This is a genomic window from Variovorax sp. J2P1-31 (genome assembly GCF_030317215.1).
Taxonomy (GTDB): domain Bacteria; phylum Pseudomonadota; class Gammaproteobacteria; order Burkholderiales; family Burkholderiaceae_C; genus Variovorax.
Genome location: NZ_JASZYA010000001.1, coordinates 2,072,135 through 2,296,479 on the forward strand (window position 1 = coordinate 2,072,135; position 224,345 = coordinate 2,296,479).

The following is a 224,345-nucleotide window of genomic DNA, read 5'->3' on the forward strand; positions in this document are numbered from 1 at the left end:
CGCGGTGATCTACGGCGTGATCGGACGCCAGATTCCGGCCGAGCGCCGCTCCTGGGCCATGGGCGTGGCCGCCGCGGCGGGCTCCTTCGGCCAGTTCCTGATGGTGCCGATCGAAGGCCAGCTGATCGCGCGCCTCGGCTGGCACACGGCGCTGATGGCGCTGGCCGCGGTGGTGCTGCTGATCGTGCCGCTGGCGATCGGCCTGCGCGAACCGCGCCGCGCGGCGGTGGCGACCGGCGGCGCCCACCGCGACCAGACCATCGTCCAGGCCGTGATCGAAGCCTTCAAGTACCCCAGCTTCGGCCTGCTGATGGCCGGCTATTTCGTCTGCGGCTTCCAGGTGGTGTTCATCGGCGTCCACATGCCCAGCTACCTCAAGGACAAGGGCCTGTCGCCCGAGGTCGCGAGCTATGCGCTGGCGCTGATCGGGCTGTTCAACGTGGTCGGCACCTATGCCGCCGGCACGCTGGGCCAGCGCCTGGCCAAGCGCAAGATCCTGGCCTTCATCTACCTCGCGCGCGCCGTCGCGATCACGCTGTTCCTGGTCGTGCCGCTGTCGCCGGTGTCGGTCTACGTGTTCGCGGGCGTGATGGGCATGCTGTGGCTGTCGACCATCCCGCCGACCAACGCGCTGGTGGCGCAGATCTTCGGCGTGGCCCATCTCTCGATGCTCAGCGGCTTCGTGTTCCTGGGCCACCAGGTCGGCTCCTTCCTGGGCGTCTGGCTGGGCGGCTTCCTCTACGACCGCACCGGCAGCTACGACGTGGTCTGGTACATCGCGATCGCGCTCGGCGTGTTCGCGGCCCTGATCAACCTGCCGGTCAAGGAAAGCGCCATCGCGCGGCCGGTGCCGCAACCGGCCTGAGCATGACGAGCGCACGACGCCACCGCCTGCTGCAGATTGCCGGCTTCGCCGCGGCCACGGCGGCGCTGGGCGGCGTGTTCCTCATGTACACGCAGCCGGCCTTCATGGTCACGATGATCGACCAGCTCTGGGCCTGTTTCTGAACACCCCCACGCCCCCCGCCGCGCCCTCCGCCTGGGTCGCCCGCTGGTCGCACCTGGTCCCGGCCGGCGCCGCCGTGCTCGACGTGGCCTGCGGCAGCGGACGGCACATGCGCTGGTTCGCCGGGCGCGGCCACCCGGTCACCGGCGTCGACCGCGCCGACGAGGCGGCGCGCGCCGCGGCCGCGTATGGCGAAGTGCTGCAGGCCGACATCGAGGGCGGGCCCTGGCCCTATGCCGGCCGGCATTTCGGCGGCGTGGTGGTGACGAACTACCTCTGGCGTCCCCGCCTCGCCGACATCGTGGCCGCGGTCGCGCCGGGCGGCGTGCTGCTCTACGAAACCTTCGCGGCCGGCAACGAGACGGTGGGCAAGCCCTCGCGGCCCGACTTCCTGCTCCAGCCCGGCGAACTGATCGCCGCCTGCGCCGGCCTGCGCATCGTGGCCTACGAGGACGGCTTCCTCGACGCACCGGCGCGTTTCGTGCAGCGGATCGCGGCCGTCCGCGCGGGCGAAACGCCCTGGCGGGCCCCGCTCGAGGGGCCGGCGGCCAGTCGGTAGAATCTCCGGTTTCGTCCAACCGACAAAAGAGAATCCCTTGGAGCAACTCACAGGCAGCATCGTCGCTCTCGCCACGCCGATGCATGAAGACGGTAGCGTCGACTATCCCGCCCTGCGCCGGCTGATCGACTGGCACATCGACGAAGGCACCGACTGCCTCGGCGTGGTCGGGACCACCGGCGAATCGCCGACGGTCGACGTCGAAGAGCATTGCGAGATCATCCGCGTCTCGGTCGAACAGGCCCGTGGCCGCGTGCCCGTGATGGCCGGCTGCGGCGCCAACTCCACCAAGGAAGCGATCGAGCTCGCCAAGTTCGCCAAGGGCGTAGGCGCCGACTCGCAGCTGCAGGTGGTGCCCTACTACAACAAGCCGACGCAAGAAGGCCAGTACCAGCACTTCAAGGCCATCGCCGAGGCCGTGGGCGACCTGCCCGTGGTGCTCTACAACGTGCCGGGCCGCACCGTGGCCGATATGGCGCACGACACCGTGCTGCGGCTGGCCCAGGTGCCGGGCATCATCGGCATCAAGGAAGCCACCGGCAACATCGAACGCGCGCAATGGCTGATCCGCGACCTGCCCGCGCGCTTCGGCGTGTACTCCGGCGACGACCCGACCGCGGTCGCGCTCATGCTGTGCGGCGGCAAGGGCAACATCAGCGTCACCGCCAACATCGCGCCGCGCAAGATGCACGAGCTGTGCATGGCGGCCATCGCCGGCGACGTCGCCACCGCGATGCGCATCCAGTTCGAGCTGATGCCCGTGCATCGCAACCTCTTCATCGAGCCCAACCCGATCCCGCTCAAGTGGGCCATGGCCCGCATGGGCCTGTGCGGCGGCACGATGCGGCTGCCGCTGACCCCCTTGAGCGACAGCTGCCGCCCCGCGGTCGAAGCCGCGCTGCGCACCACCGGCCTGCTCCGGGACTGACCTTTTCACCGCGGGCGCAACCTTTTGTGCGAGCTCGACTCTCACAGGGCGGCCACCGCGGCCCATCGATTTGATCGAACCATTCCACCAAGGAAGACGACGTTGAAGAATTTATCGCGATTCGCACTGCTGGCCCTCGTTGCCAGCCTGGCCGCCTGCTCGGTCTTCGAGAGCGACAAGATCGACTACAAGAGCGCCGGCAAGGCGCCGTCGCTCGAGGTGCCACCCGATCTGACCCAACTCTCGCGCGACAACCGCTACGCCGTGCCCGGCGGCACGGTGTCGGCCAACAGCCTGCAGGCCGGCAAGATCGACGCCCCGGGCGTGCCGACCGCGGTCGCCACGCTGGGCGACGTGCGCATGGAGCGCTCGGGCAACCAGCGCTGGATCGTCGTCAACCGTCCGGCCGACCAGCTCTGGGAACCGGTGCGCGACTTCTGGCAGGAAAGCGGCTTCCTGCTGACCACCGACCAGCGCAACCTGGGCATCATGGAAACCGACTGGGCCGAGAACCGCGCCAAGCTGCCGCAGGACATCATCCGCGGCACCCTCGGCAAGCTGCTCGACTCGGTCTACTCGACCGGCGAACTCGACCGCTTCCGCACCCGCCTGGAGCGCACGCCCACCGGCACCGAGATCTACGTCAGCCACCGCGGCATGGCCGAGGTCTACAGCGACGCCCGCAAGGAGCAGACCGTCTGGCAGCCGCGCCCCAGCGACCCCGAACTCGAGACCGAATTCCTGCGCCGCCTGATGGTCAAGCTGGGCGTCTCGCAAGAGCAGTCCAAGGCGCTGACCGCCAGCGCCGCCGTGGCGCCCTCCGCCGCGCGCGTGGCCACCATCGACGGCCGTCCGGGCGTGCAGATCAACGAAGGCTTCGACCGCGCCTGGCGCCGTGTCGGCCTGGCGCTCGACCGCACCGGCTTCACCGTGGAAGACCGCGACCGCAGCGCTGGCACCTACTTCGTGCGCTACGTGACGCCCAACCCGGACAAGAAGGAACCGAACCTGTTCAGCAAGCTGCTGAGCCTGGGCAGCGCGAGCAAGGACGAGTCGCCGCTCAAGTTCCGCATCCTGGTCAAGAGCCAGGGCGAGACCAGCACGGTGTCGGTGCTCAACGAAGCCGGCGTGCCCGACACGACGGCCAACGCGCAGCGCATCGTCCAGGTCATCGCCGACGACTTGAAGTGACCACCCCCAGGCTTCGCGCACTGCGTGTCGCTTCTCCCTCCCCCTTCGAGGGGGCAACACCTGCGGCCCGGCAAAGCCGGTTCCGCGGTGTTCCTCGAAAAGACATTCACTAGATGCTGCGCTTCCGAAGCCTGGGCAGCGGCAGCACGGGCAATGCCACGCTGGTCGAAGCGACCAGCGGCGGCCGCACCTCCCGCCTGCTGATCGACTGCGGCTTCACGCTGCGCCACCTCGACGCGCGGCTGGCCCGCGCCGGCCTCGCGGCCAGCGACATCGACGCGGTCTTCATCACCCACGAACACGGCGACCACATCGGCTGCGCGCATGCGCTGTCGCGCCGTGAGCGCCTGCCCGTCTGGATGAGCGAAGGCACCTGGCTCGCGACGGGGGGACGTGATTTCGAAGGGCAACTGAAGCTGGCGCGCGACGGCCTCGACATCGAGGTCGGCGAGCTGGGCGTGCAGCCCTTCACCGTGCCGCACGACGCGCGCGAGCCGCTGCAGCTGCGCTGCACCGACGGCGCCCGCAGCCTGGGCGTGCTGACCGACCTGGGCCATGCCACGCCGCACGTGATGGCGCGCCTGGCCGGCCTCGACGCCCTGCTGCTGGAATGCAACCACGACAGCCGCATGCTCGCGGCCTCGGCCTATCCGGGCTTCCTCAAACAGCGCGTGGGCGGCAACTACGGCCACCTGTCGAACGCGGCCGCGGCGGACATCGCGCGCGCGGTGCACCACGCGGGCCTGCGGCATGTGGTGGCGGCCCACCTGAGCGAGCAGAACAACACGCCCGAACTCGTGCGCCAGGCGCTGGCCGAGGCGCTGGGCGCCAGCGAGCACGAGATGCTCACGGCCACCGCGGCCGAAGGCTCGCCCTGGCTGGACGTCTGAAACCTTGGGTCTTCAGCCCAGGCTGATCCGCTGGCGCATCGCCTCGTAGAGGCACACGCCGCTGGCCACCGACACGTTGAGGCTCTCGACCGCGCCCAGCATCGGGATGCTGATGAGTTCGTCGCAGTTCTTGCGCGTGAGCTGGCGCATGCCCGCGCCTTCGGCGCCGAGCACCAGCGCGAGCGGGCGCTTGAGGTCGCTCTGGTAGAGCGTGCCGGGCGCGTCGTCGCTGGTGCCCACGCACCAGATGTCGCGCTCCTTGAGTTCGCCCAAGGTGCGCGACAGGTTGGTCACCATGAAATAGGGCACGGTCTCGGCCGCGCCGCTGGCCACCTTGGCGACGGTGGCGTTGATGCCGGCCGCGTGGTCGCGCGGGGCGATCACCGCATGGGCGCCGGCACCGTCGGCCACGCGCAGGCAGGCGCCGAGGTTGTGCGGGTCGGTCACGCCGTCGAGCACCAGCAGCAGCGGCATGGTGCCCGCGGCCTCGAGGCCTTCCAGCAGTTCGTCCAGCGAATGGGTCTGCGGGATCGGCTCGACGCGCGCGGCCACGCCCTGGTGGCCGTGGCTGCCGCTGAGCTTGGCCAGGCGCAGGCCGTCGGCCTCGACCAGCCGCACACCGGCATCCTGCGCGCGGGCCTTGAACTGCTGCATGCGCGCATCGCGGCGGCTGGCGTCGAAGAAGACTTCGATCACCGATTTCGGCGCGGTCTTGAGACGCACGCCCACGGCGTGGAAGCCGAAGATCACTTTGGGGGAAGACATGCGGGGATTATCCCTGCCCGCCTCGCCCCTCCGCGGGCTCAGGCCGCCGGCAGGCCGCTTTGCGCGCCGCTGAGCGCGTCGTGCAGGCGCTGCACCGCCTCGGCCGAGGGATGGACCGCGGCCGAGGCGCCCACGGCCTCGATGAAGGTGCAGGCCGCGTAGCCGGCGGCCGCCCGCTCGTAGCGCGCGACCCAGGCTTCGCGTTCGTCCATGCGCTCCAGCGCCACCGGCCAGACACCAGGGCGCGGCCGCAGGTGTTCGTCGATGCCGATGCGCCAGGGCTTGGGGCTCACGCGCGCGCGAAAGCAGTTCTGGTTGCGGCACATGCGCGCATAAACCGTGTCGGCGCCCAGTTCATGGAAGCAGTCGGCCACCGCCGGCTCGTTGGCGGAGAAGGTCCGGTGCATGGCCAATGCACGCAGGCCGGCAGGCGTGCGGTAGAGGCGCAGATGCCAGTCGGGATGCTGGAAGACGAAGCGCTCGATGCGCTGGCGCGCGCGCTGCTCAGGCGTGGCCGGCGCCTGCGGCGGTGGCTCGTTCTCCGCCTTGTCCTGGCGCCGCCCCGGCACCCACCACAGCAGGCTCAGGACCACCGCGCCCACACCCGCCGCCGAGAGGGCCGAGCCGGTGACGACCGCCGCCGCGGCCGCGGCCAGCACCGCCATCACCACCGCCAGCGGCCGGGGCAGGCCCTGGCCCTTGCGACGCGGCGCGGCTTCCGCGTCCTCGAAGTCGATGTCCACGAACAGCACGTCGGGCGTGTTGAGGCACAGCGCGCCGTAGCCGTTGCGGGTGATCAGGGTCTCGCCCTCGCGGCGCACGATCTGCTCGCGGATGGGCATGCCATCGGCGCCGTTGTAGGCCGTCTTGGCTTCGCGCCGCGGGAGCGTTTCACCGGCCTGGATGCGCGCCAGTGCCGCGCGCGTGCGCTCGTCGGCATGGGCCTGGGCCGCCAGCGGGCTCTCGTCGGACCAGCCGAAGCGGCGCACGGTGAGCTGCCGGCCGTCGACGACGGTCTGGATGCGGCCTTCGGCCCAGTGCGCGGGAACGATCATCGGATGGAGGTCCTCTCGTCGGCGCCGATGCGGCCGGCCTCGATGGTGATGCGGCGCTCGCACTGCGCCGCGATGCCCCGATCATGCGTCACCAGCACCAGCGTGGTCCCGAGTTCGCGGTTGAGGTCGAACATCAGCTTCATGACCTGCTCGCCGGTCGCGAAGTCCAGGCTGCCCGTGGGCTCGTCGGCCAGCAGCAGCTGCGGCTGCACGACGAAGGCCCGGGCCAGCGCCACGCGCTGCTGCTCGCCGCCCGACAGCACCTTGGGATAGTGGCCCAGGCGCTGGCCCAGGCCGACCCGGCCGAGCATCTCGGTGGCGGCCTTGCGCGCGTCCCTGCGGTCGGCCAGTTCCAGCGGCAGCATCACGTTCTCCAGCGCGCTGAGGTTGGCCAGCAGCTGGAAGCTCTGGAACACGAAGCCCACCTTCTGCGCGCGCAGCGCGGCGCGGTCGTCCTCGTCGACCGCGAAGATGTCCTGCCCGGCCAGCTTCACCGTGCCGCGCGTGGGCGTGTCCAGCCCCGCGACGATCGACAGCAGCGTGCTCTTGCCCGAACCCGAAGCCCCGACGATGGCTGCGGTCTCCCTGGCCCCCAGGGTGAAATGGATGTCCTGCAGAATGTCCAGCGTGCCGGCCGAATCGGTGACGGACTTGAAAACATGGTCGACGGCAACAATTGCTTCGGAGGGGGCTTGGGACATTGAAAGGCTTTGCGTGGTGAATCGACGTGACTTTATCGTGGCGGGCATGCTCGTCGGCAATTCAGGGGCTTGGAGCGCGGCCTTCGCGCAGGCGCCCAGGGCCGGCAAGCCGGTGATCCTGGTGGTGGGCGACTCGCTGTCGGCCGAGTACGGCCTCAAGCGCGGCGAGGGCTGGGTGCCCCTGATGGAAAAGCGCCTGGCCGAGCAGAAGATCGCCGCCACCGTGGTCAACGCCAGCATCAGCGGCGACACCACCTCGGGCGGCCGGGCGCGGCTGGCGGCGCTGCTGGCGCAGCACAAGCCGACCCACGTCGTGCTCGAGCTCGGCGGCAACGACGCGCTGCGCGGCCTGCCGATCCAGAACACCGAGGACAACCTGCTGCAGATGACCAAGGCCGCGCAGGCCGCCGGCGCCAAGGTGCTGATCGTCGGCATCCAGGTGCCGCCCAACTACGGCGGCGACTACCTGCGCCGCTTCGAGGCCATCTTCGAGAAGGTGGCCAAGGCCACGCAGGCGGCGGTCGTGCCCTTCCTGCTGCGCGGCGTGGCCGACGGGCCCGATGCCGCGTCGCTGTTCCAGCCCGACCGCATCCACCCGGTGGCGAGCGCCCAGCCCCGCATGCTCGACAACGTCTGGCCCGAGCTGCGCAAGCTGCTGCCCAAGTAGGCCCCCCACGCGACAAAAAGAAAAAGCCGCCCTGCCCTCGAGCAGTGCGGCTTTTTTCAGACCGGTGGGCCTCAACCGTTCTTGGTCGGAAGGTCCGGCGGCGTGGGCGGATCGCGTTCCAGCGACGCCACGTCGGTTTCCGGATCGCCGGGGGCCAGCCCCTCGCTGCTCGGATTGAGCTTGCGCTGGCTCTTCTCCCTCAGCTTCTCTTCCTTCTTTTTCTTCTTGGCCAGCTCTTTCTGGCGCTTCTCGTAGCCGTAGTTGGGTGTTGCCACTGCTTCTCCTTGGGGCGGGCAGTCCGGGTGACTGCGTGTGCTCTGACTGTACGCGATATCGGCGCGCGTTCAGAGCGCGGCGAGCGCCTGCGCCAGATCGGCCTGCAGGTCTTCCACCGCCTCGAGGCCGATCGAGAAGCGCACCAGCGTGCCGCGATGGGGCCAGCGGGCCACGCTGGCGTCGCGCATCAGGCCGATGTCGTAGGGCACCACCAGGCTGACCGGCCCGCCCCACGAATAGCCCAGCTTGAAGAGTTCGAGGCTGTCGCAGAAGCGGTCGATCTGCTCGGCGCCGTAGCGCTCGTCGAACACCACCGAGAACAGGCCGGCCGCGCGGTCGGTCTCGCCGCACAGGCGCTGCCAGTGCGCATGGCCGGGCGAGCCCGGCAGCGCCGGATGCAGCACCTGGGCGATCTCCTCGCGGTCCTGCATCCAGCGCGCCAGCACGCGCGCATTGCGGTCGTGCGCGTCGTAGCGCAGCGCGATGCTGGGCAGCGAGCGCAGCAGCGTCTCGACGTCGCCCACGCCCACGCCCCAGCCCATGCGCATGTGGGTGAGCTTGAGCGCCTGGTGCAGGCGTGGCTCGTTGGTGATCACGCTGCCCATCAGCACGTCGCCGCCGCCGCTCGGGTACTTGGTGAGCGCATGGACCGAGATGTCGACGCCCTGCCCCGTGCCGTCGAGATCGAAGGGCGCGAAGGCCAGGCCCGCGCCCCAGGTGTTGTCGAGCGCGGTCATCACGCCGCGCGCGCGGCAGAGGTCGACCAGCGCGGGCAGGTCCGGGAACTCCATCGTGACCGAGCCCGCGGCTTCGACCCAGACCAGCCGCGTGCGCTCCGACAGCTTGGCCGCGAGGTCGGCCGGGTTCATCGCGTCGTAGAGCCGGTGCGTGATGCCGAAATTCGCCAGCTCGCCGGTGGCCAGCGCCTTGTTGGGGCCGTAGGCGTTGTCGGGAATCAGCACCTCGTCGCCGGCCTTGAGGAAGGCGAAGGAGACCAGCGCGATGGCCGCCAGCCCGCTCGACACCAGCAGGCAGTCGCTGCCGCCCTCCAGCGTGGCCAGGCGGGCCTCGAGGGTGAAGGTGGTGGGCGTGCCGTGCAGGCCGTAGGTGTAGCCGGCCTTGGTCTTCCAGTCGCGCGCGCGCATCGCGGCCACGTCGGCGAAGAACACGGTCGAGGCCTTGTAGATGCCGGGCTGCGGCGCGGCGAAGTTGCGCGGCGGGCTGTAGGGGTGGTGGATCAGGGTCGTGGAAGGCTTGCTCATGGCCTCGATGCTAGCGTGCCCGTCGCACGATGCGCCGGCGCGCTTCCCGCCCCTCCCAGGGGCCTTCGCGCCCGGGGATGACGCGGACGGTCCGGCGCCGCAGAATCGGCGCTTCGCCCCCCTCTTCATCGGGAAGGAAAGCACCATGGCCATCCACGAACTGTTTCCGTACCTGTGCGTGCACGACGCCGGCGCGGCCATCGACTTCTATTGCGAGGTGTTCGAGGTGAAGGAGATCTTCCGCCTGACCGAACCCAGCGGCCGCATCGGCCATGCGGAGCTGGACTTCCACCACGGCGCGGTGCTGATGCTCTCGGACGAGTTCGCCGAATTCAACATCCTCAGCGCGAAGACGCTGGGCGGCACGGCGGTCTCGCTGCACCTGCACGTCGACGATGCCGACGCGGTGGTGGCGCGCGCGGTCGCGGCCGGCGCCACGCTGGACATGGCGCCGCAGGACCAGTTCTACGGGGAACGTTCCGGCGTGTTTCGAGACCCGTTCGGGCATCGCTGGAACGTGGGGCACAGCATCGAGAAGCTGACGCCGGAAGAAATGCAGCGGCGCTACACCGCGATGCTGCTCAACCCCGCCGGCTGAAGCGACGGGGCGGCGGCCGCATCAGACCGACCACTTCTCCAGCAGCTTCTCGGCGCCCAGCGAGTCATAGCCTTCGAAGGGCTGGTGGATCCAGGGGTTGGTCGCCAGGAACTCGACCTGGTAGTCGGGCGTGAAGGTCGACAGCGCCTTGGTCCAGATCACGGCGCTGCGCAGCTCGGTGATCGGCGGGTAGTTGTTGCGCAGCATGTCCATCACGGCATGCAGCGTATGGCCCGAGTCGGCCAGGTCGTCGACCAGCAGCACCTTGCCGGCGATCTCGCCCTTGGGCGTGGTGATGAAGCGCGCGATGTCGAGGTGGCCCTGCACCGTGCCGGCGTCGGCGCGGTAGGAACTGGTCGACATGATCGCCAGCGGCTTGTCGAAGATGCGCGAGAGCACGTCGCCCGGGCGCATGCCGCCGCGCGCGAGGCACAGGATGGTGTCGAACTGCCAGCCCGACTGGTGCACCTTGATCGCGAGCTTCTCGATCAGGTTGTGGTACTCGTCGTAGCTGACGTAGAGATGCTTGCCGTCTTCGGTCAACATGTTCGTTATTCCTTTCAGTGTTCGGGGGTCCATGAAGGACTCGTCGCTTCAAACCGGCGCCCTCGATGCCAGGGCTGCCGCGGAACCGGCTTCGCCGGGCCGCTGGCATCGCCCCTCGAGGGGGAGGCGGCGACACGCAGTGCGCCGCTTCGGGGGGTGGGCTCAGTCCGCGAGGTAGGGGTGGCGCATCATGATCGTGTGATCGCGATCGGGGCTGGTCGACACCATGTGGATCGGCACGCCGGTCACCTGTTCGATGCGCTGCAGGTAGAGCCGCGCGTTGATCGGCAGCTTGTCGTACTGCGTGACGCCCACCGTGCTCTCGGTCCAGCCTTCGAGCGTCTCGTAGACGGGCGTGCAGCGCTCGATCTCGTCGGCGCCCATCGGCAGGATGTCGGTGTGCTCGCCGTCGAGGATGTAGCCGGTGCACAGCTCGAGCTTCTCCAGGCCGTCCAGCACGTCGAGCTTGGTGATGCACAGGCCCGACAGGCCGTTGACCTGCGCCGAGCGCTTGAGCAGCGCGGCGTCGAACCAGCCGCAACGGCGGCTGCGGCCGGTGGTCACGCCCTTCTCGGCGCCGATGGTGCTCATGTGGTAGCCCGGGGTGCCGGGCTGTTCCCAGTCGAGCTCGGTCGGGAACGGACCGCCGCCCACGCGGGTGCAGTAGGCCTTGGTGATGCCCAGGATGTAGTGCAGCATGCCCGGGCCCACGCCCGAACCGGCGGCGGCGTTGCCGGCCACGCAGTTGCTGGAGGTGACGTAGGGGTAGGTGCCGTGGTCGACGTCGAGCAGCGTGCCCTGCGCGCCTTCGAACAGCAGGTTGGCGCCGGCCTTGTGTGCGTCGTTGAGTTCGCGCGAAACGTCGGCCATCATGGGCTTGAGCAGCTCGGCGTGGCGCATGGCCTCGTCGAACACGGTGTCGAAGTCGATCGCCGGCGCGCTCAGCACCTGCGTCAGCACGTGGTTGTGCAGGTCGAGCAGCACGCGCAGCTTGGTCGCGAAACGCTCGGGGTGCTTGAGGTCCTGCACGCGCAGCGCACGGCGCGCGATCTTGTCCTCGTAGGCCGGGCCGATGCCGCGGCCGGTGGTGCCGATCTTCTCGATGCCGCCCTTTTCGCGGTAGGCCTCGCGCGCGATGTCCAGCGCGGCGTGGAAGGGCAGGATCAGCGGGCAGGCCTCGCTGATGCGCAGGCGCGAACGCACCTCGACGCCGGCCTTCTCCAGGCCTTCGATCTCCTCGAACAGCTTGGCCGCCGACAGCACCACGCCGTTGCCGATGTAGCACTTGACGCCGGGGCGCATGATGCCGCTCGGGATCAGGTGCAGCGCGGTCTTCACGCCGTTGATGACCAGCGTGTGGCCCGCGTTGTGGCCGCCCTGGAAACGGACCACGCCCTGGGCGCTCTCCGTCAGCCAGTCGACCAGCTTGCCCTTGCCTTCGTCGCCCCACTGGGTGCCGACGACGACCACGTTTCTTCCGGTGGTAACGCTCATGATGTTCCGCTTTTCAAGATTCAGATGGCTTGGACATTCCATTGGCCGGCGTGCTCGACGAGCTCGCGGTCGCATTGGAATTCGTCGATTTCGCTGTCATGGCCCGGCAGCACGCAGACCACGGTCTCGCCCTGCGCGCGCAGCGCCGCGATGGCCGCGCGCAGCCCGGCCGCGTCGCTCCATGGTGCCCGGATGGCCGCGCGCAGGGGCCGCGTCGGCAGCACGCCGACCAGCTCGCGCAGGTCGAGGCTGAAGCCGACCGCCGGCCGGTTGCGCCCGAAGACCGCCCCGACCTCGTCGTAGCGGCCGCCGCGCACCAGCGCATCGGCCGCGCCGTCGACATAGATGCCGAAGCGCATGCCGCTGTAGTAGGCGTAGCCGCGCAGGTCGGACAGGTCGAAGCTGATCTGCGCGCCCTCGATCCGGCCACCCAGCTGCTTCAGGTCGGCCAGCGCGGCACGCACTTCCGGGCTCGGGGGCAGCACGCGGGCCGCCTCGTCGAGCACGGCGGCGTCGCCGTAGAGCTGGACCAGGGCCAGCAGGCCTTCGCGGGCCGCCAGCGGGAAGTCGCGCGTGAGCGCGCGCAGTTCGCTCGCGTCCTTGGCGACCAGCGCCGCGTGCACGCGGCCCAGCAACGCCGCGTCGGCCGGCACGCCGGCGAACAGGGAGCGCACGATGCGCGCATCGGCCAGGTCGACGATCGCGCCCTGCGCCAGGCCCGAGGCCCGCAGGCAGTCGAGCGCGAGCAGCAGCACCTCGGTGTCGGCCTCGAGCCCGGCATGGCCGTAGATCTCGGCGCCGAACTGCAGCGGCTCACGCGTGGCGTGGGGCCGGTCGGGGCGCGTATGCACCACCGGGCCGCAGTAGCACAGTCGCGTCACGCTCTGCCGGTTCAGCAGATGGGCGTCGATGCGTGCGACCTGCGGCGTGGTGTCCGCGCGCAGGCCCATGGTGCGGCCCGAGAGCTGGTCGACCAGCTTGAAGGTTTGGAGGTCGAGCGCCTCTCCCGTGCCGGACAGCAGGGATTCGAGGTGCTCGAGCAACGGCGGCATCACCAGCTCGTAGCCGTAGCCACGGGCGGTGTCGAGCAGTTCGCGTCGAAGTTCTTCGATGTGGCGCGCCTCGGAGGGCAGCACATCGGCAATGTGATCCGGGAGGACCCAAGCGGACATGGGGGATCGGGCTCGTGGTTAAACAGGGATTCTACCGGCCCGCGCGAGCACCTCGGCCGCGGGTCATGCCGCGGCGGTCGGCGCGATGCGCAAATTCAGGCCAGGAGCCAGAGAAGAAGCAGGCCGAGCAGGATGCTGCAGAGGCCGAAGAAGCGCAGCTGGCCGTCGCGCAGCTGCATCAGCTGGCCGAAGCCGCGCCGCCATCCGCCGGGCGAAACGAAGGGCAGCAGCCCTTCGATCACCAGCACGAGCGCGAGCGCGCTCCAGAAGACGTCGGCGCTCACGGGCGGAGGCCTCAGCGCGAGTTGGCGGAACCCGGGCTGCGCAGCGCCTTGAAGAAGTCGGACGACGCCGGATCGACCACCAGCACGTCGCTCTTCTTGTTGAAGCTCTGCTTGTAGGCGTCGAGGCTGCGGTAGAACTGGGCGAACTGCGGATCGCGGCCGAAGGCCTCGCTGTACGAGGAAGCGGCCTGGGCATCGCCCTCGCCCTTGATCTTCTGCGCATCACGGTAGGCGTTGGCCACGGTCACTTCACGCTGGCGGTCGGCGTCGGCGCGGATCTTCTCGCCTTCGGCGAAGCCGGTCGAACGCAGCTCGTTGGCCACGCGCTTGCGCTCGGCTTCCATGCGGCGGTAGACCGATTCGGTGATCGCTTCCACATAGTCCACGCGGGTGATGCGCACGTCGATGATGTCCACGCCCCAGGGCTTCTCGCCCTTGACCACGGCCAGCACCTCGCGCTGCACGTCGGCCATCAGCTGCTCGCGGCGCACCGAGATCAGGTCGCGCACGGTGCGCTTGTTGACGTTTTCCTGGAAGGCGTTGCGCACCACGCGGTTGAGCTGCACCGCGCCGGCGTTCTCGTCGAGGCCCACGTTGCGGATGTAGTCCGAGGGGTTGCTCACGCGCCAGCGCACGTACCAGTCGATCACCACGCGCTGCTTCTCGGCCGTCAGCATGGGCTCGGCCTCGAGGCTGGACAGGGTCAGCAGGCGCTTGTCGATGTACGACACGTTCTGGAACGGCGGCGGCATCTTGAAGTTGAGGCCGGGTTCGGTGATCACGTTCTTGATCTGGCCGAGCTGGTAGACCACGCCGAACTGGCGCTGGTCGACCACGAAGAGCGTCGAGCTCAGCAGCGCGAGCGCCACCAGGATCGTCGATGCGATGAATCCGATTCTGTTCATGTTCTTGTTCTCCCGCTCAGCGTCCGTCGCGATCGCGCGTGCGGCCGTCGCGCACCCGCGCATCGTTGTTGATCGGTGCGACCGGAATCACCGAGGACTGGGTCGGCGCCGTGCCGGCCACGTTCGGGCTGGCACCGTCGGCCGGCGCACCGGCCACGTTGGCGCCGGTCATCTGCATCAGCTTGTCCAGCGGCAGGTACAGCAGGTTCGAGCCCGACTTGGAATCGACCAGCACCTTGGTGGTGTTGGTGTAGATCTGCTGCATGGCGTCGGTGTACATGCGGTCGCGCGTGACCTGCGGCGCCTTCTGGTACTCGGCCAGCACCGCGCTGAAGCGGCCGGCATCACCCTGGGCCTGGGCCACGATGCGCGCCTTGTAGGCTTCGGACTCTTCCTTCAGGCGCGACGCCGTACCGGTAGCGCGCGGCACCACGTCGTTGGCATAGGCCTGGGCCTCGTTCTTGGCGCGCTCGCGCTCCTGGCCGGCCTTGAGCACGTCGTCGAAGGCCGCCTGCACCTGCTCGGGCGGACGCACGCCGCCCTGCTGCAGGTTGATGTTGACGACTTCCACGCCGACCTTGTAGCGGTCGAGGATGGTCTGCATCAGCGTGCGCACGCGGGGCGCGATCTGGTCGCGTTCCTCGGCCAGCGCGGCATCCATCTTCATCTTGCCGACGACTTCGCGCACCGCGGTCTCGGCGACCTGCACCACCGTGTCGGCCGGTGCCTTGCTCTCGTAGAGGTAGGCGCGGGCGTCGCTCAGGCGGTACTGCACGGCGAACTTGATCTCGACGATGTTCTCGTCCTCGGTCAGCATGGCCGACTCGCGCAGGCCGGTGGAGCGCACGATGCTGTCGCGGCCCACGTCGGTCGAGCGGATCTGCGTGACCACCACCAGCTCGTGGCGCTGGATCGGGTACGGCAGGCGCCAGTTGAAGCCCGCGTTCACGGTCTCCTTGTAGCGGCCGAACTGCGTGATCACGGCCTGCTGGCCTTCGTTCACGATGAAGAAGCCGGTGCCCAGCCAGATCAGCACGGCCACGCCGGCGATCAGGCCGATGCCGTAGCCGGCGTTCTTCATGTCGGGCTTGAAGCCGTTGCCCCCGCCATTGCCACCGGGTGGCCGGTTGCCGCCGCCGTTGCCGCCGAACAGGCCGCCGAGCTTGCGGTTGAAGTCACGCCAGAGCTCGTCGAGGTCCGGCGGTCCCTGGTTGGGGCCCTGGCCTCGCGGGCGGTTGTTGTTGTTCCCCGGAGGCGGGTCGGCATCGGGGCGTTGGCCGCTCGGGCGCTCGCCGTTCGACGACGGTTCGTCACCTCGACCCCATCGACCGTCGTTCAGGTTGAACATGCCCTGAAAACGGCTCCACACTGGCTTTGCATTCATTCGATTCGTTCTCTCGTCAGTGGGGGGATTGTGCCCAATCGCCCGGGTGCATCGTGCAATTCAGCCCCGGCATCCAAGGGCATGCCGTCGACCACCGATCCCGAGCGGCGCGCCAGTTCGCTGCGCAGCGCCGGCAGGCCGGCACCGGTGTGCGCGCTGACGAAGACGCGTGCGACCTGCAGGCCGTCGACCTCGATCTCGTCCTGCAGATGGAGCGGCTGCTGCGCGCTTTCAAGGGCATCGAGCTTGTTGAAGACCAGCAGCTGCGGCACCTCGCCGGCGCCGATCTCGCGCAGCACGCGCTGGACCTCGGCCATCTGCTCGGGATGGTGCGGGTTGGAGGCATCGACCACGTGCAGCAGCAGGTCGGCGTCGACGGCCTCCTGCAGCGTCGCCTTGAAGGCGTCGACCAGCCCGTGCGGCAGGTCGCGGATGAAGCCCACGGTGTCGGAGATCGACACCTGCCGCCGCGCATCGCCCAGGTAGAGGTGGCGCGTGGTGGTGTCGAGCGTGGCGAACAGCTGGTCGGCCGCATAGGCGCGCGCCTTGACCATCGCATTGAAGATCGAGGACTTGCCGGCGTTGGTGTAGCCGACCAGCGAGATGTTGAAGGTGTCGCGCCGCTCGCGCTGGCGCCGCTGCGTGTTGCGCTGCTTCTGCACCTTGGCCAGGCGCTCGCGCGTGCGCTTGATCGACTCGTCGATCATCCGGCGGTCGAGCTCGATCTGCTTCTCGCCCGGGCCGCCGCGCACGCCGGCACCGCCGGTCTGGCGCTCCAGGTGGGACCAGCGCCGCACGAGGCGGGTGCTCAGGTATTGCAGCCGGGCCAGTTCGACCTGAAGCTTGCCTTCATGGGAGCGCGCGCGCTGCGCGAAGATCTCCAGGATCAGGAAGGTGCGGTCGTACACCGCGATCCCGAGCGCGCGCTCGAGGTTGCGTTGCTGGGCGGGGCTGAGGGATTGGTCGAAGATGACTTCGCTTGCGCGATGCATTTCGGCCAGCTCGCGGATTTCGTCTGCCTTGCCGCTGCCCACGAAAAGGGCAGCATCGGGCGCCTTGCGCTTGCACACGAGGCGTTCGACCGGCGTGAGGCCCGCGGTCTGCGCGAGCAGGCCGAGTTCCTCGAGTTCTTGGTCGAAATGGGGCAGTCCGAAGTCGACGCCGACGAGAACGACGGCGCCATCCTGGCGGGGTATGTCTTCAGACAAGCGGAATGGGGCGTTGCGGAAAAAAGCGCAGCGGACGGAGCCCGCCGCGCGAGTGCCGGTCAGGCAGCGGCGTCGTCGTTCTCGGCAGCCGAGAAATTGACCGCGCGGCCAGGCACGATGGTGGAAATGGCGTGCTTGTAGACCATTTGCGTCACAGTGTTACGCAGCAGCACGACATATTGATCGAAAGACTCGATCTGACCCTGAAGCTTGATGCCGTTGACCAAATAGATGGAAACCGGCACGTGCTCCCGACGCAAAGTGTTCAGGAACGGGTCTTGCAAAAGTTGCCCTTTGTTGCTCACGATATTCTCCGTGTTCAAGGAAGAGTTATAGGAAAGAGAACCTTAACACAGGGTTTCTGCGCTGCAGCAACAAAGCCCAAAGCCATCCCAAAAATAACGGCTCTCCCAGAGGGGAACTTTGCGCCGGGCAGCGGCTCGGCGAAAGGGTTGGGCCTGCCAACGCCCCGCCCTGCCCCGTGCTATTTATCCTTGTCGGCGTAAGGATTGGCGGAGGTCTTGAACTCGATGCGCATCGGCGTCCCCACGAGGTCGAATTCCTTGCGGAAACGGCCCTCCAGAAAGCGCTTGTAGGAATCGGTCACGTGTTCGAGCGAATTGCCGTGGATCACGATCACCGGCGGATTCATGCCGCCCTGGTGCGCATAGCGCAGCTTGGGGCGGAACATGCCGGCGCGCTGCGGCGACTGGAATTGCACCGATTCGAGCAGCAGGCGCGTGAGCACCGGCGTCGACATCTTGCGGGTCGCCGATTTGTGCGCCTGCGCAATGGCCTGCCAGACCGGGCCCAGCCCCTGCCGCTTGATCGCCGAGATGAAATGCAGCGAGGCGAACTTGAGGAAGGGCAGCCGGGTTTCGATCTGGCGCTGGATCTGTTCGCGCTGGTAGCTGTCGACCGCGTCCCACTTGTTGATGGCGATCACCACCGCGCGTCCGCTTTCGAGGATGTAGCCGGCGATGTGCGCGTCCTGGTCGGTCACGCCCTGCGTCGCGTCGAGCAGCAGCAGCACGACGTTGGCCGATTCGATGGCCTGCAGCGTCTTGACCACCGAGAACTTCTCGATCGCCTCGAAGACCTTGCCCTTGCGGCGCAGGCCGGCCGTGTCGATCAGCTCGAAGTGCTGGCCGTTGCGCTCGAAAGGCACCGAGATGGCGTCGCGCGTGGTGCCCGGCATGTCGAAGGCGACCAGCCGCTCCTCGCCCAGCCAGGTGTTGATCAGCGTCGATTTGCCGACGTTGGGGCGTCCCGCCACGGCCAGCTTGATGGGCTTGGCCTCGCCGTCGTCCACCTCGTCTTCGGGTTCGGGCAGGTTCAGCGGCTCGAGCGCCAGCTCGACCAGGTCGCGGATGCCCTGGCCGTGCGCGGCCGACACGCCGTGCACGTCGCCCAGGCCCAGTTCGTAGAACTCGACCAGCTTGGTGCCGTCGTGCATGCCTTCGGCCTTGTTGGCCACCAGCACGGTCGGCTTGCCGATGCGCCGCAGTTCGTTGGCGATGTCGTGGTCCTGGGCCGAGAGGCCTTCGCGGGCGTCCACGACGAAGACCACCACATCGGCCTCGGCCACGGCCTGGCGCGTCTGCTTGGCCATCTCCTTGAAGATGCCGCTGCCCGCGTCGGGCTCGAAGCCGCCGGTATCGATCACGATGAACTCGTGCCGGCCCTGGCGGCCGTTGCCGTAATGGCGGTCGCGCGTCAGGCCGGCGAAGTCCGCCACGATCGCGTCACGCGTCTGCGTGAGGCGGTTGAAAAGGGTGGACTTGCCGACGTTGGGACGCCCGACCAGAGCGATGACCGGTTTCATGGTCGAGCTTTCAATGGGTTTATTCCGGGCGATAGCCGAACACACCGCCATTGCGGGTGACGACCACGACCGTGTTGCCGGCGAGAACCGGGGTGGCCACGATGGGCGAGCCATCGGGAGTGAGGCGGGTGAGCAGCGAGCCGTCTTCGCGCGACACCAGCAGCAGCAGGCCGCTGTCGTCGCCGATGACCAGCGAACGGCCGACCGCGAGCGGTGCCGTCAGCGTGCGGTACTTGAGCAGGTCGCTCGACCAGGCGCGTTCGCCGTCGGTGCGGCGCCAGGCCACCACGCTGCCGTTGGTTTCGGTGCCGTAGACGAAGCGGTCGTCGCCGCTCACGCCTTCGGCGCCCGATGCAGGCTTGGTCCAGAGCAGCGTGCCGCGCGTGGCGTCGACGCAGCCGACGTTGGCGTAGTAGGCCCGCGCGCAGACGGTGTCGCCCACGCGGCTCACGCTGCCGGTCAGGTCGACCAGGCGCTCGACGTCGTTGGTGCCGCGCGGCGCCGCGATCGGCGATTCCCAGCGCGACGAGCCGTTGGCGGGGTTCAGGCCCGCCAGCCGTCCGCCCACGCCGGTGACCAGCGTGTCGCCCACGGCGACCAGCACGCCCGGCTTGCGCAGCACGAGGTTCTCGGCGGTGCGCGACTGCGACCAGAGGCGGCGGCCGCTCTCCCCGTCCCAGGCGCTCACGGTGCGGTCGGCGGTCTGCACGAAGACCCGGCGTCCGGCCACCAGGGGCGCGGTGTAGGCCTGCGCGGTCAGGCGCTGCTTCCACAGCACCTTGCCGGCCTGCAGCGCGACGAGTTCGTTGTCGCGGGTGATCACGGCGGCGATGGCGCCATCGCTGCCCACGCCGGCGTTCAGGGCCTTGCCGACGCTGGCGCGCCAGGCTTCCTGGCCCGAGCGCGCGTCGATGGCGACCACCGTGCCGTCGGCACCGGCGAGCGTCACCGTGTCGCCGCTGACGTCGACCTGGAGCGCGAAGTCGGTCTTCGGAACCTTGACGGTCCAGGCCTGCCGAACGCCGAACAGCCCGGGGTCGGTGGCCAGGGCGGCAGGCTTGGGCCGGCCGGTACCCGAGCAGGCCGCCAGCGCGGCGAACAGCACGGTGGCGCCCACGATGCGCAGGACGGGGGTGGCGGACACAAGGCGATGGAAGGTCATGATGCGATGGGTCACTGAGCGGTTTTGCCGGACGCGGCGGGAGCGGTCGTCAGGGTCTTCGGATCCACGCCCACGGCGTTGAGCTTGATCTCGACCAGACGGCGGTAGTCGTTGCGCGCATCGAATGCGGCCCAGGCCTTCTGGTACTCGGCCTTGGCTTCGTCGCGCTTGCCTTGCGCCAGGTAGACGTCGCCCTTGCGGTCGGCCACCAGCGCTTCGAATTCCTTGGGCACGGGCGCGGCCAGCTGCTTGAGCGCGTCGTCGTAGCCCTTGCTCTCGAGCAGCTCGGCGGCCAGCCGCAGCCGCGCGATGGCCTTGTAGCCCGGATCGACGGCATTCTCCGCCACCCATTCCAGCGCGGCGCGCGACGCGTCGGGCTTGGCCTTCTCGTTGAGCGTCTTGGCGGCCAGCAGGCCGGCCTGCTGCGCGTAGACGGTACCGGCGAAGCGGCTCTTCATTTCACCCAGGGCGCGCTCGATGCGGTCGGCATCGCCCGCCTGCGCGCTGCGCTCGACCTCGTCGTAGAGCGCCGAGGCCTGCGCCGCCTTGTTGCGCTGGAAATAGTTCCAGCCGTTCCAGGCCACGAACGCACCGGCGACGAGCAGCACGATCCAGGTGATCAGAGTGCCGTAGGTGTTCCAGAAATGCTTGAGCTGGTCGAGCTGTTCCTGTTCTTCGAGATCGAGATGGGTTGCCATGCGCTGTCAGTGAGTTGAAGGACCCGGGACCCGGCGGGCCGGATCGCGCCCCACGAGGGGGCCGGGAAACTTGGGGAACGGCCCTGGAGTTTCCTAGGGAGCCGGGGATTGTAGGGTGGAGGCCCAGACGGTCACGTCGGCCAGCGGCCGCGTGCTTTGCGCGACGCTGGCGTCGCGCAAGGCCTTGAGAGTCACTTCCTCGCGTGCAAGTTCATCGGCGCCGAAGATCAGTGCGTAGGTGGCGCCGCTGGCGTCGGCCTTCTTCATCTGCGACTTGAAGCTGGCCAGCCCTTCGGCGGTCGCGCCGTGCATCTGCACCCGCACGCCCGCTTCGCGCAATTGCTGCAGGGTGCGCAGCACCACCGGCATCGAGGCCGCGTCGGGCACGATGGCATAGGCATCGGGCACCACGGCCGGGACCTCGGCGCCCTGCTCCTTGAGCAGGTCCAGCACGCGCTCGACGCCCATGGCCCAGCCCACGGCCGGCGCGGGCTTGCCGCCGATCTGCGCGATCAGGTCGTCATAGCGGCCGCCGGCGCACACCGTGCCCTGCGCGCCCAGGCGGTCGGTCACGAACTCGAACACCGTGAGGTTGTAGTAATCGAGGCCGCGCACCAGGCGCGGGTTGATCGTGAAGGCGATGCCGTTGGCCTTGAGGATGGCCTGCAGCCCCTCGAAGTGCGCCAGCGACTCGGCGCCCAGGAAGTCGATCAGCTTGGGCGCCGCCTCGACCACGTCCTTCATCGCCGGATTCTTGGTGTCGAGGATGCGCAGCGGGTTGCTGTGCAGGCGGCGCTTGCCGTCCTCGTCGAGCTTGTCGGCGTGCCGCTCGAAGTGCGCGATCAGCTGCGCGCGGTGCAGCGCGCGCTCGGCCGGCTGGCCCAGGCTGTTGAGCTCGAGGCGCACGTCGGTCAGGCCGATGGCCTTCCAGAGCGCGTTGGCCAGCAGGATCAGCTCGGCGTCGACGTCCGGGCCGGCGAAGCCCAGGGCCTCGGCGCCGATCTGGTGGAACTGCCGGTAGCGCCCGCGCTGCGGCTTCTCGCGCCGGAACATCGGCCCGGTGTACCAGAGGCGCTTGGGGCCGTCGTAGAGCATGTTGTGCTCGATCACGGCGCGCACCAGGCCGGCGGTGTTCTCGGGCCGCATCGCCAGGTGCTCGGCCTGGCCGTGCTTGTCGGAGCGGTCCTCGAAGGCGTACATCTCCTTCTCCACGATGTCGGTGACCTCGCCGATGCCGCGCACGAACAGCGCCGTGTGCTCCAGGATCGGGGTGCGCACGTTGCGGTACGCGAAGCGGCCCATCAGCTCGCGCACCGTGGCTTCGAGCCACTCCCAGCGCGCCGACTCGGGCGGCAATATGTCGTTCATGCCTTTGACGGCATTCAATTTTTCGGCCATGGATCAGGAAAGGAGATTCAGACGGTTTCGGCGGCGCGCTCGCTGCTGCTGCCGAAGCGCTTGTCGATGTAGGTTTCGACGAGCTGGTGGAATTCGTTGGCGATATTGTCGCCGCGCAGCGTGAGCGCCTTTTCGCCGTCGATGAAGACCGGCGCGGCCGGTGCTTCGCCGGTGCCCGGCAGGCTGATGCCGATGTCGGCATGCTTGCTCTCGCCCGGACCGTTGACGATGCAGCCCATCACGGCCACCTTGAGCGTCTCGACGCCCGGGTACTTCTTGCGCCAGACCGGCATCTGAAGCCGCAGGTAGTCGTCGATCTGCTTGGCCAGCTCCTGGAAGGTGGTGCTGGTGGTACGGCCACAGCCCGGGCAGGCCGTGACGCTGGGCACGAAGATGCGCAGGCCCAGCGCCTGCAGGATCTCGTTGGCGATCACCACCTCCTGCGTGCGCGCCTCGCCCGGCTGCGGCGTGAGCGACACGCGGATGGTGTCGCCGATGCCCTCCTGTAGCAGCACCGACAGCGCCGTGGCCGAGGCCACCGTGCCCTTGGTGCCCATGCCGGCCTCGGTCAGGCCCAGGTGCAGCGGGTAGCTGCAGCGCTTCGCCAGCTCGCGGTAGACCGAGATCAGGTCCTGCACGCCGCTCACCTTGCAGCTCAGGATGATCTGGTCGCCGTTCATGCCCATCGACTCGGCGAGCCGAGCCGAATCGATGGCCGAGGTGATCAGCGCCTCGTACATCACCGACTTGGCTTCCCAGGGGGTGGCGCGCTGGCTGTTGACGTCCATCAGGTGGGCCAGCAGTTCCTGGTCGAGGCTGCCCCAGTTCACGCCGATGCGCACCGGCTTGTTCCAGCGCATCGCGGCCTCGATCATCTGGCCGAACTGCTTGTCCTTCTTGTCGCCCTTGCCCACGTTGCCAGGGTTGATGCGGTACTTGGACAGCGCCTCGGCGCAGGCCGGATAGTCGGTCAGCAGCCGGTGGCCGTTGTAGTGGAAGTCGCCGATCAGCGGCACGTCGATGCCCATGCGGTCGAGCTGCTCGCGGATGTAGGGCACCTGCGCCGCGGCCTCGGGCGTGTTGACCGTGATGCGGACCATCTCGGAACCGGCGATCGCCAACTCCTTGACCTGGATCGCGGTGCCGATCGCGTCGACGGTGTCGGTGTTGGTCATCGACTGCACGCGCACCGGGGCGTCACCCCCCACGGTGACGGTGCGCGCACCCCAGACCACGCTGGCCTGGCGCGAGCGCCGCGCCGCGGGCGCGGCCGGTGCGACGGGCTGGCTGCCGAAGGCAGCCGGGTCGAAAGTCGACGACGTATCGTTCATGGTTTGACCTCGAATCGTGCGACGCCGCCCGAGCGCGCCAGGGGTGTCAGATCGAAAGGCTTGCCGCGCACCTGGACTTCGACGCCGGCGGCGCGGCCCACCACCACCGACAGGGGCAGCGTGCCGCTGGCACCGACGGTTTCGCCCGCGCGCACGGTACGGCGCAGCAGCTGCTTGCCGGCGGCGTCGTTCACGGTGATCCACGATTCTTCGCGGACCACGAAAACCAGTGTGTCGCTGCCGGCCGCCGCGGGCTGCGCTGCCGCGGGCGCCACGGGCTCGGCCACGGGCGCCACGACCGGCGCGGTCGGCTCGACCGCCGCCACGGGCGCCGCGGCCGGCGGCTCGAGCACGGTGCCGCCCGGCGCGGCCTCGACCGAGGCGGTGCGCTGTCCGGCAGTGAAGCCCGAGACCCATTGGCCCAGCCGCTCGAAAGCGCCCGAGGGCAGCCAGAACAGCGCCGCGGCGCCGGCCAGCAACAGCCCGACGACCACCAGCACCGCGCGCGAGGGCAGGCCGCCGACCGCGCGCGAGCGGCTGCGCGGCGCGCTCGAGCGGAAGCTGGTGCTGATGCTGCGATCGGCTTCGGCCAGGCCCGGGCGCACCGCGCCCGGCAGCTTGGCGAGCACCGGCGCCGGGTCGATGTGCAAGGCACGGCAGACGCTGGCGGCCAGCGCGCGCGCGAACACCGGATCGGGCAGCGCGGCGATGTCGTCGTTCTCCAGCGCCTGCAGCTTCTGCGACGACACCTTGAGCGCCGCCGCCACCACGTCGAGGTGCAGGTTGTGCGCCTCGCGCGCCTCGCGCAGCAGGTCGCCGGCGGTCTTGTTGGCGCTGTCGCCGGGGATCAGCGGCGGGGTCTGGGTGGTACCGAATTCGCTCGCCCGTTCAATCATCGAAATTCCCACGTTCGTACGCAACCGCCTCCCGCGACTGGGGGAAGCGCCGTTGCAGCTGTCCGCCGAGCTGCGCCATGGCCTCGCGGTTCCCGAGCCTGCGCTCGATCTTCACGCCGAGCCACAAGGTCTCCGCATTGGCCGACGGCCCGTTGTTGACACGGCGCACGTAGAACTGCGCGCGCGTCCAGTCCTGGCGCTGGGCCAGCAAGGACGCGAGGTTGAAGCCGATCATGGGGTTGCCGGCGTCGATTTCGTAGGCCTGCGAGAGCGAACGCTCGGCCTCGGCCGACTGGCCCGCGCGCATCTGGCACAGGCCCAGCGTCATCAGCGTCTTGGCACGCTCGGTGTAGGCGGGCACGGCCAGGGCCGCATTGAACTGCTGGGCGGCATCGCCGAAGCGGCTCTGCTGGCACAGCAGCCAGCCATAGTTGTGCAGGGTGTTGGGCTCGCGCGGATTGAGCGCGATGGCGCGCCTGAAGCTGTCCTCGGCCAGTCCGGCATCGTCGAGCCGCATGTAGACCAGGCCGCGCAGGTTGTAGGCGTCGGCGAAGTTCGGGTCGGCCGACAGCGACTGCTTGATCTCGTCGAGCGCGACCGTGGTCTGGCCGGCCTCGAAATAGCCGATGGCCAGTTCGAGCCGCAGGCGCGCGCGCCGGCGCGCCTGCGGCTCGTCCGAGGCGGTCACGATGTCGGTGCCGTTGCCCGCGGTGCTCGCGGTGTTCGCGACCGAAGTCGCCCCTCCCTTGCCGGTGCCGGCGCAGCCGGCGAGCAGCACGGCCAGCAAGGCGCCGAAGGCCCCCTGCATGACGTGCCATGGCGAAATCGGGAAGGCCATGCGCATGGGTTCAGTGCCCTTGTGTAACCGGCGGCGCCGGTGAAACCTTGGAAGCGGCCGCGCGAACCGGGTGCAGCACGACCGTGCGCCGCTGCGCCATGCGTTCGGCCGCATGGGTGCGGTCCTTGACGTCGCCGGCCAGCTGGCCGCACGCCGCGTCGATGTCGTCGCCGCGCGTCTTGCGCACGGTGGTCACGATGCCCGCGTCGCTCAGCGCCTTGGCAAACGCCAGCACGCGCGGCTGCGGCGAACGCAGCAGTCCCGACGCGGGGAAGGGGTTGAAGGGGATCAGATTGAACTTGCAGGAGATGCCGGTGCTGCGCACCAGTTCCACCAGCTGCTGCGCGTGCTCGGGCTGGTCGTTCACGCCGTCGAGCATGCAGTACTCGAAGGTGATGAAGTCGCGCGGCGCATGCGCCAGGTAGCGCTGGCAGGCCTCGAGCAGTTCGGCGATCGGGTACTTGCGGTTGAGCGGCACCAGGTCGTCGCGCAGCGGATCGTTCGGGGCGTGCAGCGACACCGCCAGCGCCACCGGGCAATCGGCACCCAGCCGGTCGATCATCGGGACCACGCCCGAGGTCGAGACCGTGACACGCCGGCGCGACAGGCCGTAGGCGTTGTCGTCGAGCATGGTGCGCAGCGAGGGCACCAGCGCCGAATAGTTCTGCAGCGGCTCGCCCATGCCCATCATCACGACGTTCGAGATCACCCGGTCGTCGCGCTTGAGGTGCTGGCGCAGGAAATGTTCGGCAAACCACAGCTGCGCCGTGATCTCGCCGGTGCGCAGGTTGCGGCTGAAGCCCTGGTGGCCGGTCGAGCAGAAACGGCAGCCGACGGCGCACCCGGCCTGGGACGACACGCACAAGGTGCCGCGGTCGCCCTCGGGAATGAAGACAGCTTCGACGGCATTGCCGTCACCCACGTCGAACAGCCACTTGATCGTGCCGTCGGTGGATTCATGCTGCGTGATGACCGGCAGCGCCTCGACGCGGGCCGTCGTCGCGAGCTTCTCGCGCAGCGACTTGGCCAGGTCGGTCATCTGCGCGAAATCGCTCGCGCCCCGCTGGTGGATCCAGCGGAACAGCTGCGTCGCGCGAAAACGTTTTTCGCCCAGTTTTTCGCAGAACGCGGCCAAGCCCTCCAGATCGAACTCGAGCAGATTGACCGTGGTCATGCGAACACCCCCGTGCCGAAGCCAGGCGAGGCGCATGCGCGGGCACCCGCGGAACCGGCTTGGCCGGGCCGCAGGGTGCGCCCCCTCGAGAGGGAGGCGCCGCAGGCGCATCGGGGGTGGGTCATATCAGCGTGCGTAGACGTTGAGGCCGGCGAAGAAGAAGGCGATTTCGGCGGCAGCGGTTTCCGGTGCGTCCGAGCCGTGCACGGCGTTGGCATCGATGCTGTCGGCGAAGTCGGCGCGGATGGTGCCGGCGTCGGCCTTCTTCGGGTCCGTCGCGCCCATCAGGTCGCGGTTCTTGGCGATGGCGTTCTCGCCTTCGAGCACTTGCACGAACACCGGGCCGGAGATCATGAACTCGACCAGGTCCTTGAAGAAGGGACGTGCGCTGTGCACGGCGTAGAACTGCTCGGCTTCGGCGCGCGACAGATGCACCAGCTTGCCGGCGGCGATCTTGAGGCCGGCGGCTTCAAAGCGGGAGACGATCTTGCCGATGACGTTCTTGGCGACAGCGTCGGGCTTGATGATGGAGAGGGTGCGTTCGATGGCCATGGAGAAGTTGCTTCCTGAGCAGTTGATGTCGAAAAAGAACGGTCCGCGGCGCCGATTGCACGGCCCGCGGACTTGAAAAAGCCTCTGATTTTAACCGGCCGGCCACCCCGGGCCGGCCTCGGCGCGCTGAAAAACCGCAGCCCGGGCCTGTGATCAGCGCCCGCTGCGCCGGCGCGAGCCGGCCGGACCGCCGAAGCCGCCACCGCCGCCGCGCCGCGGTGCGTTCTGGCGCTGCTCCTTGCGCTGGCGCGAGAAACTGTCGGCGCCGATGTAGCCCACCGAGGTCTTCATCGGGTCGGGCTGCGCGCCGCCGGGGGCGCGGTCCTCGCCGGGCGCACGGCCGTTGCCGCCGCCACCGCCGGGCGCGTTGCCGCGCCGCTTCTGCTGCGGGCCGCCCGGGTTGCCGCCCCGCCCGCGATCGCCGCCGCGCGCGCCCTGCGGGCCGTTGCCGTTGGGCATCGGGGGCCCGCCGGCATTGCGGCCGCCGCGGCGCTTCTTGTTGTCGCCGCGTCCGTTGTTGTTGTTGCGTCCGCCGCCCTCGGCGCCCTGCTCGCGCGGACCCGCCGGTGCGCGTGCCGCCCCGCCGCCGGCGGCCTGGAACAGCGAGCGGATGTCGCGCTCGTCGAGCTCCATCCAGGCGCCGCGCTTGAGCCCGCGCGGCAGCAGCATCGCGCCGTAGCGGATGCGGATCAGCCGGCTGACCGCATGGCCCACCGACTCGAACAGCCGGCGCACCTCGCGGTTGCGGCCCTCGGAGATGGTCACGCGGTACCAGTGGTTGGCACCTTCGCCGCCGCCCTCCTCGATGCTGCCGAACTGGGCCACGCCATCGTCCAGGCGCACGCCTTCGAGCAGCTTCTTCTTCTCTTCGGCATTGACGGCGCCCAGCACGCGCACCGCGTACTCGCGCTCCAGGCCGAAGCGCGGATGCATCAGCTGGTTGGCCAGCTCGCCCGAGCTGGTGAACAGCAGCAGGCCTTCGGTGTTCAGGTCGAGCCGCCCCACCGACTGCCACTTGCCCTGCTGCAGGCGGGGCAGCTTGCGGAACACGGTCGGGCGGTTCTGCGGATCGTCGTGCGTGACGACCTCGCCCACGGGCTTGTGGTAGGCGATGACGCGCGCCGGCGGGGGGTCGATGCGGAAGCGGATCGGCTTGCCGTTGATCTTGACCTGGTCGCCGTACTGGATGCGCTGGCCGATGTGGGCCGGCTCGCTGTTGACCGAGATCCGGCCCTGCAGGATCAGCGCCTCCATCTCCAGGCGCGAGCCCAGGCCGGCCTGCGCCAGCACCTTGTGCAGCTTGGGCGAATCGGCCTCGGGCAGCAGCACGCGCTTGAGCGGCGGCACCTCGGCGCTCTCTTCGTCGGCGTCGAACTGACCGGAGATCACGTCGGCGAAGCGGATCGGCTCGGTGGGCGGCGCGTTGCGGCGCTCGCGGTCGGCGATGCGGCGGGCGCGGTCGAGTTCGTCTTCTTCCTCGTCCGGCTCGTCTTCCTCGTCCTGCTCGTCCTGCTCGTCCTGCGCATCGTCGGCCGGGGCCGGCTCGGCGCGCACGGGCTGCGGGGCGGCGACGGGCGCCGGTGCGGCCGGCTCGACGCTCGCGGGCGGCTCGACGGCCTCCTCTTCAGGCGCCGCCACGGCTTCCGCCACCGGCTTGCGCGCACGCGGCTTGCGGGGCTTGCGCACGGGCGCGGCCTCCGGCGCCGAGGCGTCCGCGCCCTCGCCCGCCGGCGCGCTCAGCGCGGCGGGTGCGGCCTTTTCTTCGGCGGAGGGGTGGGCCGGCGGCAGCACCGCGTCATCGGATTCGGAGGAGCTCATGGATTTTTTCCGGAAGGCACCGGGGGTGCATCGGGGCCGTCTGTGGCGGCAACGTCAGGGTCGGGAACGACCGGGGATTCGGCGAGGGTCTCGCCTTCGGCGAACAGGTCGCCAGCGGGTACTGCGGGGGATGCGGGGCCGGGTGGCGCGCCGATCGCGTCGGCCGGCGGCACGACGGCATCGTCTTCTTCGTCCAGCGCGTCGATCGGCAGCGCGGCCTGCTCGGGGTCCGAGGCATCGGTCAGCGCGTCGATCAGCGCATTGTGCTGGGCCGGGCTGTCGATCACCGGCAGCTGGTCGAGCGAGGCCAGGCCCAGGTCGTCGAGGAACTGGCGGGTGGTGGCGAACAGCGCCGGTCGGCCGACCGTCTCGCGGTGGCCGATGACCTCGACCCAGTTGCGGTCTTCGAGCTGCTTGAGGATCAGCGAATTGATCGTGACGCCGCGGATGTCTTCCATGTCGCCGCGCGTGACCGGCTGCCGGTAGGCAATGATCGCCAGCGTCTCGAGCGCGGCGCGGGTGTAGCGCGGCGGCTTCTCGGGGTGCAGGCGGTCGAGGTGGTCGCGCATCTCCGGCCGGCTCTGGAAGCGCCAGCCGCTGCCGACGCTCACGAGCTCGAGGCCGCGCTGAGCCCAGTCTTCCTGCAGCTCGATCAGCAACGCCTTGATGGTGTCCGCGCCCAGTTCGTCTTCGAACAGCACACGCAGCTCGCGCACTGGCAGGGGCTGCGTCGAACAGATCAAGGCGGTTTCAAGAATGCGCTTGGCATCCGCCGTATTCATGGTTCGCGTTATCCGGGAAAAGGCGCCAGCGGCGCACGTTCAGGTGGATGGAAATCTCGGAATGGAGAAGCGGCGTTGCCGCCGGCACGCGGCGGGCAGAACGCAAGGCCGGCACGGAAGGCCGGCGCGGCACTCGGGCCGTCAGGCGCGATTGTAATCCAGCCCCCAGTTCTGGAAGGCTTCGTGCAGATCGGCGGGCGGCGGCGCGAGAAAGGTCATGGGTTCTTTGGTCTGCGGATGCACGAAGGCCAGCCGGAACGCATGCAGCCCCTGGCGGCTCAGGCCGGCCGCCGGCGCGCCGCCGTAGAGCGCATCGCCGACCAGCGGATGGCCGATCGACGCCATGTGCACGCGGATCTGGTGCGTGCGTCCGGTCTCCAGGGTGCAGCGTACCGCGCAGCCGTCGTTCGTGCCGTCGAGCCGCTCGATCAGCGTGCGGGCGGTCTTGCCCGGATGGCGTTCGAGGTCGACCACCGCCATGCGCAGCCGGTTGCGCGGATCGCGCCCGATCGGCGCATCGACCTGGCGCGCCGCGGCGCCCTGCCAGGGCTTGTGCGCCAGCGCGAGGTACTGGCGCGAGACCTCGCGCGCGGCGATCAGCTGCACCAGCGCGTCCATCGTGGCGCGCGTGCGTGCCACCACCATCAGCCCGCTGGTGTCGCGGTCGAGCCGGTGCACGATGCCCGCGCGCGGCAGCAGCGCGGCCTGCGGGTCGAGCGCCAGCAGGCCGTTGAGCAGCGTGCCGCTCCAGTGGCCCGGCGCCGGATGCACCACCAGGCCGGCCGGCTTGTCGATCACCCGCAGGTGGGCATCCTCATGCACCACGCGGATCTCCATCGGCTCGGCCTTGAAGGCCTGGCTCTGCGGCGTGGGCCGCAGTTCGATCTGCCCGGCCTCGCCCACGTGCACCGTGGCCGAGGGCTTGGTGACCACGCGGCCCTTGAGCTGCACGGCACCGGCATCGATCAGCTGCTGCAGGTAGTTGCGGGAAAACTCGGGAACCAGCGCGGCCAGCGCGCGGTCCAAGCGCTGGCCGTGCTGCGCCACGCCGATGGCGAAGGCGCGCAGCTCGCTGGCCTCGCCGGGGTCGGCCCCCTCTTCGACTTCGGTCGCATCGGCCGGGGGGAAAGTGCCGCCCGAAGGGGCGGTCGATATAATCGAGGGCAGTTGTTTCAAGAAAGCTTCATGTGATGTTTCGCGTCAAATTATCGGTTGTCCCGAGCTGGATGGTGCTTTGCGCCACGGCATGGCTGGTGGCCGGCTGCTCGACCACCAAGGTCGACCAGACCGCGAACTGGAGCCCCAACAAGATCTACGCCGAGGCCAAGGACGAAGCCGGCTCCGGCGCCTTCGACAAGGCGATCCCGCTGTACGAGAAGCTCGAAGGCCGGGCCGCCGGCACGCCGCTCGCCCAGCAGGCCCAGCTCGAGAAAGCCTATTCGCAGTACAAGTCGGGCGAGAAGCCGGCCGCCATTGCGACCCTGGATCGCTTCATGAAGCTGCACCCGGCCAGCCCGGCGCTCGACTACGCGCTCTACCTCAAGGGCGTGATCAACTTCAACGACGACCTGGGCATGTTCGCGTTCATGACGCGCCAGGACCTGTCGGAACGCGACCAGAAGGCGGCCAAGGAATCGTTCCAGGCCTTCAAGGAACTGGTCACGCGCTTCCCCGAATCGCGCTACACGCCCGACGCCCGCCAGCGCATGAACTACGTGGTCAACTCGCTGGCCCAGTACGAAGTGCACGTGGCGCGCTACTACTACCAGCGCGGCGCCTACCTGGCGGCCATCAACCGCTCGCAGCTGGCGCTGGCCGACTACCGCGAGGTGCCGGCCCTCGAGGAAGCGCTCTACATCATGGTGCAGTCGTACGCGGCCCTGGGCCTGGACGACCTGCGCGACGATGCCAAGCGCGTGCTGACCACCAACTACCCCCAGAGCGAGTACCTGTCGCGCGGCTTCCGCACCAAGGACGATCCGTGGTGGAAGCTCTGGTGATCGCCACCCGGGCCTGAGACCCGTTCAGGCCCCGTCGCCGGCCCGGAGCTCGGCCACGGCGGCATCGAAATCCGCCTCCCCCTCGAGCCGGCGCATGGGCGGCAGCGCCGCCACCAGCCGGCGGCCATAGCCCATCACGGCCAGGCGGGTGTCGCAGATGGCCAGCACCCCCCGGTCGGACTCGCGCCGGATCAGTCGTCCGGCCCCCTGCTTGAGCGCCACCGCCGCCTCGGGCAGCGAATAGTCGCCGAAGGCATTGCGCCCCTGCGCTTCCAGACGCTGCGAGCGCGCCTCCACCAGCGGATCGTTGGGCGGCGGAAACGGCAGCTTGTCGATCACCACCAGCTGCAGCGCATCGCCGGGCGCATCGAAACCTTCCCAGAACGAGGCCGAGGCCACCAGCACGCAGCCCGGGCGGCCAGCGCCCGCGCCTTCGCGGAAACGGTCCATCAGCACGCGCTTGGGCAGCTCGCCCTGCACCAGCACCTCGGGCCGCCGCTCGGGCGGCTCGCCCTCGAGCCGGCGGCGCATCTCGTCGCCCACGGTGCGCAGCGCGCGCAAGGTGGTCGTGAGGACCAGCGTGCGCCCGCCCAGCACGGCGGCGCCGCGCGCGGCCAGCGCCGCCACGCGCGCGCCGTGCGCCGGATCGTTGGGCTTGGGAAAGTCGCGCGGCACGTAGAGCGCGGCCTGGCGTGCGTAATCGAAGGGGCTCTGGACCCGCAGCACCTCGGCATCGGTCAGGCCGCAGGGTTCGGTGAACCAGCGCAGCTGCGGGTCGTCGCCCAACGTGGCCGAGGTGAAGACCCAGGCGCGCCCGCGGTCCTCGGCATCCTCCGAGTCCTTCTTCAGCACGCGCTTGCGCACCGCCTCCGCGATGTCCAGCGGCGACTCGACCAGCCGCAGCTGCGAACCCACGTCGACCCATCGCACCGAGCCCAGCGCGCAGGGCTGCGCGAAGCGGTCGACACGGGCGGCCAGCTGCTGGGCGCGCTCGTGCAGGCGCACGAAGTCGGGCGAGATCTCGCTCACGGTCGCCAGCCCTTCGGCGGCGTCCTCGAAGGCCTGCTGCAGTTCGTCGAGCGCCTCCTGCCACGGCGCCTGGGCCACGCCCTCGGGGGCCGGGCCGGCCCAGCGCAGCTTGGCGCCCGGCCATCGCTGGCCGACCGACATCCGCAGCTCGCGCGCGCCGCGCTCGACCGCCGCCACCAGCGAGGTCCAGTCGACCAGGCCCCGGGCATGCTGCAGGCCGGCCGCGAGCACGTCGCGCGCGAAGTCGAGCGCCTGGCCGCTGCCCATCTGCACGCCGAGGAACTGCACGCCCGTCTCGTTGAGCTGGTGGGCCTCGTCGAAGACCACCACGCGCACCGAGGGCAGCAGCTCGGCCATGCCCGACTCGCGCACCGCGAGGTCGGCGAAGAACAGGTGATGGTTGATGACCACCACGTCGGCCGCCAGCGCCTCGCGCCGCGCGGCGTTGACGTGGCAGGGCTTGAACTGCGGGCACTGGGCGCCCAGGCAGTTCTCGCGCGTGGAGGTGATCAGGGGCAGCAGCGGCGAGCGCTCGTCCAGGCCCGGCAGCTCGGCCAGGTCGCCGGTGCGAGTGGCGGTGGCCCACTGCTCGATCTTGGCCAGCGTGCGCAGGCTGCCGCGCTCGGGCAGCGAGGCATCGTGGCGCGCCTGCCCCAGGCGGTGCTGGCACAGGTAGCTGCCGCGCCCCTTGAGCAGGGCCATGCGCACCGGCAGTTTCAGCGCATCGACCAGGCGCGGCAGATCGCGGCCGAAAAGCTGGTCCTGCAAGGTCTTGGTGGCGGTCGAGAGCAGCACGCGTTCGCCGCTCAGCAGCGCGGGCACCAGGTAGGAGAAGGTCTTGCCGACGCCGGTGCCGGCCTCGACCACCAGCACGCCGCCCTCGTCGATGGTGCGCGCGACAGCCAACGCCATCTGGGTCTGGCCGTGGCGTTCGCGGAACTCGTCGGCCGCATGCGAGAGCGCCCCGCCTTCGGCGAACACCTCGGCCACCATCTCGGACAGGCCACCCGCGGCGGCCCGCGGCCGGTCGCGCGTGGGCGCGCCGCCCATCAGCGCGGCATCGTCCTCGTCGTCGTCCCACGCCGAGTTGGCATCGGTGTCGGCCACCATCAGGCGGGTTCTTTCGGATCCATCGTCCGCTCGAGGCGCGCGATCTGGTCGCGCAGCGCCAGGCGGCGTTTCTTGAGCCGGCGCAGCAGCAGTTCGTCCTGCGGCATCAGGCCGTCCAGCCGATCGACCGTGGCGTCGAGATCGGCATGCTCCATGCGCAATGCGATCAGTTGGCGGGAAGGGGAATGAAGATTGGAGTCCAAGGAACGCAATAAGTCGGGCATCGGCGTCGGCCGACGCCTTGGCGCGGTCGGCGACGGCGCAGCTTCACTCGATAATACGTCCTCGCATCGCCCCCCGCGATGCCCGCCCCTACCAGCGCGCCATCGGCGCATCAGCGTCATGACACGAGGTTTCAGACTTTCCGCCGCGACCGCCCTGCACCAGGGCGACCGCCCCTATCAGCAGGACCAGGTCGCCGTGCTCAGCCACCCCCGCGCCGTCGGCTGCGTGCTGGGCGTGATCGCCGACGGCATGGGCGGGCGCAGCGGCGGCCGCAAGGCCTCCGACCAGGTGCTCATGACCGCGCAGCAGCTGTTCGCGCGCTACCGGCCGGTGCACGACGACCCCTCGGCGCTGCTGCGCCAGTTGCTGGACGAGGCGCACACCGTCATCAAGCTCACGGCCCTGTCGAGCGAGCAGGAACCGCACAGCACGCTGGCCGCCTTCCTGGTGAACCCCAAGGGCGACTGCACCTGGATCCACGCCGGCGATTCACGCATCTACCATTTCCGCCACGGCCGGCTGGTGCAGCGCACGCGCGACCATTCCTATGTCCAGACGCTGATCGACCGCGGCGAGATCACCGAGGCGCAGGCCAACGCACATCCGCAGGCCAACATCCTGCTCGGCTGCCTCGGCATGACCAGCACCCCGCCGCCGGTGGAGCTTCACTTCATCCACCAGCTGGTGCCGGGCGACCTGCTGCTGGCCTGCAGCGACGGCCTCTGGCACTACTTCGACAACGAGGAAATGGGCGCGGTGCTGGCCGAGCAGGCGCCGCGCGCGGCGGCCGAACTGCTGGTGGCCGAGGTACGGCGCCGCGCACGCGGAGGCGGCGACAACATCTCGCTGGCCGTGCTCAAGGTCGAAGCGCTGCCTGAAGAGCCGGCGCACTAGGGTCCGTTCAACGCCGCGTGCGCTGGCCGTCGCGGTTCGGCAAGCCCATGTTGGCGCGCTGGCGGTCGATGCGCACCTGCTTGCGCCGCGCCTCGCGCTCCATCACCTTGCGCTTGGTGTAGCCCGACGAATCGGCCCAGGCCCACCACGCCAGCGCCAGCGCGAAGGGCGACAGCACGAGCCACCAGCTCCAGCCGGCCACCGCACCCACTTCGAAGTACTTGAGGCCGACGCCCAGCAGGCCCAACAACAGAAACCACATCGCGAATCCCTTCGGGGTTTGCAGGCAACGCGGACCGGGGCCTCGGCATGGCTACCTACAATCGCGTTGCATCGAATGTAACCCAGCCCTCGAGAAGAACACCCCATGAAAAAAGTCCTGTCGGCCGCCCTCCTGAGCCTCAGCCTGGCGGCGCCGGCCTTCGCCGACCTGGCCCTGGCCACTTCGAAGAACTGCATGAGCTGCCATGCGGTCGAACGCAAGGTGCTCGGCCCCTCGTTCAAGGACGTGGCCGCGAAGTACAAGGACGACAAGGGCGCGGTCGACACCCTGGCCAACAAGATCCGCAAGGGCGGTTCGGGCGTCTGGGGCCCGGTGCCGATGCCGGCCAACAACCAGGTCAGCGAAGCCGACGCCAAGAAGCTGGCGGGCTGGATCCTCTCGACCAAATAGGCGTCATCAGAAGCGTGGCTCGGTCCCGCCCGCGCGACGTTCCAGCCGGTCTTCCAGCTGGCCCATGTGGGCCGCCATCGTGTTGTCGGTCTGGTCGACCCGCAGGCGCAGCGAGGCTTCCAGCTGTTCGACCCGCGCCAGCAGCGCGGCGTGGCGTTCGGCGTTGCGGCTCATGTGGGTGTTCTCCTGCGCCTCGAGGAAGTTGCGCAGCTCGGTGAAGCGCGAGGCCTCGGCCTTGTCGGCGAGGTCGCGCTGCGTCTGCATCTCGCGCGTGTGGCGGCGCGTCTCGAGCAGCACCGAACTCTGCAGGTAGACCACGTAGGCCACGAAGAGGATGCCCAGCAGCACCGTCAGGCCCAGCATGATCAGCCCCAGCGGCGCCGTGACCTGCATGAAGCCCAGCGACATCAGCACGGGGCTCGCGATCCAGCCCCAGTTGAGCGCGGCCAGCGCCGCGATCACCAGCACCACCAACAACAAGATGCCTGTTCTCAGACCCATGCGGTCCTCCCTTTCGCCAAAGCCAATGAAGACCGCGTTTTAACGCATGGGCCGCAAGGCCCGTGTGGGACAGCGGCGCGAGGGCCGCCGCCGCGGGCTCAGTAGGCCTTGCCCAGCTGCTCGAGGATGGCCGGGTTCTCCAGCGTCGAGGTGTCCTGCGTGATCGCCTCGCCCTTGGCCAGCGAGCGCAGCAGGCGCCGCATGATCTTGCCGCTGCGCGTCTTGGGCAGGTTCTCGCCGAAGCGGATGTCCTTGGGCTTGGCGATCGGGCCGATCTCCTTGGCCACCCAGTTGCGCAGCTCGGTCGCCAGCTTCTTGGCCTCTTCGTCGCTGGTCGGGCGGCCGCGCTTGAGCACCACGAAGGCGCAGACCGCCTCGCCCGTCACGTCGTCGGGCCGGCCCACCACCGCGGCTTCGGCCACCAGGTCGGTCTTGGCCACCAGCGCCGATTCGATCTCCATCGTGCCCAGGCGGTGGCCCGAGACGTTGAGCACGTCGTCGATGCGGCCCGTGATGCGGAAGTAGCCGCGGTCGGCGCTGCGCACCGCGCCGTCGCCGGCCAGGTAGATCGTGCCGCCCATCTCCTCGGGGAAGTAGCTCTTCTTGAAGCGCTCGGGGTCGTTCCAGATGGTGCGGATCATCGAGGGCCAGGGCCGCTTGATCACCAGCATGCCGCCCGCGCCGTTGGGCAGGTCCTTGCCGGTCTCGTCGACGATGGCCGCCGCGATGCCCGGCAGCGCCAGCGTGCACGAGCCCGGCACCAAGGGCGTCGCGCCCGGCAGCGGCGTGATCACGTGGCCGCCGGTTTCGGTCTGCCAGAAGGTGTCGACGATCGGACATTTCTCGTGGCCGATGTTCCGGTGGTACCACATCCAGGCTTCCGGATTGATCGGCTCGCCCACCGAGCCCAGGATGCGCAGGCTGGCCAGGTCCCAGTTCTTCGGATGCACCTTCTCGTCGGAATCGGCGGCCTTGATCAGCGAGCGGATCGCCGTGGGCGCGGTGTAGAAGATCGACACCTTGTGCTTCTCGATCATCTGCCAGAAGCGTCCCGCATGCGGGAAGGTCGGGATGCCCTCGAACACCACCTGCGTGGCGCCGGCGGCCAGCGGGCCGTAGGCGACGTAGGTGTGGCCGGTGATCCAGCCGATGTCGGCGGTGCACCAGAACACGTCGTCGGGGCGCAGGTCGAAGGTCCAGTCCATCGTGAGCTTGGCCCACAGCAGGTAGCCGCCGGTGGCGTGCTGCACGCCCTTGGGCTTGCCGGTGGAGCCCGAGGTGTAGAGGATGAACAGCGGATGCTCGGCGCCCACCGGTTCGGGCGGGCACTCGTGGCTCTGGCCTTCGAGCGCGGAGATGGCCTCGGTGAAGGTCTTGTCGCGGCCTTCGACGCGCTTCCAGTCGCTCAACGTGCGCTCGTAGACCAGCACGCTCTTGATCGATTCGCAGCCGCCCAGCGCGATGCCGTCGTCGACGATGGCCTTGAGCGGCAGCTCCTTGCCGCCGCGCAGCTGGTAGTTGGCGGTGATGACCGCGACCGCGCCGGCGTCGATGATGCGCTCCTGCAGCGCCTTGGCCGAGAAGCCGCCGAACACCACGCTGTGGGTGGCGCCGATGCGCGCGCAGGCCTGCATCGCGATCACGCCCTCGACCGTCATCGGCATGTAGATGATGACGCGGTCGCCCTTCTGGATGCCTTCGGCCTTGAGCGCGTTGGCGAACTGGCACACGCGGGTCAGCAGGTCGCGGTAGCTGATCTTCGTGACGCTGCCGTCGTCGGCCTCGAACACGATCGCGGTCTTGTGCTCGACCGGCGTGCCCATGTGGCGGTCCAGGCAGTTGGCCGAGGCGTTGAGCTCGCCGTCGCCGAACCATTGGTAGAAGGGCGCGTTCGATTCGTCGAGCGTGCGGGTGAAGGGCTTCGTCCAGTCGAGGTTCTCGCGCGCCAGGCGAGACCAGAAGGCGTCGGGGTCCTGCGCGGCCTCGGCGCACAGCGCGTCGTAGGCGGCCATGCCGCTGATGCGGGCGCCCTGCTGGGCGCGGGCGTCGGGCGGGAACACGCGGTTCTCCACCAACACGGATTCGATGTTCGATGCTTGGCTCATTGTTGTCTCCTGCCGGGGAATGGAATGCGGCCGTAATGTCGGCGTTGCCACTTACGGACGACTGACGGGACATGGTAGCGCCGGTAAGGGCTTCTCCGCGACGTCACGAAGCCGCCCCTAGAATCGCGCGTCCTCCGCTCCCCCCTTTTGCGATGTCCGCTCCCGACCGTATCGACCCCCTGAACCCACCCGTCGCGCGCCGCTCCCCGCTGCGCCCGCTGCCCAAGCTGATCTTCGCCAGCCGCTGGCTGCAGCTGCCGCTGTACCTGGGCCTGATCATCGCGCAGGCGGTGTACGTGGTGCACTTCCTGGTCGAGCTGCTGCATCTGGTGGAAGCCGCCTTCGGCAGCCAGACCGCGCTGCAGGCGCTGATCAACAGCATCGGCTACAAGACCAGCGCGCCGGTCACCTCGCTCAACGAGACGGTGATCATGCTGGTGGTGCTGGCGCTGATCGACGTGGTGATGATCTCCAACCTGCTGATCATGGTGATCGTGGGCGGCTACGAGACCTTCGTGAGCCGCATGGAACTCGAAGGCCACCGCGACCAGCCCGAATGGCTGAGCCATGTGAACGCCTCGGTGCTCAAGGTCAAGCTGGCCACGGCCATCATCGGCATCAGCTCGATCCACCTGCTCAAGACCTTCATCAACGCCGACAACTACACCGATCGCGTGCTGATCGCCCAGACCGTGATCCACATCACTTTCCTGCTGTCGGCCATCGCCATCGCCTACACCGACAAGCTGATGACGGGCAACGCGGCGCACGAAGACCTGTCGCACTGAGCGCGACGCGCGCGCCCTACCCGGCCGGTGGCCGGTCCCAGGCCGGCGGCTCGGTGAAGCGCTCGGCCAGGAAGTCCAGCATGCTGCGCAGCGTGGCCGGCATGTGCTTGCGGGAGGCATACACCGCATGCATGCCGATCGCCTGCGGCTCGTGCGCGGGGAACAGCGGCACCAGCGCGCCCGACTGCAGCTGCGCCGGCGTGAGGTAGGTCGGCAGCATCGCGATGCCCGCGCCGGCCCGCGCCAGCTGCATCAGACTCACCGCGTCGTTGGCCGACACGTTGCCGCCCACGGCCACCGAGACGGGCGTGCCGTCGTCCTTGCGCGTGAAGTTCCAGAGGCTGCGGCTGAAGTAGGAATGCGTGAGGCAGTTGCGTTCGGCCAGTTCCTCCACCTGCTGCGGCCGGCCGTGCGCCGCCAGGTAGGCCGGCGAGGCGCAGACCACCGAGCGGCACACCGTGAGCCGGCGCGCGATCAGGCTGGGATCGATCTCGGCCGCGGTGCGGATCGCGAGGTCGATGCGTTCGTCGACCAGGTCGACGGTGCGGTCCAGCAGCACCAGGTCGACCGTCACCGCGGGATAGCGCCGCACATAGTCCGCGATCGCGTCGGCCAGCTGCGCCTGCGCGAAGGAGGTGCCGGCGGTGATGCGCAACTGGCCGCGCGGCGCCTCGGCCGGGTTGCGCACCGCGGCCTGCATGTCGCCCGCGAGCTCCAGCACCTGGCGGCAGCGCGGCAACAGTTCCTCGCCCGCGGCCGTGAGGCTCAGGCGGCGCGTCGTGCGGTGCAGCAGCCGCGCGCCGGTCCACTGCTCGAGCTCGGCCACGTAGCGCGTGACCACCGGGCGCGACATGTCGAGCTTGTCGGCCGCGGCCGAAAGGCTGCCGGCGTCCACCACGTTCACGAACACCCGCATCGCATTCAATCGGTCCATTCGAACGATTTTAGGAATAAACAAGCGCGAATTTCGAGGTATTTCTTTCGAAAGCAGAAACCTAAGATGCGGTGCATCCCATCCACTTTTGCTCTTCTGGAGATCCCATGAGCCACATCGCCATCATCGGCGCCACCGGACGCGCCGGCGGCCGCCTGCTCGAAGAAGCGCTGCGCCGCGGCCACACCGTGACGGCCATCGCACGCCAGGCCAGCGCCAAGCTGGCCGGCCGCGCCAACGTGAAGGCCGTCGACCTCGACGTGCTCGACGGCGCCGCGCTCGAGAAAGCCCTGGCCGGCCACGACGCCGTGTTCAGCGCCGCGCATTTCGCCACCGTGCCGCCGGCCGCCATCATCGAGCCCGCGAAGCGCGCGGGCGTGAAGCGCCTGCTGGTGGTCGGCGGCGCCGGCAGCCTGTTCGCCGCGCCCGGCCTCAAGGTCATCGAGACGCCCGGCTTCCCCGAGGCCTACAAGGCCGAGGCCTCGGCCGGCGGCGCGTTCCTCGAGGCGCTGCGCAACGAGAAGACGCTGGACTGGACCTTCCTCTCGCCCTCGGCCGAGTTCGTCGAAGGCGAGCGCACCGGCAAGTTCCGCCTGGGCCAGGACGACCTGCTGGTGAGCGCCGAAGGCCGCAGCTGGATCACGTTCGAGGACTACGCGATCGCGTTCATCGACGAGCTGGAGAAGCCGGCGCATTCGCGCCAGCGCTACACCATCGGGTACTGAGCGGGATCGGACAGCCGGACGCAGAAGGAAGACAAAGGATACGCAGAAGTCGCAGAAGAAACCCAAGACAATTTTTGGTTTTCCTTCTGCGACCTCTGCGAAACCTTCGCGACCTCTGCGTCCGGATGTCCGGTTTTCCTCAGCGGCCGGTCATGTTCTCCGGCACCACCCACTGGTCGAACTGCTCGGCCGTCAGGTGCCCCGAAGCGATGGCCGCTTCGCGCAGGCTCGAGCCTTCCTTGTGCGCCTTCTTGGCGATATAGGCCGACTTGTCGTAGCCGATGTGCGTGTTCAGCGCGGTCACCAGCATCAGCGAGCGCTGCACCAGCTCCGTGATGCGCTCGCGGTTGGGCTCGATGCCCACCGCGCAATGGTCGTTGAAGCTCACCATGCCGTCGGCCAAGAGGCGCACGCTCTGCAGGAAGTTGTGGGCCACCATCGGGCGGAACACGTTGAGCTCGAAGTTGCCGGATGCGCCGCCGATGTTGATGGCCACGTCGTTGCCGAACACCTGCGCGGCCAGCATCGTGACGGCTTCGCTCTGGGTCGGGTTGACCTTGCCCGGCATGATCGACGAGCCGGGTTCGTTCTCGGGAATGCTCAGTTCACCGATGCCGCTGCGCGGGCCGCTGGCGAGCCAGCGCACGTCGTTGGCGATCTTGTTCATGCTGGCGGCCAGCGTCTTGAGCGCGCCGTGCGCATGCACCAGCGCGTCGACGCTGGCCATGGCTTCGAACTTGTTCGGCGCGGTGATGAACGGCAGGCCGGTGAGCTTCGCCAGTTCGGCCGCCACCTGTTCGGCATAGCCCTTGGGCGCGTTGAGGCCGGTGCCGACGGCCGTGCCGCCCAGCGCCAGTTCGCTCAGGTGCGGCAGCGCGGCGCGCACATGCGCTTCGCCATGTGCCAGCTGCGCCACATAGCCCGAGAACTCCTGGCCCAAGGTGAGGGGCGTCGCGTCCTGCAGGTGGGTGCGACCGATCTTCACGATGTCGGCGAAGTCTTCCGCCTTCTTCGCGAGCGTGCCGCGCAGCTTGGCGATCGCAGGCAGCAGCTTGTGGGTGATGGCCTCGACGGCGGCCACGTGCATGGCGGTGGGGAACACGTCGTTGCTCGACTGGCTGCGGTTGACGTCGTCGTTGGGATGCACCAGGCGCCCTTCGCCGCGCTCGCCGCCGAGGATCTCGCTGGCGCGGTTGGCCAGCACCTCGTTTACGTTCATGTTGGTCTGCGTGCCCGAGCCGGTCTGCCACACCACCAGCGGGAACTCGCCCGGGTGCTGGCCGGCGATCACCTCGTCGGCGGCCGCCACGATGGCCTGGGTCTTCTTCTCGTCCTGCAGGCCCAGCGCGTGGTTGACCACGGCCGACGCGCGCTTGACCTGGGCCAGCGCCTTGATGATCTCGCGCGGCTGCTGCTCGCCGGAGATGTCGAAGTTCTGCAGCGAGCGCTGCGTTTGCGCGCCCCACAGCTTGTCGGCCGGCACGTCGATCGGACCGAAGGTATCGCGCTCGGCACGGGTCTTGGGGGAAGTCGTCATGGTGAGAAAAGCTCCGCAATCTTGGAAAAAATGCGCCCGCTCGCCGGGTGCGGCCTGCAGTATCGCCCCGATAAGAATGGCTCTCATCTGACACGGCCATTGCGCGGGCGACTACAGCACCGTACACCCCGCGGCTTGACATCCATCATGTCGAAAAGTTATGATCGAAGGCTTTCGCGGACTTGGAAGTCATGTTGACGCTCCAGGTCCCGCCTGCACTACTCGCGGATCTCGAATCCCGTCGCGGTGCCAGGTTGTCCTCGCCGGGCCCAGCCCGGCAAACCGGCCGGATGTTTCCGGCCCCATTGCCACGTCACGCTCTTCCAGGCGGCGCCCCTCGACCAGGCCCGCCGCTCTGCGAATGAAGCATCCGGCGGGCACTGGTTTCGTCGCCATGTCGTCTTCAGTGCCTGTCGGCAGCCCTTGAGGGCTCGCCGGGCCATCGCACGCGCTTTGTTCGGCAGCTCCATGGGCTGATGGCGTGGCCGTTGCCGCCTCCAGGGGCGGCGCCGTGTCCAACCCTCACAAAGGAGCCCCGCGTTATGGCCAAAGGCATTCTCATCGACCACGTCTTCAAGGTCTTCGGCGACCAGCCGGAGCAAGCCCTGGAACTGGTCCGCCAAGGTTTGTCGAAGCAGGACATCCTGGCGCGCACCGGCCAGTCGATCGGCGTGTTCGACGCCACCTTCGAGATCCAGGCCGGCGAGATCTTCGTCATCATGGGACTCTCGGGCTCGGGCAAGTCGACGCTGGTGCGGCTGCTCAACCGGCTGATCGAGCCGACCGCGGGCCGCATCGTGATCGACGGCGCCGACATCAACGAACACTCCGACGCCAAGCTGCGCGCACTGCGCCGCAAGGACATCAGCATGGTGTTCCAGTCCTTCGCGCTGATGCCGCACATGACGGTGCGCGAGAACACCGCCTTCGGCCTCGAACTCTCGGGCACGGGCAAGAAGGAGCGCCTGGCGCAGGCCGAGCTCGCGCTCGCGCAGGTGGGCCTCGCGGGCTGGGGCGACAGCTACCCCGACGAACTTTCGGGCGGCATGCAGCAGCGCGTGGGCCTGGCGCGCGCGCTGGCCTCCGACCCCTCGATCCTGCTGATGGACGAGGCCTTCTCCGCGCTCGACCCGATCATCCGCACCGAGATGCAGTCGGAGCTGCTGCGGCTGCAGCAGGAACAGCGCCGCACCATCGTCTTCATCTCGCACGACCTCGACGAAGCCATGCGCATCGGCGACCGGATCGCGATCATGAAGGACGGCCATGTGATCCAGGTCGGCACGCCCGACGAGATCCTGCGCAGCCCGGCCGACGACTATGTGCGCAGCTTCGTGCGCGGCGTCGACGCGGCGGCCGTGTTCAAGGCCGCGGACATCGCGCGCAAGTCGCTCACCGTGGTGAGCGAGCATCCGGAGCGCGGCGCGCGCGCGGCGCTGAAGCTGCTCGAGGACCAGGACCGCGACTTCGCCTACGTGACCAGCCCGACCAAGCGCTTCCTGGGCGTGGTCTCGGCCGACACCCTGCGCGCCGCGCTCGACGGCCACTCGGGCCCGCTGGGCCTGCAGCGCGCCTTCATCGCCGACCTGCCGCAGATCGATGCCGACGCGCCCGTGGCTGGCCTGATCGGCCCGCTCGCACAGGCGCCCTGCGCGCTGCCCGTGGTGGCCGGCGACGGCCGCTTCTGCGGCGCGATCAGCAAGACCACGCTGCTCAAGTTCCTCGACCGCGACACGCCGCCGATCGAGGTCGTCGCCCCCCACGCCGCCCCCGCCCTGGCCGCCGAGCCGCACTGAATTCCCGCCGAAGGACCCTGAACGATGAACGACAGCACACTGCCTTCCGAACTGAACGCGCCGGACCTGATGGCGCCCGCGTTGAACCCGCCCGCCGCCCCCGCCTACGTCGACCCGTGGGAAGCGATCTCGGCCGCGCCCGACACCTCGGCCACCAGCGCCTGGCTCGATGCGCCGGCGAATGCCGCCCACGCGCTCGCGGGCTCGGCCGACGCCGCCGCGGGCAACGGCTTCGCGCTGCACCGCCTCTGGGACGGCTCGCTGCCGGTCGAGGCCTGGATCAACAGCGGCCTGGGTTGGGTGGTCGAGCATTTCCGCCCCTTCTTCCAGACCGTGCGCCTGCCCATCGACGGCACGCTGAACTGGGTGCAGGGCCTGCTCACCGGCCTGCCCACGCTGGCCATGATCGCGCTGATCGGCCTGCTGGCCTGGCAGTTCGCGGGCCGCGCACTGGCCATCGGCACCACCGTGGCACTGCTGCTCGTGGCCATGCTGGGCATCTGGCCCGAAGCGATGGTGACGCTGTCGCTGGTGCTGACCTCGCTGGTGTTCTGCATGGTCATCGGCCTGCCGCTGGGCGTGCTGCTGGCCAGCAGCGACCGTGCGCAACGCATCATGCGGCCGGTGCTCGACGCGATGCAGACCACCCCCGCCTTCGTCTACCTGGTGCCGGTGGTGATGCTGTTCGGCATCGGCAACGTGCCGGGCGTGATCGTGACCATCATCTTCGCGCTGGCCCCGCTGGTGCGGCTGACCAACCTCGGGTTGCGCCAGGTGCGCCCCGACCTGATCGAGGCCGCGCGCGCCTACGGTGCCTCGCCCTGGCAGATGCTGGTCAAGGTGCAGCTGCCGCTGGCCATGCCCTCGATCATGGCGGGCATCAACCAGGCGCTGATGCTGTCGCTGTCGATGGTGGTGATCGCCTCGATGATCGCGGTGGGTGGCCTGGGCCAGATGGTGCTGCGCGGCATCGGCCGGCTCGACATGGGCCTGGCCACCGTGGGCGGCCTGGGCATCGTGCTGCTCGCCATCACGCTGGACCGCCTGACGCAGGCCATGGGCCGGTCGCGCCGCAGCGCCGGCCACCGCTGGTGGCACACCGGGCCGGCCGGCCTCGCGCTGCGCCTGCTGCAACGGCTGCTGAGCCCCTCGTCGCGCGACGCCGGCACGCCCGCGCCCGCGCTGTCCACGCAAGCGCAATGAAGCGTCCAGGAGACACACTGACCATGAAGAAAATCCATGTCATCGCACGCGGCCTCGTGGCCCTGGGCTGCATCGCCTTCGCGCTGGCCGCCCAGGTGGCCCACGCCGCCGGCGATCTGCCCGGCAAGGGCGTGACCGTGCTGCCGCTCAAGAGCTCCCTGGCCGAGGAGGCCTTCCAGACGCTGCTGGTGATGCGCGGCCTCGAGCGGCTCGGCTACACCGTCGAGCCCATGAAGGACCTCGAACCCGCCACCCAGCACCTGGCGATCGCCAACGGCGACGCCACCTTCATGACCAACCACTGGAGCCTGCTGCACGCCGACTTCTACAAAAACAGCGGCGGCGACGCCAAGCTGTGGCGCAAGGGCGTGTATTCCGACGGCGCGGTGCAGGGCTACCTGATCGACCGCAAGACCGCCGAGCAGTACCACATCACCCACATCGAGCAGCTGCGCGACCCGGCGATCGCCAAGCTGTTCGATGCCGACGGCGACGGCAAGGCCGACCTCACGGGCTGCAACCCCGGCTGGGGCTGCGAGCTGTCCATCGAGAGCCACCTGACGGCCTACGGCCTGCGCGACACCGTGACGCACAAGCAGGGCAGCTATGCCGCGCTGATGGCCGACACCATCGCGCGTTTCAAGCAGGACAAGCCGATCCTCTACTACACCTGGACGCCCTACTGGGTCAGCGCCGTGCTGCGCCCGGGCACCGACGTGGTGTGGCTGCAGGTGCCCTCGGCGCCGGTGCAGGACGGCGTCGCCGACACGCGGCTGCCCAACGGCAGGAACTACGGCTTCCTGGCCAACCAGGAACGGATCGTCGCCAACAAGGCCTTCGCCGAGCAGAACCCGGCGGCCGCGAAGCTGTTCGAGCTCATGAAGCTGCCGATCGGCGACATCAACGCGCAGAACCTGCGCATGAGCCAGGGCGCCAACACGCAGCAGGACGTGGAGCGCCATGCCGACGGCTGGATCCAGGCCCACCAGGCGCTGTTCGACGGCTGGATCGCCGAGGCCCGCGCCGCCGCGCCTTAGGCCTCAACGCCGGTCGGCGCCCAGGGCGGCCGCGCGCTGGCGCCAGGCCAGGCCGCCCGCCAGCAGCAGCACGAGGCCCAGGCCCAGCAAGAACATGCCCAGGGCGTTGCCGCCCACTTCGCTGTTGTTGCTGGCGCTGATGGCGCGCGCGGCGGCGTTGGCATCGGTGGCCGTCATGGCGGTGGCGAAGGCCGATTCCTTGCATCGGCCCAGCATCTCCGCGCCCTGGTCCTTCATGCGCTCCTGGCATTTCGCCACCGTGGCGGCATCGGCGCTCGGCGCGCTCGCGCCGAAGCTCAGGAAGGCGCCCGCGATCATCAGGACCAGGCCGATACCGAGCAGGACCAGGGGATTCTTCTTCATCGTTCTTGTCTCCGGAGGGTTGGGTGCGCGCCCTGCCAGCCAGTGCGCGGGCCAGCATAGCAGCGGGTCGCGGCCCGGCCGGGCCTGGGCGCCGCGGCGCCGCCCCGCAGCGCCAAGTCGCGCAGACGTCCTACACTCGCCCCCGGACACCCTGGAGGATCGCTTGGATGGCCAGTTCGGACATGGGCTTGATGAATGCGGTGATCGCGGCCTCGCGCGCGGCTTCGGACGCCGCGCGCTGGACCGACATGCTCACGGCGCTGTGCCGGCGCTTCGACGCGACGGCCGCCTGCCTCCACACGCCCCGCAGCACCACGCCGGACCGCGCGTTGTTCGTCGACCACGGCCTCCCGACCCACACCGTGCCCGACTATGTCGAATACTGGTCGCCGCGCGATCCCTGGATGGCCGGCGCCCTGCAGAAGGACATCTGCGTGCGCACCGGCGAATGCGGCATCGGCCGCGAGCTGTGCGACTGGGACACGCTGGACACCCTCGACTACTTCCATGAATTCGCGGCGCCCACGGGCGTCAAGGGCCTGCTCGCGATGATCGTCGACGACGGCTCGCGCCCCGCGGCCGCGCCGTTCACCGTGATCGGCCTGTACCGCCGGCCCGGGCTCGAGGAATTCAGCCGCCAGGACCAGCGCGTCTTCGCGTCGGTGCACGCGCCGCTCCAGCTCGCGCTGCACGCCCATTGGGCGCTCGGCCGCGGTCAGGAGGCCGGCCGCGCCTCGCAGGCCCTGCTCGAGCGGATTCCCAAGCCGATGATGGTCCTGTCGGGCAGCGCCGAAGTGCTGCATGCCAACGCCGAAGACACGGCCTTGCTGTCGCGCGAGGTCTGGGCCGGAACGCGGCACGGCAGGCTGGTGCGGCTGGGACAGCTGGACGCCCAGGCCGTGGCGGGCTCGCTGCGGCAGGTCGGCCAGGGTGTGCTGCAGACCCACGTGCTCTGGGAGCATGGCGCCGACGCGCTGAATGCCTCGGCCACGGCCCGGCTGGTCCCGCTGGAGGAAAGCCACGCCTGCCGCACCGCCTGGCCGCAGGCCGTCGCGCTGCTGCTGATCGACGAACCGCAGCAGGACCACCAGGCCCGCCGCCTGGACCGGATCGCGGCCCAGTACCGGCTGACGGAGGCGGAGCTGCGGCTGACCGGCGCGCTGGTCGACGGCATGACGCTCGGCGCGTTCGCCGAACGCCATGGCGTCTCGGTCCACACCGTGCGCACCCACCTGCGCAACATCTTCGACAAGACCGGCCTGCACCGGCAGGTCGACCTGATCCGGCTGGCCGCGGTGCCCGGCGGATAGGGTCCGGGCCGCCGTACTTCGTTTGGGCGATGCCAAGACGCGGCGCGGCGCCGACACTCGCGGGCGCCGCGCGGCGCCCCAGCGCCTGTGCGCACGGCGCCGCGCGCGCCTCCCCATCCCTGGAGCCTTCGCCACATGACACCCTCACGCCCCCGCGCCGGCCTGCGCCCGGCCCGCCCGATCGCGGCACTGCTGTCGTTCCTCGCCCTGCACGGCCTCGCCGCAGCCCAGTCGGCGTCGGAGTGCGTGCACGACGCAGCCGTCACCGAGCGCTTCATCCCGGTCGAGATGCTGACCGGCCTGCCGCTGCCGAGCACGCGCGAACTCCGCCTCGCCGAGGTCGACCGCAGCTACCCCTTCATCGACGTGCTGCCCGACGGCAGGATCGGCCGGGGCGAGGTGCTGCTCAAGGGGCCGGCGAAGTATTCGGGCTATGGCGGCAAGGAATTCGAGGTCTACGAACGCTCGGTGCCGCGCGCGGCCGAGCGCGTGGCCCTCACCCCCGACGGCACCGCCATCGGCCGGGTCTGGGACCAGCGCTTCGGCAATGCCTACAACGAGGGCAAGTTCCCGGTCGGCCTGTGGCAGCAGGGCCAGAAGCGCAGCTACGACACGCTCTACGGCCAGCGCAGCGCCGTGTCCTCGATCGAGATCGAGAAGCTCTCGTGCACCTACGACGGTGTCGCCGAATCGCTGCAATACCGCTGGCGCACCAACAACGGCGTCGACTACGGCTACATCTACGCGCCGGGCCGGGGCGTGGTGCAGGTGTTCACGTACAAGGGTGGGCGCTGAGCGCTGCGCCCGGAACGAAGGGGATGCATCCCCGGCGGGGGTGCAGGGGATAATGCGAGACCCCCGATTACAACGATTTCCCACATGACGACCACGATCCAGCAGGCCGACCTGATCGAATCGATCAGCGCCGCGCTGCAGTACATCAGCTACTACCACCCCGCCGACTACATCGCCCACCTGGCCCGCGCCTACGAGCGCGAGCAGAGCCCGGCGGCCAAGGACGCCATCGCGCAGATCCTGACCAACAGCAAGATGAGCGCCACGGGCCAGCGCCCGATCTGCCAGGACACCGGCATCGTCAACGTGTTCCTCAAGGTGGGCATGGACGTGCGCTGGGGCGGCTTCACCGGCAGCCTGGACGACGCCATCAACGAAGGCGTGCGCCGCGGCTACAACCACCCCGACAACACGCTGCGCGCCTCGGTCGTGGCCGACCCGCAGTTCGACCGCAAGAACACCAAGGACAACACGCCCGCGGTGATCTTCACCGAGATCGTGCCGGGCGACACGCTCGAAGTCACGGTCGCGGCCAAGGGTGGCGGCAGCGAGAACAAGAGCAAGCTGGCCATGCTCAACCCCGGCGACAACATCGTCGACTGGGTGCTCAAGACCGTGCCCACCATGGGCGCGGGCTGGTGCCCGCCGGGCATGCTGGGCATCGGCATCGGCGGTACGGCCGAGAAGGCCGCGCTGATGGCCAAGGAAAGCCTGATGGACGACCTCGACATGCACGAACTCCAGGCCAAGAAGGCCTCGGGCGCCGAGCTGAGCAAGGTCGAGGCGCTGCGCATCGAGCTCTACGAGAAGGTCAACGCGCTGGGCATCGGCGCGCAGGGCCTGGGCGGCCTGGCCACCGTGCTCGACATCAAGATCAAGATGTACCCGACGCACGCGGCCAGCAAGCCGGTGGCGATGATCCCCAACTGCGCGGCCACCCGCCATGCGCATTTCGTGATGGACGGCAGCGGCGCGGTCTACCTCGACCCGCCCTCGCTCGACCTCTGGCCCGACGTCGACTGGACGCCCGACTACAACAAGAGCAAGAAGGTCGACCTCGACACGCTCACGCCCGCCGAAGTGGCGAGCTGGAAGCCGGGCGACACGCTGCTGCTCAACGGCAAGATGCTGACCGGCCGCGACGCCGCCCACAAGCGCATCGCCGACATGCTGGCCAAGGGCGAGAAGCTGCCGGTGGACTTCACCAACCGCGTCATCTACTACGTCGGCCCGGTCGACCCGGTCGAGGGCGAAGCGGTGGGCCCGGCCGGCCCGACCACCGCCACCCGCATGGACGGCTTCACCGAGATGATGCTGGCGCAGACCGGCCTGATCGCGATGATCGGCAAGGCCGAGCGCGGCCCGACCGCCATCGAGGCGATCAAGAAGCACCAGAGCGCCTACCTGATGGCGGTGGGCGGCGCGGCCTACCTGGTGAGCAAGGCCATCAAGACCGCCAAGGTCGTCGGCTTCGCGGACCTGGGCATGGAAGCCATCTACGAGTTCGACGTGGTCGACATGCCCGTGACCGTGGCCGTCGACGCCGGCGGCACCAGCGTGCACATCACCGGCCCGGCCGAGTGGCAGAAGCGCATCGCCTCGGGCCAGCTCAAGACCATCACGCTGGAAGCGGCTTGACCCTGGCGGCGATCGGCGTCTTCGACAGCGGGGTCGGCGGCCTCAGCGTGCTGGCCGCGCTGCGGGCGGCGCTGCCGCACGAGCGCTTCGTCTATTTCGCCGACACGCCCTATGCGCCCTACGGCGAGCGCGGCGACGCCTATGTGATCGAGCGCACGCGCGCCGTGACCGGCGAGCTGATCGCGCGGCACGGCATCAAGGCGCTGGTGGTGGCCTGCAATACCGCGACCGCCGCGGCCATCCACCTGCTGCGCGCCGAGCATCCGGCGCTGCCGCTGGTCGGGCTGGAGCCCGCGCTCAAGCCCGCCGTGGCCGCCAGCCGCACGCGCCGCATCGCGGTGCTGGCCACGCGCGGCACGCTGGCCAGCGCCAAGTTCGCGGCGCTGCATGCGGCGCTGGCCGACCAGGCCCATTTCACGCTCGTGCCCTGCGACGGGCTCGCGCGCGCGATCGAGGTCGACGACCGGGCCCAGGTCGCGGCCCTGTGCGAGCGCTACGTGCACCAGGCGGGCCGCTTCGGCAGCGCCGACGGGCAGCTCGACACCCTGGTGCTCGGCTGCACCCACTACCCCTTCGCCGCCGAGGAACTGCGCCGGCACACCGGCGCCGCCGTGCGCTTCATCGACACCGGCGCGCCCGTCGCGCAGCAGACCCATCGGCTGCTGCAGGCCGCGGGTCGGCTCGCGGGCCCGCAGGCCATCGGGGGCGTGACGCTCGCTTCGAGCGGCCCGCTCGCGCCCCTGCAGGCCGCGGCGCTGCGCTGGCTCGGCCCGGCAGGGCTTCATCAGGGCTGAGGCGGCCATGCGACGCGTGCTGCGCCCCACCCTGCTCTCGCTCGGGCTGCTGGCTTTCGTGCCGCTCGGGCACGCCGCCTGCGAAAGCGGCCTGGCCGAGCGCATCCATGCGCGACTGCATCCCGACCGCGCGCTCGACGAACGGCTGGCCGCCTGCAAGCCCTGGCCGGCCTTCCCGGGCCGCATCGTGATCGTGCTGCCCATGCCGCGGCCCGTGAGCGATCCGTCGGCCACCAAGGTCTACGACCTCGAGGTGCTGCTGGTGCAGCGGCCCGACAACGGCAACACCGAGCGCGACACGCTGGTCAGCCGGCTGTTCCAGGCCGAGGCCATGGACGAGGACGGTGTGGCCATCCAGGAGATCAAGGTTGACACCGCGCGCTATGTGCTGGCCTCGGATGCGCGCGCCTTCGGCCTGCGCGTGCGCTACCGCGGCACCACCCATGCCGATGCCTTCGCCAGCGAGACGCTGCGCCTCTATGTGGCGCAGGGCGGCAAGCTGCGCGAAGTGCTGCAGGAGATCGAGCTCGACAGCGACAGCGGCGAATGGAATGCCGACTGCACGGGCCGCTTCCGCCAGCTGCGCACCATGCTGTCGACCCGGCCCGGCCGCAACGGCGCCTTCGCCGACCTGGTCCTCTCGCGCACGCGCACGCAAAGCCGTGCCCAGGTGCAGGACGACGGCAGCTGCGCGGAAAAAGCACAGCCGCCGCAGTACAGCACCGTGGTGCTGCGCTACGACGGCGAGCGCTTCAAGGTGCCCAAGAGCGTGCTGGCACCCTAGGCCGCACCGCGCGGGCGGTGCGCCTCAGTGCAGATGGCGCGGGCGGCGGCCGCCGCCATGGCCGCCGGCACCGGGGCCGCCCGGGCCGCCGCTGCCACGCGGGCGCTTGCCCAGTTCGAGCGAATTGACCAGCGCATCGAAGCGGTCGCCGAAGAGCTTGTCGATCTCGGCCACCACCCCGCCCAGTTCGGCGCCGTCGAAATGGCGCTCCATCAGGTGCACCACGTCCTCGACCAGCAGGTCGCGCTGGACCTGCATGATCGCGGCCGGGTTCGGGCCCACGAAGAGCATCAGGAAGTCGTCGCGCGACTCTTCCTCCGGATCGCCCTCTTCCTCGTCGAAGTCGGTGTCGTAGAAGGTGATCTCGATGGCCGCACCCTGCTCCGCGAGCTCGTTGAGCGCCATGCACATCTCGTCGAGTTCCTGGCGGAAATCCTCGTCGCCGGGCACGGTCCAGCACATCTGGAGCATGTGGTCCTTCTGCTCGAAGCGGATGCCGAGTTCTTCCTCGTAGGCACTGGTGGCGCCGTCGGCCAGCGAGCGGGCGCCGGCGTACTTCCACAGGGGCTTGAGCGCCTCCTGGATCTGCGCGAAGGTCACGTCGGCGCGCAGCGGCACATCGCCATGCACGTGGATCTCGAACGGAGCGTTGTAGCGAGGCATGTCTAGCTCCCTTGTAGTTGATGGTGCCCGGAACGGGAATCGAACCCGTATGCCCGTCTAAAGGCGGCGGATTTTAAGTCCGATGTGTCTACCAATTTCACCATCCGGGCCGGGATCTGAGAACGAAGATAACCCAAAACAAAAGAGCCCCGACAACGAATGTTGGCGGGGCTTGCTTTTCAGTGGAGGCGCGACCCGGAGTCGAACCGGGCTAGACGGATTTGCAATCCGTTGCATAACCGCTTTGCTATCGCGCCACGCTTGTTTGAAACGACTCGGCCTGTGACTTCGTCGCTGCTTTCTCCTGCGTAAAAAAGGGAAGCCTGGGCTTCCCTTTTTCAAAACTGGAGCGGGATAAGAGACTCGAACTCTCGACCTCAACCTTGGCAAGGTTGCGCTCTACCAACTGAGCTAATCCCGCGTTTCGAGCCTCGAATTATATGCCACTTTTTCGAGGTTTCGAGGCAGCGCGCAAATTTTCAGTGCTTGATCGAACCTTCGGAAGGCTGCGCGGCGCGCTGCTTCGACAGCTCGGCCAGCGCCGCGGCCGAGGCCGCCACTTCTTCGTCGGACAGCGGCGTGGGCAGCTTCTCCAGCGCGATCTCCAGCACCTTGTCGATCCACTTGACCGGCACGATCTCGAGGCCGTTCTTCACGTTCTCGGGGATGTCCTGCAGGTCCTTGGCGTTCTCTTCCGGAATGATCACGGTCTTGATGCCGCCGCGCAGCGCGGCCAGCAGCTTTTCCTTCAGGCCGCCGATGGCCGTGACCTCGCCGCGCAAGGTGATCTCGCCGGTCATCGCGACGTCGCCGCGCACCGGGATGCCGGTCAGCGCCGACACGAAGGCCGTCGTCATCGCGGCGCCCGCGCTCGGGCCGTCCTTGGGCGTGGCGCCGTCGGGCACGTGGATGTGGATGTCGCGCTTCTCGAACATCTCGTCCTTGATGCCCAGGCGGCGCGAGCGGCTGCGCACCACGGTGCGCGCGGCCTCGACCGATTCCTTCATCACGTCGCCCAGCGAACCGGTGCGGCTGATGATGCCCTTGCCGGGCATGGTCACGGCTTCGATGGTCAGCAGGTCGCCACCGACCTCGGTCCAGGCCAGGCCCACGACCTGGCCGACCTGGTTCTGCTTCTCGGCCAGGCCGAAGGTGTACTTGCGCACGCCCAGGAAGTCGTTGAGGTTGGAACCGTCGACAGTGACCTTGGGCGTCATCTTCTTGAGCAGCAGGCCCTTGACCACCTTGCGGCAGATCTTGGACAGCTCGCGCTCGAGCGAACGCACGCCGGCTTCACGCGTGTAGTAGCGCACCACGTCGCGCACCGCCTCCTCGGTGATCAGCAGTTCCTCGTCCTTCACGCCGTTGTTCTTCATCTGCTTAGGCAGCAGGTACTTCAGCGCGATGTGGGTCTTCTCGTCCTCGGTGTAGCCCGACAGGCGGATGACTTCCATCCGGTCCAGCAGCGCCGGCGGGATGTTCATCGAGTTCGAGGTGGCGACGAACATCACGTCGCTCAGGTCGAAGTCGACCTCGACATAGTGGTCGCCGAAGGTGTGGTTCTGCTCGGGGTCGAGCACCTCGAGCAGCGCGCTCGACGGGTCGCCGCGGAAGTCGGTGCCCAGCTTGTCGATCTCGTCGAGCAGGAACAGCGGATTGCGCGTGCCGATCTTGTTCAGGCTCTGCAGCACCTTGCCCGGCAGCGCGCCGATGTAGGTGCGGCGGTGGCCGCGGATCTCGGCCTCGTCGCGCATGCCGCCCAGCGCCATGCGGGTGTACTTGCGGCCGGTCGCCTTGGCGATCGACTGCCCGAGCGAGGTCTTGCCCACGCCCGGCGGGCCGACCAGGCACAGGATCGGCGCCTTGACCTTGTCCACGCGCTGCTGGACCGCGAGGTATTCCAGGATGCGGTCCTTGACCTTGTCCAGGCCGTAGTGGTCCTCGTTGAGCACCGCCTCGGCATTGGCCAGGTCGTGCTTGATCTTGGTCTTCTTGCTCCAGGGCAGGCCGATCAGCACGTCGATGTAGTTGCGCACCACCGTGGCCTCGGCCGACATGGGCGACATCAGCTTGAGCTTCTTGAGCTCGCCCTCGGCCTTCTTGAGCGCTTCCTTGGGCATCTTGGCGAGCTTGATCTTCTTCTCGATCTCCTCGATGTCCGCGCCGTCCTCGCCCTCGCCCAGTTCCTTCTGGATCGCCTTGACCTGTTCGTTGAGGTAGAAGTCGCGCTGGTTCTTCTCCATCTGGCGCTTCACGCGGCCGCGGATCTTCTTGTCGACGTTGAGGATGTCGACCTCGCGCTCGAGCTGGCCGTAGAGGTTCTCCAGCCGGGCCTTGATGTCGTCGAGGTCAAGCACCGCCTGCTTGTTGTCGAGCTTGAGCGGCAGGTGCGCGGCGATGGTGTCGGCCAGGCGGCCCGGATCGTCGATGCTCGAGATCGAGGTCAGGATCTCGGGCGGGATCTTCTTGTTCAGCTTGACGTACTGGTCGAATTGCTGCATCACCGCACGGCGCAGGGCCTCGATCTCGGTGCCCTTCTGGGCCGCGGCGTCGGCCACTTCGACCGGCGTCACGTTGGCGGTGAAGTGCGTCTCGCCGTCGTGGATGCTGTTGACGCGGGCGCGCTGCTGGCCCTCGACCAGCACCTTGACGGTGCCGTCGGGCAGCTTGAGCATCTGCAGGATGGTCGAGACGCAGCCGACCTCGAACATGTCCTCGACCGAGGGCTCGTCCTTGGCGGCCGCCTTCTGTGCGACCAGCATGATGCGGCGTTCGGCTTCCATCGCCAGTTCGAGCGCCTTGATGCTCTTGGGGCGTCCCACGAACAGCGGGATCACCATGTGGGGGAACACCACGACGTCACGCAGCGGCAGCAGCGGCAGGTCGATGGCGTCGGGAGGCAGGGGGGTGTGACCAGACATGCGAGTCCTCGAAGTGATCAGGCGAAGATGGAACGCGCCGCGCGGATTTCAAGCCCGCGGGGCGCGTTCATCGTAGGGGCCACGCGCAAAGCGCGTGAAAAACAGAATGGGATGACCCCAGGCACTCAGGCCTTCTTGGCTGCCTCGCGGTACACGAGCAGCGGTGGCTTGTTCTCGTCGATGGTCGATTCCTCGACCACCACCTTGTCGACATTGGTCGCGTTGGGCAGCTCGAACATCGTGTCGATCAGCGACTGCTCGAGGATCGAGCGCAGGCCGCGGGCGCCGGTCTTGCGCGCCAGCGCCTTGCGGGCGATGGCCTTGAGCGCGGCCGGGCGGATCTCCAGGTCCACGCCCTCCATCTGCAGCAGCTTGGTGAACTGCTTGACCACCGCGTTCTTGGGCTCGGTCAGGATCTGCACCAGCGCGTCCTCGCTGAGCTCGGCCAGCGAGGCGACCACCGGCATCCGGCCCACCAGTTCGGGGATCAGGCCGAACTTGATCAGGTCCTCGGGCTCGACCTCGCGGAACACCTCGGTGATGCTGCGCTGGGCCTTGCTCTTGACCGAGGCGCCGAAGCCGATGCCCGAGGCCTCGGTGCGGTTCTCGATGACCTTCTCCAGGCCGGCGAAGGCGCCGCCGCAGATGAACAGGATGTTGGTCGTGTCGATCTGCAGGAAGTCCTGGTTCGGATGCTTGCGCCCGCCCTGCGGCGGCACGCTGGCCATGGTGCCTTCGATGAGCTTGAGCAGCGCCTGCTGCACGCCCTCGCCCGACACGTCGCGGGTGATCGAGGGGTTGTCGGACTTGCGCGAGATCTTGTCGATCTCGTCGATGTAGACAATGCCACGCTGGGCCTTCTCGACCTCGTAGTTGCAGCTCTGCAGCAGCTTCTGGATGATGTTCTCGACGTCCTCGCCGACATAGCCGGCTTCGGTCAGCGTGGTGGCGTCGGCCATCACGAAGGGCACGTCGAGCATGCGCGCGAGCGTCTGGGCCAGCAGCGTCTTGCCCGAACCCGTGGGGCCGATCAGCAGGATGTTGCTCTTGCTGAGCTCGACCTCGTCGCCCTTGCTGTTCTTTTCCTTGTGGCGCAGCCGCTTGTAGTGGTTGTAGACCGCCACCGACAGCATGCGCTTGGCCGGCTCCTGGCCGATCACGTAGTTGTCGAGGTTGGTCTTGATTTCCAGCGGCGTCGGCAGGTCGCTGCGCGCGTCGCGCACCTCTTCGCCCGCGGGCAGTTCGTCGCGGATGATCTCGTTGCAGAGGTCGATGCACTCGTCGCAGATGAAGACCGAAGGGCCCGCGATCAGCTTCTTGACCTCGTGCTGGCTCTTGCCGCAGAACGAGCAATAAAGCGTTTTTTCGCTGGAAGAGCCTTTTTTATCGGCCATGGACAGGTGCCTCGTTACGCAGTAGGTTCAATGATAACTAAAACAAAAACGGCGTTTCCCGCATGGAAAACGCCGTTTTTTGCCATTTGGCACCGTCGGCGCCAAGCGGCTTCCAGCGCGTCAGCCGCGTTTGGTGACGACCTGGTCGACCAGGCCGTAGTCCTTGGCTTCGTCGGCCGTCAGGAAGTAGTCGCGCTCGGTGTCGCGCTGGACCTTTTCCAGCGGCTGGCCGGTGCGCTCGGCCAGGATGCGGTTCATCTGGTCCTTGGTGCGCAGGATGTCGCGCGCGTGGATCTCGATGTCGGTGGCCTGGCCGCGGGCGCCGCCCAGCACCTGGTGGATCATGACCTTGGAGTTGGGCAGCGAGAAGCGCTTGCCCTTCTCGCCGGCCGCCAGCAGGAAGGCGCCCATGCTGGCCGCGAAGCCCAGGCACATGGTCGACACGGCCGGCTTGATGAACTGCATGGTGTCGTAGATCGCCATGCCGGCGCTCACGCTGCCGCCGGGCGAGTTGATGTAGAAGGAGATGTCCTTGTCCGGGTTCTCGCTCTCCAGGAACAGCAGCTGCGCGACCACCAGGTTCGCGGTCTGGTCGTTGACTTCGCCCACCAGGAAGATGATGCGTTCCTTGAGGAGCCGCGAATAGATGTCATAGGACCGCTCGCCGCGGCCCGATTGCTCGATGACCATCGGAACCATGCCGAGGCCTTGAATTTCGTTTGCGATCATGTATTTGCTCTCCGGGAAGATGAAGTCGTTCGCTGTGACTGAACTGTACGCCTGAGTGAAATGGGGCTCGTGCCGCAAAGCACAAGCCCCATCGGTGTCACTGGGACGGCGGCGATCAGCCTTGTTGCTGCTGCGCCATCAGTTCGTCGAAGGACACGGCCTTTTCGTTGACCTTGGCCTTGGCCAGCACGAAATCGGTCACGTTGTTCTCGATCACCACGGCTTCGACTTCGGCCAGGCGGCGGTTGTCGCTGAAATACCAGCGCACCACGTCGGCCGGCTTCTCGTAGCTGGCGGCCAGTTCGTCGATGTGGGCCTTGATCTGCTCGGGCTTGGCCTGCAGTTCGTTGGCGCGCACCAGTTCGGCCACCACCAGGCCCAGGCGCACGCGGCGCTCGGCCTGGGGCAGGAACACTTCCTGGGGGATCGGCGCCTTGTCGGCGTCCTTGATGCCGCGCTGCTTGAGCTCGGCGCGGGCGCCTTCGATCATGCGCTCGACTTCCGACTGCACGCTGGCGTTCGGCAGGTCGAGTTCGGCGTTGGCGATCAGCGCGTCCATCACCGCGTTCTTGTTGCGCGCCAGCAGGCGGAACTTGACTTCGCGCTCGAGGTTGCGCTTGATGTCCGCGCGCAGGCCTTCGACCGTGCCTTCTTCGATGCCCAGCGACTTGGCCAGCTGTTCGTTGACTTCGGGCAGGTGGGTGGCTTCGATCTTCTTGACCGTGACCAGGAAGTCGGCTTGCTTGCCGGCCACGTCCTTGCCGTGGTAATCGGCCGGGAACGACAGCGGGAAGGTGCGGCTGTCGCCGGACTTCAGGCCGCGCACCGCGTCTTCGAATTCCTTGAGCATCTGGCCTTCGCCGATGACGAACTGGAAGTCTTCGGCCTTGCCGCCCTGGAAGGTCTCGCCATCGATCTTGCCTTCGAAGTCGACCGTCACGCGGTCGTCGTCGCCGGCAGCGGCGTCCTGCGCGCGCTGGGCGAAGGTGCGGCGCTGCTTGCGCAGGATGTCCAGCGTCTTGTCGATGGCTTCGTCGCTGACCTCGGCGGTCACGCGGTCGATCTCGGCGGCGCCCAGGTCGTTGATCTTGACTTCGGGGAACACTTCGAACACCGCGTCGAAGGCCAGCTCGCCCTCGGGCGACTCTTCCTTCTCGGTGATGCGGGGCTGGCCGGCCACGCGCAGCTTGGCTTCGTTGGCGGCCTGCGAGAAGGCTTCACCGACCTTGTCGTTCATGACTTCGTAGTGCACCGAGTAGCCGTAGCGCTGGGCCACGACGTTCATCGGCACCTTGCCCGGACGGAAACCGTCCATCTTCACGGTGCGGGCCAGCTTCTTGAGGCGCGAATCCACCTCGGACTGGATGGTGCCGACCGGCAAGGTCAGCGTGATCTTGCGCTCGAGCTTTTCGAGGGTTTCAACGTTCACGGTCATTCTTTGTTCCTCAAGAGAGATGGGGCTGGTGCGCGGGGCCGGACTCGAACCGGCACGTTCTTGCGAACGTCAGGACCTAAACCTGGTGCGTCTACCAATTTCGCCACCCGCGCGGTCAGGTGAATCAAGCAAAAACGGGCGGCCTCCTATCGCAGACCACCCGTTTCGAAATCGGTCAACCGCGCATTTTAGACGCTAATGGGACCCGCTTTTGGTTCGCGCTTCACACGGAATGCTGCGGCGTACATCGCGGGCAGTGCCAACAGGGTCAGAACGGTGGCCACGATGAGCCCGCCCATGATGGCCACGGCCATCGGTCCCCAGAAGACGCTGCGCGACAGCGGGATCATCGCCAGCACCGCCGCGGCGGCCGTCAGCACGATCGGCCGCAGGCGGCGCACGGCCGATTCGACGATCGCGTCCCAGGCCGGCACGCCGGCCGCGCGGTCGCTCTCGATCTGGTCGATCAGGATCACCGAGTTGCGCTGGATCATGCCCATCAGCGCGATCACGCCCAGCAGCGCGACGAAGCCGAAGGGCCGGTTCAGCAGCAGCAGCGCCGCCGCCACGCCCGCGATGCCCAGCGGGCCGGTGACGAACACCAGCAGCGAGCGGCTGAAGCTGTGCAGCTGCAGCATCAGGAGCGTGAACACCAGGAACAGCATGATCGGCACGCCGGCCACGATCGAATCGGAGCCCTTGCTGCTCTCCTCGACCGCGCCCGCGGTCTCGATGCGGTAGGCGCCCTGCCCGGCGGCGCGCCACTTGGCCTCGAGCGCGCGCAGTTGCGGCAGCAGCTGCGCCGTGACCGTCGCACCCTGCAGGCCCTCGACGATGTCGGCGTTGACCGTGATCGCGTAGTCGCGGTTCTCGCGCCACATCACGCCCGGCTCCCAGCTGAACACCGGCTTGGCGATCTGCGAGAGCGGGATCGAGCGGCCCGAGGCGGTCGGCAGGTAGGCGTTGCCGATGTCGGAGATCGCTTCGCGCTCGTCGGCCGACTGGCGCAGCACGATGTCGATCAGCCGGTCGTTCTCGCGGTACTGGCCGACCGTGGTGCCGCTGAACATGGTGCGCGAGGCCTGGGCGATGGCCTGGCTGGTCACGCCCAGCGTGCGCGCCTTGGCCTGGTCGACTTCCAGCCGGATCACCTTGACCGACTCGTTCCAGTTGTCGTTGACGCCGCGCGTGCTGGCGTTCTCGCGCATCACGGCCTTGACCTCGTCGGCATGCCGGCGCAGTTCCAGCGGCTCGGTGCCGATCACGCGGAACTGCACCGGGTAGGCCACGGGCGGGCCGTTGGGCAGCAGCTTGGCCCGGCCGCGCACTTCCGGGAACTCCTGCGCAAGCAGGCCCGGCAGCCGGCGGCGCAGGGTCTCGCGCTGCGCCAGGTCCTTGGCCAGCACGATCATCTGCGAGACGTTGCTCTGCGGGAAGATCTGGTCGAGCGGCAGGTAGAAGCGCGGCACGCCGTTGCCGATCCAGGTGGTGACCGTGGCCACCTCGGGCTCCTGCATCAGGCGCTGCTCGACCCGCTTGGCGATGTCCTCGCTGGCGGCGAAGGAGGTGCCTTCGGGCGACCACAGGTCGACCAGGATTTCCGGCCGGCTCGAATCGGGGAAGAACTGCTGCTGCACCCGGCCCATGCCCACGATGCCCAGCCCGAAGATCAGCACCGTCGCGCCGATGGTCAACCAGCGGTACTCGACGCACCAGTTCACCGTGCGGCGGAAGGTGTTGTAGAAGCGCGAGTCGAACAGCTCGTGCGGCGGCGCGTCCGGGTCGTGCGGCTTGACCTTGAGCAGCAGCGTGCCCAGGTAGGGCACGAAGTAGACCGAGACGATCCACGACAGCACCAGCGCGATCACCGTCACCGCGAAGATCGCGAAGGTGTATTCGCCGGTGACCGACTTCGCGATGCCGATCGGCAGGAAGCCGGCGGCCGTGATCAGGGTGCCGGTGAGCATCGGCTTGGCCGTGACGTCGTAGGCGAAGGTGGCGGCGCGCGCCTTGTCGTAGCCCTCCTCCATCTTGCGCACCATCATCTCGACCGCGATGATCGCGTCGTCCACCAGCAGGCCCAGCGCGATGATCAGCGAGCCCAGCGACACCTTGTGCAGCCCGATGTTGAAGTAGTTCATGGCCAGGAAGGTCACGGCCAGCACCAGCGGGATGGTGATCGCCACCACCAGGCCGGGCCGCACGTCGATGTGCCAGCCGAAGCGCCCGCCCTTGTGCAGGCCCAGCGCCACGAAACTCACCGCCAGCACGATCGCCACGGCCTCGATCAGCACGTGGATGAACTCGTTGACCGAGGTCGCGACCGACACCGGCTGGTCCTGCACCTGCGTGAGCGAGGCGCCGGCCGGCAGCCGCTGGCCGATGTCGGCCACGGCCACGCGCAGCGCCTTGCCCAGCGCGATGATGTCGCCGCCCTTGGCCATCGACACGCCCAGCGCCACCACTTCCTTGCCCTGGTGGTGCACCTTGGTGGCCGGCGGGTCGATGGTGCCGCGCCGGATCTCGGCGATGTCGCCCAGGCGCAGCTGGTTGCCCGAGCTGCCGCGGATCGGCATCTCGCGCAGCTGGTCCACGCTGGTGAACTGGCCGGCCACGCGCACCTGCACCACGTCGAGCGGCGACTGGATGGTGCCCGCGCTCTCGATCGCGTTCTGCGCGCCGATCTGCTGCAGCACCGCGTTGAAGTCCAGCCCCAGCTGCGCAATGCGCTTCTGCGAGACCTCGATGTAGACCTTCTCGTCCTGCAGGCCGAACTGCTCGACCTTGGCCACGTCCTTGACGCGCAGCAGGCCCTGGCGTACGTCGTCGGCGAAGGTCTTGATCTCGGCCGGCGTGTAGCCGTCGGTCTCGAGCGCGTAGATCACGCCGTAGACGTCGCCGAAGTCGTCGTTGAAGAAGGGCCCCTGCACGCCGCTGGGCAGCGTGCCGCGCATGTCGCCGATCTTCTTGCGCACCACGTACCAGACGTTGGCCACCTCGCTGGACTTCGAGGAGTCCTTGATCTCGAAGATGATCTGCGACTCGCCCGGCTTGGAGTAGCTGCGGATCTTGCTGGCGTAGGGCGCCTCCTGCAGCGTGCGCTCGAGCTTGTCGGTCACCTGCTCGGCCACCTGCTGCGCGGTCGCGCCGGGCCAGTAGGTGCGCACCACCATCACGCGGAAGGTGAAGGGCGGGTCCTCGTCCTGGCCGAGCTGGAAGTAGGCGGCGAAGCCCAGCACCATCAGCGCCACCATCAGGTAGCGGGTGAGCGCCGCATGCTCGAGCGCCCACTTGGAAAGGTTGAAGCCGGCCTTGCCGGTCGTCTCGTTGGGGGTCGTCATCGGGGCGACCTCAGCGCGAGGCCGCCGAAGCGGGGGCCGCCGGGGCCTGGGCCGCCGCGGGCGCCGCCGGCGCGGGCGTCTTGCCCTGGTAGATCGTGACCTTCTGGCCCGGCGACAGCACGTGCACGCCCGCCACCACCACCTGCATGCCGGGCGTGATGCCCGCGGCGATCACGGCCTCGTTGCCGTCGGCCGTCGCCACCTGCACCGGCTGCGAACGCACGGTCATGGTGGCGGTGTCGAGCACCCAGACCGCGCTGCCGCTGCCTTCCTGGCGCAGCGCGCTGGTCGGCAGCTTCAACACCGCCGCACCGGCGTTCGACAGGGCCTTGGGCCGCGCGTACACGGTGGCGCCCAGGGCCGGCGAGGTGGCGGCGTCGATCGCCACCTTGACCGAATAGGTGCGGGTCACCGCGTCGGCGCTGGCCGCGACTTCGCGCACCTTGCCCTCGAGCTCGGCGCCGCCGGCCCAGCCGCGCACGGTCACGGCCGAGCCCGGCCGGATCAGCGCCGCACGGTCTTCCGGCACCGCGAACACCACGTCGCGCGCGCCGTCCTGCGCGATGCGCACCACCGGCGTGCCGGCCGAGACCACCTGCCCCGGCTGCGCATCGATGGCCGTGACCACGCCCGCGACGTCGGCCACCAGCGTGGTGTAGCTGGCCTGGTTGCCCTGGGAGGCCAGCTGCGCCTGCGCCTGGTCGAGTTGGGCCTGCGAGGACTTGAAGGTGGCCTCGCGGCGCTCCAGCTCGGCGCCGCTGATGAAGTTCTGCGCCCGCAGCTCGCGGTAGCGCTTGAGGTCGGCCGAGGCCAGGTCACGGTTGGTCACGGCCGCGGCCTGCTGCGCGCGGGCTGCGTCGGCGGCCAGGCGGTAGTCCTGCGGATCGAGCTGCGCCAGCACCTGGCCGGCCTGCACATGCTGGCCCAGCTCGGCCTGGCGCTTGAGGATCTTGCCGGCCACGCGGAAGCCCAGCTGCGACTCGATGCGCGCGCGCACCTCGGCCGAGAACTCGGGCACGGTGTCGAAGGCGCTGGTGCCCACGGTCTGCACCTTGACGGAGCGCAGCGGCTCCTCGACCGGCGGCGGCTTGGAGCAGCCCGCCACGGCCACCGCCAGCAGCACGGCCGCCGACGGAAAGGAGAGCGCGGGACGAAGAAACGATACGGTCATGAACCACCTTGATTGCCACGGAGAGGGTCATTAATGACCGAAGGGTTAGTAATTTTGTGGGATGCGTCCGACGCTGTCAACGAATCGTGTGGGCTGCGGACCGACTGGCGCCGTGCCCGACAATCCAGCCCGTGTCATCCCCCGCCCCCACCGACGTCGCGCCGCCGCCGACGCACTACGAGAACTTCCCGGTCGCGTCCTGGCTCTGCCCGCCGCGCCTGCGTCCGCCCATCGCCGCGATCTACGGTTTCGCGCGCACCGCCGACGACATCGCCGACGAGGGCGACGACGGCCCCGAGCAGCGGCTGGCCGACCTGCGGGCCTTCGGCGCCGACCTGGCGGCCACCGCCCGGGGCGGGCCGATCTCGGGCCGCTGGCCCGAAGTGTTCGGCCCGCTGGCCCGGGCGATGCGCGACTTCGCGCTGCCCGAAGCGCTGCTGGCCGACCTGCTCTCGGCCTTCGTGCAGGACATCGAGAAGACCCGCGACGGCGCTCGTTACGCCGACCGCGCCGAGCTGCTGGCCTACTGCAGCCGCTCGGCCAACCCGGTCGGCCGGCTGCTGCTGCATCTCTACGGCGTCGACGACGCACAGGCGCTCGCGCAGAGCGACGCCATCTGCAGCGCGCTGCAGCTCGCCAACTTCTGGCAGGACCTGAGCGTCGACCTGCGGCGCGGGCGCTTCTACCTGCCGCTGGCGGACTGCGCGGCGCACCGTCTCGCGCCCGGGGATGTGCGCCGCCAACCGCCGGCGCCCGAAGCCATCGCGCTGGTCGCGGCCGAGGTGGCCTGGACCCGCGCCCTGATGGCGCAGGGCGCGCCGCTGGTGCACCGCCTGCCCGGGCGCATTGGCTGGGAATTGCGCCTCGTGGTCCAGGGCGGCTTGCGCATCCTCGACAAGATCGAAGCCCAGGGTTTCGACAGCTTCTCGCACCGCCCGACCATCGGCGCGGCCGATGCCCCCCTTCTGGCCTGGCGGGCCTTGCGGATGCGGAGACAATCGACGCCATGAGCCACGAGAACAGAAGCACCCCCAGAGATGAATCCTGAGCAGTACGTCCAGGAAAAAGCCGCGGCCTCGGGCAGCAGCTTCTATTACGCCTTCCTGTTTCTTCCCAAGCCGCGGCGCGCGGCGATCACCGCCTTCTACGCCTTCTGCCGCGAGATCGACGACGTGGTCGACGAGGTGCGCGACCCCGGCGTGGCCGCGACCAAGCTGGCCTGGTGGCGCACCGAGGTGGCCCAGTCCTTCGCCGGCCAGCCCAGCCATCCGGTGATGCAGGCGCTGATGCCGCTCGCCGCCGAGTACGGCATCGAGGCGCGCCAGCTGCAGCAGATCATCGACGGCTGCCAGATGGACCTGGACCAGACCCGCTACCTCGACTTCCCCGGCCTGCAGCGCTACTGCCACCTGGTGGCCGGCGTGGTGGGCGAAGTCGCGGCGCGCATCTTCGGCCAGGAAGACCCGCAGACCACCGCCTACGCCCACAAGCTGGGCCAGGCGCTGCAACTCACCAACATCATCCGCGACGTGGGCGAGGACGCCTTGCGCAGCCGCATCTACCTGCCGGTCAACGAGCTGCAGCAGTTCGACGTCAAGGCGCACGAGCTGCTCAACCGCGTGTATTCGGAGCGCTTCGTGGCGCTGATGAAGTTCCAGGCCGAGCGCGCGCACCGCATCTACGACGAGGCCCTGGCGCTGCTGCCCGCGGCCGACCGCCGCAGCCAGAAGCCGGGCCTGATGATGGGCAGCATCTACCGCGCGCTGCTGCGCGAGATCGAACGCGACGACTTCCAGGTGCTGCAGCAGCGCGTGAGCCTCACGCCGCTGCGCAAGTTCTGGCTGGCCTGGCGCGTGCAGGCGCTGGGCCGGGTCTGACGCCGAAGCGCCCCGCATGAAGATTGCCGTCATCGGCGCCGGCTGGGCCGGCCTGGCCTGTGCCGTCGAGACCGCGCGCGCCGCCCATCGCGTGACCCTGTTCGAGGCCGCCCGCCAGCCCGGTGGCCGTGCACGCCGCATCGACGCCAGCCACGGCGGCGCCGCGCTCGACAACGGCCAGCACATCCTGATCGGCGCCTACCGCGACACGCTGGCGCTGATGCGCGCGGTCGGCGTCGAGCCCGACACCGCGCTGCTGCGCCAGCCGCTGTCGCTGCGCTTCGCCGATGGCGGCGGGCTGGCGCTGCCGAAGCTGCAGCCGCCGCTCGACCTGCTGGCCGGCATCGCCCTGGCCCGCGGCTGGACCTGGGCCGACAAGGGCAGCCTGCTGCGCACCGCGCTGCACTGGCGGCGCGCCGGCTTCCGCTGCGCGCCCGAGGCGAGCGTCGCCACGCTGTGCGCCGGGCTCACGCCGCGCGTGATGCAGGAGCTGATCGAGCCGCTGTGCGTCTCGGCCCTCAACACCGCGGTCGCGCAATCCAGCGGCACGGTCTTCCTGCGCGTGCTGCACGACGCGCTGTTCGGCGCGCGCGGCGGCGCCGACCTGCTGCTGCCGCGCTGCGACCTGGGCGCGCTGCTCCCCGATGCCGCCCTGCGCTGGCTCACGGTGCGCGGCGCCACGCTGCGGCTGGGCCGGCGCGTGGCCTCGCTCGCCCGCGTCGACGGCGGCTGGTGGGTCGAGGACGAGCTGTTCGACCGCGTCGTGATCGCCGGCGCGCCCTGGGACGCGGCGCGCCTGGTGCGCGCGGCCGCCGTGGACGCCCCGGCCTGGCTCGCCGCCACCGAGGCGCTGCGCTTCGAGGCCATCGCCACGCTCTATGCCGATGGCGCCTCGGCGCTGGCCGCGCCCATGGTGGCGCTGCGCAGCGGCCCGGAGGCGCCCGCGCAGTTCGCCTTCGACCGCGGCCAGCTGGGCGGGCCGCACGGCCTGCTGGCGCTGGTGGTGAGCGCCAGCGACCAGCCGCGCGAGCTGCTGGCCCGCCAGGTGCTCGCACAGGCCGCCGCGCAGCTCGGCCAGACCCGGCTGCGCATCGTGCAGACCGTGGTCGAGAAACGCGCCACCTTCGCCTGCACGCCCGGCCTCGCGCGCCCGGCGATGCAGATCGCGCCCGGCCTCGCGGCCTGCGGCGACTATCTCGACGGCCCCTACCCCGCCACGCTCGAAGGCGCGGTGCGCAGCGGGCTGGACGCGGCCCAATGGATCGGACCCTGCGGATGAGCCTCGACTACCTCGATTTCGACTACAGCGAAGATGCCGACGGCAACGGCAGCTTCGACGCGCTGGCCTCGGTGAACGCGGCGCAGCTGCCACGGGTGCATGCGGAGATCGCCGCCGTGCTGCGCTGGGCCCATGCGGCCTTCGCCGAGCGGCGCGGCGCGCCCGAGGACGGCGGCGAGTGGGACTACGACCTGCAGTCGCGGCGCGAATTCAGCGTCGGCGAGACGCTGTCCTTCGACGCGCGCAGCGGCAGCCTGTCGGTCGAGGCCGGCACGCAGACGCCACCGCGCCACACGCTGAGCCTGTCGATCGGCGGCAGCGCGGACTTCTGCGAGGCCTTCCGCGCCGAATTCGGCGTCGACTGAGGCCTACCAGCCCCAGACCAGGCTCTGCGCCACCCAGCCGGTGGTGCCGCTGCTGTGGCGCACCTTGACCCAGCTGCCCTTGCGCTCGAGCGTGCGCAGCACCTCGCCATGGCTGGCCTTGCCCACGACGCGGCCGTTCGTGCCGGGCAGGCTGCGCAGGTTGGCGACACGCGAGCGGACCACGTGGTGCGGCGTGCGATCGGTCAGCGAGCGCAGCACCCAGCCGCGGTCGTTCTCGAAGTCGCGCACCTGCAGCCAGTTGCCGCTGCGCTTGATCACCTGCAGCGGATAGCCGCGGCTCAGCGCCCACTGCACCTCGCTGCGCGTGTTCGGGCCCGAGCGCATGTTCACCTCGCCGCGCGCCACACTCACCATCTCTCGCGCGTGGGCCATGGACACCATGGACAGCCACAGCAGGACGAAAGCCAGAAGAAATGCGGGCAGGCGGCGGGAATGCGTCATTCGGAAAGAACCTTTCGGGAACGGAAGAGAAATGGAGAAGCGGCCACGCGAACCGTGGCCAGCCTCTCCGGGTCACTCACCGCCAAATAGTTCCGCAGCGAAAAAACGCGGGTGCTCAGCCGGCGCCGAGCGCGCGGCACAGCGCCTGCAGGTCGGGCACCACGAGCTGCGGCCGCGCGCCGTGCGTCCAGGGCTTGTGCTCTTCCTCGGGATGGCGCACCACCCAGGCCGCCTGCATGCCGACCGCGAGCGCGCCCACCACGTCGAGCGCGGCATCGTCGCCCACGTGCAGCACCTGGTGCGGCTGCACGCCGACCGAGGCCGCGGCCGCCTGGAAGATCGGCGCGTGCGGCTTGCCGCTGCCGAAGACATGGGCGCTGAAGGCCGTGCGAAACCAGGCGTCGACGCCGGTGCGCTTCAGGTCCGCATTGCCGTTGGAGATCGCCACCAGCGGGTAGCGCTCGCTGAGCCACTGCAAGGCCGGCGGCGCGTCGTCGTAAAGCACCACGCGCTGGCGCTCGTCGAAGAACACATCGAAGGCCGCATCGGCCAGCGCCGGGTCCTCGCCCACGCGCGACAGCGCCGCGCGGATCGATTCACGGCGCAGCGCGCTCAGGTCGTGCGCCAGGTCGGAGCGCTCGCGCTCGGTGGCCTCGCGCAGTTCGCGCAGCACGCCGGGCGTGAGCAGCAGCTCGGCGGTCTTGGGCGCCTCGCGCAGCAGCCATGCGTGCAGCACCTCTTCGGCGCGCGCGATGGTGGGCCAGATCGGCCAGAGGGTGTCGTCGAGGTCCAGCGAGATCGCGGCGATGCGCGTCAAATCCAGGCCGTTGTGTGCCGCAAGGGCCGGTGTCTCGAAAGTCATGGCCGAGAATATCGCATGCCTTCGATCGCCCCGCCTGTCACGCCCCTCCCCTCAACGCCCGCCACGCCACGCACCGCCGTGCTCTGGTGCAACCTGGGTTCGCCCGATGCCCCCACCGCCAAGGCAGTGCGGCCCTACCTCTCGGAATTCCTGGGCGACCCGCGGGTGGTCGAGATCCCGCGCGCGATCTGGTGGCTGATCCTCCACGGCATCATCCTGCGCACGCGGCCGGCCAAGTCGGCCGCCAAGTACGCGAGCATCTGGCTGGCCGAAGGCTCGCCGCTCAAGGTCTGGACCGAGAAGCAGGCCAAGCTGCTGGCCGGCTGGCTGGGCGAGCGCGGCCACCGGCCGCTGAGCGTGCGCCATGCGATGCGCTACGCCAGCCCCTCGATCGCCTCGCAGCTCGACGCGCTGATGGCCGAGGGCGCCACGCGGGTGCTGGTGCTGCAGGCCTACCCGCAGTACTCGGCCACCACCACCGCCAGCGTGATCGACGCGGTCAATGCCTGGACCCTGAAGCAGCGCCGGCTGCCCGAGCTGCGCTTCGTCAACGACTACCACGACGACCCGGCCTACATCGAGGCGCTGGCCCGCAGCGTCGAGGCCTACTGGAAGCAGAACGGCCGGCCCGACCAGCTGGTGATGAGCTTCCACGGCATTCCCGAGCGCAACATCCGGCTGGGCGACCCCTACCAGTCGCAGTGCCTGGCCACCGCGCGCCTGCTGGCCGAACGGCTGGGGCTCTCGGAGGCCCAGCACCGCGTGACCTTCCAGTCGCGCTTCGGCCGCGCCAAGTGGCTCGAGCCCTACACCGAGCCGACGCTGCGCGAACTGGGCGCCGCCGGCACGCAGCGGGTCGACGTGATGTGCCCCGGCTTCCCGGCCGACTGCCTCGAGACGCTGGAAGAGATCGCGATGGAAGGCCGCGAGGCCTTCCTGCACACCGGCGGCAAGGAGTTCCACTACATCCCCTGCCTCAACGACAGCCCGCTGTGGATCGATGCGCTCACCGGCATCGCCGAGCGGCATCTCGCGGGCTGGCCGACGAAGCCCGCGGGCTGAAGCTCAGAACTTGCCGAGGTAGTCCATCTTGCCGATGGGCACGCCGCTGTGACGCAGCACGTCGTAGGCGGTGGTCACATGGAAGAAGAAGTTGGGCAGCGCGAACTGCAGCAGGTAGCGCTGCGCGGTGAACTGCAGCTCGTTGCCGCGGCTCTTCATCACCACCGCGCGGTCCTCGAAGCCGTCGACCTGGGCCCGCTCGATCGTGTTCAGGTAGTCGATGGTCTTCGCGACCCGGGCCTGCAGCTCGGCGTAGGTGGTCTCGGTGTCGGGGAAGCTCGGCGCCGTGACGCCGGCGAGGCGCGCGCTGCCCAGCTTCGAGGCATCGCTCGCGCCCTGCACCTGGCCGGCCAGGGTGTACATGTCGGGTGCGAGCCGGGCGTTGACCAGCGCGGCGGTGTCGATGCCGGTGGCCGTGGCATGCGCCAGGCCCTTGTCGAGCAGGTGGCTCAGCTGGTGCAGGCCGCGGAGGAACACGGGGATGGAAAGGTCGTACAGCGAAAGCGCCATGGGGGTCTCCTGGGGTTCAGCGCGCGATTGTCGTGCGCCTGCCCGATCTCTGCTGGCGGCGCCTCACCAGCGCAGCAGGCGCGGGCCCAGCACCGCGCCGATCAGGGCCGTCGCCGCGATGCCGCTCACGTACCAGACCGCCAGGAAAGGGGCCGCCAGCTCCATGCAGTGCATCGCATAGACCGCGGCGCCCACGCCGCCCGCCAGCGCGCCGGCCGCGGCGCCCGCGAGCGCGGGCCGGGTCGGCGCCAGGCTGCGCAGCGCCACCATGGCCGCGACGAACACCGGCGCCGCCATCAGCAGGATGCTGGCCGCGCAGATCCGCCACGAGATGCCCCAGAGCATGGTCGCGCGCTCGGGCGCGGCGGCGGGCATCCACACGGCCGCCGCCAGCGCCCAGATCAGGGCCACGGGCAGGCACAGCAGCAGCGGCCACGCGCGCCCGATGCGCACGCCCGGCCGCGCCAGGCGCTGCAGGATCACGCCCGCGGCCAGCGCGATGCACAGCGGGAACAGCAGCTTGAGCCAGAACATCGGCAGCTGCACCGCATCGGCCCAGTCGCGGCGCACGCCGTAGCCCACCAGCAGCAGGGCCAGCGACAGCGGCACCGCCAGGCCCAGCGCCAGCGCGAGCCGGCGCGCCGCGGCCTGGCGGGGCACGGGCGCGGCCTCGGCCGCGAGCATGGCAATCAGCGCATCGGTCTTCATCGGGCGTCCTTGATCTTCTGCATCAGCGCCTTGAGCCCGCGGTGGATGCCGACCTTGACCGCCGACTCCGACATGCCCGTCTTCTCGGCCGCCTCGGCGATCGACAGGCCTTCGAGCTTGACGTGGACGATCGGCAGCCGGTGCCGGTCGGGCAAGGTGTCGAGCAGGCCCGAGAGGTCGCGCCGCGCGTCGCTGGCCTCGGTGGCGGAATCGGCGAACACCTCGAGCTCGTCGTCCAGCGGGATATGCAGCGCCTCGCGGCTGCCCTTGGCGCGCAGCAGGTCGATCATCTTGTAGCGCGCGATCGCGTGCACCCAGGCCGTCAGCGGCTGGTCGCTCTGGTAGGTGTGGCGCTGGTTGTGCATGGCGATCAGGCATTCCTGGACGAGGTCTTCCACTTCATCGGGCCAGCCGAACAGCCGCCGGCCCAGGAAGCCGCGCAGGTGCGCGCCCAGCTGGACCAGGAAGGCGCGGTAGGCCACGGCGTCGCCCGCCTGGCCGCGCACGAACAGGTCGTGCAGCGCCGCTTCGGCGTCGTGCAGATGCTGCGGGCTCCCGGATGTTGTTCGTTTCATTCGCTCTGCGGGTTACAGCGGGAGGCGGGGCCGGTGAAAAAAGACGGGTCGATTGTGCCGTGGACCGGTCGCGGCGCCCGCCTACGGCCGATGGCCTCCCTGCGCTTGCCAGCCACGGGGTCCCTCGGTACATTGCATTTTTTGAGGGCCTGCAATGTCTGTCGACACCGTTCCGAGTTCTCCCCTTCCCACCTCCGGCACGCCTGCCGCGTCCTTCCTCTCCCCGCCGTCCGCCACGCCGCCGATCAACGAGGTGCCGCCCGGCGAGCCCGACGCGCTGGCCTCGGTCTCGCTGTCGCCGATCTACGCCGCCGCGGCCACGGCCGTGAACGCGGCCGGCCCGCGCCACATCCGGCTGACCTCGCATGCCAGCGGTTTCGGCGCCCTGCCGATCCACTGGGGCGCGGCCACCGCGGCCGAGCGCGGCCCGATCGTGGGCACCACCACCTCGCGCGCGCACCGCAACGTGATCGGCACCCACAGCGGCTCCTACAGCGTGTACCGCGCGCTGGCCGTGGCAGCGGGCGCGCTCAAGCGCGAGCACAAGGCCGACCTGACCAACACCTCGCCCACCGACGTGATCGGCCCCTACCCGCAATGGAGCGAGCCTGGGCGCATCGTCTCGCTCGACCCCTGGGGCGCGATCGTGGCCGACGTGTTCGCGGCCGAGCTCGCGGCCGGCTACGACATCCGCCCGACGCTGGCCGTGACCAAGGCCCACGTGATCCTGCCAGAGGTGATCGAGGCGCTGCAGACCGGCCGGCTCCAGGCCGACGGCAAGTTCCTCACCGCGGGCGGCGCGGCCATGGTGACCAAGGTGGCGGTCGAGCCGGCCTGGTACCTGCCCGAGGTGGCCAAGCGTTTCGGCTGCTCCGAGACCGACCTGCGCCGCACGCTGTTCGAGGAGACCGGCGGCATGTACCCCGAGCTGGTCACGCGCTCCGACCTCGAGGTCTTCCTGCCGCCCATCGGCGGCCAGACGCTCTACATCTTCGGCAACCCGCGCGACCTGGCCAACCCCGAGGTCGAGCTCACCGCCCGCATCCACGACGAATGCAACGGCTCCGACGTGTTCGGCTCCGACATCTGCACCTGCCGGCCCTACCTCACGCATGCGATCGAGGAATGCATCCGCGGCGCGCAGCGCGGCGGCGTCGGGCTGATCGCCTATTCGCGCAAGGAAGGCCGGGCGCTGGGCGAGGTCACCAAGTTCCTGGTCTACAACGCGCGCAAGCGCCAGGTCGGCGGGGACACGGCCGACCAGTACTTCGCCCGCACCGAATGCGTGGCCGGCGTGCAGGACATGCGCTTCCAGGAGCTCATGCCCGACGTCTTCCACTGGCTGGGCATCACCAAGATCCACCGACTGGTCTCGATGAGCAACATGAAGTTCGACGCCATCACCGGCTCGGGCATCGAGATCGGCGAGCGGGTCAACATCCCCGACGAACTGATCCCGGCCGACGCGCAGGTCGAGATGGACGCCAAGAAGGCGGCCGGCTATTTCACGCCGGGCCACGTGCCCGACGCCGACGAACTCAAGCAGGCCAAGGGCCGAGGACTGACCGAATGAGCAAGGACAACTACGGGCTGGACCCTGAACACGCGACCGCCAACCACGCGGTGCGCCACGCCGACGCGCAAGGCCGCGTCGATCCGGTGCAGGAGCTGACGCCCGATTTCAACCAGCCCGCCGCGGCCGCCACCTGGCTGCGCACCACGACGGCCGTGCGCGAACGCGCGGCGCAGCTGCTGGCACGCGCGCGCAGCGGCGAGTCGACCTGGTTCACGATCGGCGACGCGGCCGCGCTCGACGGCGCCGCGCAGACCGTGGCCGACGTGACGCGCGAGCGCTACCCTTCGGGCCGCATCCCCTTCCACAGCCGCTGGCGCCATTTCGAGGCCGGCGGCGTCGACCGGCTGGCCGAACTCGACCGGCTGCTGGGCGACAAGGTCACGCCGCGCGAACGCGCCCGCGTGCAGATCGACCTGGTGCTGGTGAGCGTGCTGCTCGATGCCGGCGCCGGCGCCGACTGGCACTATGTCGAATCGGCCAGCGGCCAGCGCTTCACGCGCTCCGAAGGCCTGGGCGTGGCCAGCTTCCATGCCTTCACCAGCGGCCTGTTCTCCTCCGACCCCGCGCGCCCGCTGCAGGCCGATGCCGCGGGCCTGCGGGCGCTGGTGACCGACCGGCTGGCCCAGGCTTTTCAGATCAGCGACGTCAACCCGCTGGTGGGCATCGCCGGCCGCGCGATGCTGCTGCGGCGCCTGGGCGAGGCGCTGGCCGAGCAGCCCGAGGTCTTCGGCCAGGAAGGCCGGCCGGGCCGGCTGTTCGACGCGCTGGTCGGCCCCTACGGCCCGGCCATTCCCCCGACCGCCGAGGTCCAGGCGCACGAGCTGCTGTCGCTGTTGCTGAGTTCGCTGTCGCGCATCTGGCCCGCGGCCAACGCGGTCGACAGCCTGGCGATCGACGGCAGCGACGCGCCCGGCGGCATCCCCATGGGCTCGGGCGACCCGGCCTTCGCGCTGGGCGACTGCTGGCGCCACGGCGCGGTGCACGGCCCGGGCCTGACCAATGGCTGGATGCCCTTCCACAAGCTGTCGCAATGGCTCACCTACTCGCTGCTGGAACCCATCGAGGGCGCCGGCGTGAAGGTGCGCGGGCTCGACGCGCTCACCGGCCTGCCCGAGTACCGCAACGGCGGCCTGCTGATCGACAGCGGCGTGATCGTGCCGCGCGACGCCGGCTCGCTCACGCGCAGCTGGAAGGTGAGCGACGAATTCATCGTCGAATGGCGCGCGCTCACGGTCGCGCTGCTGGACGAACTGGCGCCGCGCGTGCGCACCCTGCTGGGCCGCAGCGCCGAGGAACTGCCGCTGGCCTGCGTGCTCGAGGGCGGGACCTGGGCCGCGGGGCGCGTGCTGGCACAGCGCTTGCGTGACGGTGCACCACCCCTGCGGATCGAAAGCGACGGCACCGTCTTTTAAACTCTCCCCCCTCCGTTTAGAAAAAAACACGGCCACGCCGCCACGCCTTTCCTCAGAATCTCCGCCCTATGAGCAACGTCCACGTCCTCGACCACCCCCTCGTCCAGCACAAGCTCACGCTGATGCGCCGCAAGGATGCGTCCACCAACAGCTTCCGCCGCCTCCTCAACGAACTCAGCATGCTCATGGCCTACGAGGTCACGCGCGACATGCCGATGCAGGACATCGAGGTCGAGACCCCGCTCGAGACCATGACGTCCAAGGTGATCGACGGCAAGAAGCTGGTGCTGGTCTCGATCCTGCGCGCCGGCAACGGCATCCTCGAAGGCATGCTGAGCGTGGTGCCGGGCGCGCGCGTAGGCCACATCGGCCTGTACCGCGATCCCAAGACGCTGACCGCGGTCGAGTACTACTTCAAGATGCCCAGCGAGATGGAGAACCGCGACATCATCGTGGTCGACCCGATGCTGGCCACTGGCAACTCGGCCATCGCCGCGGTCGAGCGGCTCAAGGAGATGAACCCCAAGTCCATCAAGTTCGTCTGCCTGCTGACCTGCCCCGAGGGCGTGAAGAACATGCAGGCCGCCCACCCCGACGTGCCGATCTACACCGCCGCCATCGACCGCGAGCTGGACAGCCATGGCTACATCCTGCCGGGGCTGGGCGATGCGGGCGACCGGATCTTTGGCACCAAGTAAGGACGCCCCCCGAAGGGCTTGCGCACTGCGTGTCGCGGCGCCCCTCCCCCCACTGGGGGGCGATACCGGCGGCCCGGCGAAGCCGGTTCCGCGGTATCCCGCGTGAAGAGTGCGCCGCCCACCGACGTTTGCTTTCTGCAGATCAAAGAACCAACAACCCAAGGAAAAACCGTGACAGCTCGTCGTCAATTGATCATTCGTTCGGTGGCGCTGGCCGCCGCCATGGCGGCGGGTGCGCCGGGGCTGGCCTTGGCGCAGACCAAGCTCAAGGTGGCGGGGGTCTACACCTCGCCCTTCGAGCAGCAGTGGGTCAGCCGGCTGCACAAGGCGCTGAAGGCGGCCGAGGCGCGCGGCGAGATCGAGTACAAGGCGACCGAGAACGTCACCAACGCCGACTTCGAGCGCGTGATGCGCGAGTACGCGACCGGCGGCAACCAGCTGATCATCGGCGACGTGTTCGGCGTGGAAGCGGCGGCGCGCAAGGTGGCCAAGGACTTCCCCAAGACCTCCTTCCTGCTCGGCTCCTCGGGCAAGCCGCAGGCGCCCAACCTCAGCGTGTTCGACAACTACATCCAGGAACCGGCCTACCTCAGCGGCATGGTCGCGGGCAGCATGAGCAAGTCGAACAAGATCGGCATGGTCGGTGGCTTCCCGATCCCCGAGGTCAACCGGCTGATGAACGCCTTCATGGCCGGCGCCAAGGAGACCAACCCCAAGGTCGAGTTCACCGTGAGCTTCATCAACAGCTGGTTCGACCCGCCGAAGGCCAAGGAAGCCGCCTTCGCGATGATCGACAAGGGCGCCGACGTGCTCTACGCCGAGCGCTTCGGCGTCAGCGATGCGGCGCGCGAGAAGGGCAAGCTCGCGATCGGCAACGTGATCAACACCCAGGCCCAGTACCCCGACACCGTGGTCTCGTCGGCGCTGTGGAACTTCGAGCCCTCGGCCGACCGCGCGATCAAGCTGGTGAAGGAAGGCAAGTTCACGGCCGAGGACTACGGCCAGTATTCGATGATGAAGCACAAGGGCTCCGAGCTCGCGCCGCTGGGCACCTTCGAGAAGAAGGTGCCGGCCGACACGGTCGCCAAGGTCAAGGCCAAGGAAGCCGACATCGTGGCGGGCAAGTTCACCGTCAAGGTCGACGACGCGCAGCCCAAATCGACGGCGAAGTGAAGACGGCCGCGATCACGCGCTGGCGCTCGGCGCTGTCGGCCGTCGTGCTGGCGGCCGGCGTGGCCACGCTCACGGGCTGCATCGGCATCTACAAGAGCGTGGGCGCGGTCGAGGACACCCGCCTCGACGACACGCCGCGCATCGCGGTGATCTCGGCCTTTCAGCCCGAACTCACGCTGCTGCTGTCGCGGCTGCAGAAGCCGGTCACGCACAGCGTGCACGGCGTCGACTTCACCACCGGCACGCTCGAAGGCAAGCCGGTGGTGCTGTTCCTGTCGGGCATCAGCATGACCAACGCCACCATGAACACGCAGCGCGTGCTCGACCGCTTTCGTGTCACCCACATCGTCTTCAGCGGCATCGCGGGCGGTGTGAACCCCGCGCTGCACGTGGGCGACGTGACCGTGCCGGCGCAATGGGGCCAGTACCTCGAGGTGCTGATGGCGCGCGAGACCGCACCGGGCCGGTTCAGCGCGCCGCCCTTCATCACCGACGCGACGATGTTCCCGAACTTCGGCATGGTGCATCCGCGCTCCGTCGAGGTGCGCACCGAAGCGAAGCCGCAGATCGAGCGCAAGTTCTGGTTCGAGGCCGACCCGAAGATGCTCGCGGTCGCGCGCAGCATCCGCAATGTCGATCTCGCGAACTGCAGCGCGGGCAAGTGCCTGCCGCGCAAGCCGCAGCTCGTGGTGGGCGGCAACGGCGTCTCGGGCCAGGCCTTCATGGACAACAAGGCCTACCGCGAATACACCTTCAGGACCTTCCAGGCCAACGTGATCGACATGGAGACCGCGGCCGTGGGCATGGTCGCCTACAGCAACGGCGTGCCTTACATCGCCTTCCGCTCGCTCAGCGACCTCGCGGGCGGCGGCGACGGCGAGAACGAGATGGGGACCTTCATGGGCATCGCGGCCGACAATTCGGCCAAGGTGATGCTGGCCTTCCTCGCGGCCTGGAGGTGATCCCGCCTTCACTCCTTCCCCCGCCGGGGGAGGGCCGGGGTGGGGGCAGGCGCCACCGCAGGACGATGACATGGGCCGCGAGCCCCCATCCCCACCTTCCCCCAAAGGGGGAAGGAGCAAGACATTCATGACTCAACCTGTTCTACGCCTTCAAGGCATCACCAAGCGCTTCGGTGCGCTGGTGGCCAACGACGCGATCTCCCTCGAGCTGCAGGCCGGCGAAGTGCTGGCGCTGCTGGGGGAGAACGGCGCCGGCAAGTCGACGCTGATGTCGATCCTGTTCGGCCACTACACCGCCGACGAGGGCCGCATCGAAGCCTTCGGCCAGGCGCTGCCGCCCGGCAATCCCAAGGCCGCGCTGGCCGCGGGCATCGGCATGGTGCACCAGCACTTCACGCTGGCCGACAACCTCAGCGTGCTCGACAACGTGATGATGGGCACCGAGCCGCTGTGGCAACCCTTCTCGCGGCGCAGCGCGGCGCGCGCGCGCTTGCTTGAGGTCTCGCAGCGCTTCGGCCTGCCGGTCCAGCCCGAGGCGAAGATCGGCGAGCTGTCGGTCGGCGAGCGCCAGCGCGTGGAGATCCTCAAGGCGCTGTACCGCGGCGCGCGCATCCTCATCCTCGACGAGCCGACCGCCGTGCTCACGCCGCAGGAGAGCGAGGCGCTGTTCGACACGCTGGCCCAGATGGTGGGCCAGGGCCTGTCGATCATCTTCATCAGCCACAAGCTGGGCGAGGTGCTGCGCGTGTCGCAGCGCGTGGCGGTGCTGCGCGGCGGCAAGCTGGTGGCGCAGGCGCGCGCAGCCGACACCACGCAGGCGGAGCTCGCGCTCTGGATGGTCGGCCATGCGGTCGAGAAGACCGCGCGCCGGCCGGCCCGCAGCGTGGGCGACGCGGTCTGCGTGCTCGACCATGTGCGCACCACCGGCAGCGGCCATGACCGGCTCGACGGCGTGACGCTCACGCTCCGGGCCGGCGAGATCGTCGCCATCGCGGGCGTGTCGGGCAACGGCCAGGTGGCCCTGGCCGAACTGCTGAGCGGCACCCGCCGCGCGGTGGCCGGCTCGGTGCAATTGATGGGCCGCGCGCTGCCGCCCTCGCCCGCCCGGCTGGTGCCGCGCGGCGTCGCGCGCATCCCCGAAGACCGACATGCCGTGGGCGTGATCGGCGACCTGCCGGTGTGGGAGAACGCGGTGTCCGAACGGCTGCGCAGCCCGGCCTTCTCGCGCTGGACGCCGCTGGGCCTGCGCTGGGTCAAACGCGCCGCGGCACGCGCCTATGCGGCACGGGTCGAGAAGGCCTACGACGTGCGCGGCGCGGGGCTGTCCTCGCCCGCGCGCTCGCTCTCGGGCGGCAACATGCAGAAGCTGATCCTGGGCCGCGCGCTGATGGCGCCCGAATCCGCCAACGGCCAGCGCAAGCCGCCGCGGCTGATCGTCGCGCACCAGCCGACCTGGGGCCTGGACATCGGTGCGGTCGCGTACGTGCAGCAGCAGCTGATCGCCGCTCGCGATGCCGGCGCCGCGGTGCTGGTGATCTCCGACGACCTCGACGAGGTGCTGGCATTGGGCGACCGCGTGGCCGTGATGCACGGCGGCCACCTGGGCGAACCGCGGCCCGCCACCGCCTGGACACGCGAAGCCATCGGCCTGGCCATGGCCGGCACGGAACCCTCATGAGACTCGAACGCCGTCACCGGACTTCCCCCCTGGCCCTCGTGCTCGCGCCCGTCGGCGCGGTCGCCTTCACCCTCGTCGTCAGCGCCCTGCTGGTGCTCTGGGCCGGCGCCCCCGTGGGCCGCACCTACGCGCTGCTGCTGCAGGGCGGCTTCGGCTCGGTCTTCGCCTGGAGCGAGACCCTGACCCGCGCCATCCCGCTGATCCTCACCGGCCTCGCGGCCACCGTGGCCTTCAAGGCGCGGCTGTTCAACATCGGCGCCGAAGGCCAGCTCTACGCGGGCGCGCTGGCCGCGATCGCGGTCGGCGGCATGCATGGCGGCACCGGCTTCGCGCTCTCGCCCTGGCTGCTGTTCCCGCTGATGATGCTGGCCGCGGCCGTGGCCGGCGCGCTGCTGCTGCTGGGCCCGGCGCTGATGAAGAACCGGCTGGGCGTCGACGAGGTCGTGACCACGCTGCTGATCAACTTCATCGTGCTGCTCGCGGTCTCGGCCATGCTCGACGGCCCGATGAAGGACCCGACCGCCATGGGCTGGCCGCAGAGCGTGGCACTGCAGGGCGACCTGGAACTCGGCAAGCTGATCCCGCAGACCCGCGTGCACACCGGGCTGGTCTGGGCCGTGTCGCTGGCGGTGATGGTCTGGGCGATCTTCAAGTACACGGTGCTGGGCTTCGACATCCGCGCGGTCGGCGCCAACGCGCGCGGCGCGGCCTTCGCGGGCGTGCCGGTGACGCGCACCGTGGTCATGGTCGCGCTGCTGTCGGGCGCGCTGGCCGGGCTGGCGGGCGCGATCGAGGTCGCGGGCCGCACCAGCTACGTGACGCTCGACATGTCGCCGGGCTACGGCTACACCGGCATCGTGATCGCGATGCTCGCCGGCCTGCATCCGCTGGGCGTGATTGCCGCGGGCGTGTTCGTGGCCGGCGTGCTGGTCGGCGCCGACAGCATGAGCCGCGCGGTCGGTGTGCCGACCTACATCGCCGACGTGATCGTCGCGGCCTCGCTGATCGCGGTGCTGGTGGCCACGCTGCTGACGCAGTACCGGGTGCGGCGGGCATGACGCACGGCGCTTCAAAAGACGGATTTTTGGACGCAGAGGACGCCAAGGTCTCGCAGAAGACGCAAGAAAGTTTCAATGTCTTCTTTCGCGTCTTCTGCGAAATCTCTGCGCCTTCTGCGTCCGGATGTCCGCATCCACCCACTTCGACATGACCGACCTCTTCGACATCCTCTCCAACGCCTCCTTCTGGGTGGCCACGCTGCGCATCGCCACGCCGCTGATCCTCGGCACGCTGGGCGTGCTGCTGTGCGAGCGCGCGGGCGTGCTCAACCTCGGCATCGAAGGGATCATGGTCGCGGGCGCCTTCACCGGCTGGCTCGCGGTGTACCTCGGCGCACCGCTGTGGGTCGGCGTCGGCGTGGCCGCGCTCACCGGCGCGGTGTTCGGGTTGCTGCATGCTTTTCTCACGGTCGGGCTCGCGCTGTCGCAGCACGTGTCGGGCCTGGGCATCACGCTGCTGGCCACGGCGCTGAGCTACTTCGGCTACCGCGTGAGCTTTCCCAAGGTGAGCACGCCGCCGACCGTCACGCCCTTCGCGCCCATGGACTGGCTGCCGATCCCGATCCTCAACGCCCAGACCGCGCTGACGCTGTTCGCGCTGCTGGCGGTGCCGGTGGTCGCCTGGGTGCTGCTGCGCACGCCGGTCGGCCTGGCGGTGCGCATGGTGGGCGAGAACCCGCAGGCGGCCGAGGGCCAGGGCGTGTCGGTCGCGGCCACGCGCACCGGCGCCATCGTGGCGGGCTCGGCGCTGATGGGCGTGGCCGGCGCCTTCCTCACGCTGTCGGCCTTCAACGCCTTCTTCTTCAACATGGTCAACGGCCGCGGCTGGATCTGCGTGGCGCTGGTGGTGTTCGCCTCCTGGCGGCCCGGCAAGGCGCTGCTGGGCGCGCTGCTGTTCGCCTTCTTCGACGCGCTGCAGCTGCGGCTGCAGCAGTCGGGCGATGCCGCGCTGCCCTACCAGCTGTACCTGATGCTGCCCTACCTGCTGTCGATCCTGGCGCTGGTACTGGTGGCACGCAAGGCCAGCTATCCGCAGGCGCTGATGAAGCCTTATCGCAAGGGTGAGCGCTAGGGTTTTGACAACTCGGAATACAATGCGAACAATTCTCATTTGAGTTGTTGCATCCGGCACGTTCCGACAGTGAAGCAGCTCGCCCGAACGGAGCTTCTTCCCTGTGTCCGCCCTGCCGCCGCCTGCCTTTGCCCCCGCCGTCGAATCGCTCTACCTCGCGCATCACGGCTGGCTGCAGATGTGGCTGCGCAAGAAGCTGGCGAACGCGGCCGACGCGGCGGACATCGCGCACGACACCTTCGTTCGGGTGCTGGCCTCGCGCCATCGCACGCGCATCGCCGAACCGCGGGCCTTCCTCACGACCATCGCCAAGGGGCTGGTGATCGACAGCTGGCGCCGCCAGGAGATCGAGCGCGCCTACCAGGAAGCGCTGGCGCTGCAGCCCGAGCAGCTCGCGCCCTCGCCCGAGGCGCAGTTGCTGATCGTCGAGGCGCTGGCGCGCATCGACCGCCTGCTCGACGGGCTCAAGCCCAAGGTGCGCACCGCCTTCCTGCTGGCGCAGATCGAGGAACTGCCCTATGCCGAGATCGCGCAGCGCATGGGCGTGACGGTGCGTTCGATCGAGCGCTATGTGGCCGAGGCGCTCTACCACTGCCACCTCGTGCTGGCCGACTGACATGCCGCAGCCTGCCACTCCGGCGCCCTCCGCGGTGCGCCAGGCCTTCGGCTGGATGGTCCGGTTGCAATCGGGCGCTGCCGATGCGCGCACGCAGCGCGCGTTCGCGCAATGGCGCAACGCCGACCCCGAGCACGAACGCGCCTGGCAGCGCGCGCAGGAGGTCGGCCAGGCCCTGCGCGCAGACTTCGGCGCCCTGCCCCAGGGCGCGGGCGGTGCATCCTTCGAAGCGCTGCAGGCCGGCGCCCAGCGCCTGAGCCGGCGGCGCCTGCTGGCCAATCTGTCGGTCGGCGCGGCCATCGTGGGCCCGGTCGCCTGGCTCAGCGCCGAGCTCGCGCCCTGGCAACGCCTCACGGCCGACTACAGCACGGCCAAGGGCGAGCGGCGCAGCTTCACGCTCGCCGACGGCAGCACGCTCGCGCTCAACACCGACACTGCGGTGCAGCTGCGTTTCGACGGCACGCAGCGCCTGCTGGTGCTCACGCGCGGCGAGATCGCGCTGCTTTCGGGCGTGGACACCGCCTCGGCCATCAAGCGTCCGCTGCGCGTGCAGACGCGCGACGGCCTGCTCGAGGCGCTGGGCACGCAGTTCGTGGTGCGGCTCGATGCCGACGACAGCCTGCTGTCGGTCGAGGAAGGCGCGGTGGCGATGCAGCCGGCGCTGGCCGCCGCGGGCGCCGAGCGCGGGGTCGCGCGCGCCGGCACGGTCTACCGACTGAGCCGCAGCGAGGCCGTGCCCGCCGACACCGGTGGCCTCGACCTCACGGGCTGGACCGACGGCGCACTGGTCATCCGTGACATGCGGCTGGGCGACTTCCTGGCCGAGCTCGGCCGCTACCGCAGCGGCCACATCGGTTGCGACCCGCGCGCGGCCGAGCTGCGGCTGTCGGGCGTCTACCGCCTCGACGACACCGAGCGGCTGCTGGCGGTCCTGCCCAGCGTGCTGCCGGTGCGCATCGACTACCGCACCCGCTTCTGGGTGCAGGTCTCGATGCGCTGAGAGAAAGAATCTTTTTCGCTTTTTCTGTCGGGTTTCGCCGTCCCGTCCGGCATGGACAGGACACATCGCTTTTCTTTGCCCCTCATGCCACTTCCACATCTGCCCGCCCGCTTCCGGCCTTCCACGCTGGCGGTCTGCCTGCACGGCGCGCTGTGTCTGGCGCTGCTGCCTTCTTCCGCCTTCGCGCAGGCGCCCGCGGCCGCCGATGCCGGGGCACGCGCCTACCGCATCGTCGCGGGCCCGCTCGACGACGCGCTCAACCGCTTCGCGCGCCAGGCCGGCATCACGCTGTCCTTCACGCCGCAGCAGGTCGACGGCCTGCGCAGCCGCGGGCTGGAGGGCAGCTTCTCGGTGGAGAGCGGGCTCACGCGCCTGCTCGACGGCAGCGGCTATGTGGCGCGGCTGCAGGCCCCGGGCCACTACGTGCTGCAGACCCGCGAGCCGCTGGTGGGCTCGGCCGCGCCACATGCCGCCAACGCCGCGCCACCGCCGGCCGCCGAGGTCACGCTGCCGACCACCACCGTGACCGCCGCGCGCGACCGGCGCCAGGAGGTCTACGACACGCCCGGTTCGGTGGCGGTGATCACGCGCGAGGAGATCGACCGGCTGCCACCGCGCAACACCGCCGACCTGCTGACCGACGTGCCGGGCGTCTACACCTCGCAGTCGCGCATGGACCCGGGCATCAGCGTGAACATCCGCGGGCTGCAGGACTTCGGCCGCGTCAACGTGATGATCGACGGCACGCGCCAGAACTACCAGCAGAGCGGCCACGGCTCCAACGGCTCGGTCTACCTCGACCCGGAACTGCTGGGCGGCGCCGACATCGCCAAGGGCCCGACCTCGACTGTGGGCGGCGCCGGCATGATCGCGGGCCTGGTCAACTTCCGCACGCTGGAGGTGGCCGACCTGCTGCAGGACGGCCAGACGCTGGGCGGCCGCGTGAACACCACCACCGGCAGCAACGCCTACGACTTCGCGGGCAGCGCCGCGCTGGGCCTCAAGGCCGGCGAGGATTTCGACGGCGTGATGGTGCTGAGCCGCAAGAAGGTCGGCGCGTTCGAGAAGGGCCGACGCGGCTCGGTGCGCGAAGGTCTCGACGCGGTGGTGCACGGCATCAGCCAGCTCACCGACCAGGACCAGACCTCGGCGCTGCTCAAGGGCACCTGGCGCTTCGCGCCGGGCCACCAGGTCAAGCTGAGCTACATCGGGCTCGACGCGAAGTTCGGCGAGAAGGCGCAGTCGGCCTCGGCCGGCGGCCTCACGAACCATGTGCGCACCGACACGCTGCTGGCCAACTACAGCTGGAACCCGGCCGATTCCAAACTGATCGACCTCAGGACCAGCCTCTACTACACCCGCACGCGCAACGAAGCCTTCCGCCATGCCGGCGGCCAGCTCGACGACAACGCCTACCAGCTGCGCTACCAGACCAGCACCGTCGGCGGCACGCTCGAGAACACGGCCCGCCTGGCGCTCGCGAAGACCACCGACGCGGTGCTCAAGACCGGCGGCGAGTTCTTCCACGACTGGACCAGCCCGCAGGCACAGGCGCTGTCGATCGGCGCCGATGCGGGCACCACCGCGCTCTACACCGGCTCCACGCCCGAGGGCAAACGCACCGTCGCCAGCCTGTTCGGCGAGGCCACGCTGCTGCACGGCGGCTGGCTCGAGGTGACCGGCGGCCTGCGCTACGACTGGTACGGCCTGCAGGGCGACGGGCGCATGCGCATCGGCTCGATCAGCAACCCCGCGGGCGTGCGGCCCTCGACCACCGCGCTCTACACCCGCTTCCAGACCGACCGCCACGGCGGCGCGTGGGCGCCGCGGCTGTCGGTGGCGCTCAAGCCGATCGAGGAACTGCAGTTCTTCGCCAACATCGGGCGCGGCATGCGGCCGCCGGCGATCACCGAATCGCTGCAGTGGGGCCAGCACGTGGGCAGCCTGTTCCCCTACTACCCCAACCCCGACCTGCGCGCCGAGTACTCGCGCAACCAGGAGCTGGGCGTGAACGCGGTCTTCAAGGGCTTGCTGACCGGCCGCGATGCGCTGCGCGTCAAGGCCGCCTGGTTCGACAGCAAGGTCAAGAACTACGTCACGCTGGGCCGCATCATGGCGCCCAACGATACCGCGGGCGGCGGCCTGCTCGGTCCCTATGCCTACGTCAACCTCGACGATCCCTTCCGCAGCAAGGGCCTCGAGCTGCAGGCCGACTACGACACCGGCCGCGTGTTCGGTTCGCTGAGCTACACCCACATGATGGTGAAGACCGGCAAGGGCGGCTACGACCCCTTCCCGCTCGGCAGCATGATGGGTTTCCCGTCGAACACGCTGGGCACGCCGGGCGACGCCAACATCTGGTACACGCTGCCGCCACGCAAGAACCTCAGCGTCTCGGCCGGCGTGCGGCTTCTCGACGACAAGCTCACGCTGGGCGGCCGCATGCGCTTCCAGTCGCCCACCGCCACCACCAGCGTCTGGACCGTGCAGGGCGATGCCTACAACCAGAAGGCCTGGCACCTCTACGACCTCTGGGCCAGCTACGAGCTCAACCGCCACACCACGCTGCGCCTGGCCATCAACAACCTGATGGACAAGAACTACGCCGAGATGCAGGGCGGCGGCTACTTCGTCGGCCCGGGCCGCACCGCGATGGTCACGCTGTCGCTCAAGTTCTAAGCGGGTGCCGCGCGCACCGATCCCTCCTCCTTCTCCCAAGCTCCGCATGCACCCTCTCCACACTCTCACCGCCGCGCCGCGCCGCGCGGGCCTCGGTCTCTCGGCCCTGCTGCTGGCCGTGCTCGCTGCGACGGCCGGGCCCGCAGCCCATACCCAGACGCATGTCTCCGGGGTGCGCGTCACCTCGCTGGCCTCGCTGCGCCCTTCGGGCGAGGACGTGACCTCGTCCGACGGCACCGTGGGCTGGCCCGGCGCGCGCCACCCCACCTCGCCGCCGCTGTTCGCGGTCAAGCCCGGGACCACCACGGGCTACCTCTACGGCGGTTTCCTGGGCGCCGGCTGGACCGGCAACCGGCCGACGCTCTACACCGCGGTCGGGCTCTACAGCATGCGCGCGGGCGTCTCGGTCTACGAGCGGCTGGCCTTCGACGTCGACACCGACCTGCAGGGCCGCATCAACAGCACGCCGGTGCGCTCGAGCAGCGGCGCGCTCTACGCCGTCATGACCAGCCTCTACGGCGAGCAGTACGCTGGTACCGACGAGAAGAGCAACTACACCTACTCGGCCACGGTCGGCCAGGGCCTGATCGTGCGCACCGATTTCGACGGTGCCTACCCCTCGGTGGTGGAGTCGTCGCGCGGCAAGCTCTACTCGCCCAACGGCGCATTGGTGATCGACGCCAAGGACAACCTCTACGGCGTCGACAAGGGCCCGCAGGGCCAGGGCCGGATCTTCCGGATCAACCTGGGCACGGGCGTGCTGAGCACCGTGCATGAATTCACCGTGGGCCCCCACGGCATGAAGCAGGTGGCCAACGACATCGTGCTCGGCGGCGACGGCTTCCTCTACGGCGTGACCGCCTACCGCCGCGGCCTGCCGCTGGCCCCCGGCACACCGAATGCGCCCGACACGCCCACCGGCACGCTCTACCGCATCGATCCCAACGCCGCCGGCGCGGGCCCGACGGTGCTGCACACCTTCACGCTGGCCGAGGGCGAGATCAACGTGGGCGACAACGTGACGCACGAAGGCTACCGCCTCTACCCCAGCGAGCAGCGGGTGACCATCGGCATGACGGGACCGGCCACGCTGCGCAGCCTGAGCTCGGGCGAGCAGAACGGACTGTCGTCGCTGGTCGACGGGGGCGACGGCTATCTGTACGGCACCACCTCGGTGGCCGACTGCTACACCTACGTCCACAACCTCAACACGCTCACGGCGCTGCCATCGGTGACGCGCAACAGCCCGCTGTGCGGCTTCCGCTCGTGGGTGCCGGGGCCGAACGCCTTCTCGTACCCCGGCGCCTATCCGCACCACGACGGCCCCCGCCCCTACGGCGCGGTCTGGCGCATCGCGCGCAACGGCAGCGGCAGCCTGCAGGTCCTGCACACCTTCAACGAGAACGACGGCGCCACCCCGCGCGGCCCGCTGGCGCTCGCCGCCGACGGTGCGATCTACGGCACCACGCTGGCGGGTGGTCCCCACACCTGCAGCAACCGCAACACGGTGAACGCCGAGGTGCGCTGCGGCACGCTCTACCGCATCAAGCCCTCGGCCATCACGGTCGAAGGTGGCGGCCATGTGGCCAACGGCGGCTTCGAGACGGTGCACAGCTTCTCGGGCAACGATGGGCGCATCCCGCTGGGCGTGCGCGCCGGTGCCGACGGCCGGCTCTACGGCGTCACCTCGATGGGCGGCAGCTATGCCGACAGCCAGGGCAAGGCGGTGCCCACCGACTTCGGCACCGTGTTCCAGGTGGCGGTCAATTCGGACGGCGCCCCCGATGCCAGCGTGAGCCTGGTGGCGAGCCCGACCCAGCTCAAGGCCGGCGAGACCAGCACGCTGACCTGGATCAGCAGCAACGCCACGCAGTGCACCGCGGCCTCCTCGGCCAACGACTGGCGCGGCGCGGTGGCGGACTTCGGTGCCGTCTCGGTCACGCCCAAGCCCGGCACCTACCGCTACACGTTGACCTGCAACGTCGCGGGCAGCGCCTTCGGCGCGCAGGTCTCGGCCAGCACCACGGTCTACGTGGGCACCGACGCCACGGCCGTCGACGGCAACACCGTGAGCTTCGGCAACGGCGGCGGCGGTGCGGCCTCGCCGGTCTGGCTGCTGGCACTCGCGGCGCTGGGCCGTGCCGCATCGCTGCGCCGCAAGCGCAGGACCCCGCACACCTCCCCATCGACTTCCACCGCACAGAAGAACTGACATGAAGATTTCGTCCACCCTCTCCTTCGGATCGCCGCCCCTGCTGCGCGCCGCGCTGGTCTTCGCCAGCCTGGCCGCGTCGTCCGCCATCGCGCAGACGACGGCCTTCAAGCCCACCGTGCTGCACCGCTTCACCGGCACCGCCGACGCGGCCCAGCTGGGCGGCATGCCCATGGTGCCGCCGGTGCTGGCCAAGGACGGCAGCGGCCAGTTGCAGGGCCACACCTTCAATGGCGGCACGCCGCTGACCTTCGTGCTCGGCCAGGGCGTGAGCTACCGGCTCGACGCCCTCAAGGGCACGGGCTACCAGGCCCGCCTGCTGGGCGACATCTCCAAGTCGACAACCACGCTGGTGCAGGACGCACAGGGCAAGATCTACGGCGGCGCGGGCTCGTCCAACGTCAACAACGACACCAGCGCCAACCCCTTCGGCTCGACCGCCGCGATGTTCAGCCTGCAGGCCAACGTGGCGAGCACGCTGCCGACGCCCCCGGTGCGCCCGCGCGGCCAGCTGGCGATCGACGACGACCAGCGCGTCTACTTCGGCGGCGGCGACGCACCGGGCACCTGCAACGCCAGCGGCGTTCTCGCGGCCGGCCTGTGGCGCCTGAACCCCGACGGCAGCTATGCCAAGGCCTTCGACTTCTGCCAGTTCTTCACCGTCGTGGGCCGCCTGCAGCTCCACGAGAAGGGCGGCGCCCCCGTGGCCAGCGTCTGGAGCAAGACCGACCAGGCGCTCTATGTGCTGACCAGCGTCGGCGCCACGGGCGTGTTCGACAGCACCCAGGCCAGCGACAACGCCGGCCGCGCCTTCGGCACGCTGGTGAAGATCGACAAGGCCGCGCTCGACGAAGGCGCGGCCAACAACGGCCAGCTCGCCTCGGCCGACCAAGTGAAGGTGCTGCACACCTTCCTGCGCCACCGCGACGGCGCCCCGACCTCGGTGGGCGACCGCTACAGCACGCTGGTCGAGGCCGGCGAATGGCTCTACGGCACCAGCTACGCCAACGCCCCGACCACCGGCGGCGTCAACGACCTGCGCTACGGCGGCACGCTGTGGCGCGTGAAGAAGGACGACCCGGCCAGCTTCACCGTGCTGCACCGCTTCCGCGACGCCGACATGCTCGCGAAGGACGGCACCGCCCAGGCCGACGGTTCCACGCCCAACGGCCCGCTGGTGCTCGCCGCCGACGGCAACATCTACGGCACCACCGCGCGCGACGGCTCCAGCCTGTACCGGCCCGCGACCGGCCTGCCCACGCCCTCGGGCGCGGGCACGCTGTTCCGCATCGTCATCGGCAGCAAGGCCGACCGCTCGGACGACGCCTACGAGGTGCTGCACCGCTTCGACATCGCCACCGAAGGCGCACGTCCCGTGGGCCTGAGCCTGGGCGCGACGGTCGACGGCGTGCAGAAGCTCTACGGCGCCACCGCCAGCGGCGGCCCGGGCGAAGCCATCGACCCCGCCTCGCCCGACACCAGCGGCAATGGCACCGTGTTCTCCATCGACGTGCCGCTGCCCAGCGTGAGCTTCACCACGCCGCTGACCGCCTCGGCCTCGAGCGCGCTGGTCGGCGACCGCCCGACCCTCAGCTGGGCCACGCAGAACGCCGCCAGCTGCACCGCCAGCGGCAGCAACGGCAATACCTGGAGCGGCGCGCAGCAGACCCAGGGCAGCCAGATCCCGCTGTCGGGCGCGCTGAGCAAGACCGGCGTCAACACCTTCACGCTGCGCTGCGAAAGCGCTTCGGGCGGGCCGGCCGTGGTGCAGACGGTGTCGATCACGGTCAGGGCCGTGACCGTGGCGCCGCCCGCGACCTCCGACGGCTCGGGCACCGGCACCTGGGAGCGCAACAACAACCGCAGCGACGGCGGCGGCCCGCTGAGCCCCTGGCTGCTGCTGCCGCTGGCCGCCCTCGGCCTGGCCCGCCGCTGTGCGCGGCGCGGCTGATCCTTTCCTTCCCCACGACCACGACCTCCCCGACATGACCACCACTTCCTCTTCCGCCCTGTCGCAGCGCCTCAAGCACGAGACCGCCCCCCAGCACGAACGCATGCATGCGCTCATGGCCACGGCCGACCCCTTCGCGAGCCGCGCGCAGTACGCGCGCTTCGTGGCCGCGCAGTACGTGTTCCAGCGCGACGTCGAGCACCTGTTCGCCGACGCGCAGGTGCAGGCCGCCGTGCCCGACCTGGCCGAGCGCGGCCGTGCCGAGGCCTCGCTGGCCGACCTGCACGACCTCGAGGCGCCGGTGCCCACCGCCGCCCTGGCCACCGAAGGCGTGACCATGCCCGAAGCCCTGGGCTGGCTCTACGTGTCGGAAGGCTCGACGCTGGGCGCGGCCTTCCTGTTCAAGGAAGTGGGCGACAAGCTCGGGCTCACGGCCGAATTCGGCGCGCGCAACCTCGCGGCCTACCCCGAGGGCCGGGCGCGCGTGTGGAAGCGCTTCGTCGAAGCGCTGGATGCGCCCGCGCTGGCGGCGATGCACGAGCAGGTGATCGCCGGCGCGCTGGCCGCCTACGACCGCTTCGGCGACCTGCTCGAGGCGCAGTTCACGCTGGACACCGCGGCTTGACCTTGCCGGCCGCATCGCATGCCGCGCGCCGCCTGTGGCCCTGGGCCAGGGCCGGCGCGCTGTGCGGCGCGCTCGCGATGCTGGGGTGGCAGCTGCCCGCGCACTGGCTCACGCCCGCCGTGGAACGCGCCACGGGCGAACGCATCCGCATCGCCGACGTGCGCGGCACGCTCTGGAACGGCTCGGCCGTGCTGAGCCTCGCGGCCGGCCCCGGGAGCCACGACCTGCGCGCCCTGCCCGGCCGCACGCACTGGCGGCTGCGGCCGTCGCTGTCGACAGTACCGGCCTTGCGGCTGTCGATCGACCAGGCCTGCTGCCTCGACCGGCCCGTGCAGGCCCGCATCGCCATCGGCGCGGACGGCCTCGACCTGCGGCTCGGTGCGCTCGACTGGCACGGCCCGGTCGAGGTGGTGCAAGGGCTGGGCACGCCCTGGAACACGCTGGGCTTCGATGGCCGGCTGCGGGTGTCGACGCGGGCGCTGCAGCTGCGCGGGCAGCACGGCCAGATGCGACTGGAAGGCCGGCTCTCGCTCACCGCGGAATCGGTCTCGTCGCGCATCTCGGCGCTGCGCCCGCTGGGCAGCTACCGCTTCGACATCGACGGCGATGCGACGCGCGGCGAAGCCAAGGCCCCGTTGCGCCTCACGCTCGCCACGCTGCAGGGCCCGCTGCAACTCCGCGGCCAGGGCGCATGGACCGCCGGCCAGCTGCGCTTCCGCGGCGAGGCGCAGGCCGAGTCCGGCCGCGAGGAGGCATTGGCCCACGTGCTCCACCTGATCGGCAACCGCAACGGGCCCATCGCCTTGCGTGTGCTGCGCTGAGCCGATGCGCGCCCACTGGGAACACAATCGACCGTGATGTCCGTCGAACAGAACCACACCCCCGAAACCCCGCTGCCGCCACCGCAGCGCCCTCCGCTGCCGCTCGTCGCGCGCTGGCTGCTGCTGGCCTTTGCCGCCCTGTGCCTGGTGCTGGCCGTGATCGGCGTGATCGTGCCGGGCATGCCCACCACCGTCTTCGTGCTGATGGCCGCCTGGGCCGCCGCGCGCAGCTCGCCGCGGCTGCACCGCTGGCTGCTCGACCACCGGCTCTTCGGTCCGATCCTGCGCAACTGGGAAAACGGCCGCACCGTGAGCCGCCGCGCCAAGTGGAGCGCCACCGCAGCGATGGCCTTCTGCGCGGTCGTGATCCTGCTGACCGCGCACAAGCCCTGGCTCGCGGCCCTGGGCATCGGCTCGATGGCCTGCGTGCTGGCCTGGCTCTGGCGGCGTCCCGAGCCGCATGCCTGAGCTCACGGCGCGCCGCGCCATCGCACACGCGGCCTGCATCGGGCTGCTGCTGCTGGCGCTGCAGGCCGCCGGCGATGCGCCGAAGCTGCTGCTGCGCTACGAGCGCGACGCGCTGCTGCACGGCGAGCTCTGGCGCCTGTTCAGCGCGCACCTCGTGCACCTGGGCTGGGCCCACGCGCTGCTCAACGCCTGCGGCCTGCTGCTGTGCGCCTGGATCGCGCCCGCGCGCTTCGGGGCCAGGCGGCTGATGTGCGACGGGCTGTGGCTGGGCGGCTGCGTGTCGCTGCTGCTGCTCGCCTTCTCGCCCCAGGTGGCGCACTACGTCGGCCTGTCCGGCGTGCTTTACGGCCTGTTCGTGCTGGGCCTGGCGCCGTTGGCTTTCAGGGGCGACCGCATCGCGCTGCTGGGCTTGGCCACGGTGCTGGGCTGGATGGCCTGGCAGTTGGTCGCCGGCCCCGCGCCCGCCGAGGAACGCCAGATCGGCGGTCGGATCATCGCCGTGGCGCACCTCTACGGGGTGGTCGGCGCCTTCGTCCTGCTGGCGGTGCAAAGGCTGCGCCTCGCACCGCGCTGACCCCGCTACTGCATGCGCGGCAGGTTGCCGATGCGCACCAGCATCTCGGTGAACATCTGCATGTCGGCGTCGAGGTCGACCACTTCCTTGAACTCCTTGGCGTTGTGCGCCGTGTACTTCTTGCCGGGCATGGCCGGACCGAAGTTGATCGCGTTGGGCATGAGCTTGGCCGTGGTGCTGCCGGCCGTGGGCACGGGCTTGGCTTCGAGCCCGGTGGTGTCGCCGAAGATGTTGAGCAGGGTCGAGAGCCAGGCGCCGCTCGGGTCGCGCGCCATCCAGTTGCCCTGGTCGTAGGCCACCTCGGCCGGGATCGACGCGCTGGCGGACCAGGCGCCGATCTTCCCGGTGATCTGTTGCTTCAGTTCATCGGGCGTGCGGCCGCGCGGCATGCGCACGTTGACCGTGACGTCGACCTTGCCATCGGCACCGCCGCGGATCAGCGTCGGCGACAGCGTGAGCGGGCCCATGAAGTCGTCCTGGTAGCCCACGCCCATCTGCTCGCCCAGGTAGCCGGTGCCGTAGAGCGCGGCGATGTACTTCGCGGCGCGTGCGTAGCCGTTGTCGGCCAGCGGCACGCCCGCCTCCTGCAGGAACAGCGCGAGCCGCGGCACCGGGTTCACGCCCTCTTCCGGGCGCGAGCCGTGGGCCGAGACGCCCGTGACCTTGATCGTCAGGCCGTCGGCCGCGTGGCTCAGGTCGATGGCGAACTTGCCCCCCTGCCCCTCGTACTTCTGCACGAAGGCCGCCTTGGCCGTCTCGAGCTTCGCCGCCACGGCCGCGAGGTCGCCTCCCTGCAGCTTCGCGGTGGCGGTCTGCGGAATCGCATTGGCCGACGGCGCGCCGGTCATCGCGGTGATGGCGGTGGCCGACGCATCGGCCGGCCCGCCCGCGAACGAGACCTTGAGCGCGCCCGAGCCCTTCTCGGCCACCACCGCCGGGTACTTGCTGTCGAGCACGATGTTGTAGGCCGGCAGCTCGGTCTTCTCGCGGTAGTACTTCATCGCGTCGCCGCCGGTTTCCTCGGTGGTCTCGACCATCAGACGGATGGTGCGCGCCAGCGGCAGGCCGCTGTCCTTGACCGCCTTCATCGCATAGAGCACGGCGGCGATGGAGCCCTTGTCGTCGATGGTGCCGCGGCCGTAGAGATAGTCGCCCACGCGCGTCAGCTTGAAGGGGTCGAGCTGGGTGCCGTCGTCGAGCACCCATTCGGCCGCGTTGGCCGGCACCACGTCGGCATGCGTGAGGATGCCGAATTCCTCGCTGCCGCTGCCGGGCAGCTTGACCTCGAAGATGCGGTTGTCGACGTTGCGGTACTGCAGGCCGAAGTCGCGCGCCATCGCCTCGATCTTGCGGCCGATGGCCTGGATGGCCGGGCTCTCGTGCGGCGGCACGTCGGCCGCGCGCACCGTGGGCATCGCGACCATCTCGCCGATGGTGGCGATCACCGCGTCGTGGTGGTGCAGCCGGTTGTAGAGGCCCAGCACGCGGCCCACGTTGGCCAGGTCGTCGCCGGCGAGCGGGCGCCTGGCCGCATAGGCCGCGGCGGCGCGCTTGAGCCTGGGGTCGGCCTTGGCGGCCTGCGCGAGGAAGCGCGGGAAGTCCGGCGCCTTGCGCAGCGCGGGCGTGGCCACCAGGGCATCGAGCTGCGGCTTCTTGAGCAGGGTGTCGGCCGACGCGCCGGAGGAGAAGCTCAGCGCGATGGCGAGGGGAAGGATGGCGAGGGAGAGGCGGTTCATGGCCGTGATTCTCGCGCCGCCGCGGGGGCGCGGCGCAACCGGATGTCGCGGCCGTCCTGCGCTTATGCTCGAAGGCTTCCGGCGGCCCCGCGCCGCATCACTGTCCGCCATGCCCTCTTCCGATCCCACCGCGTCCGCCGACCCCACGCGCGGCCTGCGCGCCCTGACCTTCGCCTTCGCGCTCAGCCAGTTCTTCCGCACCTGCCTGGCCGTGATCGCGCCCGAACTGCAGCACGACCTGGGCCTCTCGCCCGCGGGTTTCGGTGCGCTGTCCTCCTGCTTCTTCCTGGCCTTCGCGGTGGCGCAGATCCCGATCGGCATCGCCTTCGACCGCTACGGCGTGGGCGCGCCCACGCGGCTGCTGATGGCGGTGGGCGTGTTCGCCTCGGTGCTGTTCGTGGTGGCGCCCAACGGCGCGACCGCGATGGTCGCGCAGGCCGGCCTGGGCCTGGCCTGCGCGCCGGTGTTCATGGGGCTGATGCACTTCGCCTCGGAGCAGCTGCCCGCCGCGCGCTACACCACCGCGGTCGGCCGTGCCAGCGCCATCGCCATGCTGGGCGCGCTGTGCGCGACCGCGCCGCTGGGCTGGGCCGCACACCAGTTCGGCTGGCGGCCCGCGCTGGCCGTGGCCGCGCTGTGCATGCTGGCCGCCTGCATCGGCACCTGGCGCCATGTGCGCGACACGGGCCATGCCGATGCGCGCGCCGAGACGCCGATGAACCTGCTGCTGGGCAGCGCGCGGCTGCTCAAGGTGCCCGCGCTCTGGACGCTGATCCCGCTGTGCGTGGCGATGGCCGCCGGCACCGCCTTCCGCAATGCCTGGGGCGGCCCCTACCTGGCCGAGGTCTACGGACTCGCGGCCGGCCCACGCGGCCTGGCGCTGACCTTCGTGAGCCTGGGCGCCTTCGCCACCGCGCTGCTGCTGCCCAAGCTGGTGTGGCGCCATTCGGTGCGCAAGACGGTGCTGTACTGGTCGCTGCTGTCCCTGGGCGGCGGCGCGCTGCTGTCGGCCTGGCCGGCCGGCGGGCTCTGGTCGAGCGTGGCGCTGCTGACGGTGCTGGCCACCATCGGGATGCTGCACCCGCTGGTCATGACGCACGGCCGCTCGATGGTGCCGCAGGCGCTGCGCGGGCGCGGGCTGGGCGTGCTGAACACCTTCGTCTTCCTGGGCTCGGCCGTGACCTCCTGGGCCTTCGGCCTGATCGCGGACGCGGGCCAGCGCCATGGCGCCAGCGCGCCCGGCACTTACGCGGGCATCTTCGGCTGCGCCACGGTGCTGGTCCTGATCGGCGTGCTGTTCTACGCGCGCAGCCCGCGGATCGCGCCGGGCTGAAGCGCCGGGCGAGGCCTCTCCTACGCCGACACGCGGCGCGCTCGCGCATGCGCGGGCCGGCGGCCGCACCAGCATCGGCGCACCCTCAAGCAAGGAGCCGCCATGCCCGCCAAGAAAAAAGGCCTGTACGCCAACATCCATGCCAAGCAGGAGCGCATCGCGCACGGCAGTGGCGAACACATGCGCAAGCCCGGGGCACCCGGTGCGCCCGGCAAGGAAGACTTCGAGAAGGCCGCCCGGACGGCCAAGCCGAAGAAGGACGCGCACTGAGCGCGCGGCATCCCATCGATCCGGAGGAATCCCCATGAAGAACATCGCCCTCACCGTGCTCGCCTGCGTGGCCGCGCTCGCGCTGGCCGCTTGCGACCCCACGCCCAAGACCCCGAAGGCCCTGCAGAGCTACACGCCGACGCTGATGGTCTGATCCGCGACCGATCCGGGCGTCAACGCGCGCTGCGCGGCCTGCGCCTCGGCCGCGTCGAGCGGCACCAACCAGGCGAGCTCGCCCGCGATGCTGGTCGCGATCGGCAGGCCGTCGCGCCACAGCACGCGCGAGCCCGCCACGCGCGGCACCTTGGCGCCGTGGACGATGGTGCCCAGCAGGTTGGCCGGGTCGCTGGCCGCCAATACGATGAAGGCGCCGTCGCCCGGCGTGCGCCGCACCTGGCGCATCGCGGCCACCGCTTCGGGCAGCGCGAACTGCTCGCCGGTCACGCCCGCGATGAAGCGGCCGCCGCGGATCTCGCCGCGTGCTTCCAGCCTCCGGCACACGCGCACCAGCTCGCGCCAGGGCGGCAGCCATGCGGCCTCGCGTTCGAGCAGGCGCCAGCAGATCACACCGTAGCGGCGCAGCAATACATGCACCACCTGCTCGTGGGCCTCGGCTGAACCGGGATTCGCTGACGCGCTCGTCGAAGGTGGCCGCACCAGCGTCCAGCGCCCCGCATCCTCGATGCCGAACAGCGGCACGCGGCGGCGCCGGCGCGTGTCGGCCGAAGCGCGCTTCGAGGCCGGCACCAGCAAGGCGCGCAGGCCCGCATAGCTGTCGCAGCGCACCCGGCCCTTGGCCACCAGCTCGGTCAGCGCCTCCTCGATCTCGACCGGCAGCAGCCGCGTGTCGGCCGCGATCTCGTCGAAGAAGCAGGCGCCGTGCTGCTGCAGGTGCGCGGCCACGCGCGCGGCGCGCGAGCCCAGCGTCTCGTCGTCGACCGGCGCGGGCGCGAGGCCGGTCCAGAGCGCGGCGCTGCGGCGCGGCAGCAGCACCACCGGCGTGGCGCGCAGCGACAGGCTGCCCGCGCCCTTGCGGCCTTCGCTCGATGAAGGCCGCAGCCGCGTCCACAGCACGCGGCCCGCGGTGCACAGGTCGTCGAGCCAGGCGCCGGCGTAGTCGGCCACGCGCGCGGGCAGCAGCTCGGCCTCCCAGATCGGCGCGGGCGCCTCGTAGCCCTCGAGCTGAGACAGCACGCCCGACAGCGCCTCCGGCCCGCGCACGCGCGAGGCCGCGCCCAGGTGCTGCCAGTCGAACAGGAAGCGTGCGAAATCGCGCGGCTCCACCGGCTCGATCTCGCGCCGCAGGCGCTTGAGCGTGTAGCGGTGGATGCGCGCGAGCAGATGGCGCTCGCACCATTCGACGGCCGGCGTGCCCGGCGTGAAACGCCCCTGCAGCACGCTGCCCTCGGTCTGCAGCGCAAGCAAGGCGGCTTCGACCTGTTCCAGCGGCAGGCACAGCGGCTGCGCGAGTTGCGCGACCGTGACCGGACCGAGGCCGCCCAAGCGCGAGCGCAGCAGCTCGCGCAACGCGGCTTCGCGGTCCTCGGGCCGCTCGGCATCGGCGGGCGCTTCGATGGCCGGTTGCATCGGCGCGGCAGGCACGATCGCCTGCAGCAAAGGCAGGCGCTCGGCCGCGACCCAGAGCCCGCGTGCAGTGCGGCCCTGGCCCTCGACGCGCACGCGCGTCGCGCGGCCCGCCTTGGCCAGCGCCGCCAGCCATGGCTTCCACTCGGGTCGAGATGCGACCTCGTGGTCGCCGACCGCGCCCAGCATGCCCAGCGCCTCGTGCATCTCGTCGCTGCCGCGCGGCTGCGGCCAGGCCTCCTCGCGCACACTGGCGATGGCCTCGGCATCGAGCTGACCCACGTCGTCGGCGCTCTCGGGCTCGGTGTAGCGCCGGTTCTGCACGGCCAGCGTGCGGCGCTCCTCCAGCGGCGCATCGTCGAGGAAGGCGTAGGGCCGCGCGTTGAGCACCTCCATCGCGAGCGGCGACGGGGCCGGCAGCTCGCGCGCCAGCAGGCGCACCTCGCCCGACTCCAGGCGGCGCAGCAGCGCGAGCCAACCCTCGGCGTCCATCGCGTCGTGCAGGCAATCGTCCAGCGTCTGCGCGACCAGCGGATGCGCGGGCACCTCGCGCTCGCCCACCAGATTCTCGGCGCAGGCCACCTGGTCGGGGAACACGGCCGCCAGCAGGTCCTCGGAGCGCATGCGCTGCAGCTGCGGCGCGACCTTGCGGCCGCCCGAGAAGCGCGGCAGCGCGAGCGCGGTGGTCGCGTTCCAGCGCCAGCGCACGCCGAACAGCGGTGCGTCGAGCAGCGCCTGCACCAGCACGTCGAGTGCCGAGTTGGAATGCAGGTAGCGCGCCACCTCCTCGAGCGGGAAGCTGTGCTGGGTGGCCAGCGAGAGCACGATCGCGTCCTCGGTGGCCGCGGCCTGGAGCTCGAAGTTGAAGGTTCGGCAGAAGCGCTTGCGCAGCGCCAAGCCCCAGGCCCGGTTGAGCCGGCTGCCGAAGGGCGAATGGATCACCAGCTGCATGCCGCCCGAGGCGTCGAAGAAGCGTTCCATGACCAGCGTGTGCTGCGTGGGCAGCGTGCCCAGCACGGCCGCGGCATGCGCCAGGTGCTCGACGATCTGGCGCGCCGCCTCTTCGTCCAGGCCCGTCGCGCCGGTCAGCAGTGCCATCGCCGCCTCGCGACCGCCCTGCACCAGCGCCTGCGCCACTTCCTCGCGCAGCCGCGACACGCCGAAGGACAGCGCGTCGCTGCGCCCCGGCGCCTCGCCCAGCCAGAAGGGAATGTTGGGCGCGGCGCCGTGCGCGTCTTCCACCCGCACCCGGCCCGGCTCGATCTTGAGGATGCGGTAGCTGGTGTTGCCCAGCTGGAACACGTCGCCGGCCAGGCTCTCGACCGCGAAGTCCTCGTTGACCGTGCCGATCTTGTCGGCCTGCGGCTCCAGCATCACGGTGTAGTCGCCGGTCTCGGGGATGGTGCCGCCCGAGGTCAGCGCGGTCATGCGCGCGCCCTTGCGCTCGCGCAGCAGGTGGTTCACCGCGTCGCGGTGCACATAGCCCGCGCGCTGGCCCTGGCGGGTGGTGAAGCCCTCGGACACCATGCGCACCACCTCCATGAAGCGCGCGTGGGTCAGTTGCGCATAGGGCCAGGCGCGGCGCACCAGCGCGAAGAGTTCGTCTTCGTGCCATTCGCGGCAGGCGGTCTCGGCCACGATCTGCTGGGCCAGCACGTCCAGCGGCGCGGGCAGCACGCGCAGCGCATCGAGTTCGCCGCGACGGATGCAGTCGAGCAGCGCCGCGCACTCGACCAGCTCGTCGCGCGACTGTGGAAAAAGCCGCGCCTTGGGCACGCCGCCCACCGCGTGGCCCGAGCGCCCGGCGCGCTGCAGGAAGCTCGCGATCGAACGCGGCGAGCCCAGCTGGCAGACCAGGTCGACGTCGCCGATGTCCAGGCCCAGCTCGAGCGAGGCGGTGGCGACCAGCACCCGGAGTTCGCCGCGCTTCAGGCGTTGCTCGGCGTCGAGCCGCGTCTCCTTCGACAGGCTGCCATGGTGCGCGGCCACCGCGTCCTTGCCCAGGATCTCGCCCAGGTGCCGCGCCGCGCGCTCGGCCATGCGGCGCGTGTTGACGAAGACCAGCGTGGTCTTGTGCAGCCACACGAGCTCGGCCACGCGCGCATAGACCTGCGTCCATTGTTCGTTCGACATCACCGCATCGAGCGGCGCGGGCGGCAGCTCCAGCGCCAGGTCGCGCTGCTTGGCATAGCCGATGTCGACCACGGTGCAATCGGCCGAACCGTCGGCCCGCAGCGCGCCCGCGCCGACCAGGAAGCGCGCCACTTCGTCGATGGGTTTCTGCGTGGCCGAGAGGCCGATGCGCACCGGACGGATGTCGCACAAGGCCTGCAGCCGTTCCAGCGACAGCGCCAGGTGGCTGCCGCGCTTGCTGGCCGCGACCGCGTGGATCTCGTCGACGATCACGCTGCGCACCGTCGCGAGCATCTTCCGGCCCGACGCCGAGCCCAACAGCACATACAAGGATTCGGGCGTGGTCACGAGGATGTGCGGCGGCTTGCGCAGGCTCTGCTGGCGTTCGCGCGGCGGCGTGTCGCCGGTGCGCACGGCCGTGCGGATGGCCACGTCGGGCAGGCCCAGCGCCGCCAGCTCGGCCCGGATGCCGGCCAGCGGCGCCTCGAGGTTGAGCCGCACGTCGTTGGACAGTGCCTTGAGCGGCGAGACATAGAGCACGGCGGTCTCGTTGGGCAGCCCGCCTTCTTCCTCGAGCCCGCGCACCACCAGCGCGTCGAGCGCGGCCAGGAAGGCGGTCAGCGTCTTGCCCGAGCCCGTGGGCGCGGCCACCAGCGTGTCGCGCCGCGCGCGGATCGCCGGCCAGGCGGCCGCCTGGGCCGGGGTGGGCGCGGGGAAGGCCTGCTGGAACCAGCGGGCGACGGCGGGGTGGAAGGCGGCGAGCGGCACGGCTTCATCACATCAGGGCGCGCGCCGGGATGTCAAGCGCGCCGGCTCCACCCCGGCGCCGAGCTCTCCTACACGCGGAGTGACAAACTCTTACACGCAGCCCGCGATGCCGACGCCAGCATGGCTTGGTCGAAACGCCAACCGCATCGCGGACGGCCGACACACGCCCCCTCGGGGGCCCCGCCTTCCCCATCACCGACGCCCTGCGTGGAGTTCCCGATGCCCGTTTCGACGCGACCCGCCGCCGCCGACCTGTCCCCCGCGCCGGGGCTGCGCGGGCCGGCTTCGCCCGCCCTGGCCGCGGCCGCGTCCTGGGCGCTCTCGCACTGGGGCGTGGGATCCCACGCGCCCGCGCGGCCGCCGGCGGCCGGCGTTGAAGCGTCGACCGCACCCACGGTCGACGGCATGCTCGGCCTGGCCATGCACGACCTGCGCAATGCGCTGTCGGCCATCCAGCTGGGCGTCGAACTGCTGAGCCGGCGCGAGAGCGCGGCCGAGCAGCCGGTGTCGGCCGTGCTCACGCACATGGACAACGCCGCGCAGCGCGCCCAGGCCTCGGCCATGGAGCTGGAGGACGTGTACCGCCTAGCGGCGGGGCGCACGGTGGCGGTCTCGCCGGTGCACTTCGCGCTGCACACGGTGGTGCGCGAGACGCTCGACGCCTGCCGGCTGATCGTGCCGGGCGTGGCGGTCGAGCACGACCGGCTGGGCGAAGGCGACTGCGTGGGCGATCCGGCGCGCACGACGCGGTGCCGACGCCGCCAGCCCAGGCCCGCCGCCGCGTGCTGCTGCGCGCCATCGCGCAGGCCCATGGCGGCGCGGTACGCTTCGAGCAGGCGCATGCCCGGGACCGGTCGATCGACGGCAGCTTCTCGAGCCGTGCCGCCGCTTCCGATCCCCCCGCACAAGGCCTTCCATGATCACGAACACCGACGACGCACACCCCGCCAACGACTGGCAACTCCCCTGGCAGGGCGGCTGCCGCTGCGGCCAGGTGCGGCTGCGCATCAGCGCGCCGCCCCTGCTGGCGATGGCCTGCCACTGCACGGGCTGCCAGCGCATGAGCGCGAGCGCCTTCTCGCTGTCGATCGCGATCCCCACGCCGGGCTTCGAGGTCACGGCCGGCGAGCCGGTGCTGGGCGGCCTGCATGGCGCCTCGCACCACCACTGCTGCCCGCATTGCAAGAGCTGGATGTTCACCCGCACCGAGGGCATGGACGCCTTCGTCAACCTGCGCCCGACCATGCTCGACACGCACCGATGGTTCGTGCCCTTCGTCGAGACCTGGACCGACGAGAAGCTGCCCTGGGCCACCACGCCCGCGGTCCACAGCTTCGGCCAGCTGCCGGCGATGGAGGCCTTCCCGGCGCTGATCGAGGCCTATGCGCGCGAGGGCGCGCGGCCCCCAGCCCCGGAACAGGACTGAGGGCCGCGCGGGATCGGCGGGTGCCGGTCAGGTCGTCGCGAGGCGCTCCGCGTCGTCGAGCGCGCGCTTGGCCTTGATCGACTTGCGCACCGTCGACCAGATCGCCCAGCCCAGCATCGCGGCGGTGCAGGCCAGCAGCGAGGCGCTGATCGGGCGCTCGAGGAAGACCATCGGATCGCCGCGCGACAGCAGCATCGCGCGCCGCAGGTGCTCTTCCAGCATCGGGCCCAGGATGTAGCCCAGCAGCAGCGGCGCGGGCTCGAAGCGCAGCACCATCAGCACATAGCCCATGATGCCCAGCGCGGCCACCGAGTAGATGTCGAAGGCGTTGTTGTTGACGCTGTAGACCCCCAGGGCCACGAACACGATGATGGCCGGGTACATCCAGGCGAACGGAATGCGCAGCAGCGCGACCCACAGCCCGATGGTGGGCAGGTTCAGGATCACCAGCATCAGGTTGCCGATGCCGAAGCTCACCACCAGGCCCCAGAACAGGTCGGGCTGCTCGCTGATCAGGTTGGGGCCGGGCTGGATGCCGTGGATGATCAGTGCGCCCATCATCACGGCCATCACCGCGTCGCCGGGGATGCCGAGCGACAGCGAAGGCACGAAGGCCGTCTGCGCGGCCGCGTTGTTGGCCGACTCGGGGGCGGTGATGCCCTCGATCGCGCCCTGGCCGAAGCGGCTCGGGTCCCTGGCCAGCTTCTTCTCGATCGCATAGGACATGAAGGCCGCGATCGACGGGCCCACGCCGGGCAGCGCGCCCAGGGCCGAGCCCAGCGCCGAGCCGCGCATCATCGGCTTGACCGTGGCCTTGAACTCGTCCTTCGTGGGCACCATCGACTTGAGCGTGACCTTCTCGGGCTTCTGGTTGGTCTCGGACGAGTTGATGCAGCGCACCACCTCCGCCACGCCGAACAGGCCCATGGCCAGCGCGATCAGGTTGATGCCGTCCATGAGCTCGGGCACGTCGAAGCTGAAGCGCGCGACGCCCGAGTTCACGTCGGTGCCGACCATGCCCAGCAGCAGGCCGAACACCACCATGCACAGGCCCTTGGCGGCCGAGCCGGCGGTCATCGACGAGGCGGCCACCAGGCCCAGCACCATCATCGAGAAGAACTCGGCCGGGCCGAACTTCAGGCCGATGCTGGCGATGGCCGGCGAGAACAGCACCAGCAGCACCAGGCCCGACATGGCGCCGGCCAGCGAAGCGATGGTGGTCACGAACAGCGCGACGCCGGCCTTGCCCTTCTTGGCCATCGGGTAGCCGTCGAGGCAGGTCACGGCCGATGACGGCGTGCCCGGCAGGTTGAGCAGGATGGAGGCGGTCGAGCCGCCGTACTGCGCGCCGTAGTAGACGCCGGCCAGCATGATGATCGCCGCGGTGGGCGGCATGTGGTAGGTCAGCGGCAGCAGCAGCGAGATCGCGGCCAGTGCGCCGATGCCGGGCAGCACGCCGACGACGGTGCCGAGCAGCACGCCGAAGAAGCAGTAGGCCAGCGTGATGGGTTCGGCCGCGACCTGGAGGCCGAGCCAGAGATTGCTGAGGAGATCCATGGGTATGTCCGGGGCGTCGGGTTCAGTTGCTCCAGGGCCAGATGGGAAGGATCATCTGCAGCGCCAGGGGAAAGATCAGCGTGGTGAGCAGCGCCACCACGGCGCAGACGATCAGGCGCGTGCGCAGCGTCATGGCCGAAGGCACCAGCGCCAGCAGCGCGGCGAGGAAGGACGCGACCACCACGCCCAGGCGTTGCAGCGTGACGGCGAACACCAGCAGGCTGGCGATGGTCCAGGCCAGGTTGCTCCACTGCACCGTGACGCCGGCGCCCTTGCGCCACCAGGCCGGCAGCGCGACCAGCAGGCCCAGCACCGCCAGCGTCCAGCCCAGCACCACCGGGAAGTAGCCCGGCCCCATGCGCGAGGAGGTGCCGAAGTTGTACTGGCTGCCGTAGAGGGCGAAGAACAGGCCGGCCGCCACCATCAGCAGCCCTCCGATCAGGTCGTGGATGTCTCTCGTGATTTTCATGTTCAGCGGAATGGCGTCGAAGGACGCTCTGGATGGAACAGGTCGACGCGCAGAAAAAAAAGCCAATGGCGTCGGCGAAGCCCGCCTCCGCGGCGCTGACGTGCAGGCCGAAGTACCGGGCTGGCCAAAGCTTAGGGGGGGCTTTCGGGGGCGACGGCCGCCATTTGTATTGCGATGTGTTGAGCCGCGGCACCGACATATGGCATTGCAAGACATGCGGCTTCGCACCGGTCCCCGGCGATAGATTCAAGACCCGCCGATGCCCACCGCCCTCACCTCCCTCGTCCGCCGATGACTGCGCAGACCCTTCACGACACCGATGTGCGCGAACGGGCCGGCAGCGGCATGCGCCTCGACCGGCCGGCCGAGTTCCTCTGGGGCGCGGCCTTCAGCGCCTTCGGCATCTCCTTCGCCTGCGGCGCCAATGTGTTCAACAGCGAGGCGCCCGCGATCCACTGGGCCGGCGCCTGGCTGCCGCTGCTGGCGGGCCTGCTGATCGCGCTCACCGGCAACCTCATCGTGCTGCGCTCGCTGTCGCTCTGGCGCCTGCGCGCCCGGCCGCTGCCCAGCGCGGGCCGGGCGCTGCTCGGCATCCTGCTGATCAACGGCATGTTCGCCGCGGCGCTGGGGGCCTGGTCGGCCACCGGCCTGCCCACCATCGGGCTGCTGGGCGGCATCTACATCACGGGCTTCACCGTCTGGCTCGCGGGCAAGGACGTGCGGCCCCGCACCTTCGCCGGCCTGGCCGCGGCCTTGGCCGTCGGCAGCTACCTGGCCTTCGTGGTGGCGCTCGACCTCGCGCTGCCCGTGTGGCCCACCTTCGTGCACGGATGAAGCACTTTTCCCCGCCAACGCTGACTGGAACTGAACACCATGCGCATTAGCACCCGCGGACGGCTGGCCGTCGCGGTCATGATCGATTTCGCCCTGCACCAACGCCACTGGCCCATCTCGCTCAAGGTCCTGAGCCGGCGCCACCGGGTGTCGCTCTCGCTGCTCGAGCCGATCGCGGCCGACCTGCGGCGCCACAGCCTGGTCGAGGCCACGCGCGGCCCCGGCGGCGGCTACGGCCTGGGCCGCGCGGCCGACGCCATCACGGTGGCCGACATCGTGTTCGCCATCGACGGCGTGCTCGAGGCGCGCCCGCCCGGGCCCGTGCGGCGCGCGCAGGTCGACCCCCAATGCGTCACCCATGCGCTGTGGGACGGCCTGCGGCAGAGCGTGGTCGACTTCCTGCAATCGGAGTCGCTGCAGAAGCTCGCGAGCACGCAGAGCCCCTGGGGTTTTCCGCCCATCGAAGCGCCGCTGCAGAAGGCGCCGCTGCCTGTGCCGGCCGTGGTGACCCGCCACGCGCCCAACTCCGTCTTCGACCTGGCGCGCTTCCACGCCTACTGAGCGCGGGCCGCGCGCTCAGGGCTTCGCACGCCGCGGCAGCGTGAGCAGCGCCTCCAGCCCGCCTTCGGGCCGGTTGCGCAGCGTGATCGAACCGTCGTGCGCCTGCGCGATCGAGCGCGCGATCGACAGCCCCAGCCCGGAGCCGCCCGAGGCCGCGTTGCGCGAGGCGTCGAGCCGCAGGAAGGGTTCGAACACCTCTTCCAGCGAGGCTTCGGGAATGCCCGGGCCCGCGTCGGCGATGCGGATGCGCAGCGCCTGCGCCGAGTCCTCGATCCGGATGTGGGCCGCGCCGCCGTAGCGGATCGCGTTCTCGAGGATGTTCTGCACGCAGCGCCGCAGGCTGGTGACATAGGCCGGCAGCGGCGCGCGCGCATGGCCTTCGAGCGTGACCCGCGCGCCGGTCTCCTCGAAGTCGGCGCGCAGGCCCCCCAGCAGGCTGTCGATGTCCACCGACTGCCGGGGTTCGTTGTGCTCCGCGCCGCGGATGTAGTCGAGCGTGGCCGAGATCAGCGACTCCATGTCGCCCAGGTCCTTGCGGAACTTGTCCTGCATCTCGCCGGGCGGCAGGAACTCGGCGCGCAGCCGCATCCGCGTGATGGGCGAGCGCAGGTCGTGCGAGACCGCGGCCAGGAAGCGGGTGCGCTCGCCGATGTCCTGGATCAGCCGCCGCTGCATCAGGTTGAAGGTGCGCGCCGCCTGGCGCACCTCGCGCGGGCCGTTCTCGACCAACGGCGGGCTGTGCAGGTCGCGCCCCAGCGCATCGGCCGCCTCGGCCAGCCGGCGCAAGGGCCGCAGCGCGAGCCGCACCGCCACCAGCGCGATCGCCACGAACACCATGATGCGCAGCACATAGATGCGCAGCACGTAGTCGGCCACCATGCTGAAGGGCTTGGCCTCGATGCCGCCCTGCGACTCCGAGGCCCGGACCTCGATCCACTGGCCGTGCAGCCCGGGCATCTCCAGCGCGATGCGGAAATGCCCGACCGGCTCGCGCGCATTGAGCAGCGCCCAGAGGTCGGCCGACTGGCCCGCGTCGTCGGTGAGGTCGGCCGACAGCAGCGTGGCGTCGGCGTCGCTGCCCAGCCGGTCGCTGAGCGACTGGCTCAGGATGTCCTGCACCGCGTCGAGCGTGTTGTCGGCCTTGTCCACGGTCGGCATCGGGCCGGGCTGCAGCGACAGCCGGAAGCGTTCCGAGCCCAGCCAGGCCAGCGTCTGCGGCACGGTCTCGGCGGGCAGCCCGCGCAGGATGCGCATCGCGTCGGCCAGCTGGATCGAGACCAGCCGGATCGGCATCTCCATCGCATGGCGGTAGCGCATGTCGAACCAGACCGAGCTGGTCAGCGCCTGCGCGGCGAGCATGCCCAGCACCAGGATCAGCGCCAGCCGGCCCCACAGCGAGCCGGGCCAGGGCAGCCAGCGCCGCCAGCGGCTTTCCGGCGCGGTGGCGGGGCCGTCCACCTCAGCGCTCCTCCACCACGTCGACCGCCATCACGTAGCCCGCATGGCGCACCGTGCGGATCATCATGGGCTTGCGCGCGTCGTCCTGCAGGCTCACGCGCAGCCGGCTGATGCAGACGTCGATCGCGCGGTCGAAGGGCGCGCGCTCCTTGCCGAACACATGCTCGATCAGGAAGTCGCGGCTCAGCGTGCGGTGCGCGTTCTGCAGCAGCAGCCGCAGCACCCGGTAGTCGGAGCCGCCCAGCGACACCACCACGCGCTGGGGCGACAGCAGCTGGTGCGTGCGGGTGTCGAGCGTCCAGCCCGCGAAGCGCACCACCGCGGCCTCCTCGGCCTCGCGCGAGGGCGGAAAGCTGTGCAGGCGCCGCAGCACCACCTTGATCCGCGCCAGCAGCTCGCGCGGGTCGAAGGGCTTGGGCAGGTAGTCGTCGGCGCCCATCTCGAGCCCGATGATGCGGTCGAGCAAGGCGCCGCGCGCGGTCAGCAGGATCACCGGCGGGCCGCCCTTGGCGTGCAGGTCGCGGCACAGCGAGAGCCCGTCCTCGCCCGGCATCATCACGTCGAGCACCACCAGCGAGACCGACTGCTGCCCCAGCTGCCGGTGCATCTCCACCCCGTTCGATGCCGTCGCGACCTTGTAGCCCGCGTCGGACAGGTAGTCCGAGAGCAGCTGCCGGATGTCGCCGTCGTCGTCGACGATGAGGATGCGTTCGATGGGGGGCGAGGACATGGGCGGGTGAGGCGACGGGCAGGAAGACCGCGACCGTGGGTCGAGGCCGGCCCATCGCCTCGACGGGGCGAAGGCGGTGGAAGACAGGGGGATTTTCAACCAGATCGCGCGTGGCCCCTCGCAGCACCCCATGCATTGGGGGGCGATGGGCATCGGCCGCGCGCCTCGCCGCGGCGCCCCGTCTTTCTAGGCGTGCCGCCGCGCCGTGACGGGCAGCGTGCGCACGCGGTTCTCCGCCGAGGCCGGCCCCCAGCCCTGCGGCAGTTCATGCAGCACGGCCTTGGCGTCCAGCGAGTGGATCGCCACCGAGGTGTCCGCCGGAATGCGCCCCTGCGCCACCATCGCCTCGTAACGCAGGGCGCTCACGCGCAGGAAGGACGCGAAGTTGCCGACCTCGCCGCGCGCCGCCACCAGCTCGTCGTAGAGCCGCTCGATGAGCTGCACCACGACCATGCCGTCGCGCTGCGCGATTTCCTCGAGCACCTGCCAGAACAGGTTCTCGAGCCGGATGCTGGTGACCACGCCATGCAGCCGCACCGAGCGCGTGCGCGCGTCGTAGCTCTGCGGGTCGGCACTGATGAAGACTTCGCACATGCGGCCTCCTGTGAGGGAATGGTGGGCGACGCTCGCACTGTAGCGCCGCCCACGCGGGCCCTCAGTGTTCGATGCGCGTGCCCAGCACCACCAGGAACTGCGCCAACCACGCCGGGTGCGCGGGCCAGGCGGGCGCCGTGACCAGGTTGCGGTCGGTCACGGCCTGGTCGACCGGAATGCCCACGTACTCCGCGCCGGCCAGTTCCACCTCGACCTGGCAGGCCGGGTAGGCCGACACCTTGCGGCCCTTGAGCAGGCCGGTGGCCGCGAGCAGCTGCGCGCCGTGGCACACCGACGCCACCGGCTTGTCGGTCGCCAGGAAGTGCTTGGCGATCTCGACCACGCGGGCGTGCATGCGCAGGTACTCGGGCGCGCGGCCGCCGGGGATGAGCAGCGCGTCGTAGGCCTCGGGCTTCACGTCGGCGAAGTTGGCGTTCAGCGTGAAGCGGTGGCCCGGCTTCTCGCTGTAGGTCTGGGCGCCTTCGAAGTCGTGGATGGCGGTGTGCACCCAGTCGCCGGCCTTCTTGTCGGGCGCCACCGCGTGCACCGTGTGGCCCACGGCCAGCAGGGCCTGGAAAGGCACCATGGTTTCGTAGTCTTCGGCGTAGTCGCCGCAGAGCATGAGGATCTTGCGAGCCATCGGTTTGTCTCCTTCGGATGAGGTGTGGAATGCGCCCCGGCATCGGCATCCGGGCCGTCGCCGCATTATTCGAAGGCGGCGGCCGCAGCGGGTAGCAGCCGGCTGTGACCGTGCGCGTCATCCCGCGGTCACGCGGCGGCCCGACAATCCCTGTCCCCCTACCTTGGAGCCCGGAGATGCGCCTGCGCTGGCGAAAGCCCTGGCCCGTCGGCATGCTGCTGGCGACGGCGCTGGCCGCCTGCAGCACCGCGCCCGGAGAGGGAGGCGCCCGCCCTTCGCTGACGGTGAAGCTCATCGCCTTCAACGACCTGCACGGCAACCTCGAGCCGCCTGGCCTGGCCATCGCCGCGCCCTCTTCCACCGGCGGCACGGTGGCCGTGCCCGCGGGCGGCGCGGCCTACCTGGCCACGGCCATCGCGGCGCTCAAGGCGAAGAACCCGAACCACGCGGTGGTCTCGGCCGGCGACATGATCGGCGCCTCGCCGCTGGTGTCGGCGCTGTTCCTCGACGAGCCGACCATCGAGGCGGTGAACGCGATGGGCATCGACTTCAATGCGGTCGGCAACCACGAGTTCGACAAGGGCCAGGCCGAGCTGCTGCGGATGCAGCATGGCGGCTGCGCGAAGCACACGACGCTCGCGCCCTGCCAGGTCAACGCGGCCTTCCCGGGCGCCAACTTCGGCTTCCTCGCGGCCAACACGGTCAAGCGTGATGGCACGACGCTCTTCCCGGCCACGGGGCTCAAGACCTTCACACAGGGCGAGGCCCAAGTCACGGTGGGCTTCATCGGCCTGACGCTCAAGGCCACGCCGACGGCGGTCACGCCCGCGGGGGTGGCGGGGCTCGCCTTCCAGGACGAGGCCGACACCGCCAATGCGCTGATCCCGGGCCTGCGCGCGCAGGGCGCCGACGTGATCGTGGTCGTGATGCACGAGGGCGGCACCACCACCGTGGGCTACAACGACAAAAGCTGCGCCGGGCTCAGCGGCAACGTGCGGCCGATCCTCGACCGGCTCGACCCGCGCGTCGACGTCGTGATCTCGGGCCACACCCACAGCGCCTATGTCTGCGACTACGGCCAGATCAATCCGGCCAGGCCTTTCCTGCTGACCAGCGCGGGCCAGTACGGCACGCTGCTCACCGACATCGACCTGGTGGTGGACACGGCGACGCGCAAGGTCACCGCCAAGTCGGCCGACAACCTGATCGTGCAGGGCGAGGCCTTCACGCGCGGCGCGGGCACGGTGGCGATCAGCGACCTGTACCCGCGCTTCCAGAAGAACGCCGAAATCGATGCATTGATCGCGCGCTACCGCGCGGTCGCGGCGCCGCTGGTGCAGCGCGTGGTGGGCCGGCTCACCGCCCCGGCCAGCCGCGCACCCACGCCCTCGCGCGAGAGCGTGCTGGGCAACCTGATCGCCGATTCGCAACTGGCCGCCACCGCGCCCTCGGCCAAGGGCGGCGCGCAGATCGCGTTCATGAACCCGGGCGGCGTGCGCGCGGACCTGGTGCCCGGCGCGAACGGCGACGTGCGCTACGGCCAGCTGTTCAGCGTGCAGCCCTTCGGCAACAGCCTGGTGGTGAAGACCCTGACCGGCGCGCAGATCCGCGCCCTGCTCGAACAGCAGTTCGCCAGCGGCACCAACACCCTGGCCACGCCGCGCGTGCTGCTGCCCTCGCGCGGCTTCCGCTACCGCTACGACCTGTCGCGCCCGGCCGGCGCGCGCATCGAGGGCATGACGCTCGACGGCGTGCCGCTGGCGGACGACAGCACCTACCGCGTGACCATGAACAGCTTCCTGGCCAGCGGCGGCGACAACTTCACGGTGTTCAACCAGGGCACGGACGTGCTGGGCGGCGACCTGGACATCGATGCCTTCGAGGCCTACCTGCAGGCCCACCCGGCGCTCGTGCCGCCCGCGGCCGACCGCATCACCGCGATCGGCACGGCCCGCTGATCAGCGGGCCTCGGCCACGGCGCGGACCAGGCGCGTGGCGGGCGCGACCAGCGCGCGCAGGTCGCTCGAGCGGTCCTGCTCCACCGCTTCGAGGATCAGTTCGTTGATGCCGCCGACCACCGCCAGCGCGAGCTCGGGCGACAGCCGCGCGCCGCCGTCCGAGCCCGTGGCCAGCGCCACGAAGCTGGCGATCTGCGCATTGACCTTGCGGCGCACCGCAAGCCCGGCCAGGCCCAGGCCCAGGATCTCGACGAACAGCGTCTTGAGCAGCACCGGGTCCTGCGCGAGGAAGTCGAGGTAGGCCGTGACGGCATGCTCGACCTGCGTCTGCCAGGGCTGCAGCGGGTCGACCGCCGCGCTCAGCACCCCCAGCGCCTGCTCGCTCGCGGATTCGTAGAGCGCGATCAGGCAGTCGGCCTTGGTCGCGAAGTGCTCGTAGAAGCTGCGCCGCGAGACCGCGGCCTCGCGCACGATGTCGGCGATGGTCGTGTCGGCATAGCCCTTGGCCGCCACCGCCTTCGCCATGCCTTCGAGCAGGCGGTAGTGGTGCGCGTGCTGCAGCTCGGTGCTTTCGGAGGAGGCGGTGTCGGTGGACGTCATGCGGCCCGATTGTCGAAAGGGTTGGTACTTGACAGTACCAGATTCGAAGTCCACGATGGCGGTACGCATTCGTACCAACACCTTTCTTCAGCCCCACACACCGTTTCGCCATGACCGAGCTCGTCGTCCGCCGCCTGCTGATCGATCTGCAACCGCCCTTCGCGCGCGACTGGTGCGGCGGCGATGCCTTTTCCACCGCCTTCTTCAACGCGCTCTCGATGAGCTTTCCTTACGGCGAGCAGTTCTTCATCGACGCGGTGCGCGACACGGTCGACACCTTGCCGCCCGAACTGCAGGCGCGGCACAAGGCCGAGGTCAAGGGCTTCATCGGGCAGGAGGCCACGCACCGCCGTATCCACGCGCTGTTCAACGAACAGCTCGAACGCCAGGGCCTGGTCGACCGCTGGACGCCGCGCGCCATGGCGCGCATGAAGGTGCTGGAAGGCGCCGACCCGCGCCATGCGCTGGCGATCACCGCCGCGACCGAGCACTTCACCGCGATGTTCGCCGACTGGCTGCTGGCGCATCCGCAGGTGCTCGACGGCGCCGAAGCGCGGCTGAAGACGATGTGGTTGTGGCACAGCGCGGAGGAGTCCGAGCACAAGAACACCGCCTTCGACCTCTACCGCGCGGCGGAGGGTTCACAGGCCTGGCGCACGCGCTGGTTCCGGCGCGTGACGACCCTGTTCCTTGCCGACCTCGCGCGCCAGACCGTGGCCAACCTGCGCCATGAAGGCCAGTTGTGGAAGTGGTCGACCTGGCGCAGCGCGGCGCGCATCCTGCTGGGGCGCGACGGCCTGCTGCGCAGCAACCTGCCGGCCTGGCGCGCCTACTTCCGCGCGGACTTCCATCCCTCGCAGCAGCACAGCGACCTGTCGGAACGCTGGCTCCACGACAACACGGCGGTGTTCGAGCCGGTCAACGCGCCGCGCCCGGCCGCCGGCTGAGCGGCGGCTGCGCCTACCAGCTGTAGCCGGCCGTCAGGTAGACGCTGCGGCCTTCGCCGTAATAGCAGCCCGCGGCCGCGAGGCAGGTGGCGACGTACTCCTTGTCCGCGAGGTTGGCGACGTTGAGCGCCAGCCGCACGCCCTTGAGCGAGGGCCGCACCCGGCCCAGGTCCCAGCGCAGTGCCGCGTCGTACAGGGTCACGCCCGGCACGCGGTAGACGTTGGCGTTGTCGCCGAAGGTCGCACTGGTGTGGCGCACGCCCACGCCGAAGGCCAGGCCGGCCAGCGCCTCCGACTGGAAGCTGTAGTCGAGCCAGGCCGCGGCCTGGCGCTCGGGCACGTAGGCGAAGCGCTTGCCCAGCGTGCTCACGCCCGCGGCGTTGGGATTGGCGCGCGTGACCCGGCTGTCGGTGTAGGCGTAGGAAGCGATCAGGTCCAGGCCGCGCGCGATCGGGCCGCGCGCTTCCAGTTCCAGCCCGCGCACGCGCACCTCGCCGGTCTGCTCGCTGAAGGAGCGGCTCAGCGGATCGGGCGTGAGCACGTTGGCCTGCGTCAGCTCGTAGGCGGCGGCGGTGAACAGCGCCTTCGAGCCCACGGGCTGGTACTTCAGGCCGACCTCGGTCTGCTTGCCCTTGGTGGGCTCGAACACATTGCCCAGGCGATCGGTGCCGGCCGCGGGCTGGAACGAGGTCGAGTGGCTCAGGTAGGGCACCACGCCGTTGTCGAAGCTGTACATCAGCGCGGCGCGGCCGGTGAACTCGCCGTCGCTCTGCGTGACGTTCGTGACGCGGCCGTTGGCGGGCGTGAGCGTACGGGTGCCGGTGTGGGCCTTGTCGTAGCGGCCGCCCAGCACCACGCTCCAGCGCTCCCAGTGCATCTGGTCCTGCAGGTAGAAGCCGGCCTGGCGGCGCTTCTGGTCGATGTGCGTGCCGACCGCGGGCACGAGGCCGCTGTCGAGGCCGTACACCGGCCGGTAGGCATTGAAGGGCGTGGCCAGCACGCGCAGGTTGGTTTCGTCGAAGGCCGCCTTCTCGTTGGAGAAGTCGACGCCGGCCAGCAGCGTGTGGCGCAGCGTGCCGGTGCGGAAGTCGGCCTGCAGCTGCGTGTCGACGGTCAGCATGTCGGCCTGCTCGGGAAAGGCCCAGGCGTAGCGCTGCAACGACGCCGGATTGCAGGCCGCCAGGCAGAAGGCCTGCACGCGCTGGGTCGTGGCGTCGACCTTGCCGTAGCGCAGGTTCTGCCGCAGGGTGAAGGTGCCATCGAGCTTGTGTTCGGCCTCCCAGCCGATGAAGCGCTGGCGGTTGTCGTAGCGGTCGAAGCCGGGCTCGCCCACGAAGGCGCTGCGCGGCAGCGCGGCATAGCGGCTGGTGTCGAGCGTGCCGGCCGCGGGCAGCGAGGGCGCGCCGCCGCCACCGGGCGAATCGAGCGACTGCCAGTGCGCGAGCAGCGTGATGCGCGTGGCCTCCGAGGGGCGGTAGGTCAGCGAGGGCGCGAAGTAGGTCTTGCGCTCCGAGACGAAGTCGTAGGCGGTGTCGGCCTCGCGGTGCACGCCGACCAGGCGGTAGCGCCAGACGCCGTCGGCATCGAGCGCACCGCCGAGGTCGAAGGCCAGCTGCCGGCGGCTGTGGCTGCCGGCCTGGAGCTCGACCTCGCGCACGGTCTCGGTCGTGGGGCGCTTGCTCACCATGTTCACCAGGCCACCCGGCGTGGCCTGGCCGTAGAGCACCGACGACGGGCCCTTGACCACTTCGACGCGCTCCAGGCCCCAGGGCTCGATGCGCGGCTGCGAATAGCCGCGCGCGCCGAAGGGCAGGTGCAGGTTGTCGAGGTAGCGCGCGGGCGGCGTGAAGCCGCGCAGCGTGAGCCAGTCGTAGCGCAGGTCGGTGTTGCCGTACTGCGCGACGATGCCCGGCGTGTAGCGCAGGCTCTCGACCAGCGTGGTCGCGCCCTGCGCATCCATCTGGTCGCGCGTGACGACCGAGACCGATTGCGGGGTCTCGAGCAGCGGCGTGTCGGTCTTGGTGCCACCCGTGGCCAGGCGCGCGACGAAGCCCGCGACCGGGCTCTTGGCGGTCTCTTCGCCGGCCCGGGCCGTGACCAGCACGGTGGGCAGCGAGGACGCGTCGCCGTTCGCGCGCACCTCAGGCGCGGGCGCCGTCGGCAGGCGGGCCACGCCGTAGACATTGCCGGTGCGCGTGGCCTGCAGGCCGCTGCCGGCGAGCGCGGCCGACAGGCCCTCGGCGACCGTGAAGCGGCCGCGCACGCCGGCGCTCGAAAGGCCGGCCGTGACCGCGGCGTCGGTCGACAGCAGGATGCCGGCCTGGCCCGCGAACTGGCTCAGCACCGTGCCCAGGGGGCCGGGCGCGATGGCGTAGTCGCGCGCCTCGGCCGCGGGAGCCTGCGCCAGCGCGGGGGCGGCGTGCAGCGCGGCCGCCACCGGGAATGCGGCCAGCGCGGCCTGCAGGGAGCGCGCGAGCACGCGCGGGGCGAGGAAGGAAGTCGGGAAGGCGGTCGATAGTTTCTGGAACGCAGGCATGGCGGGCGGCTTTCAGGCAAGACGGGAGGGTTGTCTCCTGTGATGCCCATCGACGGCGCCAAAAGGGAACCTCCGGCGCGATTTTTTTCTTCGTCAGCGTTTTGCCGGCCCGGCCCCGACCACGGTCCACCACGGCAGCGGCCGGTGCACCTTCACCGGCAAGGTCGCCTGCAGCGCGGCCAGGATGCGCTCGGTGTCGGCCAGCGGATAGGCGCCGACGAGGCGCAGCTCGGCCACTTCGGGCGCGCAGCCCAGGTAGCCCGGGCGATAGCGGCCCAGCTCGGCGATGAAATCCTCCAGGCGCATGCCGTCGGCGACCAGCATGCCGCGGATCCAGGCGTCTTCCTCGGGCGCGACCGGCACGGGCGCCTCGACGCGGTCGGCGAACACCCGTGCCTGCTGGCCCGCGGCCAGCGTGCGCGGCGCGCCGACATCGGCCGGCCGCGCCTCGACCGCGCCCTCGAACACCGCGAGCCGCACTGCATCGCCGCCCTCCTCGTGCCGCACCGAGAAGCGCGTGCCGAGCGCGGTGAGCCGGCCCTGCGGCACGTCGACCACCAGCGGCCGAGCCGCATCGGCCTGGTTGTGGCCACTGGTGACCAGCACCTCGCCCCGGTGCAGCACGATGCGGCGCAGGCCGGCCGAGAAATCGACGTCGAGCGCGGTGGCGGTGTTGAGCCAGAGCCGGCTGCCGTCGGCCAGCACGATCTCGCGCCGCTCGCCGGTCTGAGTGCGATGGGCCGCGACCCAGCCGCGCCACGGCAGTTGTCCCGCGCCCAGCCAGGCCGCGAGGCCCGCGACCGGTGCGACGGCCAGCGCGCGCAGCGCGGTGCGGCGGCGCGCGCTGGCGGCCGCGCCGCGCGCGTCGAGCGCCCGCCGCGCCGGCAGCCCGGCCAGGCCGGCGAACTCGCCCGCCACCGCCTCGACGCGCTGCCAGGCGGCGCGCTGGCGCGGGCCGGTGTCGAGCCAACGCTGCCACTGCTGGCGTTCGGCTTCGCTGGGGCTGCCGGCCTGCAGCACCGCGAACCAGTCGGCCGCCTGCTGCAGGTCCTCGAAGGCCGGGGCGCCCGGCGCGGACGACGGTGGCGCCGCGCTCATGGCTGCCCGGCCAGCAGCAGGCACTGCAGCATCGCCTGCGCCATGTACTTCTTCACCATGCGCTCCGACACCTTCAGCTGCGCGCCGATCTCGGCGTAGGTCAGCCCGTCGAGCTGCGACAGCAGGAAGGCGGCGCGCGCCTTGGGGTTGAGCCGGTCGAGCATGGCGTCGATGCGGCACAGCGTCTCGAGCGCCATCAGCCGCGCTTCCGGCGAAGGCGCCATCGGCTCGGGCAGCACGGCCAGCGCCTCGCGCCAGGCGCGCTCGATGTCCTGGCGGCGCCAGTGGTTCACCACCACGCCGTGCGCCAGCGTGCGCAGGAAGGCGCGCGGCTCGTCCAGTGAGAGCGCATCGCGCGACAGCATCAGCCGCACGAAGGTGTCGTGCGCCAGGTCGGCCGCGCACGAAGCGCCGCCCAGTCGCCGCCGGAACCAGCCGAGCAGCCAGCCATGGTGGGCACGGTAGATCGCGTCGATGGAGGCCGGATTGGAGGGATGCGAGGTGGCGGACACGGTGCGAAGGCGCCGGGCAGCGACCCGACAATAAGAATCGTTCGCATTCTAAGCGGCGATCACGCGCCTCAGCCCAGGCCGCCGCCACGCCTTCCGCGATCCGCCTTCGGCAGCACCGCCACCTCCGCCATGCGCTCGGCCTGCGCCTGCAGGCGCTGCAGCGCGGCGTCGAAGCGCTGGGCCTCGGACGGCGCCAGCGCCGCCGCGAGCTCGACGTTGATCGCGCTCACCAGCGGAAAGAGTTCGTCGTAGAGCGCGCGGCCGCGCTCGGTCAGGCACAGGATCACCTGTCGGCGGTCGCTGGCCAGCGCCTCGCGCGAGACCAGCGCCTTGGCCACCAGCGAGCCGACCGCCTTCGAGGTGCGCGCGCGGTCGAGCTGCGCATGCTCGGCCAGCTGCGACGAGCTCAGCGCGCCCGAACCGGCCAGCGTGACCAGCATGCGCCACTCGCGCCGCGTGATGCCGAAGCGGCCTTCGCACAGGCGCGTGACCATGCGGCCGGTCACGGCCATCAGGCGCGACAGGCGGTACAGGAGCAGGGCCTCCAACGGTGGCGGGGTCATGGAACGGTCGCGGTCCGTACGGGTTAGTCCCGACGATGGTTGATTTGATCCATCGACTGTAGCCTCGCCAGAATCGCCAGCGTCGGCCTTGCGTCCACCGCGGCCCCGCCCCACACCACGGAGATTTCCCCATGACCACGCCCTTCTCTTCCGCCCGGCGCCTCACGCGCCGCATGGCCGGCCTCGCGGCCGTCGCCGGCCTGTTCGCGATCGGCATGAACAGCGTGCAGGCCCAGGCCCAGCTCGACAGCCCGCTGCGCATCGTGGTCGGCTACGCCCCCGGGGGCGCGACCGACCGCGTGGCGCGCATCGTCGGCGACAAGCTGGCTGCCAAGCTGGGCGTGCCGGTGGTGGTCGACAACAAGCCCGGCGCGGGCGGCCGGCTGGCCGCGCAGCAGGTCAAGGCCACGCCCGCCAACCAGAACGTGCTGATGCTGGCCAACCCCGCGGTGATGGTGGTGGCGCCGCTGGTCTTCAAGGACAACGGCTACGACGCCGAGCGCGACTTCGTGCCGGTCTCGCACGTCAACGACTACGACTTCGCGCTGGCCGTGTCGCCCACCCTGCCGGTGCGCGAGCTGAGCCACCTGCTGGCCTGGATGCGCGCCAACCCCAACCAGGCCAACGTCGGCGTGCCCGCGACCGGCAGCCTGCCGCACTTCTTCGCGCTGATGGTGGGCGAGAAGGCCAAGGTGCAGACGCAGGTGATCGGCTACCGCGGCTCGGCGCCGCTGCTCAACGACCTGTTGGGCGGCCAGGTGCCGGTGGCCATCGACACCTCCGACGTGGTGCTGCCGCAGCACGAGGCCGGCAAGCTGCGCATCCTGGCGCTGTCAGGCGCGCAGCGTTCGCCCTTCGCGCCCACAATCCCGACCTTCAAGGAAGCCGGCCTGGACCTGGCCGCCACCGGCTGGAACACCTTCTTCGCGCCCGCGACCATGCCGCGCGACAAGGTCGACAGGCTGTCGCGGCTGATCCATGAGGTGATGCAGGACCCGGACACCGCGCGCCGCTTCAAGGACTCGCTGATGACCCCGGTGGTCAGCACGCAGGCGCAGACCGCGGCCATGCTCAAGGCCTACCGCGCGCAATGGGCGCCGGTGGTGCAGAAGTCCGGCTACCAGCCATGAGGCGGCCCAACATCGTCTTCATCGTCGCCGACGATCTCGGCTATGCCGACCTCGGCTGCTACGGCGGGCGCGACGCGGTGTTCGGGCCGGTGTCGCCGGTGCTCGACGGCCTCGCGGCCAGGGGCCTGAAGCTCACGCAGGGCTACGCGAACTCGCCCGTGTGCTCGCCCACGCGCTTCGCGATGATCACCGCGCGCTACCAGTACCGGTTGCGCGGCGCGGCCGAGGAGCCGATCCGCAGCGACAGCCGCGGCAGCAGCGCGCTGGGGCTGCCGCCCGAGCACCCCACCCTGCCCTCGCTGCTGCGGGACAGCGGCTACCGCACCGCGCTGATCGGCAAGTGGCACCTGGGCTATCCGCCGCATTTCGGGCCGCTGCGCTCGGGCTACGAGGAGTTCTTCGGTCCGCTGTCGGGCGGGGTCGACTACTTCACGCACTGCGATTCCTCGGGCCGCCACGACCTCTGGGACGGCGAAGAGGATGCACGGCACGAGGCCTACCTCACCGACCTGCTGTCGCGGCGCGCGGTCGACTACGTCGAGCGCATGGCGCAACAGGACGCCCCCTTCTTCCTGAGCCTGCACTACACCGCGCCGCACTGGCCCTGGGAGACGCGCGACGACGCCGACAAGGCGCCCGCGGTGAAGGACAACCTGTTCGACCTCGCGGGCGGCAACATCCACGTCTACCGCCGCATGGTCCACCACATGGACGAGGGCATCGGCCAGCTGATGGCCGCGCTCGAGAAGCACGGCCTGGCCGAGAACACGCTGGTGGTCTTCACCAGCGACAACGGCGGCGAACGCTTCTCCGACAGCTGGCCGCTCGTGGGCGGCAAGATGGACCTGACAGAGGGCGGCATCCGCGTGCCCTGGATCGCGCACTGGCCCGCGGTGATCGCACCCGGCGGCGAGAGCCGGCAGCTGTGCATGACCATGGACTGGTCGGCCACCATGCTCGATGCCGCGGGCGTGTCGGCCGCGCCCGGCTACGCGCTCGACGGCGTGTCGCTGATGCCGGTGCTGCGCGACGCGGCCCACAGCTTCGACCGCCCGCTGCACTGGCGCATGAACCACCGCGGCCAGCAGGCGCTGCGCCATGGCGACTGGAAGTACCTGCGCGTGGATGGCAACGAGTACCTGTTCAACATCCCGGCCGACGAACGCGAGCGCGCCAACCAGGCGCGGCGCGAACCCGAGCGGCTCGCGCGGATGCGTGCCGACTGGGAGGCCTGGAACGCCGGCATGCCGGCGATTCCGGCGGATGCGACGGTGAGCCTGGGGTATTCGGTGAAGGACATGCCGCAGCGCTGAGCGTTTTCCTATAATTCCTTACCTTTCGTAAGGAGCGAAAATGGCCATTGCCACCATGACCAGCAAGGGACAGTTCACGATGCCCCTGTCCGTTCGCAAGGCGCTCGGTTTGCAGCCGGGTGCCAAAGTCGACTTCATCGCACAAGGTGACGGCTTCAAGGTCGTTGCACTCGATACGCACGTCTCGACACTCAAGGGACGGTTCGCTGGACGCGTTGCCAAGCCTGTCAGCATCGAAGCGATGAACAAGGCCATTGCCGAGGGCTCTTCGTCGGGCCATCGCAAACCACCGCGCTGAGACTGCCGCATGATCGGCCTCGACACCAACGTGCTCGTGCGCTATCTGGCGCAAGATGACCCCAAGCAATCGGCCATTGCCACGCGCTTCATCGAAACCCAACTCGACGAGCGCGTACCGGGCTTCATCAGCCTGGTCGTTCTCGTCGAGCTGTGCTGGGTGCTCGAGCGAATCTACGCCGCGACACCAACGGAAATCGGCGAGATGGTCAATGACCTGCTGAACACACCGACCTTCCATCTGCAGAACCGGGAAGCCGTACACGAAGCAACCAGGCAGTTGCTCACAGCGCGAAACACCAAGGCGCAAGGCGCAGGCTTTGCAGATCGGGTGATTGCACAAGTCGCGTTGAAAGAAGGCTGCTCGTCGACCGTGAGCTTCGACCGCGCCGCAGTGCGCAGCGCCGGCATGACGCTGCTGAGCTGAGGGGGCGCCGCCCCTACAGCACCTTGACCGCGCGCCCGATGAACTGGATCGGCCCGGTCGGCCGGTCCAGCGGCGAGCCGTTGGCCGGCTCCAGCGTGAGCTCGAACAGCTGGTTGGCCTCCAGCGGCGGCAGCTTGTCCAGCGGCACGCGCAGCGGCTGGCCCGGCGTGACCAGGCCCAGCGACACCGGACCGCGCCAGGCGTCGGCCTTGGTCCAGAACTGCAGCGACTTGTCGCTCGGCACCGCCACCGTGCCCAGCGGGATCAGGCTCAGCTGCTCCTGCTGGCGGCCGCCGGTCTGCACCACCCAGCCCGGCGCCTTGTCCTGCGGCGCGACCAGCACCACCATGTACTGCGGCACCGCCGGCGCCTGCACACGCAGCACCAGCACGGCCGCCATCACGGCCGCGGCCGCGAAGCCGGAGCCCGCGAGGCCACGCCAGAGGTTCAGGTTGTTCCACCAGCCCTGCACGCCCGAGACGGCGCGGCGCGTGTTCGCCGAAACCGAGGCCGCCGAGGGCCGCACGCTGGCCTCGATGCGCCGCCACAGCGAGGGCGAAGGCTCGACCGGCTCGGCCAGCGCGGTCAGGGGATGCAGCCGCTGCTCCCAGGCATCGACCGCGTCGCGCAGCGCGCGATCGCTCGCCATGCGCGACTCGACCTCGCGGCGGCGCGCCGCCGAGAGCGTGCCCAGCACGTACTCGCCCGCCAGCGCCTGCAGGGCGTCGTCGTCGTTGGCGGCATCGAAAGGGTTGTTCGGGTTCATGTCATGCACTCGCGCAGCGCGCGCATGCCGCGCTGGATCCAGGCCTTGACCGTGCCCAGCGGGGTCTTCGTGCGCTCGGCGATCTCGCCGTGCGAGCAGCCGTCCACATAGGCCAGCACGATGCACTCGCGCCGTCCGGGTTCCAATTGGTCGAGGCAGCCATCGAGACGGCCGAGCTCGACGCGGGTCTCGGCCGCATCGCGTGTCGTCGCATGGTGGTCCACCGCCATTCCGTCCTCGAGCGCCGTCGCGGTCTCTTCATCGACCGGCACGTCGCGCGCGTTGTTGCGAACCCAGCTCAGCGCGGCGTTGCGCACCACGCTGTAGATCCAGCCGCGGCCCGCGCCGCGTGCCGCATCGAAGGTGCCGGCGCGCTGCCAGATCGCGACGAAGGCGTCGTGCAGCACGTCCTCGGCGACCTGGCGCTGCCGCACGATGCGCAGCGCCACGCCCAGCAGGTAGCGGCTCTCGCGCGCATAGATCCGCGCGAGCGCGGCCTGCTCGCCCCCGGCACAGGCGACGAGCGCGGCTTCGTAGTCGAAATCGTCGGGAGCGGGCAAGGGCTTGGGCGGAAGGTCGAAGGAGCCCGGATATTAGTCGAGCCCTGCGCCCTCAGGCCCGAAAGCCCTTGCCGCGCTGGCCGATCAGGCGGCCTTCCAGAAGATGTAGTCGGCCTGGTACTTGACGGTCGTCTTCTGGCCCTTGTTCATGGGCGTGCAGGGCGTGGCCGCCGGTGCCACACCGCCGGTCAGCGCGACGCGCTGGATGTAGGTCACGCCGGTCATCGCGCCCGAGCCCATCGCGGGGTTGGCCTTGACCAGCTGGAACGGCAGGCTGGTCGGGCCCGAGGGCGCGACCGCGAGCTGCGTGGCGGTGAGCTTGGAGCCGTCGTTCGCTTCCCAGGTGGCCGGCGGGCCGTAGTACTTGCCGACCTGCTTGCCCATGCGGTCGTTGAGCACCGCATTGGGGCCGACGAAGACCCATTCGGTCTGGCCGGGCATGTTGGCCTTGTCGCGGCATTCGTAGGTGATGTCGCCCACGCCCACGGTTTCCCACGCCACCTTGTTGCCGGCCGGCACCTGGATGCTCGGCGGCAGGCTGGTCTGCGAGAACGTGGACATGGTGCCCATGTTGTTCATCGAGCCGCAGGCGGCCAGGACGGCGGCGGAAGCCACGAGCGCGGTCACGGCGACGGGACGGAAGGAAGTCAGTTGACGCATGGGAAGCTCCTTGGAAGTTTCGGGTGGGCAGCGGTTTTTGCTTGCTGCTGCAGGTACTACCCACCAGACGCCGCTTTGGATGCAGCGATCCGCAAATATTTTTTCGCCTCGCTTTTCATTGGGGACTCGCGCGTAAACCCTCGGTGCGCGGCAACGCCTGCTTACCAGTGGCTGCATCCGTTGCCGCATCGCGGGCCGTACCCCCTGCAGGGCGACCGGCTGCTTGCCGATCGCCCCATCCGCTCCGCGGTGCATCTCGCACCGCGGTGGTCAACGTTGTTGCGGTGACTGCATCGGGAACGAGGCGTGCCGCTCAGGAGATGTGATGCTTGGAATTCCTGTGACTCTGGACCTCTTGCAAAAACGCACCGAGAAGCTCGCCGACCGGCGACGTTTCTTCCGCAAGGGCGGTGGCTTCGCGGTGGGCATGGCCGGCGGCGCGATCCTCGCGGCCTGCGGTGGCGGTGGCGGCAACGCGATCGGCCAGGCCACGCCGAACGGCGGCGGGCCGAGCGATATCGACATCCTCAACTTCGCGCTGAACCTCGAGTATCTCGAGGCCCAGTTCTACCAGTACGCGGTGTTCGGCACCGGCCTGCCCGAGAGCCAGCTGGGCGGCACCGGCAAGCGCGGCGCGGTGCGGGGCGGCCATGCGGTGCCCTTCAAGGACCCGGTGGTGGCGCAGTACGCCCGCGAGATCGCCAAGGACGAGGCCGACCACGTGCGCTTCCTGCGCAGCGTGCTGGGCAGCGCCGCGGTGGCGCAGCCCGACATCGACGTGAGCGCCGACATGAACGGCGCCTTCTCGTCGGCGGCGCGCGCGGCCGGGCTGATCAAGGCGGGCGAGGCCTTCGACCCCTATGCCAGCGACGAGGCCTTCCTGTTCGGCGCCTTCATCTTCGAGGACGTGGGCGTGACCGCTTACAAGGGCGCGGCCCCGCTGATCGCCAACAAGACCTACCTCGAGGCGGCCGCCGGCATCCTCGCGGCCGAGGCCTACCACGCGGGGCTGGTGCGCACGGTGCTGTACGCGAAGGGCATCGAGACGCCGTCGCTGCGCACCGGTGCCGATGCGATCTCGAACGCACGCGATTCGCTGGACAACTCGATCGACGACGACCAGGGCATCACCGGCACGGGCGGCATGTCGAACATCGTGCCGCTCGACGACAACGGCATCGCCTACAGCCGGACCCCGGGCGACGTGCTCAACATCGTCTACCTGACGCCCACCGCGGCCGACAAGGGCGGCTTCTTCCCGAGCGGCGTCAACGGCACGCTGAACCTGAGCTCGGCCTTCGCCTGAGCCATCGGCGGCGGATGCGCAGCTTGCGCATCCGCCGCCATGGCCTTCCGCACCCCGCCCCAGGAGTCGACCATGGACCTGCCTTCGCTGCCCGTTGCCCCTTCTGCCGCCACCGTCGATGCGGGTCGGCCCGCACCGCCGCACCACCACCCCTGGCGACGCCGCATCGGCTTCGCCATCGTGCTGGCCGGCGCCGCGGCGCTCGCCTGGCAGGCCGCGCAGGCCATCGACGGCAGCGACCCGCGCATGCGCGGCGCCATCCTCGGCGGGCTGTTCGCCGCCTTCGCGACCGCGCTGGGCACCGTGCCCGTGCTGCTGTCGCAACAATTCTCGCAACGCACCTACGACAGCATGCTGGGCTTCGGCGCCGGCGTGATGCTGGCCGCCAGTTCGTTCTCCCTCGTGATCCCCGCGCTGGCCGCGGCCAAGGCCCAGGGCGCGGGCGGCTGGGGCGCGGGCGGCATCGTGGGCATGGGCATCCTGCTCGGTGCCGCGCTGCTGCTGGCCATCGACCGGCTCGTGCCGCACGAGCATTTCGTCAAGGGCCTCGAAGGTCCGCAGGCGCGTGCGCTCAAGCGCGTGTGGCTGTTCGTGCTCGCGATCTCGCTGCACAACCTGCCCGAAGGGCTGGCCATCGGCGTGGCCTTCGCGGGCTCCGACCCGGTGGGCGCGACTGCGCTCGCGACCGGCATCTCGATCCAGGACGTGCCCGAGGGCATGGTGGTGGCGCTCGCCTTGCGCAGCGTGGGCTATGGCCGCTGGCTGTCGGCCGGGCTGGGCGTGTTGTCCGGCCTGGTCGAGCCGATCGCGGCCGTGTTCGGCGCCGCCGTCATCGGCATCTCGGCGAGCCTGCTGCCCTGGGGCCTGGCGCTGGCCGCGGGCGCGATGCTGTTCGTGATCAGCCACGAGATCATTCCCGAATCGCACCGCAAGGGCCACGAGGCCTATGCGACCGGCGGGCTGATGCTGGGCTTCGTGGTGATGATGCTGCTGGACACGGCGCTGGCCTGATGGCCGCGTGCGAGCGCCGGCCCGACGACGGTGCTTCAGGCGCTTTTCCTGCATGGCGCGCGCCATGCACCGCTTAGGGTCGGGGCTTCTTCCTCACCGACATCGCACCATGCCCGCTCGCCATCCCACGCACGAGATCGACGTCTGGTCGGTCAAAGGCCGCTTCCAGCACCTGATCTTCAGTCCCAAGGGCGCGATCGAGGGCCTGATGATCGACACCCAGGGCGTGCCCACGCAGTTCGTCACCGACGCCCAGGACCCCGGCAGCGTGGCGCTGTTCGGCGCGCTGCAGGTGGGCCAGAAGCTGGTGATCGAAGGCACGGAAGCACCGCCGTCGCCCAAGGGTGCGGCCTCCCACACCGTCTACCGCTTCGAGCGCCTGGCCAGTGTCGATGGCCAGCCGCCGCAGCCCGCGCCCTCGCACGAGGGCACCAAGGGCACGGTGGTCCGCTTCAACCATGCCAGGCATGGCGAGGCCAATGGGGTGGTGCTGGACAACGGCGACTTCGTGCACACGCGCCCGGACGGTCTGGCCGCGCTGGGGCTGCAGGTCGGCGACTGGGTCGCGGCCGAAGGCTCGGCGCGCGCGCTGGTCACCGGCAGCGGCCGCGTGATCGAGGCCGTGCGGGTCAACGACCAGCCGGTGGCGCGGGACCATTGAGCCGCACCCATGTCCCTCGGCGCGCGGCGCTGTGGGCCGCGTCCCACGCCGCGATGCGCCATCGACCGAGCATCCATGCCTGGCCGCACTGCGTATCCACAGGACGCGCGCATCGCGATGCCGCGAAGACCGTTTTCCTTTCCCTTTCCCTCACCCGTCCTTCAGGAGCTCTCATGAACAAGTTCATCACCGCCACGGCCATCGGCCTGTTCGCCTTCGCCGCCCACGCGCAATCCAACCCGCCGGGCGCGCCGGTGCCGCCGAACACCCCGGGCTATGCCACCGGCAAGTCCGAGATGGCGGGCGAAGCGCGCAAGAACAACCGTCCGCAGGGCCAGGTGAAGGGTCCGGCCGGCGACGCACCGCGCACGCCCGAAGGCGGCGCGATCGGCACCGACCGCGCGGCCGTGGCCGGCGAGAAGCGCGCCGAAACGCGCGACCAGCGCCGTCCGGGCAAGCGCCCGTCGATGCAGGGCGGCACGCCCAAGTAAGCAGGCGGGACTGAGTCCGCCGCCGCCGCAGTGGGTCAGGCTCAGGTCCTGGACTGGACCAGCTTGATCACGCTCGAGAAATCGAGCGCGCCGTGGCCGGCCAGGCTGTGCGCCGCATAGAGGTTGCGCGCCAGGCCGCCCAACGGCGTGGAAGCGCGCACCGCGGCCGCGTTCTCCTGCGCGAGGCCCAGGTCCTTGAGCATGAGGTCGGTGCCGAAGCCGCCCGCGTAGTTCTTCGAGGCGGGCGCGGTTTCCATCACGCCCGGCAGCGGGTTGTACTTCTCGAGCGCCCAGTTGCCGCCCGAGCTGCGGCGCATGATCTCCGACAGCACCTTGGGGTCGAGCCCGTTCGCCACGCCGAGCGCGATGGCTTCGGAGGTGCCGATCATCAAAATGCCCAACAGCATGTTGTTGCAGATCTTCGCGGTCTGGCCGGCACCGGCCGCGCCCGCGTGGAAGATGTTCGCGCCCATCTTCTCCAGCACCGGCCGCGCGCGCTCGAGGTCGGCCTCGCTGCCGCCGACCATGAAGGTCAGCGTGCCCGCGATGGCACCGCCCGTGCCGCCCGACACCGGCGCATCGATCACGGCCACGCCGCGCTTCGAGGCAGCCTCGGCCACCTTGCGCGAGGTCGCCGCGGCGATGGTGCTGCTGTCGATCACCAGCGTGCCCGCCGCGATCTGCTCGAGGATGCCGGGCTGGCCGTTGCTGCCCAGGTAGAGCCCCTCGACGTGCGCGCTGGCCGGCAGCATGCTGACCACGACCTCGGCGCCCTCGAGCGTGGCCGCCGCCGAGGCGGCGATCGGCAGGCCCTCGGCCGCGAACCTGGCGCAGGCTTCCTTCGACAGGTCGAAGGCGCTGAGCGTGTGGCCGGCCTTGTGCAGGTTCAGGGCCATCGGGCCGCCCATGTTGCCGAGTCCGATGAATGCGATCTTCATTGCTTGTCTCCAGGTTGTTTGAATGCGGATGCGGGTGCGGGGACAGGACGCAGAGGACGCAAAGATTGCGCAGAAGGCGCAAAAGAATCCTTCAGAAATTTTTCCCTTCTGCGTCCTCTGCGAAACCTCTGCGCCTTCTGCGTCCGGCTGTCCGATCTCTCAGACCAGCCCGACCAGCTCCGGCGCCATCTCGCCGCGCACGCGCAGGTGGTCCTCGACGAAGGCCGGCGTGATCTCGGCCAGCGTGGTCGGGTTCCACTTCGGGTTGCGGTCCTTGTCGACCAGCACCGCGCGGATGCCTTCGGCGAAATCGGCGTGGGCGCAGAAGCCCAGCGAGGCCCAGTACTCGAGCCTGAACACCTCGGCCAGCGACATGCGCGGCACGCGCTGCCACAGCGCCCACGACAGCGCGACCGAACTCGGCGCGCCCTTGGCATAGGTCTTCACGGCGGTCTGCAGCCAGGGGTCGTCGCTCTGCAGCGCGCGCAGGCGCTGGTCGATGGCGAGCAGGTCCTCGCCGGCCAGCGTGGCGTTGATCAGGTCGTAGTGCTCGCGCAGCTTCGACGCCGGCACCGCGGCGCCCTCGCCCGCCTGCGCCAGCAGCTTCGACATCAGCGCGCGGTCGGCCTCGGGCGTGCCCTTCCAGGCTGCGGTGGTGATGGCTTCGAGCACCTGCGCCTTGGCCGCATGCGGCACCAGCACGTCGGCCAGGCCGGCGAAGATGGCGTCGGACGCATTCACTTGCGCAGCCGTGAACGCGAGGAACAGGCCGGTGCGGCCCGGCGCGCGGCGCAGGAACCAGCTGCCGCCCACGTCGGGGTACAGGCCGATGTTGACCTCGGGCATCGCGACGCGGCTGCCGTCGGTCACCACGCGGTGCGTGCAACCCGCCATCAGGCCCACGCCACCGCCCATCACGATGCCGTGGCCCCAGCAGACCAGGGGCTTGGGGAAGGTGTGGATCAGGTGGTCGAGCTCGTATTCCTCGCCGAAGAAGCGCTCGGCGTATTCGTTGCGCTCGGCCTTGCAGTCCAGCAGCGTCTGGTAGAGCTGGCGCAGGTCGCCGCCGGCGCAGAAGGCCTTCTCGCCGGCCGCGTCCATCAGCACGCCGACGATGCCCGCATCGGCCGCCCAGGCGCGCAGCTGCGGCGTGAGCAGGCGCACCATGTCGACCGACAGCGCATTCAGCGAGGCGGGTGCGTTGAGCGTGGCGATGCCGAAGCGCTGGCCGTTGGCGGTCGGGATTTCTTTGAACAGAACTACAGGATCGGTCATAAGCAAGGTGGTTGAATACGGGGACTGGACGCAGAGTACGCAGAGGTTTCGCAGAAAGGGGCCCCAAAGGAAACCAGAATCGCCTGGTTTCATTCCAGGGTTCTTTTGCGTCCTCTGCGAGATCTTCGTGTCCTCTGCGTCCGGAAGTCCGAATTTTCTCAGCGAATGTCGCTGTCGCCCTCCAGCAGCTTGCGCGCCACGATGACCCGCATGATCTCGTTGGTGCCTTCGAGGATCTGGTGCACGCGCGTGTCGCGCACCAGGCGCTCCAACGGAAATTCGGCCAGGTAGCCGTAGCCGCCATGCAGCTGCAGCGCCTCGTTGCAGACGTTGAAGCCCGCGTCGGTCGCGAAGCGCTTGGCCATCGCGCAGTAGGTGCTGGCGTCGGGGTGCGCGGCATCGAGCTTGCTCGCGGCCATGCGCACCATCTGGCGCGCCGCGACCAGTTCGGTCGCCATGTCGGCCAGCTTGAACTGCAGCGCCTGGAAGCTCGCGAGCGGCTTGCCGAACTGCTGGCGGTCGTGCAGGTAGCCGCGCGCCGCGTCCAGCGCGCCCTGCGCCGCGCCCACCGAGCAGGTCGCGATGTTGATGCGCCCGCCGTCGAGCCCCTTCATCGCGATGCGGAAGCCCTCGCCTTCGGCGCCCAGCAGGTGGTCGGCCGGCACGCGCACGTTGTCGAAGCTGATGGTGCGCGTGGGCTGGCTGTTCCAGCCCATCTTGTGCTCCTTCTTGCCGTAGCTCACGCCCGGCGCATCGGCCGGCACCGCGAAGGCCGAGATGCCGCCCGCGCCACCGCCGCCGGTCCGCGCCATCAGCACCAGCACGTCGGTCGCGCCCGCGCCCGAGATGAAGGCCTTGCCGCCATTGATGACGTAGTCGCCGCCCTGCAGTTCGGCGCGCGTCTTGAGCGAGCCCGCGTCCGAGCCCGCGCCGGGTTCGGTCAGGCAGTACGAGGCCAGCTTGCGGCCGCTGGTCAGGTCTTCGCCCCAGGTCTTGCACACCGCCTCGGTGCCCCAGGTCCCGAGCATCCAGGTCGCCATGTTGTGGATGGTGATGAAGGCCGTGGTCGAGGGGTCGACCGCGGCCATCTCCTCGAACACCAGCGTGGCGTCCAGGCGCGGCAGCGCGAGCCCGCCCACGCGCTCGGGCGCGTAGAGGCCGCAGAAGCCCAGCTCGCCGGCCTTGGCGATGGCGTCTTTCGGGAAGAAGGACTCGGCATCCCAGCGCGCGGCGTGGGGTGCGAATTCGGCCGCGGCGAATGCGCGCGCGGTCTGGGCAAAGGCGTTCTGTTCTTCGGACAGTTCGAAATTCATTGTTGACGACCCTTCCAGAGATCGAGTGCGGCGGTGCGTTCGCGGGTCGACCGTTCGAGGCAGCCGTAGAAGACCAGCGGCCAGATCGAGCCGCCTTCGCTGCCCTTTGAGGCGGTCTTGCAACCCGGGTCGCGGCCCTTGAGCCAGGCCCGTTGCTCGTTGCGCAGCGCGGTGCGCACCTGCGGCGACAGCGACTTCATCACCTCGCCGTAACGGATGTTGAGCGCCACGTCGGCGGCGCGGTAGTCGCGCACCGCGCAGGCGTTCATCTGCATCTGGTTGCCGTCGGGCCGGCAGTCCTGCGGGTTCGCGTCATCGGCCGCCTGCGCGCCCGCGGCGCACAGCAGCACGGCCGATGCCGCCACCGCAGCGCGGAACGCGCCCCTCACTTGAGGCTGATCGTGGTGTTGACGCCCTGGCTCACGGTGCTGTCGTCGAACCAGCGCGCGGTCACGGTCTTGGTCTGCGTGTAGAACATGATGACCTGCTTGCCGTAGGGGCCCAGGTCGCCGAGCTTGGAGGCGCGCGAACCGGTGAACGAGAACATCGGGACCGGCACCGGGATCGGCACGTTGATGCCCACCTGGCCCACGTCGATGTCTTCCTGGAACTTGCGTGCCGCGGCGCCCGACTGGGTGAAGATCGCGGTGCCGTTGCCGTTCGGGTTGCTGTTGATCAGCTCGATCGCTTCGTCGATGGTTTCGGCATCGGCGATGCACAGCACCGGGCCGAAGACTTCCTGGTCATAGATGGTCATGCCGGGCTTCACGCCGGTGAAGATCGTCGGGCCGACGAAGTTGCCCTTCTCGTAGCCGGGCACCGTGGGCTTGCGGCCGTCGAGCACCAGCTGGGCGCCGTCGGCCTCGCCGCGTTCGATCAGGCTGTTGACGCGGTCGAAGGCGGCGCAGGACACCAGCGGCCCCACGTCCACGCCCTTCTCGGTGCCGGCACCGATCTTCAGCGTCTTGGCCTTGGCGATCAGTTCGGGCACCCAGTTGCGGGCTTCGCCCACCAGCACCGCGACCGACACCGCCATGCAGCGCTGGCCCGCGGCGCCGAAGCTCGCACCGGCCAGGGCGTTGAGCGTCTGCTCCTTGTTGGCGTCGGGCATCACGATCGCGTGGTTCTTCGCGCCCATCATGCACTGGGCGCGCTTGCCGTTGAGCGTGGCGCGGTTGTAGACGTGCGTGCCGACCTTGGTCGAGCCCACGAAGCTGATCGCCTTGATGTCCTTGTGGTCGCAGATGCCGTTGACGATGGCCTCGCCGCCATGGATGACGTTGAGCACGCCGGGCGGAATGCCGGCTTCGAGCGCGAGTTCGCACAGGCGCATCGTGACCATCGGGTCCTGCTCGGAGGGCTTGAGCACGAAGGTGTTGCCGGTGACGATCGCCATCGGGAACATCCACAGCGGGATCATCGCGGGGAAGTTGAAGGGCGTGATGCCCGCGCACACGCCCAGCGGCTGCAGCAGCGTGTAGGTGTCGACACCGTTGGCCACGTTGTTGGCCAGCTCGCCCAGCTGCAGGTTGCCGATGTTCGAGGCGTGCTCCACCACTTCGAGGCCGCGGAACACGTCGCCTTCGGCGTCGGGCAGGGTCTTGCCCTGTTCGGCCGTGAGGATCGCGGCCAGCTCGCCCATGTTTTCACGGATCAGCTGCTGCAGCTTGAGGAAGATGCGGGCGCGCGCGCCGATGGGCGTCTTGCGCCAGGTCTTGAAGGCTTCCTTGGCCGAGGCCACGGCGGCGTCGAGCTCGTCGGGCGTGGCGAAGGGCACGCGCGCGAGCACCTGCTGCGTCGCGGGGTTGACGACGTCGCGCCATTCGGTCGTCTTGGATTCGACGAGCTTGCCGCCGATCAGCAGCTTGACGGTGGCGACCTGGGTGGTCGGGGTGGTGGTGGCGTCCATGGTGTTGTCTCCGGGTGAATGCGTACGTTGCAGCCGGCCATCCTAGCTTTGCACTTTTGCAATGGCAATAGACAAATATGCACTCGCCATCTGCATAATCGCAACGCATGGACTGGGACAACCTGCGCTTCTTTCTCGAACTCGCGCGCTCGGGCACGCTGCAGAGCGCGGCCCGCCGGCTGGCGGTCGACCACACCACCGTCGCGCGGCGCATCCAGGCGCTGGAGAAGCAGGTCGGCTCGCCGCTGTTCTCGCGCGAGGCCGGCGGCCACCGGCTCACCGAGGCCGGCCGCCGCCTGCAGCCGCAGGTCGAGGCGATGGAGGGCGCGTTCCGCACGGTCGAGCGCGCGGCGCCGGCCTCGCACGAGGGGCTGTCGGGCGTGGTGCGGGTCGGCGTCACCGAGGGCTTCGGCACCGTGGTGCTGGCGCCGCAGCTCGCGGGCTTCGCACGTCAGCATCCGCGGCTGGTGATCGACCTGCTGGCCATGCCGCGGGTGGTGCACCTGTCGCGGCGCGAGGCCGACATCGTGATCTCGCTCGAGCGCCCGGCGCGCGGCCCGGTGGTGGTGAGCAAGCTCACCGACTACACGCTGCGGCTCTACGCCGCCAAGGCCTATCTCGCGCAGCACGGCCCGATCCGGACGCGCGAAGACCTGCAGGGCCACAGCTTCATCGGCTATGTCGACGACCTGCTGTTCAGCAAGGAACTGCAGTACCTCGACGAGCTGCACAAGCCCGATGCCTTCGCGCTGCGCAGCACCAGCATCCTGGCGCAGCATGCGGCCACCGCGGCCGGCCACGGCATCGCGGTGCTGCCGGCCTTCGTCGCCGAGCGCGACGCGTCGCTCAAACCGGTGCTGCCGGCGCTGGCGCACTTCACGCGCACCTTCTGGATGTCGATGCCGGCCGAGACCAAGCATCTGGCACGCATGCAGGCGGTGTGGAACTTCCTGCGCGAGACGGTCGAGAGCCAGCGCGGCGTGCTGCAGCTCAAAGCGCCCGGCTGAGCCCGATGTGATGCTTCTCCATCAGGCGGTAGAGCGTCATCCGTGAGACACCCAGTTCGCGTGCCGCATGGGTCACGTTGCGGCCCACGCGGTCGAGCGTGAGGCGGATGGCATCTCTTTCGGCCAGGGTGCGGGCCGCATCGAGGCAGACACCGGTCTCGCGCTCGTCGCCGGCGAGCTCCAGGTCGGCCGGCGAGACCAGGCGGCTGTCGGTCATGACCAGCGCGCGCTGCACGCGGTTGAACAGCTCGCGCACATTGCCCGGCCAGTCGTGCGCGAGCATGGCGGCGATGGCCTGCCGGCTGAAGCCGTCGACGCGCGCGCGGCTCAGCTCGGCCATGCAGCGGCGGTAGAAATGCTGGGCCAGGATCGGCACGTCCTCCTTGCGTTCGCGCAGGGGCGGCACGGTGATCGACAGCACATGCAACCGGTAATAGAGGTCCTCGCGGAACTTGCCGCTGGCCACGGCCTCGGCCAGGTCGACGTGCGAGGCCGCGACCACGCGCACGTCGACCGCCAGGCTGCGCGTGCCCCCGACCCGCTGGATGGTCTTCTCCTGCAGGAAGCGCAGCAGGTTGGTCTGCAGCTCGATCGGCAGGTCGCCGATCTCGTCGAGGAACAGCGTGCCGCCCTGCGCCGAGGCGATCAGGCCGCGCCGGTCGGCCATGGCGCCGGTGAAGGAGCCGCGCTCGTGGCCGAACAGTTCGGACTGTGCGAGCGCCGGCACGATGGCGCCGCAGTTCACCGCCACGAAGGGGCCGCCGAAACGCGCCGAGCCGCGATGGATCGCCTGCGCCGCCAGCTCCTTGCCGCTGCCGCTCTCGCCGCCGATCAGCACCGGCGCCTCGGTCGCGGCCACCTTCTGGATCTGCCGTCGCAGGCGCGCCATGGTCTCGCTCTCGCCCACCATGCCGAGGCCGTCGGGCGCGCCCGCGGCGGCCGGGCGCCGGCAGGCTTCGCGCAGGCAGGCATGGCGGTGGGCCCGCGCCAGGATCTGCAGCAGGCCATTCGGGTCGAGCGGCTCCGTGTGGTAGTCGAAGAAGGCCTCGAGCACCAGCTGCTGGAAGGACGGCAGCTCGAGCGCGCGCGGCGGAAAGACCGCGATCCATTGCGCGCCGTCGGTGCCCGGCGCGACCAGGGTGGCGATCTCCTCGACGAGCACCGCATCCACCTGATCGAGCAGCAGCAGGCCGAAGCCGATGTCCAGCCGCTGCTGCAGCCGTCGCGCCGAGACCAGGTCGGAGGCCCAGCTCAGCTCCCAGGCCTCGGCCCGCAGCTGCGTCTCGCGCAGGGGCTGCGGCCGACCACCCGGCGCCACGCAGAGGAGTCGTCGCGCGACCATGGCCGCACTAGAAGGAGAAGGGAATGCGTGCGGTGAGCGTGAGGTCGGGGGTGTCGCGTGTCAGACCGGCCCCGACCGAAATGTTCACCGTCCGCTTCGGGTCGTAGCGGTAGGAGTAGCCCAGCATCAGCGTGGCGAGCTGCGTGCGCACCGAGCCCGGCACCGGCACGCCGTTCTGCTTGACGCGGCCGACCGAGTTCAGGTCGACGCCGATGCTGAACGAGGACTTGTCGTTGAGCGCCAGGCCCATGCCGAAGTTCATGCCGATGATGTCGCCGGCCCGGAAGTCGCCCAGGAACTCGCGCTGGCCGCCGAGCACTTCGCGGCTCACGTTGCTGCGCTTGAAGTTGTAGGCGTAGCTGAAGCTGCCGAAGAACACCACCGGGTCCGAGGGGAACAGCCAGGTGAGCCCGGGCTGCAGCGTGTAGAAGCCCGAGCCCGTGGGCAGGTCCAGCGGCAGGCCGGTGCCGGTGGTGTTGCCGACGCAGCGCGTGACGCAGTCGGTGACCACCTCGAACGGGTCCTTGCCGGTGCGCGACTTGAAGCGCAGCGTGCCGATCATGTAGGGCGTGGATGCGTCGCCCTCGTTGAGCTGGTAGCGCGCCGTGACCTCGGCATCGCCCAGGTGCCGGCCGCTGGTCTCGAACACGTTGTCGATGGCCGAGCCGGTGAAGATCTCACGGCTCACCGTGGAGTTCGAGCGGTAGACATAAGGCACGCGGGCCTCGATCTCGAAGCGGTTGGTGATGCCGAAGCGGCCGGTCAGCGCGCTGGTGAGGGTGTTCTGCTTGACCTGCCGGACGTCGACCAGCCCGATCAGCAGCGAGGGGATGATGGTGTAGCCCACCAGCGCCACCTGGTTGCTCGACGAGTAGGCGTACTGGAGCGAGGGCTCGAGCACCATCGTCCCCTTGGGCGTGAGGATGCCCGGCTGCTCGAACAGCGGCGCCACGTTGAGCCGCGTGTCCTGGCTCGGCGCCTGGCCCACCTGGATGGAACGCGGTGGCGCGGCGGCGACCGGCCGGTTGTCGACCGCCGCCGTGGCCGCGGTCGCCGCGGCGGTGGCCCGGTCGGAAGCGTTCCTGTTCTCCGCCAGCGAACGCTCGAGTTCGTCGTAGCGCGATGCCTGCTGCGCCATCGACTGCTTCAACGCCTCGATCTCGCGGGCCTGCTCGGCCACCTGCCGCTGCAGGTCGGTCAGCGCGGCGGGCGCCCGGCGCGGCGCGGTCGGCGCGGAAGGCGGCGCCTGCTGGGCCTCGACCACCCCCCAGGCGGTCGCGGCGCTCATGCAGAGGACCAGGTTCTTAAAGGCTCTTGGTTGTCGCATGCCGGCCCCTCATTTCTTTTTGGAACTTTCGTTGCAACGCATGCTATCGAGCCGGGTTCCCGCACATGAATTTCCATCCGAAATAATTGTTAATCTTTGTTTCTTACTACTTTCAGTGTTTCGTTGCGGCCCAAACGGATCAATTCCTCATATTCGAATGAATGCATTTTTTATCGGCAATTCGGCCTATTGCGAACGCCATAGCACCGGGCACGAGACAGAATATTCGACAGACCCGAATCGCCAAGTGATTGATTTTCATGGACTTCATTTTTCGATCAGGAGATCCGGTGTCACATCGATGTGACAAAAGCCGCTGATTCGAGGATGTTCGAAGCTGTAAAAACAGATCGGATTTCTTCGCCACCTGCAGCCAAAAGTATTGGCATTGAATTTGCATTGAGCGAACCGTTGCGCGTCAGCACAACTCTTGGCTCGAACTTCAACCAACTTTCTGGAGACTTCATGAACAAGACACTTCTGGCTTCGGCCATTGCGCTCGGCCTGGGATTCGCGTCCACGGCCGTGCTGGCGGACATCACCCAGTCGGGCAGCGGGGCCAACGCGGCGGACGACGCGCGGGCCTGGCAGGACAACAGCACGAACACCAGCACCAAAACCGATACCGACACCAAGACCTACACCAAGACCACCACCACCACCAAGACCGACTCCAGCACGAACCTGCGCACCAGCGACAGCCGTGACCAGAGCACCAACCGCAATTCCGGCGCCGCACGCGCGGCCGCCGAACGCTCGGTGGCGCTCAACAACGGCTCCACGGGCACCTTCTCGAACGCCTTCAACGTCACCACCGCCACGGCCAGCAGCACGCTGAGCGGCGTGGTCACCGGCAACACGGTGCACGGCATCGGCAACTACGCCTACAACAGCGGCTCCTCGGCCGGCGGCACGGGCTACGGCGGCTATGGCGGCAAGGGCGCGGGCGGCACGGCCGACGGCGCGGGTGTGGGCGGCAACGGTGCCGTGGGCACCGGCGCCGTGGGCGCGACCGGCGGCAGCGCTTCCAACGGCGCCATCAGCCACGGCAGCGCCACCAACGGCAGTTCATCGGCGGGTGACGGCGGCAGGGGCTCGGGCGGCAGTGCCTCGGGCAGCAACTCCAGCGGCTCGGCCACGGCCAACGGCGCCGGTGGCGGCGGCGGCGGTGGCGGCAGCGGCAGTGGCGGCAACGGCGGCCTGACCGGTGCCAGCGGCAGCGCCAACGGTGGCGGCATGCTCGCCAGCGGCGACGGCGGCACCAGCGGCAACACCGGCACCGGCGGCGCGGGCGGCACGGGCACCGGCACCGGCGCAGCGGGTGGTGCGGGTGGGACCGGCGGCTCGCCGATGACCGCCAACACCGGGCCGCGCACGGCGGGCAACGGCACCGGCGGCGCGGGCGGCGCGGCCACCAACGGCAGTGCCACCAACGGCAGCGCCAGCAACGGCAACAACACGGCCGGCAACGGCGGTGCGGGCGGCAGCGGCACGGGCGGCGCAGGCGGCGCGGGCAGCGGCGGCACCAACACCGCGATGGGCGGCACCGGCGGTGTCGGCCAGGGCGGCACCGGTGGCGCCGGCGGTACCAACACCGTGAGCGCGGGGACCTTCAACATGTCCAACACCATGACCTCGGTCGGGCAGTCGGCCGCCGGCATCATGATCGCCAACCAGCAGAGCGGGATCAGCAGCCTGGTGCAGCAGAGCGTCAACGTCCAGGCCAACCTGAGCGTGCGCTGAGTCGCTGCCGGGTCCATGGCGGCGCGCCGACGGCGCGCCGCCATGGACCGTGTCTTTCCTCTCGAGGAGCCATCATGCGAACCAAGTTCCTGCGGCGCGGGCTGGCGACGGCGGCGCTCGCGCTGCTGTCGGCCCTGCTGCCCTTCCAGCTCGCGGCCCAGACCGGCCAGCGAGCGCCCGGTTCCACCGCCGCGAGCACGGCCTTCGCCGTGCCCGTGGAGGCCTCGGCACTGGCCACGATGCGCGGCGGCCACGAGCTCACGCAGAACGACATGCGGCTGGACGGCGTGACCGCCGGCAACGTCGCGAGCCAGGTCACGACCGGTGCCAACACCATCTCGACGGGCGCGTTCTCGGGCATGGCCGGCCTGCCGCTGGTGGTGCAGAACTCGGGCGCCAACGTGTTGATCCAGAACGCCGTGATCGTCAACGTGAAGATGCAATAGCGGCCCCTACGCCGCCTGGAGAGCCCCATGTCGCCCCTGCGCCTTCTGTGCCCCGCCGCCCTGCTCTGCCTGGCGGGCGCGGGCACCGGCCTGGCCCAGGACCGCGCGGTGTCGCTGCCCGAGATGGGCGGCGCCAGCTATGCGGTTCCGGTGCGCAGCCTGCAGCAGATCAAGCAGGCCGGCACGCTGCTGCAGCAGTACGACTTCAGCTGCGGCTCGGCCGCGGTCGCGACCCTGCTGACGCACCACTACGGCCGCGCGACCTCCGAGCAGGAGGTGTTCGAACAGATGTACGCGGCCGGCAACCAGGACAAGATCCGGCGCGAAGGCTTCTCGCTGCTCGACATGAAGCGCTTCCTGCACACGCGGGGCTTCGAGGCCGACGGCTTCCAGCAGCCGCTCGACAAGCTCAACGAGGCGCGCGTGCCGGCCATCGCCCTGATCACCGAGAACGGCTACCACCACTTCGTGGTCGTCAAAGGGCTCGACAGCGAACGCGTGCTGATCGGCGACCCGGCCAACGGCACGCGGGCCATGCCGCGCGCCGCCTTCGAGGCGCAGTGGAAGCAGAAGCTGCTGTTCGTGATCCACAACCGGATGGACATCGCGCGCTTCAACCTCGCGAGCGACTGGCGCGCCGCACCCGCGGCGCCCCTGGCCGCGGGCGTGCTGCGCGATGCCTTCGTCAACCAGATGCCCCGCAACGGGCCGGGACAGTTCTGATGAACACCGTACACACCCCTCTCCGCCTGGCGCTGGTCCTGCTGCTGGCCCTGGCCGCGGCCACGGCCGGCGCGCAGCCCGGCAACAAGACCCCCGCCGCGCCCCGCGCGACCTGGATGACCGTCGGCGACGCGACCCTGGAATCGATGCGCGGCGGCTTCGACCTGGGCGGCGGGCTGATGGTGTCCTTCGGCATCAGCCGCGCGATCACGGTCAACGGCGTGCTGCTGGCCGCGACCACCTTCAACATACCGGACGTGGCACGCATCACGGCGGTCCAGGCCGCGGCACTCGAGCGGCAGATGAACAGCACCAGCCTGGTCCAGGTCGGCCCGAACAACAGCGTGGTGGCGGCGAGCAGCGTGGCAGGGGCCGCCGCCGGTGCGGCGGCGGCGCCGGCCAGCATGCCGGCGGCCGCGACCGTGGTCCAGAACACGCTGGACAACCAGTTGATCCAGACGCGCACGCTGATCGACACCACGACCAATGCCATGAGCCTGGCCAAGAGCATCAATGCCGCGGGCGCGCTGCGCGACGCCTTGCTGCGCGGACGCTGAGCCGCGCACAGCGCCTCAGTCGGCGGCGCGGCAGGCCGCGCGCACGATGCGCGTGGTCGGGTTGGGCGAGATGCCCAGGAAGTTCATCGGCTTGGGCGCGGCCTGGTAGTCGACGTCCTTGAGCACCGGGCCCTGCCACAGCGGCTGGGCGTGGAAGCTCACGCGCCGGTACTCGGCGCGCCCGGCCCGGCAATCGAAGGCCACCTCGGCCACATAGGACCGGTAAGGCAGGCCCTCCCAGTTCTTGCGCGGGCCGGCACGGCTCACGCGCACGCTCATGAGCCGGACATCGCTGTCGCTGCGCGCCGCCAGGGGATCGACCTGTACCGTGTCGACCACCGGGTCGGACGGATTGCCGACCACGGTGAACCAGGTCGTCTGGGCCTGTACAAGGGTCGACGCGACCCACACGAGAGTTCCGACCCACCACAGCTTCACGCTGATTCCTTCTTGCTGAACGATGCGGTGTCGATTCTAGTGATGCGCCACGCCGCCCCGGCGATGGCCCGCGCCGTTCAGGGCCAGGCCGCGGCGTGGCTGCCGGGCGGCATCGAGGGCCGCGGCCAATCGGCCGGCGTGCGCGCCAGCACGGCGCTGTGGCGCACCGAGCGCAGGGCGCCGAAGCCCGAGGCCGAGGTCTCGAGCAGCGGCGCGATGTCGGGCCTGGCCGCGGCGAGCCCGCCCTCGACCCGGCCCAGGCCGCGCAGCCACTGGCCGGTCTGGGCCAGCGACACCTGCACATGCCAGCTGCCGCCCTCGCGCTGCTGCCGGCGCAGGGCCGTGGCGGCGCCGAAGGCCATGAGGTAGCCGGTGGCCTCGTCGAGGATCTGCATCGGCAGCGGGCGCGGCTTGCCGTCGCCGGCCGCCTCGCCTTCGGCATGGTTGAAGCCCATCGCGGTCTGCACCAGCGAATCGAAACCGCGGCGAGCGGCCCACGGCCCCTGGGTGCCGTAGGCGGTGAGCGAGACGTAGACGATGCCGGGCCGCAGCGCCGCCAGTTCGGCCGGGCCGAAACCCCGCGCCGCCAGGCCGCCGGGCCGGTAGCCCTGCGAGAACACATGGGCCTCGGCCGCCAGGCCGCGCAGGGTGGCGCGGCCGGCGTCGGTCTGCAGATCGACATGGGCCGACAGCTTGCCGCGGCTGGTCTCGGCGATGGCCTCGATGTTGGGCAGGTGCGGCGAGTTGAGCAGCAGCACGTCGGCGCCGTGCGCGGCCAGCGCGCGGCCGCCGACCGGCCCGGCCAGGATGCGCGTGAGGTCGAGCACGCGCAGGCCGGACAGCGGACGCTGGTCCGCGCGCAGCGGCGGCAGGCCGAGGAGCGCGGCGTCGCCGATGCGCTCGAGGGTGAACAGCGGCTGCGCCGCGATCGCGCGGCCCTGCGGCGTGGCGTCCCAGTCGGCGAAGCGGCGCAGCGCGGTCGCGACCAGGCCGCGTTCGGCGGCGGCGGTCTCGAAGTCGATGGCGCGCCAACGCATGAGCGCCTGCTCGGCATCGGCGCGCGTGGCCGTCGCCGCGTCGAGCCCGAGCAGTTGCAGCGCGCCCTCGCGGTGGTGCTTGAAGTTGGCGTGGATGCGCACATGGCCGTCGGCGCAGCGGTAGAGCCCGGAGAAGGCGTCCCACAGATCGGGCACGCGGCCGTCGAGGCTGAACCAGCCGGTGCATTCGAGGGCCGCATGCGCCATGTCGACCGCCACTTGCTGGCGCGGCACGCCCCGTTGATGGCCCAGCTCGCAGGCCGCGAGCGCGGCGGCGGCGATGGTGGCCTGCGCCGCAGCGCCCACCGCGAAGGAAGATGGCAGCACCGGGTCGGCGCCGGTCAACTGCGCGAATGCCAACGCGTCCTCAGGCAGCAGCGCCTGCCGCCAGATCGCCTCGAGTGCCGGCCTTGCCGTCATCGTCGTGCCTCCGTGGGCGGAAATCTATCGAAGTTCGAAGCGCTGCTGCTTCACCGTCTCGGAATCCAGGCCGATCTGCACGTTGAACGCGCCGGGCTCGGCCACGTTCTGCAGCTGCGCGTTGAAGAAGCGCAGCTTGGACTCGTCGATGCTGAAGCGCACGGTCTGCTGCTCGCCCGGCTGCAGCATGAGCTTGCGGAAATCCTTGAGCTCCTTGACCGGGCGCACCACCGAGGCGGCCACGTCCTGGATGTAGAGCTGCACCACGGTCTCGCCCGCGCGCTGGCCGGTGTTCTTCACGTTGATCGCGGCCTCGATCTTCCCGTTGCGGGCCATCGTAGGGCCCGACAGCACCACGTCCGACAGCGCGAAGTCGGTGTAGCTCAGGCCGTAGCCGAAGGGGTACAGCGGGCCGTTGGTTTCCTCGAAGTACTGCGAGGTGTAGTTGCCCGGCTTGCCCACGGTGAAGGGCCGGCCCAGTCGCGCATGGTTGTAGTAGGTCGGGATCTGGCCGACCGAGCGCGGGAAGGAAATCGGCAGCTTGCCCGAGGGGTTGTAGTCGCCGAACAGCACCTCGGCGATCGCATGGCCGCCCTCGGTGCCGGTGTACCAGGTCTCGAGGATCGCGTCGGCTTCCTGCTGCTCGCGCTGCAGCGCCAGCGGGCGGCCGTTCATCAGCACCAGCACCAGCGGCTTGCCGGTGGCCTTGAGCGCGGTGATCAGGTCGCGCTGGCTCTGCGGCAGGTCGAGGCTGGTGCGGCTCGACGATTCGTGCGACATGCCGCGCGCCTCGCCCACCGCGGCGACGACCACGTCGCTCCGCCGCGCGGCGGCCACGGCCTCCTCGATCATCGCGGCCGGGCTGCGCTTGTCCTGCACCACCTCGGGCGTGTCCCAGTTGAGGAAGTTCAGGTATTTGACGATCGCCTCGTCGTTGGTGATGTTGGCGCCGCGCGCATAGACCACGCGCCCCTGCGCGCCGATGGTCGCGTTCAGGCCGGTGCGCAGCGTGACCGCGTTCTTCGAATTGCCCGCGGCCGACCAGCTGCCCAGCATGTCGATCGGCGCATCGGCCAGCGGGCCGACCAGCGCGATGGTCTTCGACTTGGCGAGCGGCAAGGTGTTGTTGCGGTTCTCGAGCAGCACCATCGACTTGCGCGCCACCTCGCGCGCGGCCGACCGGTGCAGCCGGCTCTCGGCGTCGAGGTCCGCCGGATCGTCCTTGGCCGCGCCGATGCGCAGATAGGGGTTGTGGAACAGGCCCATGTCGTACTTGGCGCCCAGCACCTCGCGCACCGCGCTGTCGATCTCGGCCGTCGTGACCTCGCCCGATTGCACCAGGCCCGGCAGCTCCTTCAGGTAGACCGAGTCGGCCATGCTCAGGTCGATGCCGTTCTTGATCGCCAGCTTGGCCGCCTCGCGCTCGTCCTTGGCCACGCCGTGGCGCATGAGCTCGACGATCGCGCCGTGGTCGCTCACGGTCACGCCCTTGAAGCCCCAGTCCTTGCGCAGCAGGTCCTGCATGAGCCAGGTGTTGGAGGTGGCCGGCACGCCGTTGATGGAGTTGAGCGCGACCATCACGCCGCCCGCGCCCGCGTCGATCGCGGCGCGGTACGGCGGCAGGTAGTCCTGGTACATGCGCATCGGGCTCATGTCGACCGTGTTGTAGTCGCGCCCGCCCTCGACCGCGCCGTAGAGCGCGAAGTGCTTGACGCTGGTCATGATGCGGTCGGCCGGCACGGGCAGCGAGCCCTGGAAGCCCTGGACCGAGGCGCGCGCGATCTCCGACACCAGGTACGGGTCTTCGCCGAAGCCCTCGGAGGTGCGGCCCCAGCGCGGGTCGCGCGCGATGTCGACCATGGGCGCGAAGGTCATGTCGACCGAGTCGCCGGCCGCTTCCTTGGCGGCGGTGCGCGCCATCAGGCTCACGGCCGCCATGTCCCAGCTCGAGGCCAGGCCCAGGCCGATCGGGAAGGTGGTGCGGTGGCCGTGGATCACGTCGTAGGCGAAGAACATCGGGATCTTGAGCCGGCCCTTCATGGCCGCGTCCTGCAGCAGCCGGTTGTGCGGGCGGTTCACCGAATTGAAGGTGCCGCCCACGCGGCCGGCGGTGATCTCGTCGGCGAGCTGGGCGATGGGCATCTCGGGGCCGATGCTGATCAGGCGCAGCTGCCCGATCTTTTCATCGAGGCTCATCCTTCCCACGATGTCGGCAATGAAGGCACTCTTGTTGTTCAGCGCTGCGGGATCGTGCTGGGCGAAGGCCAGCGGACTGGCTAAGCCGGCCGCGACGGCCAGCAGAAACGACATCTTCAATTTCAGTACCTTTCAGAGGGTGAGCCGCAAAGCCGGTCTTGGCCGACAGGCTCGCGCAATCGGCGATGCTAAGCTAAGCGCATGTTGGCGAGACGATCACGCCTCGTTGCCGAAGCCTTCGCATTTCATGCTCATCGCCCGCGCAATTCTTCCTACACCATCGGGCCTTTCAAGCGTCGCAGCCCTGGTTCCCGACGCATGAACGCCACGACATCGAGTGTGGACGAGCCTCCCGCGGATCCTTGTCGGGAATCACCGCGAGTTCATCGCACCGCGCCTGCACCCGGGTGTGCAGCGCCCGGCATTCCACCGTCGTTCCCCCTGCCTTCCACCTGCATCGCAGACATCACTCCATGACCTCCAAGCCCAACGCCCACCGAAAGAAGAAGCCGACGATTCCACTGCTGTGCGCCAGCGCCCTCGCCTCGCTGCTGTGCGCCGGGCAGGCCCAGGCCTTCTCGCTCGACGACGTGACCGCCAAGGCGCGCGCGCTGATGGAGAAGCCCTACGCGGCGCCGGTGAACAACCTGCCGCCGGTCTTCAGCGGCATGCAGTTCGCCGACTACCAGAAGATGCAGCCGCGCGCCGACCGCTTCGAATGGAGCGACCAGCCCACGCCCTTCCGGCTGAACTTCTATCACCAGGGCATGCACTTCAATGCCGCCGTGCGCATCAACGAGATCAACGGCGACACCGTGCAGGAGATCCGGTACGACCCCGAGCGCTTCGACTTCGGCAACCTGAGCTTCGACAAGGGCGCGACCAGCACGCTGGGCTATGCGGGCTTCCGCGTGCTCTACCCGATCAACAAGGAAGGCAAGAACGACGAGATCATGAGCTTCCTGGGCGCGAGCTACTTCCGCGTGATCGGCAAGGGCCAGGTCTACGGGCTCTCGGCACGCGGGCTGTCGATCGACACCGCCCCGCCCGGCGGCGAGGAGTTCCCCGACTTCCGCGAGTTCTGGGTGCAGCGCCCCACGGGCACGGACAAGCAGATCGTGATCTACGCGCTGCTCGACTCGCCACGCGCCACCGGCGCCTACCAGTTCATCCTCACGCCCGGCGGCAAGGATGCGGTGGTCGACGTGCAGGCCAACGTCTTCGTGCGCGGCGACATCAAGACGCTGGGCGTGGCACCGCTGACCAGCATGTTCCTCTACGGTCCCAACCAGCAGTCGGAGCTCAAGCGCAACTTCCGCCCGGCCATCCACGACTCCAACGGGCTGGCCATCCAGACCGGCAGCGGCGAATGGCTGTGGCGCCCGCTCAACAACCCCAAGAACCTCGCGATCAGCAGCTTCACGGTCGAGAACCCCAAGGGCTTCGGCCTGCTGCAGCGCGGCCACGAGTTCTGGCGCTATGAGGACCTCAAGGACCGCTACGACCTGCGCCCGAGTGCCTGGATCGAGCCGCAGGGCAACTGGGGCAAGGGCAAGGTCACGCTGATGGAGATCCCCACGCCCGACGAGACCAACGACAACATCGTGGCCTTCTGGACCCCCGACGAGCCCACGCGCAAGGGCCAGGCGCTGCAGTTCGCCTACCGCATGCACTGGACCACCGACGAGCCCGCGCTGCACGGCCAGGACAACGCCTGGGTGCGCCAGACCTTCCACACCGACGGCGAGCAGCTGCAGGCCAACCTGATCCGCGCGCTCGACGGCAGCAGCGCCTTCCTGATCGACTTCGAGGGCCCGGTGCTGGCCAAGCTGCCGCCGGACACGCCGGTCAGCGCGCTGGTGAGCGTGGGCGACAACGCCGAACTGCTGGAGAACACCGTGCAGCGCAACCCCGCCATCAAGGGCGTGCGCGTGGTGCTGCGGGTGAAGGTGAAGAACCCGGCGCTGCCGGTGGAGATGCGCGCCGCGCTGATGCAGGGCGACAAGCCGCTGAGCGAGACCTGGAGCTACCAGGTGCCGCCGAATCCGCAGGCGGTGGCGCCCGCACCGGTACCGGCACCGGCGCCAACGCCCGCAGCGGCGGCACAGCCCGCCTCCTGAGCCAGGGAATCGGAGCCGCCGCGGCCGGGCGGCTCCGAGCCGGGATCAGCGGATCAGCTGAACGCCGGTCTTGGCCTGCAGCGCCTCGAAGCTCACGCCGTCGGCGAGCTCGACCAGCTTGAGGCCTTCGGGCGTCACGTCCATCACGGCCAGGTCGGTGATGATGCGGTCGACCACGCCCACGCCGGTCAAGGGCAGCGTGCACTGCTCGAGGATCTTCAGGTCCTCGGTGCCGTCCTTCTTCTTCGCCACGTGCTCCATCAGCACGATCACGCGCTTGACGCCGGCCACCAGGTCCATGGCGCCGCCCATGCCCTTGACCATCTTGCCGGGGATCATCCAGTTGGCCAGGTCGCCCTTGGCGCTGACCTGCATCGCGCCCAGGATCGACAGGTTGATCTTGCCGCCGCGGATCATCGCGAAGCTCTCGTGGCTGCCGAAGATGGCCGAGCCCGGAATGGTGGTCACGGTCTGCTTGCCGGCATTGATCAGGTCGGCGTCGACGTTGTCCTCGGTCGGGAAGGCGCCGATGCCCAACATGCCGTTCTCGCTCTGCAGCCAGACTTCCTTGGTGCCCGTGTGGTTGGCCACCAGCGTCGGGATGCCGATGCCGAGGTTCACGTAGAAGCCGTCTTCGAGTTCCTGGGCCGCGCGCGCGGCCATCTGGTCTTGGGTCCAGGGCATCTCAGGCTCCTTCTTTCTTGCTGACGGGGACGGTGGGCACGGGCACTTCGCTGCCGGCGGCGGCCTGCGCGATGGCGGCTTGCGCCTCGACCTTGGCGGCCGCGGCATCGACCGGTGCGGCCGCGCTCACGGTGCGCTTCTCGATGCGCTTCTCGGGATTGGCGTTGAGCACGATGCGGTGCACGTAGATGCCCGGCAGGTGGATGTCGTCGGGCGCGAGTTCGCCCACTTCGACGATCTTCTCGACCTCGACGATGCAGACCTTGCCGGCCATCGCGGCGGCCGGGTTGAAGTTGCGCGCCGTGAGGCGGAAGCGCAGGTTGCCCGACTTGTCGGCCACGTCGGCCTTGACCAGCGCCACGTCGGGCACCAGCGAGCGTTCCATCACGTAGGTCTCGCCGTCGAACTCGCGCAGTTCCTTGCCCTCGGCCACCTGCGTGCCCACACCGGTCTTGGTGAAGAAGGCCGGGATGCCCGCGCCGCCGGCGCGCAGCTTCTCGGCCAGCGTGCCCTGGGGCGTGAATTCGAGCTCGAGTTCCTTGGCCAGGAACTGGCGCTCGAACTCCTTGTTCTCGCCCACGTAGCTGGCGATCATCTTCTTGATCTGCCGGGTCTCGAGCAGCTTGCCGAGGCCGAAGCCGTCGACGCCCGCGTTGTTCGAGACCACCGTCAGGTTCTGCACGTTGCTGTCCTTGAGCGCATCGATGAGCGCTTCGGGGATGCCGCAGAGGCCGAAGCCGCCGACGGCGAGCATCTGGTCGTCGGCGACGACGCCGGCCAGCGCCTCCTTGGCGGAGGCATAGATCTTGTTCACCATGGGTCGTGATCCTCGCGAGCTGAGTGAAAGAAGGGATGAAGAAAGAGCCTCCGACGATACTACGTACCCGCATACGTAGTATTTCGTAATGGAGACACCTGAGCAGACCCGCGCGCACCCGGCCGCCCCCGGCCTCGGCGCCATCGACTACCGGCTGGCCTTCGAGCACGCGCCGGTGGGCATGGTGCTGTCGCGCAACCGCACCATGGTCGACTGCAACCAGCGGCTGTGCGAGATGTTCGGCGCCGCGCGCGAGGCGCTGGTGGGCCAGTCCTTCCAGGTGCTCTACCCGAGCGTCGTCGAGTTCGAGCGCATCGGCAAACGCATGGTGCCGATCCTCAACCACGTGGGCCGCTACGCCGACAACCGCATGATGCGGCGGCTCGGCGACCTGCATGGCGCCTTCGCGGGCGAGACCTTCTGGTGCCACGTGACCGGCCATGCGCTCAACCGCGCCGCGCCGCACGAGGCCGGCATCTGGACCTTCGAAGACCTGGGCTCGCGCCGCAGCGCCAAGGCCGAACTCACGCCGCGCGAACGCGAGGTCGCGGCACAGGTGATGCAGGGCCTGACCTCCAAGGAGATCGGCCGTGTGCTGGGCATCAGCCACCGCACGGTCGAGCTGCACCGCGCGCGGCTGATGCGCAAGTACGCGGCCGCCACCACGGCCGAGCTGGTGCAGAAGCTGATGGCGGGCTGAGGACCGCGGCGGGCCCGGGAATGGGTGACAAATATCACGCCACCGGCCCGGACACACACGCGTACAACTCGACCGTCAACTGGAAGCCCGGCGGGGCGTTGGTTTCGGCATGCACGTCTTTCCGTGCGTACCTGGAGATCCCACCTTGAAAAAAGCTCTGATCCTGCTGGCTGTCGGCACCGTCTTCACCGCCTCCGTGTTCGCGCAGAAGGCCCCCGCGGCGCCCGCGGCCATGAGCCCCGCGCCCGCGGCGCAGAGCGCGCCGGCCGCACCGGTCACCCCCGCCGCACCCGCGGCCGCTCCGGCCGCCAAGCCCGTGACCACCGCCGCGGCCGCACCCGGCGCCACCGCCGGCCAGGTCTGGGTCAACGGCAAGGTCTACCACTGCGCCAACGACAAGTTCTTCGGCAAGACCAAGAAGGGTTCGTACATGTCCGAGGCCGATGCCAAGGCCAAGGGCGCCCACGTGGCGCACGGCAAGGCCTGCTGACCCTTCCACGCCTCGCCCTCTCGCAAGGGCTTTTTGGCATTCCCCCCCGAAGCCCTCTCGCGAGGGCTTTCTCACGTCTGCGCCGGCGTGCAACAAGCTGCATCGGTTGCAACGGTTTCCACGGGCGCCCTCGGCCTACACGGTCCATGCGGCACGCCTGTGCACCATGCGGGGCCATGCTCGATCGACGACACTTCCTCGCCGCCGGAGGCGCTTCGCTGGCCCTCGCCTCCCTCGGACTTCCCGCCGACGCGCTGGCCGCCACCGGGCTCAAGCTCGGCCAGCCCCAACCCTTCTCCTTCGAACGCCTCGCGGCCCTGGCCGAATCGCTGGCCGCGCAGCCCTTCGTCGCGGCCACGCCGCTGCCGGCCGGCGTGCTCGACCGCATCGACTACGAGGCGCACGGCAAGATCCGCTTCGATCCCGACAGCGCGCTGTTCCGCGACGGCCCCGGCAACTTCCCCGTCACCTTCTTTCATCTGGGGCGCTTCTTCCCGAACCCGGTGCGCATGCACCTGCTGGAGACGGCCGCGGGCGACAGCTTCGCGCGCGAGATCCTCTACGACCCCGGCTACTTCGACATGCCCGCCGACAGCCCGGCGCGCAAGCTGCCGCCGGGCGCGGGCTTCGCGGGCTTCCGCTTCCAGGAGAGCCGGCTGGGCGACCCGAAGCAGCTGGACTGGAAGAAGAACGACTGGGTCGCCTTCCTCGGGGCCTCCTACTTCCGCGCCATCGGCGAGCTCTACCAGTACGGCCTGTCGGCGCGCGGCATCGCGATCGACGTGGCCGAAGCCGACCGGCCCGAGGAATTCCCCGACTTCACGCGCTTCTACTTCGAGCCTTCGGCGCCGGGCAGCAGCAGCGTGACGGTGCATGCGCTGCTCGAGGGGCCCAGCCTCACCGGCGCCTACCGCTTCGTGATGGAGCGCACGAAGGCCGTGCGCATGGACATCGAATGCCGGCTCTTCCTGCGGCGCAACGTCGCGCGGCTGGGCATCGCGCCGCTGACCTCGATGTACTGGTTCTCCGAAACGCATCCCAGCGCCATCGACTGGCGGCCCGAGGTGCACGACTCCGACGGCCTGGCGATGTGGAGCGGCGGCGGCGAGCGCATCTGGCGCCCGCTCAACAACCCGGAGCAGACCACCGCCTCGGCCTTCGTCGACACCCGGCCGCGCGGCTTCGGCCTGCTGCAGCGCGACCGCGACTTCGCGCATTACCTCGATGGCGTGCACTACGAGAAGCGGCCCAGCCTCTGGGTCGAGCCGTTGGGCGACTGGGGCGAAGGCGCGGTGCAGCTCATCGAGATCCCGACCGACGACGAGATCCACGACAACACGGTCGCCTTCTGGGTGCCCAAGGCCCCGGCCACCGCGGGCTCAAAGATCGCACTGCGCTACCGGCTGCACTGGACCGACGTGGAGCCCTTCCCCTCGCCGCTGGCGCGCTGCGTGGCCACGCGCACCGGCCGCGGCGGCCAGCCCGGGCAGCCGCGGCCGGCGGGCGTGCGCAAGTTCATGGTCGAGTTCCTCGGCGGCCCGCTGGCCTCGCTGCCGACGGGCACCAAGCCCGAACTGGTGCTCACCACCTCGCGCGGCAAGTTCTCCTACCTGTTCGCCGAGGCCGTGCCCAACGGCGTGCCCGGCCACTGGCGCGCGCAGTTCGACTTCACGGCCGACGGCAAGGAGCCGGTGGACCTGCGGCTCTTCCTCAAGAGCGGGGAGCAGACGCTGTCGGAGACCTGGCTGCACCGGCACCAGCCCGCCTGAGGCCCCTCGGCGCGGTGACTCAGGCGCGGGCCTTCTTGCGCCGCCCGGCCTTGCCGCTGGCCTTGGGCGCCATGCCCAGCGCCGCACGGGCCAGCGCATCGGCCTCGGCGTTGCGGTGCCGTGGAATCCACTGCAGCGTCACGCGGTCGAAGGACGCGAGCAGCACGCGCGCGGCATCGAACAGATCGGCGAGCCGTTCGATCGGCTTGACGGCGCGGCCGCCCAGTTGCTCGACCAGGATGCTGTTGTCGCTGTAGACCTGCACCGCGCTCGCCCCCTGCGCCCGGGCGGCCAGCAGCGCATCGGTCAGCGCCCGCAGCTCGGCCTCGTTGTTGCAGCCGATCGAATGCGTGGCGCGCGACAGTGCATGGCGCGTGCCGTCGGGCGCGACCAGCACCGCGCCCAGGCCCATGCGGCCGGGGTTGGGGACGGCACTGCCGTCGCAGTGGACGGTCCAATGGAGGACATCTGAATCGAGAACGGCCATGCGCCCACGCTACCAGATCGGCGTCAGGCAGCCGACGCACGGAACGGTTAGATTGCCCGCATGCAAGAACTCCTGTCCCTGGCCACCGCGCATGGCATCACGGTGGTCTTCCTGGCCACGCTCGCCGCCCGGCTCGGGGTGCCGGTGCCGGCCTCGGCCGTGCTGGTGGTGGCCGGCGGGCTGGCGGCCATGGGGCAGATCCCGCTGTGGGCCACGGTGGCGGTCGCGCTGGCCGGCAACCTGCTGGGCGACGCGGCCTGGTTCTATGCCGGGCGCCGCTTCGGCCACCGCATCATGCGGCTGCTGTGCAAGGTCTCGCTCTCGCCCGACACCTGCGTGCGGCAGAGCGAATCGCTGATCACGCGCTGGGGCGGCACCTCGCTGATCGCCGCCAAGTTCGTGCCGGGCGTGTCGGTGGTGGCGCCGCCGATGGCCGGCGCGCTGCAGATGTCGACCGCGCGCTTCCTCGGTTTCGACACACTGGCCGCGGCCATCTGGTCGGCCGCCTTCCTGGTGCCGGGCTGGGTGTTCAGCAGCCAGATCCAGGCCGTGCTCGACGCCATGGCCGAGGCCGGCGCGGCCGCGCTGGTGGTGCTGGCGATCGCGGTGGCGGCCGGGCTCGGCCTGCGCTACTGGCGCCGCCGCGCGATGCTGCTGAGCATCGACATCCCGCGGGTGAGCGTCGACGAGCTGCATGCGCTGATGGCCTCCGACGCGCCGCCGCTGGTGATCGACGTGCGCTCGCCGGCCGGTGCCGAACTCGAGCCGCGCCGCATCCCGGGCGCGATCGTGCTGCACCTGCAGGACGTGAAGGCCCAGCGCGGCCTGCCCGACTTCTCGGCCCACCACGAGATCGTGCTGTACTGCAACTGCCCCAACGAGGTCTCGGCCGCGATGGCCGCGCGGCTGCTGCAGACACGCGGTGCGAAGCGCGCCCGGCCGCTGGCGGGCGGGCTCGACGCCTGGCTGGCCTCGGGGCGCGCGACCGAGTCGGGCTGAGGCCCGCGGGCGCCGCTCGGAGATAATCGCGCTCCGACTTCTTCTGAATCGCCCCCAGGTCAGCCACGCCAAGCGAAGCCCACCTGCCCCCAGGACTTCGACTCGCCCTCTCCGGCCGTGGACTGCCCGTGTTCGAGCGTTACTACCGCGAACTGCTGAACTTTCTCGCCCGCAAGGTGCGGGACCGCGAGACCGCGGCCGATCTGGCGCAGGAGAGTTTCGCGCGCGTGTACGCGGCCGAGCGCAAGGGCGTGGCGGTGCGCGACCCCCGCGCGCTGCTCTACCAGACCGCGCGCAACCTGGTCACCGACGACCATCGCCGCAGCGAGGCGCGCGGCGAGCCTGGCGCGCACGAGGCCCTGTTCGAGCCCGACGAACAGGCCGGCCCCGAGGCGCAGGAGCCCGAAGCCGCGCTGGCCGCGCGCCAGCGTTTCGAAGCCATCGCCGCCGTGATCGACGCCCTGCCGCCGCGCTGCCGCGAGGTCTTCGTCTGCGTCAAGTTCGACGGTCTCTCGCACGCCGAGACCGCCGCGCGCATGGGCATCGCCACCAAGACGGTGGAGATGCAGGTGCAGATCGCGCTGGAGGCCTGCTGGGCCGCGCTGGAAGATTTCGACGGCACGGCCGGCGGCCGGCCCCCGTCGCGCGCGCGCAAGCGGCGCCCCACGCCATGAAAAGAATCCGACGATCGGGGCCGGCGCCTACAGGGTGCGGCGCCGCCCGTGCGTCTACAACAGCAAGAGACCCCGCATGAATGCCCCCGCCCCTGCACCCGAAGAAGCCGCGCGCCTGCGCCGGGATGCGCTCGGGTGGTTCGTGCGCCGCCAGGATGACGCCTGGGCCCTGGCGGACGAGCGCGCCTTCCGGGCCTGGCTGGCCGCGAGCCCCCTGCACGGCGAGGCCTACACGCGCTGCGCCGCGCCCTGGCAAACCCTCGACGCCATGCCCGACGACCTGCGGGCCCGCATGCGCGCCCAGCTGGCCCGCGACAAGGCCGCGCTCGAACACGCGCCACGGCTGTCCTCGCCACGCTCGCGGCGGCGCTTTCTGCAGCCGGTCTTCGCGGTCGCCGGCGCGGGGGCCGTGATGGGCGGCGTGGGCTATGTCGCCTGGCAACAGCTGCGGGCCCAGCCCCAATGGACCCAGGCCTTCGCCACCGCGCGCGGGCAGCAGAAGGACATCCCCCTGCCCGACGGCAGCCGGCTGCGGCTCGACACCGCCACCCGCGTCGAGGTGGTCTTCTACCGCCAGCGGCGCGAAGTCCGGCTGCGCGAAGGCCAGGCGGTGTTCTCGGTGCAGGCCGATGCGGCGCGCCCCTTCGAGGTGCTGGCCGGCCCGCTGCGCGTGACCGTGGTCGGCACGCGCTTCTCGGTGCGGCACACGCCCGGGCAGCCCGGCCACGACGGCGTCACGGTGGCGGTGGAACAAGGCAGGGTCCGGGTGGCGCGCGCCGATGCGGCCACCGGCCAAGGCGACCCGGTCCTGTTCCTGACCCCGGGCCAGCAGGTCGCGAGCGATGCCCAGGGCACGCTCGGCCCGGTGGGCCCCGTGCCCGCCGCCGGCATCGCGCCCTGGCGCGAGCAGCGCCTGAGCTTCGTCGACATGCCGCTGGGCCAGGCGCTCGAAGAACTGGCGCGCTACGGCCGCACCGGCCTGGTGGTGCGCGACCCGCAGGTGGCGGCGCTGCGGCTCACCGGCACCTTCGACCCGCTGAACCGCGCGACGCTCCGGCTCGCGCTGCCGCGCGTGCTGCCGGTGCGCCTGCAGCAGGACGGACCCGACACCGAAGTGCTGCTCGCGCGCTGAAGAACGGGCCGGTACGGTTCCGGGGGCGGACTTCCGGACGCAGAGGGCGCAGAGGTTTCGCAAAGAGCGCAAAAAAGAACATCCCCAAAGCGTTTTGTTTTCTTTCGCGCCCTCTGCGAAACCTCTGCGCCCTCTGCGTCCGGTTGCCCGTATTCAGCGTTCGAGTCGACGGGACCGAACGCCCGAACACGGCCCCTACGAAAACAAATGAGATTTATTTCGCAATGGATACAGGGTGGCGGGGCCGTGCTGCGTCTTCCCAGGTAGCAACCGTTTTTTCTACCTGGAGCACATCGACATGAATCGCCTTCTGACGCGGCCCGCGCCGCTTGCCCTGGCCCTCGCGCTGGTCTTCGGCACCGCCTCGGCCAGCGCGCAAGGCGGCGCGGCCGGCACGCCGATGCAGATCAGCATCGGCGCCCAGCCGCTGGCCTCGGCACTCAACGACTGGGCGCGCCAGACGCGGCTCCAGCTCGCGGTCCAGCAGGACGTGGTGGCGGGCAGGACCGCGCCCGCCGTGTCCGGCCAGCTGAGCCCGCGCCAGGCGCTCGAACGCCTGCTGGCCGGCAGCGGCCTCTTCGGCCGCTTCGAGGGCAACATCGTGACGGTCGAGCGCCAGGCCGCCTCCTCGGGCACGACGCTGGGCGCGATCACCGTCACGGCCACGACGGCGCGCGAGACCGCGGCCAGCCCGGTGATCGGCTATGTGGCGCAACGCAGCGCCACGGGCACCAAGACCGACACGCCGCTGATCGAGACGCCGCAGTCGATCTCGGTCGTGACCTCGGACTTCATCGAGGCCACCGGCGCCCTGCGCCTCAAGGACGCGCTGGCCTACACGCCCGGCATCAACGTGTCGCCCTGGGGCGCCGATTCGCGCTTCGACTGGACCATCATCCGCGGCTTCGACGCCCAGACGCCCGGCTACTACCTCGACGGCCTGCAGCTGCGCAACAACAACGGCTGGGCCATCTGGCAGACCGAGAACTACGGCACCGAGCGCATCGAGGTGCTGCGCGGCCCCTCCTCGGTGCTCTATGGCCAGACCGGCCCGGGCGGCATGATCAACGTGGTCAGCAAGCGGCCGACCGAGGAGCCGCTGCGCGAACTGCAGCTCCAGCTGGGCGACCACTCGCGGCGCCAGGTCGCGGGCGACGTCTCGGGCCCGGTCGACGCCGAGGGCAAGCTGCTGTACCGCTTCACCGGCCTGGTGCGCGACGCCAGGCTGGAAGGCAGCGGCCTGCCCAACGACCGCGTGTTCCTCGCGCCCTCGCTGACCTGGAAGCCCTCGGGCGACACCTCGCTCACGCTGCTCTCGCACTACCTGCGCATCCGCGACGGCAGCTCCTACGGCAGCTTCCCCGAGGTCGGCACGCTGCTGCCCAACCCCAACGGCCGCTTCTCGCCCAAGACCTATGTGGGCGAGCCCGGCTTCGACCACTTCAACCAGGACCAGTGGATGGTGGGCTACCTGCTCGACCACCGCGTGAACGACACCTGGACGCTGCGCCAGAACGTTCGCTACGGTTCGATCAAGGTCGACTACCGGCAGGTCTACAACCAGGCCGACTTCGCGGTCGTGAACCCCGACGACCCGGCGGACCCGGCCAACTTCCGCGTGCTCAACCGCTTCCCCTTCGGCAGCAAGGAAAGCGCGCGGCTCCTGACCATCGACAACCAGGCGCAGGCCAGGCTCAAGCTGGGCGACTGGCAGCACACCGTGCTGTTCGGCCTGGACCACCAGCGCTCGCGCAACGACCAGCGCACCTACAACGCCGGCACGGTCTCGGGCATCGACGGCTACGACCCGGTCTACACCCACGACGTGGTGCCCGGTGACCCGTGGTTCGACGCCCGGACCCGCCTGGTGCAGACCGGCGCCTACCTGCAGGACCAGGTCAAGTGGGGCGACTGGGTGGCGACGCTGGGCGGCCGCTACGACAGCGCCACCGCCACGCTGGACAGCCACACCGACGGCTCGCGCACCCGCATCTCCGACCACAAGTTCACGAGCCGCGCGGGCCTGGTCTACCTGCATCCGAGCGGCTGGGCGCCGTACCTCAGCTACTCCGAGTCCTTCTCGCCGACCGCGACCATCGACCCCGAGACCAACACCCCGCTCAAGCCCGAGACCGGGCGCCAGTACGAGGTCGGCGTGCGCTACCAGCCGGTGGACAGCAAGAGCAGGTACAGCGCCGCGATCTTCGACCTGCGGCGCAAGAACTACATCACCTACACGCCGGACTTCCTGCCCAAGCAGACCGGCGAGATCCTGGTGCGCGGGCTCGAGCTCGAAGCGGCCTTCCAGCCGGTCAAGCGCATGAACGTGATCGCCGCCTACACCTACACGCCCAAGGCCATCGTCACGGCCAGCAGCACGCCCAGCGAGATCGGCAAGCAGATGCAGGCGGTGTCGCGCAACCAGCTCTCGGCCTGGACCGACTACCGCTTCGAGTCCGGCTTCAGGCTCGGCCTGGGCGCGCGCTTCATGGGCTCGAACCGCGGCTACCAGGAATCGGCGGCCGCGAAGGTGCCCTCGTACACCGTGTTCGATGCGCTCGTCGGCTACGAGCTGCAGCACTGGAGCCTGGCGCTGAACCTGCGCAACCTCACGAACAAGACCTACCTCAACGCCTGCAGCGCCGGCAGCTGCCGCTACGCGGAGCTGCGCAGGATCGTGGCGACCGCGACCTACAACTTCTAGCCGTCCATCTCGAAGGCCGGGACCCACCGGCCATCGACGTCGGTGAAGCCGTACGCGGTCGCGAGGTCGGCCACGCGCAGCACCTGGCCGGTGCGGGCGATCACCGTCGGGTCGGCCGCCAGCGCGGCCACCGCGCGGCCCAGGTAGCGGGTCGACTCGGTGCGGGCCAGCGCGGGCCGCTCGGTCCAGTGCGCCTCGTCGGTCCGGTGGCCGGCCAACACGAACTCGGTGCGCATCCAGCCCGGCGACACGGCCAGCGACGTGACCTGGTGCGCGCGCAGCTCCTGCGCCATGCCGAAAGCCAGGCGGGTCATCGCGGCCTTGGCCAGGTCGTAGTACAGATTACCGGCGATGTAGTGGCCGCGGTCCCAGAAGGTGGTGGTCACGATCAGGCCGCCGCGCTGCGCCACCATGCGCGGCGCCGCATGGCGGCTGGCCAGCAGGTGGTGGCGCAGGCCGTGCTCGAACATCGATGCCCAGTTCGACGACAGGGGCCGGGTCCAGAACGGCGCATCGAACACGCCGTCGAAGCTTTCATGCCCGCCCCAGGCGTTGTTCACCAGCAGGTCGAGCCGGCCCTGCTCGCGCTGCACGCGCTCGAACAGCGCCGCCACCTCGTCGTCCCGGCCGTGGTCGCAGGCCACCGCGATGCCCCGCCCGCCCGCCTGCGTCGCCTCCTCGGCGGTCGCGTCGATGGTGCCCGGCAGCGTGGCCAGCTGCGACAGCGCGAGCAACTGCTCGTAGCCGGCGGCCGGCCGCTCGCGCGTGCTGCGGCCGGTGACGTAGACCGTGGCGCCGGCCGCGCCCAGCTCGATCGCGATGCCGCGCCCCGCGCCGCGGCTGGCGCCGGTGACCACGGCCACGCGGCCGCTCAATGGAAGCGTCGATGAAGGCATGGGGGGTCCTTTGTGAAGGGTTCCGATGGATCGAAACAGGACTGGGGCCTGCGCGCAACCCGGAAATTCCAATGGTTTCTCAATTGTTAACAACCACTCACAATGGCAACGCCCATCCTGGCCGCGACACCTCGAGGAGCCCCCATGCCCGTTGACCCGCAGCGCCTGCGCCCCGACCCGACGCGCCGAGCCGGCGCGAGACCGCGTGCCACGATGGCCGCCGCGCTGGCCACCCTCACGGGATTGGCCTGCGGCACGGCCGAAGCCGCCTGCGGTCCCACCCTCTTTCCCGGCACCGGCGACAGCGTGATCTGCCAGGGCAGCACCACCGGCTCGACCAGCGTACAGGCCGCGCCGGGCAGCACCGAGGTCACGATCACGGTCGACACCGGCGCCTCGCTGAGCACCAACGCCACCCAGGCGCTGGTGGTCGGCGACCGCAGCCGCATCACCAACAACGGCAGCATCACGGTCTCGGGCGGCGCGGGCGCCGCGCGGGCGGCCATGGCGGCGACCGGCGACGACAACGTGCTGACCAACAACGGCAGCATCCGCACCACCAGCGGCGGCACCGCGGGCATGGCCACGCCTTCGGGCAGCAGCACACGCAGCACGCTGACCAACACCGGCAGCATCGCGACCACCGGCGGCAGTTCGCACGGCGTCTTCACCTTCGGTCCCGGCAACACCGTGAGCAACAGCGGCAGCATCACGGTCAGCGGCACCGCGTCCAAGGGCGTGTACCTGCAGGGCGGCAACGGGGTGGCCAATGTGCTGGTCAACACCGGCACCATCCGCGCGCTGGGCGCCAACACCTCGCCGACCGCGGGCTTCGCCGATGCGGTGCATGCCAACACCGTGGGCGCCGCCAGCTTCTTCTCGCGGGTGGAGAACCGCGCGGGCGGCGTGATCTCGAGCGCTAGCTCCTACGGCTACCGCGGCCAGAACGGCAACGACGTGCTGGTCAATGCCGGCCTGATCGAAGGCGCGGGTGGCGCCACGCAGGACGGTGCGATCTTCATGGGCCCGCTGGGCACGGGCACGCTGATCCTGCAGACCGGCTCGGTGATCCGTGGCGCGGCCGACGGCGGCGGCGCGCGCAGCGACACCTTCCTCGAAGGCAGCGGCACGGTCGACAACGCCTTCCGCAATTTCCAGAACCTCACGATGCGCGGCAGCGACTGGCGCTGGACCACCGATGCCACGTTCGCCAACAGCATCCGCGTCGAGAGCGGCCGCTTCGAGGTGAACGGCACGCTGAGCAGCCTCAGCATCGCGGTGCTGCCCGGCACGGTGGTGGCGGGCACCGGCACCTTCGCGGGCAACGTGAGCAACCAGGGCAGCTGGCAGCCCGGGCCCGGCGCGGGCCAGGGCTATGGCGCGTTCACGGTGCGCGGCAACTACGTGGGCAATGGCGCGCTGCTGCAGCTCCACGGCGTGCTCGGCAGCGACGGCTCGCCGGCCGACCGGCTGGTGATCGACGGCGGCACGGCCTCGGGCGACACGCGCATCCAGGTCCTCAACCGCGGCGGCGCCGGCGCGGCGACCGTGGCCGACGGCATCGTGCTGGTGCAGGCCGTCAATGGCGCCACCACCACGCCCACCGCCTTCGCACTGGCGCAGCCGGTCGAGGCCGGCGCCTATGCCTACCGCCTGTTCCGCGGCGGCGCCAGCGCTTCGACCGGCGACGCCGCGCAGAGCTGGTACCTGCGCACCCACGCGCTGGCGGTGGGCGGCGCGGTGGTCGGCTCGCCCGAAGAGGCCGCGGCCGTGATCGCCGAGGCGGCTGCCGCCAACCCCGGCGCGCCGCCGCCGACGGTGGCGCCCGTCACGCTGTACCGGCCCGAGGTCGCGCTCTACAGCACGATCCCGATCGTCGTGCGCCAGCTCGGCATCGCGCAGCTCGGCACCTTCAACGAGCGCCAGGGCGACACCGGCCTGCTGCTGCGCGACGCCAATGCGCCCGCCTCCTGGGCCCGCGTCTTCGGACAGCGCACGAAACAACAGCTCCATGGCGACGCCCGCCCGCAGTTCGACGGCACGCTGAGCGGGCTGCAGCTCGGGCACGACCTGCTCTCGCGGCGCGGCGATGGCGGCAGCAGCGACCGCGCCGGGCTGATGGCCGGCTACACCCGCGGCAGCGGCGACGCGAGCGGCATGGCCGACGGCGCGACCAAGACGAAGGTCGGCCAGCTGGTGGTCGAGGGCTACAGCCTGGGCGCCTACTGGACCCACATCGGCACCACGGGCTGGTACAGCGACGCCGTGCTCATGGGCACGCGCTACAAGGCCGATGCGCTGTCGACGCTGGGCCGGGGCGGCAAGCCGCGCGGCGACCTGTTCACCGCCTCCATCGAGGCCGGCTATCCGGTGGCGCTGGGCGGCAGCGCGGTGCTCGAACCGCAGGCCCAGCTGATCTGGCAGCGCAGTTCGCTCGACGACATCGACGACGGCATCGCCACCGTCCGCTTCGACCACGACAACGCGGTGATGGCGCGGCTGGGCGCGCGCCTCTACGGCGCGGTCGGCGGCACGGGTGCGTGGAAGCCCTACCTCAAGCTCAACCTGTGGCATGCGCTGCGCGGCCGCACCGACGCGGTGTTCGGCGCCGGCGATGCGGTGCAGACGCAGCGCAACGCCAGCGCGCTGGAGCTGGGCGCGGGCATCACGGGCCAGGTCGGCAGCGCGGTCTCGCTGTACGCCGGCCTGTCGGCCACGCGCGCGCTGGGCGCCACGGAACTGCGCAGCGTGCAGGGGCAGCTGGGGCTTCGGGTCCACTGGTAGGGACGCCCGGGCGCCGCGATTGTTGGCGCCGGGGAAACACACTGGGACCGTCCGGTGGCTTGGTCTGAAGCGCCGCGGTGCCCACACTCCAGGGTTTGCACATACGCCCCTCGGAGCCCCTCCCCGTGTCCCCTTCCTGCACCACCTGCGACGACAGCGTCGCCACCCCGGCGCTCGCGCCCGCCGCCGCGGCGCCCCGCTCGGCCTGGCTCGCGGTCGGCTCGATCGCCGTGGGCACCTTCGTGATGGTCACGACCGAGTTCCTGCCGGTCGGCCTGCTCACCGACATCGCGCGCGGCCTGCACGTGTCCGACGGCACCGCGGGCCTGATGGTCACGATGCCGGGCGTGCTGGCCGCCTTCGCCGCGCCGGCGCTGACCGTGGCCGCGGGCCGGCTCGACCGGCGCACGGTGGTGCTGGCGCTGACCGCGCTGCTGCTGGTGTCGAACCTGCTGGCCGCCTTCGCGCCCAGCTTCTCGACCATGCTGGTGGCGCGCCTGCTGCTGGGCCTGTGCGTGGGCGGCTTCTGGTCCTTCGCGCCGGCCGTGGGCACGCAGCTGGTGCCGCCGGCCGACCAGCCGCGCGCGATGTCGATGATCCTGGCCGGCATCTCGGTGGGCACCGTGCTGGGTGTGCCGGCCGGCGCGCTGCTGGGCAGCATCGCGGGCTGGAGATCGGCCTTCGCCGCCTCGGCGCTGCTGACCGCGGTGGTGCTGGCGGTGCAGCTGTGGCTGCTGCCCGCGCTGCCGGCGCTGCGCGCCATCCGGCCGCGCGACCTGCTCACGCCGCTGACGCGCCGCCTGGCGGCAGTCGGCCTGGCCGCGGTGGTGCTGATGGTGGCGGGGCACTTCGCGGCCTACACCTACCTCAAGCCCTTGCTGCAGCAGATCTTCGGCCTCTCGCCGGCACTGGTCACGGCGCTGCTGCTGGTCTACGGCGCGGCGGGCTTCGTGGGCAACTTCATCGGCGGGCGCATCGTGGCGCGCAGCCCGCTGACGGCGGTGGTGGCCACCGCCCTGCTGCTGGCGGCGTCGCTGGCCGTGTCGACGCTGATCGGCGCCGGCGTGGCCGCGGGCGCGGTGGTGGTGCTGGCCTGGGGCGTGGCCTTCGGCATGGTGCCGGTCTCGGCCACGGGCTGGATGCTCAAGGCGCTGCCCGAGGCACCCGAGGCCGGTCAGGCGATGCTGGTCACGGCCTTCCAAGTCGCGATCGCCTCGGGCGCGCTGCTTGGCGGCCTGGCGGTCGACGGCCGGGGCATCGCGAGCGCGATGCTGCTGGGCAGCGTGCTGGTGCTCGCGGCCGCCGCGGTGGCGGCCCTGCTGGGGCGCGCGCCGCGCGCCGCTGCGCTCAGCGTCCCTTGACCGAGATCAGCTCGACTTCGAAGTTGAGCGTGGCGTTGGGCGGGATCACGCCGCCCGCGCCGCGCGCACCGTAGGCGATGGCCGGCGGGCACACCAGCTTGGCCTTGCCGCCGGGCTTCATCTTCTGCACGCCTTCGGTCCAGCAGGGGATCACGCCCGACAGCGGAAACTCGATCGGCTCGCCGCGCTTGTAGGAGCTGTCGAACTCCTTGCCGCTGTCGGGGAAGGTGCCGCGGTAGTGCACCTTGACGGTGTCGCTGGCCGTGGGCGAGGCGCCGGTGCCGTCCTTGAGCGACTGGTAGATCAGGCCGCTGGGCGTGGTGACCGGCGCGCTCTGGGCGAAGGCGGCCGAGGAAAGGCACAGGAGGGAGGCACACAGCAGAAATCGCACGGGATGTCCTTGGAGGGATGAAAGCCCCATTATTGCGGGCTGGCGTTGCGCCACCACAGGCAGGCGCGGCGGCGGCTGACAGGGCCGGGGCCCGGCAGCGTGTCTAGTCTAGGCTTGGATCAATTTCTGGAGAACCCGATGAAGAAGATGCTGTTCGTGCTCGCTGCCTCCCTCACTGTCCTGAGCGCCGGCGCACAGGTCGGCAAGGCCGCCTCGGAAGCCACCGACGCCGCCAAGCACAAGATCGACGAGAAGCGCGCCGACAACGAGGCCAAGAAGAGCGGGCCGGTGGGCAAGGCCGTCAACAACGTCAAGTCGGGCTACCACAAGAACCGTTCGCAGAACTCCGCCGAAAAGGCCAAGAAGGCCTTGAAGGACGCGGGCTGATCCTTCCCCTTCCCCAGCAGGCACGCCCTTGAAGCGACCGCGGCTCGCACCCCTGGCCCGGTGGTCGAGGACGGGCTGCGTCCTGCTGCTGGGCGTGGCGCTGGCGGGATGCAGCGCCGTCAAGCTGGCCTACAACAACCTGCCGGAACTCGGCTACTGGTGGCTCGACGGCTACGTCGACTTCAACAGCGGCCAGACGCCCAGGGTGCGCGAGCAGCTTGCGGCGCTGCTGGAAAGCCACCGGCGCAACGAGCTGCCGAAATTTCAGTCGCTGCTCGAAAAGGCCGCGGCCCAGGCACCGGCCGACGTGACGGCCTCGGAGGTGTGCGCGGTCGGCGACGAGGTCCGCGACCGCCTGCTCGCCATCGCGCTCGAGGCCGCGAAGCCAGGCGCCGAACTGGTCGCGAGCCTCGACGAGACGCAGCTGCGCCAGGTCGAGCGCAAGTACGCGAAGAACAATGCGACTTATGCGCGCGACTGGCTGGAACGCAGCGTGGCACAGCAGCACCAGAAGCGCTACCAGGACTTCCTCGACCGCAGCGAGGACTTCTACGGTTCGCTCGACAACAGCCAGCGGCAATGGCTGCGCGAGGCGGTGGACCGCTCGATCTTCGACCCGCGCCGCGTCGACGCCGAGCGGCGCCAGCGGCAGCAGGAATCGCTGGCCCTGCTGCGGCGCTTCAGCCGCCAGTCGGCACCGGTGCCCGAGGTGCGCGCCGCCATCGAGGCCTATGCGCAACGCATCGCCCATCCGCCGACCGGCGCGTGGCAGGCCTACCAGCAGGCCCTGCTGCAGGAAAGCTGCGCCAACATCGCGGCGCTGCACCAGCTCACGCGCCCGGACCAGCGTGAACGCGCCGCACGCCGGCTGATGGGCTATGCACGGGATGTGCGCGAGCTGATCGCCACGCCGCGCCCAAGCCCGTCGCGCCTGCCGTCGGAACAGCTCGCGCCCTGAGGCCGCCTCAGTGGCCGCCGGCGGCGGGCTCGTCGCGCGCGGGGTCCGCGTGCGTGCCGAAGCCGCCGCCCATGCCGCCACCGCCCTGCCCTCCGCCCCCTTTGGCCCCGCCCTTCGCCGCGCCGCCAGCCCCGGCCCGCCCGCTGCCGCCACTGACGCGCAGCGGCCCCTGCTTGGGAATGGCCAGCGAGGCCGGGATGACCTCGAGGTCGAGCACGTCGCGGATGAAGCTGCGCAGGGACGCGACCAACGCGGCCGTCTCGATCGGCCGGCCCGCCACCATGTCGTTGGCGGCCTCGGCCGCCATGCGCACCTGCTCGTGCGTGCCCAGCAGGATCACGTCGGACAGCGCGGCCTCGACCGCGTCGCGCACCCGGCGCCGGCGGTCCGAGCCGGTGTCTTCGCGCACCGCCGGCGCCACGGCCGTCACGCCCTCCGCGGCCTCGAGCGCCGCCTGCGCGGCACCGGCGCGCGCACGCAGCTCGCGCAGATGACTCGGGTCGACCGCCAGGTCGCCGGTGAACGAGCCACCCAGCGTCTTGTAGGCCGCGATCAGCGTCTTGAGCCGCTCGTTGATCTGCCGGTTCTGCCGCTCGCGCCGCTGCTGCACGCTGTGCATCACGACCAGGCGGATGCCGACCGCGATCAGCGACACCAGCACGAGGCCGAGCAGCGTGGAGAGCAGGCCTTGCCAGGAGCTGAAGTCGAGGGCGTTGCGCATGAGGTCGGGGGGAGACGGGTGGACGGTGCTCGAGGTTAGACCCAAACGGGGTCTTCGCGCTGCCTATGATGGGCGATCCAACGAAGGAGACACCCATGACATCACGCTACCCGCTGGCCGAACTGAAGGACCTGCCCGAGGACATCCGCACCGCCGTGCTCGCGGTGCAGGAGAAGGCCGGCTTCGTGCCCAACGTGTTCCTGGCGCTCGCGCGCCGCCCGGCCGAATGGCGCGCCTTCTTCGCCTACCACGACGCGCTGATGCTCAAGGAGGAAGGCTCGCTGACCAAGGGCGACCGCGAGATGATCGTCACCACCACCAGCGCGGCCAACCAGTGCCTCTACTGCGTGGTGGCGCACGGCGCGCTGCTGCGCATCTACGAGAAGAAGCCGCTGGTGGCCGACCAGGTGGCGGTGAACTACCGCAAGGCCGACATCACGCCGCGCCAGCGCGCGATGCTCGACTTCGCGATGAAGGTCTGCGACCGCTCGCACGAGGTCGACGACGCCGACTTCGCCGCGCTGCATGCGCACGGCTTCGACGACGAGGACATCTGGGACATCGGCGCGATCACGGCCTTCTTCGGCCTGTCGAACCGGATGGCGAGCTTCACCGGCATGCAGCCGAATCCCGAGTTCTTCCTGATGGGCCGCCTGCCGAGAGACAAGAAATAGCCGCGCCGCTCAGTTGCCGGCGACCTTGCAGTGCGCGAAGGCGTCGAGCGTGGGCTGGTAGGTCGGCGTCTGGAGATCGAGCACGCCCAGCAGCGTGTGGTAGAGGTTGTCGTGCGTGAGCTCGGCCTCGCGGTCCTTCTGCAGGCAGGCGGTCGACAGGTGTTCGCGCGCCTTCAGGCCCTCGCCGAACCACGCGACCATGGGCACGTGCTTCTGCACCTCGGGCGCGATGTTGTACGGCAGGCCGTGCAGGAACAGGCCGTACTCGCCCAGCGACTCGCCGTGGTCGCTCATGTAGAGCATGCCGGTGTCGAAGTTCGGCGACTGGGTCTTGAGCCAGTCGATGGTGCGGGCCAGGAAGCGGTCGGTGTGGGCGATCGAGTTGTCGTAGGCGTTCATGAGCTCGCCATGGCTGCAGTCGGCCAGCACGTTGGTCTTGCACTCGGGCATGAAGCGCTTGGTCTCGGCCGACGAACGCTTCGCATAGGACGGGCCGTGGCTGCCCATCTGGTGCAGCACCAGCAGCACGCCGCGCTGGCGCCGCTCGGCCGGCAGCGCCGCGATGCGCTGGTCGATGTTCTTGAGCATCACGTCGTCGAGGCACTCGTCGCCGTCGCAGAGCTTGCCCTTCGCTTCGGCGGACAGGCCCACCGCCGCCGAGGTGTTGGGCACGCGGTCGCACACGCCCTTGCAGCCGGCCTGGTTGTCGATCCACAGCACGGCCAGGCCCGCGGCCTGCGCCACGTCGAGCAGGTTCTCGTAGTCGTCCTTGCGGCCCTCGTAGCCCTTCTTGCCCAGCGAGGAGAACATGCAGGGCACCGAGGCCAGCGTGTTGGTGCCGCAGGAATGCACGTTGCGCCAGCTCAGCACCTCGCGCGCCGCGAGCTCGGGCGTGGTGTCGCGGGCATAGCCGTTGAGCGCGAAGTGATCGGAGCGCGCGGTCTCGCCCACCACCATCACGAACAGCGGCGGCCTGGCCTGCGTCGCATAGCTGGGGCCCAGCGCCGCGCCGGCCGTGATGGGGATCAGCTTGCGACTGCGCTTGAACAGCGGCCGGATGGCGGCCGTGGCGGTCGAGTAGACGCTGGCCAGCGGGTTCATCATGTAGCGCAGCGTGACGTGGTTGCGCATCAGCGGCGCGACTTCGCGCGACATCGCGGCGGTGGCGGCAATGCCCACCACCAGCGCCACCGCCAGCAGCGCCGCATTGCGCCAGATCTGGCCCCAGGCCCGCATCGGCAGCACGCGCACGCGCAGCAGCCACCAGGCGGGCAGCGCCGTCACCAGCAGCACGTTGAACAGCAGGCGCCAGCTCAGCAGGTCGCGCGTCTCGTGCATGTCGGTCTGCAGCGCGTTGGCGGCCATGGTGGGATCGATCACCACGCGGTAGGTCAGCATGTAGTGCTGGGCCACGGCCGCGATCAGCACGACGAAGAACCACAGCGGCTTCATCCAGCGCGTCCAGGCGGTGAAGGACAGCAGCGCCACGGTGCCGAAGCCGATCATCACGGCCATCGCGCCGACCGAGCGCATGTAGACGCTGGGTGCGCCGCCGATGCGCGCGAGCTCGAGCCACAGCGCCCAGTTGGCCGCCACCAGCAGGTAGAGCGAAAGGCCGATCACCACGGCCTGCGCGGAGCGCGGGCGCGCCATCCAGGCATCGAGGGCCAGCAGCCAGGCGGGACGGGAAAGCGAAAAGTTGGCGCGCGGGCGCCCGGACACAGCAGGCTCGAGTGGCGACAGGGCCGCGGGAAGGGAAACAGTCATCGACCGATGGTGAGAAGCAGGACTGAAATATGCCTGAACACCTCGTTCAGAATTCATTCAGCTTAGACAGGAGATCGCCGGTGCGCCAGCGGGTATGCGCGAGCAGGTCCCCGAGCCAGCCGATCGACCAGCAGATCCATGCGCTCCACAGCGTGTGGCTCATGTAGTGGGCGCCGCGCCACTGCTGCGCCAGGCCGAGGGCCAGCCCCAGGACCAGCGCGCTCGCGAGCCAGACCGCGGCGGCGCGCGGCAGGCGCCGGCGCAGCACGAACCAGCCGCCCACATAGGCGAGCGCCGCGGAGGCATGGCCCGCGGGAAAGCAGCCGCCGGGACCGCCGTCGCTCACGCCCCAGGCCCAGTGCGAGACGTAGACCGCGGTGCCGCCGAACTCGCGCAGGTCCCAGGGGCAGCTGGAATGGCTGCCGCGCTTGAGCAGCGACACGGCGATCACCGAGGCCAGCACGGTCAACGCGAGCTGCACGCGCTCGGCCCGTGCCAGCCGGCGCAACAGGCCGACGGGCCACCGGATCGCGACCAGCAGGCCCGCCACGCACAGCCAGCTCAACAGCCGCGGCACCTCGTGGAAGACCTGGATGAAGACCGGATCGTCGCGCAGGGCGAAGCCGTGCGGCCCTCCGGCCCAGCGGGCCATCGCCAGGTCGAGACCGCTCGCATCCCAGAGCAGCAGCGCGAGCAGGCCGGCGAACGTGGCGACGAAGACCCCGGACGTGCCGATGGGCGCGGGACCGAGGACGAAGGCTGAGGAGGAGGAGGAAGAAGAGGCGGTAAGGCGGGAACTGAAGGACATGCAGCACGGGCGGAAGGCCCATCCGAAGAAGCCGTTCGACGATGGCGGCGAGACTACCGACGCAGGATGAACGGCGCCTGAAGCGCGTGCTTCGATAGACTTGCTCTCTTTTGGAGGTGACTTCCGTGCGCGTTCTGCTGGTCGAAGACGATGCCACGCTGTCCGAGGCGGTCTGCGGATACCTGCAGGCCAAGGCCTTCGTGGTCGATGCCTGTGCCAGCCTGGCCGAGGCCTCGGCCGCGCTGCGCGCGGCGCAGTACGCGGCGGTGCTGCTCGACCTGCACCTGGGCGATGGCGACGGCCTGTCGCTGCTGCCGCAGATCCGGGCGATCAAGGAGCGCCCGATCGTGATCGTGCTCACGGCGCGCGACCAGGTCACCGACCGGATCCGCGGCCTCGATGCCGGCGCCGACGACTACCTCATCAAGCCCTACGACCCCGGCGAGCTGCTGGCCCGGCTGCGCGCCGTGGAGCGGCGCCGCAGCGCGGCCAGCGCGCCGATCATCGAGCTGGGCGACCTGCAGATCGACCTGTCGCACGAGCTGGTGCGGCGCAACGGCATGCCGGTCGCGCTGACGCAGAAGGAGTGGTCGCTGCTGCGCGTGATGGCCACGCGGCCCGACCGCATCCACACGCGCGAGAACCTGCAGGACGCGCTCTACGGCTTCGACGACGAGGCCGACAGCAACACGCTGGAAGTCTTCGTCAGCCGGCTGCGCCGCAAGCTGGGCCGCAACCACATCCAGACCCTGCGTGGCCTGGGCTACCGGCTGGTCAACGCGGCCGGCGACGGCGAGTGAACGCCGCGTCGAATGCGGCCGAGGCGCCGGCACCGGTCAAGCGCCAGACGCTGGCCGGCCGGCTGATCCAGACGCTGATCCTGTGGGTCGGCGGGGTCTGGCTGCTGTGCGTGATCGGCGTGGTCTGGTATGTGGACCGCGAGATCAACTACAACTTCGACAACGAACTGGTCGAGGTCTCGCACCGCATGTTCGACATCGCGCTCGACGAGTTCGACCGCCGCGCCGGCGAAGTGCCCGTCGGAAAATTCCTCATCGCGCCGACCCCCACCTTCGCCGATGCCGCGGTGATGTTCCAGGTGGTCGACAAGAACGAGCGGGTGCTGATGCGCTCGGCCGAGACCCCGGCCAACGTGTTCGACGTGCCGCTGGCCGCGGGCTTCTCCAACGACGAGGCCTGGCGCATCTACACGGTGCGCCATCCGAGCCGCGACCTCTACCTGCAGGTGGCCGACCCGCTCGACGAGCGGCGCGTGACGCTCAACCGCACGCTGTTCGGCTTGATCATCCCGCTGGGCGCGGTGCTGCCGCTGCTGGCCTGGGTGCTGCGCACGATCGCGCGCGACGAGCTGCAGGTGCTGCAGCGACTGGCCCAGGAGATCGGCGAACGCAGCGGCGCCGACCTGCGGCCGATCACCCTGCCCGGCCTGCCGCAGGAACTGCAGTCGGTGGGCGACCATGTGAACCGGCTGCTCGATCGCCTGTCGCAATCGCTGGACGTCGAACGCGCGCTGGCGGCCAACGCGGCCCACGAACTGCGCACGCCGCTGGCCTCGGCGCGGCTGCGGCTGCAGACGGCGCTGGAGCACGAACTGCGGCGCGAGGACATCGAGGCCGCGCTCGATGCGCTGCGCGTGCTGAGCCAGCGCACCGAGAAGCTGCTGCAGCTGTCGCGCGCCGAATCGGGTGCCTCCTTCTCGCGCGAGCGCGTCGACCTGGCGCAGCTGGCCGCGACCGTGGCGCAGGAGTTCTGGCAGGACGCGCGCGTGCTCGACCGGCTGGACCTGTCGGTGCCCGACAGCGGCGAACCGCCCGTGGTGCTGGGCGACTTCGACGTGCTGGCGATCGCGCTGCGCAACCTGGTGGAGAACGCGCTGCGCTACGGCGGCGACGGCCCGGTGCAGCTCGCGGTCGAAGCCGACTGCTCGCTGGTGGTGCGCGACACCGGGCCGGGCGTGAGCGAGGCCGCGCTGGGCACGCTGCGCAAGCGCCATGTGCGCCACAGCGCGGAACACGCGGGCTACGGGCTGGGCCTGTCGATCGTCGCGACCATCGTGCAGAAGCACGACGCGCGCCTCGAACTGCGCTCGCCGCCCGAGGGCGCGGCCACGGGCTTCGAGGCCCGCATCGTGCTGCAGCCGGCCTGAGCGGCCACGGCTGCTCAGACCGTGACGATCTCGCGCAGCCAGTCGGGCAAGTTCATGGCCTTCTGCTTGGGGAAGTCGACCCAGATCGTGGTCGCGCCGCCCGCCGCGCAGACCGTCTCGGGCGCCTCGGCGCGCGCCATCGTGGCCCAGCTCTCGAAGGTGGTGCGGCCCGGGTCGCTCACGTACATCTTCAGCAGCACGTCGCCCGGGTACTCGATCTGCCGGTAGAAGTTGCAGAAGGCATTGACGATCACCATGCCCTCGCCCTTGGGGTCGGGCTCGAAGCCGATCGAGCGCATCCAGTCGATGCGCGCGGTCTCCATGTAGCGGAAGTAGGTGCCGTTGTTGAGGTGGCCCATGGCGTCCATGTCGCCCCAGCGGATGGGAATGGCGGTCTCGTAGACGAGCTTCTTGTGCTCGGGGATTTCAATCTTCATCGGGTAGCGCCTTGAGAAAACGGGAGGCTCGGGGCCAGGCAGCGCCTCCTTCGGAAGCGCGTTGCACATTGTCCACGCGTCCCCGCGGGGACTGCCGGTCGCGCAGGTGACGCTTACCCTGTGCGCCGCGCGCTCGGGGAGCGTGCAAGCAGCCGCATAAAATGTTGCAAGAACGTACGGCTCTGCGGTGCCGGGCCCACTCCCACCCTATCGACGAGACTTCCCACAAATGACCCACGACGAAATCCTTGCCCAGTTCGGACCCCGCGAAGCCATGGAGTACGACGTCGTCGTCGTCGGCGGCGGCCCCGCCGGACTCTCGACCGCGATCCGCCTCAAGCAACTGGCCGCGCAGAACGACAAGGAGATCTCGGTCGTGGTGCTCGAGAAGGGTTCCGAACCCGGCGCCCACATCCTGTCGGGCGCGATCATGGACCCGCGCGCGCTGTCGGAACTGATCCCCGACTGGAAGGAACGCGGCGCGCCGCTGAACCAGCCGGTGACGGCCGACACCTTCCTGATGCTCAGCGAGAACGGCGCCACCCGCACGCCGAACTTCATGCTGCCGCACAACTTCCACAACGAAGGCAACTACATCGTCAGCCTCGGCAACGTGGTGAAGTGGCTGGCGCAGCAGGCCGAGGAACTGGGCGTGGAGATCTTCCCCGGCTTCCCGGCCGCCGAAGTGCTCTACACCGAGGACGGCAAGGTGCGCGGCGTGGCCACCGGCAACCTCGGCATCGGCAAGGACGGCGAACCGACCGAGAACTTCCAGCTCGGCATGGAACTGCTGGGCAAGTACACCGTGTTCGCCGAAGGCGCGCGCGGCCACCTGGGCCGCCAGCTGATCGCCAAGTACAAGCTCGACGACGGCAAGGACCCGCAGAGCTACGGCATCGGCATCAAGGAGCTGTGGGAGATCGACCCGGCGCGCCACCAGCCCGGCCTGGCGATCCACACGGCCGGCTGGCCGCTGCCCTCGGACGTCTACGGCGGCTCCTTCGTCTACCACGCGGAGAACAACCAGCTGATCATCGGCTACGTGGTCGGCCTCGACTACCAGAACCCGCACCTGAGCCCCTTCGAGGAGTTCCAGCGCTTCAAGACGCACCCCAACATCCGCTGGTACTTCGAAGGCCAGGACAAGGGCCTGAAGGCGCCCAAGCGCCTGAGCTACGGCGCGCGCGCGATCACCGCCGGCGGCCTGCTCTCGCTGCCCAAGACCGTCTTCCCGGGCGGCGCGCTGGTCGGCTGCGAGGCCGGCTACCTCAACGCCAGCCGCATCAAGGGCAGCCATGCCGCGATCAAGACCGGCATGCTCGCGGCCGAGGCCGCCTTCGACGCGGTGACCGCGGGCCGCCAGCACGACGAACTGGCCGCCTACCCGGCCGCCTTCGAGAACAGCTGGCTGCACACCGAGCTCAACAAGGCGCGCAACTTCAAGCAGTGGTTCAAGAAGGGGCTGACCGTGGGCACGGTGATGACCGGCATCGAGCAGTTCGTGCTGCGCGGCCACATCCCCTGGACCATCCACCGCACCGAGGCCGACCATGCGCGGCTCAAGCCCGCGGCCGCCTGCAAGAAGATCAGCTACGCGCGGCCCGACGGCAAGCTCACCTTCGACCGGCTCTCGAGCGTGTTCATCAGCAACACCAACCACGAAGAGAACCAGCCGGCGCACCTGACGCTCAAGGACGCGTCGGTGCCGGTCAAGATCAACCTCGCGCAGTACGCGGGCCCCGAGGCGCGCTACTGCCCGGCCGGGGTCTACGAGTTCGTGCCCGACGAGGCCAACGCGGGCAAGGAGCGGCTGCAGATCAACGCGCAGAACTGCGTGCACTGCAAGACCTGCGACATCAAGGACCCGACGCAGAACATCGTCTGGGTCACGCCCGAAGGCGGCGGCGGTCCCAACTACGTCGGCATGTGAGCACGCGGGTCGGGGCCTTCACTTCCCGACCAGCTGCACCAGCTTCTCGGCCTCGAAGCGCTCGCTGAGCGCCGCGTCGCCGGGCACGCAGCCGGCCGCCTCGGGCTGGCGCGCCGACAGCGTCTCGATGGCCTGCCAGAGCAGCGCGATCTGGTGCTCCTGCCCCGCCGCGCTGTCGATCAGGCCGCGCATGGCCTGCGACAGCGGGTCGTCCTGGGCCGTGAGGCCGTAGGCCGAGAAGCCCGGCGCCGCCTCGCTCACGTCGGCGCTCGCGCCGCGGGTCGACACGATGATGCGCGCCGGGATGCCCACGGCCGTGGCGCCCGCGGGCACCGGCTTGGTCACGACCGCGTTCGAGCCGATCTTGGCGCCGTCGCCCACGGTGAAGCCGCCCAGCACCTTGGCGCCCGCGCCCACCACCACGTCGCGGCCCAGCGTCGGGTGCCGCTTGGTGCCCTTGTAGAGCGAGGTGCCGCCCAGGGTCACGCCCTGGTAGATGGTGCAGCCGTCGCCGATCTCGGCGGTCTCGCCCACCACCACGCCCATCGCGTGGTCGAAGAACACACGCTCGCCCAGCTTGGCGCCCGGATGGATCTCGATGCCCGTGACCCAGCGCGAGAACTGCGACACGCAGCGCCCGATCCACCGCAGGCCATGGGTCCAGCACCAGTGCGCGACGCGGTGCAGCACCACGGCATGCAAGCCGGGGTACAGGGTAAGCACTTCCCAGCGCGTGCGCGCGGCCGGGTCGCGGTCGAGGATGCACTGGATGTCGGAACGCAGGCGCGAAAGCATGGGTGTGTGGGCGAGATGAAAGCGGCGGGAGTCTAAGCCGCGCCGTCCTTGCGCGATGCGGGCGGGCTCTTGGCGTCGGCCATGGCCTTGGCGATGCCGCGCAGGATGTGGATCTCCTCGGGCGTGGGCTGGGCGCGGTTGAACAACTGCTGCAGCCGCGGCATGAGCTTCTTGGGCGCCTCGGGGTCGAGGAAGCCGATCTGCACCAGCGAGCGTTCCCAATGGTCGAGCATGCCGGCCACGGCCTTGGCGTCGGCCGCCTGCGGGGGCACGACCGACTCGGTGACCGGAAATCCGCCCAGCGCCAGCCGCCACTCGTAGGCGATCAGCTGGATCGCGGCGCCGAGGTTGAGCGAGCCGAATTTCGGATCGGCCGGGATGCTCAGCGCGACATTGCAGCGGTAGACGTCCTCGTTGCGCATGCCGAAGCGCTCGGAGCCGAACAGGAAGCCCACATGCTGCGGCGGCTCGGCCTTGGCCAGCGGTTCGAGGTGCTCGCGCGGCGTGCGCGTGGGCGGTCCGAAGTCGCGCGGGATCATGGCGGTGGCGCACAGGTGGGTCACGCCGTCGAGCGCCTCGTCGAGCGTGTCGACGATGCGCGCGTTGGCCAGCACGTCGAGCGCGCCGCTGGCCCGCTGGATGGTCTCTTCGCGGCGCAGCACGTTGGCCCAGCGCGGCGCGACCAGCACGAGGTCGTCGAAGCCCATGGTCTTCATGGCGCGCGCGGCGGCGCCCACGTTGCCGGCATGGCTGGTCTGGATCAGGATGAAACGGGTGCGCATGAAAAAAACGAGCGGGAAGGCGTGCGGGAAGGGCCCCGATTAGAACGGAAGCGCCGGTGCTTGCGCCCGCGTGAGGGCCCGCAAAGCCCGAAAAATGCACCGGATCGCGCCGGACCTGTAAAATCGCGGCCTTCCTGCGTCCCGCATCGCCCGGACGCCTCTTCAGGGCCCCTGCCCCCGCCGCTCTTCCACAATCCATGTCGTCGCCCAATCTCCATCCCATGCTCAACGTGGCCGTCAAGGCCGCACGCGCCGCCGGTGCCATCATCAACCGCGCCGCGCTCGACGTCGAAGCCGTTCGCATCTCGCAGAAGCAGGTCAACGACTTCGTGACGGAGGTGGATCACGCCGCCGAGAAGGTCATCATCGAGACCCTGCTCGCCGCGTACCCGGGCCACGGCATCCTCGCGGAAGAGTCGGGCAGCGAATACGGCGCCAAGGATTCGGACTTCGTCTGGATCATCGATCCGCTCGACGGCACCACCAACTTCATCCACGGCTTCCCGGTCTACTGCGTGTCGATCGCGCTGGCGGTCAAGGGCAAGGTCGAGCAGGCGGTGGTCTACGACCCGAGCCGCAACGACCTGTTCACCGCCACCAAGGGCCGCGGCGCCTACATGAACGACCGGCGCATCCGTGTGAGCAAGCGCGTCAAGCTCAGCGACTGCCTGATCTCGACCGGCTTCCCCTTCCGCACCGGCGACAACTTCAAGCAGTACCTGGCCATCATGGCCGACCTGATGCCCAAGATGGCCGGCCTGCGCCGCCCGGGCGCCGCGGCGCTGGACCTGGCCTACGTGGCGGCCGGCTTCACCGACGGCTTCTTCGAAACCGGCCTCAACCCCTGGGACGTGGCCGCGGGCTCGCTGCTCGTGACCGAGGCCGGCGGGCTGGTCGGCAATTTCACCGGCGAGCCCGAGTTCCTCGAGCAGCGCGAATGCCTGGCCGGCGCCCCGCGCATCTACGGCCAGCTGGTGCCGATGCTCGCCAAGTACTCGAAGTTCGCGGGCGTCGACGACAAGATGCGCGCCAGCGACCGCATGCGCCAGGTCGCGGCCAACGCCAACCCCGAAGCCGACACCTCGGCCGACCTGTACGCCCGCACCACCACCTCGGGCCTCGAGGCCGATACCGCCGAGGGCGCCGACGAGACGCCCGCGGCCCCGGCCACACCGTCGCCGCGCAAGCTCACGCGCATCCGGCGTGACGCCCCCACGCCGCCCGCAGAGGGCGACCCCGCCGCCCGCTGATGCAGGCGCCGCGCGCCGCCGTCCTGCGCACCCGCGCCGCGCTGCGGGTCGGCCTCAGCCACTACATCGCGAACGGCCTTTCGGTCGCCTTCGGGCTGTTCCTGATCTCGGCCGGCGTGCATTTCTGGCTGGGCGCGCTGGCCTCGGCGGCCGCGTCGGTCGGCGTGATCGTTACCGCGCCGCCCGACCTGCCCGGCCCGCGCCGCGGCAAGTTCCTGCAGATGCTGCCGGCCCCGCTGATCGGCCTGCCGCTGTTCTTCGCGGTGCAGATGCTGCACGGCGCGCCGATCCGGCTCGGCCTGCTGATGGTGCCGGCCACCTTCTTCGCCTTCACCGCCATGGCCTGGGGCAAGCGCGGCATCCCGATCGCGATCGCGGTGATGTTCTCGATGATCTTCTCGATGGCCACCCACAAGCCGGAGAACCTCGACGAGGCGATCTACCGCACCCTGATCTTCGGCCTCGGCGCCGGGCTCTACGTGATCTACGCGACGCTGGCCAACCTCGCGCTCAACGGCCGCTACCGCGTGCAGGCCATGGCCGACGTGCTGCTGTCGCTGTCCGCGCTGATGCGCACCGAGGCCAGCCAGTTCAGCTCGCGCGAGGAGTCGGGCGACGTGCGCGAGGTGCCCGCCCCCCTGCTGGGCCGGCTGCTGCGCGAGCAGGCCGCGCTGGCCGACCAGCTGCAGGCCACGCGCGACATCGTACTCGAGTCGCCGCGCACGCCGCAGCGCCAGCGGCTCGCGGGCATGCTGGTGATCGTGCTCGAGATGCGCGACCACCTGCTGGCCAGCGAACTCGACCTCGAGGCCCTGCAGGCCAATCCCTCGCACGCGCCCGCCCTGACCGAGATGCGCCGCGTGCTCGAGGCGCTGGCCGACGACACCGCGGCACTGGCCGATGCGCTGCTGCTGGGCCGTCGCCCCGAGGCGGTGGCCAACCGCCGGGCGCAGCTGATCGCGGTGCGCCCGCCCGAAGACGACAGGCCCGCCAGCGCCGCGGCCGGCCCCTCCGCCGCCATGCTGGCGCGCGGCCTGGCCAGCCGCATCGGCCACATCAACGACGAGGTGCTGCGGCTCCACGCCATGGCACGCGGCGAGGTGGCGCCCGACTTGGCGGTGGTGCGCGCCAACTGGCACATGTTCGTCAGCCCGACGGTCGTGGCGCCCCTTCCTCACGCTGTGGCGCTGGGACGCGCCGCCGCTGCGCCATGCGATCCGGGCCTCGCTCGCCATCGCCGCGGGCTACGGCGTCGCGCTGCTGCTGCCCTGGGGTTCGCACGACTACTGGATCCTGCTGACCATCGTGGTGGTGCTGCGCGGCAGCCTGTCGCAGACGCTGGAACGGCGCAACGCGCGGGTCGCCGGCACGCTGCTGGGCTGCGTGCTGGCGGTCGGCCTGCTGTCGGCCCATCCCTCGGCCCTCGCGCTGCTGGCGGCGACCGTGGTGGCACAGGCGGTGGCGCACGGCTTCGCGGTGCGGCGCTACCTGATCACCGCGGTCGCGGCCACGGTGCTCGGGCTGGTGCAGGCGCACCTGCTCAACACCGGCGCGGCCCCGACCTTCGCGCTCTTCGAGCGCATCGCCGACACCCTGATCGGGGCCGCGCTGGCCTGGGCCTTCTGCTACGTGCTGCCCTCGTGGGAGCGCAGCCAGATCCCGGCGCTGGTGGCGCGCACGCTGCGCGCGCAGGCCCTGCACGCACGGCTGGCGCTGGGCCTGGGCCAGCTGCAGGCGGTCGACAGCAGCCCCGAGCTCGAATGGCGGCTGGCGCGCAAGGAGGCCTTCGACAGCCTCTCGGCGCTGGTGCAGGCCACGCAGCGCTCGCTGTCGGAGCCGCGCGCGGTGCGCCCGCCGATCGTGCCGCTGGAACAGCTGCAGGCCCACAGCTACCAGCTGCTGGCCCAGCTGAGCGCGGTCAAGTCGATGCTGGTACTGCGCCGCGACCGGCTCACGCCCGCCGACATCGAAGGGCCGCTGCAGCGCACCGCCGCGCGCATCGAGGCGGCCATCGGCAGCACGCCCATCGCCGGCAGCGACCTGCCCTCGGGCGCGCCGGCCACCGCGCTGGCCGGCCCGATCCCGCTGCCCGACCCCTTCGACAACGACATCAGCCCCTGGCTGCTGCGCCGGCTCGACCTGGCCACAGGCATCTCGGTGCAGCTGCGCGACGACGCGGCACGCATCCTGCAATCCCTTTCCGACGATTCTCCAACCCCCTCCACACAAGGAACCCCTGAACGATGACCCAAGACATGCTGCTCGGCCACCCCTGGTTCGCTCCCCTCCTGTCCGCCCTGATCGCCGTCTTTCTCGCGCTGCTCGTGCACCGCGTGGCCTCGGCGGTGCTTCAGAGGGTGACGCGCCACACGCCGGTGCTGCATGCGCTTCTGGTCAACATCAAGCCCGCGGCCCGCCTGGTGCTGCCGCTGCTCGCCCTGCAGATGGTCTGGCAGGCCGCGCCCGACGAACTGCGCTTCATCGCGGGCGTGCGGCACCTCAACGGGCTGCTGCTGATCGCCGCGGCCGCCTGGCTCGCGATCCGCGCGGTCAACGGCTTCGCCGACGGCCTGATCGCCAAGCACCCCTACGACGCGGCCGACAACCTGCAGGCGCGGCGCGTGCTCACGCAGACGCGCGTGCTGGCGCGCACCGCCAACAGCATGCTGCTGGTGGCCGGCGGCGCGATGATGCTCATGACCTTCCCCGGCGCGCGCCAGGTCGGTGCCAGCCTGCTGGCCTCGGCCGGCGTGATCGGTATCGTGGCCGGCCTGGCCGCCAAGCCGGTGTTCAGCAACCTGATCGCGGGCCTGCAGATCGCGCTGGCCCAGCCGATCCGCATCGACGACGTGCTGGTGGTCGAGGGCGAGTGGGGCCGCGTGGAAGAGATCACCGGCACCTTCGTCGTGCTCAAGATCTGGGACGACCGCCGGCTGATCCTGCCGCTGAGCTACTTCATCGAGAAGCCCTTCCAGAACTGGACCCGGCACAACGCGCAGCTGCTGGGCACGGTGTTCGTCTATGCCGACTACGGCATGCCGCTCGAACCGCTGCGCGCCGAGGTCGAGCGCCTGGTCAAGGCCGCGCCCGAATGGGACGGACGCTTCTTCAACCTGCGCGTGGTCGACACCACCGAGCGCGCGATGCAGATCCGCGTGCTGTGCACCGCGGCCAACTCGGGCCTGGCCTTCGACCTGCGCTGCACGGTGCGCGAGGGGCTGATCGCCTTCATGCAGCGCGAGTACCCGCAGTTCCTGCCGCGCCTGCGCGTGGAGGACGGCGATGCGCCCAAGGCGGCCGGCGCCGCGGCGCTGCCGCTGCAGACGGGCTGAGGCCGGAGGCCCGCTCCCGATGGCCGCGCTCGGCGCCTTGTGGCGGCGGCACCCCGTGTTCAGCGCGCTGGGCTGCGGCGTGCTGGTCACGGGCGTGATGCTCGCGCTGCTGTCGCTCACCCTGTGGCGCGAGCGTTCGGACACGCTGGCGCATGCGCGGCAGCAGGCCGACAACCTCGCGCTCATCGCCCAGCGCGACATCGAGCGCAACTTCGAGCTCTACGAGCTGTCGCTCCAGGCCATCGCCGAGAACTGGGGCCGCCCCGACATCATGTCGATGCCCGAGCGCCTGCGAAACCAGGTCCTCTTCGACCGCGCGCTGGATGCGCGCCACATCGCCTCGGGCGCGGTGATCGATGCCAGCGGCCGGATCGCCGCCAACCTCAAGAACGCCCGCATCGTGGGCCAGGACGTCGGCGACCGCGCCTACTTCCGCGTCCATCTGGACGCCGCCGACCCGGGCGTGAAGATCAGCGGCCCCTTCGCGTCGAGGGCCGTGGCCGACATGACGAACATCGCGCTCTCGCGCCGCATCTCGAACGCCGACGGCTCCTTCGCGGGCGTGGCGGTGCTCTACCTCAACGTGGACTACTTCACCGAACTGCTCCAGGGCCTGGACATCGGCGCCCACGGAATGACCACCGTCTTCGGGCCCGAAGGCACGGTCATCACGAGCCTGCCCGCGGCCGATGCCGGCCACCCGTCGATGTACCGCCGCATCCAGGCGGCCTACGGCGGCAGCCTGCTGAGCGAGGATGCGAGCGACCGGCGCGCGCGGCTGCTGGTCTTCCGCACCGTCGCCGACACCGGCGTGAAGGTCCTGCTCGCGCCGGCCCTCGACGACATCTACGCACCGTGGCGCCGGAGGTCCGGCCCGGTGCTCGCGGCGATGCTCGTCTTCGGCCTCGGCCTGATCGGGCTGTCGGGCTTCCTGGGCCGGGAGTTGCAGGCGCGCGCGCGCATGGAGCGGCACCTCGCCGTGCTCGCCAACACGGACGGCCTGACCGGCCTCGCGAACCGCCGCGCGCTGGAAAGCATGCTCGAACTGGAGGCCCGGCGCGCGGAGCGCGAAGGCAGCGAACTGTGCGTGCTGTTCGCCGACGTGGACCATTTCAAGAAGTTCAACGACTCCCAGGGACATCCCGAAGGCGACCGCGTGCTGGCCGAGGTGGGCCGCACCATGGCGCACAGCGCCCTGGCCTTCCGCGGCCTGGTGGGCCGCTACGGCGGCGAGGAGTTCATGGTGCTGGTGCGCCAGTCGGTCGACGGCGCCGCGCTGGCGCTCGCCGGGGAGATCCAGCGCGCCGTCGAGGCGCTCGGCATCCCGCATCCCGCGAGCACCCATGGCGTCGTCACCGTCTCCATCGGCATCGCGGCCATGGGGCAGGTCCATCCCCGCACCCCCTCCTCGCTCGTGGAGGCGGCGGACGCCGCGCTCTACCGGGCCAAGGACCGCGGCCGCAACCGCATCCACCCCTTCGAGGCCCAGGCACCGGCCTGACGCGCCCGGCGCACGGCGCCAATGCACTTTCCCGCTGCCGTCCCGTCAAGGACCTGCCGTGCGTGTGGGTTTGACTTCGACTCTATTTAGATATATCGTTATCAAATTAGATAGAACGAAAGAACCCCATGCGCCATCCCCACGCCCACCCACACCACGGCCACCCCCACGCCCGCATGGCCCGCGGCGAACACGAGGACGGCCTCGGCGGCGGTCGCGGTCCCCGCGGCGGTGGCGGCCGCATCTTCGGCCACGGCGGCCTGCGCTTCGTGCTGCTGCAGCTGATCGCCGACAAGCCCAGCCACGGCTACGAACTGATCAAGTCCATCGAGGACCGGCTTGGCGGCGCCTACAGCCCCAGCCCGGGCACGGTCTACCCCACGCTCACCCTGATGGAAGAACTGGGCTACCTCACGGTCGAGGAAGCCGATGCCGGCGGCCGCAAGCGCTACCGCATCACCGACACCGGCCAGGCTTTCCTGGCCGAGAACCGCGCCACCGCCGACGCCATGCTGGCGCGGATGAACGGTGGCGTCGATGGCGCCGGCCCGCGGGCCGGCCGGCCGCCGCAGGTCATGCGGGCCATCGAGAACCTCAAGCTAGCCATGCGAATGCGACTCGCGCGTGAAGCGCTGACGCCGGCGCAAGCCAATGCCTTCGCCGCGGTGCTCGACCACGCCGCACAACAGCTGGAACAGATTTGACCCACCCCCGTTGCTTGCCCACTGCGTGTGGCCGCCTCCCCCCTCAATGGGGCCACACCGGCGGCCCGGCAGAGCCGGTTCCGCGGTGCGTCTGACGAAGAACTGTTCGCCTTTCATGGAGTTTTGATTTGAACGACACCACCAACGCCTCTTTCCCCGACCGCACACCGCAACGCGTGCGCCACCCGCTGCGCTTCCGTGAACTCGAAGTGCGCCAGGTCCAGCGCATCACGCCGCACCTGGTGCGGGTCACCGTGGGCGGCGAGGCGCTCGAGGGCTTCACGAGCCCGGGCTTCGACGACCACGTGAAGCTCTTCTTCCCCGACGAGCAGACCGGTGTGCTCGCGCTGCCCACCGCCGGCCCCGAGGGCCCGGTCTGGCCCGAGGGCCGCAAGCCCACGATGCGCGACTACACGCCGCGCCGCTTCGATGCCGCCGCGCGCACGCTGGAGATCGATTTCGCGCTGCACGAAGCCGGACCGGCCACGCGCTGGGCCGAGCGCGCCGCCCCCGGTGACCGCCTCGGCGTGGGCGGCCCGCGCGGCTCCTTCATCGTGCCGATGGCTTTCGACTGGCACCTGCTGATCGGCGACGACACCGCGCTGCCCGCGATCGCGCGCCGCCTGGCCGAGCTGCCGAAGGGTGCGCGCGCCGTCGTGCTGGCCGAGGTCGAGAGCGAGGCCGACCATGTCGACCTGCCCAGCGAAGCCGACGTCGCCATCACCTGGGTGCACCGCGCGGGCGCCGCCCGCGGCACGCCACCGCTGCTGGCGGCGCTGCATGCGGCACGCCTGCCCACCGGCGCCTTCCATGCCTGGATCGGCTGCGAATCGGCGCACGCGAAGCTGCTGCGCGCCCACCTGATCGACGAGTGCCGCGCCAACCCGAAATGGATTCGTGCCTCGGGCTACTGGCGCGACGGCAGCGCCGGCACGCACGACTCGCACGACGAGTAAGAACTCAGTCGGCCTGCGCCAGCGCCCATCCCACGTGCTCGCGCACCAGCGCGCTCGGGTGCTCGGCGCGTGAGGCCAGCGCCTCGGCCGCATCGGCCTCGCCTGCGCGCAGCGCGTTGCCCAGCGCGACCGCGATGTTGCGCAGCCAGCGCTCGTGGCCGATGCGGCGGATCGGACTGCCTTCGGTGTGGCGCAGGAATTCTTCCTCGCTCCACGCGAACAGCGCGCCCAGCGTGCGGCCGGTCAGGCCCTCGCGCGCATCGAAGTCGGGCAGCGTGCTCTTCTTCGCGAACTTGTTCCAGGGGCAGATCAGCTGGCAGTCGTCGCAGCCGTAGATGCGGTTGCCGATCAGCGGCCGCAGCTCGGCCGGGATCGCGCCCGGATGCTCGATGGTCAGGTAGGAGATGCAGCGCCGCGCGTCGAGCCGCTGCGGCGCGACGATGGCCTGGGTGGGGCAGACGTCGATGCAGGCGCTGCAGCTGCCGCAGTGCGGCGTGACCGGCGCGCTCTCGGGCAGCGCCATGTCGACGTAGATCTCGCCCAGGAAGAACATCGAGCCCGCGTCGCGGTCCAGCACCAGCGTGTGCTTGCCGCGCCAGCCCTGGCCGCTGCGCGAGGCCAGTTCGGCTTCGAGCACCGGCGCCGAATCGGTGAAGGCGCGGTGGCCGAAGGGGCCGACCTCTTCGGCGATGCGCGTGGCCAGCGTCGCGAGCCGGTTGCGCAGCACCTTGTGGTAGTCGCGACCCCGCGCATAGACCGACACGATGGCCTCACCCGGCCGCTCGAGCCGCGCGAATTCGACGGCCTGCCAGTCGGCGGGCGTGGCGCGCGGCAGGTAGTTCATGCGCGCGGTGATCACCGACACCGTGCCCGGTACCAGCTCCGCCGGCCGCGCGCGGCGCGTGCCGTGGCTGGCCATGTAATGCATCTCGCCATGGAACCCTTGGGCCAGCCATTGCATCAGACCCGGCTCGGCGCTCGACAGATCGACGCCCGCGACGCCGATTTGGGAGAATCCCAATTCCCGGGCCAAGGCCTGAATACGAAGAACGAGTGGATGGCTGCCGATCACCTGCCGATTGTAGAAACGCCCCAGGCGAACGGGGCCACGCTGACCTGGCGCAGCGAAGCCGACACCGAGGCCTTCGCACGCGCCCTCGCCGCCATGCCCGAGTTGCGCGACGCCTTCCTCGCGCTGCACGGCGACCTGGGGGCCGGCAAGACCACTTTCGTTCGCCATCTGCTGCGTGCGCTCGGCATCGCGGGACGCATCAAGAGCCCGACCTATGCCGTGGTCGAGCCGCACGAAGCGCCCGACGGATTGCTCATCTTCCACTTCGACTTCTACCGCTTCAGCGACCCGCGCGAATGGGAGGACGCGGGCTTTCGCGACATCTTCGCGGGCCCGGGCCTCAAGCTGGCCGAATGGCCCGACAACGCGGCCGGCCGGCTGCCGAGCGCAGACCTCACCCTTAGGATCGACACCATGACCGACGACACCCGCACCGTGAACCTCCGCGCCGGCACGCCGCGCGGCCAGGCCCTGCTGGACGCCGCCGCTGCATGAAGAAGGCACAGAACCCCGACGGCGCACCGCGTCGCACCTTCCTCAAGGCCGGCAGCCTGGTGCTGCTGCTGGGCGTGCAGGAGATCGCGCGCGGCGCCACCATCATGGCGGTGCGCGTGTGGCCCGCCACCGACTACACCCGCGTCACCATCGAATCCGACGGCCGGCTGCAGACCCAGCAGCTGATCGTCGGCAGCCCGCCGCGGCTGGCGGTCGACATCGAAGGCATCGAGCTCAATCCCGCGCTGCGCGACCTGGTCGGCCAGATCAAGCCGGGCGACCCGTACATCAACGGCCTGCGCGTGGGCCAGTACGCGCCGAACGTGGTGCGCATCGTGTTCGACCTCAAGCAGCCGGTGCAGCCGCAGGTGTTCTCGCTCGCGCCCATCGCGGCCTACCGGCACCGGCTGGTGCTCGACCTCTATCCGGAGCAGCCGGTCGACCCGATGGAGGCGCTGATCGCCGACCGGCTGCGCGATGCGCCGCGCGTGGGCGGCAATGGCAGTGCCGTCGCGGCCGCGCCGCCGCCCGCGACGGACCCGCTGGGCGACCTGATGGCGCAGCACGCCACGCGGCCCTCGCCTTCGCCCTCGCCCGCGGCCGCACCGCCGGTGATCGCCGCCGCGCCCGCCAGGCCACCGGCCGCGCCGGTGCCGCCGCCCGTGGCGCCGCCGCCGCCACCGCCGCCGCGCGTGGCCGCCACCGCGAGCCGCACCGACCGCATCATCATCGTGGCGCTCGACCCCGGCCACGGCGGCGAGGACCCCGGCGCCATCGGCCCTAACGGCACGCGCGAAAAGGACATCGTGCTGCAGGTCGCGCACCGGCTGCGCGACCGCATCAACGCGGGCAACGTCAACGGCAGCCCGATGCGGGCCTTCCTCACGCGCGACGCCGACTTCTTCGTGCCGCTGGGCACGCGCGTGCAGAAGGCGCGGCGCGTGCAGGCCGACCTGTTCGTGAGCATCCATGCCGACGCCTTCACCACGCCGGCCGCGCGCGGCGCCAGCGTGTTCGCGCTGAGCCAGTCGGGCGCCTCGAGCAGCGCGGCGCGCTGGCTCGCGAACAAGGAGAACCAGGCCGACAAGGTGGGCGGGCTCAACGTGGGTGCGCACGAGGTGCAGGTGCAGCGCGCGCTGCTCGACATGAGCACCACCGCGCAAATCAACGACAGCCTCAAGCTGGGCAGTGCGATGCTGGGCGAGATCCGCAACATCGGCGCGCGGCTGCACAAGCCGCAGGTCGAGCAGGCCGGCTTCGCGGTGCTCAAGGCACCCGACATCCCCAGCGTGCTGGTCGAGACCGCCTTCATCAGCAACCCGGAAGAAGAAGCCAACCTGCGCAGCACCAAGTACCAGGAGGACCTGGCCGATGCGCTGATGCGCGGCATCCAGCGCTACTTCGCGCAGAACCCGCCGCTGGCACGCAGCCGGCAGCTGTAGGACCCGCGGGGCCCTGCCCCCGCCGTGTCTCGCAAGGATGCCGCGCCCACTCGCGCAGGGGGGCGCGGCCTGCGCCTACAACGAAGTGCAGCGCGATCCAGAGAATGGACGCATCACTCCTTGAAAGGTGCACACCATGAAGACACGTCTCTGGACCACGGCGGCCGTCGCCGCCACCGTCATGACTCTGGCCGGCTGCGCCGGCAACGGACCCAACCAGAACCTCGGCGTCGCGGGCGGCGCGGTCGGCGGTGCCTTGCTGGGCAACGCGATCGGCGGCAGCACGGCGGCCACGGTCGGCGGTGCAGCCATCGGCGGCCTGGTCGGCAACGAAGTGGGCCGCAATGCGGACCAGCGCAATCAGCAGCGCTACTATCCCAACAACGGGCCCCGGTATTGACTCTCCCCCGAGGCGTCGCGCACTTCGTTTCGCTTAGCCTTCCCCCTTCCGGGGGCGATACCAGCGGCCCGGCAAAGCCGGTTCCGCGGAGTACTTGATTCCCCCCCGAGGCGTCGCGCACTTCGTGTCGCTTAGCCCTCCCCCTTCCGGGGGCGATACCGGCGGCCCGGCAGAGCCGGTTCCGCGGTATCCCTGGAACAGTCGAAAGCGCGCCTTGGCGCGCTTTCTCCGTTAGGGGGGTCAGCCGATGCTTTGGGCTCTTGCCTTTTCGGCCCGTCCGGCGCGCCAGGCGCCGAAGATGGCGATCAGGCCGGGGATCAGGATCAGGCCCCAGATGATCTTTTCGAGGTGCTCGCGTACCAGCGGCAGGTTGCCGAAGAAATAGCCGGCGGTGGCGATGCCCAGCACCCAGATCAGCGCGCCCACCACGTTGAAGAGCGTGAACTTGCCGCGCTTCATGGCCGCCACGCCCGCCACGAAGGGGGCGAACGTGCGGATGAAGGGCATGAAGCGCGCGAGGATGATGGTCACACCGCCGTAGCGTTCGTAGAAGCCATGGGCCTGGTCGAAGGCCTTCTTGTTGAAGAAGCGTGAGTCCTCCCACTGGAAGACCTTGGGCCCGAAGTAGCGGCCGATGGTGAAGTTGCACTGGTCGCCCAGGATCGCGGCCGCGATCAGGATCACGCAGGCGATCGGGAAGCTCATCAGGCCGATGCCGCACAGCGCGCCCACGATGAACAGCAGCGAGTCGCCGGGCAGGAAAGGCATCACCACGACGCCGGTCTCCACGAACACGATGGCGAAGAGCAGCGCATAGACCCACGGCCCGTAGGCGATCACGAAAGCCTCCAGGTGTTTGTCGATGTGAAGAATGAAGTCGACGAGAAAGCTGATGATTTCCATGGGCGCGGATTATCCTTGTTGAACCCGAACGCTCCGTGAATCCCCCCATGCTGCACATCCGCGCCGCCACCGAGGCGGACTGGCCCGCTCTCTGGGCCGTCCTCGAACCGACCTTCCGCCGCGGCGACACCTACACCTACCCGCCCGACATCACGGAAGAACAGGCGCGCCAGTCCTGGATGACCGTGCCCACCGCGATCTTCGTGGCCTGCGACGACCAGGGCACGGTGCTCGGCACCTACGCGATCCGGCCCAACCAGCCCGGCCAGGGCGCGCACGTGGGCAACTGCGGCTACGTCGTGTCCGACACCGCGCGCGGCCTGGGCGTGGCCTCGGCCCTGTGCGAACACTCGCAGCAGGAGGCGCTGCGCATGGGCTTCTGCGCGCTGCAGTTCAATTTCGTGGTGTCGACCAACGAGGGCGCGGTGCGGCTCTGGCGCAAGATGGGCTTCGCCATCGTCGGCACCTTGCCCGGCGCGTTCAGGCATCCGACGCTGGGCTTCGTCGATGCCTACGTCATGTTCAAGCAGCTGAAGCAACCCGAATAAGAAACCACCCCACCCGGAGACACGCACGATGACAGGCACCTACATCCAGATGAACGCCGCCGACGGCAGCGGCAGCTTTCGCGGCTACCTCGCACTGCCCGAAGGCGGCACCGGCCCGGGCCTGGTGATCGCCCAGGAGATCTTCGGCATCAACCACACGATGCGCGAGGTGGCCGACTACTACGCCGAGGAAGGCTATGTGGTGCTGGTGCCCGACCTGTTCTGGCGCCAGGAGCCGAACGTCGAACTCGGCTACAGCGAGGCCGACTGGCAGCGCGCCTTCGCGCTCTACGGCGGTTTCGACGAAGCCAAGGGCATGCAGGACATGCAGACCGCCATCGACGCATTGCGCGCCCGCAGCGAAGTGACCGACAAGAAGGTCGGCGTGCTGGGCTTCTGCCTGGGCGGCAAGCTGGCCTACCTCGCGGCCTGCCGCACCGATGCCGATGCGGTGGTCGGCTACTACGGCGTGGGCATCGACGCCGCGCTCGACGAGGCCGACAAGATCCGCTGCCCGCTGACGCTGCACATCGCCGAGCGAGACGGCTTCTGCCCGCCCGAGGCGCGTGACCGCATCGTCGCCACGCTCAAGGGCCGGCCGGGTGTGTCGCTGTACGTCTACCCCGGCATGGACCACGCCTTCGCGCGTGCCGGCGGCGAGCATTTCCACAAGCCCTCGGCGCTGATGGCGCACGAGCGCAGCATCGCCACGCTCAAGGGCGCGATCGGCCCGCACTACGACCTGTCGGCGCTGTGGGACAAGCACTGCGAGTACGAGTTCGGCACCCGCAACGTCGACGACACCATGTCGACCATGGTGCCCGAGCCCTACGTCAACCACATCCCGACCATGACCGGCGGCGTGGGCTACCGGGCGCTGCACGCCTTCTACACGAACCACTTCGTCAACAGCAACCCGCCCGACACCACGCTGACCTCGATCTCGCGCACCGTCGGCGCCACGCAGGTGGTCGACGAGCTGCTGTTCTGCTTCACCCACACCACCGAGATCCCGTGGATGCTGCCGGGCGTCGCGCCGACCGGCAGGCGCGTCGAGGTGCCGCTGCTCGCCGTGATCAAGTTCCGCGGCAACAAGCTCTACCACGAGCACATCTACTGGGACCAGGCCAGCGTGCTGGTGCAGGTCGGCCTGCTCGACCCGAAGCTGCTGCCGGTCGCGGGCATCGAGACCGCGCGCAAGCTGCTGGACGAGAAGCTGCCCTCGAACACGCTGCTCGCGTGAACACCGGCGGATGAAGAAGATCGACCCGCGGCTGCTGCAGGCCTTCGTGGCGGTCGCGCGCGAGGGCTCGGTGTCGCGCGGGGCGCAGCGCCTGTTTCTCACGCAGCCGGCGGTGAGCCTGCAGCTGAAGGAACTGGGCGCGCTGGTCGGGCTGGAACTGTTCCAGCGCACGCCCACCGGCCTGCTGCTGACGCGCGACGGCGCGGCGCTGCTCCAGCACGCCGAGCATGCGCTCGAAGGGCTCAGCGACTTCGTGCTGGCGGCGGAACGCATGAAGGGCGGCGTGCGCGGATCGCTGCGCATCGGCACCATCCTCGACCCCGAGTTCACGCGCCTCAGCGTGCTGCTCGCGGAACTGGTGGCGCTGGCGCCCGAGCTCGAGACCGAACTGCACCACGGCACCAGCGGCGAGGTGCTGGCCAGGCTGCTGAACAAGGAGCTGGACATCGGCTTCTACCTGGGCGACCCGAACGCGAGCGACCTGCCGCAGGCCAGCTCGGCCTTGCGCCGCGACGAAGGCAAGACCTTCCACTCGCAGGTGCTGAGCCCCTTCTCCTACCAGGTGATCGCCCCGCCGGGCTGGGCGCCGCAGGTCATGGGCCGCGACTGGCCCGACCTGGGCCGCCTGCCCTGGGTGCTGGCCCCGGCCAGCTCCTCGCACTCGCGCCTGCTGGCGCCGGTGCTGCAGGCGCACGGCCTGGTGCTGAAGAAGGCCGCGCAGGCCGACCAGGAGTCGTCGATGCTCGCGCTGGTGCGCGCGGGCGTGGGCATCTCGCTGGCGCGCGATGCGGTGGCCTTGCGCGCCAGCCAGCACGACGGCGTGGTGATCGCCGACCGGGTCGGCATCGACAGCGACCTGCGCTTCGTCTGCCTGGCCGCATCGCTCAGGCGCCCGGAAGTCGACTGCGCGATGCAGGCCCTGTCGCGCGCCTGGCGGCTCGCGCGCTAGGCCTTGGGCAGAATGCCGCCGGTGCCCTCGCGCACCGCCATGCGCTCGCGCGGCACGGCACGCGTCGCCGCCACCACCACCGTGCGCCAGCCCCTGGGCATCAGCGCCAGCATCAGGGCCGCCAGCAGCGCCGCGCTGCCCAGCGCGTAGAGCCCGGCGGCGGAACCGCCGTGGTGCTGCTCGACATAGGTGCGCAGGCTGGGCGCCACGAAGCCGCCCAGGTTGCCGATCGAATTCACCAGCGCGATGCCGGTGGCGATGCCCAGCCCCGACAGGCGCTCCGACAGGAAGGCGTAGAAGATCGGCGTGCCCGAGAGGTAGGTCGAGGCACCGATCGACAGCGCCGCGATCGCGAAGATCGGCGAGCCGTGCGCCGACAGGCACACGCAGACACCGAAGACCGTGTAGAGGGAGGCCACGGTGACGCGGCGCCGCTCGTGGTGCCGGTCCGACCAGCGCGTGACGAAGAAGACCACGAACAGCGCCAGCAGCCAGGGAATGCTGGTGACCAGGCCCACCGTCAGCCCGATCTTCTGCCCCATGATCTGCGCCACCTGGGTCGGGAGATAGAAGATCAGGCCATAGGCCGCGATCTGCACGATGAAGAAGTTGAGCGCGAAGAACATCACCTTCGGGTTGCGCAGGGTCTGCCGCACCGTCTGCGGGCTGTGGACCGACTTCTTCGCCGCCTCCTCGTCGAGCATCGCCTGCAGCGCGTCCTGCTCGGCCGGCGTGAGCCACTTCGCGTGATGCGGCCGGTCGACGATCACGAAGAAGGCGACGAGGCCGACCACCACCGCCATCACGCCCTCGATCAGGAACATCCACTCCCAGCCCTTGAGGCCGCCGATGCCGTGCATGTCGAGCAGCGCGCCCGAGACCGGCCCGCCGATGACCAGCGCCCCCGCGAAGCCGAACAGCAGGATGCCGTTGGCCTGCGCCCGCACCTTGGCCGGGAACCAGTAGGTCAGCGTGAGCAGCACGCCCGGATAGAAGCCGGCCTCGGCGATGCCCAGCAGGAAGCGCAGGGCGTAGAAGGACATCTCGGTGGTCGCGAACATCATGGCCGAGGCCACGAGGCCCCAGCTCACCATGATCCGGCTGAGCCAGATGCGTGGGCCGACGCGCGAGAGGATCACGTTGCTCGGCACTTCGAAGAGCGCATAGCTCACGAAGAAGATGCCGGCGCCCAGCGCGAAGGCGCTGTCGCTGATGCCGGTGTCGATCTGCAATGCGCTCTTGGCGAAGCCGACGTTGACGCGGTCGAGGATCGACATGATGTACATCACGATCAGCATCGGCAGCAGGCGCCATCGCGCCTTGCCGACGGCCGCGGTGACCAGGGTGCTGTAGGGGCTCATTCTCTTGTCTCCTGTTGTTCTCTTGATCGGGCCCGGGCTCAGCCGCGTGCGACCGCGCCTTCGACCGGGTTCGTCACCGAGCCCAGGCCGTCGATCTCGACCGACACCACGTCGCCCCGCTTGAGGAAGCGCGGCGGCTTGAGGCCCAGCCCGACGCCGGCCGGCGTGCCGGTGAGGATCAGGTCGCCGGGCTCGAGCGTGATGGCGCGCGACAGGTAGGCGACCAGATGAGCCACCGGAAAAATCATCTCGCGCGTGTTCGAGGACTGCACCGCTTCGCCGTTGACCAGGCAGCGGATGCCGAGCGCCTGCACGTCGGCGATCTCGTCGCGCGTGACCAGCGCCGGCGCCAGCGGGCAGAAGCCGTCGAGCGACTTGCCGCGCACCCATTGCGCCTCGCCCAGCTGCACGTCGCGCGCACTCACGTCGTTGGCCGCGACATAGCCGAAGACATGCGACAGCGCATCGGCCTCGCTGACGCCGCGGGCACGGCGGCCGATCACGACACCGAGCTCGGCCTCCCAGTCGACCTGCGCGGTGAAGCCCTCGGGCCAGGTCAGCGCATCGCCGTCGGCGGCGAGCGTGTTGGTGAACTTGGCGAAGATCACCGGCTTCTCGGGGATCGCGAGGCCGGTCTCGATGCAGTGGTCGCGGTAGTTCGCGCCGACGCAGAGGATGTTCCTCGGCGCGAAGGGCAACCCCGGTTTGACACTGGCCAGCGGGACTGCTTCACCCACGTCGCGCCAGGCCGCGCCCGCCACGATGTCCTGCATGCACCGTGCATCGACGAACTGCAGCGCATCGCCCTCTTTCACATAGCCCACGCGCAGGCCGTCCTGCGTGGGAACGCTCATCCATTTCATGTTGACTCCGGTTGGATTGAAGAAATTACGGGGTGCGCGCGAGGGCACGCCGGGGCCGAACGGCCGTCGGCGTCTGCGTGCCCTGCACACGCGGAGGTTTGCCTAGTGATTGCGGCGCGGGATCCCCGCCGTCTGCGCCACGCGCTGGTACTTGGTCGCGGGCTTGAGCACCATGCCTTCGGACAGCGTGTCCACCATGGCGCGCTGGATCTCCTGCCACGGCGTCTGGCTCGCCGGGATCGGGTAGCCACCTCTGGCCTCCAGCTCGCGCGCGCGTTCCTGCAGGTCCTCGTCGCTCACCAGCATGTTGACCGTGCGCAGCTTCAGGTCCACGCGCACCCGGTCGCCGGTTTGCAGCAGGGCGAGGCCCGCGCCCGCCGCGGCTTCGGGCGAGGCGTTCAGGATCGAGGGCGAACCCGAAGTGCCCGACTGCCTGCCGTCGCCGATGCAGGGCAGCGCCGAGACGCCGCGCTTGAGCAGGTGCGCGGGCGCGCGCATGTTCACCACTTCCGACGAACCCGGATGGCCGATGGGGCCGACGCCGCGCATGAACAGGATGCACGAGGCATCGATGTCCAGCGCCGGGTCCTCGATGCGGCGTTCGTAGTCTTCCGGGCCGTCGAAGACGATGGCGCGGCCGACGAAGGCGTCGAGGTCGCCGGGGGCACTGAGGTAGCGCGCCCTGAACTCGTCCGAGATCACGCTGGTCTTCATGATCGCGCTGTCGAACAGGTTGCCCGACATCACGAGGAAGCCGGCGTTCTCCCGCAGCGGCGCCTCGAAGGGCCGGATCACGTCGGCGTCCTTGATCCGTGCCTCGGCGCAGTTGGCGGCCAGCGTCTTGCCGTTGACCGTGAGCGCGTCGTCGCGGATCAGCCCGTGGCGATGCAGTTCCGCCACCACGGCCGGCACGCCACCGGCGCGGAAGAACTCCTCGCCCAGGTACTTGCCGGCCGGCTGCATGTCGAGCAGCAGCGGCACCTCGAGCCCCACGCTTTCCCAGTCTTGAAGGACGAGCTCGACGCCCGCGTGCTTGGCCACGGCGATCAGGTGGATGGGCGCATTGGTCGAGCCGCCGATGGCCGAGTTGACGACGATCGCGTTCTCGAAGGCCGCGCGCGTCAGGATGTCCGAGGGCTTGAGGTCCTCGCGCACCATCTCCACGATGCGGCGCCCGGTCTCGTAGGCCATCTGGCCGCGTTCGCGGTAGGGTGCCGGAATGGCCGCGCAGCCCGGCAGGCTCATGCCCAGCGCTTCGGCCAGCGCGTTCATGGTCGAGGCCGTGCCCATCACGTTGCAATGGCCGATCGAGGGCACGGTGGAACCGACCAGGTCGATGTAGCCGGGGAAGTCGATGCTGCCCTTGGCGAACAACTCGCGCGCCTTGAACAGCGTGGTGCCGGTGCCGGTGCGCTCCCCATCGTGCCAGCCGTTGAGCATCGGGCCGCCCGAGAGAATGATCGCGGGGATGTTGGCGGTGGCGGCCGCCATCAGCGCGGCCGGCGTGGTCTTGTCGCAGCCGGTGGTCAGCACCACGCCGTCGATCGGGTAGCCGGTCAGTGTCTCGACCAGGCCCAGGTAGGCCAGGTTGCGGTCGAGCGCGGCCGTGGGGCGGCGGCCGTTCTCCTGGATCGGGTGCATGGGGAACTCCATCGCGATGCCGCCCATCTCGCGGATGCCTTCGCGCACGCGCAGCGCCAGCTCGCGGTGGTGCCGGTTGCAGGGCGTGAGGTCGGAGCCGCTCTGCGCGATGCCGATGATGGGCTTGCCGGACTGCAGCTCTTCCCGCGTGAGGCCGTAGTTGAGGTACCAGGCCAGGTGGAGCACCGAGAGCTCGCTGTGTTCGGGGTTGTTGAACCACGAGGCGGAGCGGAGGGGGCGGGGGGTCATGGGCGTCTGTCTCCTGTGCGTTGTCGTTGTGCGGCCGGAGCTTAGGTGGGCGATTCGTCGAGCGCCAATGAGATCGGTTGCGAGGCCGTATAAGCGCTCCAAATACAGCCGATGCCCCGCCGGGTCCGCTGGCTTGCCCGCGCTTCTAGAATGCCCCGGTGAGCGCCCTTCCCTCTTCCAGCCCCCTGCCCGAACGCCGCCCGATCCGCGAGCTGCCCGACGAACTGATCAGCCAGATCGCGGCCGGCGAGGTGGTCGAACGGCCGGCCTCGGTGGTGCGCGAACTGGTCGACAACGCGCTCGATGCGGGCGCCACGCAGGTCACGCTGCGGCTGTCGGCCGGCGGCGTGCGCCTGATCTCGGTCGAGGACGACGGCGGCGGCATTCCGCGCGAGGAGCTCAGCGTGGCCCTGCGCCGCCATGCCACCAGCAAGATCGCCAGCCTCGACGACCTCGAGACCGTGGGCACCATGGGCTTCCGGGGCGAGGCGCTGGCGGCCGTCAATTCGATCGCCGAGCTCACGCTGCACTCGCGCGCCCGCGGCGCCGACGCGGCCTATGCGCTCGACGGCCGCACCGGCGAGCTGCGCCAGGTCGCGCGTGCCGAGGGCACCACGGTCGAGGTGCGGGAGCTGTTCTACGCCACGCCCGCGCGCCGCAAGTTCCTCAAGACCGACGCCACCGAGCTCGCGCATTGCGTGGAGGCGGTGCGCCGCCACGCGCTGGCGCGGCCCGACGTCGGCTTCTCGGTCTGGCACGAGGGCAAGCTGGTCGAGCAGTGGCGCGCCACCGGCACGCGCGACCCGCGGCTGTCGGATGCGCTGAGCGAGGATTTCGTGGCGCGCAGCGTGGCGGTCGACCACGAGCGCGGCGCGGTGCGCGTCGAAGGCCGGGCCGGCATCCCCGATGCGGCGCGCTCGCGCGGCGACCAGCAGTTCTTCTACGTCAACGGCCGCTTCGTGCGCGACAAGGTGCTCAACCACGCGGTGCGCAGCGCCTACGAAGACGTGCTGCACGGCCAGCGCCAGCCGGTCTATGCGCTGTACCTGACCATCGACCCGGCCCGGGTCGACGTCAACGTGCACCCGACCAAGATCGAGGTGCGCTTCCGCGACGGCCGCGAGGTGCACCAGGCGGTGCGCCATGCGGTCGAGAACGCGCTGGCCGCACCGCGCGCGGGCGACGCCGAGGCACCGACCGCCGTGCCGCTGTTCTCGCCGAGCTCGGCCGCCCCGGCCCCCAGCCTGCCCGCCTGGACCCAGCCGCGCATGCATTTCGCGGCCGAACGCGGCACGGGCGACCTGGCGGCGATGTGGCCCTCGGCCCCCGCGACCGTGCCGCCCACCACCGCCGACGCGGCCCTCGACGCGCCGCCGCCCTGGTCGGCACCGCGGCCGACCGCGCCGGCGCCGGCCGCCGTGCCCCGCCCGGCTGCGGCCGACAGCGAGCCCGTCTGGCCGCTGGGCCGCGCGCTGGCGCAGCTGCAGGGCATCTACATCCTGGCCGAGAACAGCCAGGGGCTGGTGATCGTCGACATGCACGCGGCGCACGAGCGCATCGTCTACGAGCGGCTCAAGACCCAGCTCGACGGCGCGGCCATCAGCAGCCAGCCGCTGCTGATTCCCGCCACCTTCGCCGCCACGCCGCAGGAGGTGGCGACCGCCGAGGCCTGCGCCGAGGTGCTGGCCACGCTGGGCCTGGAGGTCGAACCCTTCTCGCCGCGCACCTTGGCGGTGCGCGCGGTGCCCGGCACGCTGGCCGACGGCGACCCGGTCGAGCTGGCCCGCAGCGTGCTGGCCGAGCTGGCCCAGCACGACGCCAGCACGGTGGTGCAGCGGGCCCAGAACGAGCTGCTGTCGACCATGGCCTGCCACGGGGCGGTGCGGGCCAACCGCAAGCTCACGCTGGACGAAATGAACGGCCTGCTGCGCCAGATGGAGGCCACCGAGCGCTCCGACCAGTGCAACCACGGCCGGCCCACCTGGCGCCAGTTGAGCGTGCGCGAGCTCGACGGACTGTTCCTGCGCGGCAGGTAACAGAACCAATACAAGGGTTTCCGAGGGTCAGCGAAGCGGCGGGCACGCACGTTGCATGGTCTTCTGGTCGGAACTTTCCGCCTACCTGACCTGTCTGTCACCCACGCATGAAACATTGGTCCCTGTTCGCCACGGCCACCGCCCTGATCGCCCTGCTGGCCGGTGGCTGCTCGACGCTCGACGAGCGCCAGCGTGAATGGATCTTCCAGCCCAGCGACCGCAGCTGGGGCAATTCGGAAGCCATGACCCAGGGCATGGACGACGTCTGGATCGATTTCAGCTCCTCCGTGACCGGCGAGCCCGCGCGGCTGCACGGCCTCTGGCTGGGCGGCGCCCCGGAATCGGTCGACACCCCCGTGCTGCTGTACCTGCACGGCGCACGCTACAACGTGGCCGGTTCGGCCCCGCGCATGCGCCGGATGCACGAACTGGGCTTCTCGGTGCTGGCCATCGACTACCGCGGCTTCGGCAAGAGCTCGGCCGGCCTGCCCTCCGAGGAAACCGCCCGCGAGGACGCCCGCGCCGCCTGGACCTGGCTGGCCGCGCGCCATCCGCAACAGCGTCGTTACATCTTCGGCCATTCGCTGGGCGGCGCGATCGGCATCGATCTGGCCGCGCATGTGAACGACGAGAGCGGCACCATCGTCGAGAGCACCTTCACCTCGATCGCCGACGTGGCCAGCAGCTTCAAGTGGGGCTGGCTGCCCTTCGGCCCCTTCATCACCCAGCGCTTCGAGGCCATCCGCAAGGTCAAGGACATCGGCGCGCCGCTGCTGGTGGTGCACGGCACGGCCGACAGCCTGATCAACCCGACCCTGGGCCGCAAGCTCTACGAAGCGGCCCGGGTGCCCAAGATGTTCGTGCTGGTCGAGGGCGGCTCGCACCACAACACCAATTCGGTGGGCGCGGCCCAGTACCGGGCCGCCCTGTCGCAGCTGTTCCGCATGAAGCCGCCGGGCACCGAGGTGGCCGAGCTCCGCACGCACGGCCTCTGAGCGTCCCGCGCGCCCGCGAAATCCGGCGCCGGCTTTTGTTACCCTCGGGCGCATGCCGCCTTCCTCCCTTGCACCGGCGGCCGCGCCGGTCGCGTCGCCCGCGCTGATCGTCCTGACGCTGGCCCTGCTGCTGGGCATCCAGCCCGTCACCACCGACCTCTACCTGCCCGCCCTGCCGGCCCTGACCTCGGGCTTCGGCGCGCCCATGGCCCATGCCCAGCTCACGCTCACGGCGCTGCTGCTGGCCTTCGGGCTCTCGCAGCTGCTGCTGGGCCCGCTGTCCGACCGCTACGGCCGCCGGCCGGTGCTGCTCTGCGGCCTGGCCGCCTATGTCGTGGCGGCGGTGGGCGGTGCGATGGCGCCGTCGATGGAATGGCTGATCGGCTGGCGCACCGTGCAGGGCGCCGCCATGGGCGCGGCGGTGATGGCGGCCCGCGCCATCGTGCGCGACCTGTACCTGCCGGCCGAGGGCGCGCGCGTGATGTCGCGTGCGCTCACCGGCCTGGGCGTGATCGCCTGCCTCTGCGCGCCGCTGGGCGGGCTGCTGTCGGACCTGGCCAACTGGCGCGTGGCCCTGCTGGCGCCGGCGCTGTTCGGTGCCGGCACGCTGGCGCTGGTCGCGCTGCGTTTCGAGGAGTCGCTGGCGCGGCGCAACCCCGATGCGCTGGCGCCGCGCACCCTGCTGCGCACCTGGGCCACGGTGCTGCGCCACCCCACCTTCCTGGCCTTCTGCGCGCTCACCACCGCCTCCTATGCGGTGCTGTTCACCTTCCTCGCGGCCTCCTCCTTCGTGTTCATCCAGGTGCTGGGCCTGACGAAGACGCAGTACGGCCTGGTGATGCTCTGGAACTCGCTGGCCTACATCGCCGGCACCTTCGTCTGCCGCCACTGGCTGCCGCGCCACGGCGTGCGCGGCAGCATCGCGCGCGGGGCGGTGCTCACGCTCGGCGGCGGCACGCTGATGGGCGGGCTGGCGCTGGCCGGCGTGCAGTCGGTGGCCGCGATCGTGGGCCCGCTCACGCTGGTGATGCTGGGCCACGGCGTGCACCAGCCCTGCGGCCAGAGCGGCGCGGTCGGGCCCTTCCCGCAGGCCGCCGGTGCCGCGTCGGCGCTCAACGGCTTCGTGATGATGCTCGCGGCCTTCGGCATCGGCGGCTGGCTGGGCACCCACCTCGACGGCACGGTGCGGCCGCTGGCCTATGGCATGTGGTTCTGGAGCGTGTGCATCGCGCTGATCGGCTGGACCCTGGTTCAAAAGTATGGAGAAGCCCGTGGCGAATGACACCCAGGCGCCATCGGGCACGCGCTTCGCCGCCCTGGCCGGCCCCACCGCCGCCGGCAAGACCGCGGCCGCGCTCGCGGTGGCGCGGCGACGGCCGGTGGAGATCGTCAGCGTCGACTCGGCGCTGGTCTACCGCGGCATGGACATCGGCACCGCCAAGCCCAGCGCGGCCGAGTTGGCCGAAGCGCCGCACCACCTGATCGACATCCGCGACCCGCGCGAGGCCTACAGCGCCGCCGCCTTCGTAGCCGATGCCACCCGGCTGATCGGCGAGATCAACGCCCGCGGTCGCCTGCCGCTGCTGGTGGGCGGCACCATGCTGTACTTCAAGGCGCTGGCCGACGGCATCGACGCCATGCCCTCGGCCGACCCCGCGGTGCGCGCGATGCTCGAAGCCGAAGCCGCGACCCACGGCTGGCCCGCGATGCATGCGCGCCTGGCCGCGGTCGACCCGGTCACGGCCGCGCGGCTGGCGCCCAACGACAGCCAGCGCCTGCAGCGCGCGCTCGAGGTCTGGCACAGCAGCGGCCGGCCGCTGTCGCACTTCCATGCGGCGGCCGACAAGGTCCGCGGGCCGCAGGCCGCGGTGTTCGTCTCGCTCGAAGCCACCGAGCGCAGCTGGCTGCATGGCCGCATCGCCGAACGCTTCGACGCGATGCTGGCCGGCGGCTTCCTGGCCGAGGTGCAGGCGCTGCGCGCGCGCGGCGACCTGGTGGCCGACCTGCCCTCGATGCGCTGCGTGGGCTACCGGCAGGCCTGGGAGGCGCTCGACGGCGACCACCCGATGACCGAACTGCGCGAACGCGGCATCGCCGCCACGCGCCAGCTGGCCAAGCGCCAGATGACCTGGCTGCGCAGCATGCCGCAGCGCCAGGTGGTCGCGGCCGAGGCACCCGACGCCGTCGCACAGGTGGTCGACCGCATCATGGGCATCGCATGACACTGCACATCGAAGGCCTGGCCAAGCGCTATGGCGACGCGACCGTGTTCGCCGAGGTCTCGCTCACGGTGGCGGCGGGCGAGTTCGTCGCCATCGTGGGCGAATCGGGCGTGGGCAAGTCGACCCTGCTCAACTGCATGGCCGGCCTCGACACCTGGGACGCGGGGCGCATCGTGCACGACGGCACCGACATCGGCGCGCTCGATGCCGAAGCCTGCGCGATCTGGCGCCGCAGCCAGGTGGGCTTCGTGTTCCAGGCCTTCCATGTGCTGCCGCACCTCGACGTGGCGCAGAACGTGGGCCTGCCGCTGATGCTGCTGGGCCGGCGCGACGAGGCGCGCGTGGCGCGCATGCTGGAAGTGGTCGGCCTGGCCGGGCTCGGGGCGCGGCTGCCGCAGCAACTGAGCGGCGGCCAGCTGCAGCGCGTGGCCATCGCGCGCGCGCTGGTGCACCGCCCCGCCCTGCTGCTGGCCGACGAGCCCACCGGCAACCTCGACCCGACCACGGCGGCCAAGGTGATGGACGTGCTGCTGGCCCAGACGCGCGAGCACGGCGCCTCGTTGGTGCTGGTCACGCACTCCGAGGCGGCGGCGGCGCGGGCGGACCGGGTGCTGCACCTGACATCGCAAGGGATCGTGCGTGCGTGACACGGTGAACGAGGTCCTCGGTGAAGTGAGGATGCTCCTTCACCGTGGCCTGCCGACCGAAACGCTTCGTTCTTCACGCTTCCTCTGGACTCGCCTGGCCGTCGTACTGACGTTGATGCTGGGCAGCGCCATGGTCCTCGGCACCATCGCGGAAAGACTGGGCCTCGCACGCGAGATGGTCTTCCTTGGCGCGGGCGCAGGCCCGCTCACGTGGCGCGTATGGCTGCTCGGCGTCGTGCTTGCACCGGTGGCCGAAGAGCTCGTCTTCAGAAGCGGATTGAGAAGCGCGACCATGGCAGTCCTGCTGCTGTGGTCATTGCTGCTGGTCATCGCGCTCGTCAGTCCCCAGCGCCCTTCGATGCTCGGTCTGTTCGCGTTGTTCACCGTGGGCGCGCTTCTGTCGCTTCTGAACGCACAAAGACGCAGGGCCTTGCTGCCCTGGGTCCACCGTGTACTGCTTCGCCATCGCGCCCTGTGGGTGCACCTGTCCACGGTGTCGTTCGCACTGGTCCATCTCAGCAATTGGCAAGTGATCTCCGGCACGCCCGTTCGTGCCGTGGTGCTGGTGATGCCTCAACTGGTGACCGGGTACGGACTCGCCTACATCTGCATTCGCATGGGCCTGCGCTGGTCCATCCTTGCGCATGCCTTGTTCAATGCTTGCGTTTTCCTGATGGAAACCGTGGCTTCGCCCTGACTCACTCGCCCGCCAACAGCGCCGCGTAGCGCCCCAGGTCCACGTTGCCCCCGCTCACGATCACGCCGACCCTCGCGCCCGGCAGCGTGGCCGCGTCCTGGCAGGCGCCGGCGAAGGCCAGGCCGCCCGTGGGTTCGACCACCATCTTCATGCGCTCGGCGAAGAAGCGCATCGCGTCGACCAGCTGCGCGTCGCTCACGGTGCGGATGTCGTCCACGTCGCGCCGGATGATGGCGAAGGTGTGCTGGCCCAGGTGCTGGGTCTGCGCGCCGTCGGCGATGGTGCGCGGCGTCTCGATGTGCACGATGCGGCCGGCACGCAGCGACTGCTGGCCGTCGTTGCCGGCCTCGGGCTCGATGCCGTAGACCTTGCAGCCGGGCGACAGCGCGCGCGCCGACAGGGCCGAGCCGCTGAGCAGCCCGCCGCCGCCCAGGCACACATAGAGCGCATCGAGCGGGCCGGTTTCCTCGATCAGTTCCTTCACGGCCGTGCCCTGGCCGGTGAGCACGTCGGGGTGGTCGTAGGGCGGGATCAGCGTCATGCCGCGCTCGGTCGCCAGCTGCTGCGTGAGCGCCTCGCGGTCCTGCGTGAAGCGGTCGTAGAGCACCACCTCGGCGCCGTAGCCGCGGGTGGCGGCCAGCTTGGCGGCCGGGGCGTCCTGCGGCATCAGGATCAGCGCGGGCATGCCCAGCAGCCGGGCCGACAGCGCCACGGCCTGCGCGTGGTTGCCCGAGGAGAAGGCGATGGCGCCGGCCTTGCGCTGCGCCGCGTCGAAGCGCGACAGCGCATTGAAGGCGCCGCGGAACTTGAATGCGCCCATGCGCTGGAAGTTCTCGCATTTGAAGAAGAACTGCGCGCCCCAGCGCGCATCGGCGGTGGCGGAGCGCAGCACGGGGGTGCGGTGGGCATGGCCTTCGAGCCGCGCGGCGGCGGCGACCACGTCGTCGTAGGTGGGCAGTGCAGTCATGCCGCACAGCTTACCAAGCTCAGGTGTAGAGGGAAGGCACCGGCGCCTCGTCCTTGAGCGCCCAGCGCCCCAGCATGTTGAGCTTGTAATCCAGCGGATCGTGCAGCGTGTGGGTGCGCGCGTTGCGCCAGAAGCGGTCGAAGCCCAGCGAAGCGTGCGTGCCGCGTGCGCCCACCACCTCGAACAGTTCCTGGCTCGCGTACAGGCCCGCGCGGTGCGCCACCACCTTGGCCTCGGCCACCGCGATCGCGACCGCGGCGCGCTCGTCCGCCACGAGGGCTTCGCCCTTCACGTAGGCCGCATCGAGCGCCTGCGCGGCGCGGTCGGCCAGCGCCTCGCCCGCGGCAACCTGAACCTGCAGTTCGCCGAAGCGGTTGAGCGTGTAGGGGTCGTCGGTGGCATGGGCGACGCCCGAGCTGACCCAGGGCCGCGCGTTCGTGTGCGCCCATTGGCGCGCTTCCTGTCGTGCACCGATGGCGATGCCCAGGTACAGGTTGACCAGCACCAGCTGGCCGATGGTGGTGCGCAGCGTGTGGAAGGCCGTGGGCACGGCGTCGCTCGCGCGGATCACGTCGCGCGCGGGCAAGGCCACCTGCGTGAAGACCACCGCGTTGCTGTCGGTCTGGCGCTGGCCGATCGGGTCCCAGTCGTCGAGCACCGCGATGCCCGGCTGCTGCGTCGGCACGATGCCCAGCAGCATGGGCCCGCCCGCGGCCGGCACGGCCGAGAGCGTCATGTAGCTGGAACCCGTGGTGCCCGAACAGAAGCTCTTGGTGCCCTCGAGCACCAGGTCGCCATCGGCACCCTGGTGCGCCTCGAGCCGGCGATCGATGGGGTTCATCGCATTGCCCCACCAGCCCTGCTCGCGCACCGTGGCCGAGAGCCAGCGCTGCTGCTGGTCCGGCGTGCCGTAGATGGCCACGGTCGCGACCTGCAGGTGATGGAAGGCCAGCACATGGGCCAGGGCGCTGTCGACCGCCGCGATGCGCCGCACCGTCGTGAACACGCTGCGCCAGTCGAGGCCGCGGCCGCCGAAGGCCTGCGGCACGGCGTCGTTCAACAGGCCGTGCGCCCGGATCAGGGCCTTCTCGGCGGCGGCATGGCCGCCCTCGCGGTCGCGGGCCACGGCGGTGGCGCGCAGGGCATCGAGCAGCGGCTGCAGGTCGTCGACGGGCGGATGGGGCAGGCGGGCGTTCATGGATGAGGGGCTAGAACCAGAGATGGTGCGGCGGCAGCTTGCCGTTGAGGAAATGGTCGCCCAGCGCGTGGTATTTCCAGCGCACCGGGTCGTGCAGCGTGTGGGTGCGCGCGTTGCGCCAGTGGCGATCGAGGCCGTGCTCGGCCACCGTGCTCTGCGCGCCGGCCAGCTCGAACAGCTTGCTCGCGGCCTGCAGCGCGACCTCGGTGGTGAGGATCTTGGCTTCGGCCACGGCCAGCGAGGCTTCGCCGGCCTGCTCGGGCGTCGAGACCGCGGGCGTGTCGTCGAGCGCGCGCGCGGCGCGTTCGAGCAGCGCATCGGCGGCGCGCAGCTGCACGCGCAGGCGCCCCACCTCGCTCAAAGTCAGCGGGTCGGCGCTGGCAAGATCCACACCGCTGTCGATCCACGGCCGGGCACGTGTGGTCACGAAATGGCGCATGTCCTCCAGCGCCGCATGGGCGATGCCGCCGTCGATGGCGGCCTGCAGGATCTGCGAGAAGGGGCCGGCCAGCGTCGGCCGCGCGAAGCGCGTCGAAGGCACGAGCTGCCAGGCCTGCACGGCCACCTGGGCCAGCGTCACGCTGCCGCTCGCCGTGGTGCGCTGGCCGAAGCCCGACCAGTCGTCGATCACCGCCAGGCCCGGCGCGCCGCGCTCGACGATCGCGAGCCAGGGCTTGTCCTGCGCGTCGCGCGCCGACACCGGAATCCAGTCGGCGAACAGCGCGCCGGTCGAGAAGGCTTTGCGGCCATCGAGGCGGAACGCGCCCTCGCCCGCCGCAACGTCGGCCACCAGGCGGGTGCGGGTCTCGCGCACATGGCGGGTGCCGATCTCCGACACCGCATTGCCCAGCCGCGCGCCGCGCAGCAGCTCGGCGAAGAAGAAATCCTGCTGCGCGGGGCTGCCGTCGAGCCGCAGCGCGCAGACCACGCTGTAGTGGTTCTGCGGAATCTGGGCGATCGAGGGGTCGGCCTGCGCGATGCGCCGGAACACCTCGACCAGCGTGACATGGCTGACGTCGGCGCCGCCGTGGCTGCGCGGCACGGTCAGCGCCCAGAGGCCGCTCTGCGAGAAGGCGTCGACCTCGGCATGAGGCAGCAGGCGGTCGCGATCCCGCGCGGCGGCGCCTGGCGCGATCGCGGCGGCGAAGGCGGCCGCGGCCTCGAGCGCCTCGGCATCGTCGCGGATGACGTGGGCATCGGGCCGCGTGAAGGCGCGCGCACGGCGCGGCCTGTGGTGGTTGTCGTGGCTGTCGTGGCTGCCGTGGCTCATGCCCTCTCCCTTCGATTGGCCCGGCGCGCCAGCGCGTCGCCGCTCCATTGCACCGCGCCGACCAGCACGATCAGCAGCGCGATCACTTCCAGCATCACCACCGTGTCGAAGCGCTGGTAGCCGTAGCGGATCGCCAGGTCGCCCAGCCCGCCGCCGCCCACCGCGCCGGCCATGGCCGAGGAACCGATCATCGTGACCACCGTCAGCGTGAAGCCCGCGATGATCCCGGGCAGCGCCTCGGGCAGCAGCACGTGGCGCACGATGTGCCAGCGCTTGCAGCCCATGGCCTGCGCCGCTTCCACCAGGCCGCGATCGACCTCGCGCAGGCTCACCTCGACCATGCGCGCGAAGAAGGGCGTCGAGGCGATCGACAGCGGCACCACGGCGGCCCACAGGCCGATCGAGGTGCCGACGACCCACCGTGTGAACGGGATCAGCGCCACCAGCAGGATGATGAAGGGGGCCGAGCGCAGCACGTTGACCACGCTGCCCAGCACGCGGTTGACGCCGGGCCGCGCATAGATGCCGCCCGGTGCGGTGGTGGTCAGCACCACCGCGATCGGCACGCCGGCCACGAAGGCGAAGGCGGCCGAGACGCCGACCATCAGCAGGGTCTGCAAGGTCGCGTTGATGAACATGTCAAGCAGCATGCGCGGCTCCTTCTTTTTCCTCTTCTTCGCGCACACCCAGCACCGTGACCTGGTCGACCAGGCCGGCCAGCGCATGGCGCAGCGCATCGACCGAGCGCAGCGAACTGCGCGCCGACAGCACCACGCGGCCCAGCGGCCGGCCTGCGATGCGGTCGATGCCGCCGTGCAGCAGCTGCAGCGGGCCGCCGAGAGCCAGCGCCAGCGCGCCGAGTTCGAACTCGCGCCCGTGCTGGCCGTTGAGCCGCAGGTCCAGCAGCACGGTCGCGCCGGGCGCCAGCGCCGCGTCGGCCTGCACTGGCCGCAGCCCCTGGCGCAACTCGGGCGGCAGCTCGTGCAGCAAGGGCTGCAGCAGCGCGCGCGTGGCGTCGCTGCGCGGGTCGCCGAACACGCGCCAGACCTCGCCCAGCTCGACCAGCCGGCCCTTCTCCAGCACCGCGACGCGGTCGCAGATCTCGCGGATCACCGCCATCTCGTGCGTGATCAGCACCACCGTGAGGCCGAGCCGCCGGTTGATGTCGCGCAGCAGCGCCAGGATCGATTGCGTGGTCTCGGGGTCGAGCGCCGAGGTGGCCTCGTCGCACAGCAGCACTTCCGGGTCGTGCACCAGCGCGCGCGCGATGCCCACGCGCTGCTTCTGGCCGCCCGAGAGCTGTGCGGGGTAGGCGTCCCTCTTGGCCGCCAGGCCCACCAGTTCGAGCAGCGCGCCGACCTTGCGTTCGATCGCCTCGCGCGGCACGCCGGCCACGCGCAGCGGCAGCGCCACGTTGTCCCACACCGTCTTGGCCGACAGCAGGTTGAAGTGCTGGAAGATCATGCCGGTGCGGCGGCGCAGCTTGACCAGCGCGTCCTCGTCGAGCGTGCCCACGTCGGTGCCGTGCACCAGCACGCGGCCCTCGGTGGGCGCCTCGAGCCGGTTGACGGTGCGCAGCAGTGTCGACTTGCCCGCGCCGCTGCGGCCGATGATGCCGAAGACCTCGCCGGTCTCGATGCGGAAGTCGATCCCGGCCAGCGCCTGCGTGCGCCCCGCCTTGCCCTCGTAGTGCTTGCCCACGCGCTCGAACACGATGCTGGCGCCATGCGCCTCCTCACGTGCGCCACGCGCCACGTGGCGGATCTCGGACAGGTCGGTCATGCGGAAGCAGGAGAAAAACGGAAGGACGCGGCCGCGTGCCGATCGGGCAGGCGGTCGGTGCCGAAGAGCTTGTGGCGCAAGGTGCCGGGCGTATAGGCCTTCTTGTAGACGCCACGCGCACGCAGCTCCGGCACCAGCAGGTCGACGATGTCGGTGAAGCACTCGGGCACCACGGTGCGGATCAGGTTGAAGCCGTCGACATCGGCCTCGCGCACCCACGATTCCAGCTCGTCGGCCACCTGCTCGGCCGAGCCGACGATGGGCGTGTGGCGGCTGCCCAGCACCATCTGGTCGAGCAGCCGGCGCGGGGTCCAGACCTGGCCGCCGCTGCGGGTGGTGACCGATTCGAGGAAGGACTTGAGCGCCTGCGTGTCGGGGTTGGTGATGGGCGCATCGAGGTCGAAGCGCGAGAAGTCGATGCCGGTCTGGGCCGAGAAATGCGCCAGGCCGGCTTCGGGGCTCGCGTGGTGCCGGTACTCGGCGAAACGCTCGCGCGCCTCGGCCTCGGTCGCGCCCACCACCACGATGGTGCCGACGAAGAAGCGCAGGTCCGCGCGGCGCCGGCCCAGCGCCACCGCGCGCGCCGTGATGTCGGCGATGGTCTCGCGCGCCTGGGCCTTGGTGCCCGAGACGAAGATGCATTCGGCATGGCGCGCGGCGAAGTCCATGCCGCGCTTGGAGGCGCCGGCCTGGAACAGCACCGGCGTGCGCTGCGGCGAGGGTTCGCTCAGGAAGATGGTGTCGGCCTGGTAGTACGGGCCTTCGTGGCGGATGCGGTGCACCTTGTCGGGCCGGGTGTGGATGCGGGCGGCGCGGTCGTGCACCACCGCATCGTCTTCCCAGCTGCCCTCCCAGAGCTTGTAGGCCAGTGCCATGAAGTCGTCGGCCCGGTCGTAGCGCGCGTCGTGGCCCAGCTGCTGCGTCTGGCCGGCGGCACGGGCCGCGCTGTCGAGGAAGCCGGTCACGATGTTCCAGGCGGCGCGCCCCTCGCTCAGGTGGTCGAGCGTGCTCATGCGGCGCGCGAACAGGTGCGGCACCTCGTAGGACTGGTTCACGGTCACGCCGAAGCCCAGGTGCTCGGTCACGTGCGCCATCAGCGGCACCAGCAGCAGCGGGTCGTTGATCGGGTGCTGCACGCCTTCGCGCAATGCCGCATCGGGGCGGCCTTCCCAGACGTCGTTGGCGCCGATGATGTCGGCCAGGAACAGCGTGTCGAAGCCGCCGCGTTCCAGCGTGCGGGCCAGCTCGGCCCAGTAGCGCGACGTGCGGTAGGCGCGCGAATCGTCGCGCGGATGCGTCCACAGGCCGTGGGCGATGTCGCCGATGCAGTTCATGTGCACGGCGTTGAACAGAATGGGCCGCGCCGCCGCGCCGCGCGCCCCTGCCACCCCGCTCACTTGGCGGGGGTCGCGTTCAGCGCGGTCTTCTGTGCGTTGGCCTGCGCCGTCTCCCACGGGAACTCGACCAGACCGTCGAAGGCCGTGCGCACGGCGGCCTTCACTTCGGCGCTGTTCTGGTAGATGGCGATGAACTTGCGGATGCGCGGGTCGTTGGCGCGCTCGGGCTTGGCGGCCCAGACGAAGCTGTACTTGCTGTTGTCCTTCTCGCGGTAGATCGGCTTGTGCACGTCGAGACCGGCGATCTTGACGAAGGTCGCGTAGGTCACGGCGGCGTCGAGGTCGTCGAAGGCGCGCGCGATGGCCGGGCCGTCGATCTGCAGGATCTGCAGCTTGCGCGGGTTCTCGCTCACGTCTTCCAAGGTCGAGGCGGTGCTGCCGCCGTTCTTGAGCTTGAGCAGGCCGGCCTCCTGCAGCACCAGCAGCGAGCGCGCGGTGTTGATCGGGTCCTGCGCGATCGCGATCTTGGCGCCGGTCTTGATCTGGTCCAGCGAGGTGAGCTTCTTCGAGTAGAGGCCGACCGTGGTGGTGTAGCCGCCCGCGATGGGCACCAGGTTGTAGCCGCCGGCCTTGTTCGACTGCTCGAGGAAGGGCTTGTGCTGGAAGTGGTTCACGTCGACCTCGCCGCTGGCCACGGCCGAGTTGGGCGTGCGCCAGTCGCTGAACTCGATGATCTCGACGTTGAGGCCCTGGGCCTTGGCCTGCTGGGCCGCGATCTCGAGGCCGCGCGTGGCCGGGCTGGTGGCGGTGGCCACCTTGAGCGGCTTGTCCTGCGCGAAGACGGGCGCGCCCAGCGAGGACAGCGCCGCGGCGGCGAGGAAGGCGCCGGCGAAGCGACGGGTGAAGGCGAAGACGGACGAGGGCATGGGTTTCTTCATGGACGACTTTTCTGGCAGGCGGCCGCTGGCGGGCCGCGAAATGGACCCGCGAACTTAAGGCCTCGTCGCCATGCGGACAACGAAGCTTTCAGCCCTTGCTTATGCGCATTCCTTCTTTGTCACGCGCGCGCGATGCCCCTGCAATCGCCGCATGAGCCAAGACACCCCGGAACGCATCGACTGGACCCAGAGCGCGCGCATGCAGGCGCTGAACGCGCTCGCGCCCGAACCCTTCGCCGCCTTCGACAAGGCGGTGTTCGCGCCCGGCCACCTCGAACCCAGGATCAAGGAGCTGATCGCGGTCGCGGTCACGCACGTGACGCAGTGCGAGTCCTGCCTCACGCTGCATGTGAAGAACGCGCGCCGGCTCGGCGCCACCGAGGGCGAGATCGCCGAGGCGCTGTGGGTCGCGGCGCAACTGCGCGCGGGCGGCGCGATCGGCCAGTTCGGCGCCACCCTGGCGGCTCTGAAGCAATCCGGCTGAAGCCGAAGGCGCCGCGGCCTGGCGCGACAATGGCGCCATGCGTGCGCTGCTTCTCACTTTCTCCTGGCAGGAGCTGCGCCACCATCCGTGGCGCAACGCGGCCGCCGTCGTCGCGGTGATGCTCGGGGTGGCGCTGGCCTTCTCGGTGCACCTGATCAACGCCTCGGCGCTCGACGAGTTCTCCAGCGCGGTGCGCTCGGTCAACGGCCAGCCCGACCTCGAGCTGCGCGCCGCGCAGGGCAGCTTCGACGAAGCGCTGTTCGCGCAGGTCGCGCGTCATCCGCAGGTGGCATTGGCCAGCCCGGTGGTCGAGATCCCCGCGAGCACGCTGGCCGCCGACGGCGCCCGGCTGCCGCTGCGCATCTTGGGCGTCGACGCGCTCGCGCTGCCCACGCTCGCGCCCGCGCTGATGCCGGTGCCGGCCGAAGGCGCGGCGCGCTTCGCGCTCTTCGCACCCGACCAGGTCTTCCTCAACGCCGCGGCGCGCAACGCGCTGGGCCCGGCCGCGACACAGCTCGAGACACAGGTCGGCACCCAGCGCCATCCCCTGCAGATCGCCGGCACCGTGGCCGCGGGCGGCAGCGCGCTCGCGGTGATGGACATCGCGGCCGCGCAGGAACGCTTCGGCCGGCTCGGCCAGCTCACGCGCATCGACCTGCGGCTGCAGGGCGGCATCGACCGCGCGGCCTTCGTCCGCTCGCTGGAGGGCGCGCCCGGCTGGCCCTCGAACGTGCGCATCGCCGAACCCGGCGATGCGGCCGAGCGCGTGAGCAACCTCTCGCGCGCCTACCGCGTCAACCTCACGGTGCTCGCGCTGGTCGCGCTGTTCACCGGCGCCTTCCTGGTGTTCTCGGTGCTGGCGCTCAGCGTGGCCAAGCGCGCGCAGCAGTTCGCGCTGCTGGGCGTGCTGGGCCTGACGCCGCGCGGCCGGCTGGCGCTGGTGCTGGCCGAGTCGCTGATCCTGGGCGTGGTCGGCAGCCTGGCGGGCATCGCGCTGGGCGCGGGCCTGGCGGTGTTCGCGCTGCGCGTGCTGGGCGGCGACCTGGGCGGCGGCTACTTCGCGGGCGTGGCGCCCACCCTGCACTGGCGCTCGGGTGCCGCGCTGCTCTATGGCGGGCTGGGCGTGGCCGCGGCGCTGGTCGGCGGCTGGTGGCCCGCGCGCGCGGCGCAGGCGCTGCCCGAGGCGCAGACGCTCAAGGGCCTGGGCGCGGCGCCCGCGCGGCAGGGCGCGCGCATCCTGCCCTTCGTGCTGCTGCTGGCCGGCGTCGCGCTCGCCCAGATGCCGCCGCTGTTTGACATCCCGGTGGCCGCGTACTTCTCGGTGGGGCTGCTGCTGGTGGGTGGCATCACCGCCCTGCCCTGGCTGATCGCGCTGCTCTACGACCGCATCGCGCCGCTGTTCGCACAGCGCGTGCTGCCGATGCTGGCCATCGAGCGCGCGCGCCGCATGCGCGGCACCGCCGCGGTGGCGGTCAGCGGCGTGGTCGCGAGCCTGAGCCTGGCGGTGGCGCTGACCGTGATGGTCGCGAGCTTCCGCGATTCGGTCACCCGCTGGCTCGACGTGGTGCTGCCGGCCGAGCTCTACCTGCGCGTGGCCGGCGCCAGCGCGGCCGACGATGCGGTCTTCACGCCGGTCTTCGTGCAGAAGCTGGCGCGCTTGCCCGGCGTGGCGCGCACCGGCACCCAGCGGCTGCGCCCGCTGCTGCTCGAACCCGCGCGGCCGGCCGTGACCCTGATCGCGCGCAGCCTCGACGAGGGCGCCGCGCGCACGCTGCCGCTGGTGGGCGAGGTGCTGCCCGTGCCCGCGGGGCAGATCGGCATCTATGTGAGCGAGGCCATGGTCGACCTCTACGGCGCGAAGCCGGGCACGGTGTTCGCGCCGCTGGCGCAGGCGCTCGGCGCGCCCGCGGCCGGCCAGCGCTTCTTCGTGGCCGGCGTGTGGCGCGACTATGTGCGCCAGTTCGGCGCCATCACGATGGACGCGCGCGACTTCGAGCGCCTGACCGGCGACGCCGGCGCCAGCGACGTCGCGCTGTGGCTCGCACCCGATGCGGTCGACACCGAGGTGCAGTCCGCGGTTCGCGCGCTGGCGTCGGCCGAGCCCGGGCTGTCGGATGCGCTGGAGCTGGCCTCGGTGGGCCAGATCCGCGCCACCTCGCTGCGCATCTTCGACCGCAGCTTCGCCGTCACCTACTGGCTGCAGGCCGTGGCCATCGCCATCGGCCTGTTCGGCATTGCGGCCAGCTTCAGCGCGCAGGTGCTGGCACGCCGCAAGGAGTTCGGCCTGATGGCGCACCTGGGCTTCACCCGGCGCCAGGTGCTGGCCGTGGTGGCCGGCGAAGGCGCGGCCTGGACCGCGATCGGCGCGGTCGCCGGCCTGGGCCTGGGGCTCGCGGTGTCGGTGGTGCTGGTGAAGGTGGTCAACCCGCAGAGCTTCCACTGGAGCATGGACCTGCTCGTGCCCTGGCTGCGGCTGCTGGCGCTGTGCGCGGCGGTGGTGGCGGCCGGCACGCTGACGGCATGGCTGGCGGGGCGGGCTGCGGCGGGCAAGGATGCGGTGTTGGCCGTGAAGGAAGACTGGTAGGAAGGGCCCGCAGCGCCATGGCGGCCGAGCGAAGCGATGGCCCGACGGGTTCCCCACCCCCTCTGGCCGCGCCGAGGAGCGCAGCGTTTCGCGGATCAGGGCTCGCCCTTGTTTGAGCGAAGCGAGTTCGGGCGAGACCCCGCGAAACGCGAGCACCGCAGGTTGCCCGCAGCGAAGCGGAGGGACGCGGACAGTGGGGTCGCCTTTCTTTTGCCCACTTTTCTTTGGCGAAGCAAAGAAAAGTGGGTCGCCTGCCGGGGCGAGTCCCGGCTCCTGCCCCAGACAAGCCCTCGACCCCTCAACGCCCCGGCATCAACTGGATCCGCTCGACCGTCTCCTTCTCCACCGCCGCACGCGAGTAGACCAGCGGCACGTATTTGCCTTCGAGCCACAGCGGCGCGAGATCGCGGTAGTTCGGACTGTCCGGATTCCCCGACTGCCCCGGCGCGTTGATCACGCGCGAAGCGTCCCAATTGCCCACGTCGAGCACCATGCGGAAGGACGCGCCCGCGGTCAGCTTGTAGTCGCTGGCGCGGTAGGTGGCGGCCATCGGCGTGAAGGCCGAGCCGGACATCGGCCAGTCGCCCACATCGAGCTTCTTGCGCGCGGCCGCGTCGACCACGCCGCCGAGCGGATGGCGGAACTCGGCGCGGTGCAGGGCGCCCCACTTCCAGGCCGCCGTGTCGGGGCCCAGCTTGGCCGTGAGTTCCTGCATCGCGAGCGGCAAGGTCGTCAGCAGCAGCGCATCGCGCTGCGCGTTCGTGACCCAGCCGGCGGGGTTCTCGAGCAGCAGCACCATGCGCGTGTTGTCGCCGGGCGTGGCCAGCGCCGCGGCGGCATCGCCCGCGCCGGCCTTGAGCACGGCCGCGCGCAGGGGCTTGCTGCTCCAGACCTCGTACAGCGCGGCGGCGCCGCTGTCGCGGTCCATCGCGCCGTTCCAGCCCTGCAGCAGACGCAGGGCCGAAGCCGTCTGCGGGTCGTCGCTGCGCAGGCCGGCCAGCAGCTTGAGCAGCCGCTGCGCGGGTGTGGCGACGATGTCGTTCTGCATGCGCTCCGAATCCTCGAGGGTGAAGCGCGTGCCTGCCGCCGCCTTGGCCGCGAACAGTTCCTTCAGGCGGCGCGCGCGGGCCGCATCGCTCCATTCGTAGCCCACGCCCTTCTTCGCGGCCGGATGGTCGGGCGGAATGTTGTTCTCGTTGGCCGTCACCACGTAGCCGCGCGCGGGGTTGAACTCCGACGGCAGTTCGTCGCCGTTGCGGAAGCCCGACCATTCGTAGCGCCCGTCGCCCGGCACCGGCATCAGCCCGTCCCAGTTGGGGCGGATCGGCGTGAGCCCGCCGGGAATCCAGCCGACGTTGCCGCTGGTGTCGGCATAGACCTGGTTCTCGCCCGGTGCGCCCCAGCGGTTCATGGCGGCGCGGAACTGGTCCCAGTTGCGCGCGCGCATGTAGTCCATCGATCCGAAGTACGGCGCCATGCCGGGCTCCAGCCAGGCGGCGCGCAACGCGAATGCGCGCTGCTTCCCGGGCTCGGCCAGCAGCACCGGGCCGTGGCGCGTGAAGCTGTTGACCACCTCGCGCGGCGTGCGCTCGCCCTTGACCGCGATGCGTTCGGTCACGCGCGTCATCGGCTCCCAGCGGTCCTGGTAGCGGTATTCGTTGGGATTGGCCGGGTTGAGCTGGTACACGTACAGGTCTTCCTGGTCCATGTAGAAGCGCGTGAGGCCGAAGGCGATGGTGCCGTTGTGGCCGATCGACAGGCCCGGCAGGAAGGGCTCGCCCGCGCCGATGGCGTCCATGCCCGGCGCGCTCAGGTGCGTCATGTAGCGCAGGCTGGGCGCGCCATGGGCGCGGTGGGGGTCGTTGGCCAGGATGGGCCGGCCGGTGGCCGTGAGCTTCGGCGCGATCACCCAGTTGTTGCTGCCGTAGGCACCGGTCGGGTCGCCCTGCGAGGCCTGCTGCGCGTCCTCGCGCTGCCTTTCGGCTTCCGCGCTGCCCGGCAGCAGCGCCACCGGCACGACCGCCGCGCCCGCGTTCATGCCCAGCCGCGTGTTGGCCTTGGTGAAGACCGGCCCTTCGGTGGCGCGCAGGTAAGCGGCGCGCAGTTCGGCGGCCGGGATGTCGCAGGGATCGAGCCCCGGCGGCACCTGCGGCGTCACCGGCGGGTCGAGCTCGCGCCGCAGCCAGTCGGCCTTGGCACCGGCCGGGCCGGCGCAGAACGCACGCGCGCGTTCGATCTCGGAGGTGAAGTTGAGCGTGAGCCCGTGGTGGCGGATGCGCACCACGTCTTCGGCCGACCAGGTGGCCGGCTGGTAGCCGAGCAGCGCGAACTCGGCCGGCAGCAGCGCGGGCTGCGCCTGCACCTGCGCCACGTAGGCGTTGACGCCCGCGGTGAAGGCCTCGGCCACGCGCTTGGCATCGGAGCCGTAGGCGAGCCACTCGCGGTACATGTCGCCGCGGTAGAGCACGGCGCGCGCGGCGCGGTCGCTCTCGACCCAGTCGGGCCCGAAGTCCTTGGCCATCTCGCCCAGGCCGCGCTTGCGCCACAGGTCCATCTGCCAGAGCCGGTCGCGTGCGGCGATGAAACCCTGCGCCACGAAGGCGTCGTAGAGCGTGCCCGCATAGAGATGCGGCACGCCCCAGCGGTCGACCAGCACCTCGGCGGGCTTCTCGAGGCCGGGGATGGCGAAGGATGAGGAAGGCCGGTTCGGCGTGTCGACGCCGGAAGGGTTGCTGGCACAGCCGGCCAACGCCAGGGCCGCGAGCGCCACGGCGCTCAGCTCGATTTTTTTCATGTTTGACTTTGTCTCCTGCCGGGTAGACGGCAGGCCACAGTATCCCGATTCGGCGGCCCGCCGCGTTCCGCACAAACCATGACTTGTAGACTGGCACCGATATGCAGTCCCCCTCTTCCTCCTCCCCTCGCCGCCGCTGGCCCGGCGGCGCGTCAACACGCTGATGGCCGCCTGATGTTTTCGCCACCCTTGCTGTCGCGGCGAAGCCTGTTGTTCGCGGCGCTCGCGGCCGGCCCGCTGGCGGCCTGGGCCCTGCCCGAGCGCACGCTGCAATTCCCACGCGACTTCGGCAGCCACCCCGAGTTGCACACCGAATGGTGGTACATCACCGGCCATGCGAAAAACGCCGTGGGCCGCGAATTCGGCTTCCAGGTCACCTTCTTCCGCTCACGCATCGATGCCACGCAGGCCATGCGCTCGGCCTTCGCGGCCAAGCAGCTGGTGTTCGCGCACGCGGCCGTGACCGACCTCGAGGGCCGCGTGTTGCTGCACGACCAGCGCATCGCCCGCGCGGGCTTCGGCGTGGCATCGGCCAGCGAGGCCGACACCGACGTGCGCATCCGCGACTGGTCGCTGGTGCGCGAGAACGGCGTCTATCGCGCACGCATCCCGGCCGGCGAGTTCGCGCTCGACCTGCGCTTCGCGCCCACCCAGCCGGTGCTGCTGCAAGGCCGGGCCGGCCTCTCGCGCAAGGGGCCCGAAGAGGCGCAGGCCAGCTACTACTACAGCGAGCCGCAGCTCGCGGCGCAGGGCAAGCTGACGCTCAAGGGACAGCCCTTCGAGATCGCGGGCAAGGCCTGGCTGGACCACGAATGGAGCGAGGCGCTGATGCACCCCGAGGCCGTGGGCTGGGACTGGATCGGCATGAACCTCGACGACGGCAGCGCACTCACGGCCTTCCACCTGCGGCGCGCCGACGGCAGCGCGCTGTGGGGCGGCGGTTCGTTCCGGCCGCGCGACGGCACGGCGCGCATCTTCGGCGACGGCGAAGTGCACTTCGACACCGTCAAGACCTGGACCAGCCCGCGCACGCAGGCGACGTACCCCACGCAGTGGCGGGTGCAGACGCCGTCCGGCAATTTCGAAGTGCGCGCGCTGCTCGACGACCAGGAGCTGGACAGCCGCGGCTCGACCGGCGGCGTGTACTGGGAGGGCCTGAGCGACCTGCTCGATGCGCAGGGGCGGCGGGTCGGGCGCGGGTATCTGGAGATGACGGGGTATGCGGCGCCGTTGAAGCTGTAGCGCCGGCACGGAAACGGACCACCGGACGCAGAGGCAGCAAAGATTTCGCAGAAGGCGCAAAAAAGAAAAGACCCTCTTCGGGTCTTTTCTTCCGCGTCTTTTGCGTTCCTTCTGGCTTTCTTCTGCGTCCGGTGGTCCGCTCCCGCTTTCCCGACCCGGGCGCGCCTACCGGGCCCGCCGCCGCTCGATGAACGCGATGATCTCGCCCATGATCCCCTTGCGGAAGGCCAGCACGCAGATCACGAAGATCAGGCCCGTGACCATGGTCACCGACTCGCCCAGCGTGTTGAACCAGTCGACCGTGGTCAGGCGCGCGAGGAAGTTGCCCAGCTCGCCGATCTTGTTCTCCAGCAGCACCACCACCGCCGAACCCACCAGCGGACCCGACAGCGTGCCCAGCCCGCCCACCAGCGTCATCAAAATCACCTGGCCCGAGGCGGTCCAGTGCACGTCCGACAAGGTGGCGAAGCCCAGCACCAGGGTCTTGAGCGAGCCCGCCAGGCCCGAGAGCGCGGCCGAGATCACGAAGGCCAGCAGCTTGAAGCGGCTCACGTCGTAGCCCAGCGAGAGCGCGCGCGGCTCGTTCTCCTTGATGCCCTTCAGCACCTGGCCGAAGGGCGAGTGGATGGTGCGCACGATCAGCAGGAAGGCCGCCACCACGATCACCAGCGCCACGTAGTACATGGTCAGGTCGTTCGAGAGGTCGATCAGGCCGAAGAGCTTGCCGCGCGGCACGCCCTGCAGGCCGTCCTCGCCGCCGGTGAACTTGGCCTGCAGCGCGACGAAGAACATCATCTGCGCGAGCGCCAGCGTGATCATCGCGAAGTAGATGCCCTGGCGCCGGATGGCCAGGATGCCGAAGACCCAGCCCAGGAAGGCGCCGCTGAGCGTGCCCGCGAGCAGGCCCAGCTCGGGCGTCAGGCCCCAGACCTTGATCGCATGGCCGGCCACATAGGCCGAGCCGCCCAGGAAGGCCGCATGGCCGAAGGACAGCAGGCCGGTGTAGCCCAGCAGCAGGTTGAAGGCCGAGGCGAACAGCGCGAAGCACATGAGCTTCATCACGAACACCGGGTAGGCGCCGAAGAACGGTGCCGCGATCAGCGCGACCAGCAGCAGCAGGTAGATGGCAAGAGAGAGCTTCTTCATGGCCGCTTCTTATTTTTCTTTGCCGAACAGGCCGGCGGGGCGGATGAGCAGCACGATGACCATGATCACGAACACGACGGTGGACGAAGCCTCGGGGTAGAAGACCTTGGTGAAGCCCTCGATCACGCCCAGGCCCAGCCCGGTGAGGATCGCGCCCATGATCGAGCCCATGCCGCCGATCACGACCACCGCGAACACCACGATGATCAGGTTCTGGCCCATCAGCGGCGAGACCTGGATCACGGGCGCGGCGAGCACGCCGGCGAAGGCCGCCAGGCCGGCGCCGAAGGCGTAGGTCAGCGTGATCATCAGCGGCACGTTGACGCCGAAGGCTTCGACCAGGCGCGGGTTCTCGGTGCCCGCGCGCAGGTAGGCGCCCAGGCGGGTCTTCTCGATCACGTACCAGGTGGCGAAGCACACGACCAGCGAGGCCACGACCACCCAGGCGCGGTAGTTGGGCAGCACCATGAAGCCCAGGTCGGTGGCGCTCGACAGGGCCTCGGGCGCGTCGTACTGCAGGCCCGAGACGCCATAGACCGAGCGGAACACGCCTTCGATCAGCAAGGTGAGGCCCAGCGTGAGCAGGAGGCCGTAGAGGTGGTCGAGCTTGTAGATCCAGCGCAGCAGCAGGCGCTCGATCAGCACGCCGAAGGCGCCGACGACGATGGGTGCGGCGATCAGCATCACCCAGTAGTTGACGCCCAGGTACTCCATCGCCATCCAGGTCAGGACGGCGCCGAGCATGAACAGCGCGCCGTGCGCGAAGTTGATGACGTTGAGCAGGCCGAAGATCACCGCCAGCCCGAGGCTCAGGATGGCATAGAAAGAGCCGTTGACCAGCCCGAGGAGGAGCTGGCTCAACAAGCCGGGAAGGGAGATGGTCATAGAGATCTCAACGAACCCGGGCGCCGGAGCACCCGCGGAAAATCACTTCCACAGCGCGCACTTGCTCTCGGCCTTGGTCGTGAACACGTCCTCGCCCTTGAGCTTCTGGACCACCTTGTAGTAGTCCCAGGGCTGCTTGGATTCGGCCGGCGACTTGACCTGCACCAGGTACATGTCGTGCACGAAGCGGCCGTCCTCGCGCACATAGCCCTTGGCATAGAAGTCGTCGATCGGCGTCTTCCTGATCTGCGCCATCACCGTGTCGGCGTCGGTGCTCTTGGCCGCCTGCACCGCCTTCAGGTAGGTCATGGTGGCCGAGTAGTCGGCGGCCTGGATGTCGGTGGGCATGCGCTTGGTCTTCTCGAAGAACTTCTTGCCGAAGGCGCGCGTCTTGTCGTCCAGGTTCCAGTCCCAGCTGGTGGTCAGCAGCAGGCCTTCGGTGTTCTTCAGGCCCAGGCTGTGCACGTCGGTCACGAAGACCAGCAGCCCGACCATCTTCATGCTCTTGGTGATGCCGAATTCCTTGGCCGCCTTGATGGCGTTGATGGTGTCGCCGCCCGCATTGGCCAGCGCCAGCACCTGAGCCTTGGAGTTCTGGGCCTGCAGCAGGAACGAAGAGAAATCGGAGGTGTTGAGCGGATGCTTGACGCTGCCCACCACCGTGCCGCCCTTCTCCTTCACCACCTTGGAGGCGTCGGCCTCCAGCGCCTGGCCGAAGGCGTAGTCGGCCGTGAGGAAGAACCAGCTCTTGTCGCCGCGCGCGATCACCGCGCTGCCGGTGCCCTTGGCCAGCGCCACGGTGTCGTAGGCGTAGTGCACGGTGTAGGGGCTGCACTGCTCGTTGGTGAGCGCCGAGCTGCCCGCGCCGTTCACGATGAACACGCGCTTCTTCTCCTGCGCCACCTTGGCCATGGCCAGGCCGGTGCCCGAGCTGGTGCCGCCGAACAGCATGGTCAGGCCCTGCGTGTCGATCCACTCGCGCGCCTTGGAGGCGGCGATGTCGGCCTTGTTCTGGTGGTCGGCCTGCAGCAGCTCGATGGGCATGCCGTTGACCTTGCCGCCGAAGTCGTCGATGGCCATCTGGATCGCGAGGGCGCCGTTCTTGCCCTCCACGTCCGCATAGAGGCTGGACATGTCGGTGATGAAGCCGATCTTGACCTTCTCCTGGGCCTGGGCGGCGCCGACGGCCGTCAGGCAGGTCGCGACGAGGCAGGCAGAGGCGATGAGCGTGCGTTTCATGGGATGGTTCTCCTCGTGGGCTTCAGTGGGGGTGGTGATGGTGTCGAAGGCAGGGCCGGCCGCTCATTTCCAGAGCGCGCACTTGGTCTCGGCCTTGGTGGTGAAGACCTGGTCGCCCGGCAGCGTCTTGAGCACCTTGAGGTAGTCCCAGGGCTTCTTCGATTCGGCCGGCGACTTCACCTCGACCAGGTACATGTCGTGGATGAAGCTGCCGTCGGCGCGGATCTGGCCCTTGCCGTAGAAGTCGTCGATCTTCATGCTCTTGAGCTGCGCCATCACCTTGTCGGAGTCGGTGGTCTTGGCGGCGGCCACGGCCTTGAGGTAGCTCATGGTGGCCGAGTAGTCGGCGGCCTGCACATCGGTCGGCATGCGCTTGGTCTTCTCGAAGAAGCGGTTGGCGAACTTGCGCGTGTCGTCGTTCAGGTCCCAGTACCAGCTGGTGGTGTGCAGCAGGCCTTCGGTGTTCTTCAGGCCCAGGCTGTGGATGTCGCTCAGGAAGACCAGCAGGCCGGCGGTCTTCATGGTCTTGTTGATGCCGAACTCCTTGGCCGCCTTGATCGAGTTGACGGTGTCGCCGCCCGCGTTGGCCAGGCCCAGGATCTGCGCCTTGGAGTTCTGCGCCTGCAGCAGGAAGGACGAGAAGTCCGAGGCGTTGAGCGGATGGCGCACCGAGCCCACCACCGTGCCGCCCTTCTCCTTCACCACCCTGGTGGTGTCGGCCTCGAGCGCATGGCCGAAGGCGTAGTCGGCGGTCAGGAAGAACCAGCTCTTGCCGCCGCGGTCGACCACCGCCGCGCCCGTGCCCTTGGCCAGCGCCACGGTGTCGTAGGCGTAGTGGATGGTGTAGGGGCTGCACTGCTCGTTGGTCAGCACCGAGCTGCCCGCGCCGTTGTTGAAGTACACGCGCTTCTTCTCTTCCGCCACCTTGGCGGTGGCCAGCGCCACGCCCGAGTTGGTGCCGCCGAAGACCATGGTCACACCCGCGGTGTCGATCCATTCGCGCGCCTTGGAGGCGGCGATGTCGGCCTTGTTCTGGTGGTCGGCCACCAGCAATTCGATGGGCTGGCCCAGGGCCTTGCCGCCGAAGTCGTCGATGGCCATCTGGATGGCGGTGGCGCCGCCCTTGCCTTCGAGGTCGGCGTAGAGGCTGGACAGGTCGGTGACGAAACCGATCTTCACTTTTTCCTGGGCCTGCGCGGCGCTCGCGCCCAGGACGAGGATGCCGACGGCGGCGGCGATGAGGCCGAGTTTCTTGTTCATGCGCTTGTCTCCTGGAGGAATATTTTTGGGGAAAGGATCGGAGGATGCGGCGGGTTCAGACGCCCAGCAATTCGTTGAGCACGGGCATCTTGGCCTCGAGCTGCGCGGCGCCGAAGGTCTCGACGATGCGGCCGTGCTCCATCACGTAGAAGCGGTCGGCCAGCGGCGCCGCGAAGCGGAAGTTCTGCTCGACCATCACGATGGTGTAGCCCTTGGAACGCAGCATGGTGATCATGCGCGCCAGCGCCTGCACGATCACCGGCGCCAGCCCTTCGGAGATCTCGTCGAGCAGCAGCAGCCGCGCGCCCGTGCGCAGGATGCGCGCCACCGCCAGCATCTGCTGCTCGCCGCCCGACAGCCGCGTGCCCTGGCTGTGGCGGCGCTCCGCGAGGTTGGGGAACATCGCATAGATCTCCTCGACCGACATGCCCGGCCCCATGCCCTTGAGCGCGGGCGGCAGCAGCAGGTTCTCCTCCGCCGACAGGCTGGCGAAGATGCCGCGTTCTTCGGGGCAATAGCCGATGCCCAGGTGGGCGATGCGGTGCGTGGCCATGCCGATGGTCTCGACGCCATTGACCTGGATGCTGCCCTTGCGCGCGCCCGTCAGGCCCATCACCGCGCGCATGGTGGTCGTGCGGCCCGCGCCGTTGCGGCCCAGCAGCGTGACGACCTCGCCCGGCTGCACCACCATGTCGACGCCGTGCAGCACATGCGATTCGCCGTACCAGGCCTGAAGTCCCTTGATTTCCAACGCAGCCGTCATGTCAGTGGGCCCCTTGCAGTTGGCCGTCCGTCGTGCCCATGTAGGCCTCCATGACCTGCGGGTTCTTCGAGACCTGGGCGTACGGCCCTTCGGCCAGCACCGCGCCGCGCTGCAGCACCGTGATGGTGTCGGCGATGGTCGAGACCACGCTCATGTTGTGCTCGACCATCAGGATCGTGCGGCCCGCCGACACGCGCTTGATCAGTTCGGCCACGCGGTGCACGTCCTCGTGGCCCATGCCCTGCGTGGGTTCGTCCAGCAGCATCAGCTCGGGCTCCATCGCCAGCGTGGTCGCGATCTCGAGCGCGCGCTTGCGGCCATAGGGCAGGTTCACGGTCTGCTCGTCGGCCAGGTCCTCGAGGCCCACTTCGGCCAGCAGCGCGCGGGCGCGCGCATCGAGCGGCTTGAGCGACTGCTCGCTCTTCCAGAAGTGGTAGGAGGTGCCGAGGGCGCGTTGAAGGCCCAGGCGCACGTTCTCCAGCAGCGTGAGGTGCGGGAACACGGCCGAGATCTGGAACGAGCGGATGATGCCGCGCCGCGCGATCTGCGCGGGGCGTTCACGCGTGATGTCCTGGCCGTTGAAGAGGATGGTGCCCGAGGTGGGCTCCAGGAACTTCGTGAGCAGGTTGAAGCAGGTGGTCTTGCCCGCGCCATTGGGACCGATCAGCGCGTGGATCGACCCACGCACGACCTTCAGGTCGACCTGGCTGACGGCTGTGAAGCCCTTGAATTCCTTGGTGAGCTGCCGCGTCTCGAGAATGATGTCGCTCATCTCGCGCGGGCGTCCAGGGGGAGGCATTGAAAGTCGGTCATGCGATCGGTCCGTGCGCCCACTGTGAGCGCGACCGAATTGTTCGCGGACCCTCTTCCCCTGCCTACTGGGGCAAATGCCTATGCTGCACTGCAACCCGGATGCGTTGTGGCACCCGGGTTGTCAGCGCCATGTCAGTTCATGTTCAGTGCGCGCCGGCCGCGGCGTCGGCGGCACCGCCGCCCATCTGCGGACGCGCGAGCCAGATCAGCGGGATCAGGAAGATGAACAGCACCGCCGAGGCATAGAACACGTCGTTGGCGGCCAGCATGAAGGACTGCTGGTCGATCATGCGGTTGAGCTGGCCCAGCACCTGGTCGCTGCTGAAGCCGCTGTTGCCCAGGTTCGCGATCGCGGCGGTCGCGGTCGGGTTGCCCAGGTTGATCGACTCCGCGAGCTGCGCATGGTGCACGGTCGCGCGGTCGTCCCACACCGTGGTCACGATCGAGGTGCCCATCGCGCCCGCGGTGATGCGCAGGAAGTTCGACAGCCCCGACGCCGCCGGGATCCGGTCGGGCGTGAGCCCGGACAAGGTCAGCGTCACCAGCGGGATGAAGAAGAAGGCCATCGCCACGCCCTGGATGATCGTGGGGATCATGATGGTGCCGATGTCGGCCTGCGTGTTGAAGTTCGAACGCATCCACAGCACCAGCGCGAACACCAGGAAGGAGAAGGTCGCATAGCGCCGCGGATCGACCTTGGCCACCGTCATGCCCACCACCGGCGACAGCACGATGGCCAATGCGCCCACCGGCGCCAGCACCATGCCGGCCTGGGTGGCGGTGTAGCCCATGTACTGCTGCAGCCACAGCGGCAGCAGCACCACGTTGCCGAAGAACAGGCCGTAGGCCACCGCGGTCGCGACCGCGCCCGACCAGAAATTGCGGCGCTTGAACAGCGACAGGTCGACCACCGGATGCTTCTCGGTCAGCTCCCACACCAGGAAGAAGGCGAAGCCCACCACCGCCACCACGGCCATCGTCACGACCTCGGCCGAGTGGAACCAGTCGAGTTCCTTGCCCTTGTCGAGCATCAGCTGCAGCGCGCCGACCCAGAGGATCAGCAGGCTCAGGCCGATGGTGTCGATCGGCAGGCTCTTGGTGGGGCTGTCGCGCTTGCGGTAGATCGCCCAGGCGATGGTCACCGCGGCCATGCCGACCGGGATGTTGATGTAGAAGATCCAGGGCCAGGAGATGTTGTCGGTGATCCAGCCGCCCAGCAGCGGCCCCATCACCGGCGCAACCAGCGTGGTCATGGCCCACATCGCCATCGCGAGCCCGGCCAGCGCGCGCGGATAGCTCGCGAGCAGCAGCGTCTGCGACAGCGGGATCATCGGTCCGGCGACGAAGCCCTGCAGCGCGCGGAAGGCGATCAGCGTGGTCATGTTGGGTGCCAGCCCGCAGAGCCAGGAGCTGAGCACGAACAGGATGATGCTGGCCATGAACAGCCGCACCTGGCCGAAGCGCTGGGTGAGCCAGCCGGTGAGCGGCACCGCGATGGCGTTGGCCACCGCGAAGCTGGTGATGACCCAGGTTCCCTGGGTCGAACTGACGCCCAGGTCGCCCGAAATGGCGGGCAGCGACACGTTCGCGATCGACGAGTCGAGCACGTTCATGAAGGTCGCGGCCGAGAGCGCGATCGTGCCCCAGATGCGGGCCGAGCCCTCGAGCGGCGGATGGGCCAGGGGAGCGGCAGAGGCGGGAGCGGTGGCCATTGCGCGTGTGTCCGTGGCGCTCAGCCGTGCGTGGCCTGGCGCATCGCCAGCGTGGCGCCGCGACCGCTCTGCGCGGCCGGATGCAGCGCGCCCTTGTCGGTCTCGTCGGCCACCGGCTTCTTCGCTTCAGTGCGCGCCTGCACCGGACGGCCCAGGTTGGCCGCGATGATGCGGTCGACCTCGGCATCGGCGCCGCGGTCGGAGCTCGCATAGACCTGCGTCTGCGCGAAGGCGGTGGTGCGCGGCGCATCGGCCAGCGACTTGCCGTCCTTCTTCGTCACGTCGATCTCGGCGACCATCGACAGGCCCACGCGCAGCGGGTTGGCCTTGAGCTGTTCGGGGTCGAGCGCGATGCGCACCGGCACCCGCTGCACCACCTTGATCCAGTTGCCGGTGGCGTTCTGCGCCGGCAGCAGCGCGAAGGCCGCACCGGTGCCGATGCCCAGGCCCGCGACCTTGCCGTCGTAGGTGACCTTCTTGCCGTAGAGGTCGGCGGTGAGCTTGACCGGCTGGTCGATGCGGATGTTGCGCAGCTGGACTTCCTTGAAGTTGGCATCGACCCACAGCTGCGTGAGCGGCACGATCGACATCATCGGCGTGCCCGCGGCCACGCGCTGGCCCAGCTGCACGGTGCGCTTGGCGACGTAGCCGTCGACCGGCGCCGGCATCGCGACGCGCTGCGTGGCCAGCCAGGCCTCGCGCACCTTCGAGGCGGCGGCCAGCACGCTGGGATGCTGCTCGACGCTGGTGCCTTCGGTCAGCGACTGGTTGCTGCTGAGCTGCTCGCGCGCGGCCAGCACGCCGGCCTGGGCGGCGGCCAGCGCGCTCTTGGCGTTGGCGACCGCAGTCTCGGAATGGTTGAGCTCTTCCTTCGACACCGCGCCGTTGCCGGTCAGCGCCTGGCGGCGCGTGAGGTCGTCCTGCGCGCGCGCGATGTCGCTCTGCGCCTTGACGATGTCGGCCTGGCGCAGCGTGACCTGCGCGGCCAGCGAGCCGTTGTTGGCGTAGAGCGTGCGCACCTGGCGCACCGCCTGGCCCAGCGCCGCTTCGGACTGCTCGAAGGCCAGCCGGGCATCGGCCGGATCGAGCTGCACCAGCGGCTGGCCGCTCTTCACGAAGTCGGTGTCGTCGGCCATGATCGACATCACGGTGCCCGCGATCTGCGGCGTGATCTGGATCACGTTGCCCTGCACGTAGGCGTTGTCGGTGTCCTCGTAGTGGCTGGCGACCAGCCATTCGTAGAGGCCCCAGCCGCCACCGGCGACGATCACCACCGCGGCCAGCGCGGTGAGTGCGCGCCGGCGCTTGCTGTTGCCGGCGGGCGCGCCTGCCTCCACACCTTGCGGGGCGGGAGCGGCGGCGACTGCATTGTTGTTGTCCATTTTCAGTGTCCTTCCGATGCGGGATGTGTGAGGTGCGCGCGGCGTGCGTCGTGCGCGGAAATCGTTCAGGGATGGGTGGGAGCGGCACCGGCCACGGCCACGCCGGGCTGCCAGCCGCCGCCCAGCGCGCGCGCCAGGCCGACCTGCGTTTCGAGCGCGCGGGCCGCGAGATCGACCGCGAGGCGGCGCTGCGCCAGCACCGCGGTCTCGGCGGTCAGCACGTTGAGGTAGTTGCCCAGGCCGGCGCGGTAGCGCTGCACCGCGATCTCGTAGGCGCCTTCGGCCGCGGCCTGCGCATCGCGCTGCTGCAGCTGCTGGCGGCCCACCGACTGCGCGCTGCTGACCTGGTCGGCCGCGTCGCGCACCGCGTCGAGCACGCTCGCGTTGTAGCTCTCGATCGCGGCGTCGAGGTCGGCCGCCTTGCCGCGCAGGTTGGCGCGCAGCCGGCCGCCCTCGAAGATCGGCAGCCGGATCGCGGGGCCGAAGCCCCACTGGCGGCTGTCGCTCTTGAGCAGGTTGTCCAGGCCCAGGCTCTGCGTGCCCACGAAGGCCGTGAGGCTCACGTTGGGATAGAAGAGCGTCTTGGCACCGGCCACGTCGCCGCTGGCCGCTTCGACGCGCCAGCGCGCGGCCGCGATGTCGGCCCTGCGGCCCAGCAGGTCGGCCGGCAGGTCGGATTGCAGCGCGATCGCATGCAGCGAGGCCAGGCTGGGCGGCGTGAGCGCCTGCGCGGCGCCGGGCCGCGCGACCAGCGCGTCGAGTGCATGCTGTGCCAGCGCGATCTGCTCGTCGAGCGATTCGATCTGCTGGCGCGCCTCGGGCAGGCCGCCTTCGCTCTGGCGCAGCTCGAGCCGCGTGTCGAGGCCGGCCGACACGCGGTCGCGCACCAGCTTCAGCGTCTCTTCACGCTGCGCCAGCGTGCGCTTCGCGACGATCAGCTGTTCGTTGAGGCGGGCCCATTGCACATAGCCGCGCGCCACGTTGCTGGCCAGCAGCACGCGCGATGCATCGGCCTCGGCCGCGGCCGCGTTGGCCGTGCCCATCGCGCTGTCGAGGGCCGCGCGGTTCTTGCCGAAGAAGTCCAGCTCCCAGCTGCCGTTGAGCTGCAGCGTGCCGGTCTCCTGGATCGAGCCGCCCAGCGGCGGCGGATAGATGTAGGTGTTGCTGAAGCGCTGGCGCGAGGCGTCGAAGGCGCCGTTGACCTGCGGGCGGTCGGCGGCCTCGGCGGTGGCGATGGCGGCGCGGGCACGCGTGAGGCGCGCCTGGGCGACCGCGAGGTTGGGGTTGCCGGCCAGGGCCTCGTCGATGAGGGCGTTCAGCTGCGGGTTGCCGAAGCCGGTCCACCAGCGGCTGTCGACCGGGTTGGCGGCCAGCGTGCCTTCATGCTGCGCGACGGCGCGCTGCAGGCCGAGCGAATCGGCATCGCGCAGCTTGGCGGTCGAGCCGATGCCGGACATGTCGGCGCAGCCGGCGAGGAACAGTGCGAGCACGGCGGCCGCGACCGGCAGCGCGCGGCCGGCCGGGGATGGGAAAGCGAGGCGGTTCATTTCTTTTCTCCACGGGTCGACAGGACCTGTGCGTTGTCGAGGATGCGGCGCAGATAGCTCTTGAGTTGCTCCCACTCGGCTTCGGAGAAGCCCGCGAGATGCTGGTTCTGGACCCGGCAGAGGATCTCGGGCACCTGCTGCGCGGCGGCCCGGCCTTCGTCGGTCAGTTCGATGTTCACCACCCGCCGGTCGGCCACCGAGCGCACGCGCCGGCACAGGCCCTTGGTCTCGAGCCGGTCGAGCAGGCGCGTCATCGCGCCCGCGTCGAGCAGGCACTCGCGCGCCAGTTCGGCCACCGTGGTGGCGGTGCCCATGTGCAGCTTGTGCAAGGGGATCCACTGCGGATAGGTCGGGCCGCCGGGCTCGGACATCTGGCCTTCGACGGCCTGGCTCACGGCCGTCATGATGCGCCGCATCATGTAACCCACGCTCTCTTCCGGACGGTACAGATCCGCCGAATAGAAGGCAGGGATGGCCGGCGGAGGCGGCTCCGGGTCGGTCGGTCGTTGGGTGTCGTCGTTCATCGGGTCCGGATATTAGTTGCTTAGGCAATTACTGTCAAGGCTGCCTTTGCAGGGGCAACCGGTCGCTAGAATCGCGCCATGGCTGTTTCCGTCTCCCGAACCTCCGAAAAAGGTTCCCCCAAATCCCTCTCCGGGCTCTTCCCTTTCCTGCGTCCCTACCGCTGGCAGATCGCCCTCGCGGGGGTGTTCCTGGTGGCCGCGGCCGGGGCCACGCTGGTGTTCCCGCTGGCCCTGCGCAGCCTGATCGACGGCGGGCTGGTGAGCAGCGACAAGGGCGCCCAGACCATGGCGCTGCGCGACCATTTCTTCGCGCTCTTCGGCGTGGCGGTGGCGCTGGGCCTGTTCTCGGCGGCGCGCTTCTACACGGTGAGCTGGCTGGGCGAGCGCATCACGGCCAACCTGCGCAACGCGGTCTATGCCCATGTGCTGCGCCAGAGCCCGGTGTTCTTCGAGACCACGCAGACGGGCGAGGTGCTGTCGCGCCTGACGGCCGACACGACGCTGGTGCAGACGGTGGTCGGCTCCTCGCTCAGCATGGGGCTGCGCAACGCGGTGATGGGCATCGGCGCCCTGGGCATGCTGGTCTGGACCAACCCCTACGTGATGGGCCAGGTGCTGGGCGTGCTGGTGCTGGTGGTGCTGCCGAGCATGTGGTTCGGGCGCCGCGTGCGCAAGCTCTCGCGCGCCAGCCAGGACCGCGTGGCCGATTCCAGCGCCATCGCGGCCGAGGTGCTCAACGCCATCCCCGTGGTGCAGAGCTACACCGCGGAAGCACGTGAAGCGGCCCGCTTCGACACCTCGACCGACAACGCCTTCCTGACCGCCGTGCGGCGCGCCAAGGCGCGTTCGGTGCTGGTGGCCTTCATCATCATCGCGACCTCGGCCGCGCTGCTGTGGGGCCTCTACCAGGGCACGCAGGCGGTGCTGCAGGGCACCATCACCGCCGGCCACCTGGGCGAGACCGTGGTCTACGTGATCATCCTGGCCAGCGCCGCCGCGGTGCTGGGCGAGGTCTACGGCGACCTGCTGCGCGCGGCTGGCGCCACCGAGCGCCTGATGGAGCTGCTGCACGCCAAGTCGGCCATCGCCTCCCCTGCCCGGCCGGTGACCGCGCCGCTGGCCCAGGGCGGCAGCACGATCGCGCTCGAAGGCGTGAGCTTCCACTACCCGTCGCGGCCGGCCACGCCCGCGCTGCGCGACTTCAGCCTGCAGGTGGCGCCGGGCGAGACCGTGGCGCTGGTCGGCGCCAGCGGCGCCGGCAAGAGCACGGTGTTCCAGCTGCTGCTGCGCTACTACGACCCGCAGTCCGGCAGCCTGCTGCTCGACGGCGCGCCGCTGGATGCGCTGGCGCTGGACGACCTGCGCCACCGCATCGGCCTGGTGCCGCAGGACGCGGTGATCTTCTCGGCCACCGCCTTCGAGAACATCCGCTACGGCCGGCCCGAGGCCACGCCCGACGAGGTGCATGCGGCCGCGCGCGCGGCCTTCGCCGACGATTTCCTGCGCGCCCTGCCCGAGGGCTACGACACCTTCCTGGGCGAACGCGGCGTGCGCCTGTCGGGCGGCCAGCGCCAGCGCATCGCGATCGCGCGCGCGATGCTCAAGAACCCGCCGCTGCTGCTGCTCGACGAGGCCACCAGCGCGCTCGACGCCGAGAGCGAACGCATGGTGCAGGCCGCGCTGGAGTCGGCCATGACCGGCCGGACCACGCTGGTGATCGCGCACCGGCTGGCCACGGTGCAGAAGGCCGACCGGATCATCGTGCTCGACCAGGGCGCGATCGTCGAACAGGGCACGCACGCGGCGCTGGTGGCGCGCGGCGGCGTCTATGCGCGGTTGGCGGCCCTGCAGTTCACCAGCCCCGAAGCCGCCCCCGCACCGGCCACCGCCGCGGCCGACGCCACGCCCGCCCTGGGCTGACGCGCCGCGCCTCCCCGCGCTCGAAAAGCGCACGGGGCGCCCACCTTGGCCGCACCGCGTGCCTCACGCGCGCGCGCTGTTTCCGGCTTCACCTTCTCTTTACCCACGGGACACCTCGTGGGCGCACGCGCCGATTCCAATGCAGTCGCCGTGCACCGGAACGCCCTCCATCCCCGCTCTTCGCGCGCCCCGGCCGCAGGGCCGCGGCATGGCCTGGCGCCACCGCCCGCTTCTCCCAGATTCCTCCGAGATGTGCACGCATGATCGATCGGCCCCCCACCGCTCGGACGCTCCTGCCGCGACCAGCCCCCAGCCCCTCCGCCCCACCCGCCGTGCGCCCTGCCTCCGTCCTGCCACGCCTGACCCTGTCGAAGAAGGTCTTCCTGGCGATGGCGACGCTGCTGGCCCTGCTGCTGCTGATCTTCACTACCTTCTCGATCGTCGGCCTGCAGCGCGGCCTGGGGCCCTACGTGGCCGAGATCG

208 protein-coding genes, 4 tRNA genes and 1 pseudogene (2 of these 213 running past the window's edge) are annotated in these 224,345 nt (G+C 70.1%); 102 read left to right on the forward strand and 111 right to left on the reverse strand.

What is annotated here, in order from left to right; translation table 11 throughout:
* The 6 genes from QTI20_RS09600 to QTI20_RS09625 form a co-directional block, all read left to right on the forward strand.
* Positions 1-865, forward strand: the 3' portion of a protein-coding gene (locus tag QTI20_RS09600) for an MFS transporter (RefSeq protein WP_286548234.1). Its footprint begins 359 nt before the window's first position; only the last 865 of its 1,224 coding nucleotides appear in the window; its start codon lies beyond the left edge, outside the window; it ends in the stop codon at positions 863-865.
* Positions 866-867: 2 nt separating this feature from the next.
* Positions 868-1,008, forward strand: coding sequence for a hypothetical protein (locus tag QTI20_RS09605; protein WP_286548233.1), 141 nt, complete (start codon positions 868-870; stop codon positions 1,006-1,008).
* Positions 1,005-1,565: a class I SAM-dependent methyltransferase gene (locus QTI20_RS09610; protein ID WP_503011381.1), complete on the forward strand. Its 561-nt coding sequence runs from the start codon at positions 1,005-1,007 to the stop codon at positions 1,563-1,565. Before QTI20_RS09605 ends, QTI20_RS09610 begins: the two co-directional genes overlap by 4 nt.
* Before the next feature lies 1 nt (position 1,566).
* Positions 1,567-2,493, forward strand: a complete 927-nt coding sequence (gene dapA, locus QTI20_RS09615) for a 4-hydroxy-tetrahydrodipicolinate synthase (RefSeq protein WP_503011380.1) — start codon at positions 1,567-1,569, stop codon at positions 2,491-2,493.
* A 102-nt stretch (positions 2,494-2,595) separates the two neighbouring features.
* The gene (bamC, locus tag QTI20_RS09620) at positions 2,596-3,684 is read left to right on the forward strand and encodes an NlpB/DapX family lipoprotein (RefSeq protein ID WP_286548231.1); all 1,089 of its coding nucleotides are present in this window, start codon (positions 2,596-2,598) and stop codon (positions 3,682-3,684) included.
* Positions 3,685-3,797: 113 nt separating this feature from the next.
* Positions 3,798-4,574, forward strand: coding sequence for an MBL fold metallo-hydrolase (locus tag QTI20_RS09625; RefSeq protein ID WP_286548229.1), 777 nt, complete (start codon positions 3,798-3,800; stop codon positions 4,572-4,574).
* 12 nt (positions 4,575-4,586) lie between these two features.
* Here QTI20_RS09625 and rlmB read toward each other — a convergent pair whose 3' ends face one another.
* From rlmB to QTI20_RS09640, 3 genes are read right to left on the reverse strand one after another with little or no spacing between them, the layout of a single operon-like run.
* Positions 4,587-5,339 carry a 23S rRNA (guanosine(2251)-2'-O)-methyltransferase RlmB gene (gene rlmB / locus QTI20_RS09630; RefSeq protein ID WP_183028756.1) on the reverse strand — a complete coding sequence of 251 codons (753 nt, stop codon included), beginning with the start codon at positions 5,337-5,339 and terminating at the stop codon, positions 4,587-4,589.
* A 38-nt stretch (positions 5,340-5,377) separates the two neighbouring features.
* The gene (locus QTI20_RS09635; RefSeq protein ID WP_286548228.1) at positions 5,378-6,394 is read right to left on the reverse strand and encodes a hypothetical protein; all 1,017 of its coding nucleotides are present in this window, start codon (positions 6,392-6,394) and stop codon (positions 5,378-5,380) included.
* Positions 6,391-7,095, reverse strand: coding sequence for an ABC transporter ATP-binding protein (locus tag QTI20_RS09640; protein ID WP_286548227.1), 705 nt, complete (start codon positions 7,093-7,095; stop codon positions 6,391-6,393). Before QTI20_RS09640 ends, QTI20_RS09635 begins: the two co-directional genes overlap by 4 nt.
* A 46-nt stretch (positions 7,096-7,141) precedes the next feature.
* Between QTI20_RS09640 and QTI20_RS09645 the strand changes: the two genes are divergently transcribed.
* Positions 7,142-7,762 (forward strand): arylesterase, encoded by a 621-nt coding sequence (locus QTI20_RS09645; RefSeq protein ID WP_286548226.1) that lies wholly within the window; start codon positions 7,142-7,144, stop codon positions 7,760-7,762.
* A gap of 71 nt (positions 7,763-7,833) precedes the next feature.
* Here QTI20_RS09645 and QTI20_RS09650 read toward each other — a convergent pair whose 3' ends face one another.
* Positions 7,834-8,037: a hypothetical protein gene (locus tag QTI20_RS09650; RefSeq protein WP_183028759.1), complete on the reverse strand. Its 204-nt coding sequence runs from the start codon at positions 8,035-8,037 to the stop codon at positions 7,834-7,836.
* A 69-nt stretch (positions 8,038-8,106) separates the two neighbouring features.
* Entirely contained in the window at positions 8,107-9,300 is a 1,194-nt protein-coding gene (locus tag QTI20_RS09655; protein ID WP_286548224.1) for a PLP-dependent transferase, read from the reverse strand.
* A gap of 145 nt (positions 9,301-9,445) precedes the next feature.
* On the opposite strand from QTI20_RS09655, the gene QTI20_RS09660 reads away from it, so the two are divergent.
* The gene (locus QTI20_RS09660) at positions 9,446-9,898 is read left to right on the forward strand and encodes a VOC family protein (protein ID WP_286548222.1); all 453 of its coding nucleotides are present in this window, start codon (positions 9,446-9,448) and stop codon (positions 9,896-9,898) included.
* A gap of 21 nt (positions 9,899-9,919) precedes the next feature.
* On the opposite strand, the gene QTI20_RS09665 is transcribed toward QTI20_RS09660, so the two are convergent.
* From QTI20_RS09665 to QTI20_RS09760, 20 genes are all read right to left on the reverse strand, one after another.
* Positions 9,920-10,444: a phosphoribosyltransferase gene (locus QTI20_RS09665; RefSeq protein WP_183028762.1), complete on the reverse strand. Its 525-nt coding sequence runs from the start codon at positions 10,442-10,444 to the stop codon at positions 9,920-9,922.
* A gap of 162 nt (positions 10,445-10,606) precedes the next feature.
* Entirely contained in the window at positions 10,607-11,938 is a 1,332-nt protein-coding gene (locus QTI20_RS09670; RefSeq protein ID WP_286548220.1) for an adenylosuccinate synthase, read from the reverse strand.
* A gap of 20 nt (positions 11,939-11,958) precedes the next feature.
* Positions 11,959-13,110 carry an ATP phosphoribosyltransferase regulatory subunit gene (locus tag QTI20_RS09675; protein ID WP_286548219.1) on the reverse strand — a complete coding sequence of 384 codons (1,152 nt, stop codon included), beginning with the start codon at positions 13,108-13,110 and terminating at the stop codon, positions 11,959-11,961.
* Positions 13,111-13,205: 95 nt separating this feature from the next.
* Positions 13,206-13,394, reverse strand: a complete 189-nt coding sequence (locus tag QTI20_RS09680) for a DUF2065 domain-containing protein (protein ID WP_183028765.1) — start codon at positions 13,392-13,394, stop codon at positions 13,206-13,208.
* 11 nt (positions 13,395-13,405) lie between these two features.
* Positions 13,406-14,299 carry a protease modulator HflC gene (gene hflC, locus QTI20_RS09685; protein ID WP_286548216.1) on the reverse strand — a complete coding sequence of 298 codons (894 nt, stop codon included), beginning with the start codon at positions 14,297-14,299 and terminating at the stop codon, positions 13,406-13,408.
* A 16-nt stretch (positions 14,300-14,315) separates the two neighbouring features.
* The gene (hflK, locus tag QTI20_RS09690; RefSeq protein WP_286550948.1) at positions 14,316-15,647 is read right to left on the reverse strand and encodes an FtsH protease activity modulator HflK; all 1,332 of its coding nucleotides are present in this window, start codon (positions 15,645-15,647) and stop codon (positions 14,316-14,318) included.
* A 32-nt stretch (positions 15,648-15,679) separates the two neighbouring features.
* Positions 15,680-16,891, reverse strand: coding sequence for a GTPase HflX (hflX, locus tag QTI20_RS09695; protein ID WP_286548214.1), 1,212 nt, complete (start codon positions 16,889-16,891; stop codon positions 15,680-15,682).
* A gap of 59 nt (positions 16,892-16,950) precedes the next feature.
* Positions 16,951-17,196, reverse strand: coding sequence for an RNA chaperone Hfq (gene hfq, locus QTI20_RS09700; protein ID WP_012747311.1), 246 nt, complete (start codon positions 17,194-17,196; stop codon positions 16,951-16,953).
* Positions 17,197-17,375: 179 nt separating this feature from the next.
* Positions 17,376-18,716 (reverse strand): ribosome biogenesis GTPase Der, encoded by a 1,341-nt coding sequence (der, locus tag QTI20_RS09705; RefSeq protein WP_183028768.1) that lies wholly within the window; start codon positions 18,714-18,716, stop codon positions 17,376-17,378.
* Positions 18,717-18,735: 19 nt separating this feature from the next.
* Positions 18,736-19,878, reverse strand: a complete 1,143-nt coding sequence (bamB, locus tag QTI20_RS09710; RefSeq protein ID WP_286548212.1) for an outer membrane protein assembly factor BamB — start codon at positions 19,876-19,878, stop codon at positions 18,736-18,738.
* 11 nt (positions 19,879-19,889) lie between these two features.
* Positions 19,890-20,576 carry a YfgM family protein gene (locus QTI20_RS09715; protein ID WP_286548210.1) on the reverse strand — a complete coding sequence of 229 codons (687 nt, stop codon included), beginning with the start codon at positions 20,574-20,576 and terminating at the stop codon, positions 19,890-19,892.
* Positions 20,577-20,669: 93 nt separating this feature from the next.
* Positions 20,670-21,974 carry a histidine--tRNA ligase gene (gene hisS / locus QTI20_RS09720; RefSeq protein ID WP_286548209.1) on the reverse strand — a complete coding sequence of 435 codons (1,305 nt, stop codon included), beginning with the start codon at positions 21,972-21,974 and terminating at the stop codon, positions 20,670-20,672.
* Between the two features lie 17 nt (positions 21,975-21,991).
* Entirely contained in the window at positions 21,992-23,305 is a 1,314-nt protein-coding gene (gene ispG / locus QTI20_RS09725) for a flavodoxin-dependent (E)-4-hydroxy-3-methylbut-2-enyl-diphosphate synthase (RefSeq protein ID WP_286548208.1), read from the reverse strand.
* Entirely contained in the window at positions 23,302-24,201 is a 900-nt protein-coding gene (locus tag QTI20_RS09730; protein WP_286548206.1) for a helix-turn-helix domain-containing protein, read from the reverse strand. Before QTI20_RS09730 ends, ispG begins: the two co-directional genes overlap by 4 nt.
* On the reverse strand, positions 24,194-25,045 hold the full coding sequence (pilW, locus tag QTI20_RS09735) for a type IV pilus biogenesis/stability protein PilW (RefSeq protein ID WP_286548205.1): 852 nt from the start codon (positions 25,043-25,045) through the stop codon (positions 24,194-24,196). The genes QTI20_RS09730 and pilW overlap by 8 nt, the downstream gene beginning before the upstream one ends.
* 4 nt (positions 25,046-25,049) lie before the next feature.
* Positions 25,050-26,213: a dual-specificity RNA methyltransferase RlmN gene (gene rlmN, locus QTI20_RS09740; RefSeq protein WP_286548203.1), complete on the reverse strand. Its 1,164-nt coding sequence runs from the start codon at positions 26,211-26,213 to the stop codon at positions 25,050-25,052.
* 126 nt (positions 26,214-26,339) lie between these two features.
* On the reverse strand, positions 26,340-26,765 hold the full coding sequence (ndk, locus tag QTI20_RS09745; protein ID WP_183028776.1) for a nucleoside-diphosphate kinase: 426 nt from the start codon (positions 26,763-26,765) through the stop codon (positions 26,340-26,342).
* Positions 26,766-26,918: 153 nt separating this feature from the next.
* The gene (locus QTI20_RS09750) at positions 26,919-28,583 is read right to left on the reverse strand and encodes a pseudouridine synthase (RefSeq protein WP_286548202.1); all 1,665 of its coding nucleotides are present in this window, start codon (positions 28,581-28,583) and stop codon (positions 26,919-26,921) included.
* Positions 28,580-29,365 (reverse strand): SMC-Scp complex subunit ScpB, encoded by a 786-nt coding sequence (gene scpB, locus QTI20_RS09755; RefSeq protein ID WP_286548201.1) that lies wholly within the window; start codon positions 29,363-29,365, stop codon positions 28,580-28,582. The genes QTI20_RS09750 and scpB overlap by 4 nt, the downstream gene beginning before the upstream one ends.
* Before the next feature lie 141 nt (positions 29,366-29,506).
* On the reverse strand, positions 29,507-30,532 hold the full coding sequence (locus QTI20_RS09760) for an RluA family pseudouridine synthase (protein ID WP_503011379.1): 1,026 nt from the start codon (positions 30,530-30,532) through the stop codon (positions 29,507-29,509).
* Positions 30,533-30,555: 23 nt separating this feature from the next.
* Between QTI20_RS09760 and QTI20_RS09765 the strand changes: the two genes are divergently transcribed.
* Entirely contained in the window at positions 30,556-31,365 is an 810-nt protein-coding gene (locus tag QTI20_RS09765; protein WP_286548200.1) for an outer membrane protein assembly factor BamD, read from the forward strand.
* A 24-nt stretch (positions 31,366-31,389) separates the two neighbouring features.
* On the opposite strand, the gene yoaA is transcribed toward QTI20_RS09765, so the two are convergent.
* Both yoaA and QTI20_RS09775 read right to left on the reverse strand, forming a co-directional pair.
* Positions 31,390-33,387 carry a DNA repair helicase YoaA gene (yoaA, locus tag QTI20_RS09770; protein WP_286550946.1) on the reverse strand — a complete coding sequence of 666 codons (1,998 nt, stop codon included), beginning with the start codon at positions 33,385-33,387 and terminating at the stop codon, positions 31,390-31,392.
* Between the two features lie 116 nt (positions 33,388-33,503).
* Entirely contained in the window at positions 33,504-33,707 is a 204-nt protein-coding gene (locus QTI20_RS09775) for a DUF465 domain-containing protein (RefSeq protein WP_286550945.1), read from the reverse strand.
* 139 nt (positions 33,708-33,846) lie between these two features.
* Between QTI20_RS09775 and QTI20_RS09780 the strand changes: the two genes are divergently transcribed.
* Complete coding sequence (locus QTI20_RS09780; RefSeq protein WP_286548199.1) at positions 33,847-34,623, forward strand: PP2C family protein-serine/threonine phosphatase; 777 nt, start codon at positions 33,847-33,849, stop codon at positions 34,621-34,623.
* A gap of 7 nt (positions 34,624-34,630) precedes the next feature.
* Here QTI20_RS09780 and QTI20_RS09785 read toward each other — a convergent pair whose 3' ends face one another.
* The gene (locus QTI20_RS09785) at positions 34,631-34,885 is read right to left on the reverse strand and encodes a TIGR04438 family Trp-rich protein (RefSeq protein ID WP_286548198.1); all 255 of its coding nucleotides are present in this window, start codon (positions 34,883-34,885) and stop codon (positions 34,631-34,633) included.
* A 105-nt stretch (positions 34,886-34,990) separates the two neighbouring features.
* Here QTI20_RS09785 and QTI20_RS09790 point away from each other — a divergent pair, with 105 nt between their 5' ends.
* Positions 34,991-35,296, forward strand: a complete 306-nt coding sequence (locus tag QTI20_RS09790) for a c-type cytochrome (RefSeq protein ID WP_286548197.1) — start codon at positions 34,991-34,993, stop codon at positions 35,294-35,296.
* Between the two features lie 6 nt (positions 35,297-35,302).
* Here QTI20_RS09790 and QTI20_RS09795 read toward each other — a convergent pair whose 3' ends face one another.
* Positions 35,303-35,797 carry a LapA family protein gene (locus QTI20_RS09795; protein ID WP_286548196.1) on the reverse strand — a complete coding sequence of 165 codons (495 nt, stop codon included), beginning with the start codon at positions 35,795-35,797 and terminating at the stop codon, positions 35,303-35,305.
* 98 nt (positions 35,798-35,895) lie between these two features.
* A complete protein-coding gene (gene acs, locus QTI20_RS09800) occupies positions 35,896-37,902 on the reverse strand; it encodes an acetate--CoA ligase (RefSeq protein ID WP_286548194.1) in 2,007 nt (668 codons plus the stop codon).
* Between the two features lie 152 nt (positions 37,903-38,054).
* On the opposite strand from acs, the gene QTI20_RS09805 reads away from it, so the two are divergent.
* A complete protein-coding gene (locus QTI20_RS09805; protein WP_183028786.1) occupies positions 38,055-38,690 on the forward strand; it encodes a YqhA family protein in 636 nt (211 codons plus the stop codon).
* A gap of 16 nt (positions 38,691-38,706) precedes the next feature.
* Here QTI20_RS09805 and QTI20_RS09810 read toward each other — a convergent pair whose 3' ends face one another.
* On the reverse strand, positions 38,707-39,624 hold the full coding sequence (locus QTI20_RS09810) for a LysR family transcriptional regulator (RefSeq protein WP_286548193.1): 918 nt from the start codon (positions 39,622-39,624) through the stop codon (positions 38,707-38,709).
* Positions 39,625-39,731: 107 nt separating this feature from the next.
* On the opposite strand from QTI20_RS09810, the gene QTI20_RS09815 reads away from it, so the two are divergent.
* Entirely contained in the window at positions 39,732-40,349 is a 618-nt protein-coding gene (locus tag QTI20_RS09815) for an NAD(P)-dependent oxidoreductase (protein WP_286548192.1), read from the forward strand.
* A gap of 139 nt (positions 40,350-40,488) precedes the next feature.
* Here QTI20_RS09815 and fumC read toward each other — a convergent pair whose 3' ends face one another.
* Positions 40,489-41,886 (reverse strand): class II fumarate hydratase, encoded by a 1,398-nt coding sequence (gene fumC, locus QTI20_RS09820; protein ID WP_286548191.1) that lies wholly within the window; start codon positions 41,884-41,886, stop codon positions 40,489-40,491.
* Between the two features lie 542 nt (positions 41,887-42,428).
* Between fumC and proV the strand changes: the two genes are divergently transcribed.
* Genes proV through proX form a run of 3 tightly spaced genes read left to right on the forward strand, consistent with a single transcriptional unit; the run spans position 42,429 to position 45,922 of the window.
* On the forward strand, positions 42,429-43,682 hold the full coding sequence (proV, locus tag QTI20_RS09825; protein WP_286548190.1) for a glycine betaine/L-proline ABC transporter ATP-binding protein ProV: 1,254 nt from the start codon (positions 42,429-42,431) through the stop codon (positions 43,680-43,682).
* A gap of 24 nt (positions 43,683-43,706) precedes the next feature.
* Positions 43,707-44,885: a glycine betaine/L-proline ABC transporter permease ProW gene (gene proW / locus QTI20_RS09830; RefSeq protein WP_286548189.1), complete on the forward strand. Its 1,179-nt coding sequence runs from the start codon at positions 43,707-43,709 to the stop codon at positions 44,883-44,885.
* Positions 44,886-44,908: 23 nt separating this feature from the next.
* Positions 44,909-45,922 (forward strand): glycine betaine/L-proline ABC transporter substrate-binding protein ProX, encoded by a 1,014-nt coding sequence (gene proX / locus QTI20_RS09835; RefSeq protein ID WP_286548187.1) that lies wholly within the window; start codon positions 44,909-44,911, stop codon positions 45,920-45,922.
* A 3-nt stretch (positions 45,923-45,925) separates the two neighbouring features.
* Here proX and QTI20_RS09840 read toward each other — a convergent pair whose 3' ends face one another.
* Entirely contained in the window at positions 45,926-46,285 is a 360-nt protein-coding gene (locus QTI20_RS09840) for a hypothetical protein (RefSeq protein WP_286548185.1), read from the reverse strand.
* Between the two features lie 167 nt (positions 46,286-46,452).
* On the opposite strand from QTI20_RS09840, the gene QTI20_RS09845 reads away from it, so the two are divergent.
* The 5 genes from QTI20_RS09845 (at position 46,453) to QTI20_RS09865 (ending at position 51,606) form a co-directional block, all read left to right on the forward strand.
* On the forward strand, positions 46,453-47,595 hold the full coding sequence (locus QTI20_RS09845) for a helix-turn-helix transcriptional regulator (RefSeq protein WP_286548184.1): 1,143 nt from the start codon (positions 46,453-46,455) through the stop codon (positions 47,593-47,595).
* A gap of 135 nt (positions 47,596-47,730) precedes the next feature.
* Complete coding sequence (locus QTI20_RS09850) at positions 47,731-48,390, forward strand: hypothetical protein (RefSeq protein WP_286548183.1); 660 nt, start codon at positions 47,731-47,733, stop codon at positions 48,388-48,390.
* 84 nt (positions 48,391-48,474) lie between these two features.
* Entirely contained in the window at positions 48,475-50,028 is a 1,554-nt protein-coding gene (locus tag QTI20_RS09855; RefSeq protein ID WP_286548182.1) for a fumarate hydratase, read from the forward strand.
* A gap of 2 nt (positions 50,029-50,030) precedes the next feature.
* On the forward strand, positions 50,031-50,822 hold the full coding sequence (gene murI, locus QTI20_RS09860) for a glutamate racemase (RefSeq protein ID WP_286550944.1): 792 nt from the start codon (positions 50,031-50,033) through the stop codon (positions 50,820-50,822).
* 7 nt (positions 50,823-50,829) lie between these two features.
* Positions 50,830-51,606 carry a PA3715 family protein gene (locus tag QTI20_RS09865; protein WP_286548181.1) on the forward strand — a complete coding sequence of 259 codons (777 nt, stop codon included), beginning with the start codon at positions 50,830-50,832 and terminating at the stop codon, positions 51,604-51,606.
* A gap of 24 nt (positions 51,607-51,630) precedes the next feature.
* On the opposite strand, the gene QTI20_RS09870 is transcribed toward QTI20_RS09865, so the two are convergent.
* From QTI20_RS09870 to QTI20_RS09920, 11 genes are all read right to left on the reverse strand, one after another.
* The gene (locus QTI20_RS09870; protein ID WP_183028798.1) at positions 51,631-52,269 is read right to left on the reverse strand and encodes a DUF6806 family protein; all 639 of its coding nucleotides are present in this window, start codon (positions 52,267-52,269) and stop codon (positions 51,631-51,633) included.
* Between the two features lie 21 nt (positions 52,270-52,290).
* Positions 52,291-52,379, reverse strand: a tRNA-Leu gene (locus QTI20_RS09875).
* A gap of 73 nt (positions 52,380-52,452) precedes the next feature.
* Positions 52,453-52,526 (reverse strand) — tRNA-Cys (locus QTI20_RS09880).
* 88 nt (positions 52,527-52,614) lie between these two features.
* A tRNA-Gly gene (locus QTI20_RS09885) sits at positions 52,615-52,690 on the reverse strand.
* A 58-nt stretch (positions 52,691-52,748) separates the two neighbouring features.
* Positions 52,749-55,190, reverse strand: coding sequence for an endopeptidase La (gene lon / locus QTI20_RS09890; RefSeq protein ID WP_286548180.1), 2,442 nt, complete (start codon positions 55,188-55,190; stop codon positions 52,749-52,751).
* A gap of 125 nt (positions 55,191-55,315) precedes the next feature.
* Positions 55,316-56,584, reverse strand: coding sequence for an ATP-dependent Clp protease ATP-binding subunit ClpX (gene clpX, locus QTI20_RS09895; RefSeq protein ID WP_286548179.1), 1,269 nt, complete (start codon positions 56,582-56,584; stop codon positions 55,316-55,318).
* A gap of 120 nt (positions 56,585-56,704) precedes the next feature.
* Positions 56,705-57,313, reverse strand: coding sequence for an ATP-dependent Clp endopeptidase proteolytic subunit ClpP (clpP, locus tag QTI20_RS09900; protein WP_286548178.1), 609 nt, complete (start codon positions 57,311-57,313; stop codon positions 56,705-56,707).
* A 115-nt stretch (positions 57,314-57,428) separates the two neighbouring features.
* Positions 57,429-58,748, reverse strand: coding sequence for a trigger factor (tig, locus tag QTI20_RS09905; RefSeq protein ID WP_286548177.1), 1,320 nt, complete (start codon positions 58,746-58,748; stop codon positions 57,429-57,431).
* A gap of 26 nt (positions 58,749-58,774) precedes the next feature.
* Positions 58,775-58,861 (reverse strand) — tRNA-Leu (locus QTI20_RS09910).
* A 75-nt stretch (positions 58,862-58,936) separates the two neighbouring features.
* Positions 58,937-62,089 (reverse strand): efflux RND transporter permease subunit, encoded by a 3,153-nt coding sequence (locus tag QTI20_RS09915; protein WP_286548176.1) that lies wholly within the window; start codon positions 62,087-62,089, stop codon positions 58,937-58,939.
* A 10-nt stretch (positions 62,090-62,099) separates the two neighbouring features.
* Positions 62,100-63,260 (reverse strand): efflux RND transporter periplasmic adaptor subunit, encoded by a 1,161-nt coding sequence (locus QTI20_RS09920; RefSeq protein ID WP_286548175.1) that lies wholly within the window; start codon positions 63,258-63,260, stop codon positions 62,100-62,102.
* A 131-nt stretch (positions 63,261-63,391) separates the two neighbouring features.
* On the opposite strand from QTI20_RS09920, the gene hpnC reads away from it, so the two are divergent.
* The 4 genes from hpnC to QTI20_RS09940 are packed head-to-tail and all read left to right on the forward strand — an operon-like array spanning position 63,392 to position 66,781.
* Complete coding sequence (gene hpnC, locus QTI20_RS09925; protein WP_286548174.1) at positions 63,392-64,270, forward strand: squalene synthase HpnC; 879 nt, start codon at positions 63,392-63,394, stop codon at positions 64,268-64,270.
* Positions 64,271-64,297: 27 nt separating this feature from the next.
* Positions 64,298-65,137 carry a presqualene diphosphate synthase HpnD gene (gene hpnD / locus QTI20_RS09930; protein WP_286548173.1) on the forward strand — a complete coding sequence of 280 codons (840 nt, stop codon included), beginning with the start codon at positions 64,298-64,300 and terminating at the stop codon, positions 65,135-65,137.
* A gap of 16 nt (positions 65,138-65,153) precedes the next feature.
* The gene (gene hpnE, locus QTI20_RS09935; protein ID WP_286548171.1) at positions 65,154-66,416 is read left to right on the forward strand and encodes a hydroxysqualene dehydroxylase HpnE; all 1,263 of its coding nucleotides are present in this window, start codon (positions 65,154-65,156) and stop codon (positions 66,414-66,416) included.
* Entirely contained in the window at positions 66,395-66,781 is a 387-nt protein-coding gene (locus tag QTI20_RS09940) for a hypothetical protein (RefSeq protein WP_286574183.1), read from the forward strand. Before hpnE ends, QTI20_RS09940 begins: the two co-directional genes overlap by 22 nt.
* 3 nt (positions 66,782-66,784) lie before the next feature.
* Here QTI20_RS09940 and QTI20_RS09945 read toward each other — a convergent pair whose 3' ends face one another.
* Positions 66,785-67,243, reverse strand: a complete 459-nt coding sequence (locus tag QTI20_RS09945) for an SH3 domain-containing protein (protein WP_286548168.1) — start codon at positions 67,241-67,243, stop codon at positions 66,785-66,787.
* Between the two features lie 115 nt (positions 67,244-67,358).
* Positions 67,359-68,105, reverse strand: coding sequence for an HAD family hydrolase (locus QTI20_RS09950; protein WP_286548167.1), 747 nt, complete (start codon positions 68,103-68,105; stop codon positions 67,359-67,361).
* Positions 68,106-68,120: 15 nt separating this feature from the next.
* Between QTI20_RS09950 and hemH the strand changes: the two genes are divergently transcribed.
* A complete protein-coding gene (hemH, locus tag QTI20_RS09955) occupies positions 68,121-69,167 on the forward strand; it encodes a ferrochelatase (RefSeq protein WP_286548166.1) in 1,047 nt (348 codons plus the stop codon).
* A gap of 3 nt (positions 69,168-69,170) precedes the next feature.
* Here hemH and QTI20_RS09960 read toward each other — a convergent pair whose 3' ends face one another.
* From QTI20_RS09960 to QTI20_RS09970, 3 genes are all read right to left on the reverse strand, one after another.
* Positions 69,171-69,677: a DUF1993 domain-containing protein gene (locus QTI20_RS09960; protein ID WP_286548165.1), complete on the reverse strand. Its 507-nt coding sequence runs from the start codon at positions 69,675-69,677 to the stop codon at positions 69,171-69,173.
* A 63-nt stretch (positions 69,678-69,740) separates the two neighbouring features.
* Positions 69,741-70,385 carry an NrsF family protein gene (locus tag QTI20_RS09965; protein ID WP_286548163.1) on the reverse strand — a complete coding sequence of 215 codons (645 nt, stop codon included), beginning with the start codon at positions 70,383-70,385 and terminating at the stop codon, positions 69,741-69,743.
* Positions 70,382-70,960: a sigma-70 family RNA polymerase sigma factor gene (locus QTI20_RS09970; RefSeq protein WP_286548162.1), complete on the reverse strand. Its 579-nt coding sequence runs from the start codon at positions 70,958-70,960 to the stop codon at positions 70,382-70,384. Before QTI20_RS09970 ends, QTI20_RS09965 begins: the two co-directional genes overlap by 4 nt.
* A 154-nt stretch (positions 70,961-71,114) precedes the next feature.
* Here QTI20_RS09970 and QTI20_RS09975 point away from each other — a divergent pair, with 154 nt between their 5' ends.
* The 17 genes from QTI20_RS09975 (at position 71,115) to rrtA (ending at position 91,535) form a co-directional block, all read left to right on the forward strand.
* On the forward strand, positions 71,115-72,533 hold the full coding sequence (locus QTI20_RS09975) for a GTP cyclohydrolase II (protein ID WP_286548161.1): 1,419 nt from the start codon (positions 71,115-71,117) through the stop codon (positions 72,531-72,533).
* Complete coding sequence (locus QTI20_RS09980; RefSeq protein ID WP_286548160.1) at positions 72,530-73,948, forward strand: URC4/urg3 family protein; 1,419 nt, start codon at positions 72,530-72,532, stop codon at positions 73,946-73,948. Before QTI20_RS09975 ends, QTI20_RS09980 begins: the two co-directional genes overlap by 4 nt.
* Before the next feature lie 68 nt (positions 73,949-74,016).
* Positions 74,017-74,646: a uracil phosphoribosyltransferase gene (gene upp, locus QTI20_RS09985; protein WP_286548159.1), complete on the forward strand. Its 630-nt coding sequence runs from the start codon at positions 74,017-74,019 to the stop codon at positions 74,644-74,646.
* Between the two features lie 222 nt (positions 74,647-74,868).
* Complete coding sequence (locus QTI20_RS09990) at positions 74,869-75,819, forward strand: BMP family protein (RefSeq protein WP_286550942.1); 951 nt, start codon at positions 74,869-74,871, stop codon at positions 75,817-75,819.
* On the forward strand, positions 75,816-76,781 hold the full coding sequence (locus QTI20_RS09995) for a 5'-methylthioadenosine/S-adenosylhomocysteine nucleosidase (RefSeq protein WP_286548157.1): 966 nt from the start codon (positions 75,816-75,818) through the stop codon (positions 76,779-76,781). The genes QTI20_RS09990 and QTI20_RS09995 overlap by 4 nt, the downstream gene beginning before the upstream one ends.
* 127 nt (positions 76,782-76,908) lie before the next feature.
* Entirely contained in the window at positions 76,909-78,459 is a 1,551-nt protein-coding gene (locus QTI20_RS10000) for an ABC transporter ATP-binding protein (RefSeq protein ID WP_286548156.1), read from the forward strand.
* Positions 78,456-79,517 (forward strand): ABC transporter permease, encoded by a 1,062-nt coding sequence (locus QTI20_RS10005; protein ID WP_286548155.1) that lies wholly within the window; start codon positions 78,456-78,458, stop codon positions 79,515-79,517. The genes QTI20_RS10000 and QTI20_RS10005 overlap by 4 nt, the downstream gene beginning before the upstream one ends.
* Before the next feature lie 148 nt (positions 79,518-79,665).
* Positions 79,666-80,589 carry an ABC transporter permease gene (locus QTI20_RS10010; RefSeq protein ID WP_286548154.1) on the forward strand — a complete coding sequence of 308 codons (924 nt, stop codon included), beginning with the start codon at positions 79,666-79,668 and terminating at the stop codon, positions 80,587-80,589.
* Between the two features lie 112 nt (positions 80,590-80,701).
* Positions 80,702-81,205 (forward strand): sigma-70 family RNA polymerase sigma factor, encoded by a 504-nt coding sequence (locus QTI20_RS10015; protein ID WP_503011378.1) that lies wholly within the window; start codon positions 80,702-80,704, stop codon positions 81,203-81,205.
* 1 nt (position 81,206) lies between these two features.
* On the forward strand, positions 81,207-82,205 hold the full coding sequence (locus tag QTI20_RS10020) for a FecR domain-containing protein (protein WP_286548152.1): 999 nt from the start codon (positions 81,207-81,209) through the stop codon (positions 82,203-82,205).
* 84 nt (positions 82,206-82,289) lie between these two features.
* Complete coding sequence (locus tag QTI20_RS10025; RefSeq protein WP_286548151.1) at positions 82,290-84,884, forward strand: TonB-dependent receptor; 2,595 nt, start codon at positions 82,290-82,292, stop codon at positions 84,882-84,884.
* 46 nt (positions 84,885-84,930) lie between these two features.
* Positions 84,931-87,096 (forward strand): choice-of-anchor tandem repeat GloVer-containing protein, encoded by a 2,166-nt coding sequence (locus tag QTI20_RS10030; protein ID WP_286548150.1) that lies wholly within the window; start codon positions 84,931-84,933, stop codon positions 87,094-87,096.
* A gap of 1 nt (position 87,097) precedes the next feature.
* Complete coding sequence (locus QTI20_RS10035) at positions 87,098-89,047, forward strand: hypothetical protein (protein ID WP_286548149.1); 1,950 nt, start codon at positions 87,098-87,100, stop codon at positions 89,045-89,047.
* A 34-nt stretch (positions 89,048-89,081) separates the two neighbouring features.
* Complete coding sequence (locus tag QTI20_RS10040) at positions 89,082-89,672, forward strand: biliverdin-producing heme oxygenase (RefSeq protein ID WP_286548148.1); 591 nt, start codon at positions 89,082-89,084, stop codon at positions 89,670-89,672.
* On the forward strand, positions 89,669-90,493 hold the full coding sequence (gene gspN / locus QTI20_RS10045) for a type II secretion system protein N (protein ID WP_286548146.1): 825 nt from the start codon (positions 89,669-89,671) through the stop codon (positions 90,491-90,493). The genes QTI20_RS10040 and gspN overlap by 4 nt, the downstream gene beginning before the upstream one ends.
* Before the next feature lie 36 nt (positions 90,494-90,529).
* Entirely contained in the window at positions 90,530-90,961 is a 432-nt protein-coding gene (locus QTI20_RS10050; RefSeq protein WP_286548145.1) for a YbaN family protein, read from the forward strand.
* Positions 90,954-91,535: a rhombosortase gene (rrtA, locus tag QTI20_RS10055; RefSeq protein WP_286548143.1), complete on the forward strand. Its 582-nt coding sequence runs from the start codon at positions 90,954-90,956 to the stop codon at positions 91,533-91,535. Before QTI20_RS10050 ends, rrtA begins: the two co-directional genes overlap by 8 nt.
* Before the next feature lie 5 nt (positions 91,536-91,540).
* Here the strand turns inward: rrtA and QTI20_RS10060 are convergent, their stop codons facing one another.
* Positions 91,541-93,271, reverse strand: coding sequence for a dipeptidase (locus QTI20_RS10060; RefSeq protein ID WP_286548142.1), 1,731 nt, complete (start codon positions 93,269-93,271; stop codon positions 91,541-91,543).
* A 109-nt stretch (positions 93,272-93,380) separates the two neighbouring features.
* Between QTI20_RS10060 and QTI20_RS10065 the strand changes: the two genes are divergently transcribed.
* Positions 93,381-94,604, forward strand: coding sequence for an MFS transporter (locus QTI20_RS10065; protein ID WP_286548141.1), 1,224 nt, complete (start codon positions 93,381-93,383; stop codon positions 94,602-94,604).
* A gap of 102 nt (positions 94,605-94,706) precedes the next feature.
* The gene (locus QTI20_RS10070) at positions 94,707-94,874 is read left to right on the forward strand and encodes a hypothetical protein (protein WP_219218691.1); all 168 of its coding nucleotides are present in this window, start codon (positions 94,707-94,709) and stop codon (positions 94,872-94,874) included.
* Positions 94,875-95,003: 129 nt separating this feature from the next.
* Here the strand turns inward: QTI20_RS10070 and QTI20_RS10075 are convergent, their stop codons facing one another.
* Positions 95,004-99,359 (reverse strand): DEAD/DEAH box helicase, encoded by a 4,356-nt coding sequence (locus QTI20_RS10075; protein ID WP_286548140.1) that lies wholly within the window; start codon positions 99,357-99,359, stop codon positions 95,004-95,006.
* 68 nt (positions 99,360-99,427) lie between these two features.
* Entirely contained in the window at positions 99,428-100,201 is a 774-nt protein-coding gene (locus tag QTI20_RS10080; protein WP_286548139.1) for a hypothetical protein, read from the reverse strand.
* A gap of 74 nt (positions 100,202-100,275) precedes the next feature.
* On the opposite strand from QTI20_RS10080, the gene QTI20_RS10085 reads away from it, so the two are divergent.
* Positions 100,276-100,785 carry a GFA family protein gene (locus tag QTI20_RS10085; RefSeq protein WP_286548138.1) on the forward strand — a complete coding sequence of 170 codons (510 nt, stop codon included), beginning with the start codon at positions 100,276-100,278 and terminating at the stop codon, positions 100,783-100,785.
* 27 nt (positions 100,786-100,812) lie between these two features.
* Here QTI20_RS10085 and QTI20_RS10090 read toward each other — a convergent pair whose 3' ends face one another.
* Complete coding sequence (locus QTI20_RS10090; protein ID WP_286548137.1) at positions 100,813-102,342, reverse strand: tripartite tricarboxylate transporter permease; 1,530 nt, start codon at positions 102,340-102,342, stop codon at positions 100,813-100,815.
* A 22-nt stretch (positions 102,343-102,364) separates the two neighbouring features.
* Complete coding sequence (locus QTI20_RS10095) at positions 102,365-102,811, reverse strand: tripartite tricarboxylate transporter TctB family protein (RefSeq protein WP_286548136.1); 447 nt, start codon at positions 102,809-102,811, stop codon at positions 102,365-102,367.
* 291 nt (positions 102,812-103,102) lie between these two features.
* On the opposite strand from QTI20_RS10095, the gene QTI20_RS10100 reads away from it, so the two are divergent.
* Complete coding sequence (locus tag QTI20_RS10100) at positions 103,103-103,645, forward strand: tripartite tricarboxylate transporter TctB family protein (RefSeq protein ID WP_286548134.1); 543 nt, start codon at positions 103,103-103,105, stop codon at positions 103,643-103,645.
* A gap of 39 nt (positions 103,646-103,684) precedes the next feature.
* Positions 103,685-104,206, forward strand: a complete 522-nt coding sequence (locus QTI20_RS10105) for an Rrf2 family transcriptional regulator (RefSeq protein ID WP_286548133.1) — start codon at positions 103,685-103,687, stop codon at positions 104,204-104,206.
* Positions 104,207-104,221: 15 nt separating this feature from the next.
* Here QTI20_RS10105 and QTI20_RS10110 read toward each other — a convergent pair whose 3' ends face one another.
* From QTI20_RS10110 to QTI20_RS10125, 4 genes are all read right to left on the reverse strand, one after another.
* A complete protein-coding gene (locus QTI20_RS10110; RefSeq protein WP_286548132.1) occupies positions 104,222-105,664 on the reverse strand; it encodes an ATP-binding protein in 1,443 nt (480 codons plus the stop codon).
* A 1-nt stretch (position 105,665) separates the two neighbouring features.
* Entirely contained in the window at positions 105,666-106,394 is a 729-nt protein-coding gene (locus QTI20_RS10115) for a response regulator (protein ID WP_286548131.1), read from the reverse strand.
* 186 nt (positions 106,395-106,580) lie between these two features.
* Positions 106,581-106,988, reverse strand: a complete 408-nt coding sequence (locus QTI20_RS10120) for a ribbon-helix-helix domain-containing protein (protein WP_286548130.1) — start codon at positions 106,986-106,988, stop codon at positions 106,581-106,583.
* A 61-nt stretch (positions 106,989-107,049) separates the two neighbouring features.
* On the reverse strand, positions 107,050-107,628 hold the full coding sequence (locus QTI20_RS10125) for a DJ-1/PfpI family protein (RefSeq protein WP_286548129.1): 579 nt from the start codon (positions 107,626-107,628) through the stop codon (positions 107,050-107,052).
* Between the two features lie 212 nt (positions 107,629-107,840).
* On the opposite strand from QTI20_RS10125, the gene QTI20_RS10130 reads away from it, so the two are divergent.
* On the forward strand, positions 107,841-109,586 hold the full coding sequence (locus tag QTI20_RS10130; protein WP_503011377.1) for a bifunctional metallophosphatase/5'-nucleotidase: 1,746 nt from the start codon (positions 107,841-107,843) through the stop codon (positions 109,584-109,586).
* Here QTI20_RS10130 and QTI20_RS10135 read toward each other — a convergent pair whose 3' ends face one another.
* Positions 109,587-110,186, reverse strand: a complete 600-nt coding sequence (locus tag QTI20_RS10135; protein WP_286548127.1) for a TetR/AcrR family transcriptional regulator — start codon at positions 110,184-110,186, stop codon at positions 109,587-109,589.
* Positions 110,187-110,296: 110 nt separating this feature from the next.
* Between QTI20_RS10135 and QTI20_RS10140 the strand changes: the two genes are divergently transcribed.
* Positions 110,297-111,133, forward strand: coding sequence for a metal-dependent hydrolase (locus QTI20_RS10140; protein ID WP_286548126.1), 837 nt, complete (start codon positions 110,297-110,299; stop codon positions 111,131-111,133).
* Positions 111,134-111,146: 13 nt separating this feature from the next.
* Here QTI20_RS10140 and QTI20_RS10145 read toward each other — a convergent pair whose 3' ends face one another.
* The 4 genes from QTI20_RS10145 to QTI20_RS10160 form a co-directional block, all read right to left on the reverse strand.
* Positions 111,147-113,669 carry a TonB-dependent siderophore receptor gene (locus QTI20_RS10145; protein ID WP_286548125.1) on the reverse strand — a complete coding sequence of 841 codons (2,523 nt, stop codon included), beginning with the start codon at positions 113,667-113,669 and terminating at the stop codon, positions 111,147-111,149.
* Positions 113,670-113,762: 93 nt separating this feature from the next.
* Positions 113,763-114,767 (reverse strand): FecR family protein, encoded by a 1,005-nt coding sequence (locus QTI20_RS10150; protein ID WP_286548124.1) that lies wholly within the window; start codon positions 114,765-114,767, stop codon positions 113,763-113,765.
* On the reverse strand, positions 114,764-115,279 hold the full coding sequence (locus tag QTI20_RS10155; RefSeq protein WP_286548123.1) for a sigma-70 family RNA polymerase sigma factor: 516 nt from the start codon (positions 115,277-115,279) through the stop codon (positions 114,764-114,766). Before QTI20_RS10155 ends, QTI20_RS10150 begins: the two co-directional genes overlap by 4 nt.
* 68 nt (positions 115,280-115,347) lie before the next feature.
* The gene (locus QTI20_RS10160; RefSeq protein WP_286548122.1) at positions 115,348-115,842 is read right to left on the reverse strand and encodes a MarR family winged helix-turn-helix transcriptional regulator; all 495 of its coding nucleotides are present in this window, start codon (positions 115,840-115,842) and stop codon (positions 115,348-115,350) included.
* A 173-nt stretch (positions 115,843-116,015) separates the two neighbouring features.
* On the opposite strand from QTI20_RS10160, the gene QTI20_RS10165 reads away from it, so the two are divergent.
* From QTI20_RS10165 to QTI20_RS10180, 4 genes are read left to right on the forward strand one after another with little or no spacing between them, the layout of a single operon-like run.
* Positions 116,016-116,972, forward strand: coding sequence for a Bug family tripartite tricarboxylate transporter substrate binding protein (locus tag QTI20_RS10165; protein WP_286550941.1), 957 nt, complete (start codon positions 116,016-116,018; stop codon positions 116,970-116,972).
* Positions 116,969-118,285, forward strand: coding sequence for a sulfatase family protein (locus QTI20_RS10170; protein ID WP_286548121.1), 1,317 nt, complete (start codon positions 116,969-116,971; stop codon positions 118,283-118,285). The genes QTI20_RS10165 and QTI20_RS10170 overlap by 4 nt, the downstream gene beginning before the upstream one ends.
* Positions 118,286-118,325: 40 nt before the next feature.
* Positions 118,326-118,583 (forward strand): AbrB/MazE/SpoVT family DNA-binding domain-containing protein, encoded by a 258-nt coding sequence (locus QTI20_RS10175; protein WP_183023410.1) that lies wholly within the window; start codon positions 118,326-118,328, stop codon positions 118,581-118,583.
* Positions 118,584-118,592: 9 nt separating this feature from the next.
* Positions 118,593-119,009 (forward strand): type II toxin-antitoxin system VapC family toxin, encoded by a 417-nt coding sequence (locus QTI20_RS10180; protein ID WP_286548120.1) that lies wholly within the window; start codon positions 118,593-118,595, stop codon positions 119,007-119,009.
* Positions 119,010-119,022: 13 nt separating this feature from the next.
* On the opposite strand, the gene QTI20_RS10185 is transcribed toward QTI20_RS10180, so the two are convergent.
* The 3 genes from QTI20_RS10185 to QTI20_RS10195 all read right to left on the reverse strand — a co-directional run bounded on the left by QTI20_RS10185 (position 119,023) and on the right by QTI20_RS10195 (position 120,995).
* Complete coding sequence (locus QTI20_RS10185) at positions 119,023-119,775, reverse strand: anti-sigma factor (protein ID WP_183023412.1); 753 nt, start codon at positions 119,773-119,775, stop codon at positions 119,023-119,025.
* Positions 119,772-120,335: a sigma-70 family RNA polymerase sigma factor gene (locus QTI20_RS10190; RefSeq protein WP_183023413.1), complete on the reverse strand. Its 564-nt coding sequence runs from the start codon at positions 120,333-120,335 to the stop codon at positions 119,772-119,774. Before QTI20_RS10190 ends, QTI20_RS10185 begins: the two co-directional genes overlap by 4 nt.
* An 84-nt stretch (positions 120,336-120,419) precedes the next feature.
* Positions 120,420-120,995: a DUF3455 domain-containing protein gene (locus tag QTI20_RS10195; protein WP_286548115.1), complete on the reverse strand. Its 576-nt coding sequence runs from the start codon at positions 120,993-120,995 to the stop codon at positions 120,420-120,422.
* Between the two features lie 325 nt (positions 120,996-121,320).
* Here QTI20_RS10195 and QTI20_RS10200 point away from each other — a divergent pair, with 325 nt between their 5' ends.
* From QTI20_RS10200 to QTI20_RS10215, 4 genes are all read left to right on the forward strand, one after another.
* Positions 121,321-122,301, forward strand: coding sequence for a ferritin-like domain-containing protein (locus QTI20_RS10200; protein ID WP_353507253.1), 981 nt, complete (start codon positions 121,321-121,323; stop codon positions 122,299-122,301).
* A gap of 72 nt (positions 122,302-122,373) precedes the next feature.
* Positions 122,374-123,312, forward strand: a complete 939-nt coding sequence (locus QTI20_RS10205) for a ZIP family metal transporter (protein ID WP_503011825.1) — start codon at positions 122,374-122,376, stop codon at positions 123,310-123,312.
* Between the two features lie 109 nt (positions 123,313-123,421).
* The gene (locus QTI20_RS10210) at positions 123,422-123,973 is read left to right on the forward strand and encodes a hypothetical protein (RefSeq protein ID WP_286548110.1); all 552 of its coding nucleotides are present in this window, start codon (positions 123,422-123,424) and stop codon (positions 123,971-123,973) included.
* Positions 123,974-124,146: 173 nt separating this feature from the next.
* Positions 124,147-124,464: a cell envelope biogenesis protein TolA gene (locus QTI20_RS10215; RefSeq protein WP_286548108.1), complete on the forward strand. Its 318-nt coding sequence runs from the start codon at positions 124,147-124,149 to the stop codon at positions 124,462-124,464.
* A 41-nt stretch (positions 124,465-124,505) separates the two neighbouring features.
* Here QTI20_RS10215 and mmsB read toward each other — a convergent pair whose 3' ends face one another.
* The 5 genes from mmsB to QTI20_RS10240 form a co-directional block, all read right to left on the reverse strand.
* Positions 124,506-125,402, reverse strand: coding sequence for a 3-hydroxyisobutyrate dehydrogenase (gene mmsB / locus QTI20_RS10220; RefSeq protein WP_286548107.1), 897 nt, complete (start codon positions 125,400-125,402; stop codon positions 124,506-124,508).
* 159 nt (positions 125,403-125,561) lie between these two features.
* On the reverse strand, positions 125,562-126,677 hold the full coding sequence (locus tag QTI20_RS10225; protein ID WP_286548105.1) for an enoyl-CoA hydratase/isomerase family protein: 1,116 nt from the start codon (positions 126,675-126,677) through the stop codon (positions 125,562-125,564).
* Between the two features lie 158 nt (positions 126,678-126,835).
* Positions 126,836-127,990 carry an acyl-CoA dehydrogenase family protein gene (locus QTI20_RS10230; protein ID WP_286548104.1) on the reverse strand — a complete coding sequence of 385 codons (1,155 nt, stop codon included), beginning with the start codon at positions 127,988-127,990 and terminating at the stop codon, positions 126,836-126,838.
* Positions 127,987-128,379, reverse strand: coding sequence for a lysozyme inhibitor LprI family protein (locus tag QTI20_RS10235; RefSeq protein ID WP_286548103.1), 393 nt, complete (start codon positions 128,377-128,379; stop codon positions 127,987-127,989). The genes QTI20_RS10230 and QTI20_RS10235 overlap by 4 nt, the downstream gene beginning before the upstream one ends.
* Entirely contained in the window at positions 128,376-129,899 is a 1,524-nt protein-coding gene (locus tag QTI20_RS10240; RefSeq protein WP_286548101.1) for a CoA-acylating methylmalonate-semialdehyde dehydrogenase, read from the reverse strand. Before QTI20_RS10240 ends, QTI20_RS10235 begins: the two co-directional genes overlap by 4 nt.
* Positions 129,900-130,006: 107 nt before the next feature.
* On the opposite strand from QTI20_RS10240, the gene QTI20_RS10245 reads away from it, so the two are divergent.
* Entirely contained in the window at positions 130,007-130,906 is a 900-nt protein-coding gene (locus tag QTI20_RS10245; RefSeq protein WP_286548100.1) for a LysR family transcriptional regulator, read from the forward strand.
* Here the strand turns inward: QTI20_RS10245 and QTI20_RS10250 are convergent.
* From QTI20_RS10250 to QTI20_RS10260, 3 genes are all read right to left on the reverse strand, one after another.
* On the reverse strand, positions 130,890-132,248 hold the full coding sequence (locus tag QTI20_RS10250) for a sigma-54 dependent transcriptional regulator (protein WP_286548098.1): 1,359 nt from the start codon (positions 132,246-132,248) through the stop codon (positions 130,890-130,892). The genes QTI20_RS10245 and QTI20_RS10250 overlap by 17 nt on opposite strands.
* A 7-nt stretch (positions 132,249-132,255) precedes the next feature.
* Positions 132,256-133,536: an acetate kinase gene (locus QTI20_RS10255; protein WP_286548097.1), complete on the reverse strand. Its 1,281-nt coding sequence runs from the start codon at positions 133,534-133,536 to the stop codon at positions 132,256-132,258.
* A gap of 332 nt (positions 133,537-133,868) precedes the next feature.
* Positions 133,869-134,042 (reverse strand): hypothetical protein, encoded by a 174-nt coding sequence (locus QTI20_RS10260; RefSeq protein WP_286548096.1) that lies wholly within the window; start codon positions 134,040-134,042, stop codon positions 133,869-133,871.
* Here QTI20_RS10260 and QTI20_RS10265 point away from each other — a divergent pair.
* From QTI20_RS10265 to QTI20_RS10280, 4 genes are all read left to right on the forward strand, one after another.
* Positions 134,041-135,318: a hypothetical protein gene (locus QTI20_RS10265; RefSeq protein WP_286548094.1), complete on the forward strand. Its 1,278-nt coding sequence runs from the start codon at positions 134,041-134,043 to the stop codon at positions 135,316-135,318. The genes QTI20_RS10260 and QTI20_RS10265 overlap by 2 nt on opposite strands.
* A gap of 74 nt (positions 135,319-135,392) precedes the next feature.
* Entirely contained in the window at positions 135,393-135,764 is a 372-nt protein-coding gene (locus QTI20_RS10270; protein WP_286548092.1) for a hypothetical protein, read from the forward strand.
* Positions 135,765-135,791: 27 nt separating this feature from the next.
* Entirely contained in the window at positions 135,792-136,487 is a 696-nt protein-coding gene (locus QTI20_RS10275) for a C39 family peptidase (RefSeq protein WP_503011349.1), read from the forward strand.
* Entirely contained in the window at positions 136,487-137,044 is a 558-nt protein-coding gene (locus QTI20_RS10280; protein WP_286548091.1) for a hypothetical protein, read from the forward strand. Before QTI20_RS10275 ends, QTI20_RS10280 begins: the two co-directional genes overlap by 1 nt.
* 15 nt (positions 137,045-137,059) lie before the next feature.
* Here the strand turns inward: QTI20_RS10280 and QTI20_RS10285 are convergent, their stop codons facing one another.
* The 3 genes from QTI20_RS10285 to bglX all read right to left on the reverse strand — a co-directional run bounded on the left by QTI20_RS10285 (position 137,060) and on the right by bglX (position 141,249).
* Positions 137,060-137,482, reverse strand: a complete 423-nt coding sequence (locus tag QTI20_RS10285) for a surface-adhesin E family protein (RefSeq protein ID WP_286548090.1) — start codon at positions 137,480-137,482, stop codon at positions 137,060-137,062.
* A gap of 77 nt (positions 137,483-137,559) precedes the next feature.
* Positions 137,560-138,939 carry a CoA transferase gene (locus QTI20_RS10290; protein WP_286548089.1) on the reverse strand — a complete coding sequence of 460 codons (1,380 nt, stop codon included), beginning with the start codon at positions 138,937-138,939 and terminating at the stop codon, positions 137,560-137,562.
* A gap of 24 nt (positions 138,940-138,963) precedes the next feature.
* On the reverse strand, positions 138,964-141,249 hold the full coding sequence (gene bglX / locus QTI20_RS10295) for a beta-glucosidase BglX (RefSeq protein ID WP_286548088.1): 2,286 nt from the start codon (positions 141,247-141,249) through the stop codon (positions 138,964-138,966).
* Positions 141,250-141,608: 359 nt separating this feature from the next.
* On the opposite strand from bglX, the gene QTI20_RS10300 reads away from it, so the two are divergent.
* Complete coding sequence (locus QTI20_RS10300) at positions 141,609-143,255, forward strand: glucan biosynthesis protein G (RefSeq protein ID WP_286548087.1); 1,647 nt, start codon at positions 141,609-141,611, stop codon at positions 143,253-143,255.
* Positions 143,256-143,300: 45 nt separating this feature from the next.
* On the opposite strand, the gene QTI20_RS10305 is transcribed toward QTI20_RS10300, so the two are convergent.
* Together QTI20_RS10305 and QTI20_RS10310 are read right to left on the reverse strand one after the other, a co-directional pair.
* Positions 143,301-143,939: a 3-oxoacid CoA-transferase subunit B gene (locus QTI20_RS10305; RefSeq protein ID WP_286548086.1), complete on the reverse strand. Its 639-nt coding sequence runs from the start codon at positions 143,937-143,939 to the stop codon at positions 143,301-143,303.
* 1 nt (position 143,940) lies between these two features.
* On the reverse strand, positions 143,941-144,753 hold the full coding sequence (locus QTI20_RS10310) for a CoA transferase subunit A (protein WP_286550939.1): 813 nt from the start codon (positions 144,751-144,753) through the stop codon (positions 143,941-143,943).
* Positions 144,754-144,844: 91 nt separating this feature from the next.
* Here QTI20_RS10310 and QTI20_RS10315 point away from each other — a divergent pair, with 91 nt between their 5' ends.
* From QTI20_RS10315 to QTI20_RS10325, 3 genes are all read left to right on the forward strand, one after another.
* The gene (locus tag QTI20_RS10315; RefSeq protein ID WP_286548085.1) at positions 144,845-145,456 is read left to right on the forward strand and encodes a LuxR C-terminal-related transcriptional regulator; all 612 of its coding nucleotides are present in this window, start codon (positions 144,845-144,847) and stop codon (positions 145,454-145,456) included.
* Positions 145,457-145,565: 109 nt separating this feature from the next.
* Positions 145,566-145,946, forward strand: a complete 381-nt coding sequence (locus QTI20_RS10320; protein WP_503011348.1) for a hypothetical protein — start codon at positions 145,566-145,568, stop codon at positions 145,944-145,946.
* 176 nt (positions 145,947-146,122) lie between these two features.
* Positions 146,123-147,715 (forward strand): OpgD/OpgG family glucan biosynthesis protein, encoded by a 1,593-nt coding sequence (locus QTI20_RS10325; RefSeq protein ID WP_286548084.1) that lies wholly within the window; start codon positions 146,123-146,125, stop codon positions 147,713-147,715.
* Positions 147,716-147,734: 19 nt separating this feature from the next.
* On the opposite strand, the gene QTI20_RS10330 is transcribed toward QTI20_RS10325, so the two are convergent.
* Positions 147,735-148,202, reverse strand: a complete 468-nt coding sequence (locus QTI20_RS10330) for a ribonuclease HI family protein (RefSeq protein ID WP_286548082.1) — start codon at positions 148,200-148,202, stop codon at positions 147,735-147,737.
* Positions 148,203-148,262: 60 nt separating this feature from the next.
* On the opposite strand from QTI20_RS10330, the gene QTI20_RS10335 reads away from it, so the two are divergent.
* From QTI20_RS10335 to QTI20_RS10350, 4 genes are all read left to right on the forward strand, one after another.
* Complete coding sequence (locus QTI20_RS10335; RefSeq protein WP_286548081.1) at positions 148,263-149,201, forward strand: DedA family protein/thiosulfate sulfurtransferase GlpE; 939 nt, start codon at positions 148,263-148,265, stop codon at positions 149,199-149,201.
* Between the two features lie 128 nt (positions 149,202-149,329).
* The gene (locus QTI20_RS10340; protein ID WP_286548080.1) at positions 149,330-149,875 is read left to right on the forward strand and encodes an RNA polymerase sigma factor; all 546 of its coding nucleotides are present in this window, start codon (positions 149,330-149,332) and stop codon (positions 149,873-149,875) included.
* Positions 149,876-149,951: 76 nt separating this feature from the next.
* The gene (locus tag QTI20_RS10345) at positions 149,952-151,007 is read left to right on the forward strand and encodes a FecR family protein (protein ID WP_286548079.1); all 1,056 of its coding nucleotides are present in this window, start codon (positions 149,952-149,954) and stop codon (positions 151,005-151,007) included.
* Positions 151,008-151,305: 298 nt separating this feature from the next.
* On the forward strand, positions 151,306-153,711 hold the full coding sequence (locus QTI20_RS10350; protein WP_286548077.1) for a TonB-dependent siderophore receptor: 2,406 nt from the start codon (positions 151,306-151,308) through the stop codon (positions 153,709-153,711).
* Here the strand turns inward: QTI20_RS10350 and QTI20_RS10355 are convergent.
* Positions 153,708-154,607 (reverse strand): SDR family NAD(P)-dependent oxidoreductase, encoded by a 900-nt coding sequence (locus tag QTI20_RS10355; RefSeq protein WP_286548076.1) that lies wholly within the window; start codon positions 154,605-154,607, stop codon positions 153,708-153,710. The two genes, QTI20_RS10350 and QTI20_RS10355, sit on opposite strands and share 4 nt — an antisense overlap.
* 144 nt (positions 154,608-154,751) lie before the next feature.
* Between QTI20_RS10355 and QTI20_RS10360 the strand changes: the two genes are divergently transcribed.
* Entirely contained in the window at positions 154,752-157,391 is a 2,640-nt protein-coding gene (locus tag QTI20_RS10360; protein WP_286548075.1) for an autotransporter family protein, read from the forward strand.
* A gap of 125 nt (positions 157,392-157,516) precedes the next feature.
* Positions 157,517-158,752, forward strand: a complete 1,236-nt coding sequence (locus tag QTI20_RS10365; RefSeq protein WP_286548074.1) for an MFS transporter — start codon at positions 157,517-157,519, stop codon at positions 158,750-158,752.
* Here the strand turns inward: QTI20_RS10365 and QTI20_RS10370 are convergent.
* Positions 158,739-159,173 (reverse strand): FKBP-type peptidyl-prolyl cis-trans isomerase, encoded by a 435-nt coding sequence (locus QTI20_RS10370; RefSeq protein WP_503011347.1) that lies wholly within the window; start codon positions 159,171-159,173, stop codon positions 158,739-158,741. The genes QTI20_RS10365 and QTI20_RS10370 overlap by 14 nt on opposite strands.
* A 108-nt stretch (positions 159,174-159,281) precedes the next feature.
* Between QTI20_RS10370 and QTI20_RS10375 the strand changes: the two genes are divergently transcribed.
* Both QTI20_RS10375 and QTI20_RS10380 read left to right on the forward strand, forming a co-directional pair.
* Positions 159,282-159,530, forward strand: a complete 249-nt coding sequence (locus QTI20_RS10375) for a hypothetical protein (protein WP_286548071.1) — start codon at positions 159,282-159,284, stop codon at positions 159,528-159,530.
* A 28-nt stretch (positions 159,531-159,558) separates the two neighbouring features.
* Entirely contained in the window at positions 159,559-160,488 is a 930-nt protein-coding gene (locus QTI20_RS10380) for a DUF6279 family lipoprotein (RefSeq protein WP_286548070.1), read from the forward strand.
* Between the two features lie 7 nt (positions 160,489-160,495).
* Here the strand turns inward: QTI20_RS10380 and QTI20_RS10385 are convergent, their stop codons facing one another.
* A complete protein-coding gene (locus QTI20_RS10385) occupies positions 160,496-161,209 on the reverse strand; it encodes a hypothetical protein (RefSeq protein WP_286548069.1) in 714 nt (237 codons plus the stop codon).
* 95 nt (positions 161,210-161,304) lie between these two features.
* Between QTI20_RS10385 and QTI20_RS10390 the strand changes: the two genes are divergently transcribed.
* Positions 161,305-161,883, forward strand: coding sequence for a peroxidase-related enzyme (locus QTI20_RS10390; protein ID WP_286548068.1), 579 nt, complete (start codon positions 161,305-161,307; stop codon positions 161,881-161,883).
* A 9-nt stretch (positions 161,884-161,892) separates the two neighbouring features.
* Here QTI20_RS10390 and QTI20_RS10395 read toward each other — a convergent pair whose 3' ends face one another.
* Together QTI20_RS10395 and QTI20_RS10400 are read right to left on the reverse strand one after the other, a co-directional pair.
* Positions 161,893-163,650, reverse strand: coding sequence for a phosphoethanolamine transferase (locus QTI20_RS10395; RefSeq protein WP_503011346.1), 1,758 nt, complete (start codon positions 163,648-163,650; stop codon positions 161,893-161,895).
* A 46-nt stretch (positions 163,651-163,696) separates the two neighbouring features.
* Positions 163,697-164,458, reverse strand: a complete 762-nt coding sequence (locus QTI20_RS10400) for a phosphatase PAP2 family protein (RefSeq protein WP_286548067.1) — start codon at positions 164,456-164,458, stop codon at positions 163,697-163,699.
* A 125-nt stretch (positions 164,459-164,583) separates the two neighbouring features.
* On the opposite strand from QTI20_RS10400, the gene QTI20_RS10405 reads away from it, so the two are divergent.
* Positions 164,584-165,258, forward strand: coding sequence for a response regulator (locus tag QTI20_RS10405; protein WP_286548066.1), 675 nt, complete (start codon positions 164,584-164,586; stop codon positions 165,256-165,258).
* Positions 165,255-166,625 carry a sensor histidine kinase gene (locus tag QTI20_RS10410; RefSeq protein WP_286548065.1) on the forward strand — a complete coding sequence of 457 codons (1,371 nt, stop codon included), beginning with the start codon at positions 165,255-165,257 and terminating at the stop codon, positions 166,623-166,625. Before QTI20_RS10405 ends, QTI20_RS10410 begins: the two co-directional genes overlap by 4 nt.
* A 14-nt stretch (positions 166,626-166,639) precedes the next feature.
* On the opposite strand, the gene QTI20_RS10415 is transcribed toward QTI20_RS10410, so the two are convergent.
* Positions 166,640-167,062, reverse strand: coding sequence for an acyl-CoA thioesterase (locus QTI20_RS10415; protein ID WP_286548064.1), 423 nt, complete (start codon positions 167,060-167,062; stop codon positions 166,640-166,642).
* Between the two features lie 229 nt (positions 167,063-167,291).
* On the opposite strand from QTI20_RS10415, the gene QTI20_RS10420 reads away from it, so the two are divergent.
* The gene (locus QTI20_RS10420; protein WP_286548063.1) at positions 167,292-168,992 is read left to right on the forward strand and encodes an electron transfer flavoprotein-ubiquinone oxidoreductase; all 1,701 of its coding nucleotides are present in this window, start codon (positions 167,292-167,294) and stop codon (positions 168,990-168,992) included.
* Positions 168,993-169,010: 18 nt separating this feature from the next.
* On the opposite strand, the gene cysE is transcribed toward QTI20_RS10420, so the two are convergent.
* Both cysE and QTI20_RS10430 read right to left on the reverse strand, forming a co-directional pair.
* On the reverse strand, positions 169,011-169,787 hold the full coding sequence (gene cysE, locus QTI20_RS10425) for a serine O-acetyltransferase (protein ID WP_286548062.1): 777 nt from the start codon (positions 169,785-169,787) through the stop codon (positions 169,011-169,013).
* A gap of 32 nt (positions 169,788-169,819) precedes the next feature.
* Complete coding sequence (locus QTI20_RS10430; protein ID WP_286548061.1) at positions 169,820-170,569, reverse strand: RNA methyltransferase; 750 nt, start codon at positions 170,567-170,569, stop codon at positions 169,820-169,822.
* 197 nt (positions 170,570-170,766) lie between these two features.
* Here QTI20_RS10430 and QTI20_RS10435 point away from each other — a divergent pair, with 197 nt between their 5' ends.
* From QTI20_RS10435 to QTI20_RS10460, 6 genes and pseudogenes are all read left to right on the forward strand, one after another.
* Positions 170,767-171,819 (forward strand): inositol monophosphatase family protein, encoded by a 1,053-nt coding sequence (locus QTI20_RS10435; protein ID WP_286548059.1) that lies wholly within the window; start codon positions 170,767-170,769, stop codon positions 171,817-171,819.
* Positions 171,819-174,066 (forward strand): annotated as a pseudogene (locus QTI20_RS10440) (FUSC family protein). The gene QTI20_RS10435 and the pseudogene QTI20_RS10440 overlap by 1 nt, the downstream one beginning before the upstream one ends.
* Positions 174,063-175,151 (forward strand): mechanosensitive ion channel family protein, encoded by a 1,089-nt coding sequence (locus QTI20_RS10445; RefSeq protein ID WP_286548056.1) that lies wholly within the window; start codon positions 174,063-174,065, stop codon positions 175,149-175,151. The pseudogene QTI20_RS10440 and the gene QTI20_RS10445 overlap by 4 nt, the downstream one beginning before the upstream one ends.
* A gap of 19 nt (positions 175,152-175,170) precedes the next feature.
* A complete protein-coding gene (locus QTI20_RS10450; RefSeq protein ID WP_286548054.1) occupies positions 175,171-176,652 on the forward strand; it encodes a GGDEF domain-containing protein in 1,482 nt (493 codons plus the stop codon).
* 128 nt (positions 176,653-176,780) lie between these two features.
* A complete protein-coding gene (locus tag QTI20_RS10455; RefSeq protein WP_286548053.1) occupies positions 176,781-177,356 on the forward strand; it encodes a PadR family transcriptional regulator in 576 nt (191 codons plus the stop codon).
* A 128-nt stretch (positions 177,357-177,484) separates the two neighbouring features.
* Positions 177,485-178,312: a siderophore-interacting protein gene (locus QTI20_RS10460; RefSeq protein ID WP_286548052.1), complete on the forward strand. Its 828-nt coding sequence runs from the start codon at positions 177,485-177,487 to the stop codon at positions 178,310-178,312.
* 4 nt (positions 178,313-178,316) lie between these two features.
* Here QTI20_RS10460 and queG read toward each other — a convergent pair whose 3' ends face one another.
* On the reverse strand, positions 178,317-179,384 hold the full coding sequence (gene queG / locus QTI20_RS10465) for a tRNA epoxyqueuosine(34) reductase QueG (protein WP_286548051.1): 1,068 nt from the start codon (positions 179,382-179,384) through the stop codon (positions 178,317-178,319).
* On the opposite strand from queG, the gene tsaE reads away from it, so the two are divergent.
* The 3 genes from tsaE (at position 179,370) to QTI20_RS10480 (ending at position 181,721) form a co-directional block, all read left to right on the forward strand.
* Positions 179,370-179,879 carry a tRNA (adenosine(37)-N6)-threonylcarbamoyltransferase complex ATPase subunit type 1 TsaE gene (gene tsaE / locus QTI20_RS10470; RefSeq protein ID WP_286548050.1) on the forward strand — a complete coding sequence of 170 codons (510 nt, stop codon included), beginning with the start codon at positions 179,370-179,372 and terminating at the stop codon, positions 179,877-179,879. The genes queG and tsaE overlap by 15 nt on opposite strands.
* Complete coding sequence (locus tag QTI20_RS10475; protein ID WP_286548049.1) at positions 179,876-181,321, forward strand: N-acetylmuramoyl-L-alanine amidase; 1,446 nt, start codon at positions 179,876-179,878, stop codon at positions 181,319-181,321. Before tsaE ends, QTI20_RS10475 begins: the two co-directional genes overlap by 4 nt.
* Positions 181,322-181,457: 136 nt before the next feature.
* Complete coding sequence (locus tag QTI20_RS10480) at positions 181,458-181,721, forward strand: YMGG-like glycine zipper-containing protein (protein ID WP_183026536.1); 264 nt, start codon at positions 181,458-181,460, stop codon at positions 181,719-181,721.
* A gap of 240 nt (positions 181,722-181,961) precedes the next feature.
* On the opposite strand, the gene QTI20_RS10485 is transcribed toward QTI20_RS10480, so the two are convergent.
* Positions 181,962-182,624, reverse strand: coding sequence for a DedA family protein (locus tag QTI20_RS10485; protein ID WP_286548047.1), 663 nt, complete (start codon positions 182,622-182,624; stop codon positions 181,962-181,964).
* 47 nt (positions 182,625-182,671) lie between these two features.
* On the opposite strand from QTI20_RS10485, the gene QTI20_RS10490 reads away from it, so the two are divergent.
* The 3 genes from QTI20_RS10490 to QTI20_RS10500 are packed head-to-tail and all read left to right on the forward strand — an operon-like array spanning position 182,672 to position 185,364.
* A complete protein-coding gene (locus tag QTI20_RS10490; protein ID WP_286548045.1) occupies positions 182,672-183,172 on the forward strand; it encodes a GNAT family N-acetyltransferase in 501 nt (166 codons plus the stop codon).
* Between the two features lie 28 nt (positions 183,173-183,200).
* Entirely contained in the window at positions 183,201-184,415 is a 1,215-nt protein-coding gene (locus QTI20_RS10495) for a dienelactone hydrolase family protein (protein ID WP_286548044.1), read from the forward strand.
* A 10-nt stretch (positions 184,416-184,425) separates the two neighbouring features.
* Positions 184,426-185,364, forward strand: coding sequence for a LysR family transcriptional regulator (locus tag QTI20_RS10500; RefSeq protein ID WP_286548043.1), 939 nt, complete (start codon positions 184,426-184,428; stop codon positions 185,362-185,364).
* On the opposite strand, the gene QTI20_RS10505 is transcribed toward QTI20_RS10500, so the two are convergent.
* From QTI20_RS10505 to QTI20_RS10515, 3 genes are all read right to left on the reverse strand, one after another.
* The gene (locus tag QTI20_RS10505; protein ID WP_286548041.1) at positions 185,361-186,725 is read right to left on the reverse strand and encodes an MFS transporter; all 1,365 of its coding nucleotides are present in this window, start codon (positions 186,723-186,725) and stop codon (positions 185,361-185,363) included. The genes QTI20_RS10500 and QTI20_RS10505 overlap by 4 nt on opposite strands.
* A gap of 38 nt (positions 186,726-186,763) precedes the next feature.
* Positions 186,764-187,579: a fumarylacetoacetate hydrolase family protein gene (locus tag QTI20_RS10510; protein WP_286548039.1), complete on the reverse strand. Its 816-nt coding sequence runs from the start codon at positions 187,577-187,579 to the stop codon at positions 186,764-186,766.
* Positions 187,580-187,690: 111 nt separating this feature from the next.
* On the reverse strand, positions 187,691-189,478 hold the full coding sequence (locus QTI20_RS10515; RefSeq protein WP_286548038.1) for an IlvD/Edd family dehydratase: 1,788 nt from the start codon (positions 189,476-189,478) through the stop codon (positions 187,691-187,693).
* Positions 189,479-189,636: 158 nt separating this feature from the next.
* Here QTI20_RS10515 and mutL point away from each other — a divergent pair, with 158 nt between their 5' ends.
* The 6 genes from mutL to QTI20_RS10545 all read left to right on the forward strand — a co-directional run bounded on the left by mutL (position 189,637) and on the right by QTI20_RS10545 (position 196,075).
* Positions 189,637-191,514 (forward strand): DNA mismatch repair endonuclease MutL, encoded by a 1,878-nt coding sequence (gene mutL / locus QTI20_RS10520; RefSeq protein WP_286548037.1) that lies wholly within the window; start codon positions 189,637-189,639, stop codon positions 191,512-191,514.
* A gap of 107 nt (positions 191,515-191,621) precedes the next feature.
* Positions 191,622-192,509 (forward strand): alpha/beta hydrolase, encoded by an 888-nt coding sequence (locus tag QTI20_RS10525; RefSeq protein WP_286548036.1) that lies wholly within the window; start codon positions 191,622-191,624, stop codon positions 192,507-192,509.
* Positions 192,510-192,561: 52 nt separating this feature from the next.
* Positions 192,562-193,791: a Bcr/CflA family efflux MFS transporter gene (locus QTI20_RS10530; RefSeq protein WP_286548035.1), complete on the forward strand. Its 1,230-nt coding sequence runs from the start codon at positions 192,562-192,564 to the stop codon at positions 193,789-193,791.
* On the forward strand, positions 193,769-194,731 hold the full coding sequence (gene miaA / locus QTI20_RS10535; RefSeq protein ID WP_503011345.1) for a tRNA (adenosine(37)-N6)-dimethylallyltransferase MiaA: 963 nt from the start codon (positions 193,769-193,771) through the stop codon (positions 194,729-194,731). The genes QTI20_RS10530 and miaA overlap by 23 nt, the downstream gene beginning before the upstream one ends.
* Entirely contained in the window at positions 194,728-195,378 is a 651-nt protein-coding gene (locus tag QTI20_RS10540; protein WP_286548033.1) for an ABC transporter ATP-binding protein, read from the forward strand. Before miaA ends, QTI20_RS10540 begins: the two co-directional genes overlap by 4 nt.
* Entirely contained in the window at positions 195,371-196,075 is a 705-nt protein-coding gene (locus tag QTI20_RS10545; protein WP_286548031.1) for a CPBP family glutamic-type intramembrane protease, read from the forward strand. Before QTI20_RS10540 ends, QTI20_RS10545 begins: the two co-directional genes overlap by 8 nt.
* A gap of 1 nt (position 196,076) precedes the next feature.
* Here the strand turns inward: QTI20_RS10545 and QTI20_RS10550 are convergent, their stop codons facing one another.
* The 7 genes from QTI20_RS10550 to QTI20_RS10580 are packed head-to-tail and all read right to left on the reverse strand — an operon-like array spanning position 196,077 to position 203,567.
* Positions 196,077-197,042, reverse strand: coding sequence for a threo-3-hydroxy-L-aspartate ammonia-lyase (locus QTI20_RS10550; protein ID WP_286548029.1), 966 nt, complete (start codon positions 197,040-197,042; stop codon positions 196,077-196,079).
* 19 nt (positions 197,043-197,061) lie between these two features.
* On the reverse strand, positions 197,062-198,240 hold the full coding sequence (locus tag QTI20_RS10555; protein ID WP_286548028.1) for an acyl-CoA dehydrogenase family protein: 1,179 nt from the start codon (positions 198,238-198,240) through the stop codon (positions 197,062-197,064).
* 10 nt (positions 198,241-198,250) lie between these two features.
* Entirely contained in the window at positions 198,251-199,510 is a 1,260-nt protein-coding gene (locus QTI20_RS10560) for an SfnB family sulfur acquisition oxidoreductase (protein ID WP_286548027.1), read from the reverse strand.
* Positions 199,507-200,160, reverse strand: a complete 654-nt coding sequence (locus tag QTI20_RS10565; protein ID WP_286548026.1) for a methionine ABC transporter permease — start codon at positions 200,158-200,160, stop codon at positions 199,507-199,509. Before QTI20_RS10565 ends, QTI20_RS10560 begins: the two co-directional genes overlap by 4 nt.
* The gene (locus QTI20_RS10570) at positions 200,150-201,292 is read right to left on the reverse strand and encodes a methionine ABC transporter ATP-binding protein (RefSeq protein WP_286548024.1); all 1,143 of its coding nucleotides are present in this window, start codon (positions 201,290-201,292) and stop codon (positions 200,150-200,152) included. Before QTI20_RS10570 ends, QTI20_RS10565 begins: the two co-directional genes overlap by 11 nt.
* Complete coding sequence (locus QTI20_RS10575; protein WP_286548021.1) at positions 201,289-202,626, reverse strand: LLM class flavin-dependent oxidoreductase; 1,338 nt, start codon at positions 202,624-202,626, stop codon at positions 201,289-201,291. The genes QTI20_RS10570 and QTI20_RS10575 overlap by 4 nt, the downstream gene beginning before the upstream one ends.
* A gap of 59 nt (positions 202,627-202,685) precedes the next feature.
* Positions 202,686-203,567: a MetQ/NlpA family ABC transporter substrate-binding protein gene (locus QTI20_RS10580; protein ID WP_286548019.1), complete on the reverse strand. Its 882-nt coding sequence runs from the start codon at positions 203,565-203,567 to the stop codon at positions 202,686-202,688.
* 151 nt (positions 203,568-203,718) lie between these two features.
* Here QTI20_RS10580 and QTI20_RS10585 point away from each other — a divergent pair, with 151 nt between their 5' ends.
* A complete protein-coding gene (locus QTI20_RS10585; protein WP_286548018.1) occupies positions 203,719-204,051 on the forward strand; it encodes a carboxymuconolactone decarboxylase family protein in 333 nt (110 codons plus the stop codon).
* Positions 204,052-204,088: 37 nt separating this feature from the next.
* Entirely contained in the window at positions 204,089-206,635 is a 2,547-nt protein-coding gene (locus QTI20_RS10590) for an FtsX-like permease family protein (RefSeq protein WP_286548017.1), read from the forward strand.
* A gap of 298 nt (positions 206,636-206,933) precedes the next feature.
* Here the strand turns inward: QTI20_RS10590 and QTI20_RS10595 are convergent, their stop codons facing one another.
* On the reverse strand, positions 206,934-209,429 hold the full coding sequence (locus QTI20_RS10595; protein ID WP_286548016.1) for a penicillin acylase family protein: 2,496 nt from the start codon (positions 209,427-209,429) through the stop codon (positions 206,934-206,936).
* A 174-nt stretch (positions 209,430-209,603) separates the two neighbouring features.
* On the opposite strand from QTI20_RS10595, the gene QTI20_RS10600 reads away from it, so the two are divergent.
* Positions 209,604-210,671, forward strand: coding sequence for a lipocalin-like domain-containing protein (locus QTI20_RS10600; protein WP_286548014.1), 1,068 nt, complete (start codon positions 209,604-209,606; stop codon positions 210,669-210,671).
* A 165-nt stretch (positions 210,672-210,836) separates the two neighbouring features.
* Here the strand turns inward: QTI20_RS10600 and QTI20_RS10605 are convergent, their stop codons facing one another.
* The 10 genes from QTI20_RS10605 to QTI20_RS10650 form a co-directional block, all read right to left on the reverse strand.
* Positions 210,837-211,817, reverse strand: a complete 981-nt coding sequence (locus QTI20_RS10605; protein ID WP_286548012.1) for a branched-chain amino acid ABC transporter permease — start codon at positions 211,815-211,817, stop codon at positions 210,837-210,839.
* A 9-nt stretch (positions 211,818-211,826) separates the two neighbouring features.
* Entirely contained in the window at positions 211,827-212,702 is an 876-nt protein-coding gene (locus QTI20_RS10610) for a branched-chain amino acid ABC transporter permease (RefSeq protein WP_183026562.1), read from the reverse strand.
* A gap of 42 nt (positions 212,703-212,744) precedes the next feature.
* Positions 212,745-213,941 (reverse strand): ABC transporter substrate-binding protein, encoded by a 1,197-nt coding sequence (locus QTI20_RS10615; protein ID WP_286548009.1) that lies wholly within the window; start codon positions 213,939-213,941, stop codon positions 212,745-212,747.
* Positions 213,942-214,004: 63 nt separating this feature from the next.
* Positions 214,005-215,201 (reverse strand): ABC transporter substrate-binding protein, encoded by a 1,197-nt coding sequence (locus tag QTI20_RS10620; protein WP_286548008.1) that lies wholly within the window; start codon positions 215,199-215,201, stop codon positions 214,005-214,007.
* Positions 215,202-215,256: 55 nt separating this feature from the next.
* Entirely contained in the window at positions 215,257-215,964 is a 708-nt protein-coding gene (locus QTI20_RS10625; protein WP_286548006.1) for an ABC transporter ATP-binding protein, read from the reverse strand.
* A 1-nt stretch (position 215,965) separates the two neighbouring features.
* Positions 215,966-216,736, reverse strand: coding sequence for an ABC transporter ATP-binding protein (locus QTI20_RS10630; RefSeq protein WP_286548005.1), 771 nt, complete (start codon positions 216,734-216,736; stop codon positions 215,966-215,968).
* 184 nt (positions 216,737-216,920) lie between these two features.
* Complete coding sequence (locus QTI20_RS10635; RefSeq protein ID WP_286548004.1) at positions 216,921-218,489, reverse strand: DHA2 family efflux MFS transporter permease subunit; 1,569 nt, start codon at positions 218,487-218,489, stop codon at positions 216,921-216,923.
* 20 nt (positions 218,490-218,509) lie between these two features.
* The gene (locus QTI20_RS10640) at positions 218,510-219,871 is read right to left on the reverse strand and encodes an HlyD family secretion protein (RefSeq protein WP_286548003.1); all 1,362 of its coding nucleotides are present in this window, start codon (positions 219,869-219,871) and stop codon (positions 218,510-218,512) included.
* Positions 219,872-219,936: 65 nt separating this feature from the next.
* Positions 219,937-221,418, reverse strand: a complete 1,482-nt coding sequence (locus QTI20_RS10645) for an efflux transporter outer membrane subunit (protein ID WP_286548002.1) — start codon at positions 221,416-221,418, stop codon at positions 219,937-219,939.
* Complete coding sequence (locus tag QTI20_RS10650; protein ID WP_259652059.1) at positions 221,415-221,942, reverse strand: MarR family winged helix-turn-helix transcriptional regulator; 528 nt, start codon at positions 221,940-221,942, stop codon at positions 221,415-221,417. Before QTI20_RS10650 ends, QTI20_RS10645 begins: the two co-directional genes overlap by 4 nt.
* Before the next feature lie 78 nt (positions 221,943-222,020).
* Between QTI20_RS10650 and QTI20_RS10655 the strand changes: the two genes are divergently transcribed.
* A complete protein-coding gene (locus QTI20_RS10655) occupies positions 222,021-223,862 on the forward strand; it encodes an ABC transporter transmembrane domain-containing protein (protein WP_286547999.1) in 1,842 nt (613 codons plus the stop codon).
* A 350-nt stretch (positions 223,863-224,212) separates the two neighbouring features.
* Positions 224,213-224,345 carry the 5' end (the start) of an ATP-binding protein gene (locus QTI20_RS10660; protein WP_286550937.1) on the forward strand. 1,400 nt of this gene lie beyond the right edge of the window, so only the first 133 of its 1,533 coding nucleotides appear in the window; its start codon is at positions 224,213-224,215; the stop codon falls past the right edge of the window.

Bases quoted from the DNA above. Each gene is read 5' to 3' on its own strand.
- QTI20_RS09605 (WP_286548233.1), top strand. From the start codon at position 868: ATGACGAGCGCACGACGCCACCGCCTGCTGCAGATTGCCGGCTTCGCC.
- QTI20_RS09625 (WP_286548229.1), top strand. From the start codon at position 3,798: ATGCTGCGCTTCCGAAGCCTGGGCAGCGGCAGCACGGGCAATGCCACG.
- rlmB (WP_183028756.1), bottom strand. From the start codon at position 5,339: ATGTCTTCCCCCAAAGTGATCTTCGGCTTCCACGCCGTGGGCGTGCGT.
- QTI20_RS09635 (WP_286548228.1), bottom strand. From the start codon at position 6,394: ATGATCGTTCCCGCGCACTGGGCCGAAGGCCGCATCCAGACCGTCGTC.
- QTI20_RS09640 (WP_286548227.1), bottom strand. From the start codon at position 7,095: ATGTCCCAAGCCCCCTCCGAAGCAATTGTTGCCGTCGACCATGTTTTC.
- QTI20_RS09645 (WP_286548226.1), top strand. From the start codon at position 7,142: ATGCTCGTCGGCAATTCAGGGGCTTGGAGCGCGGCCTTCGCGCAGGCG.
- QTI20_RS09655 (WP_286548224.1), bottom strand. From the start codon at position 9,300: ATGAGCAAGCCTTCCACGACCCTGATCCACCACCCCTACAGCCCGCCG.
- QTI20_RS09660 (WP_286548222.1), top strand. From the start codon at position 9,446: ATGGCCATCCACGAACTGTTTCCGTACCTGTGCGTGCACGACGCCGGC.
- QTI20_RS09665 (WP_183028762.1), bottom strand. From the start codon at position 10,444: ATGTTGACCGAAGACGGCAAGCATCTCTACGTCAGCTACGACGAGTAC.
- QTI20_RS09670 (WP_286548220.1), bottom strand. From the start codon at position 11,938: ATGAGCGTTACCACCGGAAGAAACGTGGTCGTCGTCGGCACCCAGTGG.
- QTI20_RS09675 (WP_286548219.1), bottom strand. From the start codon at position 13,110: ATGTCCGCTTGGGTCCTCCCGGATCACATTGCCGATGTGCTGCCCTCC.
- hflC (WP_286548216.1), bottom strand. From the start codon at position 14,299: ATGAACAGAATCGGATTCATCGCATCGACGATCCTGGTGGCGCTCGCG.
- hflK (WP_286550948.1), bottom strand. From the start codon at position 15,647: ATGTTCAACCTGAACGACGGTCGATGGGGTCGAGGTGACGAACCGTCG.
- der (WP_183028768.1), bottom strand. From the start codon at position 18,716: ATGAAACCGGTCATCGCTCTGGTCGGGCGTCCCAACGTCGGCAAGTCC.
- bamB (WP_286548212.1), bottom strand. From the start codon at position 19,878: ATGACCTTCCATCGCCTTGTGTCCGCCACCCCCGTCCTGCGCATCGTG.
- QTI20_RS09715 (WP_286548210.1), bottom strand. From the start codon at position 20,576: ATGGCAACCCATCTCGATCTCGAAGAACAGGAACAGCTCGACCAGCTC.
- hisS (WP_286548209.1), bottom strand. From the start codon at position 21,974: ATGGCCGAAAAATTGAATGCCGTCAAAGGCATGAACGACATATTGCCG.
- ispG (WP_286548208.1), bottom strand. From the start codon at position 23,305: ATGAACGATACGTCGTCGACTTTCGACCCGGCTGCCTTCGGCAGCCAG.
- QTI20_RS09730 (WP_286548206.1), bottom strand. From the start codon at position 24,201: ATGATTGAACGGGCGAGCGAATTCGGTACCACCCAGACCCCGCCGCTG.
- pilW (WP_286548205.1), bottom strand. From the start codon at position 25,045: ATGCGCATGGCCTTCCCGATTTCGCCATGGCACGTCATGCAGGGGGCC.
- rlmN (WP_286548203.1), bottom strand. From the start codon at position 26,213: ATGACCACGGTCAATCTGCTCGAGTTCGATCTGGAGGGCTTGGCCGCG.
- ndk (WP_183028776.1), bottom strand. From the start codon at position 26,765: ATGGCCATCGAACGCACCCTCTCCATCATCAAGCCCGACGCTGTCGCC.
- QTI20_RS09750 (WP_286548202.1), bottom strand. From the start codon at position 28,583: ATGAGCTCCTCCGAATCCGATGACGCGGTGCTGCCGCCGGCCCACCCC.
- scpB (WP_286548201.1), bottom strand. From the start codon at position 29,365: ATGAATACGGCGGATGCCAAGCGCATTCTTGAAACCGCCTTGATCTGT.
- QTI20_RS09765 (WP_286548200.1), top strand. From the start codon at position 30,556: ATGTTTCGCGTCAAATTATCGGTTGTCCCGAGCTGGATGGTGCTTTGC.
- yoaA (WP_286550946.1), bottom strand. From the start codon at position 33,387: ATGGTGGCCGAGGTGTTCGCCGAAGGCGGGGCGCTCTCGCATGCGGCC.
- QTI20_RS09780 (WP_286548199.1), top strand. From the start codon at position 33,847: ATGACACGAGGTTTCAGACTTTCCGCCGCGACCGCCCTGCACCAGGGC.
- QTI20_RS09785 (WP_286548198.1), bottom strand. From the start codon at position 34,885: ATGTGGTTTCTGTTGTTGGGCCTGCTGGGCGTCGGCCTCAAGTACTTC.
- QTI20_RS09790 (WP_286548197.1), top strand. From the start codon at position 34,991: ATGAAAAAAGTCCTGTCGGCCGCCCTCCTGAGCCTCAGCCTGGCGGCG.
- QTI20_RS09795 (WP_286548196.1), bottom strand. From the start codon at position 35,797: ATGGGTCTGAGAACAGGCATCTTGTTGTTGGTGGTGCTGGTGATCGCG.
- acs (WP_286548194.1), bottom strand. From the start codon at position 37,902: ATGAGCCAAGCATCGAACATCGAATCCGTGTTGGTGGAGAACCGCGTG.
- QTI20_RS09805 (WP_183028786.1), top strand. From the start codon at position 38,055: ATGTCCGCTCCCGACCGTATCGACCCCCTGAACCCACCCGTCGCGCGC.
- QTI20_RS09810 (WP_286548193.1), bottom strand. From the start codon at position 39,624: ATGGACCGATTGAATGCGATGCGGGTGTTCGTGAACGTGGTGGACGCC.
- QTI20_RS09815 (WP_286548192.1), top strand. From the start codon at position 39,732: ATGAGCCACATCGCCATCATCGGCGCCACCGGACGCGCCGGCGGCCGC.
- fumC (WP_286548191.1), bottom strand. From the start codon at position 41,886: ATGACGACTTCCCCCAAGACCCGTGCCGAGCGCGATACCTTCGGTCCG.
- proV (WP_286548190.1), top strand. From the start codon at position 42,429: ATGGCCAAAGGCATTCTCATCGACCACGTCTTCAAGGTCTTCGGCGAC.
- proW (WP_286548189.1), top strand. From the start codon at position 43,707: ATGAACGACAGCACACTGCCTTCCGAACTGAACGCGCCGGACCTGATG.
- proX (WP_286548187.1), top strand. From the start codon at position 44,909: ATGAAGAAAATCCATGTCATCGCACGCGGCCTCGTGGCCCTGGGCTGC.
- QTI20_RS09840 (WP_286548185.1), bottom strand. From the start codon at position 46,285: ATGAAGAAGAATCCCCTGGTCCTGCTCGGTATCGGCCTGGTCCTGATG.
- QTI20_RS09845 (WP_286548184.1), top strand. From the start codon at position 46,453: ATGGCCAGTTCGGACATGGGCTTGATGAATGCGGTGATCGCGGCCTCG.
- QTI20_RS09850 (WP_286548183.1), top strand. From the start codon at position 47,731: ATGACACCCTCACGCCCCCGCGCCGGCCTGCGCCCGGCCCGCCCGATC.
- QTI20_RS09855 (WP_286548182.1), top strand. From the start codon at position 48,475: ATGACGACCACGATCCAGCAGGCCGACCTGATCGAATCGATCAGCGCC.
- QTI20_RS09865 (WP_286548181.1), top strand. From the start codon at position 50,830: ATGCGACGCGTGCTGCGCCCCACCCTGCTCTCGCTCGGGCTGCTGGCT.
- QTI20_RS09870 (WP_183028798.1), bottom strand. From the start codon at position 52,269: ATGCCTCGCTACAACGCTCCGTTCGAGATCCACGTGCATGGCGATGTG.
- lon (WP_286548180.1), bottom strand. From the start codon at position 55,190: ATGTCTGGTCACACCCCCCTGCCTCCCGACGCCATCGACCTGCCGCTG.
- clpX (WP_286548179.1), bottom strand. From the start codon at position 56,584: ATGGCCGATAAAAAAGGCTCTTCCAGCGAAAAAACGCTTTATTGCTCG.
- clpP (WP_286548178.1), bottom strand. From the start codon at position 57,313: ATGATCGCAAACGAAATTCAAGGCCTCGGCATGGTTCCGATGGTCATC.
- tig (WP_286548177.1), bottom strand. From the start codon at position 58,748: ATGACCGTGAACGTTGAAACCCTCGAAAAGCTCGAGCGCAAGATCACG.
- QTI20_RS09915 (WP_286548176.1), bottom strand. From the start codon at position 62,089: ATGACGACCCCCAACGAGACGACCGGCAAGGCCGGCTTCAACCTTTCC.
- QTI20_RS09920 (WP_286548175.1), bottom strand. From the start codon at position 63,260: ATGACCGTATCGTTTCTTCGTCCCGCGCTCTCCTTTCCGTCGGCGGCC.
- hpnD (WP_286548173.1), top strand. From the start codon at position 64,298: ATGAATCCTGAGCAGTACGTCCAGGAAAAAGCCGCGGCCTCGGGCAGC.
- hpnE (WP_286548171.1), top strand. From the start codon at position 65,154: ATGAAGATTGCCGTCATCGGCGCCGGCTGGGCCGGCCTGGCCTGTGCC.
- QTI20_RS09940 (WP_286574183.1), top strand. From the start codon at position 66,395: ATGGATCGGACCCTGCGGATGAGCCTCGACTACCTCGATTTCGACTAC.
- QTI20_RS09945 (WP_286548168.1), bottom strand. From the start codon at position 67,243: ATGACGCATTCCCGCCGCCTGCCCGCATTTCTTCTGGCTTTCGTCCTG.
- QTI20_RS09950 (WP_286548167.1), bottom strand. From the start codon at position 68,105: ATGACTTTCGAGACACCGGCCCTTGCGGCACACAACGGCCTGGATTTG.
- hemH (WP_286548166.1), top strand. From the start codon at position 68,121: ATGCCTTCGATCGCCCCGCCTGTCACGCCCCTCCCCTCAACGCCCGCC.
- QTI20_RS09960 (WP_286548165.1), bottom strand. From the start codon at position 69,677: ATGGCGCTTTCGCTGTACGACCTTTCCATCCCCGTGTTCCTCCGCGGC.
- QTI20_RS09965 (WP_286548163.1), bottom strand. From the start codon at position 70,385: ATGAAGACCGATGCGCTGATTGCCATGCTCGCGGCCGAGGCCGCGCCC.
- QTI20_RS09970 (WP_286548162.1), bottom strand. From the start codon at position 70,960: ATGAAACGAACAACATCCGGGAGCCCGCAGCATCTGCACGACGCCGAA.
- QTI20_RS09975 (WP_286548161.1), top strand. From the start codon at position 71,115: ATGTCTGTCGACACCGTTCCGAGTTCTCCCCTTCCCACCTCCGGCACG.
- QTI20_RS09980 (WP_286548160.1), top strand. From the start codon at position 72,530: ATGAGCAAGGACAACTACGGGCTGGACCCTGAACACGCGACCGCCAAC.
- upp (WP_286548159.1), top strand. From the start codon at position 74,017: ATGAGCAACGTCCACGTCCTCGACCACCCCCTCGTCCAGCACAAGCTC.
- QTI20_RS09990 (WP_286550942.1), top strand. From the start codon at position 74,869: ATGGCGGCGGGTGCGCCGGGGCTGGCCTTGGCGCAGACCAAGCTCAAG.
- QTI20_RS10000 (WP_286548156.1), top strand. From the start codon at position 76,909: ATGACTCAACCTGTTCTACGCCTTCAAGGCATCACCAAGCGCTTCGGT.
- QTI20_RS10005 (WP_286548155.1), top strand. From the start codon at position 78,456: ATGAGACTCGAACGCCGTCACCGGACTTCCCCCCTGGCCCTCGTGCTC.
- QTI20_RS10010 (WP_286548154.1), top strand. From the start codon at position 79,666: ATGACCGACCTCTTCGACATCCTCTCCAACGCCTCCTTCTGGGTGGCC.
- QTI20_RS10020 (WP_286548152.1), top strand. From the start codon at position 81,207: ATGCCGCAGCCTGCCACTCCGGCGCCCTCCGCGGTGCGCCAGGCCTTC.
- QTI20_RS10025 (WP_286548151.1), top strand. From the start codon at position 82,290: ATGCCACTTCCACATCTGCCCGCCCGCTTCCGGCCTTCCACGCTGGCG.
- QTI20_RS10030 (WP_286548150.1), top strand. From the start codon at position 84,931: ATGCACCCTCTCCACACTCTCACCGCCGCGCCGCGCCGCGCGGGCCTC.
- QTI20_RS10035 (WP_286548149.1), top strand. From the start codon at position 87,098: ATGAAGATTTCGTCCACCCTCTCCTTCGGATCGCCGCCCCTGCTGCGC.
- QTI20_RS10040 (WP_286548148.1), top strand. From the start codon at position 89,082: ATGACCACCACTTCCTCTTCCGCCCTGTCGCAGCGCCTCAAGCACGAG.
- QTI20_RS10050 (WP_286548145.1), top strand. From the start codon at position 90,530: ATGTCCGTCGAACAGAACCACACCCCCGAAACCCCGCTGCCGCCACCG.
- rrtA (WP_286548143.1), top strand. From the start codon at position 90,954: ATGCCTGAGCTCACGGCGCGCCGCGCCATCGCACACGCGGCCTGCATC.
- QTI20_RS10060 (WP_286548142.1), bottom strand. From the start codon at position 93,271: ATGAACCGCCTCTCCCTCGCCATCCTTCCCCTCGCCATCGCGCTGAGC.
- QTI20_RS10065 (WP_286548141.1), top strand. From the start codon at position 93,381: ATGCCCTCTTCCGATCCCACCGCGTCCGCCGACCCCACGCGCGGCCTG.
- QTI20_RS10070 (WP_219218691.1), top strand. From the start codon at position 94,707: ATGCCCGCCAAGAAAAAAGGCCTGTACGCCAACATCCATGCCAAGCAG.
- QTI20_RS10080 (WP_286548139.1), bottom strand. From the start codon at position 100,201: ATGCGCCTGCTCGAAGCGTACCGCGCCGCCATGGGCCTGCGCGATGGC.
- QTI20_RS10085 (WP_286548138.1), top strand. From the start codon at position 100,276: ATGATCACGAACACCGACGACGCACACCCCGCCAACGACTGGCAACTC.
- QTI20_RS10090 (WP_286548137.1), bottom strand. From the start codon at position 102,342: ATGGATCTCCTCAGCAATCTCTGGCTCGGCCTCCAGGTCGCGGCCGAA.
- QTI20_RS10095 (WP_286548136.1), bottom strand. From the start codon at position 102,811: ATGAAAATCACGAGAGACATCCACGACCTGATCGGAGGGCTGCTGATG.
- QTI20_RS10100 (WP_286548134.1), top strand. From the start codon at position 103,103: ATGACTGCGCAGACCCTTCACGACACCGATGTGCGCGAACGGGCCGGC.
- QTI20_RS10105 (WP_286548133.1), top strand. From the start codon at position 103,685: ATGCGCATTAGCACCCGCGGACGGCTGGCCGTCGCGGTCATGATCGAT.
- QTI20_RS10115 (WP_286548131.1), bottom strand. From the start codon at position 106,394: ATGTCCTCGCCCCCCATCGAACGCATCCTCATCGTCGACGACGACGGC.
- QTI20_RS10120 (WP_286548130.1), bottom strand. From the start codon at position 106,988: ATGTGCGAAGTCTTCATCAGTGCCGACCCGCAGAGCTACGACGCGCGC.
- QTI20_RS10125 (WP_286548129.1), bottom strand. From the start codon at position 107,628: ATGGCTCGCAAGATCCTCATGCTCTGCGGCGACTACGCCGAAGACTAC.
- QTI20_RS10130 (WP_503011377.1), top strand. From the start codon at position 107,841: ATGCTGCTGGCGACGGCGCTGGCCGCCTGCAGCACCGCGCCCGGAGAG.
- QTI20_RS10135 (WP_286548127.1), bottom strand. From the start codon at position 110,186: ATGACGTCCACCGACACCGCCTCCTCCGAAAGCACCGAGCTGCAGCAC.
- QTI20_RS10140 (WP_286548126.1), top strand. From the start codon at position 110,297: ATGACCGAGCTCGTCGTCCGCCGCCTGCTGATCGATCTGCAACCGCCC.
- QTI20_RS10145 (WP_286548125.1), bottom strand. From the start codon at position 113,669: ATGCCTGCGTTCCAGAAACTATCGACCGCCTTCCCGACTTCCTTCCTC.
- QTI20_RS10150 (WP_286548124.1), bottom strand. From the start codon at position 114,767: ATGAGCGCGGCGCCACCGTCGTCCGCGCCGGGCGCCCCGGCCTTCGAG.
- QTI20_RS10160 (WP_286548122.1), bottom strand. From the start codon at position 115,842: ATGACCCCGCCACCGTTGGAGGCCCTGCTCCTGTACCGCCTGTCGCGC.
- QTI20_RS10165 (WP_286550941.1), top strand. From the start codon at position 116,016: ATGGCCGGCCTCGCGGCCGTCGCCGGCCTGTTCGCGATCGGCATGAAC.
- QTI20_RS10170 (WP_286548121.1), top strand. From the start codon at position 116,969: ATGAGGCGGCCCAACATCGTCTTCATCGTCGCCGACGATCTCGGCTAT.
- QTI20_RS10175 (WP_183023410.1), top strand. From the start codon at position 118,326: ATGGCCATTGCCACCATGACCAGCAAGGGACAGTTCACGATGCCCCTG.
- QTI20_RS10180 (WP_286548120.1), top strand. From the start codon at position 118,593: ATGATCGGCCTCGACACCAACGTGCTCGTGCGCTATCTGGCGCAAGAT.
- QTI20_RS10185 (WP_183023412.1), bottom strand. From the start codon at position 119,775: ATGAACCCGAACAACCCTTTCGATGCCGCCAACGACGACGACGCCCTG.
- QTI20_RS10195 (WP_286548115.1), bottom strand. From the start codon at position 120,995: ATGCGTCAACTGACTTCCTTCCGTCCCGTCGCCGTGACCGCGCTCGTG.
- QTI20_RS10200 (WP_353507253.1), top strand. From the start codon at position 121,321: ATGCTTGGAATTCCTGTGACTCTGGACCTCTTGCAAAAACGCACCGAG.
- QTI20_RS10205 (WP_503011825.1), top strand. From the start codon at position 122,374: ATGGACCTGCCTTCGCTGCCCGTTGCCCCTTCTGCCGCCACCGTCGAT.
- QTI20_RS10210 (WP_286548110.1), top strand. From the start codon at position 123,422: ATGCCCGCTCGCCATCCCACGCACGAGATCGACGTCTGGTCGGTCAAA.
- QTI20_RS10215 (WP_286548108.1), top strand. From the start codon at position 124,147: ATGAACAAGTTCATCACCGCCACGGCCATCGGCCTGTTCGCCTTCGCC.
- mmsB (WP_286548107.1), bottom strand. From the start codon at position 125,402: ATGAAGATCGCATTCATCGGACTCGGCAACATGGGCGGCCCGATGGCC.
- QTI20_RS10225 (WP_286548105.1), bottom strand. From the start codon at position 126,677: ATGACCGATCCTGTAGTTCTGTTCAAAGAAATCCCGACCGCCAACGGC.
- QTI20_RS10230 (WP_286548104.1), bottom strand. From the start codon at position 127,990: ATGAATTTCGAACTGTCCGAAGAACAGAACGCCTTTGCCCAGACCGCG.
- QTI20_RS10240 (WP_286548101.1), bottom strand. From the start codon at position 129,899: ATGGACGCCACCACCACCCCGACCACCCAGGTCGCCACCGTCAAGCTG.
- QTI20_RS10245 (WP_286548100.1), top strand. From the start codon at position 130,007: ATGGACTGGGACAACCTGCGCTTCTTTCTCGAACTCGCGCGCTCGGGC.
- QTI20_RS10250 (WP_286548098.1), bottom strand. From the start codon at position 132,248: ATGGTCGCGCGACGACTCCTCTGCGTGGCGCCGGGTGGTCGGCCGCAG.
- QTI20_RS10255 (WP_286548097.1), bottom strand. From the start codon at position 133,536: ATGAGCGCCGCGACCGCCTGGGGGGTGGTCGAGGCCCAGCAGGCGCCG.
- QTI20_RS10265 (WP_286548094.1), top strand. From the start codon at position 134,041: ATGAACAAGACACTTCTGGCTTCGGCCATTGCGCTCGGCCTGGGATTC.
- QTI20_RS10260 (WP_286548096.1), bottom strand. From the start codon at position 134,042: ATGAAGTCTCCAGAAAGTTGGTTGAAGTTCGAGCCAAGAGTTGTGCTG.
- QTI20_RS10270 (WP_286548092.1), top strand. From the start codon at position 135,393: ATGCGAACCAAGTTCCTGCGGCGCGGGCTGGCGACGGCGGCGCTCGCG.
- QTI20_RS10275 (WP_503011349.1), top strand. From the start codon at position 135,792: ATGTCGCCCCTGCGCCTTCTGTGCCCCGCCGCCCTGCTCTGCCTGGCG.
- QTI20_RS10280 (WP_286548091.1), top strand. From the start codon at position 136,487: ATGAACACCGTACACACCCCTCTCCGCCTGGCGCTGGTCCTGCTGCTG.
- QTI20_RS10290 (WP_286548089.1), bottom strand. From the start codon at position 138,939: ATGACGGCAAGGCCGGCACTCGAGGCGATCTGGCGGCAGGCGCTGCTG.
- bglX (WP_286548088.1), bottom strand. From the start codon at position 141,249: ATGTCGTTTCTGCTGGCCGTCGCGGCCGGCTTAGCCAGTCCGCTGGCC.
- QTI20_RS10300 (WP_286548087.1), top strand. From the start codon at position 141,609: ATGACCTCCAAGCCCAACGCCCACCGAAAGAAGAAGCCGACGATTCCA.
- QTI20_RS10305 (WP_286548086.1), bottom strand. From the start codon at position 143,939: ATGCCCTGGACCCAAGACCAGATGGCCGCGCGCGCGGCCCAGGAACTC.
- QTI20_RS10315 (WP_286548085.1), top strand. From the start codon at position 144,845: ATGGAGACACCTGAGCAGACCCGCGCGCACCCGGCCGCCCCCGGCCTC.
- QTI20_RS10320 (WP_503011348.1), top strand. From the start codon at position 145,566: ATGCACGTCTTTCCGTGCGTACCTGGAGATCCCACCTTGAAAAAAGCT.
- QTI20_RS10325 (WP_286548084.1), top strand. From the start codon at position 146,123: ATGCTCGATCGACGACACTTCCTCGCCGCCGGAGGCGCTTCGCTGGCC.
- QTI20_RS10330 (WP_286548082.1), bottom strand. From the start codon at position 148,202: ATGGCCGTTCTCGATTCAGATGTCCTCCATTGGACCGTCCACTGCGAC.
- QTI20_RS10335 (WP_286548081.1), top strand. From the start codon at position 148,263: ATGCAAGAACTCCTGTCCCTGGCCACCGCGCATGGCATCACGGTGGTC.
- QTI20_RS10345 (WP_286548079.1), top strand. From the start codon at position 149,952: ATGAATGCCCCCGCCCCTGCACCCGAAGAAGCCGCGCGCCTGCGCCGG.
- QTI20_RS10350 (WP_286548077.1), top strand. From the start codon at position 151,306: ATGAATCGCCTTCTGACGCGGCCCGCGCCGCTTGCCCTGGCCCTCGCG.
- QTI20_RS10355 (WP_286548076.1), bottom strand. From the start codon at position 154,607: ATGCCTTCATCGACGCTTCCATTGAGCGGCCGCGTGGCCGTGGTCACC.
- QTI20_RS10360 (WP_286548075.1), top strand. From the start codon at position 154,752: ATGCCCGTTGACCCGCAGCGCCTGCGCCCCGACCCGACGCGCCGAGCC.
- QTI20_RS10370 (WP_503011347.1), bottom strand. From the start codon at position 159,173: ATGGGGCTTTCATCCCTCCAAGGACATCCCGTGCGATTTCTGCTGTGT.
- QTI20_RS10375 (WP_286548071.1), top strand. From the start codon at position 159,282: ATGAAGAAGATGCTGTTCGTGCTCGCTGCCTCCCTCACTGTCCTGAGC.
- QTI20_RS10385 (WP_286548069.1), bottom strand. From the start codon at position 161,209: ATGCGCAACGCCCTCGACTTCAGCTCCTGGCAAGGCCTGCTCTCCACG.
- QTI20_RS10390 (WP_286548068.1), top strand. From the start codon at position 161,305: ATGACATCACGCTACCCGCTGGCCGAACTGAAGGACCTGCCCGAGGAC.
- QTI20_RS10395 (WP_503011346.1), bottom strand. From the start codon at position 163,650: ATGACTGTTTCCCTTCCCGCGGCCCTGTCGCCACTCGAGCCTGCTGTG.
- QTI20_RS10400 (WP_286548067.1), bottom strand. From the start codon at position 164,458: ATGTCCTTCAGTTCCCGCCTTACCGCCTCTTCTTCCTCCTCCTCCTCA.
- QTI20_RS10415 (WP_286548064.1), bottom strand. From the start codon at position 167,062: ATGAAGATTGAAATCCCCGAGCACAAGAAGCTCGTCTACGAGACCGCC.
- QTI20_RS10420 (WP_286548063.1), top strand. From the start codon at position 167,292: ATGACCCACGACGAAATCCTTGCCCAGTTCGGACCCCGCGAAGCCATG.
- cysE (WP_286548062.1), bottom strand. From the start codon at position 169,787: ATGCTTTCGCGCCTGCGTTCCGACATCCAGTGCATCCTCGACCGCGAC.
- QTI20_RS10430 (WP_286548061.1), bottom strand. From the start codon at position 170,569: ATGCGCACCCGTTTCATCCTGATCCAGACCAGCCATGCCGGCAACGTG.
- QTI20_RS10435 (WP_286548059.1), top strand. From the start codon at position 170,767: ATGTCGTCGCCCAATCTCCATCCCATGCTCAACGTGGCCGTCAAGGCC.
- QTI20_RS10445 (WP_286548056.1), top strand. From the start codon at position 174,063: ATGACCCAAGACATGCTGCTCGGCCACCCCTGGTTCGCTCCCCTCCTG.
- QTI20_RS10450 (WP_286548054.1), top strand. From the start codon at position 175,171: ATGGCCGCGCTCGGCGCCTTGTGGCGGCGGCACCCCGTGTTCAGCGCG.
- QTI20_RS10455 (WP_286548053.1), top strand. From the start codon at position 176,781: ATGCGCCATCCCCACGCCCACCCACACCACGGCCACCCCCACGCCCGC.
- tsaE (WP_286548050.1), top strand. From the start codon at position 179,370: ATGGCTGCCGATCACCTGCCGATTGTAGAAACGCCCCAGGCGAACGGG.
- QTI20_RS10475 (WP_286548049.1), top strand. From the start codon at position 179,876: ATGAAGAAGGCACAGAACCCCGACGGCGCACCGCGTCGCACCTTCCTC.
- QTI20_RS10480 (WP_183026536.1), top strand. From the start codon at position 181,458: ATGAAGACACGTCTCTGGACCACGGCGGCCGTCGCCGCCACCGTCATG.
- QTI20_RS10485 (WP_286548047.1), bottom strand. From the start codon at position 182,624: ATGGAAATCATCAGCTTTCTCGTCGACTTCATTCTTCACATCGACAAA.
- QTI20_RS10490 (WP_286548045.1), top strand. From the start codon at position 182,672: ATGCTGCACATCCGCGCCGCCACCGAGGCGGACTGGCCCGCTCTCTGG.
- QTI20_RS10495 (WP_286548044.1), top strand. From the start codon at position 183,201: ATGACAGGCACCTACATCCAGATGAACGCCGCCGACGGCAGCGGCAGC.
- QTI20_RS10500 (WP_286548043.1), top strand. From the start codon at position 184,426: ATGAAGAAGATCGACCCGCGGCTGCTGCAGGCCTTCGTGGCGGTCGCG.
- QTI20_RS10505 (WP_286548041.1), bottom strand. From the start codon at position 186,725: ATGAGCCCCTACAGCACCCTGGTCACCGCGGCCGTCGGCAAGGCGCGA.
- QTI20_RS10510 (WP_286548039.1), bottom strand. From the start codon at position 187,579: ATGAGCGTTCCCACGCAGGACGGCCTGCGCGTGGGCTATGTGAAAGAG.
- QTI20_RS10515 (WP_286548038.1), bottom strand. From the start codon at position 189,478: ATGACCCCCCGCCCCCTCCGCTCCGCCTCGTGGTTCAACAACCCCGAA.
- QTI20_RS10525 (WP_286548036.1), top strand. From the start codon at position 191,622: ATGAAACATTGGTCCCTGTTCGCCACGGCCACCGCCCTGATCGCCCTG.
- QTI20_RS10530 (WP_286548035.1), top strand. From the start codon at position 192,562: ATGCCGCCTTCCTCCCTTGCACCGGCGGCCGCGCCGGTCGCGTCGCCC.
- miaA (WP_503011345.1), top strand. From the start codon at position 193,769: ATGGAGAAGCCCGTGGCGAATGACACCCAGGCGCCATCGGGCACGCGC.
- QTI20_RS10540 (WP_286548033.1), top strand. From the start codon at position 194,728: ATGACACTGCACATCGAAGGCCTGGCCAAGCGCTATGGCGACGCGACC.
- QTI20_RS10550 (WP_286548029.1), bottom strand. From the start codon at position 197,042: ATGACTGCACTGCCCACCTACGACGACGTGGTCGCCGCCGCCGCGCGG.
- QTI20_RS10555 (WP_286548028.1), bottom strand. From the start codon at position 198,240: ATGAACGCCCGCCTGCCCCATCCGCCCGTCGACGACCTGCAGCCGCTG.
- QTI20_RS10560 (WP_286548027.1), bottom strand. From the start codon at position 199,510: ATGAGCCACGGCAGCCACGACAGCCACGACAACCACCACAGGCCGCGC.
- QTI20_RS10565 (WP_286548026.1), bottom strand. From the start codon at position 200,160: ATGCTGCTTGACATGTTCATCAACGCGACCTTGCAGACCCTGCTGATG.
- QTI20_RS10570 (WP_286548024.1), bottom strand. From the start codon at position 201,292: ATGACCGACCTGTCCGAGATCCGCCACGTGGCGCGTGGCGCACGTGAG.
- QTI20_RS10575 (WP_286548021.1), bottom strand. From the start codon at position 202,626: ATGAACTGCATCGGCGACATCGCCCACGGCCTGTGGACGCATCCGCGC.
- QTI20_RS10580 (WP_286548019.1), bottom strand. From the start codon at position 203,567: ATGAAGAAACCCATGCCCTCGTCCGTCTTCGCCTTCACCCGTCGCTTC.
- QTI20_RS10585 (WP_286548018.1), top strand. From the start codon at position 203,719: ATGAGCCAAGACACCCCGGAACGCATCGACTGGACCCAGAGCGCGCGC.
- QTI20_RS10590 (WP_286548017.1), top strand. From the start codon at position 204,089: ATGCGTGCGCTGCTTCTCACTTTCTCCTGGCAGGAGCTGCGCCACCAT.
- QTI20_RS10595 (WP_286548016.1), bottom strand. From the start codon at position 209,429: ATGAAAAAAATCGAGCTGAGCGCCGTGGCGCTCGCGGCCCTGGCGTTG.
- QTI20_RS10600 (WP_286548014.1), top strand. From the start codon at position 209,604: ATGTTTTCGCCACCCTTGCTGTCGCGGCGAAGCCTGTTGTTCGCGGCG.
- QTI20_RS10605 (WP_286548012.1), bottom strand. From the start codon at position 211,817: ATGAAGAAGCTCTCTCTTGCCATCTACCTGCTGCTGCTGGTCGCGCTG.
- QTI20_RS10610 (WP_183026562.1), bottom strand. From the start codon at position 212,702: ATGACCATCTCCCTTCCCGGCTTGTTGAGCCAGCTCCTCCTCGGGCTG.
- QTI20_RS10615 (WP_286548009.1), bottom strand. From the start codon at position 213,941: ATGAAACGCACGCTCATCGCCTCTGCCTGCCTCGTCGCGACCTGCCTG.
- QTI20_RS10620 (WP_286548008.1), bottom strand. From the start codon at position 215,201: ATGAACAAGAAACTCGGCCTCATCGCCGCCGCCGTCGGCATCCTCGTC.
- QTI20_RS10625 (WP_286548006.1), bottom strand. From the start codon at position 215,964: ATGACGGCTGCGTTGGAAATCAAGGGACTTCAGGCCTGGTACGGCGAA.
- QTI20_RS10630 (WP_286548005.1), bottom strand. From the start codon at position 216,736: ATGAGCGACATCATTCTCGAGACGCGGCAGCTCACCAAGGAATTCAAG.
- QTI20_RS10635 (WP_286548004.1), bottom strand. From the start codon at position 218,489: ATGGCCACCGCTCCCGCCTCTGCCGCTCCCCTGGCCCATCCGCCGCTC.
- QTI20_RS10640 (WP_286548003.1), bottom strand. From the start codon at position 219,871: ATGGACAACAACAATGCAGTCGCCGCCGCTCCCGCCCCGCAAGGTGTG.
- QTI20_RS10645 (WP_286548002.1), bottom strand. From the start codon at position 221,418: ATGAACCGCCTCGCTTTCCCATCCCCGGCCGGCCGCGCGCTGCCGGTC.
- QTI20_RS10650 (WP_259652059.1), bottom strand. From the start codon at position 221,942: ATGAACGACGACACCCAACGACCGACCGACCCGGAGCCGCCTCCGCCG.
- QTI20_RS10655 (WP_286547999.1), top strand. From the start codon at position 222,021: ATGGCTGTTTCCGTCTCCCGAACCTCCGAAAAAGGTTCCCCCAAATCC.